This is a genomic window from Nocardioides marmoribigeumensis, from assembly GCF_031458325.1.
Classification (GTDB): Bacteria; Actinomycetota; Actinomycetes; order Propionibacteriales; family Nocardioidaceae; genus Marmoricola_A; species Marmoricola_A marmoribigeumensis.
Window position 1 is genome coordinate 2083010 of sequence record NZ_JAVDYG010000001.1, and the last position, 227033, is coordinate 2310042.

Sequence of the window (227033 nt, forward strand, 5' to 3'; positions counted from 1 at the left end):
TCGCCGCGGAGGGCGCTCGCGTGGTCGCCACCGACCTGCCCTCGTCCGAGGGCGAGGCGACCGCCACGCAGCTCGGTGTGGAGTTCCGTCCCCTGGACGTCACCCGGGCCGAGGAGTGGAAGGCCCTCGTCGAGGACGTCGTGGGCCGGCACGGACGCATCGACGTGCTGGTCAACAACGCCGGCCTGTGGTGCGCGACGCCACTGCTCGAGATGGTCCCGGAGGAGTACGACCGCGTCGTCGCGGTCAACCAGACCGGTGTCTACCTCGGGATCGCGGCCGTCGCTCCGGTGATGCGCGACCAGGGGTCCGGATCGATCGTCAACACCTGCTCGGTCTCCGGCATGCGGGGCGCCGGCCAGCCGTTCGCCTACGCGGCCTCCAAGTGGGCGGTGCGCGGGATGACCCGGGTCGCGGCCCACGAGCTGGCGCCTCACGGGGTCCGGGTCAACGCGGTGAGCCCGGGTGTGGTGGACACCCCCATGATCCACGGGGGTGCGGAGGTGCTCGACCGGCTCGCCGCCCTGGTGCCGATGGGCCGCGTCGCCCAGCCGGACGAGGTCGCTCACGTGGTCCTGTTCCTCGCCGGCGCGTCCAGCAGCTACATCTCCGGCACGGAGATCAGCGTCGACGCCGCGTTGACCGCCTAGGAGCTGCCGTGCCGTTCCTGGTCACCTGCCGCGACGTCGCGGACTCCGCCGGCCTGCGCGCGGAGCACCTGCCGGCCCACCGTCGCTATGTCGACGAGCGGGCCGAGCAGATCCTGCTCTCCGGACCGCTCACCGACGACGACGGCGTGCGGCGGGTCGGCCAGCTCTTCGTCCTCGACGTCCCCGACCCGCCGGCGGCCTCCGCCTTCATCCGCCAGGACCCGTTCACCCGGGCCGGCGTCTTCTCCGACATCACGATCGATCGTCTGGAGCTGCGCTTCGACGGGGGACGTCGCCTCCCTCGCACCGACTGACAGGAGTGTTCACCCATGACCACGCTCGACGAGCCGCTCGCCACCTTCGACCCCGACGTCCACGCGGCGATCACCGCGGAGCTCGCCCGCCAGCAGGGCACCCTGGAGCTGATCGCCTCGGAGAACTTCGCGCCGGTCTCGGTGATGCAGGCGCAGGGCTCGGTCCTGACCAACAAGTACGCCGAGGGCTACCCGGGCCGCCGCTACTACGGCGGCTGCGAGCACGTCGACGTCGTCGAGCGGCTCGCCATCGAGCGGGTCACCGCGCTGTTCGGCGCCGAGGCCGCCAACGTGCAGCCCCACTCGGGCGCGCAGGCCAATGCCGCCGCGATGTCGGCGCTGCTCGACCCGGGGGACACGATCCTGGGCCTGGATCTGGCGCACGGCGGTCACCTGACCCACGGCATGCGGCTCAACTTCTCCGGCAAGCTCTACAACGTCGTGGTCTACCACGTCGACCCGGACGACTTCCGGGTGGACATGGCCGAGGTCGAGCGCCTGGCGGTGGAGCATCGACCCAAGCTGATCGTCGCGGGTTGGTCGGCCTACCCCCGCCACCTGGACTTCGCGGAGTTCCGGCGCATCGCCGACCTCGTCGGCGCCCACCTCATGGTCGACATGGCGCACTTCGCCGGCCTGGTCGCAGCCGGACTCCACCCGAACCCGGTGCCGCACGCCCACGTCGTCACCACGACCACCCACAAGACCCTCGGTGGGCCGCGTGGAGGTGTCATCATGAGCACGGCGGACCTGGCGAAGAAGCTCAACAGCGCCGTCTTTCCCGGCCAGCAGGGCGGTCCGCTCGAGCACGTCGTCGCCGCCAAGGCGGTCGGCTTCAAGCTGGCCGGGTCCCCGGAGTTCCGCGAGCGGCAGGAGCGCACGCTGGAGGGCGCCCGGATCCTCGCCGCGGCTCTCGGTTCCGATCGGGTCCGCGACGCCGGGGTCAGCGTGCTGACCGGCGGCACGGACGTGCACCTGGTCCTGGTGGACCTGCGCGACTCGGAGCTGGACGGCAAGCAGGCCGAGGACCTCCTGCACTCGATGGGCCTGACGGTCAACCGCAACGCGGTCCCCTTCGACCCGCGTCCCCCGATGGTCACCTCCGGCCTGCGCATCGGCACCCCGGCGCTGGCCACCCGCGGCTTCGCCGCCGAGGAGTTCACCGAGGTGGGCGAGATCATCGCCACCGCGCTGAGCAGCACCCCGTCGGAGGAGCTCAGCGCCCAGCTGCGGAGCCGGGTCGCCTCGCTGGCCGCCCGCGTCCCGCTCTACCCGGGCCTGTCGTGACAGCCGTCGCCCCGGGGGGGCGCAGGCTGCTGCGGCTGGAGGTCCGCAACGCTGCTGTCCCGATCGAGAGGAAGCCGGAGTGGATCAGGACCCGCGCCCGGATGGGCCCGGAGTACACCGCGCTGCAGCAGCTGGTGAAGTCCGAGGGACTGCACACCGTGTGCCAGGAAGCCGGCTGCCCCAACATCTACGAGTGCTGGGAGGACCGCGAGGCCACCTTCCTCATCGGCGGCGACCAGTGCACCCGACGCTGCGACTTCTGCCAGATCGACACCGGCAAGCCCCAGCCCCTCGACCGTGACGAGCCCCGCCGCGTCGCGGAGTCGGTGCAGACGATGCAGCTCAAGTACGCCACCATCACCGGCGTCGCCCGCGACGACCTGCCCGACGGCGGCGCCTGGCTCTACGCCGAGACCGTCCGCGCGATCCACGACCTCAACCCCGAGACCGGGGTGGAGAACCTGATCCCCGACTTCAACGGCCGCCCCGAGCTCCTGACCGAGGTCTTCGAGTCCCGCCCCGAGGTCCTGGCCCACAACGTCGAGACCGTCCCGCGGATCTTCAAGCGCATCCGCCCCGCGTTCGGCTACGACCGCTCCCTGGACGTGCTGACCCAGGCCCGCGCGTTCGGCCTGGTCACCAAGTCCAACCTCATCCTCGGCATGGGCGAGACCCGAGAGGAGGTCTCCCAGGCCCTGGCCGACCTCCACGACGCCGGGTGCGAGCTGGTCACGATCACCCAGTACCTGCGCCCCTCCCCCCGCCACCACCCCGTAGAGCGGTGGGTCCGGCCCGAGGAGTTCGTCGAGCTCGCCACCGAGGCCGAGGAGATCGGCTTCGCCGGCGTCCTGTCCGGCCCGCTCGTGCGCTCGTCGTACCGCGCGGGACGGCTCTACCAGCAGGCCATGGACCGCCGCACCACGTCAGGAGCCCTCGCATGACCCACGTCGACGTCCTGGTGCTCGGCGCCGGCCCCGGAGGCTACGTCGCCGCGATCCGTGCCGCCCAGCTGGGCCGGTCCGTGGCCGTGGTCGAGAAGCAGTACTGGGGAGGCGTCTGCCTCAACGTCGGCTGCATCCCCTCCAAGGCGCTGCTCAAGAGCGCCGAGCTGGCGCACACCCTGACCCGGGAGAAGGCGGCCTTCGGCATCGAGGGCGACGCGACGATGGCCTGGGCGCCCACGCACGCACGGTCGCGTCAGGTCAGCGACGCCATCGTCAAGGGCGTCCACTTCCTGATGAAGAAGAACAAGATCGCCGAGGTCCACGGCTGGGGCACCCTGACCGGCCCCCAGGCGGTCTCGGTCGCGCTCGAGGACGGGACGACCGCGGACTACACGTGCGACGACCTGATCATCGCCACCGGGGCGACCGTGCGCACGGTCCCGGGCGTCGAGCTCAACGGCACGAGTATCGTGAGCTACGAGGAGATGATCCTCGCCGACACGCTGCCGTCATCCGTCGTCATCGGCGGGTCGGGGGCGATCGGCGTGGAGCTGGCCTACGTGCTGGCGAACTTCGGCGTCGAGGTGATCCTCGTGGAGTACCTCGACCGGATGGTGCCCACCGAGGACGCGGAGGTCTCCAAGGAGCTCTCGCGGCACTACCGCCGGCTCGGCGTCAAGGTCCTGACCTCGACCGCGGTCCTGGGTGTCGAGGACACCGGCTCAGGTGTGAGCGTGCGCGTCGCCCCGGCCGGGGGCGGGGAGGAGCAGGTTCTCCACGCCGACCGGTTCCTGGCGGCCTTCGGCTTCGCCCCGCGCGTCGAGGGTTACGGGCTCGAGGCGACCGGCGTCGCCCTGACCGAGACCGGAGCGATCGAGGTCGACGAGCACTGCCGCACGAGCGTCGAGGGGGTCTATGCCATCGGCGACGTCACCGCCAGGTTGATGCTCGCCCACGTCGCCGAGGCGATGGGCATCGTCGCGGCCGAGCACCTGTGCGGGCAGGACCCCCGTCCGGTGGACTACGACTTCGTCCCGCGCGCCACGTACTGCCAGCCGCAGATCGGGTCGTTCGGCTACACCGCGCAGCAGGCCAGGGACCGTGGGCACGAGGTCACGACCGCGTCCTTCCCGTTCGCGGCCAACGGCAAGGCCAAGGGCCTGGGTGAGGCCGTGGGGTTCGTCAAGGTCGTCGCCGATGCCGACCACCGGATCCTCGGGGCCCACATGATCGGCCCGGACGTCACCGAGCTCCTGCCGGCACTGACCCTCGCCCAGACCCTCGGCCTGACCGCCGAGGACGTGAGCCGCAACGTGTTCGCCCACCCGACGCTGTCCGAGGCCGTCAAGGAGGCGATCCACGGGATCACCGGGCACATGATCAACCTCTAGGTCAGTCGGGTCAGAACGCACCCATGGTCGCGCCGGCGTTCACCGCGAGGGTCTGGCCGGTGATCATCCGGGCCTGCGCACCGCTGAGGAACGCGACCGTGGCGGCGACGTCCTCGCCCTCGATGGCCGTGCGCAGGCATTGGCCGGCGACGGCTTGCTCGAAGACGGACCGGTCGAGCTCGGCCAGGGCGCTCGCGGTGTGCACCAGGCCGGGGGCCACGGCGTTGACCGCGACCCCGTAGGGCCCGAGCTCACGCGCCATGGTCCGCGTCATGCCGACGATCGCAGCCTTGGAGGCGACGTAGTGCAGGTAGTTCGCCATCCCGAACGCGGCGGTGTTGGAGGTGATGTTGACGATCCGTCCTCGTCGCGCGCGGCACATCAGCGGCGCCACCGCGCGGCTGCACAGGAACACCGAGCGGGCGTTGGTCTCCATCACCCGGTCCCAGGTCGCGACGTCGATCTCCCAGAACGGCACGCGCGGCACCCCGCGGAAGATCCCGGCGTTGTTGACCAGGACGTCGACTCGCCCGCGCCACGCCAGGATGCGTGCGATCGCCTCGGCGACCTGGTGCTCGTCGCACAGGTCGGCGGTGAAGCCACGCAGGCGCCCGCCGCCGCTGCCACCGCCGCGGTCGTAAAGCGTCGCGCTCGGCTCGACCACGTCGAGCAGGGCCACGTCCGCGCCCAGGTCGCGCAGGCGGTGCCCGATGTCGGTGCCGAGGGCGCCGGCGCCGCCGGTCACGATCGCGACCTGGCCGCGCAGGTCCGCACTCGCCGGCAGGGGGACCTCGGCCACGGCGAAACCTCCTCGGGTCCGGGGAGCAACTGGTCTGACATCAGGTATCCTGCCTCCAGGTCTCGGCGATGACAAGGACGGGAGCCCTCTTGACGGCCGATCCGGGCTACGACCCCTTCCACGACCCGATGCTGGGCGACCCCTATCCGCTGTTCGCGCGGGCGCGGGAGGAGGCGCCGGTCTTCTACGCCGCGCAGATCGACCACTGGGTCGTCGCCCGGCGAGCGGACATCCTGGAGGTCTTCCGCGACCTCGACAGCTTCTCGGCGACGAACTCCATCACCCCCATCACCGAGCTCGGCCCTGGCGCCCAGCAGATCCTTCGCGACGGCGGCTGGGGGATCACGCCCGCGCTGGGCAACAACGACCGCCCCGAGCACCTGAGGTTCCGCCGCAACGTCAGCCGCGCCTTCACCGCCCGGAGGGTCGCCGAGCTCGAGCCGTTCATCACCGAGAGGGCCCACGAGGTGGTCGACGGGTTCGCCGCCGCCGGTGAGGCGGACCTCGTCAGCGCCCTGCTGTGGGAGCTCCCCGCGCGGGTGATCTTGCACCTGCTCGGGATCCCCGAGGAGTCGGCCCCGATCGTGCAGGAGGCGGCCGACAACCGGGTGCGCTTCATCTGGGGCAGCCTGGAGCCGCTGGAGCAGGAGCGGCTGGCCGAGGCCATGGTGAGGTTCTGGGCCCATCTCCGGCAGCTGGTCGAGGAGCGGATCGCCTCTCCCCGCTCAGACCTGACCAGCGCGCTGCTGGAGGTGCGCGGCGGCGACGACTCCGTGTTCACCGTCGACGAGATCTGCAGCGTGCTGTTCGCCTTCCTCACCGCCGGGCACGAGACCACCTCCAGCCTCCTGGCCAACGCGGTCCGCCGGCTGCTGGAGGACCCGACCGCGTGACAGGAGCTCGTGGAGCGGCCAGAGCTCGCCGAGCGCGCGGTCGAGGAGACGCTGCGCTTCGACAGCTCGGTGGTGGCCTGGCGCCGCAAGACCCTGCGTGAGGTGCGCATCGCCGGCGTCAAGGTGCCCGCCGGCGCCCAGGTGCTGATGCTCCTCGGCGCCGCGAACCGCGACCCGGAGGTCTTCGAGGACCCCGAGGCCTTCCACCTGCACCGCGAGAACGCCGGGGACCACCTCAGCTTCGGGCACGGGATCCACTTCTGTCTCGGCTCCGCGTTGGCCCGGTTGGAAGCCCGTGTGGTCCTTCGGGTGCTGGCCGCACGACTCCCGGATCTCCGCCTGCGGCAGCCCCAGCAGCTGCAGTTCGTCCCGAACATCGCCTTCCGCGCCCCCACCAGCCTGCAGGTGGTGTGGACGCCCCGCTGACCGCACCTCACGCCGTACGGCGACGCAGCGTGGCCGACCCGAGGGCGAGCGCCGCGACGACGAAGCCCGCGATCACGAGCAGCGGGACGGCCACGTCCGGGCTCGCGCTCGTGCCCACCTCCTTGGTCGCGTCGACGATGTAGCTCAGCGGCAGCACGTCGGACAGCACGGCGAGCGGGCCCGGCATGTCCTCGCGCGGGGTGAGCAGCCCGCACAGCAGGAACTGCGGCAGCACGAACGCCGGCATGAACTGCACCGCCTGGAACTCCGTGCGCGCGAACCCGCTGGCGAGCAGGCCGAGGCTCGTGCCCAGCAGGCCGGCGAGGAGGGCGACCACTAGCAGCAGCCAGAGCGGGCCCGCGACGTCGAGGCCGAACAGCCCGACCGACAGCCCGGAGACGAGCAGGGACTGGACGACCACGACCCCGCCGAACGCCAGGGCGTAGCCGAGGATCAGGTCGCCCTTGCCGAGCGGTGTGGTGAGCAGCCGCTCGAGTGTGCCCGACTGCCGCTCGCGCAGCGTCGCGATGCTGGTGACGATGAACATCACGACCATGGGGAAGACGCCCACCAGCGACGACCCGATCCGGTCGAAGACCGGGGTGCCGTCGTAGATCCAGGCGACCAGGCCGTTGAGCACGCACGGCACGACGAGCATGAGCGCGACCGTGCGGTGGTCGCCCCGCAGCTGGGCCAGGACCCGGCCGGCGGTGACGGTCGAGCGGTGCAGGTCGAGGGTCGCGGTGCTCATCGGGAGGTCCTCTCGGTGCCGGTGCCGGTGCCGGTGCCGGTGGCGGCGTTGTCGGCGGCGTTGTCGGCGGCGCTGTCGATCAGGTGCAGGAAGGCGGCCTCGGCGTCCCGCTCGCCGGTGGCGCGCAGGAGCCCGTCGGGGGTGTCGTCGGCGAGGATGCGCCCCTCGCGCAGCAGCAGGAGCCGGTCGCAGCGCGCCGCCTCGTCCATCACGTGGCTGGAGACCAGCAGCGTCGTGCCGGTGTCGGCGAGCTCGTGGAAGAGCCGCCACAGGTCGCGCCGCAGGACCGGGTCGAGCCCGACCGTCGGCTCGTCGAGCACGAGCAGGTCCGGCTCGCCGACCAGCGCCGCGGCCAGGCTCACCCGCGACTGCTGGCCGCCGGAGAGGTTGCCGACCAGGTCGTCGGCGTGGGAGCCGAGGTCGACGCGCCCGATCGCGGTCTCGGCCGCCTCCTCCGCGGCCCGGCGGTCGCGGTGCAGGAGCCGCGCGAAGTAGCGCGTGTTGGCGCGGACGGTCAGGTCGTCGTACACGCTCGGGGCCTGGGTGACGTAGCCGACGCGGCTGCGCAGGGCGGGCGAGCCGGCGGGCTCCCCGAGGACCGTGACCGTCCCGGACTCCACGACCTGCACCCCGACGACCGCCCGGATGAGGGTCGACTTGCCCGAGCCGCTCGGGCCGAGCAGACCGGTGACCTGGCCGGCGGGGACGCCGACGGACAGGTCGTGGAGCACCTCGCGGTGCCCCCGTCGTACGACGAGCCCGGTGACCTCGACCGCGTTATTCATCATGTGATGAATGTACGCCGGGCGGGGCGCCCGCACAACGGCTGCGGTCAGTGGACCGGACCGGAGAGGTAGCGCTGGAGCGTGGGACCGACCGCCGTCGCCAGCGCCGCCGGGTCGGCGTCGGCGATCCCGGGGAGCCGGACGACGTAGCGCGCGACCGCCAGCCCGATCAGCTGCGAGCCGACGAGCCCCGTGCGCAGGGGAGCCTCCGCCTCGGGCATGAGGACGCCGAGGCGGCCGAGGACGTCGGCGGTGAGGTACTCGCGGAACGCCTGCAGCGCGGCCTCGTGCTCCAGGGCGTTGCGCAGCAGCCCCCGCAGGCGGTCCTGCGCGTCGGCGTCGTCCCACAGCCCGAGGAACGTCGCGACCACGCGCTCACCGACCCCCTCGAGCGACCCGGACTCGGTGAGGATCCCGCCGACCAGGGCCGCCGGGTTGGCCGGCGCGTCGAGCGTGGCGGTGAACAGGTCGTCCTTGCCGTCGAAGTAGTGGTGCACCAGGGCCGGGTCGACCCCCGCCCGCCGGGCGACCGCGCGCAGCGACGTCGCGGCGTACCCCTTGAGCGCGAACTCCTCCCGGGCCGCCTCGAGGATCGTCGCCCGGGTGTCCTCGCCGGCGGGCCTCCGCCCCCGCCGTCGTACGCGCTCCGTCACCGGCCCAGTCTCGCAGGGGCGGCTGGGGGTGCGGTTTCACTAGGTACCTAGTGACGTTGTCACTTCCCGAGCGAAGTTTCGCTCGGGAAGCACCAGCTTCGCCGCGGGCCCGGGCTCGAACCGGCGCGCTGCCCCGCAACAGCGGAGCCCGCTCGTGCGTGAATACAGGTGTGAGTGCCGAGCAGGCCGCCCTGGGGCGGTTCGTGGACGAGCAGGGAGCCGCGTTGCAGCGGTTCGCCTGGCTGCTCACCCGCGACCCCGAGCGGGCGGCGGACCTCACCCAGACCGTGCTGCTGCGGCTGGCGAGGCGTGGGGTGGCCGACCTCGCCGACCCGGCGACGTACGCCCGGCGCGCGCTGGTCAACGAGCACCGGAGCCAGGGACGTACGACGGGCGCGCGCGTGCGCGCCCTCGCCCGGCTCGGCGCGGGGCCCCACGCGCCCGGCCCGGACCCGGCGCACGCGAGCGGGGAGCGGGACGCGATCTGGCGGGCGCTGGCCGCCCTGAGCGACCGACAGCGGGCCGCGGTGGTCCTGCGCTATTACGAGGACCTGCCTGACGAGCGGATCGGCGAGGTGCTCGGCTGCCGGCCGGCGACGGTCCGCAGCCTGGTGGCCAGGGCGATGCCCGTGCTGCGCGAGGCGTTGAGGAGCCCGACGAGCGAGAGGACGAGCCGTGACCGACCTCGATGAGCTGCTCCGCGAGCAACTGCGCGCGGCCGCCGACGAGGGGCCGGCGTTCGTCGCTCCCGACCTGACCGGGGAGCCGCCGGCGACCCACCGCCGCCGCTGGCCGGCCGTCCTCGCCGCGGCCGCGGTGCTGGCCGTGGGCGGGGTCGGCTACACCGTCCTGCGCGAGCCGGAGCAGGTGGGCAGCGCCGACTGCGGCTACGTCGTCCGGTGGGACGGACGGCGCTGGACCGGCATCGGGATCGACCGGAGCCCGGTCGCCGGCGACACGCTCGGCCAGGGAGCCGTCCTCGGGTGCGACGAGGGTCGCGGGCGCATCCCCGACGAGCCCGTGGTGGTGCGGTCCGTGCGCGGGGTCGATGCCCGCGAGGCGATCCTCGTCGGGGGCGAGGTGCTACTGCCCGAGGGTTCGACCACGTTGCCCGGTGCGCTGCGCGGGGCCCGGGAGCCCGTGCGGTGCGACCTCGAGGGGACAGCCCGGCTCGCCGGCCGGTGGACGGGCGCGACGGGCCCCCGGAAGGTGCGCTTCGACGGCGACCTCCGGCCGCCGTACCGCATCGACTTCGTCACCTCCGACCAGCGGGTCACCGACGGCTGGGCGAGCGTCGTGCTCCACGCCCGCGCCACGGCGACCTCACGGCCCCTGCGTCCGGCGGAGGTCAAGGCCATGCTGTGGCACGAGGGCGAGGAGGTGCTCACCGCGCACTGCGTCGACGGGCGCTTCGTGGCGGACTCGATCGATCCTGGGAGCTGACGCCGGCGGGAGAATTGGCACTCCCCGAGCGAAGTTTCGCTCGGGAAGTGCCAACGTCACTAGGTACCTAGTGAAACTGGACCCCTACGGCGCGATGCCGACGTACTTCACCGAGAGGTACTCCTCGATCCCCTCGAAGCCGCCCTCGCGGCCGAAGCCGGAGTGCTTGACCCCGCCGAAGGGGGCGGCGGCGTTGGAGATGATGCCCTGGTTGACCGCGACCATCCCGCTCTGGAGCCCCTCGCTCACGCGGATCATGCGGCCGAGGTCGGTGGTGAAGACGTAGGCGACCAGGCCGTACTCCGTGTCGTTGGCGAGCCGGAGCGCCTTGTCCTCGTCGGAGAACGTCGTGATCGGCGCGACCGGGCCGAAGATCTCCTCGTGCACCAGGTCGGCGTCGGCGGGAACGTCGGTGAGCACGGTCGGCTCGTAGAAGTAGCCGGCCTCGCCGGTGGCGCGGCCGCCGGTGACGACCGAGGCGCCGCGGGAGGTGGCGTCGTCGACCAGCTCGCTGACCTTGTCCTTGGCCTTCTGGTCGATCAGCGGGCCGACGGTCACGCCTTCGTCGGTGCCGCGGCCGACCTTCTCGGCGGCCATGCGCTCGCCGAACCGGCGCGCGAACTCGTCGGCGACGTCCTCGTGGACCAGGAAGCGGTTGGCGGCGGTGCAGGCCTCGCCCATGTTGCGCATCTTGGCCAGCATCGCGCCGTCGACGGCCTTGTCGAGGTCGGCGTCGGGGAAGACCAGGAACGGCGCGTTGCCGCCCAGCTCCATCGAGACGCGCAGCAGCTGCTCGGCGGACTGCTCGACCAGCTTCTTGCCGACCCCGGTCGAGCCGGTGAAGGTCAGCTTGCGCAGGCGGGGGTCGGAGATGAGGCGGCCCATCACGTCACCGGTGCGGGAGGTGGGTACGACGTTGAGCACGCCCTTGGGAACGCCCACCTCCTCGAGCACCTGGGCCAGGCGGAGCATCGTGAGGGGGGTCTGCGAGGCCGGCTTGACCACCATCGTGCAGCCGGCCGCGATGGCCGGGCCGATCTTGCGGGTGCCCATCGCCAGCGGGAAGTTCCACGGCGTGATCATCAGGGTCGGGCCGACCGGCTGCTTCATCGTCAGCAGCCGCGAGCTGCCGTCGGGCGAGACGGAGTAGCGGCCGTGGATGCGCACGACCTCCTCGGAGAACCAGCGGAAGAACTCGTTGCCGTAGGTGACCTCGCCCTTCGACTGCGCCAGCGGCTTGCCCATCTCGAGGGTCATCAGCAGGGCGAGCTCGTCGGCGCGCTCGTTGATCAGCTCGAACGCCGAGCGCAGCAGCTCGGCCCGCTCGCGGGGCGGGGTGGCGGCCCACTCGGCCTGCACCGCGACGGCGGCGTCGAGCGCGGCCACGCCGTCCTCGACGGTCGCGTCGGCGATGCTCGTGAGCACCTTGCCGGTCGCGGGGTCCTCGACGTCGATCTGCTTGCCGTCGGACCCCTCTCGCCACTCGCCGCCCACGAAGAGGCCGGTGTTGAGGGAGGACAGCAGGGAGCTCTCGTTCATGTGGTCAACCTATGCGTGGGCCGAAGGGGTGGGGTCAGCCGAGGACGGCGGCGAACGCCTCGTCGATGAGGTCGAGCCCCTCGGACAGCAGGTGGTCGGGGGACGACAGCGGGGGCAGGAAGCGGAAGACGTTGCCGAACGTGCCGCAGGTCAGCGTGACCAGGCCCTGGCTGTGGCAGTGCTTGTTGATCGCGGCGGTCGCGGTCGGGTTGGGCGTCAGGTCGCCGGCGCCGGCGGTCAGCTCGATGGCCAGCATCGCGCCGCGGCCGCGGATGTCGGCCACGACGTCGTACTTCGACCGCAGCGCCTCCAGGCGCGGCAGGAAGAGCGCCTCGACCTCGCGGGCGCGCCCGCACAGGTCCTGCTCCTTCATCGTGCGGATCGCCCCGAGCGCGGCGGCGCAGGCGACCGGGTTGCCGCCGTAGGTCCCGCCGAGGCCGCCGGAGTGCACCGAGTCCATCACCTCGGCGCGGCCGGTGACCGCGGCGAGCGGGAGGCCGCCGGCGATGCCCTTGGCGGTGGTGATCAGGTCGGGCACGACGCCCTCGCGGTCGCAGGCGAACCAGTCGCCGGTGCGGCAGAAGCCGGTCTGGATCTCGTCGGCGATGAGCAGGATGCCGTGCTCGGTGCAGTAGTCGGCGACCATCCGCAGCCAGCCCTCCGGCGGCACGATGAAGCCGCCCTCGCCCTGGATCGGCTCGATGACCACCGCGGCGCAGCTCGTCTCGCCGACCTGCGCGTGGAGCATGTCGACGAAGGCCTGGAACGACTCCTCGGCGCAGCGCTCGGGCGACCCGGGCCAGCGCAGCGGGTAGGCCATCGGCGCGCGGTAGACCTCGTTCGCGAACGGACCGAACCCGTGCTTGTAGGGCATCGACTTCGCGGTCAGCGCCATCGTCAGGTTGGTGCGCCCGTGGTAGGCGTGGTCGAACGCCACCACCGCCGAGCGCCCGGTGAACGTGCGCGCGACCTTGACCGCGTTCTCGACCGCCTCGGCGCCGGAGTTGAACAGGGCGGATCGCTTGGTCGAGGCCTCGCCCGGGGTGAGCTCGGCGAGCTCCTCGCACACCGCGACGTACTCCTCGTAGGGGGAGACCATGAAGCAGGTGTGGGTGAAGTCGGCGGCCTGCCGGGCGACGCCCTCGACCACCGCGGGCGCCGCGTTGCCGACCGTGGTCACCGCGATGCCGGAGCCGAAGTCGATCAGGTGGTTGCCGTCGACGTCGACGAGGATGCCGCCCCCGGCGCGCTCGACGTACGCCGGGAGGCCGACCCCGACACCGGAGGACACGGCCGCCTCCTTGCGGGCGTGGAGCTCCTGGGACCGGGGTCCGGGGATCGCGGTGAGGAGCCTGCGCTGCTGGTCCACGGAGGTCGGGGAGGAGGTCATGCGTCCATGATGGATTCTTCGGCCACGACTGTCCAGGTGGGACGAATCCTGCGGTCGATCGCGTCCCACGCGACGGAATCGGTGGCTCCGAGGCTCACGCCGTGAGCACCTCGACGGGCCCGGGGGAGGGCTACTCCTGGGCCAGCGCCTTCTGGTCGAAGGTGCGGGGGGTCTCGATGTGGTCCCAGCGGCTGATCGGCCAGACGATCGCCCAGACCTTGCCGACGACGGCGGACTCCGGGACCGTGCCGCCGCCGGGCAGCTGGCGGTGGTAGCGCGAGTCCTCGCTGTTGGAGCGGTTGTCGCCCATCACCCACAGCCGGCCCTTGGGCACGGTCACGGAGAAGTCGCGGTCGGAGGGCTTGCTGCCCTTCTTGACGTAGGAGTCCTCGACCAGGGGGACGCCGTTGACGGTCAGGCGGCCGTCGGGGTCGCAGCAGGCGACCCGGTCGCCGCCGACGCCGATCACGCGCTTCACCAGGTGCCCACCGGTGGGGTAGAGGCCGATGGTCGACAGGCCCTTCTGGACCGGGTTGAGCGGGGGCGGCGGTCCGAGCCAGCCGCCCGGGTCCTCGAAGACGACGACGTCGCCGCGGCGGACCGGCGAGCTCCAGTAGGACCACTTCTCGACCATGATCCGGTCGTTCTTGATGAACAGCGGCTCCATCGACTCCGAGGGCACGAAGAACATCTGGACGAGGAAGGTCTTGATCCCCAGCGCGAGCAGCAGCGCGAGGACCAGGAGCACGACCGCCTCGACCGAGGCGGGCACGTGACGCCGCTTGCGCGTGGCCGCGGGGCCTCCGTCCGGTCCGACGGGGCTGGGGTCGCCGGAGGGACGGGAACGCCGCATGGTGGGGAATCTACCCAGGAGGGTGCAGGCCGGTCCGACCGAATCCCGAAGTCGGTGGGTAAAGCGCCCGCCGGGGGGAGAGAATGCGCCCATGGGAGAACAGCTCCGGCGCGGAGGGCGCCGGGCGCGGTTCGGGGGACTCGCCGGCATCGTCGTGCTGAGCTCGCTCCTGACCGCGTGCGAGAAGGGGACCGCGGGTCCGCTGGGTGCCGACGACGGCACCCCGGGGACGTCGTCGTCCCGCAGCGCGTCCCAGGGCTCCGACAGCACGACCCGCACCAGCGGCGACGCGTCGTACGCCGTCGACGCGCCGGGGCGCTTCAAGCCCCCGCTGCGCACCGCCGACCTGCTCGTCACCGCCTCCCACACGCTGCCCGACCCGCTGGTCACCCGCATCCGCCGGATCCAGGGCGTCCGCGCCCTCGTGCCGTTCTCCTACGCCGCGGCCTCGGTCGACGGGCGCACGCTGACCGTCGCCGCCGCGGACCCTGCCGCGTTCCGGGTCTTCACCCCCGACGCGACGGCGCAGGCGCAGTTCGTCTGGGACCGCCTGGCCGGCGGCGAGGCCGCGGTCGACGTGACGACGCCCAAGAAGCTGGTGGACGCCAAGGACATGGTCCGCCTCGGCAGCCGCGACGACTCCCCGCTGGTGCACGTCGGCGCCTACGCCCCGCTGGTCCAGCGGGCAGCGGGGCTCTCCACCCGTCCGGTGGTGCAGGTCGTGGTCAACCCCAAGCGCGGCGAGCAGCTCGGTCTCCCGACCCGCAACGCGCTGCTGATCAGCACCGGGTCGCGGACCCCGTCCCTGGTCAAGAAGCAGATCGACAAGCTGCTGGCCGGCGACCGGGCCGGGTCGGTCCAGCTGCTCGCGCGGGAGTTCGACAACGCGCTCCAGACCGCGGTCCTGGCCGGCACCTCGGTGTCCGACGCGATCGGCACCTTCAGCTACACCAACGGCCCCGACGGCACGATCAAGCCCGACCAGCGCTGGGTCGACGCCTACATCCGCACCGAGTCCGTGCCCCTGCTGGGCGACGTCACGTGCAACAAGGCCTTCATCCCTCAGCTGCGAGCCGCCCTCACCGAGATCGTGCAGGCGGGGCTCGCCTCCTCGATCCACCCCGACGAGTACGCCGGGTGCTACTACCCGCGCTACATCGGCCGCAGCGCGGCCAACGGCCTCTCGCTCCACTCGTGGGGCATTGCGGTCGACCTCAACGTCCCGGGCAACCAGCGCGGCACCAGCGGCGAGATGGACCGCCGCGTCGTGGCGATCATGAAGAAGTGGGGCATGGCCTGGGGCGGGGACTGGAACTACACCGACCCCATGCACTTCGAGATGAACCGCGTGGTGCGGCCCGGCTGAGCCACCGGCTGAGTCATCCGGCTGGGCCACCTCCCGGCACGACGACGGGCCCCCGCCTGCTGGCGGGGGCCCGTCGGTCGGTGTGAGGTCACTTCTTGGGCATGAGCACCTGGTCGATGAGGTAGACCGTGGCGTTGGCGGTGTGGACGCCGCCGCAGATCACGTGGGCGCCGTTGACCTTGAGGTTGTCGCCGGAGCCGGTCACCTTGACGGTGCCGCCCTCGACGGTCTTCTGCGTGCCGGTGACGTCCGCGGGGGACAGCTGGCCGGGGACCACGTGGTAGGTCAGGATCTTGGTGAGGAGCGCGTCGTCCTTCTTCAGCGTGGGCAGCGCCTTCTTCACGGCCGGGGCGGCGAACGCCTTGTCGACCGGGGCGAAGACGGTGAACTCGCCACCGTTGAGGGTGTCGACCAGGTTGACCTTGGGGTTGACCTTGCCGGACACCGCGGCGACCAGGGTGGTCAGCAGCGGGTTGTTGCTCGCGGCGGTCGCCACCGGGTCCTCGGCCATGCCGGCGACCGAGCCCGCGCCGTCCGGGACGGCGTTCGCGTAGTCGGCGCAGCCGGGGCCGACCAGGTCGGAGGCCGGGTCCATGGTGGACGCGGAGGGGCTGTCGCTGGTCATCGGCGTGCTCGCCTCGGCGGCGGCCGCGTCGTTGCTCGTGTCGTCGTTGCTGCCGCAGGCGGCGGTGGCGCCGAGCGCGCAGACGACCATGGCGGTGGCGGCGTACTTCTTGAGTCGCATCGGGGGAGATCCCTTCGGTTGTGTGCGGTGATCAGGGCCGGTCTGTCCGGACCCTCGGTCTGCTCGGACCCTCGGGGCCCTCGTCTCACTGGCTGTTCGGTCCCGGGTGGGGAGCGGATTGGTGAGTCTGCAGAAAGTTTTTGTAAAGCTGACAAAAATCTGAGAAGCCTGAGATCAGGCGGGTCTCAGGGGTCGGTCAGGCCACGAAGACGGTGACGCTGTGCCAGCCGGTGGAGCCGTCGGGCGCGATGGGGGCGCGGGCGCCGGTCTGGGTGTAGCCGCTGCCGTCCTCGGCCCGCACCTCGATGCGGTGGTTGCCCGGCTCGGCGTCCCAGGGGAAGACCCACTGGCGCCAGGTGTTCTTGTTGTCGGCTTCGCCGAGGCGCGCCGCCTGCCACGGGCCGCCGTCGATGCGGACCTCGACCTTCTCGATGCCGCGCGTCTGCGACCAGGCGACCCCGGCGACCGGCACGCGGCCGGCCTTCACGCGGGCGAAGGAGTCGGGCACGTCGATGCGGCTCGAGGTCTTGATCGGCGCCTGCGCGTCGTAGCCCTTGTTGGTCCAGTACGCCGTGAAGTCGGAGAAGCGCGTGACCTCCAGCTCGGTCAGCCACTTGGTGGCCGAGACGTAGCCGTAGAGGCCGGGGGTCACCAGCCGCGCGGGGAAGCCGTGCTTGAGCGGGAGGGGCTCGCCGTTCATCGCGATCGCGACGAGGGCCTCGTCCTGGTCGTCCATCAGCCGGTCGAGCGGCGTGCCGGCGGTCCAGTCGTCGGCGCTGCGCGAGCGGACCGCGTCGGCACCGTCCTTCACCCCCGCCTCGGCGAGCAGCTCCCGGACGGGGACGCCGAGCCAGGTGGCGTTGCCGAGGTAGGGGCCGCCCACCTCGTTGGAGACGCAGGTCAGGGTGATCCGGCGCTCGACCAGGTCACGAGCCAGCAGGTCGTCGTAGGTGAGCTCCAGCTCCTTGTCGACCATGCCGTGGACGCGGAGCGTCCAGGTGTCGAGCGGCACGTCGGGCACCTTGAGCGCGGTGTCGACGCGGTAGAAGTCGGCGTTGCTGGTGAGGTACGGCGTCACGCCCTTCACGCCCACCTCGACGCCCTCCGGCACCGGCGGTGCGGGGGTGCTGGGGCGGGGCAGCCTCACCCCGGCGCGGTCGGCGGCCGCGGCCAGGCCGCCGTACGCCCTGGTGAGGGCGCCTCCGACGACGGCGCCGACGGTCACGGCGCCGGCCGCGAGGAGGAAGCGACGACGGTCCAGGGAGCGCTCGGCCGGCGTGCTGCCAGGCGTGGAGGCGGCGGGCACACCACGCAGCGCGGCGAGCATCAGGTGCAGCCCGCCGAGGGAGGCCACGGCGAGCACGACCGCGGGGACGAGCCGCGCGCCGGTGCCCGCCGTGGCAGACCGGTCGGTGACCATCGCCACGGTCGCGACGACGGACATCACCGCGAACACCCCGAGGCCCACGCGCGGCCGGCGCACCCCCACGGCGCCGGCCACGAGCGTGATCAGCAGGAGCGCCGCGGCGATCCCGCCGAGCAGCACCGGCTTGTCGTTGGTGCCGAAGTGCTCGACGGCGAAGTCCTTGAGCTGCCCCGGGGCGGCGTCGACCATGCGGTTGCCCACCGCGAGGAACGGCCCGGTCACGCCGGACAGGAGCGCGGCGGCTCCCTCGGCCAGGCCGAGGCCCGCGAGGGCGGCGAGGACGCCTGCGACGCCACCGAGCAGCCGGCGGCCGGACGTCCTGGCGTCCTGGGTCTCTGGCTCGCTCATCTGCGTCGTCATGCCCGGGGTTCGGCCGTGGGACCGCCCGAGATGGGTGGTCTCTATCCTCGGGCTCATGCGCTCCCTCCAGGTGACCTCCCTCGACGGCCCCTCCTCGGTCTCCGTGGCCGACGTCCCCGAACCCACCGCCGACGACGGCCAGGTGCTCGTGGAGGTCAAGGCGGTGGGGGTCTCGTGGCCCGACCTGCTGCAGACGCGGGGGGAGTACCAGCTCAAGCCCGAGCTGCCGTTCCAGCTCGGCGTCGACTTCGCCGGCACGGTGCGCTCGGCCCCGGGGTCCTCGGGCTTCTCGATCGGTGACCGGGTCGCCTGCGCCCTGCCGTACGGCGGCGGGGCCGAGCTGGTCGCGACCCACCCGGACGGCGTGTTCCCGCTGCCCGACGAGATGAGCTTCGAGCAGGGCGCCGCGATCCCGATGAACTACCTGACCGCCGAGTTCGCGCTGCGCGAGCGGGGTCACCTGCAGGACGGCGAGACCGTGCTGGTCAACGGCGCCGCGGGTGGCGTCGGCACCGCCACGATCCAGGTCGCCAAGGGCATGGGCGCCCGCGTCATCGCGGTCGCCTCGACCGAGGACAAGTGCGACTTCGCCCGCCGCGCGGGCGCCGACGAGGCGGTCGTGGTCGAGGGCTTCCGCGACGCCGTCAAGGAACTCACCGGCGGCCAGGGCGTCGACGTGCTGGTCGACGTCGTCGGCGGCGACCTGATGACCGACTCGCTGCGCAGCCTCGGCACGCTCGGGCGGCTGCTGGTGATCGGCTTCACCGGCGGCACGATCCCCGAGGTGAAGGTCAACCGCCTGCTGCTCAACAACATCGACGTGCGCGGCGTCGGCTGGGGCGCCTACGCGATGCTGCGCGGCGGCTACATGCGCGAGCAGTGGGACCGGCTCGTGCCGATGATGCGCAGCGGTGCGATCGACCCGCCGATCGGCCGCACCTACGCCTTCGAGGACGTCAGTGACGCGCTGCAGGAGATGGCGGAGCGGCGCACGCTCGGCAAGTCGGTCCTGGTCCTCTAGCGCAGGTCAGACCTCGAACTTGGGGTCGAGCACGTCCTGGCTGTCGGGGTGCTTGCGCAGGTAGGAGGCGAGGAACGAGCAGGTCGGGTGGATCCTGACGTCCTGCTCGCGCGCGAAGCGCACGACGCCCTCGGCGAGGCGCTGGCCGAACCCGCGGCCCTCGTTGCCCTCGAACACCTCGGTGTGGTGGAAGGTGTAGACGCCGTCGTCGCAGACCTCGTAGGCCGCGAAGCCCACCAGCGCGCCGTCGACGTGGGCGTCGATGCGTGAGAGCTCGGTGTTGTCGGTGGTGGTCAGCGTCGTGGTGGGGGCAGCACTCTCCATGCGCACACGCTAGGTGAGCGGGGGCCGGAACCCGAGCGAGTGTGACCCGTCCGACAGCGCCGACCCTGTGAGGCGGGTCTCAGGTGCGGGCCCGCAGGAACGACCCGGTGCGCTCGGTGCCGAGCGCGTCCCCGGCACGGCCCGACCCGAAGACCCTCGTGCCGTTGACCAGGACGGCCTTCACGGCCCGGTCGGAGCGGTTGACCATGCGCGGGAGGCCGTCGTACGACGCGACCGGCGCCTCGGCGTAGTCGTCCATCGAGTCGTCGAGGCCGGCCGGGTCGAGCACCACGAGGTCGGCCCGGTCGCCGACGCGGAGGTGGCCGGCGTCGAGGGAGTACCACTCGGCCAGCTCGCCGGTCAGGCGGTGGACGGCGTGCTCGAGCGACATGAACGGCCGGCCCGCCTGCTCGGCCCGGTGGACGCGTCGCAGCAGCTTGAGCCCGAAGTCGTAGAACGCCATGTTGCGCAGGTGGGCGCCGGCGTCGGAGAAGCCCATCTGGACGCCGGGGCTGACCGCCAGCTTGTCGGCGTACCTCGGCCGGTGGTTGGAGATCGTGGTGCGCCACCGCAGCTTGGTGCCGTGCTCCACGACGAGGTCGAGGAACGCGTCGACCGGGTGCAGCGGCTCGCCGGAGGCGGTGAGGCGGCCGCGCTCGATGCCGACCTGCCCGAAGGTCAGGCCGACCAGCGAGCCCAGGCGCGAGTCGTCGGGGCACTCGACGATCTCGGCGTCGAAGAAGTCGCGGTGCCACACCCGCATGCCGAAGCGCTCGTCGTAGTCCTTGCGGAACCGGCGGCGGTAGTCCTCGTCCTGGAGCAGGGCGTTGCGCTCGACCTGGTCGGCGAGGTGGAGCGCGGCGGCCCCGGAGCCGAACTCCTCGAAGATGACCAGGTCGATGCCGTCGGCGTAGACCTCGAACGGCACCGGCAGGTGCTGCCAGCGGAAGTCGCCACCCAGCCGGTTCAGCGTCGCCGCGATCGGGTTCATGATGTGCACCAGCAGCGGGTTGGCCTTGATGTCCGCGGCGGACAGCAGGGTCGTCTTGAGCTGCGGGCGGCGCAGACCGCGACCGCCGGGGGCGCCGGGGCCGACGGGCAGCGAGGACAGCGTCATCGCCGCGATGCTGCGCACCGAGGTGATGTCGGGGCCGCCCTGGAGCACGCGGCGCCGGGCGCGCAGCACCTGGTTGAGACGGCGGCGCTCCTTGGTGCGGGCGTACGTCGACGGGAGCGTCCGCGACCGGCACACCTCGCCGTCGAGCTTGTCGAACAGCAGCTGCTGGGCCGACATCCCGACGAAGCCGGCGTCGAGGGCGTCCTCGAGGAGCTCCTCCATGCGGGCCAGCTCGCCGGCCGTCGGCCTGACGTCCTCGCGGGTGGCGCGGTCGAGGCCCATCACCGCGGCGCGGAGGTCGGAGTGCCCGACGAACGCCGCGAGGTTGGGGCCGAGGGGCAGTGACTCGAGGAAGTCGACGTACTCCTTGGCGTCGCGCCAGCCGCCCGCCCCCTGCTGGGCCTCCTCCAGGGCGGCGATGACGTGCTGGCGGGGGATCGCCTCGACCCGTCCGAACAGGTCGCCCGCGGTCGTCGGGTCGACGTGCAGGGTGGAGAGCGAGCAGGAGCCGAGCAGGATCGTGGTCACGCCGTGGCGCAGCGACTCGACCAGCGCCGGCTCGCGCAGCACCTCGACGTCGTAGTGGGTGTGGATGTCGACCATGCCGGGGAGCACCCACTGGCCCGCCGCGTCGATGACCGTCGGGCACCCGGTCGCGTCGAGCTCGTCGGCGCTGATCGCGACGACCCGCCCCTCGCGGATGCCGAGGTCGCGGACCTCGCTCGGGGCGCCGGTCCCGTCGAACCACCGGCCACGGCGGACGACGACGTCGAAGGGTGCGGGTGCGTCAGGCATGGGCGGATGGTGCCACGCCCGAGCGGCGACCGACCAGACCCGAGCGGGTCACACGGCCGGGGAGGGCGTGGGGGTGGGCGTGGGGGTGGGCGTGGGGCTCGTGGCCGGTCCCTGCCGGGCCACCCAGGTGCCGTAGGAGGCGAGGCTGTCGGTGAGCAGGCCGTCGGCGCCGGACTCGCGCAGCACTGACCAGTCACGGGCCAGCGAGGTCTTGCGGCCCAGCACGAGCAGCCCCTGGTCGCGCAGCCCGCCCACGAGCTCCGGGGTGGCCAGCGAGGCGGGCAGGTTGAGCCCGTCGGCCCAGGTGCGGATCCGGGCGACGTCGGCCGGGGTGGAGGCGATGCCCTGCACGCGGAGCCCCGGCTCGATGTGACGGATCGCCTCCAGGTTGGCGCGGTGGAAGCCCAGGACGACGGTGCGGTCGACCAGGCCGCGCGAGCGGATCGCGTCGACCAGCCGGTGGTAGCGCGCCGGCGACCACGAGGCCGGGGGCCGCTTCACGTCGACCACCACGTCGGTGCCCAGCCGCACGACGAGGCCGAGCACCTGGCCCAGCGAGGGCACCAGCTCGTGGCCACGGCGGCCGCGGCACCGCTGCTGGATGGCCGCCAGGGTGCGGGCCGCGACCCGGCCTCGGCACGTGGTGGTCCGGTCCAGCGTCGGGTCGTGCATCACCAGGAGCCGGCCGTCGCGGGTCAGCTGCACGTCGAGCTCGACGGCCGTGGCGCCGTACCGGACGGCCCGGCGGAACGACGGCACGGTGTTCTCGGTGACGTCCCGTGCCGGGTAGCCGCGGTGCCCCACGATCGCGAACCCGGCGGCCGGGTCGGCGGCGACCAGCTGCGCCCGCCGGGGGCGGTCGGCCCGGGCGCTGTGCTGCGGCCAGGCCGCTGCGGTGACCAGGAGGCACAGCAGCATCGCGACGACGGCCGCCGTCCCCGCCGGTCGGCGTCCCGAGAGCATGCGCGGACGCTAGCCGCGCCGTGTGGTGGCGGGCGGGAGGCTCGCGGCGGGTCCCGCAATCCGCTGGACCTGCCCGGCACGGGTGGCCTTGACTGCCCCCGTGACGACCATCCAGGGCCTCCCGGCCGGCCTCACCACCCGCCCGCTGCGAGCCGAGGACTCCCGCGCGGTCTACGAGCTCATCGCGGCCTGCGAGCGGCACGACGTCGGCTCGGTGGAGATCGAGGAGGCCGACCTGGTCGGCGACTGGGGGCGGCCGAGCTTCGACATCGCGAGCTCGACGATGTCGGTGCACGACGGCGACCGCCTGGTCGCCTACGCCGAGCTGACCAGTGACACCCGGGCCGACGCGCACGTGCACCCCGACCACCGCCGCCGCGGCATCGGGACGGCCCTGAGCGGGTGGGTGCGGGCCACCGCCCGCGCCCGCGGCTCGGCCGTGGTCGGCAGCCCGGTCCCGCAGGGGTCGGACGGGGACCGGCTGCTCGAGCGCCTCGGCTACTTCGTGCGGTGGGAGTCGTGGGTCCTCGAGCTGCCGCCCGGTGCCGAGATCGCCGCCCAGCCGCTCCCGCGCGGTCACACGATCCGCACCGCTGCGACCGAGGAGGACCAGCGGGCGGCCTGGACGATCCTCGAGGACGCCTTCCTCGAGTGGTCCGAGCGCGACCGCGAGCCGTTCGAGGACTTCGCCGCCGAGGTGATGGGCCGGCCGGGCTTCGAGCCGTGGCACCTGCGCCTGGTCGTCGACGGGGACGGCGTCCCGGTGGGGGCGTGCCACCTCGTCGTGTTCCGCGGGGAGGACACCACCCAGGGCTACGTGCAGAGCCTCGGCGTACGCCGGGACCGCCGGCACCAGGGCCTCGCCCGGGCGCTGCTCGCCGACGCGTTCGCCAACGCGCGGGAGGTCGGGGCGGTGTCGTCCGAGCTCAGCACGGACACGCGCACCGGCGCCCTCGGGCTCTACACCCGCGTCGGCATGCGCGTGCGCCAGACCTGGCTCCACCGCGCCTACGACCTGACCCGTCCGGAGCCTGCCGCGCGGCCCGTAGGCTCTGGCGCATGACGATCCTCGACGACGCCCGCCCCGGCATGGACCCGGACGTCCGCCCCCAGGACGACCTCTTCGGCCACGTCAACGGCCGCTGGCTGGCGGAGACCGAGATCCCCTCCGACCGCGCGAGCTGGGGCGCGTTCCACATGCTCGCCGAAGCCGCGGAGTCCCACGTCCGTGCGCTGCTCGAGGAGGCCGACGCCGAGGCCGACCAGGCGCCCCCGGGCAGCACGACCCAGCAGATCGGCCACCTCTACCGCTCGTTCCTCGACGAGGCACGCGTGGAGGAGCTGGGCGCGAGCCCGGTCGCCGCGGCACTGGCGGAGATCGCCGCGGTCACCGACCACCCCTCGCTCGCCGCCCACGTGGGCCGGGCCGAGCGCACGGGCGTCGGCGGCTTCTTCGGCGCCTACGTCAGCACCGACGACCGCAACAGCGAGCGCTACCTCGTTCAGCTCGTGCAGGGCGGCCTCGGGCTGCCCGACGAGTCCTACTACCGCGAGGAGAAGTTCGCCTCGATCCGCGAGGCCTACACCGGCTACCTCTCCGCGCTCTTCGCCCTGGCCGGCGACCTCTACGCCGAGGACCCCGACGTCTCCGCCGCGCGGGTCCTGCGCCTCGAGACGCGCCTGGCCGAGGGCCACTGGGAGCGGGCGGCGACCCGCGACGTGATCAAGTGCTACAACCTGATGACCTTCGAGCAGCTCCGCGAGCTCGCCCCGGCCTTCGCCTGGGAGGAGTACGCCGAGGCGCTCGGCGCGACCGAGGAGACGCTGGCGGAGGTCGTGGTCCGGCAGCCGAGCTACCTCGCCCACCTGTCCGGGGTCGTCGCCGACCAGTCGGTCGAGCTGGCCGACTGGCAGGCCTGGATGTCGGCCAGGACGCTGCGCTCCGCGGCGCCGTACCTCTCCTCGGCCTTCGTCGAGCGCAACTTCGACTTCTACGGCCGCACCCTGTCCGGCACCCCCGAGCTGCGAGCCCGCTGGAAGCGTGCGGTCACGTTCGTCGAGGGCTCGGTCGGCGAGGCCGTCGGCGAGAGGTACGTCGAGCGGCACTTCCCGCCGGCCGCCAAGGCCGCGATGGACGAGCTGGTGACCAACCTGCTCGAGGCCTACCGCCGCTCGATCACCGACCTCGACTGGATGACCGAGGCCACCAAGGCCCGCGCGTTCGACAAGCTGCGCACCTTCCGGCCCAAGATCGGCTACCCCGAGAAGTTCCGCGACTACTCCGCGCTGCGCGTCGAGCCCGGTGACCTGTGGGGCAACGCCCAGCGGGCCGCGGAGTTCGAGCACGACCGGCAGCTCGGCAAGATCGGCTCGCCGGTGGACCGCGACGAGTGGCACATGCTGCCGCAGACCGTCAACGCCTACTACAACCCCGGCATCAACGAGATCTGCTTCCCCGCAGCGATCCTGCAGCGTCCGTTCTTCGACCTCGACGCCGACCCGGCGGAGAACTACGGCGGCATCGGCGCGGTCATCGGTCACGAGATCGGTCACGGCTTCGACGACCAGGGCTCGGAGTACGACGAGCTCGGCAACCTCAACGAGTGGTGGACCGAGGCCGACAAGGCGGCGTTCCGCGAGCGCGCGGACAAGCTGATCGCGCAGTACGACGGCCTCTCGCCGCGCGCGCTGCCCGAGGAGAAGGTCAACGGGGCCCTGACCGTCGGCGAGAACATCGGCGACCTCGGTGGCCTCACGATCGGCCTCAAGGCCTACCTGATCAGCCTCGGCGACCGGCCGCTGCCGGAGTCCGACGGGCTCACCGGCACCCAGCGGCTGTTCCTCAACTGGGCCCACGTGTGGCGCACCAAGGACCGCACCGAGCTGGCCCTGCAGCGGCTGACCGTCGACCCGCACAGCCCGCCGGAGTTCCGCGCCAACATCGCCCGCAACCTCGACGAGTTCCACTCCGCCTTCGCCACCCGGCCGGGCGACGGCCTGTGGCTCGAGCCCGAGGAGCGCGTGCGCATCTGGTGAGCGTTTTGTCCTGGTGCGCAAGGGGTACATGTGTGTCCGACGGACGCGGCACGCGTCCCTGGTGAGAGGAACACACCATGACCATCGGCGGCGGAATCCTGCTCTTCGTCATCGGGGCCATCCTGGCCTTCGCGGTCGACGTCGACATCCCGGGCATCGAGGACAACACCCTGGGCTACATCCTCATGCTGGCCGGCGTGCTGGTCGCCGTGCTGAGCCTGGCCGCCACCCGGCGCCGCCACAGCACCGTCGCGGTCACCCGCGACGCCTCGGGTCGTGAGGCCGTGACCGAGCGCCACACCGACTCCACCGGTGGTCCGGTCGTCTGAGCGCCCACCCGCCACCTGACGCGCGCCCGTCGCGCGTCACCACTCGCACGAGCCTCTTCGCGGGGCTCGTGCTCGTGATTTTCCTGACCGCCCTGTCCGCCGTGCTGCTGCGCGACGACAGCCCGGCCGCGGACTGCGCCGTCGCCGTCTCCTCAGGCGAGACGAGCCCCCAGCTGGTCCCGCGCGCCGCCCTCCTGCCGGCCGGCTCGGTCGGCCGGCAGCGCCGGCGGGTGGTCGAGGCGGTCGAGGGTCTCGGCGGCCCGGTCGGGTCGGTCATCACCGGCCGGTTCTTCGAGCGCCTGACCCAGCGCCCCAGCGTCGTGGCGTACGCCGACCGGCTGGCCCTGGTGACCACCCCGCAGCCCGGGCGCGCGGTCGTCGACGTGGTGGACGTCGACCGCGCCCGGACCGACTGGCGCGTCGACCTCGCCGGGGACCCGGCCTGGACCACGTTCACCGGTGGGCCGGTCGGGGAGGACCTCGTGCTGGCCTTCTCCGGGCCGCAGCCGAGCCTGCTCACCCTCGCCGGCGACTCGGTCCCGCTGGTCTGCGGCGACCTGCCGCGGACGGGCCCCTCCACCCTGGTGCGCACCGACCAGGCGGGGTCCGACGTGGTCGTGGGCTCGGTGGGGGCCGACGGACGGCGGGTGGTCCGCCTGGTCGACCCGGCCACCGGCAAGGTCGGCTGGACCCGTCACGGACGAGGGGCCCTGGCGTCGGTCTCGGTCGCCGGCGACCTCGTGCTCCTCGCCCGGGCCGACTCGGCCTCGCTCGCGACCGGGGGTGCACCGACGCCGGGCCCCGGCGCGTGGGTCGAGGCGCTGTCCCGCTCCGGCGGGTCGCAGGTCTGGGCGCACCGCGGTCCCGCGGCTGCCCTCCTGACCGCCGGACCCGACGGGTCGTCGTACCTCCTCCGGACGGGGGGCCGGCCCCGCGTCGTCGCCCTCGACGCCAGGGGCCGGGTCCGCTGGACACGGCCCGTGCCCGTCGGCTTCCGGTCCGCCTGGCTGTGGGCCGACCGCCTGGTGCTGCGCGGCCCGGACCCCCGGGGCGGCGCGATGCTCCGCGCGCTCGACACCTCCTCCGGACGGCCCGCGTGGACCGTGCGGGCACGACAGGCCCCTCCGGTCGGGGACAGCCCCCGGCCGGGTCTCGGGACGCCGCTGGTCGAGGACGGCACCGCCTGGGTGCCCGCCCCCAACGGGCTCCTCGAGGTCGACGTGGCCTCCGGCCGCGCGACCCGGCACGACTCGACCGCCCGGGTGGACGAGCTGCTGCGCCTCGGCGACCGGGCCGAGGGACGCGTGGCGGTGGTGAGCGGCACCGCCCTGCTGGTCACCCGCTGAGCCTGCGCTCCCGCCTAGACTTCCCTTCCGCCCGGGCGCCGACCCGGACCGTCTCCCGGAGGGGCCCGTGGCCAAGTCCAAGGCACCGATCGTCACAGCCGTGGTCGTCGGTGTGGTCGCGGTCGTGGCGGTCAAGCTCATCGTCGGGGGCGGTGGGTCCGAGAAGACGCCTGGTGCCACGCCGAGCGACGCGGGTCGCGACACCAGCGGCTGCGTCTCGCTGACGGTCGCGGCGTCCAGCGAGAAGGCGGCGCTGCTGGGGCGGATCGCCTCGGCCTACGAGGACACCGACCCCGAGGTCGGCGGCACCTGCGTCGCGGTCGAGGTGACCTCGGTCGCCTCGGGCGGCGGCGAGCAGGCCCTGGCGCGCGGGTGGGACGAGGAGCTCGACGGCCCGCGTCCCGACGTGTGGACCCCGGCCGCCTCGACGTGGGTGGGCCTCCTGCAGCAGGACCTCGCCGCGAAGGACAAGCCCGACCTGGTCCCGGACGAGACGCCCTCGATCGCCTCGACGCCCCTCGTGCTCGCGATGCCGCGACCGATGGCCCAGGCCCTCGGCTGGCCGGCCAAGTCCCTCGGCTGGAGCGACGTGCTGTCGCTGGTGGAGGACCAGCGCGGCTGGGCCGCGCTCGGCCACCCCGAGTGGGGCCGCTTCACGCTCGGCAAGACCAACCCCAACCTGTCCACGTCCGGGCTCGCCGCCACGATCGGATCTTTTGTCGCAGCGACAGGAAAGTCGTCCGACCTCACCGACCGGGACCTCGAGGACCCGCGGGTGCGGAGGTTCGTGCAGACGGTGGAGCGCTCGGTCGTCCACTACGGCGACACGACTCTGACCTACCTGTCCAACCTGCAGCGCGCCGACGACAGGGGCGCGTCGCTCGGCTACGTCAGCGCGGTCGCCGTGGAGGAGAAGTCGGTCCTCGACTACAACAACGGCAACCCCACCGGTGACCCGGCGACGCTGGGCGACCACGAGAAGCCCGCGGTGCCCCTGGCGGCGATCTACCCCAAGGAGGGCACGCTGTTCTCCGACAGCCCGTGGGTGACGCTCGACGCCCCCTGGGTCGACGAGGACAAGCGGGCCGCGTCCGCGGACCTCCTGTCCTACCTCCGCAGCGCCAAGGCCCAGAAGGTCTTCACCGACGCCGGCTTCCGGACCTACGACGGCAAGCCCGGCAAGCCGATCACGACCAGCGAGGACCTCATCGCCGACGGGGTGAAGGTCACGCTGAGCCCGCCGGCACCGGCCGTGCTCTCGCAGGTGCGCTCGGCGTGGACCCAGCTGCGCAAGCCCGCCCGCGTGCTCATGCTGCTCGACGTGTCCGGGTCGATGGGCGAGCCCGTGCCCGACGCCGGCGCCTCCAAGCTCGAGCTGGCCAAGCGGGCCGCGATCCGGGCGATGACCCAGTTCGCGCCGACCGACGAGGTCGGCCTGTGGGCGTTCACCACCGACCTCGACGGCGAGGAGCAGATCTACCGCGAGCTCGAGCCCGTCCTGCCGATCTCCCGCCAGCGCGACGACCTGAGGCGGTCGATCCGGTCCCTCACGCCGCTCAACGGCACCCCGCTCTACGCCGCGATCCGTGCCGCCGTCGGCACGATGGGGACGTCCCTGGACGCCGACAAGATCAACGCCGTGGTCGTCCTGACCGACGGCCGCAACGAGTACCCCGCCGACACCGACCTGGCCGGCCTCGTCCGCCAGCTCGGCGGGGGCAGCAGCGAGTCACCCGACACCTCGCTGCGGGTGTTCACGATCGCCTACGGCGAGGGGGCCGACCTGGAGACCCTCCGCCAGATCAGCGCGGCCAGCAACGCCGCGGCCTACGACGCGACGCGGCCGGAGAGCATCGACAAGGTGTTCACCGCCGTGCTGAGCAACTTCTGAGTCGGGCCGGGTCGACGATGGGTTTCGGCAAGCAGGTGGCCAGGGCGGGACGTGACCCGTGGCTCCTGGTGACCTCCGGGGTCGGCGGCGGGCTGGCCTGGGCCGTGCTGCCGGTCGCCGGTGTCGCCGGTGCCGCGGCCGCCCCGGTCGGCCTCGGCATCGCCGCCGCGATGTGGGGCGTCGGGGCCGTCGTCGGGGCGTTGAGCGGCAAGGACGACGACGACTGGGACGAGGAGGAGGTCGAGGAGATCGGGCTGCGTCCCGGCACTCCACAGGCCACGATGGTGCGGGCGATCCACGGCTACGTCACCGACCTCGAGGACCTCCGCGCCTCGCCCCTGCCCGACAGCGTGCTGGACCAGTCGATCACCGCGCTGGTCGCCGCCCAGGGTGCCGAGCAGACCGCGGTGCGGGTCGCGGCCGCGGTCGACGGCCTCGACGACGCCCTCCGGCGGAGCAGGCGCCCACCCGGCCAGGAGCCGCGCGGCGGTGCGCTCGCGGCGGTGCAGCGGATGGCCGAGCGCCGCACTGCCCTGCTCACCAAGCTGCAGCACAGCGTCGACCAGGTCGCCGAGGTCTACACCAAGCTGCTGGAGATGCGGGCGAGCGTGGCCGCCCTCGATGTCGGCGACGGGGCCGACGAGGTCACCCGGGTCAACGCCTCGCTCGACGCGCTGCGCGGATCGCTGGCCGAGCTCGAGGACGAGCGTCGCGCGCTCCCGTGAGCCGGGTCGCATCTGTCGGACCCCTCCGGTAGGCATGACCCCATGACGACCGGGAGCTCGGGACCCCTGCTGCGCTTCCAGGCGCTGTGCCTGGACACCGACGCCGCCCACCTGGAGCAGGTGGCGGCGTTCTGGTCGACCGCGCTGGGCTGGGAGCGCGAGCCCGGGCACGGCGGTGCCGTCCTGCGCGGCGAGGGGCCGGGGGCGTCGCTGTGGATCGACGTCGTCCCGGAGCCGCGCACCGTCAAGCACCGCACCCACCTCGACGTGCGCGTCGACGACGTCGAGACGCTGGTGGCCGCCGGGGCCCGGGTCGACGACGCGACGTCCTTCCCCTGGGTGGTCCTGCGCGACCCCGAGGGGGGCGAGCTGTGCGCCTTCCCGACGCGCGAGGACCGGGGCCCGGGGCTCTACGAGGTCTGCACCGACTGCGGTCCCGACCCGCTGCCGATCACACGCTGGTGGGCCGAGGTGCTCGGGGCCCACGCGGGGCAGGACGAGGGCGACGACTGGGCCCACCTCGCGTCGGTCGAGGGCGCCCCCTTCGAGCTGTGGGTGTTCTGCCCCGTGCCGGAGCCCAAGACCGCCAAGAACCGCTTCCACCTCGACTTCCGCGCCACCCGCCCCGACACGGTCGACCTCCTCGTGCAGCGCGGCGCGACCGTCCTCCGCGCGCCCGACCGGGAGATCTCCTGGCACGTCCTCGCCGACCCCGACGGCAACGAGCTCTGCGTCTTCCCGGCGGAGGGCTCGTGAGGTCAGGGGACGAGCAGCGCCGGCACGGCCGAGAGGACGGTGGCCCGGCCGAGCACCGCGAGGCCGTCGTTGGCGCCCGTCCGGGCGAGCCCGAGGCGGTGGTCGCTGCCCGCCCGCTCCAGCAGGGAGTTGACCGCGCCGGCCGGTCGCACGGTGCAGTCCCGCCACGGGTCCTCGACGTCGGGGAGGCCACGTTGCCCGTCGGCCCAGCCGTAGAGCCGCACCCGCCGGTCGCCGACCTCGACCTCGTAGCCCGTCGACCCCTCCCGGTGCGGGGACTCCACGGTCGTGGTCCTGCGCCGCTCGCCCCACGACAGCCCGGACCGCGCACCGGCGCGGACGAGGGTCCTGACCAGGTCGTCGTGCTCGCTCACGGCACCATCCTGCCGGTCAGGGCGGTGGCGGCATGAGCATCCACCTCCATCGCGGCACCGACACCACCGTGCTGGCCGACGGCCTGGCCGAGCTCCTGGCCGCGCTGCTGCCCGACCCCTTCGCCGAGGAGGTCGTGGTCGTCCCCGCCAAGGGGGTGGAGCGCTGGCTGGCCCAGCGGCTGTCGCACCACCTCGGGGCAGGGCCCCGCGGTGGCGACGGCGTGTGCGCCGGCGTCCGGTTCCTCAACCCACGCTCGCTGGTGGCGATGCTGACCGGCACCGAGGACGACGACCCGTGGGACCCCGACCGCTTCGTGTGGCCGCTGCTGCGGGTGGTCGACGGCTCGCTCGACGAGCCGTGGTGCGCCACGCTCGCCCGCCACCTCGGCCACGGCGGAGCCGACCCCCTCGACGAGCTCCGGCGCGACCGTCGCTACGCCGTCGCGCGTCGCCTGGCCGGGCTGTTCTCCTCCTACGCCGTGCAGCGCCCGCAGCTGGTCTCCGACTGGCGGGTGGGTCGCGACACCGACGGGGCCGGCGGTGTCCTGCCCGAGGACCTCCGCTGGCAGCCCGAGCTGTGGCGCCGGCTCCTCGCCGAGCGCGACGTGCCGGCCCCCGACCAGCGGCACGCCGCCGTCGTGGAGGCGATCCGCGGGGGCGCCGACCTCGCGCTGCCCGACCGGCTGTCGATGTTCGGCCACACCCGCATGCCGCGCACCGAGCTCGAGCTGCTGCGCGCGGTCGGCGAGGTCCGCGAGGTGCACCTGTGGCTGCCGCAGGCCTCCCCGGCCGGGTGGGAGCGACTGGTCGAGGAGACCGCGGCCGGACCGGTCCGCCGCAGCGACGACGCGGGGGGTCGGCTGCTGCACCACCGGCTCCTGTCCTCGCTGGGACGCGACTCGCGCGAGCTGCAGCGCTCGCTGAGCCTGCTCTCGCCCGAGGTCGAGACCGTCCACGCGCCACCGGCCGGAGCGGCCGGATCGTCGGGGTCGTCCGGGTCGTCCGGGTCGTCGGGGGCGCCGGGGGCGTCGGGGCCCGCCACCCTGCTCCAGCTGCTGCAGCACGACCTGCGCGGCGACCTCGACGCCGGTGAGGTCGCGCGGCTCGGCGACCGCCCGCGACCGGTCGGCGACACCTCGGTGCAGGTGCACTCGTGCCACAGCCCGGCACGCCAGGTCGAGGTGCTGCGCGAGGTGCTGGTCGGGCTCCTGCAGGACGACCCGACCCTCGAGCCCCGCGACATCCTCGTGATGTGTCCCGACGTGGAGGCCTACGCCCCGCTGTTCTCCGCGACGTTCGGGCTCCTGGACTCCGTCGGCGCCGACGGCCACCCCGGTCACCAGTTGCGGGTGCGGCTCGCCGACCGCGGTCTGGGCAGCACCAACCCGCTGCTCGAGACCGCGCTGCGGCTGGTCGAGCTGGCCGGCGGCAGGGCCACCGCCAGCGAGGTGCTCGACCTGGTCGCCGAGGACGTCGTGCGGCGGCGCTTCGCCCTCGACGAGGACGACGTCGGCGAGCTGCGCGCCTGGACGGAGCGCTCGGGCGTGCGCTGGGGGCTGACCCCCGCCCTGCGCGCCGACTTCGCGATGGTCGGCTTCCCCCAGAACACCTGGCAGGCCGGGCTCGACCGCGTGCTCCTCGGCGCCGCGATGGCCGAGGGCGACGTGCTGGTCGGCCGGCGCCTGCCGCTCGACGACGTCGGCAGCACGGGCATCGACCTGGCCGGCCGCCTGGCCGAGCTGGTCGAGCGCCTGGGCTCGACGGTGGAGGCCCTGCGGTCGGCCCGCACGCTGACCGAGTGGGGCACGGCCCTGCTCCACGGCGTGACCGCGGTGACCGACGTCGCCCCGAGGGACGGCTGGATCCGCACCGAGCTCGAGCGCCAGGTCGCCTCGATCCTCGACGAGGGCGGAGCGGCGGGCGACGGCACGACGCTGCGGCTGGCCGACGTACGCCGCCTGCTGCTGCAGCACACCCAGCCGCGCCCGACCCGCGCCAACTTCCGCACCGGCGAGCTGACGGTCGCCACGCTGGTGCCGATGCGCTCGGTGCCCCACCGCGTGATCTGCCTGGTGGGCCTCGACGACGGGGTGTTCCCGCGCAACACCGTCGCCGACGGTGACGACGTCCTCCTGCGCGACCCCGTGACCGGCGAGCGTGACCCGCGCGGCGAGGACCGCCAGCTCCTCCTCGACGCGGTGCTGGCCGCCGGCACGACCCTGGTGGTGACCTACACCGGACGCTCGATCCACAGCAACGAGGAGCGGCCGCCTGCCGTGCCGCTCGGCGAGCTCCTCGACGCGCTCGACCTGACCGCTCCAGGGGCGCGGACCGGCGTGCTGACCCACCACCGGCTGCAGCCGTTCGACCCCGACGCGTTCGGCGCGCAGCGTGCCGCGACCTCCTTCGACCGCGCCGCGCTCGAGGGCGCCCGTGCCGTCGTCGGTCAGCGCCGGCCCCGTCCGCCGTTCCTGGCGGCGCCCCTGCCCGAGGGCCGCGCCGCGGTCGACCTCGACGGACCGACCGACGGCGGCCTGGTGGTGACCCTCGAGGACCTGCAGCGGTTCTACCTCAGCCCGGTCAGGGGCTTCCTGCGCCAGGGGCTGGGTGCCGGCCTCCCCGCCGAGCACGACGCCGTCGAGGACCGCATGCCCGTCGAGCTCGACCACCTCCAGCGCTGGGCCCTCGGCGACCGGATGCTGGCGCGCGCGGTCGCGGGCCAGGACTTCGAGACGGTCTGCAACGCCGAGCTCACCCGCGGCCAGCTGCCGCCGGCCGGGCTGGGCTTCGCCGCGATCCGCGACGTCACCCAGCAGGTCAACGGCCTCTACTCCGCCAGCGCCCGTGACCGGCAGGTCACGCCGACCGCGGTGGACGTCACCGTCGACCTCGTCGTCGACGGCGTGCCGTGCCGGCTGACCGGGGTGGTCCCCGACGTCCGGGGCGACACGGTCGTCCGGGTCGCGTTCGGGTCGCTGTCGGTCAAGCACCGGTGGCGGGCGTGGCTCGACCTGCTCGCGCTCAGTGCCGCCCACCCCGACCGCGCCTGGACCACCGCGACCTACGGCTGGGTCAAGCGGGCCGGCACCGCCGAGGTGTCCCGCATGGGCGGGGTCACCGACGCGGCCGGTCTCCTGGCCGGGCTGGTCGCGCTCCAGCGCCGCGGCCTGCGAGAGCCCCTCCCGGTCCCTCCCCGCACGGCCTACAAGCTCGCCGAGGCGCGGCTGCACCACAAGAGCGACTACTGGCCCATCCGCCGCGAGTGGGACCACGACGACAACGCCGTCGTCCCGGGCGAGAGCGCGGCGCCCGAGCACGTCCGGGTCTACGGCGTCCGCGCGCCGGTCGACGTCCTGCTCACCGACGCCCTCGACGACGACCCCGGGCCCCGCAGCGAGCGCAACCGCCTGGCCCGGCTCGCGTGCTTCCTGTGGAACCCGGTCTTCGAGCACGAGCAGGTGAGACACGCGTGAGCAACGTGATCCCGCTGCGACCGGGGCCCGCGACCTTCGACGTCTGCGGCGCCCTCCCCACCGGCACGACCCTGCTCGAGGCGAGCGCGGGCACCGGCAAGACCTGGACGATCGCCTCGCTGGTGGCCCGCCACGTGGTCGAGGGCCACGTGCCGCTCGACCGGATGCTCGTGGTGACCTTCGGCCGCGCGGCCAGCCAGGAGCTCCGCGAGCGGGTGCGCGAGCGTCTGGTCGAGGCCGAGCGGGCGCTGGCCGGCGGGCCGGCCGGCGACGGCCTGCTCGAGCTGCTCACCGACGTCGAGGAGACCGAGCGGGTCGAGCGGCTGCGCCGGGTGCGCGAGGCGCTGGTCGACTTCGATGCCGCGACGATCGCCACGATCCACCAGTTCTGCCAGCTCGTGCTCGCGGGTCTCGGCGTGGCCGGCGACAGCGACCGCTCGGCCGTGCTCGTGGAGAACCTCGACGACCTGCGCGAGGAGGTCGTCGACGACCTCTACGTCCGCAAGTTCGCCCCCGGCGACACCGCCCCGGCCTTCAGCCGCCGCGACGCCACCAAGATCGCCAAGGTCGCGGTCGGCGACCCCCGGGCCACCCTCGAGCCCCGGGCGGCCACGGCCGAGACGACGGCCGGCACGCGCCTGCGCTTCGCCGAGGCCGTGCGTCGCGAGATCGACGTGCGCAAGCGTCGCCTCGGCGTCCTGTCCTACGACGACCTGCTGGGCCGCCTGGCCGACGCGCTCGAGGCCGAGGACTCCCCGGCCCGCGAGCGCATGCGCGGTCGGTGGTCCCTCGTCCTGGTCGACGAGTTCCAGGACACCGACCCGGTGCAGTGGCAGGTCTTCGACCGCGCGTTCTCCGGCCACGCGACGCTGGTGCTCATCGGCGACCCCAAGCAGGCGATCTACGCCTTCCGTGGCGGTGACGTCGACACCTACCTCCAGGCCAAGCAGACCGCGAGCGCGGAGCTGACGCTCGGCACCAACCACCGCAGCGACGAGCCCCTGGTGGCCTCGCTGACCGCCTTCCTCGCCGACGCCGAGCTCGGCACCGACATCGTGGTGCGCCCCGTGACCGCGGCCCACGAGGGGAGCCGCCTGGCCGGGCTCCCCGAGCCCTCGCCCTTCCGGCTGCGGCTGCTCGACCGCGAGCAGTGCGGCGGTGCGGGGGCCAAGCCGCTGGCCATGCAGGCGGTCCGCGAGGTCGTGCCGGACGACGTGGCCGCCGACGTCGCGCGACTGCTGTCCTCGGGAGGGACCTTCCGCGACGGCGAGACCGACCGGCCCCTCCAGCCCGGCGATGTGGCCGTGCTCGCCGCCAAGCGGGCCGACCTCGACCGGGTGCACGTGGCGCTGGCGGCTCGGGGGGTGCGCTCGGTGGTCGCGGGGTCGGGCAACGTCGTGACCACCGAGGCGGGCACCGACTGGCTGGTCCTGCTCGAGGCGCTGGAGCAGCCCCACCGGCCCGAGCGGGTGCGGGCCGCGGCGCTGACCGCGTTCCTCGGCCACAGCGCGGCCGAGCTGTCCGAGGGCGGTGAGCCGCTGACCGAGCGGCTGGGCGACCGCCTGCGCGACTGGGTCGAGCTGCTGCGCGCGCGAGGAGTCGCCGCGGTCTTCGAGGTCGCGGTGAGCGAGGGCGGTCTGACCCGGCGGGTGCTCGACGTCGAGGACGGCGAACGCCTCCTCACCGACCTGCGCCACCTCGCCGAGCTGCTCCACGACCGGATGACCCGCGAGGGCGTCGGCCTCACCGGCCTGCTGACCTGGCTGCGCGAGCAGCGCGAGGAGGCCGAGCGCGAGTCCGACACCGAGCGCACCCGGCGTCTGGACAGCGACGCCGCCGCGGTCCAGCTGGTGACGATCCACGGGAGCAAGGGCCTGCAGTACCCCGTCGTCTACCTCCCGTTCGTGGCCGACTACTGGGAGCGCAAGGAGGAGTTCCCGCTCTTCCACGCCGAGGACGGCTCGCGCTCGATCGACGTCGCCGGCGAGGACGCCGTGCCGGCCCACGTCGCCAAGGCCAAGCACGAGCTGGCCCAGGAGCAGCTGCGCCTGCTCTACGTCGCGATGACCCGTGCCCAGTGCCAGCTGGTCACCTGGTGGTTCCCGAGCAACAACACCGCGACCTCGGCGATGCATCGGCTCCTGATGGGCCGCCGGCCCGGCGACTCCGGGCCGCCCGAGCCACGCCCCGCCGTGCCGACCGACGCGGAGGCGGTCGCGCGGGCCCGCGCCTGGCAGGACCACGGCGGTCCGCGCGTCGAGCGGGTGTCGGTCTCGGGCACCACGGTCCGTGCCGCGGCGCTCGACGCCGCCACCCTGGAGGCACGTCGGTGGACGCGGCGGGTCGACCGCGACTGGCGCCGCACCTCCTACACCGGGCTCAGCCGCGCCGCCGAGGAGGGCGACGCCCGCGCGGGCAGCGCCGAGCAGCGGCCGGGCTTCGCCAGCGAGCCGGAGTCCACGCCCAAGCAGGACGAGCCCGCGCTGCCGCTGGTCGAGGAGCTCACCGCGGCCGACGGCGTCCCCTCGCCGATGGGCGAGCTGCCCAGCGGGGCGACCTTCGGCTCGCTCGTCCACGCCGTGCTCGAGGACGCCGACCCCGACGCGCCCGACCACGCCGGCGACCTGCACGCCGAGCTGTCGCGCCACATCGAGACCCAGCGCGTGAGGTGGCCGGTCGCGGTCGGCACGACCGAGCTCGCCGACGCCCTCGTCGCGGTCTGCACCAGCCCCCTGGGGCCCCTGCTCGGCGGCCGCACGCTGGCCACGATCCCCAAGCGCGACCGGCTCGAGGAGCTCGACTTCGAGCTGCCGCTCGGCGGTGGCGACCGCCCCGTCGGAGCCTCGCCGCTGTCGGCCGCGGGCCCCCTGCTGCGGCGCCACCTCCCCGAGGGCGACCCGCTGCTGCCCTACGCCGACGTGCTGGACTCGCCGGGCCACCAGGCCCAGCGCCTGCTCGGCTACCTCTCGGGCTCGGTCGACCTCGTCGCCCGGGTCGACGGCCGTTACGTCGTCGTCGACTACAAGACCAACTGGCTCGGCCCCTTCACCGACCCCCCGACGCCGTTGACGTCCGGTCACTACACCCCCGACCGGCTGGCCGCGGCGATGACGCACTCCAGCTACCCCCTCCAGGCGCTGCTCTACGCCGTCGTGCTGCACCGGTTCCTGCGGTGGCGGCTGCCCGGCTACGACCCGGACACCCACCTCGGCGGCGTCGCCTACCTCTACCTGCGTGGCATGTGCGGACCGGACACCCCTGTCGTCCAGGGCCGGCCCTGCGGCGTCTTCTCCTGGCGTCCGCCCGTCGGCTTGGTGGAGGACCTCAGCGACCTGCTCGACGGGAGCCCGCGATGACCGACACCCCTGCCCTGCCGGTGGCGACCGGGCTCCCCGTGCTCGAGCCGCACGACCGGCGGCTCGCGTCGGCCGCCGAGGGGCTCCTGGCCTCCTTCAACGCCGCCGGCGTCCTCGACGCCGCCGACGTCCAGGTGGCCAGGCGCGTCTCCACCCTCGTCGAGGAGAGCGACGAGACCGTGGTCCTCGCCGCCGCGCTGGCCGTGCGCGCGGTCCGCAGCGGCTCGGTCCGGCTCGACCTCACCAGCGTTCACGAGGCCGAGCCCGCGTGGACGACCGAGGGGTGGGCCGGCACCCTCGCGTGGCCCGACCCCGGGCCGTGGGTCGAGGCGGTCGGCGCGAGCGCCCTGGTCGACGCCGGAGTGCTCCACGTACGGGAGACCCACGTCTACCTCGACCGCTACTGGCAGGAGGAGGAGCAGGTCGCCGCCGACCTGCTCGCCCGCGCCGGTCACGCGCACGTCGTGGACGAGGACGCCCTGGCCGCCGCCCTCGCGGCGTACTTCCCCGAGCGGTCCACGCTCGACTTCGACGACCAGCGCCGCGCGGCCGAGGTGGCAGGGCGTCACCTCACCAGCGTGATCACCGGCGGTCCAGGCACGGGCAAGACCACCACGGTCGCCCGTCTCCTGGGCGTGCTCGCCGCCGTCGCGGGCGACCGACCGCTCCGGGTCGCGCTCGCGGCGCCGACCGGCAAGGCCGCCGCCCGCATGGCGCAGGCCGTCCGGGAGGCCACGTCCTACCCCGACTTCCCCGGGCACGGCGAGACCTCGGGGCCGGCCGCCGACCGGCGGGCGCGCATCGAGGCGCTCGACGCCTCGACGCTGCACCGGCTGCTCGGCTGGCGGCCCGACTCCTCGACGCGGTTCCGCCACGACCGGTCCAACCCGCTGCCCTACGACCTCGTCGTGGTGGACGAGACCTCGATGGTGTCCCTGACCCTGATGGCGCGGCTGCTCGAGGCGATGCGGCCAGGGGCGCGGCTGGTCCTGGTGGGCGACGCCGACCAGCTGGCCTCCGTCGAGGCGGGTGCGGTGCTCGGCGACCTCGTCCGCGGCTGGGAGGCGGCCGGTGGCCCGGTGGGCCGGCTCCGGCAGGCCCGCCGCTTCGGCCGCCACATCCGCGCGTTGGCCGGCGCGATCCAGACGGGCGAGGTCGACGAGGTGCTGGCGATGCTGCACGACGGCGTCGAGCCGGACGACCCCGACGAGGGCCAGGTCGGTCTCGCGACCACGGCCGAGGTCGAGGACCTGCTCGCGGACCGGCTCGGCGGGCTCCGGGCCGCGGCCGCGGCCGGCGACCACCGGGGTGCCCTCGAGGCCTTCGCCGCCCACCGCCTGCTGTGCGCGCACCGCGACGGCGCCTACGGCGTGAGCACCTGGAACCACCGTGCCGAGCGCATGCTGCTCACCGCCTCCGGCGAGACGTGGATGCCGGAGTGGTACGCCGGCCGGCCGTTCATCGTGGACCGCAACGACCGGGGCCTCCACCTGTGGAACGGCGACACCGGGGTCGCGTGCACCTCCTCCGACGGCCGACTGGTCGCGGTCGTCGACGACGGCCGCTCCGCGACCGGGCGCGTGCTGCCGACCGGCCGGCTGGCCGACGTGACCACGGCCCACGCGATGACCGTGCACCGCAGCCAGGGCAGCCAGTTCGACGAGGTGACGGTCCTGCTGCCCGAGTCCGGCTCGCTGGTCCTGACCCGCGAGCTCTTCTACACCGCCGTCACGCGCGCCAGGCGCCGCGTGCGGGTGGTCGGCAGCGACGCCGCGATCCGCGCGGCGGTCACCCGCCGCGCCCAGCGCGCGACCGGTCTCGCCGACCGTCTCGGATGATCCCCGGCGTCAGTGCGCCGCCTGCCGGGCACGCTGAACGGCCGCGATGACCAGCAGGCTCAGCAGGAAGACCAGGAGCAGCACCGGTGAGAGGAGCAGCAGCAGGATCGTCGCCACCACGGCGGTGACGACGGCGGCTCGCACGGCGGGTGAACCCGCCGCCCAGGCCCCCCGGAGCGCGGCTCGGAAGGCGCCCTTGGCCGTCAGCTTGGCCGCCTCGCCCGACGCGACACCCCCGAGCTTGCCCGTCCATCTCGTGACCTGCTCGTCCAGCCTCGCGGCGGCACCGCCCACGGCGGCGTTCAGCACGGCCGTGAACGCGCCGGCCGGACCCTGCTCACCTGCGGTCGGCGTGGTGGCGGTTGCACTCATGGATTGCTCCCTTCCCTCTGGGTGAGCGTTGCCCTCCTGCGGGCGCTCCATGCGTCCGGCTCGGGTCCGACTCCTAGGCTCGTCACCATGGACGACCAGACGATGACGGGCCGCACGGTCCTGGTGACCGGCGCGAGCGACGGGATCGGCGCGGAGGCCGCACGGGTGCTGCACGCCCGCGGAGCCCGCGTCCTGGTGACCGGACGGTCGGCGGACAAGCTGCGGCCGGTCGCGGAGGCCGTCGGCGCCGAGCCGCTGGTGGCGGACTTCTCCCGCCTCGACGACGTACGCCGGCTGGCCGGCGAGGTGGCCGAGCGGACCGAGCGGCTCGACGTGCTGATGAACAACGCGGGCGGCACGTTCAGCCCCAAGCAGCGCACGCCCGACGGCCACGAGCCCAACTTCCAGGTCAACCACCTGGCGTCGTTCCTGCTGACCCATCTCCTGCGGCCCCAGCTCGCGTCAGCCGGGTCGAGCCTGGTGGTCACCACCTCGAGCGTCGCCAACCTGATGGGACGCATCGTGCTCGACGACCTCGACTACGAGCACCGGCGAGCGATCGAGTTCCCCGCCTACGGCACGGGCAAGCTGATGAACATCCTGTTCACCCGCGGGCTCCACCAGCGCTGGGCCGGCGACGGCATCGACTCGGTGGCGGTGCACCCGGGGCCGGTCGGCAGCTCGTTCGGCCGCGACTCGTGGGTCGTCGGGCTGCTCTACCGCTCGCCGCTGAAGCGGTTCGCGACGATCTCGGTCGAGGACGGCGCGGCGCCGCTGGTCGCCCTCGCCGAGGCGGGTCCTGGTCCGTCCGCGAGCGGTCGCTACTACAGCCGCTTCAAGGCCGACGGGCTGGAGAACCGCCAGGCGCGGCGGCAGGACCTCGTCGACGGGCTCTGGGAGCGGTCGGCCGCGCTGGTCGGCGTGGCCCCCTAGGCCCGGCCAGGGCCGGCGGTCGGGCGAGGACCATCGCCCCTGTCCGGCCGCGGGTCGCGGTGCCATCGTGCTGGGGTCGGGCGCGATCCGCGGGCGCCCCTGCACTCGGGAGTGGCCATGGCCCGTCGATCCCCGCACTCTCGCTGGGCCTTCGTCGTGGTGGGGGCTCTCCTCGCGGCCCTGTGCGGCACGGTCCCCGCGGTCGCCCAGGCACGACCCGACCTGGTCGTGCGCGCGGTCTCGGACAAGGCGGCGGCGCGGTCCCCGGGCCAGTCGTTCCCGGTCTCCGGCAGGGTGAAGAACGTCGGCACCGCCCGGGCTGGCTCGAGCCGGACCGGCTTCCTGCTCTCGCGCGACACCAGCCGGAGCAGCACCGACGTCGTCCTGAGCGGGCGCAGCTCGGTCCCGAGGCTGAGTCCGGGCGCCTCGGCGACCGCCACCACGACCGTCACCGTCCCGGCCGGCACCGCCAAGGGCTACTACTACGTCCTCGGGTGCGCGGACGTCACCCGGGTCGTCGCCGAGAGCAACGAGTCCGACAACTGTCGGGCCTCCACCGCCGTCCTGACCCGGGTGCTGGTGCGCCCCAAGCCCCCGGCGCCCGACCCCCTGACGATGCCGATGACGTTCAGGACCGCCTCGGCGAAGTCGGTGGCGATGAGACCGGGCACGGCCGGCTCGCTCTCCGTGAAGACTCCCGACGGCACGACCTACAGCCTGTCGGTCCCCAGCCACGCCCTGCCGGCGCCGACGACGATCACCCTCACCCCGATCGCCTCGGTGGACCCCGCGGTGCTGTCCGGCGGCCTCGTGGCGGGAGCGCGTCTCGAGCCGAGCGGACTCCAGCTCCTGCAGCCGGCCATCCTCACCATCACCCCCGCCGACCCGAGCCGGCTCACCACGCCGGCGGGCCAGCACGACCTGACGCTGGCCTTCGACAAGAGCGGGTCCAACGTCCACGGCTACCCCGACAACAGCGAGCTGCCCGGCCTGACCGCACCGGCCGGGTCGATCCGCTTCCGCGTCGAGCACTTCAGCGGTGAGCTCGAGGCCCGCGGCACCTCCGCCCAGGTCGCCTCGGTCGAGGGGCACCTGCCGGTCGGTCCCGACGCGACGCTCGAGTCGCAGATGAACGACCTCGCGGGGCAGGTGCGCGACGGCGAGATCACCGAGGCCCAGTTCGGCACCAAGATGGGTGACCTGCTGGTGGAGAGCTTCGTCGCCGGGGTGCTGCCCGCCATCAACAAGGCCCTGGCGTCCACCGGCACCCGGGCCGACGGTGACAAGGCGTGGGCGGCCTACACCCACTGGGGGCACTGGATGATGGTCATGGGGTTCGAGGGCGGCACCAACACCCGTTACCGGATCGGCTACGACCAGCTCAACGCGGCGGGCCAGGACGCCATGGTGCAGATCCTGAGGAAGTTCTTCGACAAGGACCACGACGACTGCCTCAGCGGGGCGGAGCCTGCGATGGCGATGTACTCCGGGATGCTGCGCATCGCCTCCGTGGCGGCCCGGCTCGGCAGCGTGGAGTCCATCCTCGGCGCCGACTACCAGGACCGGATCGACGAGTGCGGCGCCAAGGTCAAGCACACGTGGAGCGGCACGCTCCACTACTCATCGACGGTGACCGAGGACTGCACCGACCCGTGCACCCACTACCTGACCGAGGTGAGCGCCAAGCTGGTCGTCGGCTTCGTCGAGGAGCTGCCCGGCAACCAGCACTGGCTGGTCGACGGCGGGTCCTACGACGTCAGCACGTACGAGCACAGCGAGACGACGTACGCCACCGCGTGCACCCACGTCGAGGACAGCCGGCAGGCGGCGAGCGGACCGATGTCGCAGGCCGACAGCTACTACCTCAGCCAGTACGACAACAACCCCAAGGCCTACACGCAGTTCGCCGTCACGACCACGTCGGACGAGGCGATCACGCAGACGCGCTCGGACTGCAGCGAGGACAGCTTCACGCTGTCCGACCGCTACTACCGCGTGGGTCCGCTGCAGGGCTGTCCTGCGGGCGCCACCAATCTCGAAGGGGTCCCGAGGACGACGGGTGGCCAGCGCACGCTGGACTTCACGTGCGCGGTCGACACGACGTCGGGCGGCGTGCACACGGTCATCGACGTGACCGGCACGCTGACCCGCAGCCCGTGACTCAGGCCCGCGGGTCGTCCAGCACGTCGCGCCAGGAGTGCTGCGGCTCCCAGCCGAGCAGCGAGCGCGCCTTGTCGATGGCGTAGAACGTCTCGTCGCGGCCCATCTCCTTGCGGACCTCGACGCCGTCGTAGAAGCGCTCGCGCACCTCGGCGGTGGTCGCGGCCACCGACATGTCGGCGTTGGCCACGTTGAACACCTCGTAGCCCAGGCCGTCCGTGGCCAGGCAGCGCTCCACCATGGTCCCGAGGTCGCGCACGTCGATGTAGGCGAAGATGTTGCGCCGTCGCAGGGAGGGGTCCCCCAGGAAGGGCGGGAACATCTCGGCGTACTCGTGCGGCTCGATCACGTTGTTGATCCGCAGCCCGTAGACGTCGGCACCGGTGCGCGCCTGGAACGACCGGGCGGTGACCTCGTTGGCGACCTTGGACATCGCGTAGGAGTCCTCGGGCACCGTCGGGTGCTCCTCGTCGACGGGCAGGTAGAGCGGCCTGCGCTCGCCCTGCGCGAAGCAGATGCCGTAGGTGGTCTCCGAGGAGGCGAACACCACCTTGCGGATGCCGAGCCGCGTGGCCGCCTCCAGGACGTGGTAGGTCGACAGCGCGTTGGTGGCGTAGGTCGTCGCGTCCGGCGCGAGCAGGATCCGCGGGACGGCGGCGAAGTGCACCACGGCGTCGTACGACGGCTTCTCGGGCAGCTCGAGCTCGTCGAAGGTCGCGAGCCCCGCGAGCGCGGAGTAGACCTGCCCGGCGTCGGTGAGGTCGACCTGGAGGTCGGCGACGTCGTCGTGGCCGAGCGGGGTGAGGTCGGCGTTGGTGACGTGGTGGCCGAGCGAGGCGAGGTAGGGCGCGACGTGGTGCCCGGCCTTGCCGGACCCGCCGGTGAAGAGGATGCGCATGACCCCAGCCTCGCAGCCGGGCTCAACCCGCGAGCGCCTCGAGCCGCTGCACCGCGGCCGGGGCGTCGCGGGCGATGCGTCCCAGGATCTCGTCGAGCTGGGGCGAGCCGGGGTGGTCGGGCGGGACCCGCGAGGCGTTGATCGCGACGCCGTCGGCCCAGGCCGCGACGTCCGGCGCGGCGCGGAAGGCCGCGGTGTTGCGCAGCCCCTGCACGTTCATGCGCGCCCAGTCCTGCAGCGAGTTGCCGAAGCGGGAGGGCCGGCAGAGGGCGTTCTTGACCGCGTCGTCGAGACGCCGACGGGTCCCCTCGACGTAGCCCGTGATCGCGGCGCCGAAGCAGGGGAACCCGGCCCGCACGGGCTGGAGCGTGATGACCTCGTCGGTCCAGATCGGCACCATCGGCGGGTTGCGCAGGCCGTCCGCGGCGCAGTGGACGACCACCGCGTCGGGCGGGACCTGCACGGAGCCCTCGTCGAGCTCGAGACGGCCGCGGCAGGCCCGCCGCACGTGCCCGAGACGTACGACGTCGGTGACGGTGCGCAGCAGCTCCAGCTCCCAGCGCCCCAGCGTGGGGGCCTTGGCCATCGTCGGGGTGACCGCCGGGTCGATCCGTAGCATCGTGCCGGACTCCTCGAGGGCGAGGAAGAACGACGGCAGGTCGGGCGCGGTGAGGGCGTGGTGCAGGAGGTCGGCCACCATGCCGAGGTAGCTCTCCGGCCGGGGCTGGATGCGCGCGCGGTCGAGCATCCACGGGTCACGCGGGCGGACCCAGGTGATCGCGCCCGGGTCGAGCCCCCGCCTGCGCAGGAGCCACACGATCGTGTCGGTCGCGGTCTTGCCGGAGCCGACCACCACGAACCGGTCGGCGTCGACCCCCACCACGTCGTTGGCTGCCACGGCCCGGACGTCGCCGTCGACGCCGAACGGCGCCGGCACCTCGGCGGGGACGAGCGGCGACAGGAGCCGGCCGTCGACCACCCGGCAGGACGAGGGGACCTCGTGCACCACGCCGTCGACGTGGAACGAGCGCCGGCCGTCGTGCTCGGCGCCGCGGAAGAGCCGCACGCGACCGGTCCCCTCGAGCCGGGCGAGGACGCGGTCGTAGTAGTCGCACACCTGGTTGCGGGTCGCGCGCTCGTGCAGGCCCGCCTCGGGACCCTCGGTCTGGACCGTGCCGCCGAGGACCGTGGAGGCCACGCCGTAGAACTGCGAGGCCTGGTGCAGCCGGACGAAGGGGTACGCCGCGCGCCAGTGCCCGCCGGGCCCGTCGCGCCGGTCGACCAGCGCCACCCGGGCGGTCGGGTCGTGGTCGACCAGGGCGTCGGTGAACGCCATCCCCATCGCACCGGCGCCCACCACCAGGTAGTCGACGTCCACCAGCGGGCTCACCCCTGCAGCGTGTCACCCGCGCCCTTCGGCGACCCGGGCCCTCGGGGCAGACTGGGAGGACCCGAGTCCCTAGGAGAACCCCATGCGCGTGAACGCCTACGCCGCCCCGGCGGCCGGTGAGCCCCTGGCCCCCACCACCATCGAGCGCCGTGAGGTCGGAGCCCGCGACGTCCTCATCGAGATCCAGTACGCCGGCATCTGCCACTCCGACATCCACACGGTCAACGGCGACTGGGGCCCGCAGCCGTTCCCGGTGGTGCCGGGCCACGAGATCGTCGGCACGGTCGCCGAGGTCGGGTCCGAGGTGACCGCCCACCAGGTCGGCGACCGGGTCGGCGTCGGCTGCCTGGTCAACTCGTGCCGCGAGTGCGACAACTGCAAGCGGAGCGACGAGCAGTACTGCACCAAGGGCGCCATCGGCACCTACGCCGCCACCGACCGCGACGGCACCACGACCCAGGGCGGCTACTCCACCCACGTCGTCGTCGACACCGACTTCGTCGTCCGGGTCCCCGACTCGCTCGACCCCGCCGCTGCCGCGCCGCTGCTGTGCGCCGGCATCACGACGTACTCCCCGCTGCGGCACTGGGGCGCCGGCCCGGGCAAGAAGGTCGCGGTCGTCGGCCTCGGCGGCCTCGGCCACATGGGCGTCAAGCTCGCCCACGCGATGGGCGCCGAGGTGACCGTGCTCTCGCAGTCGCTGAAGAAGCAGGAGGACGGCCTGCGCCTCGGGGCCGACGACTACTTCGCCACCTCCGACCCGGACACGTTCAAGCACCTGCGCAACCGGTTCGACCTGATCATCAACACGATCAGCGCCCCGATCGACGTCGACGCCTACCTCAGGCTGCTCGCCGTCGACGGCACGCTGGTCAACCTCGGCGCCCCGCCGGAGAAGGTCAGCCTGAGCGTGGGCTCGCTGATCGGCCGCCGCCGCTCGTTCGCCGGCTCGGCGATCGGCGGCATCGCCGAGACCCAGGAGATGCTCGACTTCTGCGCCGAGCACGGCATCGCCGCCGAGGTCGAGGTCATCCCCGTCGACCAGGTCAACGAGGCCTACGAGCGCGTCCTCGCCTCCGACGTCCGCTACCGCTTCGTGATCGACAGCTCGACCCTGGCCTGACCCTGGTCTGACCCGCCCCGCGGTGGGACGCTGGAGGGGTGCCGACGGACTCCTCCGGCGGTCCCGCCGACCGGGCGCTGGCGGCGGGCCTGGTGCAGCCGGACCCCACCACGTGCGGCTCGAGCGTGCTCGTGGTCGCGCGGATGCTCACCGACCCGGCCTACGCCTCCTTCGTCGCCGACGGGACCCACGCGCTGGCCGGGGTCTCCGCGGCCGGTGACCCCCAGGACAGGTTCGCCCGCGAGGCGCTGGCGATGCACCGGTCCACGAGCAGGGCCCGCAGCGTGGCGGGGCGGCTCCAGGTCCCGTGGCCGACCTCGCTGGGCACGCAGCCATGGGCCCTCGCGGCCGAGCTCGGCCGCAGCGGGACGTCGTACGACGTGAAGCCGATCCTGCCCGGCCAGCGGCAGGCCGCCTTCCGCCGCACGGCGAGGCTGGCCGCGTCCGGGCAGGCCGTCCCGCTCTACGTCGGCAACCGCTGGTCGCCGCGCCACGTCGTGCTCGTCCTGCCCGACCCCGGGGCGACCGAGGCCGAGGTCCGGATCTACGACCCGGCGAGCGGGCGGCGCTACCCGATCACGTCCGAGGACTTCGTCGCGGGCACGCTCGACGTCGCCGGCTGGCACGTGCCGTGGGTGGTCGTGCTGCCGAGCGCCTGACCAGCGCCTTATCAGCGCCTTATCAGCGCCTGGTCAGGGCGCGTCACGCGTGGCCACGACACGTGCCGGCGACCGACCACCGAGACGGTGGACCCGGCCCGAGCCCCCGTCCGGTGTCCGGGCCCGGCAGATCGATCGACGACCCGAGAGGTTCCTCGTGCCTTCACCGGCATCCACGTCTCCGACGGGGACCCGACCGCGGCCGGCCTGCTCGGCGCCGAGGTGCCCGACCTGAGCGACCCGTCGTGGCGCACGTTCTGGACCCGGCAGCACGGTGACAACGTCACCTGGGAGGTGCACTGGGGCTCGGCGCGCTGAGTCCCAGCGGTCCGGACCCGAGGTCCCGAAGGCCTAGGCTGGACCGGTGACGGACCAGGGACTCTTCGACCTGCCGGCGGCCCCGGCCCCCACCGCAGCACCGGCGCGCCCCGCGCCGACGCGCCGACGCAGCGGCCCGATGGTCGCCCTGCCGGGCGCGCGGACGGTCTACACCGACGGCGCGTGCGCGGGGAACCCCGGCCGTGGGGGCTGGGCCTGGGCGACCGACCGGACGACCCACGCCTCGGGCTCGGAGGCCGTGACGACCAACCAGCGCATGGAGATCCGGGCCGCGCTCGAGGCGGTCACCGCCCTCGAGGGGCCCCTGCTCGTGGTGAGCGACTCGACGTACGTCGTCAACTGCTTCCGCGACCGCTGGTGGGCCGGCTGGCTGGCGCGCGGGTGGACCAACTCCCAGAAGAAGCCGGTCGCCAACCGGGACCTGTGGGAGCCGTTCATCCACCTGGTCAACGAGCGCGACGACGTGGCCTTCCAGTGGGTCAAGGGGCACTCCGGCCACGCGATGAACGACTTCGTCGACGGCCTCGCCGTCGCCGCCCGGCTCGCCCCGGTCGGCTCGCCTTCCTGACGGCCCGCGCGGCGACGCCGATAGCCTGCGCCCATGACCACAGCCCCGGGGAGCATGCGCGACCTCACCGACGAGCTGCGCGAGCGCCTCGCGACGGCCAGGCAGGGCGGGTCGGAGTCCGCACGCCGCAAGCACACCGACCGCGGCAAGCTGCTCGTCCGTGACCGGGTCGACCGGCTGCTCGACCCGGGCAGCCCGTTCCTCGAGCTGAGCCCCCTGGCGGCGTACGGGATGTACGCCGACGCCGACGACTGGGCGGTCCCCAGCGCCGGCATCGTCACGGGCCTCGGCCAGGTGGAGGGCCGCACGTGCGTGGTCGTCGCCAACGACGCGACCGTCAAGGGCGGCACCTACTACCCGATGACGGTCAAGAAGCACCTGCGGGCGCAGGAGGTCGCGGCCGCCAACCGGCTGCCCTGCGTCTACCTCGTCGACTCCGGCGGCGCGTTCCTGCCGATGCAGGACGAGGTGTTCCCCGACCGCGAGCACTTCGGCCGGATCTTCTTCAACCAGGCCAACCTCTCGGCCCGCCGCATCCCCCAGATCGCCTCGGTGATGGGCTCCTGCACCGCGGGCGGCGCCTACGTCCCGGCCATGTCCGACGAGACCGTCATCGTCCGCAACCAGGGCACGATCTTCCTCGGGGGCCCGCCGCTGGTGAAGGCCGCGACCGGTGAGGTCGTCACCGCAGAGGACCTCGGCGGCGGCGACGTGCACGCCCGCACCTCGGGCGTGGTCGACCACCTCGCCCAGGACGACGCGCACGCGCTGGCGATCGTGCGGTCGATCGTGGGCACGCTGCCTGCGGTCCCGACGGGCGCGGCCGACGGCACGGTGGAGGAGCCGGCGCTCGACCCCGAGGGGCTCTACGACGTCGTCCCGACCGACGCGCGGACGCCGTACGACGTGCGCGAGGTGATCCGCCGCGTGGTCGACGGCAGCCGGTTCCACGAGTTCAAGGAGCTGTACGGCGAGACGCTGGTCTGCGGGTTCGGGAAGGTCCACGGGTTCCCCGTCGGCATCGTGGCCAACAACGGCATCCTGTTCTCCGAGTCGGCCCTCAAGGGCGCCCACTTCATCGAGCTGTGCAACCAGCGGGGGGTCCCGCTGCTCTTCCTGCAGAACATCAGCGGCTTCATGGTCGGCCGGGAGTACGAGAACCGCGGCATCGCCCGCGACGGCGCCAAGCTCGTCACCGCCGTCGCCTGCTCGGTGGTCCCCAAGCTGACCGTGGTGATCGGCGGCTCGTTCGGTGCGGGCAACTACGGCATGTGCGGCCGGGCCTACGACCCGCGCTTCCTCTGGATGTGGCCCAACGCCCGGATCTCGGTGATGGGCGGCGAGCAGGCCGCGTCGGTCCTCGCGACCGTCCGCCGCGACGGCATCGAGGCCCGCGGGGAGCAGTGGTCGCTCGAGGACGAGGAGTCGTTCAAGGACCCGATCCGCCGGCAGTACGAGCAGCAGGGCTCGCCCTACTACTCCACCGCCCGCCTCTGGGACGACGGCATCATCGACCCCGCCGACACGCGCCGCGTGGTGGGGATGGGCCTGGCCGCGGCCGCCCACGAGCTCGTGCCCGCCCCTGGACCGACGCCGTCCTACGGCATCTTCAGGATGTGAACATGTCGCTGCGCGAAGCAACGGCGCGAAGCGCCTCAAGGGCTCTGTGCGGCTGCGCCGCGCCCTCCTTCTGTTCGGAGGAACCAGGGCTTCGCCGGTTCCTCGGTCAGGCCTTCGCAAGCTCAGTCCTGAGGGATGTGTGATGGGAATCCAGACGTTGCTGGTCGCCAACCGCGGCGAGATCGCCCTGCGCGTCATGCGCTCGGCCAAGGCTCGGGGGCTGCGCACGGTCGCGGTCTACTCCGACGCCGACCGCAGCGCCCCGCACGTGCGCGCGGCCGACGTCGCGGTGCGCATCGGGCCGACCCCGGCGACGCAGTCCTACCTGTCGATCGAGGCCATCCTCGACGCCGCGCGGCGCACCGGTGCCGACGCGGTCCACCCCGGCTACGGATTCTTGTCAGAGCGATCACAATTCGCTCGCGCGGTGACCGAGGCCGGCCTCACCTTCGTCGGCCCGTCCGCGGACGTGATGGACGCGATGGGCCGCAAGGACCGGGCGCGCGAGATCGCCGAGCGCGCGGGGGTGCCCGTGGTCCCGAGGGGAGAGGACGCGCCCTTCCCCGTGCTGGTGAAGGCGGCCGCCGGTGGCGGCGGCAAGGGCATGCGCGTGGTCCACCGGGCCGAGGACCTCGACGACGCGATCGCCGCGGCCAGGCGTGAGGCCGCCTCGGCCTTCGGCGACGACACCATCCTGGTCGAGAGGTACGTCGAGCGCGGCCGTCACGTCGAGGTGCAGGTGCTCGCCGACGCGCACGGCCACGTCGTCCACCTGTTCCACCGCGACTGCTCCGCGCAGCGCCGGCACCAGAAGGTCCTCGAGGAGGCGCCGGCCCCCGGCCTGTCCGACGAGGCGAGCCGCACGCTGCTGGAGTCGGCGGTGGCGCTGTCGCGCGAGGTCGGCTACACCAACGCCGGCACGGTCGAGTTCCTCGTCGCCGGCGAGCACGGCAGGGAGGAGGTGTTCTTCCTCGAGATGAACACGCGCCTCCAGGTCGAGCACCCCGTCACCGAGCTCGCCGTGGCGGTGGGGGGCGAGCCGCTCGACCTCGTGGACCTCCAGCTCGGCGTCGCCGAGGGCGAGCCGCTGCCCTTCACCCAGGACGACGTGACGATCGTCGGCCACGCCATCGAGGCGCGGGTCTACGCCGAGGACGCGTTCGGCGGGTTCCTCCCGCAGGCGGGCCAGGCCTCCCTGGTGCGCTGGCCGGAGGGCCCCGGCGTCCGCGTCGACCAGGCCCTGGAGCCGGACCAGACCGTCACCACGGCGTACGACCCCATGCTCGGCAAGGTGATCGGCCACGGGCCGGACCGCGAGGCCGCGCGCCGTGCGCTGGTCGACGCGCTCGACCGCACCGGCATCCTCGGGCTGACCACCAACACCGGCTTCCTGCGCGCGCTGGCGGCGAGCGAGGAGTTCCGCGACTCGGTGGTCGACACCGCGTGGCTCGACCGCAACGAGGTGCCCGCCCCCGCCGACGACCCCGCCCGTGTCGTGGCGGCGTGGACCGACGCGTGGGTCGCGCGGGCGAGCGCGCGCCCGGGCCCGTTCACCTCCGACGGCTGGCGGCTCGGCGGCGAGCCGGCCGCGATGCGCGTCGAGCTCGACCGCCCCCTGTCGGTCGACCTCGCCGGCGGCACCGTCACCGACGGCGACGAGGTCCACCAGGTCACCCATCACGACGCCGCGCTGCACGTGGTGCGGCTCGACGTCGACGACCACCCGGTGACGGCTTTCGTCAACGCCCAGGCGGGTTTCGTCGACGTGGCGTGGCGCGGGCAGCGGTTCCTCTTCGGGCGCCGCGACCCGTTCTCGCTCGCCGCCGCCGGCACGGCCGACGGCACCCTCACCGCCCCGATGCCGGGCACGGTCCTCGCGGTCCAGGTCGCCGAGGGCGACGAGGTCGTGGAGGGTCAGGTGCTCGGCACCATGGAGGCGATGAAGATGGAGCTCGCGCTCAAGGCGCCGTACGCCGGCGTGGTCGCGCGCGTCGGCGCCACCGCCGGCGAGCAGGTCGCCCTGGGCACCGAGCTGTTCCACGTGGAACCGCACGAGGCCTGAGACCCGGACTCTCAGGGACGCCCACCTCGGTCATCAGGTGCCGCCCCTGCCACGCGGCCTACGCTGGTCGCGTGAGCACCACCCTCCCTGCCGTCCACCGCGCCCCCGCGCTCCCGGAGCGCGTGACGATCTACGAGGTCGGCCCCCGCGACGGGCTGCAGAACGAGAAGGCGATCGTCCCGGTCCACGTCAAGGCGGAGTTCATCGCCCGGCTCGAGGCGGCCGGGCTGCCGGTGGTGGAGGCGACGAGCTTCGTCCACCCGAGGTGGGTGCCCCAGCTCGCCGACGCCGAGGAGCTGCTCACCATCGTCGACCACCGCGGCACGATGCCGGTGCTGGTCCCCAACGAGCGCGGTCTCGACCGCGCGCTGGAGGCCGGCGTGCGCCACGTGGCGATCTTCGGCAGCGCCACCGAGACCTTCGCCCAGCGCAACCTCAACCGGTCCTGGGACGAGCAGTTCGCGATGTTCGAGCCGACGGTCAAGCGCGCGCTCGCCGAGGGCGCCGACGTCCGCGCCTACGTCTCGATGTGCTTCGGCGACCCGTGGGAGGGCGCTGTGGACCTTCAGCGCGTGGTCGACAGCGGCCGACGGCTGCTCGACCTCGGCTGCTACCAGCTCTCCCTCGGCGACACCATCGGCGTCGGCACGGCCGGCCACGTCACCGCGCTGCTCGACGCCTTCAACGCCGCAGGTGTGCCCGACGACCTCCTCGCGGTCCACTTCCACGACACCTACGGCCAGGCCCTGGCCAACGCGCACGCCGCGCTGGAGCACGGCATCACGACGTACGACGCCAGCGCCGGCGGCCTGGGCGGGTGCCCCTACGCCAAGTCGGCCACGGGCAACCTGGCCACCGAGGACCTGGTGTGGATGCTCCGCGGGCTCGGGGTCGAGACGGGGGTCGACCTCGACGCGCTGGTCGCCACCAGCGTCTGGATGGCGGGGGAGCTGGGCCGGCCGAGCCCCAGCGCGGTGGTGCGCGCCCTGGGTTCGTCGGTGGAGCCCGGAGGCGACTGACACAATCGGCGCATGGCCGACGTCGTCCACCTCCACGTAGGTGCGCCCAAGACGGGCACGACCTACCTGCAGGACCGTCTGGCCCTCAACCGCGGGTCGCTCGAGGACCACGGCGTGGCCTACCCGATCGGCCTCAAGGCCGACATGTTCGGCGCCGCGCTCGACCTGATCGACCTCCCGTGGGGCGGTCAGCGCGAGGCCGTGCGGGGCGACTGGGAGTCCCTCATGGGCCGGGTGCGGCGCGCCCCCGGACGGGCGATCATCAGCCACGAGATCCTCGCCGGCGCCAAGCCCAAGCAGGTCGAGAAGGCGATGCGCGACCTGGCCGAGACCGAGATGCACCTGGTCTTCTCCGCCCGCGACCTCGCCCGGCAGATCCCCGCGGAGTGGCAGGAGACGGTCAAGCACCGCCGCGTCCACACCTTCAGGCGCTTCCTGGGCCAGGTGATGGAGTCCCCGCGACGCAACCCGCGGATGTGGTTCTGGCGCGCCCAGTCGCTGCCCGACGTGCTCACCCGCTGGAGCTCGGGCCTGTCGCCCGACCGCGTGCACCTCGTGACCGTCCCGCAGAGCCGGGCCGGCGGGACGCTCTGGACGCGCTACTGCGAGGCGCTCGAGCTCGACCCCGCCTGGCTGACCGAGGACAGCGAGCGCGCCAACGTCTCGGTCGGCATCGACGAGACGATCATGCTGCGCCGCCTCAACCGGCGCCTGCGGGCGGCCGACCTCGACTCCGAGTCCTACCGCGCGATCGTCCGCGAGCTCGTGGTCCACCAGCGGCTGGCCCTGCGCGAGGACAAGCGCAAGGTGACGCTCCCCCCGTCGGCCTTCGACTGGGCCGAGGAGGTCGCCGAGGAGTGGATGGAGTGGGTGCGCGGGTCCGGCATCCACGTCGTCGGCGACCTGGAGGACCTGCGGCCCCGGCGGCCCGACCCGGACGCGTCCTGGGAGGACCCCGACAAGCCCCGCCAGGGCAAGGTCGGCGACGCGACGATGGACGCCCTGGTCACCGTGATCATGGAGCTGGCCGAGCGCCCCGACCCCGACCAGGGCCCGGTCTCGCGGCTGGCCCGCGCCGCCCGTCGGCTCCGGGGCGACACGCCGTGAGCGAGGGCAGCGAGCGGACCGGCGACTCACGGGTGGACGCGTGAGTCCTGCGGTCCCGGCCGTGACCGACCCGCTCGAGCGCGCGGCCTGGTCCTGGGTGGCCCACCTCCTCGCCGGGGGTACGACGGCCTGGGCAGCCTGGGTGGAGTCCCCGGAGTCGGTCGCGCACGACGTGAGGCGGCCGGTGGGCCTCGACGCCCTCCCGGGCGCCGCGCAGCTCGAGCTGCTGCGGGTGCTGGTCGAGGCCGCGGGCGCGCCGCTCGAGGAGTCCCTCGCCCTGCGGGTCCTGCGCCGCCCGGCCCCCGGACGCGGGCCGGTCGACCTGCCGCTGGGCTGGCCCGGTGAGGGGCAGGTGACCGCCGACGGCTTCCACCACCGGTCCGCCCCACCCACCGACCCCGGCTCGCTCGACGTGGAGGAGGTGCTCCGGGTGGCGGCGGGGGTGATCGCCGACCTGCTCCTCGAGGAGCCCGCCGCGCCCCGGCGGCGCACGCGAGCGGTGCCCACCCGCCTGCCCCGGCCCCGGACCGGCCCCTCGGTCTGGGTGGAGGGCCCGCCGCGCAGCCGGGCCGCGGTGCGGGCCGAGCTCGCGGCGGGCGGGACCCGTCTGCACCGCCCGCGGCTGAGGTGGCGGGGCGGCCGCACGTTGCCCGACCGCGTGCTGGTCGTCGTACCCCCTCTGGAGCGGGGGCTCCTCGAGGTGTGGGAGGACCGCAGCGTGGCCGGGGCGGCGCGCCGCTGGGAGCGGTGGGTGCAGGAGATCCAGGGCAGCAACCGGCTCCCCCCCTCGCTGCGCTCGCGGAGCGTGGCGCTGTGGTGGGCCGAGCGGATCGGCGCCGACCGGGTGCAGGTCACGGTGCGGCACGGCGTGGACGCGGCCGGTGACCTGAGCGCGCTCGAGGTCGACGTGCTGCGGCGGGTCAACGCGGTGCTGGTGCTGCACCGCGGTGGCGACGACCGGGCCGCGATCGCCGCCCGGCTGGGCGAGCGGCTGCAGGGCCTCGGCCGGTCGATCGGGGTCCCGGGCCCCGCCGAGCTGCGGGTGCCGGTCGCCCAGCTGCGCTGGCTCCAGGCCTGGTCCGCACGCATCACCGACGGGCTGACCCGCGCTGGCTACCCTGTCGACGGCGACCTGGCGTCGCTGCGCCCCCGACCCCCCGCGGAGGGCGACGTCCACTCGCTCGACCCCCGGGAGGTGCTCGCGCTCATGACGGCGCTGCTGCTGCCCGGCCGGGCTGCGCGACGGGACCCCCGATGAGGCGCGTGGTCCTGCACGTCGGGACCCCCAAGACGGGCACGTCGTTCGTCCAGGACCTGCTGTTCCAGCAGCGCGAGGCGCTCGCGGCGCAGGGCGTGCTCTATCCCGCCGACCGGTTCGACGCCCACTTCCTGGCCGCGCTCGACCTGATGGAGCTGCGCTGGGGCGGGCTGGAGCACCAGGCGGTCGGGGCGTGGGACCGCCTGGCCCAGCAGGTGCGGGCCTGGGAGGGCCACACCGTCATCGTGTCCCACGAGATCCTCGCCCGCGCCTCGGTGGAGCAGGTGCGGCTCGCGCTGGAGTCGTTCGGCGCCGACCGCGAGGTGCACGTGGTGCTGTCGGCTCGCGACCTGGTGCGCCAGATCCCGGCGGAGTGGCAGGAGAACGTCAAGCACCGGCGCACCGTCGCCTACCGCGACTTCCTCGACCAGGTCACCGCGGACGTCCCCGAGACCGAGGTGGCGACGTGGTTCTGGGGGGTCCAGGAGGTCCCCGCGATCCTCGGCCGGTGGGGCGGCACCCTGCCGCCCGAGCACGTCCACGTGGTCACGGTCCCCAAGCCGGGGTCGCCGCGGTCGCTGCTGTGGGAGAGGTTCGCGGGCGTCTTCGGCCTCGACCCGCAGGCCTGGGCCTCCGAGTCCGAGCGCGCCAACCCCAGCCTCGGCGCTCCCGAGACCGCGCTGGTGCGCGCGATCAACCAGCGGGTCAACGGCGGGGTGCTCGCCAACGACCACTACCGCGACCTGGTCCGCGAGACCCTCGCCCACCGCGCGCTGGCGCACCGCCGCGGCTCGCCGAGGCTGTTCCTGCCGCCCGACGTGCGCACCTGGGCCACCGACCTGTCCCACCGCTGGATCGCCGAGCTCGAGGCCAGGGAGTACGACGTCGTCGGCTCGCTCGAGGACCTGCGCCCCGACACCGCCGACGCGACCGGGTTCGTCGACCCCGACGAGCAGGGACCCGCCGATCTCGTCGAGCCGATGATGGACGCGGTCGTGACCCTGCTGCAGAAGGGTGCCGAGCTGCGCGAGGAGGTCGAGCGGCTCCACCAGGAGCTCGACAGCACCCGCCACGAGCGCGACCAGGCCTACCTCGCCGCCGGGCTGCTCCACCGCGCCAAGCACGCCCTCGTGCGGCGCTCGGAGACCCACCGCACCGCCCACCTCGCGCTCAAGGCCTACCGCCGGGCGCGGGGTCGCTGACCGCTCACCGGTCGGGCCGGAGGAAGGCCCCCACGGCCCGGAGCGCGGTGAGGACGTCGTCGGTCCAGTCGCCGCCCAGCAGCAGCATCGACTCGCCCCCCATGAAGCCCAGCCCGACCAGGGTGGCGATCGTGCGGGGGCGGAAGGGGCCGAGGTCGCCGAGCTCGTCGGCCGCCTCGGTGACCACCTGCTCGAGCAGGTCGAACCACCCGCGCAGCAGGCGGGTCACCTCGGCGCCGATCGCCGCGTCGCTCCACCCGGCGGCGATCATCTCCTGCAGCATCCGCACGTAGCCCGAGGCGAGGTCCTCCTCGAGGAAGTCGCAGGCCTGGTCGTAGCGCTGCCACAGCGGCGCGTCGGCGCCGTACATCGCCGCCTGCCGGGCCAGCAGTTGGGTGTTCTCGTGCGTGAGCAGGGCGAGCACGAGGCCCTGACGGCTGCCGAAGTGGTAGTGGATCTGGCTCAACGGCACGCCCGCGCGGTCGGCCACGCGCCGCGTCGAGAGCTGGGCGTGGCCGTCGGTGAGCAGGCACTCGCGGGCCGCCCCGATCAGCCGGTCGCGCGTCCCTGCGGTCATCGCCACTCCTGGAGGTCGGGGGGTCTTGTCGGTCGGTCGACCGAATGCTAGCGTACGACGATCCCGTTCGGTCGATCGACCGAACCCGGCGGACAGCCGGACGAACCACCAGGAGGACGCCATGCCGCTCATCGAGGTCAACGTGATCAAGGACGTGTTCAGCCCGGAGCAGAAGCGCCGGATCATCACGCGCCTGACCGACGCCATGGTCGAGATCGAGGGCGAGAACATGCGCCCGGTCACGTGGTGCGTCGTGCGCGAGGTCGCCAGCGGCGACTGGGGCATCGCGGGCAACCCGCTGACCACCGAGGACGTGCGGGCCCTCGCCGCGGGCGTCCCCGCCGGGGTCTGAGCCGGAGCCGGGCGGGCCCCTGGCCACCGGGTCGCGAGCGCAGGAGACTTCAGGCATGACGCGCTCGTGGACCCGGGCCGGCCGCCGGCCCCGCCGCGTGCTCTACCTCTCCTCGCCGATCGGGCTGGGGCACGCGCGGCGCGACCTCGCCATCGCCCAGGAGCTGAGGCGGGCCCACCCCGACCTCCGGGTCGACTGGCTCACCCAGCACCCGGTCACGCGCGTGCTCGAGGACGCCGGCGAGCACGTCCACCCCGCGTCGGCGTGGCTGGCCGGCGAGTCGGCCCACCTCGAGGGCGAGTCGGGCGAGCACGACCTCCACGTCTTCCAGGCGATCCGGGACATGGACGAGATCCTGGTCAACAACTTCATGGTGTTCCACGACGTGGTCGAGGAGACCGCCTACGACCTGGTCGTCGGCGACGAGTCCTGGGACGTCGACTACTTCCTGCACGAGAACCCCGAGCTCAAGCGCTTCGCCTTCGCCTGGATGACCGACTTCGTCGGCTGGCTGCCGATGCCCGGCCTCGGGGCCCGCGAGGCGCTCCTGACCGCCGACTACAACGCCGAGATGCTCGAGCAGCGGGCGCGGCACCGCCGGGTCCGTGACCGCCAGGTGTTCGTGGGCAACCCGGACGACGTCGTGGACGAGTCGTTCGGGCCGGGCCTGCCCGGCATCCGCGAGTGGACCCACGAGCACTTCGACTTCTCCGGCTACGTCACCGGCTTCGACCCGCCCTCGGCCGAGAGGGTCGCCCGGTGCCGCGAGGAGCTGGGCGTCGGCCCCGACGAGCTCCTCTGCGTGGTCGCGGTCGGCGGCTCCGGGGTCGGGGAGCCCCTGCTGCGCCGGGTGCTCGACGCGGTCGGGCCGGCGCGCGACCTGCTGCCCGGGCTGCGCTTCTGGGTGGTCACGGGCCCCCGGATCGACCCGTCGCGCCTGCCCGAGGTCCCGGGCGTCGAGGTCCGTGGCTACGTGCCCGACCTCTACCTCCACCTGGCCGCCGCCGACGTCGCGGTGGTGCAGGGCGGGCTCACGACCACGATGGAGCTCGCGGCGGCCGAGGTGCCGTTCCTCTACGTGCCGCTGCAGCACCACTTCGAGCAGAACGTCCACGTCCCGCACCGCCTGCGCAACTACGGCGCCGGCCGGTGCACGCCCTTCGAGGAGGCCTCCGACCCGCACCGGCTCGCGGAGGCGATCGTCGCCCAGGTCGGCAACGAGGTCACCTCGCGGCCGGTCGAGACCGACGGCGCGGTGCGCGCCGCCCGGATGCTGGAGGAGCTGCTGTGAACGACCGCACGAGCGACGAGCAGGCGGTGCGCGCCACCGCCCTGGACTACTTCGAGGGGTGGTACGCCGCCGACCTGGCCCGGGTGGACCGGGCGCTGCACCCCGCGCTGGTGAAGCGCTCGGCCGTGCAGGTGGGGGCGCAGCCGCCGAGCCTGACCACCAAGGAGCGGATGCTCGAGCTCGTCCGGGCCGGCGGGGGCGTCGAGGACCGCACCGACGACCCGATCGAGGTCACCGTGGTCGACGTCCACCACGACGTCGCCGCCGCCGTGGTGCGGTCCGCGCAGTACCGCGAGTACCTCCACCTCGTGCGCACCGGCGCGCGGTGGCAGGTCGTCAACGCCTTCTGGCAGCTCACCGACCCGGCCGGCGAGCCCGGGCAGGACGACGCGCGGTGAGGACGCTCGCCCCGGACGTCTCGGCCCGCAACGAGAGCGACGGCGTCCGGATCCACCACGAGGTGTGGGGCGAGGTCGGGAGTGGGAGGGACCGCACGGTCCTGCTGCTCCCGACCTGGACGATCGTGCACAAGCGGCTGTGGAAGGCGCAGGTGCCCTACCTCTCGCGCCACCTGCGGGTGCTGACCTACGACGGTCCGGGCAACGGCGGCTCCGACCGTCCGCTCGACCCGGCGGCCTACGACCACGACCAGCAGGTCCGGCACGCCGTGCGGGTGCTCGACGCCAGCGGCACCGACCGGGCGGTGGTCGTCGCCTTCTCCCAGGGGTGCACGTGGGCCCTCGAGCTGGCCGCGTTCCACCCCGAGCGGGTCCGGGGCGTGGTCCTGATCGGCGCGGCCGTGCCGCTCACCGACGGGCACGCGGTGCGCGTCGCGGAGGGGGACCCGTCGGGGCTGCCGCCGTCACGGGTGCCTCTGGTCGAGCAGGACCCCGACGAGCACTGGGCGAAGTACGACCCCGGCTACTGGCGCGAGCACCACGAGGACTTCTGCTGGTTCTTCTTCGGCCGGTGCTTCCCCGAGCCCCACTCCACCAAGCAGGTCGAGGACTGCGTCGGCTGGGCGCTCGAGACCACGCCGGAGGTGCTCGCCGCCGAGGCGCTGGCCAGGCGGCCGAGCCGCGAGCTCGTGGAGGGCTGGTGCCGGTCGCTGACCGCACCGGTGCTCGCCCTGCACGGCGACGAGGACCTGATCAGCCCGCCGTCGCGCGGACGGCGGATCGCCGAGCTCACCGGCGGGGAGTACGTCGAGCTCGTGGGCTCCGGCCACGTGCCGCAGGCCCGTGACCCGGTGCGGGTCAACCTGCTGGTCGCGGAGTTCGCCGCACGGTGCTTCGCCGCGGACGGGTGAGCCCGGGCCTCAGTGCGGGTGCCGGCGCGCCATCAGCTCGCGCGCGGCGTACCTCCCGACCTGCCAGGTGTTCCACCCGTCGGAGCTCGCGCCCCACACGCCGCCGGCGACGGGCACGCGACGGATGACGGTGCCGGCCGCCCGCTTGCCGATGACGCGACTGATCAGCGCCGAGGTGACCTCGCCGGCGACGAGCGCGTCGAGCTCGGGGTCGTGGACCGGTGCGGTGACCAGCACCGAGGGGCGGCCCGGGATGCGGCGCTTGCGGACCAGCTGCTTGACCGCGTCCTCACCGAGCACGCAGAGCAGGATCGCGTTGCGCACGCGCCCGTCGGACAGGTCGTAGCCCCGCAGGTGGGCGATCGTGGCCACCATCCGGCACTGGAGCAGGGCCAGCCCGGCGATGTTGGCCGGGATCGTCGCCGGCGCCGTGGTGAGGCCCCCGAGGTTGGTCACGAAGCCCTCACCGGCCGCGAGGCCGGTGTGGGTCTTGACCACGTCGTTGACCGCCTGGTCGACCGCGCCCTCGTTGTCCCGCAGGTGCTTCTCGGCGACGGCAGCGGCGGACGGCAGCGGACCCACGCCGTTGATCGCGCGCAGGAGCGTCTGGTGGATGAAGCCGCGGTTGAGCTTGGGTGCGACCTTGTGGACGTCGGGGACGACGGCGTCGATGACCTTGCGGCGGATGCCCATGGGGTCAGTCTTCCCAGGAACGCCAAGAGGGCCACAATCGGTCTCGTGCAGAGGGGTGGCGGGGTGTGGGCGGACCTGGCGGCCGCGTGCGTCTGGGACCTGCCCGACCTGCGGGCGATCCCGGGCCTCGACCTCGACGCCGACCTCGACGACGGGGGTGTGGGCGACCTGGTGTGCGCGGGGGCGGACCTCGCCCCGGAGACCCTCGTCCGCGCGTACTCCCTCGGCCTCTTCCCGATGCCCGACCCCCGCGCCCGCCGGCGGAGCGCGCCTCCGACGTGGTGGTCGCCGGCCGAGCGCGGCGTCCTCCCGCTGGACGGCCTGCGCGTGACCCGGTCGCTGCGACAGAGCGCGCGACGCTACGACGTGCGCCTGGACACCGCGTTCACCGAGGTGGTGCTCGGGTGCGCCGACCCGGCTCGTGAGGGCGGGTGGATCGACCGGGACTTCGTCGCGGCGTACTCCCGGCTCCACGAGCTCGGCCTGGCCCACTCGGTGGAGGCGTGGTCGGACGGCGAGCTGGTGGGCGGGCTCTACGGCGTCTGCCTCGGCGGCCTCTTCGCGGGCGAGTCGATGTTCCACACCGCGCGCGACGCGAGCAAGGTCGCCCTCCTCGGGCTCGTCGACCTGCTGCGCGACGGGGAGCCCGACCGGCTGCTCGACGTGCAGTGGTCGACCCCCCACCTCGCCTCGCTCGGGGTGGGGGAGGTGCCGCGCTCGACCTACCTCACACGGTTGCTGCCGGCAGCACTGGAGGTGCCGGAGCCGCGGTGGGCCCTTCCCCGAGCTTGACCAGCACGACGCCGGCGAGCACGAGCGCACCGCCGCCGAGCTGCACGGCCCCGGGCAGCTGGCCCAGCAGCAGCCAGGCGAACAGCACCGCGCAGAGCACCTCGAGCAGCGCGACGAACGACGAGAGCCGCGAGCCCAGCAGCCGCCCGGCCGCGACCCCGGAGGCGTAGGCCAGGGAGGCGGTCACCAGTCCGAGCGCGAGCACCGGCAGCCACCACGCCACCTCGACGCCGCGGTAGTCGGCCGCCGCGGTCGAGGCGCCCATCGGCAGCGCCCCCACGAGGCCTGCGAGCCCGAGCACGACCGCGCCGACGACCAGCCCGGCGGTCGCCAGGGCGAGCGGCGGGAGGTCGAGGCCGTCGTGCCCGTTGATCACGAAGTACGACGCGGCGCCGACCATCGCGCCCAGCGCCCACAGCACCCCGACCGGGTCGAGGGACGCCCCCGACAGCAGGTCGAGCACGAGCACCAGGCCGGCCGCGGCGATCACGGCACCGGCGACGGTGAGCCGGCCGGGTCGCTCGCCGTGCGCCGCCCAGAGGAACAGGACCACGGCCGCGGGAGCGGTGTACTCGATCAGCAGCGCCGGCCCGACGTCCATCCGGGCGACCGCGGAGAAGTAGCACAGCTGCGCGCCCGCGACCGCCAGCACGCCGTACGCCGTGACCAGGCGCCACGAGGCGCGCAGGACCGCCCAGCGGCCGCGCATCGCCCGGACCCCGAGCGGGGCGAGGGCCAGGGCCGCGAGCGCGACGCGGAGGAGCACGACCGACCCGGGGGTCCACCCCGTGCGGATGAGCCCGGTCGCCAGCGGTCCCGACAGGGCGAAGCTCGCCGCCGAGACGACCGCGAGCCCGAGGCCCCGCGACAGGGCCGAGGGTGCGGGGAGGGTCACCTCGTCATGGGTCAACGTGCTCATGGGACCTGACGGTAGGCCCGCTCGCGTAAGGTGTCAACGTGACTTTCGCCCATGACGTCGAGGACGCCCTCCGGGCAGCCGTCGCGCTGGTCAACTCCGCGGAGGAGCCCGAGACGCTGACGACGACCGGTGAGCTCGCGGCGTTCTTCTCGCACCACGGCTACACCGGCCGTCACGACGGCACCGCGGCCGAGCTCGCCGCCGTGCGCGAGCTGCGCCCCGAGCTGCGCGCCCTGCTCCTGGCGCCCCGCGACGAGGCGGTGGCGCTGGTCAACGGCATCCTCGCCGAGGAGCAGGCCGTGCCGCGCCTGGTCCGCCACGACGCGCTCGACTGGCACCTGCATGCTGTCGGCGACGACGAGCCGCTGGCCCGCCGGATCCGGGTCGAGACCGCGATGGCGATGCTCGACGTGATCCGCGCCGACGAGCACTCCCGCCTGGCCGTCTGTGCCGACGAGACCTGCGAGGCGCTCGCCCTCGACCTGTCGCGCAACCGCTCCAAGCGCTACTGCTCGGCGACCTGCACCAACCGCAACGCCGCCGCGGCCTACCGTGCCCGCCAGTCGGTCTGAGCCCTATTTCAGGAACTTCGAGGTGCGCCGGTCGGCCAAGGGCTTGCCGCCGGTCTGGCAGGTCGGGCAGTACTGCAGCGAGGAGTCGGCGAAGGACACCTCGCGCACCGTGTCGCCGCAGACCGGGCACGGCTGGCCGGTGCGGCCGTGGACGGCGAGGTGGGACTTCTTCTCGCCCTTGAGCTCGGCGGCGTGCAGGCCCTCGGAGCGGGTGACCGCGTCGGCCAGGGTGGTGCGCAGCGCGGTGTAGAGGCCGTGGAGCTTCTCGGGGTCCTCCAGGATCCCGGACGCCGGCGCGAAGGGGCTCATCCTGGCCGCGTGCAGGATCTCGTCGCTGTAGGCGTTGCCGATGCCGGCGATCGTGCCCTGGTGGCGCAGCACACCCTTGATCTGGCTGCGGCCCTGGCCGCGGAGGATCTCGGCGAGCTCGTCGACGGTGAAGTCCTCGGTCATCGGGTCGGGGCCGAGCGAGGCGACGCCGGGCACCTCGAGGGGGTCCTTCACGACGTAGATCGCCAGCCGCTTGCGGGTCCCGGCCTCGGTGATGTCGAGCCCCGAGCCGTCGTCCAGCACGATGCGCGCCGCCAGCGGCGACTTGGAGCTCGGCTTGGGCGGGAGCGCGGGGACCTCGTCGCGCCAGCGGATCCATCCGGCCCGCGACAGGTGGACCAGCAGGTGCAGCCCGGAGGCCTCGAGGTCGAGGAACTTGCCGTGGCGCGAGACCGAGTCGACCATCGCTCCCGACAGGGCGGACAGCGGCGGGTCGTAGGTCTTGAGGGCGCTGAACGCGGCCAGGTCGACTCGGGCGATCGCACGGCCGGCGAGGCGCGTGCGCAGGTCCGCGGCGAGTGCGTGCACCTCGGGCAGCTCCGGCATGCGGCCGAGTCTAGGAGCAGGCGTCGAGCGCGGTGCGTGCTCGGGCGGTCCACTGCACGTTGCCCGTGCGCTCGAGCAGCTCCAGCGCGGCGGTCAGGTGCCGGCGGGCCGCGTCCACGTCGCCCAGGGCCAGGCAGACCTCGCCGAGGATGCCGTCGTAGGCGCCGAAGACGCCGGAGAGCTGACCGGTGACGACCAGCCGCCCGGCGTGCGGCGTGAGCACGCGCCGCGAGTCCTCGAGCACCTCACGGTCACCGAGCGCCACCGCGAGCGCGGCCCGGACGACCGTCGCCGACGCGCGGGTGTAGTCACGGCGGGGAAGCGGGACGGCGACCAGCTCGCGGGCAGGCTCGGGCTCGCCCACCTCGAGGTGGGCCAGGCCGCGGGCGTAGGCGAAGCCGGTCACCCCCAGCACCTGGAGGCCGTAGTCCATCGCGTCGGCCAGCTCGTGCAGACGGCCCTGCTCCCAGCGCAGGTGAGCCCGCTGCCCCCACTCGTCGATGGCGAAGAACTCCGCCAGCGGGGTCGGCGCCGCAGCCGCCTCGTCCAGGCGCTCCCAGGCCTCGTCGTGCAGCCCGTCGTTGATCATCAGGCCCACCCGGGCGGAGAGGACCTGCCGGGCCAGGGTGGGGTCGCGCAGGTCCGCGGTCCGCCGCTCGAGGTCGGCCACCACGCGACGCGCGTGGTCCAGGTCGCCCTGCTCCGCGGCGTACGTCGTCGCCTGCAGGTCGGCGACGACACCGAGGACCGTGTGCCCGCGCACGAGGCCGCGCAGCCACTGCGCCGCGAGCCCTCGCTCCTCGACCAGGCCGGGACCGCGGCAGGCCACCACGGCGTGGTAGGCGACGCGCCGTGAGAGGTCGGGGTCGAGCGCGTGCGACTCCGCGTGCAGCACCCGCAGGTCCGCGGCGACCGCCTCCTCCTCGCCGATCGCGCCCCACAGCATCATGCGGACCCCGCGCCCGAGCACCTGGGCGGGGGAGTCGGGAGGGAGCCGGTCGAGCGCGCTCTCGAGCCGGGCGACCAGCCGCTGGGCCTCCTCGGCGTCCTGGAACGGGATCCACACGCCGTGCCCCGCGAAGGCGTCGAGCGCCCGCACGACCTGCTCGGCGTCGTGGCGCTCGTCCGCCAGCGCGAGGGCGCGGACCACGACCTCCCGGGCGTCGCCGAGCAGGCCGGCCGCGTGTGCGGCGTCGGCCAGCCCGAGCAGCAGCTCGAAGGACGTGCCGGGGTCGCCGCCGGCGACCGCGTCGGCGGCGACCGCCTCCTGCCACAGGGGGACCGCGGCCTCCGCGGCCCGGCGGTTCATCGCCGCCCGGGCCGCCCGGGCGCAGAACTCGGCCGCGGCCGCGGCCTGCGCGGGGCCCAGCTCGGCGGCCGCGACCCAGTGCCGGGCGATGGCGGCGTGGCGGTCGTCGCGGTCGCCGAAGACGCGGGTCAGCGCGACCGCGCACCGCTCGTGCGCCAGCGCCTGCCACGCGCTGCTGCGGCGGGCGAGGAGGGCGTCGACCAGGAGGCTGTGGGCGAAGCGCACGGTGAGGGCACCCGCGCCCGAGCCCGAGGCGCGCACGAGCCCGGCGCGCTCCGCCGCGTCCAGCACCTCGACGGCCTCGACCATCGGCACGCCGGCGACCTCGGCGACCACCCAGGCCTGCGCCTCGTCGCCGACGACGGCCGCGGCCTCGAGCACCGCCGTGGCCTGCTCGCCGAGCGAGGCGACCCGGTGGGCGACGACGTCGCGCACCGCCTGCGGCACCTCGGTGCCGGACAGAGCGACCTGCGTGACCAGGAACGGGTTGCCACCCGTGCGGGCGAGCACGTCGGGGGCGTCGGGTCCACCGGGTCCGGTCTCGCAGCCCAGGTCCGCCAGCAGGCGGTGTACGTCGTCCACGCCGAGACCGCCCAGCTCGACACGGCGGGTGCCGAGGTGGGCCAGCCGCGACATCGTCGACGACATCGCCGAGGCCTCGTGGCTGCGCGCGGTGCCGACCACCGCCAGGCCCGGGACCCGGGCGGCGACGGCGTGCTCGAGCAGCCGGAGGGTGGGGGCGTCGGCGGCGTGGAGGTCCTCGAGCACGACCAGGAGAGGTCCGGTCGCGGCCAGGTGAGCGACCACGGCGTCGTAGAACCGCAGCCGTGCCCCGTCGCTCTCGCCGGCCTCGGGGGTGACCAGGGTGCCCTCGATGAGGGCGCGGACCTCGGCGGGCGCCTCGACCTCGGGACGCAGGGAGGCCAGACCGCGCAGCACCTGCTCCCACGGCCACAGCGGGGGGACGGCGCCGTGGTCGGGGCTGCGGCCCCACAGCACGGGCAGCCCTGCGCGCGCCGCCAGCTCCTCGACCAGCGCCGACTTGCCGACGCCGGGGTCGCCGAGCACGAGCGCGCTGGGGTCGGTCCCGGCCGTCGCGCCGCGGACCAGGTCGAGCAGGGTCACCAGCTCGTCCTCGCGGCCGACCAGCCGGTGCTGCGCACGTGCGGAGTGAGGCGGCACGTGGGAGGTGGCGGGTGGGGCGGGGGGTGGGGCGGCCGGTGGTGTCGGCGGGTCCAGCTCCTGACGGAGGATGGCGGCCTCGAGCTCGCGCAGCGCGGGCCCGGGATCGAGCCCGAGCTCCTCGGCGAGCACCTGCGTGGCCCGGCGCACCGCCCCGAGCGCGTCGGCCTGCCGGGCGGAGGCGTGGTAGCCGCGGGCCAGCAGCTCCCAGGCGCGCTCGCGCAGCGGGTCCTGCTCCACGAGCTCCTCCAGGGCGGGCACGGCCTCGGCCTGGCGCCCCAGCTGCAGCTGCATCGCGGCGCGCTCCTCCACCGCGCAGCGGCGCAGGTCCTCCAGCCGCTCGGCGGACGCGCGGGCCCACTCCTGGTCGCGGACGTCGACGAGGACCTCGCCGCGCCACAGGGCCAGCGCCGCGTCGTACGCCGCCAGCGCCTCGGCCGCACGGTCCTCACCGGCCAGCTGGCGTCCGGTGGCGACCAGCTGCTCGGCCTCGCGCAGGTCGAGGTCGAGCTGCTCGGTCATGAGCGCGTAGCCGGTGTAGGAGCTGACCAGCACCTGCGGCGGTCCGGTCGCCGGCTCGAGCACGCGCCGCAGGTGGGAGACGTAGACCTGGATGCCGCTCTTGGGAGAGCGGGGCTGGTCCTCGCCCCAGAGCCGGTCCGCGAGCGTGTCGACGGGCAGCACGCGGTCGGCGTGGAGAGCGAGGAGGGTCAGGAGGGCGCGTTCCTTCGGGCTGCCGATCGGCACCGGGCCGTCGGCGCGCAGGAGCTCAGCGGGTCCGAGCAGGTTGAGCCGCACGCGGCACATCCTAGGAACCCGCGCACCCCTGCGCCCCGGGCCGATGGTCACCCTCCCGGCCGTCCGCGTCGTCTCCTCCACCCCCCGTCAGCGAGCGCCGGCGAGGTTGGGCGGGAGGGGGAGCGCCGGCTCCGCGGTGCCGTAGAGCGCGACCATCCGCCGCTGGTGGGCCGGCCACCAGAACATCCGGTGCAGGACGCGCACGACGGCGGGGTGCTGCGCCAGGGCGGCCTCCCGCTCGGTCGCGGTCAGGCAGCTGAAGATCCAGCCGAACACGACGGGGGTGCGTCGCAGCCCGATCTCCTGCATCGCCTGGCGCCGGTCCTGCTCCATCATCTCGGGCGTCCAGTGGGCGAGGATCAGCGGCACCGCCGTGCGCTCCTCGTGGTCGAGGTGCGCGTTGAGGTGGGCGTGCAGCGCGGCGAGGTCGGCGGCCCGCTCGGGCAGCGGGAGGCTGCGGTCGCTCGCCCGGGCGATCAGCGGGTCGAGCACCGCGTGCTCGGACTCCAGCGCCTCGAGGTCCTCGGCGGCCTCCGGTGCGGCCTGCAGGAGGAACGGCCAGACGTGGACGTCCTCGTGGGTGTGGTGGGCGTGGAGGATGTCGAGGACGAGGCCGACCTGGTCCTCGATGAGGGCGGCGTGCGCCTCGTCGCGCGGCGCCCGGGCGGCCTCGGCCAGACGCCCGAACTCGGCGCGGAAGCCGGCGTGCATCGACAGGAAGCCCTGCAGGTGCTCGATGGTGATCATGGTGTGCTCCTCGGGTGTGGGGTGGGTGGATCGGTCTCGTCCCGGTCGGGACGGGCACACCGTCGCCCCCGGCGCTTGGGGACCGGTTGCCGAACGCTTGTCGTCCCCACAGGGCCCGCTCAGCCGGGGGCTGGTCAGGGGCCAGGTCCGTGGGCGACGATGGGCCATGGCCGGCGCGCAGGGGATCGGGACGCAGATCGCGTCCGCACGGTCCGGGGAGCTCTTCCTCGACGACCGCGGCGAGCAGCGCACGCTGCGCCTGACCTGGCACCGCGAGGTCGACCTCGTCGTGCTGTCGCTGTGGCGCGAGGGCCGGTGCACCGGCACCTTCCGGCTCCGGGTGAGCGAGGTGCCCACGCTGATCGCCGCCCTGCAGGCGGGGCTCGAGGGGGATCTCCCGTCCGCTGGCGATGTCTAGCGCTGGGGCTAGACATGCCTAGCGATCCCTCGCGAGTCGCAGCGCTGCGACACGATCACGCTCGCTAGCCAAATCTACGGATCGCGCTAGAGCGCGCCATACCGTCTGATCGTGGACCCGATCAGGAACCCCTACGCCCCCGGCGCCGGCCAGCGCCCGCCCGAGCTCGCCGGCCGCGACCGGGAGCTGCAGCAGTTCGAGGTGACCCTCGAGCGGGTCGCCGCCGGGCGCCCGGAGCGGTCCATGGTCGTCTCCGGGCTGCGGGGCGTCGGCAAGACCGTGCTGCTCAACGCCCTGCGCAGCCAGGCGGTCAAGCGCGCCTGGGGCACCGGCAAGATCGAGGCCCGCCCCGACCAGTCGATCCGGCTGCCGATCGCCCAGGCCACCCACGCCGCCGTCCGCGAGGTCGCCCACCGGCACCGCGACCCCGACCGGGTCGACGAGGTCGCGAGCGTGCTCAAGGCCTTCGCGCTCAAGACCGAGCTCAAGGACCGCAAGGGCGTGCGCTGGCAGCCGCCGACCGACGTCCCCGCCGCCCGTGGCCGCGCCGACTCCGGTGACCTCGAGCTCGACCTGGTCGAGCTGTTCTCCGACGTCGCCGAGCTCGGTCGCGACCTGGGCGTGGGCATCGGCCTGTTCGTCGACGAGATGCAGGACATCGCGTCCGAGGAGCTGGCGGCGATCTGCGGCGCGGTCCACGAGATCAGCCAGCAGGGCGCCCCGCTCGTGGTCGTCGGCGCCGGGCTGCCCCACCTGCCGGTCGTGCTGTCGGCGTCGAAGTCCTACGCCGAGCGGCTGTTCCGCTACGTCTCGGTCGACCGGCTCCCGCGCGAGATGGCCGACCGGGCCTGGCTCGTGCCCGCCGCCGAGGAGGGCGTCGCCTACGAGCCCGAGGCGCTCGACGCGCTCTACGAGCTGACCGACGGCTACCCCTACTTCGTGCAGGCCTACGGCAAGGTCACCTGGGACGTCGCGGTCGGCAGCCCGATCCGCCCCGACGACGTGGCGGCGGCCTCGCCCGAGGCCGAGGCCGAGCTGGCGGTCGGCTTCTTCGGCTCGCGCTACGACCGGGCCACCCCGGCCGAGCGCGACTACATGCGCACGATGGCCGACCTCGGGGCCGAGCCCGGTGCCCCCGACCGGGTCACCACCGCCGACATCGCCAAGTCGCTCGGCCGTCGGCCGCAGTCGCTGTCGCCGGCCCGCGACGGGCTGATCAAGAAGGGCCTGATCTACTCCGCCGAGCGCGGCTCGGTCGCCTTCACGGTGCCGCACTTCGGGCAGTTCCTGCGCCACCAGCGCTGACAGTGGCGCCAGTGTTCGGGCTCCGCGCCGTGGGTCACGGACCCCTGCCCCGGTGGCCGCGAGGCGGCGACGAGTTCGGCGGATCGGGGACCAGTTCGGCGGCTCCCGACACGAGTACGCCGCCCAGAGGTGTCCGCATCCGCCGTACTCGAACCGGATCCGCCGAACTCGAACCCGTGCCGGTCTTCCGCGCCGCGGAAGCGGCGAGCGCTACAAGCGGCAGAGCCTGCTGCTCGACGACGAGGGCGTCGTGCGCCACGTGCAGATGCCGATCACCGACCCGTCGGGGTCGGTGGCCGAGATGCTCGAGGCGGTGCGGTCGCTCAGAGGTCGAGGCGCATGACCGCCCGGCGCGACCCGGGCCGGGCGACCTCGGCCAGCCCGGCCGCGGCGAACGTCGCGACCGTCCCGACGTGCAGCTCCTCGCTGATCACGTCGGTGCGCGTGAGCGGGTAGGCCTCGATCGCCCGTGCCCCGCCGGCCCGGGCGTGCTCGACGGCCGCCGCGGCGAGAGCACGGCTGACCTCGCGCCGGCGCCGACCGGACCGGACGAACAGGCACGTCACCGCCCACACCGAGTCGTCCTCGCGGTCCTCGTCACGGCCCTCCCAGGGCACGCGGAAGACCCGCACCAGCCCGTCGTACGACGAGCGCGGGGCGACCGCGCACCACCCGACCGGCTCGGCCACGTCGTAGGCCACGAGCCCGGACGTGGTGCCGGCGCCGGGGTCGCCGCAGCTGGTCTGGTCGCGCAGCCGGGCTGCCCGCTCCTCCGCGGGGAAACTGCCGAAGGACTCGCCCGGTCCGAGGCGGTAGCGCTGGCACCAGCACCGCGGACCCGGACCGCGGTCGCCGAACACGGACTCGGAGGTCCTCCCAGGTCGCCTCGTTGGCGGGGCGCACGGTGTAGCCCGGCGGCTGGGTCATCGTGGCCGGAACCCCGAGCAGAGGACGCGCAGGTAGCCGATGCGGTCTCCCTCGGGCGTGCTCCGGTAGTAGACCTGCTGCTCGGCCACGTGCGACCCGTCGGCGTTCTCGAGGTCGAAGCGATAGCTCACGCGCTCGGTGTCGCCGACCACCTCGCCCTCGGTGACGGTGTCGCCGACGATGCGGTCGGACTCCTTGAACCAGTGGCCGAGGACGGTGTCCACGACCTCGTCGGGGCTGCTGCCCTCCCACGTGCGTCCCGGGGTGAGCCCCCGGAAGTCCACCTCGGGGGCGAGCAGCGCCCGCATCCCGGACTCGTCCTTGTCGGCGATGGCGCGCGCGAGATGCGCACCGAGGGTGTCGCTCATGGGGGCCAGTGTCCACCCGGTCGGGTGAGCGCACCAGCCCCTGGTGTCACTCGGGTGTGACCAGCTGCGGTGGTCGCTGCCGACCGGTACGTCGAGCAGTCCCGCCGGTCGAGCTCTGCCCAGCGGGAACGACCCGACCTGACGCCAGCCGGGCTCCTCGGTGAGCAGCGACGGCCCCGCCCACAGCGAGATCGCCTCGACCCGCTGGGTCACCGGCAGCTGCCGGACGACCGCCGTCTCCGCGACCCGGAGGTCCTCGACCGTGTGGTGGTGGAGGGTGAACGCCGGGACCGCCCGCGCCACGTCGGTCAGGGCTGCCAGGTCGGCCTCGCGCAGCGCCGCGAACGGCACGAAGGGGAAGACGACGGTCACGTGCGCGGGGTCGCCCACGCGAGCGGCACGGTCCAGGCGGCTCCGGTGCCGGCCGACGACCGGCTCTGCGGCGGGGACCGTGATCAGCAGCGCGGTCTCGACCGGGTCGGTCACTCCTCGGTCTGCTTGGCCCACAGGTTCACGCCCGAGTCGACCGCGTGCCGGTCGATCTCGTCGAGCTCCTCCTGGGTGAGCGGCGGCGCGTCGAGGGCGTCGAGGTTGGTGTCGAGCTGCTCGACAGAAGAGGCGCCGATGACCGCGCTCGTGACGCGCGGGTCGCGCAGCGCCCACTGGAGGGCGAGCTGGGCGAGCTTCTGCCCGCGACGCTTCGCGATCTCGTTCAACGCACGGACGCGGTCGAGGACGTCGTCCTCGAGGCCTGCGAGCGTCGAGTCCTCGCGGGCGGCGCGCGAGTCCTTGGGCACGCCCTCGAGGTAGCGGTCGGTGAGCAGGCCCTGGGCGAGAGCGGTGAACACGATGCACCCCATGCCCTGCTCCTCGAGCTCGTCGAGCAGGCTCTGGCCACCGTCGGTGGGCGCCTCGATCCAGCGGTTGAGCATGGAGTACGACGGCTGGTGGATGAGCAGCGGCGTGCCGAGCTCACGGGCGATCGTGGCGGCCTCGCGCGTCCTCGCCGCCGAGTACGACGAGATGCCGGCGTAGAGCGCGCGGCCGGACCGCACCGCGGTGTCCAGCGCCCGCATCGTCTCCTCGACCGGCGTCTCCGGGTCGAACCGGTGGCTGTAGAAGATGTCGACGTAGTCCAGCTGCATCCGCTTCAGCGACTGGTCGAGCGAGGCGAGGACGTACTTCCGCGACCCGCCGCCCTGGCCGTAGGGACCCGGCCACATGTCCCACCCGGCCTTGGTGGAGATGACCAGCTCGTCGCGCAGGCCCTTGAAGTCCTCGGCGAGGTAGCGGCCGACGTTCTCCTCCGCGCGGCCGTAGGGCGGGCCGTAGTTGTTGGCCAGGTCGAAGTGCGTGACACCGCGGTCGAAGGCCCGCCGCAGGATCGCGCGCTGGGTCTTCTCGGGCCGGTCGGTGCCGAAGTTCTGCCACAGCCCGAGCGAGATCGCCGGGAGCTTCAGGCCGCTCCGCCCGGTGAAGCGGTAGTCCATCGAGTCGTAGCGGTCCTCGGCCGCGCGGTATGCCATGTCCCGACGTTAACCGGCGCGCCTCAGAGCTCCGCCTCGGACCTCAGCACGCAGAACAGGTTGCCCTCGGGGTCGGCCAGCGTCACCCATCCGCTGCCGGGTCCGCAGATGCCGCGGTGGTCGGCGTGCAGGAAGGCGCCGTACGCCAGGAGCGCAGTCACCTCCTCGTCGCGCGTCCGCTCCCGGGGGCGCACGTCGAGGTGGATGCGCGGTCGTCCAGGCAGTCGATGGTGGTGTGCGAGACGGAGCAGGCCATGGCTCAGTCCTACGGGTCACGGGCGGCCGGCGCCAGCGGTTTGCCCGTCGGCCGGGCGTCCCATCCCTCCATGGCGTACGTCGTGCAGCCGGCCGACCGCCTCCTGACCTCGTCGAGGTGGCGCCCGAGGAATGACGCCCTGGGCCTGGGTGTTCCACACCTCATGACCACCTGGGGAATCATCGGAAGCGGCAACATCGGCACCACGGTCGCGCGCCTGGCGATCGACGCGGGACACGACGTGGTGCTCAGCAACAGCAGGGGTCCCGAGACCCTGACCGACCTGGTCGAGAGCCTGGGCGACCACGCCCGCGCCGCCACCGCCGAGGAGGCGGCCGAGGCCGGCGACGTCGTGCTCGTGACGATCCCGCTCAAGGCCTACCGCGACGTGCCCGTCGAGCCGCTGCGCGGCAAGACCGTGCTCGACACCATGAACTACTACCCGCAGCGCGACGGCGAGATCGCCGAGCTCGAGGACGAGTCGACCACCACCTCCGAGCTGCTGCAGGCGCACCTGCCCGAGAGCCACGTGGTGAAGGTCTTCAACAACATCTTCTTCCAGCACCTCGCGACGCTCGCTCGTCCCTCGGGCGCCGAGGACCGCAGCGCGCTGGCCATCGCCGGCGACGACGCGGACGCCAAGAAGAACGTCACCGAGCTGCTCGACGAGCTCGGCTACGACGCCCTCGACCTCGGCCCGCTCGCCGAGGGCTGGCGCATCCAGCGCGACACCGCGGCCTACGGCACGCAGTACGCCGCCGACCCCGAGGACTGGACCAAGGGCGCCGAGCCGGCCGGCGTCGACGAGGTCGGCACCCGGGCCGCGCAGGCCCTGCGCTACCGCGACGCGTGAGGGTCACCCGCCAGGACGTGCTCGACGCCGCCCGTCGCATCGACGGCCGGGTCCGTCGTACGCCTTTGCTGCCGCCGGCGCAGCGGGACTCCGTCTGGATGAAGTGCGAGCTCCTCCAGCACTGCGGCGTCTTCAAGACCCGTGGCGCGTTCAACCGCCAGCTCGCCGGGCTCGAGGCCGGCGAGATCGGCGGGGGCGGGGTGGTCATCGCCTCCGGTGGCAACGCCGGCCTGGCGCAGGCCTTCGCCGCGCGCGAGCTCGGCGTGCGGTGCACGGTGTTCGTGCCCGAGGCGGCGCCGCAGGTCAAGGTCGACCGCATCCGGGCCTACGACGCCGAGGTGCGACCCGTGGGCGCTGAGTTCGCCGAGGCGCACCTGGCCTCGGTGCGGTTCGCCGAGGAGCACGGGGCGGTGCTGCTGCACGCCTACGACCAGCTCGAGGTCGCGGCCGGTGCGGGCACGATCGCCGAGGAGATCCTCGAGGACGAGCCGGGCATCGACACGATCGTCGTCGCGGTCGGCGGTGGAGGGCTGTACGCCGGCATCGCCGCCTCCGCGCTCGGTCGGGCCCGCATGGTCGCCGTCGAGCCCGAGCGCTGCCCGACCCTGCACGCCGCCCTGGCCGCCGGCGAACCGGTCGACGTCGAGGTCGGCGGCGTGGCAGCCGACTCCCTCGGCGCACGCCGCCTCGGCGAGCTGGCGTTCGCCGCCACCCGGGCCGAAGCGCCCGTCTCGGTCCTGGTCACCGAGGACGAGATCCTCCGGGCCCGCACCCGCCTGTGGCAGGACTTCCGCCTCCCGTCAGAGCCCGGCGCTGCCACGGCGTACGCCGCCCTCACCTCCGGCGGCTACGTCCCGGCCGAGGGCGAGAAGGTCGCGCTCGTGGTGTGTGGTGCCAACACCGACCTCGCGACGTTGGCGTGAATCCTGGCGGCCCAGCCCGCATCTCCTCGGCCACCGCGTGGCTGGCGGCGTCCGGCTCCGCGAGCAGCCCGGCGACGACGCCGTCCTGGTCGGCGGACGAACGGTTCTGGCTCAGCTTGGCCGTGAGCCGGGTGACGGCCTCGCGCAACCGGTGGACGTCGTGGAAGACCTCGACGGTGCCCTGAGCTCGACGGCTGAGTAGTTCCAGGTGGGGACGACGCGTCCCGCTCCAGATGATCGGGAGCAGCGTCGCCACGGGGTAGCCGTCGGCGCCGACCGTGACCAGCTGCGCCGCGCCGCTCTGGGCGACGAACGCACGCATCCGATCCTCCTCGTCCATGGCGTTGAAGGGCGGGACGTACACGAGGCACCTCCGTGCTCGGTCGTTGACGACGTGCTGTGCGGCGACGAGCAGCATCGTCGCTCGGACGGTGACGTCGAGATGGGTGGACGCCCCGGGTCAGGTCGGCCTATCTGCGGCGGTTGAAGCGGACGTCGCCGTTGGGCAGCCGGACGGCGAGGTAGCGGTCGTCGTGGGCGCGGTGGTGATGGTGGCTGCAGAGCAGGACGGCGTTGTCGATGTCGGTCTTGCCGAACCGGCCCCACGGGAGCCAGTGGTGGGCCTCCGCCCAGGTGCCGGGGACGTCGCAGCCCTCGGCGCGGCAGGTCCGGTCGCGCAGGAGCAGGGCTCGTTGCTGGGCCGGTGAGAACAGCCGCCGGTTGTAGCCATAGTCGAGGATCTGGGACTTGCCGCCGAGGACGACGGGGAGGATCTGGGCGTTGCAGGCCAGGCGCCGGGTCTGCGCGGCCGTGAGCTGGTTGCTCGTCGCGGAGACGCCGTCGACGAGGCCGCCGGGGATCGCGGCGGTGGTGAGCACCTCGGCGGTGCCGAGCTCCTTGCACAGCGCGTCGTAGTCGATCGTGACGACGATCTGGGTGGCGTTGCCGCCGTGGACGGGCAGCCGCTGGGGGTCGACGGTCTCGAGGAACGTGCAGAACGCCTGCCCCAGCCGACGCGGGCGCGGGAGCCGCTGGACCGGGTCGGGGTGGCTGGTCAGGGTGCCGTCGTCGCCGCTGGCACCGTCGGTCGGGTCGAGCGTGCTGGCCTTGCGCGGGTTGGTGAAGGCCTCGAGGTAGACCGCGAACCGCGTGCCGGACACCTCGTCGATCTCGCCGGTGAACGCGATGCGCCCGTCGGCCTTGCGGCGCAGCCGCAGGGTCGCGCCCTCCTCGGCGTCGGTCTCGAGCGCGGCCAGGCGACGGGCCTCGACCTCCTCGGCGACCTCGGGGGCCACGACCTCGAGGATCTTGCGGCCGAGCGCGGCCAGCTGTCGCGGGCCGTGGTCCGCAGCGAGGGCGACCAGGTGGGCCTCCGCCTTCTCGAGGACCTCGGCGTCGACCCACGGCGCCAGCCCCTGGAGCGAGCGGGCCATCGTCCGCGCCTGGGCCAGCGACACGTCCCCGGTCCTCATCGCCGCGGCCACTGCTGTCCACCGGCGGTCGAGGTCGGCTGCGAGCCCGGCGTCGGCCTTGGCCGCAGCGGTCTCGGTGCGGGTGGCCTGGGAGTACCACCCCGCGACGTCCCGGGCTGCGACGTCTGCGGCCACGTCGTCCGCGTCGGCCATGATCCGCATCCGCAGCTCGACCACCTGCGCCTCGGCCCGTGCGAGCCTCCTCAGGGCGAGGGCCTTGGTCTCGGTGCGCATGAACGCCGGGTTGACCTGGACGACCGAGACCAACGCGGTCTCGATCGCGTCCAGCGCGGTCAGCACCGGGTGCTCGGGCACGGCGGAGGAGGACGGCTGCGGCAGGGACTGGGTCACGCTGCGGGCCTCCTCCACGGATCGGCGACAGGACAGTCACACGGGCGCGTGTGTCTGCTGGTCGCCGCTCCGGGGGCCCTCACCGGGCTAGATCACCGTTCGAACCATCGCAGCTGAGCCCATACCCCCGAGATGGCGCAGGTGGTCCGCTCTGACGGCGGCGTCTGGCTCGAGATCTCCGGGCTCTGAGGAGAGCATAGCACACGCTGGACCACAAGCGAACACCAGTTCGAAAGATGGGGAGAACGTGCTGCGGCCCGGGGCGGCCCGCGGGTCAGCCCAACGCGGCCCGCGCCTCGCGCGCGGCCACCGAGTTGTAGATCGTCCCGACCACCTCGCCGTCGAGCCACTCGGTCAGCCGGGCGGCCTCGGCCTCCAGCGCCCGCCGGCCGGCCGCGGGGACCTCGCTCTCGACCGACACGTGCACCCGTCCGTCGGGGGACTGGAACCACGCCCCGACGACGCGGCCGTCCCACCAGGCGGTGGCACCGATGTTGCCGGCCCGGTCGGTGTGGCGGTCGGGGTCGGGGAGGTAGAAGCCGCGGGCCTTCCAGCCCATGACCGTCGGGTCGAGGACCGGCAGGAGCGCGGCCCACGCGGACACGTGTCGGACCGGGGCGACGTCGTCGGGCAGGACCCACCCGACCGCTCCCGAGTCGAGCGAGACCGGGACGGCTCCGAGGCCGGCGAGGGCCCGGCGTACGACGGCCTTGGTGTCGCCGAGCCACCACTGCAGGTCGCCCTCGGTGCCGGGACCGAACGTGCGCAGCCAGCCGGCCACCAGGGCGGCGTAGCCCTCGTCGGGGTCGGGCCGCGACGGGACCTCGCCGAGCCAGGTCTCCATCAGGGTCCAGGTCGGCTTGTTGATCCGCCAGTGCCCTGCGTTGCGACCGCGCACGAGCAGGCCGTCGGCGGCGAGGTGCGTCATGATCCAGGGCGCCACCGGGGTCGGGGAGCTGTAGGACTTGCCCGGAGCGGGGTCGACCAGCACGTCGAGGTCGGGTGTAGCCGCGCGCACCTCGGCCGTCGTCCGCGCCTCGCCGTCGGCCAGGACCGTGAGGAACGCGGCCTCGGCCTCGCGCAACCAGGTGGCGCCGTCGTCGGTGTGGCCGGCCTTCTCGAGCATGCCAGCGTGGCGCGCCCGCTCGGTGACGGCGACCCGCGCGGACGAGCTCGCGAGCGCCGCGGGCAGGAGCGAGCGCGGGAAGACGAAGAGGGTCCGGCGCATCGCCAGCTGCTTGACCACCGACCGGTCGTCGTAGAGCGCCCGCTCGACGTCGGCGACCGACCGGTCGCTGCGGGCGGCGACCGCGAGGTGGACGCTCGCCGCCTCGGTCGCGTGCAGCACGGTCATCGCGCCGACCACCTCCTCCACCGAGGACAACCGGTGGTCGGCGTGGAGCCCGTGCCTCCGCGCCAGCCGCGCGCGACGCTCGTCGTCGGTGACGTGGCGGACCGGCTGAGGAGCACTGGCGGGCATGTCTTCCATCTTGTCGGTGGGCACCGACACGATGGGTCGATGGCTCGCACGATCTTCTACACCGCCTCCAGCGTCGACGGGTTCATCGCCGACCAGCACAACTCCCTCGACTGGCTGGTCGACACCGACCACGCGCTCCCCGAGGACCATCCCGACGCCTACCCCACGTTCGTCGCCGACATCGGTGCGCTGGTGATGGGGTCGACCACCTACGAGTGGGTCGCGGCGCACGAGCCGTCGTCGCGCGAGCAGTGGCCCTACGAGCAGCCCACCTGGGTGTGCACGCACCGCGAGCTCCGGCTCCCCGCCGCGGGTCGCGTCGAGACCTGGTCCGGTGACGTCGCCGGGCTCCACCCACGGCTCGTCGAGGCCGCGGAGGGCAAGGACGTCTGGGTCGTCGGGGGTGGCGACCTGGCCGGCCAGTTCCTCGACGCCGGGCTGCTCGACGAGGTCCATGTGCAGCTCACCCCCGTCGTCCTGGGCGCCGGTGCCCCGCTCCTGCCGCGCCGGGCGCCTCTCCGGCTGCTGGGGGTGAGGCAGATGGGCGACTTCGTCGCCACGAGGTACGCCGTCCAGCGGTGACGGCCGTGGCACGCGGGCGCGTGACTACGCTGCCGGGATGCCGACCCCCGACGCACCGCCCCTCGGCGAGGACCGGATCACCAGCTTCACCCGCGCGGGCCTCACCTTCGACGTCCGTGACACCGGGCCGCTCGAGGGCGACGTGGTCGTGCTGCTGCACGGCTTCCCCCAGCGCGCCGCGAGCTGGGACCAGGTGGCCGCCCACCTCCACGCGGCTGGGTTCCGCACGATCGCCCCCGACCAGCGGGGCTACTCCCCGGGCGCACGGCCCATCCGCCGGCGCGACTACGCCCTGCCGCTCCTGGCCGACGACGCCGCGGCCCTGCTCGACGCGATCGGCCGGCCGGTCCACCTCGTCGGCCACGACTGGGGAGCCGCGGTCGCGTGGCTCGTGGCGGGCAGCCACCCGGCCGTGCGGTCCCTCACCTCGGTCTCGGTGCCGCACCCGGCGGCCTACCTCCGCGCGGTGGCCGGACCCCAGCTGCTCAAGTCGTGGTACGTCCTGCTCTTCATGCTGCCGCGGGTCACCGAGCTCATGGCCACCCGAGCGCCTGCGCGGTTCGTCGCGCAGCTGCTGGCGTTCGGCATGACCGACCAGGAGGCCGACGGGGTGCTCCGCGACGTCGTGGCGTACGGCGCGCTGCCGGGCGGCCTGGGGTGGTACCGCGCGATCCCGCTCACCGGCCGCCGCACGCGCGCGATGTGGCAGCAGAAGGTGTCGGTGCCGGTCACCCACGTATGGAGCACCGGCGACACCGCGCTGGGCCGGAGCACGGCCGAGCTCGCGGAGCGGTGGACGACCGGGCCGTTCGAGCTGGTCGTGCTCGAGGGTCTCAGCCACTGGCTGCCCGAGCAGGCGCCCGACGTGCTGGCCGAGGTCGTGCTCAGCCGGATCGAGGGCTGAGCTACTCGGACCCGCCGACGTCACGTCCGTCGGCGTCGTAGGCCAGGTCCGTCACCCGTTGGTGGTGGTGGCTGATGTCGTGGCTGAGCCGCAGCAGGTGGCGGCGCAGGCGCTCGGCGTCCTCGTCGGGCGTCGCGTCGGTCAGGCGCGTGCCGAGGGAGCCGAGCCGGTCGAGCAGCCGGGTCCGCTCACGGTGGAGGCGGCCGGCTCGCGCCGCGACGGCGCACTCCTCGACCACCTCCTCGGCGGTGAGGGCGGCGCCGACCGACGCCATCCGTTGCTGCACCACGTGTCGCCACGTGCGCGGCGCGGGGGGAGGACAGACGAGAGCCTGCTCGAGACCTGCGACGGCGAGGTTGAGTCGCTGCATCGGATCACCTCCGGGGGGCCTGCGGGGGTGGTGGGGAGTGATCCGAGTGTGGGACCGGCGTGTCGGCTTGTCCAGATCCGGGACGGTCGGACAATGCCCGCTGCGTGAACCCGGTCCGATCAGGTCCCGCCCGCTCTGCTGTAATCGATGCCCGTGCCCCCCAAGTCCCGCGAGCCCCGCGCACCCCGCCCCACGACCGCCTACGCGTTCGACCGGGCGCTGCTGGTCCGGGCGATGGGCATCCTGCTGCTGGTCAACGGCGTCGTGGTCTTCGGGGTGGCCGCGCTGACGGTCGTCGCCTCGGTCTCGGGCCTCGTCCTCAGCGTCGTCGTGGTCCTCGCCGCCCTCGTGCTCGTCACCGCCGGGACGTGGCTGGGTCGCATGCGCACGATGGTCCGCTTCGACGACGACGGCTACCAGGTGCGCGTGCTCCGCGGGGCCGGGGTGAAGCAGGCCCGCTGGCGCGACGTGGAGGACGTGGTCACCACCACCTCCGCCGGCCAGGACTGCGTCGTGCTCCGCCTGCGCGACGGGCGTACGACGACGATCCCGCTCGGCGTGCTCGAGGGCTCGCGCCAGGTCTTCGTCGACGACCTGCGGTCCCGGCTCGACCGGGGCCACGGCTACCGCCGCCTGCGCTGACCCGGCCCCGGAGTCGATTGGCGGCCCGCCGAAGCCGCCCGGTAGCCTGTCCCCGGCCGGGAGGTGTCGCCTAGTCCGGTCTATGGCGCCCGACTGCTAATCGGGTTTGGGGCAACAACCCCATCGAGGGTTCAAATCCCTCCACCTCCGCCGACCTGAGGGCCCGTCACGTCACGCGTGACGGGCCCTTCGTCGTACCCCGGGAGGACGCCCGGGAGGACGCCCGGGAGGACCCCCGGGAGGACCCCCGAGACCCCGCGGGACGACGCTGCGGACAAAGGTTCCAGCCGGACGTATCAGGCCCGGCCCCGACCCCCTCCTCGGTCTCAGGGTGCGACGTCAGAGCGGTCGTCACGCCCGGGCAGCGGAGGGCTCGGTCCCAGGAGGGGAGAGACCGGGCCCCCCGCTCGGCTCTAGGCTCAGCCCACCACCGCTCCTACCCGGAGGTCAGTGATGCAGGAGCCTGAGCAGCAGCAGCCCCTCAAGAACCCTCGAGCCCGCCTCACCCCCACGCCGCCGTTCCTGCGGGACGTCGCGCAGCAGTACCTCAACGTGCGCCTGCTCGACCCCCTCACCGCCTACCAGGTCAGGGGCCAGCACGGTATCAAGCCGACGGCGTTCCTCGCCGACTCGCTCCTGGTCCGCGGCCGGGACCGGACGACGATCGCCACGCTGGAGGAGGTCGCCGCCGAGGCCGGCTTCAGCCTCGCGTGGGACGCCCGGGTCGCCGAGGACCAGGCGCTGCTGGACCGCGCCGAGCTGGCGAAGGACGAGCGCGAGGCGATCGAGGCCGTCTGGGTGCGCCGGGTCCGGCTCGTCCCCGCCGAGGAGCCGGTGCAGCCGGTCTACAAGCCGATCGACACGTGGCGACTCCTGCAGGCCTACCGCGTGCGCGTGATGGACGACCCGCAGCGCCTCGCGGACGTCGGCCTGGAGCACCCCGCGTCCGCCGACCCGTTCACCGGGGCGCATCCCTTCACCGGAGCCCACCCCTTCACCGGCGCCCACCCGTTCACCGGGGCGCACCCCTTCACCGGCGCCCACGGCGTCAGCGGGTCCGCCGGTCTCGACGCCTACGCCTCGCCGGGCTGGGGGGGACGGCAGCCGGTGAGCTGGAACGGGCTCGCGCCCACCCCGTCGTACGACCTGGACGGCACGGTGCCGCGACCCGTCGTCGCCGTGCTGGACACCCCCATCGGCGAGCACCCGTGGCTGCGCAAGGAGTTCGTGCGCCACGACGTCGCCGTGCTGGGGGAGCCGATCGGCCACCACGCGGAGACTCCCGCCGAGGAGGAGGCCGAGGAGAGCGGCATGACCGAGTGGATGGTCGGCGAGCTCGGCCAGGACTCCGGCCACGGCACCTTCATCGCCGGCCTGGTCCGGCAGGCCTGCCCCGAGGCCCTCGTCCTCGACGTCCCGGTGTTCGGCAACGACGGCGTCGTCGCCGAGTCCGACCTGCTCCGGGCCCTCCAGCTCATGGCCCTGCGCCAGCTGCTCGCCCGGCGCGACGCGCTGCCCGACGAGGTCACGGAGCCGGTCGACATCCTCGTGCTCTCGCTCGGCTACTACCACGAGCAGCCGGAGGACGCCGCGTTCGACGCCCTGCTCCGTGGCCCGATCGACCTGCTCGGGCGCCTCGGCGTCGCCGTCGTGGTCTCGGCCGGCAACGACGCCACCGACCGGCCGATCTATCCCGCCGCGTTCGCCCCGCACACGCCCGCCGGGCTGACCGCCCACCCCGGCTGCGTCCCGGTGACCGCGGTCGGCGCGCTCAACCCCGACAGCACGATCGCGCTGTTCAGCAACGACGGCCCGTGGGTCCGGTTCCGCCGCCCGGGCGCGTCCCTGGTCAGCACGATGCCGACGACGTACGACGCCGCGCTCGAGCCGACCAACGCCCTGGTCAACGCGGACGCCGAGTGGCGGACGGGGCTCGACCCCGACGACTTCTCGTGCGGCTTCGGGGTGTGGAGCGGCACGTCGTTCGCGGCGCCCGTCTTCGCCGGTCAGCTGGCCGCCGCACTGGCGGCCCGCCTGCTCGCCGGCGACACGACCGACCGGGTCGCGCTGATGCGCGAGCTGCTCGACCAGATGCCCGGCGCGCGCGAGAAGCGGCCCCCCGCCATCGACCCGGCGGAGGTGGACTGATGAGCGACACCCCCGGCACCCACGGCACGCACGACACCCACGGCGCCGCCCCGACCCTGGTCACCCGCGCATCGGCCGCCTTCGCGGCCTACCAGGCCGGCGACCGCTTCGCCTTCGACACCCTCGTCGAGGTCGTCACGCCGCTGATGTGGCGCGTGACCCGCGGCGCCGGGCTCGACCCGACCACGAGCGAGGACGTCATCCAGGGCGTCTGGCTGGCGCTGCTCCGCTCCGCGGAATCGGTGCGCGACCCGCAGACGATCGTGAAGTGGGTGCTCACCTCCACCCGCCGCGAGGCGTGGCGTCTGTCCAAGCGCACGCGCACCGACCAGCAGCGCAGCGGTGCGGTCTTCGGGGTCGACAGCGAGGAGCTGATGCAGATCCCGGCCGCCCGCGAGGCCGGCCCGGAGGAGCGGGTGATCGCCGACGACCGCCAGCGGCTGCTGTGGGGCCACGTGCAGACGCTGCCCGAGCGCTGCCGCCAGCTGCTCGGGGTCATCGCGTACGCCGACAAGCCGGACTACGCCTCGCTCGCCGAGGCGCTCGGCATGCCCGTCGGCTCCATCGGTCCCACCCGGGGCCGGTGCCTGGCCAAGCTGCGCGACGCGCTGGCCAAGGACTCGGCCTGGGCCGGTCACCAGCAGGAAGGACTCACCCCATGACCGACGACGACTTCCCGACCGGCGTGAGCGCCGACGTCGAGGCCCTCGCCACCGCTGCGATGGACCGCGAGGACGAGGCGCTGCTGCGCGAGCTCGACCTGCTGCTCCGCCAGGCCGACCCGATGCCCGCCGACCTGGTCGACCGGGTGCAGTTCGCCCTCGCGCTCGACGAGCTGCACGCGGAGGTCGCGGAGATGACCCGCCTGTCCCTCGACGCCCTGGCAGTCCGCGCCGACCCGACCGTGGAGGCGGCGACGACGTCGCTGACCTTCAAGACCGACGCGTTCACCGCGATGGTCACCGTGACCCGCACCGGCGACGACGCGTTCCGCCTCGACGGCTGGGTCGCCCCTCCGGTGCCGCTGCGCGTGGTCGTCCGGATGCAGGAGGGGGTGCGCGAGGTGGAGAGCGACGACTCGGGCCGCTTCGTCGTGGACGGCCTGCCCGGCGGCTTCGCCCAGCTGGTCTTCCACCACGACGGCGGGGCCGTCGTCACGCCGATGTTCGAGCTCTGAGCCGCGGGACCGCCCCGTGTCGATGCCCACCGTGGACACCACCCCGGACGGCCTGCGCGCCGAGCTGCTCGCCGCCCGCGAGGAGGTCCACCTCGGCCGCCCGGCGCAGGCCCAGGAGCGCTACCGCTCGGTCGCGGGCGCCCTGGGCGAGGCCGACGACGGCTCCCGGGTCTTCGCCGAGCTGCGGGCCCGGGTCCTCCTCGGTCTCGCGATCGCCGACTTCGAGGTGACCGGGGACCTCGCCGCCTCGATGCGCCTGATGGACCAGGCGTCCGCGGAGCGGCAGCGCGCCGACTGCGCCGAGCTGGTCGCCCCGATCGCGGGGGCGCGGGGGCTGCTGCTGCTCAGGTGCGGCGACGTCGACCGGGCGCTGGACGCGCTGGACCAGGGCGTCGCGCTCCTCGACGCGGCGCCGGTGGGCGACCAGCTCTCGCTGCTGCTCAATCGCGGCACCCTTCACCTCGAGCGCGGGGCGCTCGACGCCGCCGCGGCCGACTTCGCCGAGTGCCTCGAGCGGGCCGGGGCGGCCGGGGACCGGATGCACGCCTGGAAGGCCCGGCACAACCTCGGCTACGTCGAGTTCCTCCGCGGGCAGCTGCCCCGCGCCCTCGCGGTGATGCGCCAGGCCGAGACCGACAACCCGGGAGCACCCTCGCCGATCGCCCTGCTCGACCAGGCCCGCGTGCTCCGGGAGGCCGGCCTGACCGACGCGGCCGCCGACCTGCTCGAGCGGGTGGCCGGCATGTTCGAGGAGGCCGGCCTGGAGCAGGACCTCGCCGAGACCGAGCTCGCGCTGGCCGACTGCGCCCTGCTGGACCCCGACACCGTCGAGGAGTCCGTCGACCTGGCCTACTCCGCGCTCGCCCGGCTGACCCGTCGCGGCAACACCCGCTGGCAGCGCCGGGCCGAGCTCCAGGTGCTCCGCGCCGAGCGGCAGCGCGTCGAGCCGTCCGGGAGCACGGCGCTCGCCGACCTCGCCGACCGGGCCGACCACCTCGCCGCCACCTGCGCGGGGGAGCACCGCAGCGATCTGGCCCACCAGGCCGGCCTCCTCGCCGCGGAGTGCCGGCTGCGCAGCGGGCGGTCCGCGGGCCTCCCGCCCGTGCGGCAGGGCGACGACGTCACCACCCGCCTGCACACCCGCGAGGTGCGGGCGCTCGCGCTCGACGCGGCCGGGCAGCCGCGCCGTGCGCTCGGGGAGGTACGCCGGGGCCTCGCCGAGCTCGGCGACTACCAGCGGTCCTTCGGCTCGCTCGACCTCCGCACCGCCAGCGCCGTGCACGGGGCGGCCCTGGCCCGGCTGGGGCTCGACGTGGCGCTGCGCAGCGGGTCGGCCGCCGCGGTGTTCGACGTGGTCGAGCGGGGGCGGGCCGTCTCGACCCGCCTGCCACCGGTGCGCCCGCCCGAGGACCTCGGCACCGCCGCCCTGCTCGCCGAGCTCCGCCGGGCCGAGGAGGAGCTGCGGGCCCACGAGGGCGACGCGGCAGACGGCGAGTCCGCGCACCTGCGCCGCCGCGTCGGCCACCTCCAGCGCGAGGTCCGTGAGCTGGCCTGGACCCAGGGCGACCACGACGACGGCGCCGAGCCCGAGGCGGCCGCCGAGGCCCCCCGGGCCGGCGCGGTCCGGTCGACGCTCCGCGAGGCGGGGCAGACACTGGTCAGCTTCGCCCGCGACCGGGGCGAGTGGGTCGCGGTCGTGCTGGGCCGTCGTACCCCCTCGGTGCACCGGCTCGCCCGCATCGACGTGGTCGCCTCCCGGGTCAGCCGGCTGCGCGCCGACCTCGACGCGCTCGCCATGCCGTTCCTGCCGGACGGGATCCGCGACGTCGTCCGGGCCTCCGCCGAGGGCGTGCTGGCCGAGCTGGAGGCGACGCTGCTGACGCCGCTGGGGGTCGACGGACCGCTGGTGGTCTCCTGCTCGGGCGACCTCTGCTTCCTCCCGTGGGGCCTGCTCCCCTCGCGGCGCGGGCTGCCGACGGTCACCGCGCCGAGCGCCGCGGCGTGGCTGCGGGGCCACGCCGCGCGGGCGCAGGGGCGTGGCGACCGGGTCGTCGCGCTGGCCGGCCCCGACCTGCGCCAGGCCGCCCCCGAGGCGCGGGCCGTGGCCCAGACCTGGCCCGGGGCGACGCTGCTGGACGGACCGGCCGCGACCGGCGAGGCGATGCGCGAGGCGTTGGCCGGCGCCGACCTCGTCCACGTGGCCGCCCACGGGACCCACCGCCAGGACAACCCGCTGTTCTCCAGCGTGCGTCTGGCCGACGGGGCGCTCTACGCCTACGAGCTCGGGCGCAGCGGTGAGGGCTTCGCGGGCTGCGTGGTGCTCTCGGCCTGCGACGCCGGCCTGGCGACGTTCCGCCCCGGTGACGAGTCGCTCGGCCTCTCGCAGGTGCTGCTCCAGCTGGGGGCCCAGGTGGTGGTGGCCGCGGTGGCCCGGGTCAACGACGAGGCCTCGGCCACGCTGATGACCCGGCTGCACGCCGAGGTGGCCGCCGGGACCGACGTGGCGGGCGCGCTGGCGGCGGTCCAGCACGATCTTGCAGAGGACGGCACGCTCGTCGCCCTCGCAGCGGTGGGCGGGACGTGGTGACTTAGCCAGATTCTGCAAGAAAATGCAGTGCAATCACCTGCGGTCCGTTCCGGTGGCGACCGGCTCGGTGAGGCCCACACAATAGTGACCACGAGCTCCCCTCACCCCCGGCCCGGGATCGCACCCGGAGGGAGGCTCGCCGAGGAGGGACCCCCGATGAGCAAGCGCACCGTCACCCGCATCGTCAGCACGGTCGTCGCGACCGCCGCCCTGGCGTTCAGCGTGACCGCCCCGGCTGCGGAGGCAGCCAACACCAAGCAGGGCAAGCACCAGGTCATCCAGTACAAGGACACCGGCTGGGACTGACACCCCCGGCTCCGGCCGCGGTCCCGTCCGAGACACCGCCTGCCTGCAGAGGAAAGGAACGCACCACCACCCCACCTCACCCACCGAAACGGAAGCGGATCATCACGTTCTCCCACCCAACCCCCACGTGGTCGTTCCGCGAGTGAACCTCACCAGTGGCCGTCACCCCAGTCGACTGCATGCCCCCCAGACTCGCAGTCGGTTCGGCCAGGTGGACAAGCTCCGAGGAGCAGCAGACTCAGTCTGCTGCTCCTCGTTCCAATTCCGGGCCGGGGACCGCCGCGTCGTCGGCCGGTCGCTGCCCGGCCCGGCTGATCGCCCAGGCGAGCTGGAAGCGCGTCTGCACGCCGTACTCCTGCTTGAGCGAGGAGATGTACGTCGCGTATGTGCGGGGGCTGACCCCCATGCGCTTGGCGCTGGCGGCGTCGCTGTGGCCCTCGACCAGCATCCGCAGCGCCATCGCGCGCACGTCGTCGGCAACCGTGCGGTTGACCTGGTCGTCGACGGTGAACGGCAGGGCCCGCTCCCAGGCGCGCTCGAAGATGTCGACCAGGTAGCCGACGATCGACCGGTCGGTCACGACCACGGCGACGGCGTTGTTGGCCGACCCGGGGATGAGCGCGACCTGCTGGTCGAAGACCAGCAGACGCTTGAAGAACTCGTCCAGGGTGCGAGTCTCTGCACCGAAGCGCGCCATCTCGAAGACGTACTCGCGCGTGGCCGGTGACTGCCTCGCGGAGTGCTGGTAGAGCGTGCGCATCGAGACCCCGCGCTCCAGTGCGGCGCGGTCACGGTCCTCCACCGCGGCGAGCGTCGTGGCCTTGCGCCGGCCGTAGGGCTGGGCGGTGAGGATCTCCTCGGTGCTGCGCATCACCTGGGCGGAGATGAACTCGTTGATCGCGTCGAGGGAGTGGATCTGCATCGCGCCGCCGTGGTTGCCGCCACTCGAGCGCCAGGTCTGCTGCAGCCGGCCCAGCACCTCGTGCCACTGGGCCGACTCGCGCAGCAGCTGGCTGCCCTGCTGAGCCAGCGGCACCACGATCCGGTCGCTGGTCGCCGTGGGGTCGAGCGGGGTCCAGCGACGCGCCACCTCGTCGTACTGCAGGAGCCCGAGGGCGACCAGCTCGTCACGGGCGACGGCGTGCTCGCTGCCGGGGGCGTACGCCGGGTCGTCGGCCTCGATCCAGCCGTGCTCGACGGCGGCGGTGTAGACCTCGCCGCCGAGTCCGCTGAGCAGCTCGCGTCGGGCCCGGTCGGTCACGGGGACCAGGGTGTCAGATCACCCCGCGTCGCGGATCAGGTCGAGCGCGATGTCGACGATCATGTCCTCCTGGCCGCCGACCAGCCCGCGCCGTCCCACCTCGAGCAGCAGGGTGCGCGCGTCGACGCCGTACTCCTGGGCCGCTCGCTCGGCGTGCCGCAGGAAGCTGGAGTAGACGCCGGCGTAGCCGAGCGTGAGCGTCTCGCGGTCGACCTGGACGGGCCGGTCGCGCAGCGGGCGCACGATGTCGTCGGCGGCGTCCTGGAGGGCGAAGATGTCGCAGCGGTGCTTCCACCCGAGCAGGTCGGCGACGCCGATGAAGGGCTCGATCGGGGCGTTGCCGGCCCCCGCACCCTGGCCGGCGAGCGAGGCGTCGACGCGGTAGACGCCCTCCTCGACGGCGGCGACCGAGTTGGCCACCGACAGCGAGAGGTTCTCGTGGGCGTGGATGCCGATCTGCGTGGACTCGTCGAGGACCTCGCGGTAGGCGCGGATCCGGTCGCGGACGTCGTTCATCAGCAGGCGGCCGCCGGAGTCGGTGACGTAGACGCAGTGGGCGCCGTAGGACTCCATGAGCTTGGCCTGCTGGGCCAGCTCCTTCGGCGGGTTCATGTGGCTCATCATCAGGAAGCCCGAGACGTCCATGCCGAGCTCGCGGGCCGCGTTGATGTGCTGCGCGGACACGTCGGCCTCGGTGCAGTGCGTCGCGATGCGCACCGACCGGACGCCGATGTCGTAGGCCCGCTTCAGCTCCTCGACCGTTCCGATGCCGGGCAGCAGGAGCGAGGTCAGGACGGCGTTCTCGATGTTCTCCGCGGCCGCCTCGAGCCACTCCCAGTCGGTGTGGCTGCCGGGGCCGTAGTTGACCGAGCCGCCGGCCAGCCCGTCGCCGTGCGCGACCTCGATCGCGTCGACACCGGCCTGGTCGAGCGCCTTGACGATGCGGCCGACGTCCTCGGGGTCGATCCGGTGGCGGATCGCGTGCATCCCGTCACGCAGGGTGACGTCCTGGATGTAGAGCTCGGTCATGCCTGGGCCTCCGGGTCCGTTCGTCCAGCTTGTCGAGACGCGATCTCCTCGGCCACCCGCAGCGCGGCCGAGGTCATGATGTCGAGGTTGCCGGCGTAGGCCGGGAGGTAGTGGGCGGCGCCCTCCACCTCGAGGAAGACCGTCACCTTGGTGGTGACCGCGGAGCGGTCGACGCCCTCGGGCAGCAGCGTGTGGACGGGCTCGTCCTCGCCGACCGGGGCGAACTGCACCTGCTGCTTGAGCCGGTAGCCCGGCACGTAGTCCTGCACCTGGGCGACCATCGCCTCCACCGACGCGGTGATCGCGTCGCGGTCGGCGTCGCCGACCAGGCAGAAGACGGTGTCGCGCATGATCAGCGGCGGGTCGGCGGGGTTGAGGATGATGATCGCCTTGCCGCGCCCGGCGCCACCGATGTCCTCGATCGCCTTGGACGTGGTCTCGGTGAACTCGTCGATGTTGGCCCGCGTGCCCGGCCCCGCGCTGCGGGAGGAGATCGAGGCGACGATCTCGGCGTAGGGCACGGGCGTGACCTGCGAGACCGCCGCGACCACCGGGATCGTGGCCTGCCCGCCGCAGGTGACCATGTTGACGTTGCTCGCGCCCGCGCCGAGGTGCTCGGTGAGGTTGACCGTCGGCACGACCATCGGACCGACCGCGGCGGGAGTCATGTCGACCAGCGTCTTGCCGTACGGCGCGAGCGCCTCGGCGTTGGCGAGGTGGGCCTTGGCCGAGGTGGCGTCGAAGACGATCGAGATCTCGTCGAACTCCGGCATCGCGATGAGGCCCTCGACGCCCTTGCTCGTCGTCGGGACGCCCATGCGGGTGGCGCGGGCGAGGCCGTCGGAGTCGGGGTCGATGCCGACCATCGCGGCCATCTCGAGCGACTCGGAGAGCCGGAGCACCTTGATCATCAGGTCGGTGCCGATGTTGCCGCTGCCGATGACGGCGACCTTGGTCTTGCTCATGAGTCCTCCTCGGACAGGGCGGAGAAACGGGCGGTCACGGTGCCGAGCGAGCTGATCGTGGCCTCGAACGTCGAGCCGGGCGGGGCGGGGACCATCGGGCCCAGCGCCCCGGAGAGCACCACCTGGCCGGCCTCGAGCGGCTGGCCGTAGTCGCGGGCGGTGCGGGCGAGCCACGACAGCGCGAGCAGCGGGTCGCCGAGGCACATCGACCCGTCGCCGGCGCTGACCTGCTCGCCGTCCTGGGTCATCGTCATCTGCACCTCGACGGGCTCGAAGTCGGTGAGCGGGACCCGCTGGTCGCCGAGGACGTAGAGCCCGGAGGAGGCGTTGTCGGCGACGGTGTCGGTGATCCCGATCCGCCAGTCGGCGATGCGGCTGTCGACGACCTCGATCGCGGCGACCGCGTAGTCGACCGCGGCCCGGCACTGCTCGACGTCGAGGTCGCCCTCGGCGAGCCCCTCCTTGAGCACGAACGCGACCTCGGCCTCGGCCTTGGGCTGGAGCAGCCGCTCGCTGGGCACCTCGTCGAGGCCGGTGACGTCCATGTCGTCGAACAGCACCCCGAAGTCGGGCTGGTCGACGCCGAGCTGGGCCTGCACCGCGGGGTTGGTCAGGCCGGTCTTGCGGCCCACCACCCGCGTTCCGGCGGCGAGACGGTGCTCGGTGAGGCGGTGCTGGACGGCGTACGCCGCGGCGATGTCGCTGTCGCCGAGGAGGTCACGGACCGGGGCACAGGCCTTCCGGGTCGCGGCCGCCTCCTCGAGGCGCTTGGCGGCCTCGTCGACGAGGTGGTCGGGGATGCTCATGGGCTCGAGCATGGGCGGTCGGCCCGGGCCCGGGGTAGCAGGATGTGCCGCTCAGTGGGATGGCCGGCGTGCCCAGGTGGCGGCGATGCCGGCTCCGGCCGCGCGGACGAGCCGGGCCGCCGCCTCCGGGCGGAAGCGGGTGACGGGTCCGGTGACGCTGACCGCGGCGACGGCGCAGTCGTCGGGGTCGAGGACGGGGGCCGAGACGCAGCAGAGGCCGACCTGGCTCTCCTCGCGCTCGAAGCCCACCCCCTGCTCGCGGATCGCCTCGACCTGCCGGCGCAGGAGGCCGGGGGCGACGATCGTGCGGGGAGTGCGCCGGACCAGGCCGCCGGCGACCACCTGCTCGAGGAGGTGCGGCTCGGCGTACGCGAGGAGCACCTTGCCCACGGCGGTGCAGTAGAGCGGCATGCGACCGCCGACCCGCGACGGGCTCAGGGCCTGGCGGTGGCCGCCGAGCTTGGCGACGTAGACGACCTCGGTGCCGTCGCGGACGCCGAGGTGCACCGTCTCGTGCGTGCGCTCGTAGAGGTCCTCCATGAACGGGATCGCGATCTCCATCAGCTGCCGCTCCACGCTGGCGCGCATGCCGAGCTCGAAGAGGCGACCGCCGAGGTGGTAGCCGTCGGTGCCCTTCTCCACCAGGCGCAGCTCCACCAGGTCGCCGAGCATGCGGTGGACCGTGCTCTTGGGCAGGCCCGTGCGCTCGACCAGCGTGGAGAGCGAGACGCGGTGGTCGGCCTGGAAGGCGTCCAGCAGCAGGACGGCGCGACCCAGGACCGAGTCGGGTGGTCCTGGGTCGCGAGACGTCACCGCGCCATTCTGGCGCTGCGGGGCCGGGAGCGGGCGGGGGTCAGCGGAAGTACGCCCGGCGGGAGACGGCCCGGTTGATCGACTCACCCGTGGGGGCGAAGTAGAACCACAGCGTGCGGTGGCCCCGCGGCATCCCGGTGACCCGGATCCGCACGTGCCCCTCGCGCATCAGGCCGGTCGCGCGGACCCGGCCGCCGTTGCGCACGACCACGCGGGTCGGCTCGGAGAGCCGCTGGCCGGCGACCTTGGCGGTGATGTCGAACAGCACCCCGCGGCGCAGCCGCGTCTTGTGGGTCTCCAGGCGGAGGATGCCGCGGATGTAGCGTCCGCGCGTCTCGTCGACCATCGGGCGGTAGCCGGGGCGCGTCCAGGTCACGCGGGCCGAGATGTGCCGCCTGACGTCCCGTCGGGTGAGGGCGTACGTCGTGGCGTTCGCGCCGGCGACCGGCTGGCCGTCCCGCAGCCACGTGATGTGGCGGGTCGCCTGCTGCCTGACCGCGCCGGGGGTCACCTGCAGCACCTGGCGCTGGATGTTGTGGCCGGTGACGGTGCTGCGCCGGGTCAGGGTGAGCGGGGCCCGGTTGACCGCGCTGGTGGTGAAGGTGCGCGTGACGGGGGCGTAGCCGTAGCGGCGGGCCGTGACCACCACGGAGATCCGGTGGCCGGCGTGGCGCGAGGTGAGCGGGAAGCGGTTGCCGGTCGCGCCCTCCACGTCCTTGCCGTCGACCTGCCACTGGGTGGTGACGCGGCCGGGCCTGGGGCTCCAGCGACCGGTCGTGACCGACATCGTGCGGTTGACCTCGGCGCTCCCGCTGAGGTCGGGGGCCTGGGTCGCGGTGAGCTGGCCGGGCAGGACGCGGGCGGTCTTCTGGGAGGCGGCCCGGGTCGTCGGGTAGCCGTAGCGGCCGGCCGACACGATCACCTGCACCTGGCGGTCGAGCATCCGCGGGGTGACCCGCAGCGTCGACCGCGTGGCGGCCGGGAGCACCTTGCCGCCCATCTTCCACGTGTAGGAGATCCTCGAGGGCGACGGCGTCCAGGAGCCGCTGGAGGCCCGCAGCGTGCTGCCGACCTTGACCGCGCCGAACACCTGCGGGGCGGCCTGGCTGTCCATGCGGCGGTCGTTGAAGTGGATGAAGCCGGCCGGCCAGCGGTCGTCCCGGGTCACGCGGGCCCAGGAGAAGTCACCGCCCCAGCTGTCCTGGCTGATGATGATCTCCGAGGAGGAGATCACCTTCTCCACGTAAGCCACGTGCCCGGGGCTGCCGTCGTTCCACCAGGCGATGGCACCGACGCGCGGGGTGTCGTCGGTGATGCTCGACATGTGCTGGCCCCAGTAGATCGCGTTGCCGCCGCCGCTCCAGGGGCGCGAGTCGCCCATCCCGCTCCTGATCATGCGGTAGGCGGCGTAGTTGGTGCAGTTGTGCCCCGGGTACATCCGCCAGTAGCTGCGGTCGTTGGCCAGCCCGTAGCCCGAGGCGGTCATCCCCCGGTCCGAGCACGCCTTGTAGCCGTCGCACAGGTGCGTCCCGGCCGCGAGGGCGGGTGCTCCGGTGCCGACGACGGCGGTGGTCACGAGCGCGACGGACGCTGCTCTGAGGGCCGACTTGAGGGTGTGGTGTGCGGTCACTGGCGTTACTTTGGTGCACTTGTGTGACTGGTGTGAATACTTTTTCTGAAACACACCGTTGTAATTCACGAGGCACGCGGGGTGCGTGTGGTAGAGACCCGGATTTCTCACCCCCTCGGGCGACTCCGGTGGACGGTCGGGGGAGCAGCCCTCCCGATTTCAGGTGGACCCGGCCCGTCCGCTATCCTCGACCGGTCCCCGCGAGGGGACGGGCGCCCGTAGCTCAACGGATAGAGCATCTGACTACGGATCAGAAGGTTAGGGGTTCGAATCCCTTCGGGCGCGCGGTGTGATCTCTCGAGAGATCCCGGACAGTCCGGACCCCTGGGTGGGTCCGGACTTGTTGTTTTTGTCGGGGTCCGGGTGGCCGGCCGACGGGTTGGCGCACGTCGGTGTGTCGTGCGGTAGGAAGCAGCATGACCACGGTGGAGACGGTGCTGGGTGAGGTCCCGACGAGCTCGTTGGGGCGGGTGCTCATGCACGAGCACGTCTTCTGCGACACCAGCCTCGAATACCGGGGCGACGGGCTGCTGCACGACGTGCGCCTCGCGACCGAGGAGCTGGCGCCCCTGGCGTCGGAGCCGACCACCGTCGTCGACCTGTCCACCCAGGAGATCGGACGTCGGCCGAAGGACCTGCGCGAGGTCTCGCGCGCCACGGGGGTGCACATCGTGATGGGGTGCGGCCACTACCGCGATCCCTACCTCGACCGCGCCACCTTCGACCGCAGCTCCGTGCCCGAGCTCACGGAGCGGCTGGTGCGTGAGATCCAGGAAGGAGTGGACGGCGTCCGCCCCGGGATCATCGGCGAGATCGGGGCCGACCGGGGGTTCGTGTCGGCGGCTGAGGAGCGGTCCCTCCGGGCGGCCGCTCGCGCGCAGGCACGGACCGGGCTGACCATCAGCACCCACTCCGCTCGCTGGCCCGTCGCACGGGCCCAGCTGGAGATCCTGCGCGAGGAAGGTGCCGACCCGACCAGGGTCGTCGTCGGTCACCTCGACACCGTCCCCGATCCGGCCCTGCACCTCGAGGTCGCGCAGGCGGGGTCATTCGTGGAGCTGGACTCCGTCGGTACGACGAGCGCCTACCAGGACGGCCGGATCGTGGAGTACGTCCTGGCCCTGGTCCGGGCCGGCCACCTCGACCGGGTGCTGCTGTCCCAGGACGTCTCCTCGGCTCGCACCTCCGAGCGCACGGCGGACACGGCTACGGCCATCTCTTCTCGTCGTTCGTGCCGCGGCTCGTGCGTGCCGGCCTCGACCCCGCGGAGGTCGATCGGATCCTCGTCGACAATCCTGCGCGAGCGCTCGCCCGAGCGTGACCTCACGCCGGCTTGGACGGCGGCTCGGCGTCCAGGGAGCGACAGACGAGGTCCGCGTGCACGTCGGCCACCTCCTGCAAGGACAACCGGCCGCGGGGGCGGTACCACGACGCCACTCCCGTGCACTGCACGAGGATGGCGTTCGTGGCCACGCTGACGTCGGCGCAACGGAAGGCGCCGCGCGCGCAGCCGTCCTCGATCGTCTCGCGGAACAACCGCTGATACCGGTCTCGGCCCGCGACGATCTGTCGTCGCGAGGCCGGCGACAGCGCCCGGATCTCGGTGTCGGAGATCAACGCCTCCTTGCGGTGCTGGACGTGGAGGGTCACGTGGGCGCGGACCATGGCCGCGAGCCTGTCCAACGGGGCGGAGTGCGCCTCGTGGGCGGCCACCGCGGCTGCCGTGAGCGCGTCCTGGAAGCCCTGCATCACGGTGAGCAGCATCGTCTCCTTGCTGCTGAACCAGTGATAGACCGACGCGGGCTGGATCTGGGCCCGTGCTGCGATCTCGCGCATCGAGGTCGCGTGGTAGCCCTGCTCGAAGAAGCAGCTCACCGCGCCCGTGAGGATCCGTCGCGCCGTGCCTCCGTCGGGTCCGTGCGGCATGTCAGACATCCAAGCAGCCGGCTTGGTCCGGGTCACTGAGGACCGGCCAACAGGATGGTGAGCTCAGGGCGACGACGCAGCATGTCGGTGACCAGGTCCGGGGCGCCGGGCAGGAACCCGGTGGCGATCGTCAGGCGACAGGTGCTGCTCAGCGACTCAGCGATGAGCGCCGCGGCCGGGAAGGACGTCGCCATCGAGAAGAACAGCACCTCACCGTCGTCGCGGCAGCTGAGGATCGCGCCACCCTCGCAACCCGGCACGTTGGCGCAGGCGAGCACCAGGTCGGCCTGCTCCCCTCCGAAGGCCGACCGGACCGCGGTCATCGTGGCGACCGGATCGGTGCAGTCGACGGCGAGGACCGCGTCCGCCCCGGCCTCCCGCGCCACCGTGACGGTCTCCGGGGGCCAGCAGAGACCCAGCACCCGACCCTCCTCCCCGAGGCGGGAGCGCAGCGCGGCGACGGACAGGAGACCGGCCTTGCCGCCGGCGCCGATCACCGCCACGCGCATGCCGGGGCGCGCCACCGCGTCGGCCCAGGCCGGCGCCCCGACGACGTCCATGGCGGACAGGAACGCGTCACGGTCCAGGTCGTCCGGCACGTGCGCCCACGCGGCGGCGGCGCTCAGCACGGCGTGTCCCCGTACGCCGACGTGCGGCGAGGCCGGGTCCAGGGAGGTGACGGCCGTGAGCTCCAGGGGCGTGCAGGTCAACGAGACCAAGGAGCACAGCAGCGTCCCGGGCGCGGGCTCGCTGCGCCCGGCCCCGAGGGCCGCGACCGTGCCGATGAGCATGCCGCCCGACCCGGTCACCGGATTGTGCAGCTTCCCTCGCCTGCGGACCAGCTCCAGCAGGTGCTCCGCGATGCGTTCGGCGTCGTCCCCGCACTCGTTCCGCAGCTGTGACCACGACGCGCTGTCCACGTTGAGCGCATGGACGTCGACGACCACCTCGCCTGGCGCCGGGTCGGCCGAGGTCTCCAGCCGCTCTGCCTCGTACGGAAGGGCGTGCGGTGGTCCGACCACGCGGTTCAGCCCCAGGTGGACCCACGCCTCGCGACCGGTTCGTCGGGGGTGCTTCCCCGCAGTGCCAGCTTGTGCCATCATCCCCGTAGCCTAACGATCGTTCGGCAGGCTGCCTAGAGCGGCGGAGAGGAGATCCGGGCACGATGGGACAGGTGGTGGCCGTGCTCGGTGGCGGCACGATGGGCCGCGGGATCGCCCGCTGCCTGGCCGGCCACGTCCCCGTCCGGGTCTACGACGCCTCCGACGAGGTGCGTCAGGCGCTGACGTCGGAATGGGCCGACGCGCCGGTGCTCGGCGTCGACGTCGCGGCGGACGTGGAGGAAGCCGTCGCCGGTGCCTCGGTGGTGCTGGAGTCGGTGTCGGAGGAGCTCGAGACCAAGGTCGCGGTCCTGTCGGCGGTCCGCGAGGCCACCGGTCCGGACGTCACGGTGGGCACCAACACCTCCTCCCTCGACCTCACGGTGCTCGGAGACCGGGCGGGGATCCCGGACCGGCTGGTCGGGGTCCACTGGTTCAACCCGCCCGAGGTGGTGCCCGGGGTCGAGGTGGCGGCACCGGAGCGTGTCGATGCGGTGCACGTCCGACGCGTCACCGAGCTCCTCCGCCTGATCGACAAGGTCCCGCTTCCCGTCGGCGCCACCCCCGGCTACGTGGCCAACCGGCTGCACGAGGCGCTGCTGGCGGAGGCGATCCGGTGCGTGACCGACGGGGCCGCCACCGCGCAGCAGGTCGACGCGGTCGTGCGCAGCACCTTCGGGCCCCGCTTCGCCGTCGCCGGACCGTTCGAGGTGATGGACCAGACGGGACTGGTGGTCCAGCGCGAAGCCTTCGCCAACCTGGAGGCGTCGCTCTCCAGCCCCGCGTTCCGAGTGCCGCCGGTCCTCGACTCACTGATCTCCGAGGGGCGGACGGGCCTCTCGGCAGGAGCCGGCTTCTACCAGTACGAGCAGGACGCCACGGAGGTCGTGGCCGAACGAGTGGCCCGGTTGCAGGCCGTCCTTGCCGTCTGCACCCCCAGCACCCAGGAGGAAGCACGACCATGACCACCCGAGCTCGAGCCTGGGTCCGGATGCGGATGACACCCGGTGACGCCCGCTACGCCGGCGACCTCGTCGACGGAGGGCGCATCATGCAGCTCTTCAGCGACCTCGCCACGGAGCTGTCCATCATGCTCGACGGCGACGAGGGACTCTTCTGCGCCTACGACAGCGTGGAGTTCCTCGCTCCGCTGCACAGCGGCGACTTCATCGAGGCCGAAGGCGTCGTGACCCGCGTCGGCAACACGTCCCGACAGATGGCCTTCGAGGCCAGGCGCAGGATCAGGCCGAGCCCGGACCACGGGCCCACGGCCGCTGAGGTCCTGGCAGAGCCGGAGCTGCTCGCCCGCGCCTCGGGCACGGTCGTCGTGCCCGCGGACCGTCAGCGCCTCCGCCCCACCGTCCCGTCGTCCAACGGATCCGACCCAGCACAGTCCCCGCCTGAGGAGGCCCACAGATGAACCAGTCCCACCCGTTCGGCGCGACCGGCCCGAACCTGACCCGACGTGGCCTGCTCCAGACCTTCACCGCGAGCGGGCTGCTCGTGGTCGGGGGCTCGCTCCTCACCGCCTGCTCCGACGACAAGACCGCTCCCGGCGGGGGAGGCAAGGGGAAGGCGGGGGGCCGGCTGCGAGTGGGGGTCGCTGGTGGCAGCGCCAAGGACACCATCGACGCGCACCTGGGCGGCACCACCGACCCCGACGTCGCGCGAGGGATCCAGCTCTTCGAGCCGCTGGCGATGCGCGACAAGGACTTCCACCTCGAGATGCTGCTCGCCCAGTCCATCGAGCCCCACCAGGGCCGTGCGGACGCCTGGGAGATCCGCATCAGGGACGGCGTCACCTTCCACGACGGCAAGACCATGGACCTCGACGACGTGATCTTCTCCCTGAAGCGCATCGTCGACCCCGAGAACCCAGGGACCGGAGCGTCGTCGCTGTCCGGCATCGACATGTCGGGGCTCAAGAAGCTCGACGACCGCACCCTGCTCGTGCCGCTGACGGCCCCCGACTCGGGCTTTCCCGACCAGATCGGCCAGTACTTCAACACGATCGTGCCGGTCGGCTACGACCCGAAGCGTCCCGTGGGCACGGGCCCGTTCAAGTTCAAGAGCTTCACGCCGGGCGAGCAGAGCGTGTTCGTGAAGAACGAGAACTACTGGCAGAGCGGACTGCCCTACCTCGACGAGCTCGTGATCATCGACTTCGCCGACGACACCGCCCGCGTCAACGCGCTGCGGGGCGGTCAGGTCGACGCCATCTCCAACCTCCCACCCAGCCAGGTCTCGAGCATCGAGTCCGGCGGGCGGGCGAGGGCACTGGTCGCCGAGACCGGAGGCTGGCAGCCGCTGCTCATGCGCGTGGACCAGCAGCCGTTCCAGGACGTCCGGGTGCGCCAGGCGTTCAAGCTCATCGCCGACCGGGAGCAGCTCGTGCAGCAGGCGCTCGCCGGGCAGGGCCAGGTGGGCAACGACATCTACGGCCGCTACGACGAGGCCTACGACAGCGGGCTCCCGCAGCGTCAGCAGGACCTCGACCAGGCGAAGTTCCTGCTCAAGCAGGCCGGGGCGAGCGGCGCGCAGGTCGAGCTGACCACCGCCCCGTTCCACTCCGGCGTGGTCGAGGCCGCGCAGATCTTCGCCGAGCAGGCCAAGGGTGCCGGCGTCGACGTACGCGTCCGCAAGGTCAACGAGGCGACGTACTGGGGACCCAACTACCTCAAGTGGACCTTCTCCCAGGACTTCTGGTTCACCCGGACCTTCCTGGCCCAGGTCGCCCAGGGCAACCTGCCCAACGCGCCCTACAACCAGACGCACTGGAAGGACCCGCGCTGGGTGCAGATGTACGACAAGGCGAGGACCGAGCTCGACGAGAGCCGTCGCACCGACGTCATCCACGACATGCAGAAGCTGCACCACGAGGAGGGCGGGGAGCTCATCTGGTCGTTCGCGAACCAGATCGACGCCGTCGCGGCCAACGTCAGTGGCATCGAGCCCGCCAAGTCAGGCATCCCCCTGATGAGCTACGGGCTCAAGCACGCACGCGTTGCCTGAGTGGTCCGCCGACCTGCCGGACGGGTCGGCCCGCGGTCGAGGAGGTCGGAAGTGGTGAGGTCGTGCTGAAGCGTCTCCTGGTACGTCGGTTCGGTCTCGGCCTGCTGACGATCTGGCTGGTCTCGGTGCTCGTCTTCCTGGGCACCCAGGTGCTCCCGGGCAACAGCGCCCAGGCCATCCTGGGCAAGCGCAGCACACCCGAGCGGCTCGCGGCCATGGAGAAGCAGCTGCACCTCGACCAGTCGGTCCTGCAGCAGTACCTCAACTGGCTCGGCGGGATCCTCACCGGCGACCCGGGCACGTCCCTGGCCTCGCAGCAGCCGGTGTGGCACCTGCTGTCCGACAAGATCGTCAACTCGGCCGTGCTGATGCTGGTGGCGGCTCTCATCACGATCCCGTTGTCGATCCTCCTCGGGACGTGGGCGGCCGTGCGTCGCGACCGTGCCGTCGACCATGCCATCTCGACGACGACGCTGGTGCTCGCGGCCGTGCCGGAGTTCGTGATCGGCATCCTGCTCGTCCTCACGCTCGCCACGAGCGTCCTCCAGGTGTTCCCGGCGGTCTCCCTGCTCGCGCCGGGTCAGTACCCGTGGAACCACCCGGCGGTCATGGTCCTGCCTGCCCTCACGCTCATCCTCGCGGCCACGCCGTACATCAGCCGGATCATGCGCGGCTCGATGGTCGAGGTGCTGGAGAGCGAGTACGTCCAGATGGCCCGGCTCAAGGGCATGCCCGGACGGACCGTCATCTGGCGCCACGCGGTCCCCAACGCGCTGGTGCCGGCCGTGCAGGTCTCGGCCCTGATCCTGGCCTGGATGGCCGGCGGTGTGGTCCTGGTCGAGTACGTCTTCGCCTACCCCGGCGTGGGTGGCGCGCTCGTGGACGCGGTCGACAACCAGGACATCCCGGTCGTGCAGTTCCTCGCGCTGCTCGCGGCGGTCCTCTACGTCACGCTCAACCTGGCGGCCGACGTCATCAGCATCCTGCTGACCCCGCGAGCCAGGACGGCCCGAGCATGAGCATCCCGCTCGGAGAGAGCGTCGAGGTGGAGCCGACAGGCGCCGCCCTGGGAGAGGGAGTGGCGAGCACGAGCGGCCGGCCGCCCCGGCGTTCCGGGTGGGAGACGGGCAGACGCGCCCTGAGGCTGGGCCGCACGCGGGTCGGGCTCGGGATCTGGCTCACCCTGGTGACGCTCGCCGTGCTGGGGCCCTGGCTGGCGCCCTACTCGGCCACCGAGTTCGTCGGCATCCCGAGCACCTCGTCGGCGGCGCACACGCTCCTGGGGACCGACAACCTCGGGCGCGACGTCCTCAGCCGCTTCCTCAGCGGTGGCCGGTCGGTCATCGCGCTGTCGCTCGTGGCTGCCCTGATCGGCGTGGGCACCGGGACCCTGGTCGGCGTCGTGGCGGCGTACTTCCGAGGCGTGCGCGACGACGTCCTGATGCGAGCGGCGGACGTCCTGATGGCGTTCCCCCAGATCATCTTCGTGCTCGTCCTGCTGGCCGGCTTCGGCTCGAAGCTCTGGCTGCTCGTCCTCGCCGTGGGGATCACCCACGCACCCCACACCGCGCGCGTCGTGCGCGGCGCCGCCATGGACGTGGTCGAACGCGACTTCGTGAAGGCCGCAGAGGCGATCGGCGTGCCTCGGCGCACGGTCGTGCTGAAGGAGATCATCCCCAACGTCAGCAGCCCGATCCTGGTCGAGCTCGGTCTGCGCATGACCTACTCGATCGCCCTGATCGCCGGACTGAGCTTCCTCGGCTTCGGCCTCCAGCCGCCCTCGGCCGACTGGGGACTGATGATCAACGAGAACAGGCTGGCGATCGAGCAGCAGCCGTGGGCGGTGCTCCTTCCGGTGCTGGCCATCGGCCTGCTCACCGTGGCGTCCAACCTGGTCGCGGACGGCATCGCACGTGCCTCGATCGGCATCGACAGGAGCAACGGATGAGTGTCGGGCCCGCAGTCCTGACCGTCGAGAGCCTCTCGGTGGTGATCACCCGCACCGGCGACCACATCGTCGAGGAGGTGGACCTCACCGTCCGACCCGGCGAGGTCCTGGGTCTCGTCGGGGAGTCGGGCTGCGGCAAGACGACGGTGAGCATGGCCATGCTCGGACACACGCGCGTGGGTGCGCGGATCGACCACGGTCGGATCGCCGTGGGTGGGCGGGACCTCACGACGATGAGCGCGAGGGAGCTGCAGGGCGTCCGGGGTCGCACCGTGGCCTACATCCCCCAGGACCCGCCCACCGCGCTGAACCCGGCGCTGCGCATCCACCGCCAGCTCGAGGAGGTCCTCGAGGTGCACGCCCCCGACCTCTCGGCCGAGGAGCGCCGAGCGCGTGTCGTGGCGACCCTCGCCGAGGTGGCCCTCAGCGGCGACGACGAGTTCCTCCAGCGCTATCCCCACCAGCTCTCCGGCGGACAGCAGCAGCGCGTCGTCCTCGCCATGGCGTTCGTGGCACGGCCCCAGGTGCTGGTGTGCGACGAGCCGACCACGGGCCTCGACGTGACCACCCAGGCACGCGTGCTGGAGACGGTGCGCGAGCTGTGTCGCTCCCACCAGGTCGCTGCCATCTACGTCAGCCACGACCTGGCGGTGGTGTCCGGCATCGCCGACCGGGTCGCTGTGATGTACGCCGGCCAGGTCGTCGAGATCGGTCCTCGCGAGGACCTGTTCCATCGGCCGCGGCACCCGTACACGCGTCGACTGATGCGTGCGATCCCTCGCTTCGAGGGTGAGCAGGCGCCCCAGGGGATACCCGGACACGCGCCACGTCCCGGCGAGCGAGTGCTCGGCTGTGCCTTCGCGCCGCGCTGTCCACTGGCGACCTCCGCGTGCACCGAGCAGGTGCCGCCCCTGCAGACCATCGGGCCCGACCACGCCGTGCGCTGCATCCACCACGATCGGGCGATGGCCCTGTCGGCGACCGGTGTGGACCGGGTGACCGGCGCGGTGCCGGGTGACGAGCTGTTGCGTGTCGGTGCCCTGACCGCGTCCCACGGGCGGGTCCAGGTGCTCCACGGCATCGACCTCGACGTGCGTGCCGGTGAGTGCCTCGCCCTCGTGGGGGAGTCCGGCTCCGGCAAGACGACCACGGTCCGGTGCATCGCGGGCCTGCACCAGCAGTACGACGGCCTGGTCACGCTGGGCGGCGAGGAGCTCGCCCACACCCCCCGCCGCCGGACCGTCGAGCAGCGTCGCCGCTTGCAGTACGTCTTCCAGAACCCGTATGCCTCCCTCAACCCGCGCTACTCGATCAGGGACGCGATCGCGGTGCCGCTGAAGCTGTTCCACGGCCTGGGTGGGGCCGCCGCGGCGGCGAGGACCACCGAGCTCCTCGACCAGGTGGCACTGCCGGGGACGGCGGCGCGCCGCTACCCCGACGAGCTGTCCGGCGGTGAACGTCAACGCGTCGCCATCGCCCGCGCGCTGGCTGCCGACCCGTCCGTGCTGCTGTGCGACGAGATCACCAGCGCCCTGGACGTCTCGGTGCAGGCGACCATCATGGAGCTGCTGGCCCGCCTGCGGGAGGAGATGGGGCTGTCGCTGGTGTTCGTCACCCACAATCTCGCGCTGATCCGAAGCATCGCGGACCGCGTCGCGGTGATGCAGCACGGACGGATCGTCGAGGCGGGACCGGTCGCCGAGGTCCTGGACTCTCCCCGCGACGAGTACACCCGGCGACTCCTGGCCCACACGCCTCAGCTCGACGCCGCGCCCTGAGCGCGTTCGTCGACCACGACCGAGCACGACCGACCTCGAGGGTGACCGATGACCAGCACGAGTGTTCCCGCCCCGGCGACCTCCGGCGAGCCCCTGCTCATCACCGTGGCGCCCACGGGAGCGGAGATCGACAAGGCCGACGTCCCGCAGCTGCCGACCACGCCGGAGGAGGTGGCGAGGACCGCGGTGGAGTGCCGCGAGGCGGGGGCGGCGATGATCCACCTCCACGTCCGGGACTCAGAGCACCGGCCGACCCTCGACCTGCCGCTGCTGAAGGAGTGGGTGGCCGCGGTGCGGGAGAGCACCGACCTCGTCGTGCAGCTCTCGACCGGCGGCTCGGTGCACGACCCCTTGGACAAGCGGCTGCAGGTCCTCGATGCCGAGCCGGACTCCTGCAGCATCACGATGGGCACGACGAACTTCGGCGACGAGGTCTTCCTCAACCCGTGGCCGTTCGTCCGCGACCTGCACCTGCTCGCCCGCGACCGAGGCGTGGCTCCGGAGTACGAGCTGTTCGACCTCGGTCAGGTGCACGCGCTCCAACGGCTGCTGGACCAGCACGGGCTGCCGGTGGGGGAGCGGGTGCACGTCGATCTCGTCATGGGCGTGCCCGGCGGGATGAACGGGACGACCGACGCCCTGGTCGCGGCGGCACGGGACCTCCCGCCCGCCGTCACCTCGTGGTCCGCGACCGGCATCGGCCGGTCCACCATCCCGGTGATGTTCGGGGCGCTGTCTCGCGGCGGGCACCTGCGCGTCGGCATGGAGGACACGGTGACCTACGCGCGCGGTGTCGCGGTCCGGTCCAACGCGCAGCTGGTGGAGCGGGCGGCCCGGGCCGGTGTGCTGGCACAACGCTCCCCGATGGCGCCGGACGAGGCGCGCGCGATGATCGGTCTGCGATGAGGCAGGGGCGCCAGGACGTTGCTATGGTCCGGGCATGACGGCATACGACGTGGAGCAGGTGGCGGTGGCGTTCGCGCCCGCGCACATCCCGTCGCACGTGCCGTCCGGCGCTGCTCTGCTGGCCCTTCGGCTCAACGAAGAGGCACGCGGCATCAGCGGGCTCGACGTCCTGCGACGCAGCGTCGACCGCGCCCCGCCCGCCGTGTCCTGATCTCAACGCCCCCGCGTCGCCGCGCCAACGGCGCCGCTTCTCTGCGCGTCGCCCCCTCTCCGACGAGAGCGCCCGGGGCGGCGCCACGTTCATCAGGACTCGCCATGACCTCTCTCATCTCCCCGTCCACCTCGGCCGCACCCCCACGCCCCGGACCCGGCGCCGACCTGGTCGAGCTGCCGGAGCCCACCGGTCTCGACCTCACCTCGCCCACCGAGGTGGACGACCACCTGGCGGCCGTGGAACGTGCTCGCCAGCGCCAGCTCGACGCCATGCGCCCGACCCGGTCCGACCCCGTCGCCGAGGTGTGCCGCGCCAACTTGGAGCGCATCCTGGCCGACGTGCGGGCCGCCCGTGCTCGCGTGGCCTCGGGTCGGTACGGCACCTGCACCCGCTGCGGCCTCGCGATCGCCCCGGACCGGCTGGCACTGCGCCCGTGGGCAGCGGCGTGCACGCGGTGCACCGACGCCCAGCGCTGAGACGACGAAGGAGAACCGCTCGATGTCACGCCACGTCGCCGTCGTCGGCGCCGGGATGGTCGGCCTGTCCACCGCCTGGCACCTCCAGCAGCACGGCATGAAGGTCACCGTCCTCGACCGCAGCCACGTCGCCGCCGGCTCGTCGTGGGGCAACGCCGGATGGCTCACTCCTGCCCTGACCGCGCCGCTGCCCGAACCCGCCGTGCTGGGCTACGGCATCAAGGCCGTGCTCAGCCCGGCCTCGCCTGTCTACGTCCCGCTGCGCCCCGACCCACGCCTGCTGCGCTTCCTGGGCGGGTTCACACGTCACAGCACCGCTCGACGGTGGGGCGTGGGGATGCGCGCCTACGTGCCGCTCAACGCACGAGCGCTCGACGCCTTCGACGAGCTCAGCGACGCCACCGGGCGAGCCGACGGCGTCATCGACGGGGTCCCCACCGGCGCGGTCACCTTCCCCGCCGACCCGTTCCTCGCCTGCTTCCGGACCCCGGAGGAACGAGCGCCCCTGGTGGCTGAGCTCGACCACATCGACGCGGCCGGCCAGGAGGTGAAGTACGACGTCCTGACCGGCGACGAGGCCCGAGCCCTGGCGCCGGCCCTGTCAGGCCAGGTGGGGGCCGCCGTCCAGCTCCACGGTCAGCGGTACCTGCACCCGCCGGCCTTCCTCCAGGCGTTGGCCTCGGCCGTGCAGGCCCGTGGCGGACGGATCGTCGAAGCGGCGACCGTCACAGCGGTCGAGCCGGGTCCCGACGGGGTGTCGGTGACCGCTCGCGTCGACGACGCCCTCGACACGCCTGACCGGACGACCTCGGAGGTCCGCGCCCGGTTCGACGCCGTGGTGCTCGCCAACGGCGCGTGGCTCGGCTCCCTGGCCCGGCGGGTCGGGGTCCGGAGCGTCGTGCAAGCGGGCCGTGGCTACTCCTTCAGCGTCAGCAGCGCACAGGTCCCGGCCGGCCCGGTGTACTTCCCGAGGCAGAGGGTCGCGTGCACGCCACTCGCGACGGTCCACGGCCCCCGCCTCCGCGTCGCCGGGATGATGGAGTTCCGGGCGCCCGACGCGGCCTTCGACCATCGACGCATCACCGCCATCGTCGACTCGGTCCGGCCGCTGCTCACGGGAGTCGACCTCGACGACCGTCACGACGAGTGGGTCGGCTCCCGACCCTGCACCGCCGACGGTCTGCCCCTCATCGGCGCCACTGCCGCCCCCGGCGTGTTCGTCGCCGGCGGGCACGGGATGTGGGGCATGGCGCTCGGTCCGGTGACCGGCAAGCTGCTCGCCGAACGCATCGCCACCGGTCGCAACCCCGCAGAGCTCGTTCCGTTCGACCCGTTGCGCTGACCCGGTCAGCGGCCGCGGCCGAGGAGGCGTTGGGTGACCGGGTCCTTCTGGCCCTGGGCGCTGCCGGCGCGCGACATCGAGCGGAAGAGCGCGCCGCCGGCGTACCAGCTGACGACGATGCCGCCGAGCACGGCGACGGTGAGGGACAGGCTCTGGTCCTCGGGCCAGGGGCGGGCGCTGTAGTCGCTGGTCGCGATGCGCAGCAGCGCCAGCGGAGCCAGGAACGCGCCGGCCATGAGGCCGACCAGGGCGAGACGCCGGGGGTGGAGGTACCACGCGCGCGTGTCGACGGCGCGCTCCACGCCGCCCGTGCCCCAGTCGGCGGCACCGCCGTCCTGATCGGCGACGAGCCGGGGCAGCAGCTGCCACCAGCAGAAGGCGGACACGACCCGCCGGCCCGCGGCGACCACCGGGCGCGAGGCGACGAACGCCCCGACCACGAGCGCGGTCCCGGCGACCAGCGCCACGACCCGGAGCGCGGCCGGGCTCCCGTGCCACGCGGCGGCGGCGAGGGCGGCGACGCCCGCCACGCCCAGCAGCCAGCAGCCGACCCCGGCGCCGAGGCGCTGGGGCGAGGAGAGCTCGGCGTCGAGGGCCTTGGTCGCGCGCGAGCGCTCCCACAGCGGCGGGGCGGTGAGGGCGCCGGCGGCGTGCGCCTCGGTCGCCTGCTCGGCGCCCTGCACGTGCGGCCACGCCTCGGCCGACACCAGGGCCGGTCGGTCGGTCATCGCTGCTCCCTGCCACGATCCATGCCCTGATCATGCAGCAGGCCGGTGGCGTCGAGGACGACCGTGCCCTCGGGCAGGTCGTCACCGCGCCGCCACGGCCGCGCCCCGATCGTCAGGTGGGCCTGGGCGAGCGCCATGACGGGCCGGTCGGCGAGCGTGGGGCACAGGCCGGTGGTGACCAGGACCCGGTTGCTGTGGTCGGGCAGGGCGCCGAGGTGCATCACCGCCTGCACGACGCCCGGGTCGTCGGGCTCGAGTCCCGCCGCGGTCAGGGGCGCGAGGTCGACGTCGTAGGCCGCCGCCCGTCCGTGCAGGGCGAGGCCGGACCGGCCGTCGGCGGTGGTGAAGCTCTCGACCAGCTCGGCCTCCGCGCGCGCCTCGCTGCCGACGTAGGCCTCGATGACCGCGACCGGGTCGAGGTCGCTGGTGCCGGGCAGCACCACCTGCTGCAGCAGGAAGACCCAGACGGTCAGGTCGTCGTCGGTGAGCGTGAGCCGCCCCGTGTCGTCGTACGACGGCTCGCGGTCCTGGCGGACGGCGAGCATCGCGCCGGCGGCGTCGAAGGAGCGACCGGCCAGCGCGGAGCGCAGCCGTCGGTGGACGTCGTGCAGGTGGGCTCGTGAGATCTCGTCGAGTCCCGGGGTGTCGTCGAGCAGCCGGTCGAACCACGCGGTGGCGGAGGCGTCGTCCTCGAAGGCGGCGAGCTCCACCCACCCGGCGGGCACCGGGACGAGGAGGGCGGTGTCCCCGGTGTCACGCTCAGTCGTCGTCACGGGCCTTGCGCCATCCGTCGGCGAGCTTGTCGTCGTAGTAGGTGTGGCCGCCGAGCAGGCTGAGGATGCCGTCGGTGGCGTCCTTGCTGTCCTTCATGCGCAGCGCCATGAACCCGCCGAGGGCGGGGACGAAGAGGTCGTTGACCGAGAGGGCGACGGTGGTCGGGCGCGCGATCGAGGCGACGCCTCCCTGGATCGCCATCGCGAACGGCCCGGTCTCGAGCGCGGCCTTCATCGTGGGGGTCGCGGCGCGGACGACCGCACCGAGCGCTGCGCCGGCGCCGAGGCCGACCAGGCCGGTGAGGAAGGCCTCCTTGGCGCCGGGCCTGCCCATCAGGGCGTCGATGCCGGACATGCCGGTGTCGAGGACCGAGGCGAGCAGGGCGGCGGTGACCAGCCAGCCGGCGCCGGGCACGAAGAGCGCGGCGATGGCGAGCACGATCGCCGCGACCGCGACGATCTTGTGCAGGATGTCCCACCAGTTGTCCTTGACGAACTCGATCACGTCGCCGAGGAAGGTGGTGACGTCCTCGACGACGTCCTTGAGCTTGTCCCAGAAGCCGGGCTCGTCGGGGGCGGCCTTCATCGCGGTGTCGAGCGCGCCGGCCGCGGTCACCGCCGAGTGGGTGACCTCCTCGGCGAGCGAGCGGGCGCGGGCGAGCACCTGCTCGAGCTCGTCCTGCCGGGCGCCGCGCGCCGCCGACAGCGCCTGGTGCCGGTCCTGCCAGTGGTCGCGGGCCTGCGCGTCGGCGTCGCCGGTCGGCTTGGCCCCGAGCCCGTCGAGCGAGGCCGACGCCGCGTCGAGCCGCCGCCGGGCCTCCTCCGCCTCGCGCTCCAGGGCGCGGGCCCGGGACTGGTAGCCGTCGAGCGACTCCACCCAGTGGTCGAGCGCGCGGGAGGCGGTCGAGAACGCCTCGTGGGCCTCGGTGATCCGCGGGGCGAAGTCGGCGCTCATCAGGTCGCGGTAGGCGTCGGCCGCCTTGCCCACCCACTGCGCCTGGCCGTCGCCGCGGACCAGGTGGGCCACCTCGCCGAGCGCGTGCGTGACGTCGCGGAGCGTGCGGGCCATGTCGCGGCCCGGGCCGACCTCCCCGGGCGCCGGGTCGAAGCCCAGCGCGGGGTAGGTCCCGCTCACTGCGCGTCCTTGTCGAACGACCGGGCGAGCTCCTGGTCGAGCTCGGTGAAGGCCTCGACCGCCGACTGGAGCGCGTCGCCGCACGAGCCGCTGAACTCGCCCAGCTTGCCGATGCCGTAGTCCCACTCGTCGCCGAAGTCGCGCAGCTTGCCGACCAGCCGCTCGACGCCCGCGGCCTCGGCCGGCAGGTCGCGCATCGCGCGGCAGGACCGCGTGAGCAGGTCCTCGATGTCGGCGATGGTCGCGCGGCTGCGCGCCAGTGCCCCGAAGTCGACGTACAGGTCTGCCATGGCTCCCCCCAGAGATGGTCCAGTGTCGGCTATGTCCCGGATCAAGACGATGGTCCCACAGGGTGTGGATGGTCAAACCCCGATCACGGGCGGCCGGCGTCCCCGATGCTGTAACCGCCGGCGGCCCAGGTCGTTGAGACCTCGGTGGCGCCGCCACCTCGCCTCTCGGAGGGAACCACATGCACCTGCCTCGCCGCTCCAGCTGCTCGTCCCGCCGCCTGCTGACCGTGGGTACGGCGGCCGCCGTCGCCTCGGCCGCCCTCGTCGCCCTGGGCTCGGCGTCGCCGGCCACGGCCGCCTCGGACCTCAGCGTCCCCTCGCGCCCGGGCAGCGTCAGCACCACGTGGAAGGGCACGGCGCCGTTCAACAACGGCAACTCCGGCCTCGTCTGGGGCCAGGTGGGCGTCGACGACCCGACCGGCGCCTGCGACCCCAGCCACCCGACGCTCAACAGCCAGCACCAGGTGAAGGTGTCGTTCCCGTCGCTGCCGGCGTCCTACGAGACGCTGGTGCGCTTCTCGGTGAGGTGGACCGACGACGCCGGCGGCAACACCACCAACGACCTCGCGATGTACCTCTTCGGCCCCGACGGCAAGCTGGTCGCCGCCGCGGACGGCTCGCAGAACCTCGAGGGGATCAACGTCACCGCGCGCAAGCCGGGCACCTACAACGTGCTGGTGTGCGCCTTCCAGAACCCCCCGACCGGCACGCCCTACACCGGCCGCGCGACGGCGTACACGATCAAGCCGGGGACGGTCACCGCCTCGACCGTGAAGGCGCCGACCTACCACCAGTACAGCGCCCCGGCGGGTGTGGCCGACAACGCCGGCGAGCCGAGCATCGGCAGCAACTGGAAGTCGGGCAAGACGCTCTTCACCAGCAACACCGACGAGTACGCCGTCACGTTCAACGACGCGAAGCGCACCTCGCACTGGAAGAACGTCAACACCGACCCGACCGACCCGTCGAACAAGATCTCGCTGGACCCGATCGGCTGGACCGACCACACCACCGGTCGCACGATCGTCAGCCAGCTCTACCTCGCCTGCTCCGCGACGGCCTACTCCGACGACGACTTCGCCACCCCGGGCAAGCCGTCGCAGGGCTGCGGCACCGGCATCAACGGCTTCGACCACCAGACCATCGGCGGCGGCCCCTACCCCAAGGGCATGTCGGGCAGCTACCCGCACGCGGTCTACTACTGCAGCCAGGGCGCGGCCCTCGTGCTGGGCAAGGCCTACTGCTCCCGCAGCGACGACGGCGGGGTCACCTTCGGCTCCCCGGTGGCGCTGTGGAACACCGAGTGCTCCGGCATCCACGGCCACGTGCAGGTCGGGCCCGACGGCACGGCGTACGTCCCCAACGCGGTGTGCGGCAACCGGCAGGGCGTCGCGGTCTCGCGCGACGGCGGGCAGACCTGGAAGGTGCGGACGATCCCGCACAGCATCGCCGGTCAGTCCGACCCCTACGTCGGCATCGGGCGCGACAACACCCTCTACGTCTCCTACGCCGACGGCACGGGCGAGGCGCGGGTGGCGATCTCCCGCGACCACGGCGCCACGTGGGCGCGCAACCTCAACGTGGGCAGCCTCGCGGGCATCCGCAACACCGAGTTCGCCATGGTCGTGGCCGGCGACGGCAACCGCGCGACGGTGGCCTTCCTCGGCACGCGCACCCCGGGCTCGACCCAGGCGGCGTCGTTCGGCAAGTCGGCGGACGGCACGACCTACACCGGTGGCACGTGGCACCTCTACCTCGCCACGACCTACGACCGCGGCGCCACGTGGAAGATGGTCAACGCCACCAGGGGCAACCCGGTGCAGCGCGGCTGCATCTGGAACTCCGGCGGCAGCAACCCGTGCCGCAACCTGCTCGACTTCAACGGCATCACGATCACCAAGGGCGGCCGGGTCATGGTCGGCTTCGCCGACGGGTGCGTGGGCTCGGTCTACGACAAGGCCAGCAACTGCGTGGCCAGCACCAAGGTGGCCGCCAACGGGCTGACCAACCACGGGGCGATCGTGCGTCAGGTGGGCGGCCGCACCCTCTTCCGGAGGTACGACGGGTGAGCACGTCTGCGCGGATCGCGGTGGCGCTGGGCCCGTTGCTGGGCGTGCTGCTGCTCGCCGGCTGTGGCGGCTCGGGGGACGGGACCGCAGAGGCCGCCGTCGACACGCCGGCGTGCCTGGCGAGCCTCACGCCGACCGCGGTCCCGAAGGACGGCTCGTTCCCGGAGGACTGGCCGTTCCCCGACGGCACGGTCGTGACGGGGACCGAGCAGGTGCCCGGCGGGGGCCTGGCGGTCACCGCGCAGGTGGGCGCCGAGTTCAACCAGGTGCTGCCGTTCATGCAGCACGACCTCGAGGACGCCGGGTTCGTCGCCACCAAGGGCGAGGCCGAGCGCGACGACGCCGAGGCGACCTGGGCCGGCCACGGCTGGTCCGGCACCTGGGCGATCAAGGAGTCCGAGACCTGCAAGGGCACCACCCTGCTCCAGGTGGCCGCCGTCGAGCAGTAGTCCCCACCACCCGGGCCGCCCGTCAGCGTCCTCGGGTGGTGGGGACCGGGCTCACCCCTCGTGGACCGCGGTCACGGTGAAGGTCAGCGTCACCGTGTCGGTGGGGGAGACACCGGGCGGCAGCGGCTCGCCCGGGTCGCCCAAGTCCGAGAGCAGTCCCGTCCCCGACTGGTGGCAGGTCCACAGGTCGCCGGACGGACCGGTGCTGCCGTTGCCCTTGACCATCGTCTCCGGCGGGAAGAGGTAGGAGCCGGTGGTGTCGTCGTACGCCGAGAAGGTGAAGGAGGTCGGGACGAGGGTCCCGGACCCGCCCGACACGATCTTGCCGGCGCTCCACCCGCCGTCGGCCCGGGTTCCGGGGGTCCGGATCACCACGTCGCCGATCCCGTCGCACTGGTAGGTGTCGCTGCTCTGTCCCAGCCCGGCCGGGTTCTCGGCGTACGCCGGCACCGTGGCCATCGACGCCGCTGCCGCGACCGCGATCCCCACCACGGCGATCCGCTGCTCGAGTCTCATCCTTCGTCCTCTCGGTCGTGGCCGGATGGGCCCCCTGGCCCCACACCCCACGGGCCGGCCGGGCCTCACGCTAGGTCGGCGAGAGGCGAGCGGGCACTGGGGAAAACCACACACTTTGGGGGGCGGGACCGGGAGGGGGGAATCAGCGCAGGCGGGACGCCAGGCCCGCACGGGAGCGCACGCCGACCTTGGCGTAGACGCGGGTCAGGTGCGCCTCGACCGTCCGCAGCGAGATCGAGAGGGCCGCGGCGACCTCCTTGTTGGACAGGCCCTGTACCACCAGCGTGGCCACCTGCTCCTCCGCCGGGGTGAGCGCGCCCGCGCTGCCGGCCCGTCCGCTCACCCGGGCCAGCTCGGACTCCGCGGTCGCGACCCAGCCGAGCGCCCCCATCTCCCGCAGGTCGAGGACCGCCGCGGTGAGGGTCTCGCGCGCCAGGCGCCGCCGGCGGGCCCGGCGCAGCACCGCGCCCAGGGTCACCCGGGTCCTCGCGGCGTGGAAGCGCATCCCGACCGACGCGAAGGCGGCGACGGCGGCCTCGAGCTCCTGGGCCGCGCGGTCGAGGTCGCCCTCGGCCTCCGCGAGCACCCCCGCGGCCCGGCGGGCCATCCCGGCCGAGGACGAGAGCCCCGTGACGGCGGCCCAGGCCCTCAGGTCCTCGAGCCGCTCGCGGGCCCGGCAGCGCTCACCGGTCGCGACCAGCGCCTCCACGAAGTCGCCGAGGTAGCGCCACTGCCGGGGGACCGACAGCTCGCGCGAGCGGGCCAGACGGTCGCAGGTCTCGAGCTGGCGGCGGGCCTCCTCGGCGTCGCCCCACCAGAGCTCGAGCCTGCCTCGGGCATGGGCGAGCATCGCGCAGCTCCACTCGTCGAGCTCGGCGTCCGCGGCGAGCTGCCCCTCCCGGCGTCCGGCGGGGAGGTCGCCGGCGTGCGCGGCGGCGAGGACGGCGAAGGCGGCGGCGATGCCGACCCGGCCGTGCTGCTCCAGCTCCTCGGCCAGCGTGCGGGCGCGGGTGGCGAGCCGGCCCCCTTCCTCGACCCGGCCCAGCCAGAGCGCGAGCTCGGCGCGGTGGCCGAGGACGTCGACCAGGGAGGCCAGGTCCCCCACCTGCTCGGCGCGGGCGTGGCAGGTGTCCAGCAGGGTGTCCGCCTCGTCGAGGCGGTCGAGGTACTTGATGCACTCGGCGTAGCAGGTCTCCGCCGCCCACGCGACCGGGGGCGGGTCGGCGAGGGTCCGCTCCAGCTCCATCGCCTCGAGGATCTCCGCGGGCATCCCGTCGCCGCGGTGAAACCGGGCGAGCGCGATCTCGCGCAGCGCCTGGGCGCGCAGCCGCGGGTCGTCCTCCGGACCAGCGGACAGCAGGGTGAGCGCCTCCCGGGCGTGGGACAGCCGCTCGGCCGCGTCGGCATGGCTGCGGTCCACGAGCGCGAGGTGCGCTGCGGCCGCGACCAGGGGAGCGTCCCCGGCCTCCTGGAGGGCGGCGCGGGCCTCCCGCTCGGCGGTCGTGGGCCCCTCGAGCTCGTAGAGGACCTCGCTGAGGGACACCCGCGTCGTCGCCCGGTCCGCGCCCGGAGCGAGCTCGTCGCGCAGCCGCTCCAGGACGTCCCGTGCGCCGTGGAGGTCGCCCGCGTCCACCAGCGAGGCTCCGACCAGGCGGCCACGCCGCGCGCGGTCGGCCACGTGCTCGAGCGGCGTCAGGTCCCGGGCCAGGGCACCGAGCTCGGCCGCCCCGTGCGGGGCGCCCCGTCCTCGGGCCCGCAGCGCCGCGCGCTCCACGACGGCCGCGACCTCGGCGTCGGTCCCCTCGCAGGCGCGGGCGCGGTGCCAGGCCAGCTCCTCCTCCTCGAGCGGCAGCTCGGCGAGGCGGCGGTGGACGGCCCGGCGATCGGCCGGAGCGAGGTCGCCGAGGAGCGCGGCGGCGTAGAGCGGGTGGGCGAAGCGCACCGCGGACCCCGAGGTCAGCACGAGCCCGGCTCGCCGAGCCTCGGCGAGGTGCTCCGCGACGCCGGGTCCGCAGCACCGGGTCAGCAGGTCGACGGTGGGTCGGGCGACCGCGGCGGCGTGGGCGAGCACGTCGCGCACGGCGTCGGGCAGCGACGACACGCGCTCGGCCACGGAGCCGGCGAGGGCGTCGGAGGGCACGAGCTCGCTCAGCCGGTCGGAGGACCACTCGCTCTGCTCGGCGACCGCGCGCGCCAGCTCGAGGGCCAGCATCGGGTTGCCCGACGCCGCGCGGTGCACCCGGAGGGCCAGGGAGTACGACGACGGCTCGCCCAGCACCGAGCGCACGAGTCGCACGCCGGCGTCGACGGGGAGGGGGCCGACGGCCAACCGGTCGCCGAGGGCGGCGAGCTCCTCCTCCACCGGCTCCCGCACCGTGGCCACGAGGCTCACCCGGCCGCGGAGCCGCCGCACCGCGTAGGTGAGCGCAACCAGGCTCTCGCGGTCGACCCACTGCAGGTCGTCGACGGCCAGCAGCAGGGGGCGGTCGCGCCCGGCACGCTCGAGGAGCTCGCGCAGGGCGACCGGCACCGCGGCGACCGTGGCGCCGGCGCCGGCCGGCGCACGGGTGAGCAGGGCGACCTCGAGCGCCGCCCGGTGGTGGGCCGGGAGCCCGTCCAGGTGGGCCGGTCCCAGCCCGGCGACCACGTCGCCCAGGGTCACGTAGGGCAGGGACTGCTCGATCTCGGTCGCGCGCACCCTGACCACGCAGCGCCCCGCCACCTCGGCGCGGCGGGCGAGGGCGGCGAGCAGCGTCGTCTTGCCGATGCCGGCGGGCCCGGTCAGGAGCAGTGCGCCGGCGCCGGCGGTGCCGAGGTGGTCGACCAGGACGGCGATCTCGTCCTCGCGCCCGAGGGGCTCCGGGAGGTTGTCGACCACGTCCCACCTCCGGCCCGAGCATCGGCACCCGGCCACCGACCTCTTCCTGGATACCAGAAGTTCGGCCGGTCGACCCTGGATCAGGTCGCCTCGGCGGTCTCCCGGCCGGCGTCGCCCGGCATGACGAGCCCGGAGAGCAGCAGGGCGAGGGCGATCACGGCCGAGAGCGGGACGTAGGAGGTCAGGCCGAGCAGCAGCACGCCGACGACGAACGCCCCCGAGCTCGAGGCGTTGAGCACCCGGCGGCGGAAGATCCACAGCGGGAGGACCGGCTCGGCGGCCCGTGCCTCGACCGCGACGAACGAGACCAGGAGCACCGCGGCGGCGGCGAAGATGCCGAGCCCGAGGGGGGAGCCCCATTCCCAGCGCACGCCGCCCTCGAGGAGGCCGAGGAGGTCGAGGAGCAGCAGGGTCCCGCCGGCGGCGAGGAGCCCGGCCCCGAGGTACGACGGAGGCCATCGCCGAGACGCTGGCGAGGTGGCCCTGCACCTTGGCGCGCTCGGCCATCGAGTAGATGTCGCCGACGATCGTCATGCCCATCGGCTGGACGGCGCCGGCGCCGAGCCCCTGCACGAGGCGGAAGACGATGAGGGCCGGCATGCTCCAGGCGAGCCCGCACAGCAGCGAGCCGACGACGAACAGCCCGATGCCGAGGAGCATGACCGGCTTGCGGCCGGGTGGTGTGTTCCCGCGGGCGGTCAGGCCGCGGCCGGCACCCAGGCGGAGAACCCCGCCGCGGGGAGCCGGCGGCCACCGGGCGTGGGCTCGACGACCCGGGCCGGAGGGGCCACGGCGACGCCGGCCGGCTCGAAGCGGTGCTCGCCGGCCGCCATCGCCAGGCGGAACGCGGTGAGGATCGGCAGGGTCGGGTCATGGTCGGGACCGAGCACGGGACGGCGGCGGGCCTCGCGGAGGCGGGCGACGAAGGCCTGCTCGATCTCGGTCATCGTCGCGCCCGGCGTGGTGCCGAGGACGTCGTGGACGTTCATGGGCCTTCTCCCTTCCGCTCTCCCGTGCGTGTGTCCTGCTCAACGAGGCGTACGGCGGGCGGTCACGGGGGGCCGGGTAAAGGAACGTCTGTCAGCGGTCTCCGATCCTGACCGAGTCGAGCAGCGCCTGCGCTTCGGCCCGGTGGTGCCCCTCGGGGTCGAGGTCCCAGCTCGCGACGAGCATGGACGCCGGTCCGGGACCTGGCGTCAGGACGTGCCAGAGGTCGAGCGTCGCCTTCCCGCCCCAGCCGGGGGCGATCTCCACCCCCCCGACCACGGAGCGCAGCTGGTAGGGGATCCCGCTGGCGGTGGGGCAGCCGCCGTCGGTCTCGAGACGCAGGTGGACCGCCGTGGTGCCGAAGGCCCTGACCACCCGTGGCGCCTGGAGCACCCGGGCGCGGGCGAGCCGGCGCAGCGGGGCGACGTTGGCGACCAGGCGGGACGGGTCGGCCCCGAGGGCCGCGAACCTGCGGCTGCTGCAGGGGGCGAGCCGCAGCCCGACGTCGGGGAAGAAGAACACGGCCGCGCCGTACTCGTCGCGCATGTAACCGTTCCACCGCAGGCCCATCCCCGACTCGAACCACTCCCAGTGGTCGCTGGGGGCGTCGAAGGTCAGGGACAGCCCGTCATAGCTGAGCTTCTGCGGCCCCGCCAGCAGGACGCCCTCGCCGAGTGAGTCCTTCATCCGCAGGCTGTCGTACCACGTGGTCGTCCGGGTGGGGGACGGCGACTTGGCCGGCGTGGGGCTCGCGTCGTCGCGACCGCCCGTCGATGCGGCGATCCCGAACCCGGCGACGACGGCGAGCGCGAGCGCACCGACAGCGGTCGCCGTACGGCGGCGGCGCAGCCTGCGGCCGCGACGGTCGAGCTCGGCGAGGTCCGGAAGGTCGAGACCGAGCTCGGCGCGCTCGCGGAACTGCTCGATCCTGAGCTCAGACATGACGCACCTCCTGCTCGGTGGACAGCGCTCGGGCCAGGGACTCCCGGCCGCGGCTCAGGCGGGACTTGACCGTGCCCTCGGGGAGTCCGAGCTCGCGCCCGACCTCGGCGACGGACAGGTCGGCGAGGTGGTGGAGGGCGACGACCTCGCGCTGGTCGGCGGGCAGGGCGCGCAGCGCCTCGATCACGTCGAGGCGGTCGTCGAGCCCCGGGACATCCTGGGGCTGCTCGAGGCGCTCCTTGATCCGCGAGAAGTTGCGCAGCTTGCGCCACCGGCTGCGGTGCAGGTTGATCGCGGTCGTGCGCAGCCACGCCTCGGGGTTGGCGGTGCGCGCGAAGCGCTGGCCCGCGGCCGCGGCCCGGACGAACGCCTCCTGCACCAGGTCCTCGGCCTCGACGCGGTCACCGGTCACGCCGTAGAGCTGGACCACCAGACGCCGATAGCTCAGCAGGAAGACGTCCTCGAGCCGGTGCCCGGCGGGGACGAGCTGCTCGGGGATCGGAGTGTCCATGTCGTGCCCCTTCCTCGGGGAGGACGACTCCTGACGATGACCTCGGGTTCCCCGCCGGCGCAAGCGCCCCTCAGCCGGTCTGGGCCACCAGCCCGGCCGCCTCGACGCCCGCCACCGCGGCGGCCTCGTCGTTGTCGGAGGTGTCGCCCGAGACCCCGACGGCGCCGAGCAGGTCGCCCGCCGCGTCGTGGACCAGGACGCCGCCGGGCACCGGGACGAGGGCGCCGACCGCGTGGGTGACGGCGGCGATGAAGAACGGCTGCTGCTCGGCACGGGCCATCAGGGCGCGCGAGCCGAGGCCGAGCGACACCGCGCCGTGGGCCTTGCCGAAGGCGACCTCGAAGCGCTTGGTCGACGAGCCGTCCTCCCGCTCGACGGCCAGCACGTGGCCCCCGGCGTCGAGGACGACCACGGTCAGGGGCTTGAGCCCCTGCTCCTGTCCGTGGGTGCGTGCGGCGGCGATGATGCCGCGGGCCTGGTCGAGGGTGAGGCTCACGAGTGTCCCTTCACGATGCGTCGGTAGTGGTGCAGCAACGGTTCGGTGTAGCCGGCGGGCTGCTCGAGCCCCTGGAGCACCAGCGCCCGCGCGGCGGCGAACGCCTGGCCGTCGTACGACGGTCCCATGGGGGTGTAGCCCGGCTCGTCCTGGTTCTGCTCGTCGACCACGTCGGCCATGCGGCGGAACGCGGCCTCGACCTCGTCGAGCGTGACGACCCCGTGGTGCAGCCAGTTGGCGACGTGCTGGCTGGAGATGCGGCAGGTGGCGCGGTCCTCCATCAGCGCGGTGCCGTGGATGTCGGGGACCTTGGAGCACCCGACGCCCGCGTCGACCCAGCGGACGACGTAGCCCAGGATCCCCTGGAGGTTGTTGTCGAGCTCGGCCCGCTCGTCCTCCTCGCTCCAGTCGGCGTCGGCGGCGACGGGGATGGTCAGCAGCTGGGTCAGCGTCGTGCGGCGCTCGCCGCCGAGCTCGCGCTGCCGCTCGGCCACGTCGACCTGGTGGTAGTGCAGCGCGTGGAGGGTCGCGGCGGTCGGCGAGGGCACCCAGGCGCACGTCGCGCCGGCGCGCGGGTGGCCGACCTTGGCCTCGAGCATCGCGGCCATCTCGTCGGGCATCGCCCACATGCCCTTGCCGATCTGGGCGTGGCCGGGGAGGCCGCAGGCGATGCCGATGTCGACGTTCTGGTCCTCGTAGGCCTGGATCCACTCCGACGACTTCATGTCGCCCTTGCGGATCATCGGGCCGGCCTGCATCGAGGTGTGCATCTCGTCGCCGGTGCGGTCCAGGAAGCCGGTGTTGATGAACGCGATGCGGTCGGTGGCCCGGCCGATGCAGGCCTTGAGGTTGGCCGAGGTGCGGCGCTCCTCGTCCATGATGCCGAGCTTGATCGTGTTCCTGGACAGGCCGAGCAGGTCCTCCACGCGGGCGAAGAGGTCGTCGGTGAACGTGACCTCGTCGGGTCCGTGCATCTTGGGCTTCACCGCGTACGTCGACCCGGTGCGGCTGTTGCGCAGCTCCCCGCGTCCCTGCAGGTCGACCAGGCTGCACAGCGCCGTCATCACCGCGTCGAGGATGCCCTCGGGGACCTCCTCGCCGTCGAGGAGGACCGCGTCGGTGGTCATCAGGTGGCCGACCTGGCGCACGAAGAGCAGCGACCGGCCGTGCAGCGTGAGGGTCTCGCCGGTGGGGGAGGTGTAGGTGCGGTCGGGCGCGAGCCGCCGCACGAAGGTCTCGCCGCCCTTGGTCACCTCGGCCTGCAGGGTGCCGCGGTTGAGCTCGAGCCAGGCGCGGTAGCCCGCCACCTTGTCGTCGGCGTCGACCGCGGCCACCGAGTCCTCGAGGTCGATGATCGTGCTCACCGCGGCCTCGACCAGCAGGTCCTTGACGCCGGCCGCGTCGGTGCTGCCGATCGGGTGGTCGCGGTCCACCTGGATCTCGACGTGGAGACCGTGGTGGACCAGGAGGAACCCCTCCTCCCCACGGTGCCCCGCGAGCTGGGTCGGGTCGGCCAGGCCGGTCTCACCAGAATTTGTCGTGACGACAAGATGCCGCCCGTTGAGGGAGTACGACGTCGCGTCGGCGTGGCTGCCGTCGGCGAGCGGGAAGTGCTGGTCGAGGAAGCCACGGGCCCGCGCGATCACCTCCGCGCCGCGCGTCGGGTTGTACGACGACCCGGGGGCCAGGTCGCCGTCCTGCGGGATCGCGTCGGTGCCGTAGAGCGCGTCGTACAACGAACCCCAGCGGGCGTTGGCCGCGTTGGCGGCGAAGCGCGCGTTGAGGGCGGGCACGACGAGCTGGGGCCCCGCGACCGACGCCACCTCCGCGTCGACGTCGGCGGTCGTGACGGTGACGGACTCGGGCTCGTCGACGAGGTAGCCGATCTCGCGCAGGAACGACTCGTAGGCGGCCGCGTCCTCGACCGGGCCGGGGTGCTCCCGGTGCCAGTCGTCGAGCTGCGCCTGCAGCTCGTCGCGCCGGGCCAGGAGCTCGCGGTTGCGCGGCACGAAGTCGACGAGGATCGCGCGCACCCCGTCCCAGAACGCGTCCTCCTCCAGCCCGGAGCCCGGCAACGCCTCGTCCCTCACGAAGGCGCGCAGCACGGGTGCGACCTGCAGGCCGCCGATCTCGTCGTACGTCATGGGTGTCCTTGTCGCTCGGTCGTCAGCGGGGGTCACAGGCTCTGTCGGCTGGTTCAGAGAATCGCGCCGGGGTTGAGGATGCCGTGCGGGTCGAGCGCCTGCTTGACCCGCCGGTTGAGCTCGAGGGCGTCCTCACCGATCTGCTCCCCGAGCCAGGCCTTCTTCAACCGCCCCACCCCGTGCTCGCCGGTGATCGTGCCGCCCAGGGAGATCGCCAGGCTCATCACCTCGCCGTAGGCGAGCTGGGCCCGGGCCTGCTGCTCCTCGTCGGAGGGGTCGGTGACGATGAGCGGGTGGGTGTTGCCGTCGCCGGCGTGCGCGATGACCGCGATGGTGACGTCGCGCTCGGTGGCGATGTCGGCGATGCCGTCGACCAGCGCCCCGAGCTGGGGCAGGGGGACGCCGACGTCCTCGAGCAGCAGGGGGCCGGTGCGCTCGACGGCCGGGATCGCCTGCCGCCGCGCGACCACGAACGCCTCGCCCTCGTCGGCGTCGGTGGTGTGGAAGACCTCGGTGGCCTTGTGGTCCTGGCAGATCTCCTCGATCTGCGCGATCTCGCGCCCGGCGTGCTCGGCGGGCTCGTCGGACTGGATGACGAGCATCGCGGCGGCCTCGCGGTCGAGCCCCATGCGGGTCAGGTCCTCGACGGCGTTGATCGTCGGCCGGTCCATGAACTCGAGCATCGAGGGGCGCATCACCCGCGTGATCGCGAGGACGGTGTCGGTCGCGTCGTCGAGGGTGGCGAACGTCGCGACGAGCGTGGCGGGCGGGCGCTGTGCCGGGATGAGCCGCAGCACGATGCGCGTGATGATCCCGAGCGTGCCTTCGCTGCCGACGAACAGCTTGGTCAGCGACAGGCCGGCCTTGTCCTTGAGCCGCGGGCCGCCGAGCTCGACGGCCGTCCCGTCGGCGAGCACCACCGTCATGCCGAGGACGTAGTCGGTGGTCACGCCGTACTTCACGCAGCAGAGCCCGCCCGCGTTGGTGGCGACGTTGCCGCCGATCGAGCAGATCTCGTAGGACGACGGGTCGGGTGGGTACCACAGCCCGTGCTCCGCGGCCGCCGCCTTGACCTGGGCGTTCATCGCGCCTGGCTCGGTGACGACCGTGCGGGTCACCGGGTCGACCTCGATGTGCGTCATCCGCTCCGTCGAGACCACCAGGCAGCCGTCCTGCGCGGTCGACCCTCCGGACAGCCCGCTCCCCGCACCGCGGGGCACGACCGCCACGCCGTGCGCCGCCGCGAACCGCACCGCGGCCTGCACGTCCTGCGTGCTGCGCGCGCGTACGACGGCCACGGGGACCCCTGCGTCCGGGTCGTTGGCGCGGTCCCAGCGGTAGCCGGCCATGCGGTCCTCGTCGACGACCACGACGTCCGGTCCGAGCTCTGCGACCAGCTCGTCGAGTGCGGTCTTCGTGTCCTGGCTCACCCTCGGGAGCCTAGCCCCGCGGACCAGTCCGGTCAGGCGGGTCGTGGCACCTCGACCGGTCGGCCGAGGTCGTGGGTGCCGAGGTGGTCCACGAGGAACCAGTGGCCGGTGGGGGCGCGCCACAGTGACCCGGTGAGCAGGGCCTGCTCGTCGGTGAGGGGGTGGGTCTGCCAGTGCCCGTGGGTCTTGGTGCGGTGGTGTCGCCGTCCGAGGGGGTGGAGGTTGGCGGTGTTGGACTGGCCCGGGGGGCCGGTGGGTCGGTGGTCGTAGGTGCGCAGGTGGTCCAGGTCGCAGGTCGGCGAGGCCTGCCGGCCGTGGGGGAACTGCTCGACGGGGTGCCGCAGCCGCACCGACTCCCGGATGTGGGCCGGGACGTCGTAGGAGTCTGGGCCCGGCGCTGCTGCTGCGCCATCGTCGAGGACGGCGCCCGCAGCAACGCCCCCGCCACGACCGCCATCGCCCGGGGGAACGGCAAACCGCGCGAGGTCCGCTGCGGTCGCGGCGTCGACCGCCCGCGCGTCGTCGTCGTCCACCTCCGCCTTGGCGGTCGCGGTCGCGACCCGCCGGGCCTGCCACACCGGCACCTTGCCCGCCTTGACCAGCGCGTCCAGCCGCGGGTGGCGGTGCCGCAGGTTGAGCGCGTCGTCGATCTGCGAGCCCGCCGCCCACGACCCCACCCCGATCAACGCCCCCAACGTCGGGGCAGCGAACTCCGAGACCACCATCCCCACCGGCCCCACCGGCCCCGCCGGCAGGAGCCGCTCCCCCACACCAGCGCCGGCTGCACCAACCGACCCTCCCCCACACGCACCACCCCAGCAGGACGTCCCGCCGCAGGGAACATCCTCACCACGACGGGAGGAGGGAGCGAAGTCATGCCCCATTGAATCGAACGAGTGTCCGATCCACCACCCCTGACCAGCACCGATGTGGAGAAGTCGCGCCGCTCAGTCGACCACCGGGTCGGGGACCGGGGAGGCGTCGAGGGACGGGCGGGACCGGTGCGCGTGCGCGCCCTCCTCGTCGGAGTGGGTGAGCGCCACGTAGGCCACGAGCGCGGCGAACAGCACGAGCCCGACGGCGGTCACCGCGCCCGTTCCCCAGCCGAGACCGCCTGTGGAGGGCTTGGCCGCCAGCCAGTCGGCGACGCTGGCGCCGAGCGGGCGCGTGAGGGCGTACGACGTCCAGAAGCACGCGACGGCGGGGAGCCCCAGGCGCCACAGCACCAGCGGGACCAGGATCGTGACGCCGAAGATCACGATCGACCAGGCGAAGCCGAGCCCCGCGTCGATCGCCGCCGCATCCCCCAGGGCCGTCCCGAGCCCGAAGGTCAGCAGCACCGTCCCCCAGTAGAAGCGCTCGCGCCGGCTGGTGATGATCGAGTGCACCGAGAGCGTGCCCTCGCTGCTGCGCCACCAGGCCAGGAGGCCGCAGAGCAGGGCGAGGTAGACCAGCGAGTCGACCCAGTACGGCGTGCCGAGCAGCACGTGCGGACCGTCGGCGATCATCGTGCCGAACACCGCGACCATCAGGACGGTCGTCCAGTAGCGGACCGGGTGGTAGCTCTCGGCGCGCAGCTGCCACCGCAGGGCGGCGACGAATCCGCCGATCCCGACGACGGCGGCGACGGGGATGCTGTGTGTCCCCATGAAGTCCGAACCGGTCTCCCCGATGCCGGTGGTGAGCAGCTTGACCACCCAGAAGGTGAGCAGGACGTCGGGGACCTTGGGCGCGGCGAAGGTGCGGGTGCTCATGGGGCGCCACGATGACGGGCGGCCCCTGCACGCAACCTGACCGCTGGGCCCGCGAGGCGGGCGTCGGTCCGGCTACTGGCCGGCGGCCCACTCGGTGGCCAGCCTGTCGGCCTTCCACTCGCGCTCGGAGGTGATCGCCTCGTGGAGCTGCTCGCCGCGCCTGGCCAGCTCGTGCTCGCGCTCGAGGTCGACCGTCTCCAGGTCCGGAGGACCCGCCTGACGGGGGACCTGCGCGGCCGTGGCGCGGACCGACCTCAGCTCGCCCAGCTCCTCCAGCACGCTCGCGAGCTCGTCGCTCAGCGTCCGGGCGCGGGGCCACGGGTGGCTTGTCATGAGGGTGTCGGCCAGCTGGTCGAACTCCGCTCGCGTCGGCTCGGGGAGGTGGGCGCAGGACTCGTGGCGCCAGCGCCCGGTCAGGGTCCGGCGGGCGGGGGAGCCGAGCAGGTAGCGGTGGCAGCGCGCGCAGCGCACGCCCATCGGGGCAGATGGGTTGGTCTCGCCGGTCGTCCGGGGGGTCGGGTTCGGCATGGCACTCCTCAGCAGTCACTCGCACGGTAGGCAGGCTCCGCGGCCGGGTCGCAGGGCCGGTGGGCCCCCGTCCGGCCCCCAAGGGTCCGGGTCCCGACGTTTCGTGCAGTCCGACCACCCCTGTGGTCCGTAGGTTGTGACCGTGTCCGAGCTGAGCCTGGGTTCCTTCTCCTTCGAGGACGTGCCGACCGAGGAGGTCGAGGCCGCCGAGGAGCTGTACGGCGGCCTGGCCGCCGACGTGCGCAGGCTCGTCGACGTGACCATCCGCAGCCGGGTCGACGCCGGTCGGGTCGCGGAGGCCCGCGAGCTCGTGCAGGGAGCGGCCGACGTCCTGGCCCGGGACGCCCTCGACGGCCCGGCCGGCGTGCACTACAACGCCCACGGCCGGTCGTGGAACTGGGGCAACACGGTCGTCGGGGTGCGCAACGCCTTCGCTCCGCCGGTCCGGCTGGTGTGGGGCGACGACGACGTCGTGCGGTCCGCGGTGACGCTCGGGGCGGCGTACGAAGGGCCTCCGGGGAGCGTGCACGGCGGGGTGTCGGCGCTGCTGCTCGACCACCTGATGGGCGAGACGGCCAGCGCGCGGCACACGCGACTGACGGTGACCGGCACACTGACGCTGCGTTACGAGCGGCCGATCCCGCTCGGGCCGGTGCGGATGGAGGCCCGCGTCGGGAAGGAGGAGGGCCGCAAGGTCACCGTCGAGGGGTGGATCGGGCCCGACGACGACTCGGGTCCCTCGGTGAGGGCGAGCGGGCTGTTCATCGTGCCGAGCTGGGCGGCCGGCCCCCATGGTGCCGACCCCACCCCGCCCGGCGGGTCGCTGGACTGACGGGGATGCGACTCAAGCCCGGCCGCCCGGACCTCGCGGCCCACTCCGCCCTCGTCGACGCGGCGCTGGCGCGGCTCGCGCCGTCGCGGGTCGAGGCGGTCGTGCCCCTCCACGGGCACTTCGACCACGCGATGGACTCCGGGGTCGTCGCGCAGCGCACCGGGGCGTTCCTGGTCGGCAGCGCCTCCGCGGTGCAGGTCGGCCGAGGCGCCGGCCTGCCGGAGGACAGGCTCCACGTGGTCACGCCCGGCCGGTCGGCGGTGTACGGCGCGTGGACGCTGACCTTCGTCGAGTCCGCCCACTGCCCGCCCGACCGGTTCCCCGGCACCATCGACGCCCCGCTCCGGCCACCGGTCAGGGCCTCGGCCTACCGCTGCGGCGAGGCCTGGTCGATCCTCGTGGGGCACGCCTCCGGTCGCCTGGCGCTGGTGCAGGGCAGTGCCGGGTTCGTCCCCGGGTCGCTCGAGGGCCACCACGCGGAGGTCGCCTACCTCGGAGCGGGCCAGCTGGGCGTGCTCGACGAGGGTTACCTCGTCGACTACTGGCGCCACACCGTCCGCGCGGTCGGTGCCCGCCGGGTCGTCCTCATCCACTGGGACGACTTCTTCCGTCCCCTGGACCGACCCCTGCGGGCGCTGCCCTTCGCCGGCGACGACCTCGACGTCACGCTGCGGGTGCTCGGCCGGCTGGCCGCGGACGACGGCGTGGCCCTGCACCTGCCGCGCCTGTGGGAGCGCGAGGACCCCTGGTCCGGTCTTCGCTGAGGCGACGGCATGACCCACGTCACGTCGCCGATCCCGGTGCGGGTCCCGACATCGGGGCACCGGTGAGGAGAGGCCCCGGGGTCTGAACCCCGCGAGGCCCGCCCTTTCCCGCACCTCCACCACCCCATGCGCACACCGCCCTCCGGGCGGGAGTGCCGTGTCGCGGTGTGCGTGCGGGCCCTGATCGACGATCGAGAGGAACCGCATGAGCAACGAGAAGGCAGCAGAGGCCCGCGAAGGCCTGGTCGGCCACCTGGTCGGCAAGGCCAAGGAGGTCGCCGGCGCGGTGACCGGCAAGGACGGCCTGGTCGAGGAGGGCCAGCTCCAGCAGGCCGAGGCCGACCACCGTCGCCAGGCCGTCGCCGAGGAGGCCGTGGCCGAGGCCGAGCGGGCCGAGGCGACGCAGGAGGCCGACGAGGCCCGCCGCGAGGCCGCCGAGCACAAGGCGGACGCCGCGCGCACCACCGCCGCCGAGAAGTCGGCCGCCGAGGCCCAGGCCGTGGGCGAGGAGCGCGCCGCCGAGCGTGCCGCCGCGACCCGGGAGGCCGCGGGTCGCGACGCCGCGGAGAGGCAGGCCGACGAGCTCGCCGAGCGCCGCCTCACCGAGGCCGAGGAGCTCGCCGACGAGGCCGAGGCCACCGAGCAGCGGGCCCAGGCCGAGAGCGCGCGACTCGCGCGCGAGGCCGCCACCGCCGACCAGCAGGCCGCGCAGCTGCGCAGCCCCCACCAGAACTGAGGACCCCGATGAGTGCACTTCTCACCTTTCCCTACAAGCTCGCCCGCTTCCCGCTGGGCCTGGTCGACAGCACGGTGGCCGACCGGCTCCCGGTGACCTCGGCCCCGCGGCTGGTGCTCGACAAGGTGCTCGGCTCGGCCGACCGCTTCGCCGGCTCCGTGCTCGGTGACGACGCGCTGGCCGCCCGCGGCTCGCAGCGCCTCCGGCGCACGGAGCAGGTCGAGCAGTCGGTCTCGCTCTCGCAGCAGGCCGCCGACGCCCGTCGTGAGTCCCGCGAGACCGCCGAGGCCGGCCAGGAGGAGGCCCAGCGTCAGCGCGAGGCCGCCCAGGAGCGCGCCACCACCGGTCTCGAGGAGGCCGACCGCGCGGAGGTCCAGGGCAAGCAGCAGGCCCGGACCGAGGCCGAGACCGAGGCCGCGACCAAGAAGGAGGTCGCCGCGAAGCGCGCGGCGGGTCGCAAGGCCGCAGCCGAGCGCCGCCGCCAGGCCGAGGCCGCCAAGGCCGACGCCGCCGCGAACGCGACGCAGGCCGAGGCCGCCGCCGTGATCCAGGACGCCGACGAGGCGCAGGCGTCCGCGGACGAGGCGCGCTCCGACGCCGACCGGCTCGACCAGCTGGTCGGGGCGAAGAAGCGCGAGCGCACGCAGGACTGACCCGACGGGGTCCGGTGGGTCCGGTGCGTCCGGGCTCGCCGGTCACCCTCGCTGCACCGCCTCCCGCCCTCCGGCATGAGACGGGCGCGAACGGGCACGATGGGAGAGGCGACCCAGGGGCCGCGCGCGGCCGCACCGACGAGGTGAGAGGGTGGCGCAGCGAGCAGGAAGTCCCGGACCCCGGCGACCTGGACCCGTGCCGGCGCCGAACCCGAGCACGCCGCCGCACCGCTGGCCACCACGCGGGCGGCGGCGTCCGAATCGCAGGAGAGCCCATGACCGTCACCATCCGGACCCGGCCCGTGCCGTCGACGACGGCCGAGGTCGCCGCCCCCTCGCGCCCGACGAGCGGTCGGACCGACGCTCCGTCGCACGGTCTGACCCAGGCCCAGGTGGAGCAGATCGGCGCGGAGCTCGAGGAGATCCGCCTCTCGGTGGTCGGCTCGCTCGGCGCGAGCGACGCGGCGTACATCCGGCGCGTGATCGCCGTCGAGCGCCACCTGCGCGCGGGCAGCCGTGCCGTGCTCCTGCTGAGCGCACGCTCGCGGACGGCGTGGTGGCTCGGGACCGCCGGGCTCGCGGTCGCCAAGATCCTCGACAACATGGAGATCGGCCACAACGTCCTGCACGGCCAGTGGGACTGGATGCGCGACCCGACGATCCACTCCAGCACCTGGGACTGGGACCACGCCTCCCCGGCCGCGCAGTGGAAGCGGGCGCACAACGAGACCCACCACGTGCACACCAACGTGATCGGCCGCGACAACGACCTGGGCTACGGCATCATGCGCGTCGACGAGGCGCAGGAGTGGGAGCCGCGCCACCTCGCGCAGCCCCTGCTCAACCTGGTCAACGCGTGCATCTTCGAGTACGGCATCGCGACCTACGACCTGGACCTCGGGGCGACGCTGCGCGAGAACCGCGGCTTCACCCCGGAGATGAAGCGCGACCTGCGCACGACCCTGCGCAAGGCGGCCAAGGGCGCCCTGCGCGACTACGCGATGTTCCCGCTGCTGTCCGGACCGTCCGCCCGCGGCCAGCTGACCGCGAGCCTCACGGCCAACTTCGCCCGCAACGTGTGGAGCCACTCGGTGATCATGTGCGGCCACTTCCCCGAAGGCGTCTCGACCTTCGAGGTCGACGAGGTCGACCCCGACGAGTCGCGCGGTGAGTGGTACGTCCGGCAGATGCTCGGCTCGGCCAACATCTCCGGCGGCCCGCTGCTGCACCTGATGGCGGGCAACCTCAGCCACCAGGTCGAGCACCACCTGTTCCCCGACCTGCCGAGCAACCGGTACGCCGAGGTGGCGCCCCGGGTGCGCGAGGTCTTCGACCGGCACGGCCTGGCCTACAACAGCCGGCCCCTGGTGCCCCAGGTCGCCTCGGCCTGGCACAAGATCGTGCGCCTCTCGCTGCCCGACGACGGCTGGCGCGGGCTGGTGCGCCGGACCAGGGCCAGGGCCAGGGCCAGGGCCGCGGTCAGCTGAAGATCATGCAGCTCGACGTCGCGTGGGCGACCAGGCGGCGCTGCTCGTCGTACACCTGAGCCTCGGCGAGGGCAGTACGCCGGCCGCGCTGGAGCACGCGCCCCTCGGCGCGCAGGCAGCGCTGCTCGTCGTACACCTGAGCCTCGGCGAGGGCAGTACGCCGGCCGCGCTGGAGCACGCGCCCCTCGGCGCGCAGGCGACCGGACGCGACGGTCGCCGGCCGCAGGAACTTCACGGTGAGGTCGAGGCTGGTGTAGGCCTCGCCCGCCGCCAGCGTGGAGTGGACCGAGCAGGCGGCGGCGGTGTCGAGCATCGTGGCGAGCACGCCGCCGTGGACCGAGCCCAGCGGGTTGTAGTGGCGCTCGTGCGGCACCAGCTCGACGGAGAACGCGCCGACCTCCCCGTCGACGTTCTCCAGCCCGAGGGTCTCCGCGATCGGGGCGTGGGGCAGCACGCCGGAGCCGATCGCCTGCAGCTGCTCGATCCCGGTCATCGCGGCGAGGTCCTGGGTCCGTGTCATGGACCCAGGATGACGAGGGGTGGCTGAGTCTGTCAACCAGACCTAGAGTGGGGGCATGAGCACCGCCCCTGCCCTCGCGTTCTCCACCGCCAACTGCCAGGTCGCCGGCGCCCTCGAGGTGATCGGGGAGACCGGCACGATGCTGGTGCTGCGCGAGGTGTTCAACGGGGTCCGCCGCTTCGACGACATGCGCCGTCACAGCGGGCTGTCGCGCCAGGTGCTGAGCAACCGCCTGGCGACCCTGGTCGAGCACGGCGTCCTGCGACGCGTGCCCTACCGCGACGAGGGGGCCCGCGTGCGCCACGAGTACCGCCTCACGCCCAAGGGCTTCGACCTCTACCCGGTGCTCGCCGCCCTGGCCCAGTGGGGCGAGCGGTACGTCGCCGGACCCGAGGGCGTCCCGGTGGAGCTCGAGCACCGCGGGTGCGGCGCCGTCGTCCGGCCGGTGCTGGTGTGCGACGAGGGGCACCGCCTCGACGACCTGCGCCAGGTGGCGACCCGGCCCGGGCCCGGGGTGCGGCCCTTCGCCGAGGCGTGACCACCTGACAAGACCAGACTTGATTCTCTCCAGAGAACCGAGAAGGGTGCAGGAGTGCCCCCGACCGACCTCGCCACCACGCTGCGGGGGGCCTCCCTGCGCGTGACCCGACCCCGGCTGGCGGTCCTCTCGGCGGTCCACGCCCACCCCCACCTCGACACCGAGGCCCTGATCCGCCTCGTGCGCGCCGAGGTCCCGACGGTCTCCCACCAGGCGGTGTACGACGTCCTGCGCGTCCTCACCGACTCGGGACTCGTCCGGCGCTTCCAGCCGGCCGGGGCCAACGCCCGCTACGAGGCTCGCGTGGGGGACAACCACCACCACGTGGTGTGCCGCACCTGCGGCGCCATCGCCGACGTCGACTGCGCCGTCGGCCACGCACCCTGCCTGACCGCCTCCGACGACCACGGCTTCACCGTCGACGAGGCGGAGGTCGTGTGGTGGGGCACCTGCCCCACCTGCGCGCCCGCCCCGACCGCCTGACCGCACCACCCGACGTACCCCCCCGAAGAGATCTGCGAAAGGAACGACATGAGCGACAGTCCCGAGACCGCCAGCCCGCAGGGCGTCGACCGCAAGGCCGAGGAGGGCTGCCCCGTCATGCACGACTCGTCGACGTCCCAGGGCAGCGAGAGCGAGAACCCGGTCCTCGACTCGCCCACCCCTGACACCAACCACCGGCCCCGCACCGTGCAGGACTGGTGGCCCGACTCCCTCGACCTCTCGCCGCTGAAGATCCACTCCGAGAAGGCCGACCCGATGGGCCCCGGCTTCAGCTATGCCGAGGCCTTCGCCGATCTCGACGTCGAGGCCGTCAAGCGTGACGTGGTCGAGGTCCTCCGCACCTCGCAGGACTGGTGGCCCGCCGACTTCGGCCACTACGGCGGCCTGATGGTCCGCCTGTCGTGGCACGCGGCCGGCACCTACCGCATCTACGACGGCCGCGGCGGCGCCGGCGACGGCAGCCAGCGCTTCGCCCCGCTCAACAGCTGGCCCGACAACGCCAACCTCGACAAGGCCCGGCGCCTGCTGTGGCCGGTCAAGCAGAAGCACGGCCAGAAGATCTCCTGGGCCGACCTGCTCGTCCTCGCCGGCACCGTCGCGATCGAGGACATGGGCCTGCCGACCTTCGGCTTCGCCTTCGGTCGCGAGGACATCTGGGAGCCCGAGGAGATCTACTGGGGTCCCGAGGACGCCTGGCTGGGCGACGAGCGCTACGCCGACGAGCGGCAGCTCGACGAGGTCCTCGGCGCGGTCCAGATGGGCCTGATCTACGTCAACCCCGAGGGCCCCAACGGCAACCCCGACCCGCTGGCCTCGGCCAAGGACATCCGCGAGACCTTCGCGCGGATGGCGATGAACGACTACGAGACCGTCGCCCTCATCGCCGGCGGCCACACCTTCGGCAAGACCCACGGCGCCGGTGACGCGGACCTCGTCGGCCCGGAGCCGGAGGCCGCCCCGCTGGAGCAGCAGGGCCTCGGCTGGCTCTCCTCCCACGGGTCGGGCAAGGGCAAGGACGCGATCACCTCGGGCCTCGAGGTCACCTGGACCCGCACCCCGGTGCAGTGGAGCCACGACTACTTCGAGCTCCTCTTCAAGCACGAGTGGGAGCTCGAGAAGAGCCCGGCCGGCGCCCACCAGTGGGTCGCCAAGGACGCCGAGGCGGTCATCCCCGGCCCGACCGAGGACTCGCCCAAGCGCAAGCCGACCATGCTCACCAGCGACCTCGCGCTCCGCTTCGACCCGGAGTACGAGAAGGTCTCCCGCCACTTCCTGGAGAACCCCGAGGAGTTCGCCGAGGCCTTCGCCAAGGCCTGGTACAAGCTGCTCCACCGCGACATGGGTCCCGTGTCGCGCTACCTCGGCCCCTGGGTCGCGGAGCCGCAGCTGTGGCAGGACCCGGTCCCGGACCACGAGGGCCCGCTGGTCTCCGACGACGACGTCGCCACCCTCAAGGCCAAGGTGCTCGACTCGGGCCTCTCGGTGGCCGACCTGGTCACCGCTGCCTGGGCGTCGGCCTCGACCTTCCGTCACACCGACAAGCGCGGTGGCGCCAACGGCGCCCGGATCCGCCTCGAGCCGCAGCGCGGCTGGGAGGTCAACGCCGGGGTCGACCGCGTGCTCGACGTGCTCGAGGGCGTCCAGCAGGAGTTCAACGGCGCCGGCGGTGCCCGGGTCTCCCTGGCCGACCTGATCGTCCTGGCCGGCACGGCCGCGGTCGAGAAGGCCGCCCAGGACGCCGGGGTCGAGGTCACGGTGCCGTTCCACCCCGGACGCACCGACGCCTCGCTGGAGCAGACCGACGTCGAGTCCTTCGGGGTGCTCGAGCCCCGCGCGGACGGCTTCCGCAACTACCTGCGGGACGGCGAGAAGCTCCGGCCCGAGACCCTGCTGGTCGACAAGGCCTACATGCTCGGCCTCACCGCCCCGCAGATGACCGTCCTCGTCGGTGGCCTCCGGTCCCTCGGCGTGACGGCCCCGGGCAGCAGCCACGGCGTGCTCACGGACAAGGTCGGGGTGCTCTCCAACGACTTCTTCGTCAACCTGCTGTCCCCGGGCACGCAGTGGAAGGCCTCGGAGTCCGACGAGAACGTCTACGACATCAAGGACGTCGCCTCGGGCGAGACCCGGTTCACCGCCACGGCGGCGGACCTCATCTTCGGCTCCAACTCGCAGCTGCGGGCGCTGGCCGAGGTCTACGCCAGTGACGACGCCAAGGAGAAGCTGGTCTCCGACTTCGTCGCCGCGTGGACCCAGGTGATGGACGCCGACCGGTTCGACCTGCGCTGACCCAGCGCCGGCGTACGACGCGAGCCCGGTCCCCTCTCGTTGCGAGGGGGACCGGGCTCGCGTGCGTCAGCCCGGCTGGGCCGCCGGCCGTGCCTGCGCCGGGGCCACGGTCTGGTGGCCCGGCCGCTCGAAGAACATGACGGCGACGAAGCCCACGACGAACGCCGCCGGGACCAGCCAGGAGGCCTCGGCCATCGCGGTCGAGAACCGGTCGATCACCTGCGGCGGGAGCCCGCCACCGGGCGACTCGCCCTGCGTGGCCGGGTCGAAGACGAGGCCCTGGGCGGCGAGCCGCGAGTCGATGAGCACGGCGACCGCGGCGGAGCCGAGCACCGAGGCCACCTGGCGGGTCGCGTTGTAGACCCCGGCCCCGGCGCCGGCCTGGTGCATCGCCAGGTTGCGGGTCGCGGTCGCGCTGTTGGGCGCCCACACCAGGGCGTTGCCGACGCCGAACACCGTCATCGGCGCGATGATCGTCCAGACCGACGACCCCGGCGTCATCTGGTGCAGCACGACCACCATCGACAGCGCCAGCAGCGCGAAGCCGGCCCCGACCAGCCGGCGCGGGTGGACGCTGTCGGTCCAGCGGCCGACGACCGGGGCGAGCACCATCGTGGTGACCGCCATCGGCGTGAACAGCAGCGCCGCCTCGGTCGGGCTGTAGCCCCGGACGAGCTGGGCCCAGAGCATCAGCGGGAAACCGAAGGCGGTCACGGCGAACCCCATGCAGGAGATCGCGACGTTGGCCAGCGAGAAGTTGCGGTCGGCGAAGAGGTTCATCGGGAGCAGCGGCTCCTCGGTGTTGCGGCGCTGCTGCCAGACGAACCCGGCCAGGACGACGACGCCGGCGACGATGAGCAGCGGCACCGACACGAACCCGGTGATCCGGCCCCAGTCGTACTGGTGGCCCTCCTGGATGCCGAAGACGAGCAGGAACATCGCGACCCCGCTCAGGGCCACGCCGAGCCAGTCGAAGCGGTGGGGGTGGGTCGGCAGCAGCGGGACCAGGCGCCAGGCCAGGACGAAGCCGACGACGCCGACCGGCACGTTGATGAAGAAGATCCACTCCCAGCCGAGGGAGTCGACCAGCACGCCGCCGAGGATCGGGCCGACGAGCATCGCGAGCCCTGCGGTCGCGCCCCACATCGCCATCGCCTTGCCGCGGCTCTCGGCCGGGAAGATGCGGGTGATCGTCGCCATCGTCTGGGGCGTCATCAGCGCGCCGCCGATGCCCTGGAAGGCGCGGGCCACGATCAGGGTCTCGACCGAGTGGGTCAGGCCGCACCACAGCGAGGACAGGGTGAAGACCGCGAGGCCGGCGAGGTAGACCCACTTCTGCCCGAAGCGGTCACCGAGCCGGCCGGTGATGAGCAGGGGCACGGCGTAGGCGAGGAGGTAGGCGCTGGTCACCCAGACCACGGAGTTCACCTCGGCCTGGAGGTCCTCGATGATCGCGGGCGTCGCGACGGACACGATCGTGGTGTCGACCAGGATCATGAAGAACCCGAGACAGAGGGCGGCGAGGGCCGCCCACGGGTTGTAGCCGGCGGCCGGGCCTGCCGGGGACGTGCGGGGCTGGGTCTGCGTCACCCCACCAGGTTAGGTCTCGACACCGACGATCCGGTCGACGAGGAACAGCAAGGTGTCCCGCAGGAGCCGGTGGGCCTGCTCGCGGGTCAGCGCCCCGCGCCGGGCCCACTCGCGGGCGGTCGCCTTGGCGAGCCCGCCGTAGGCCCGGACCTGGGCGCGCGAGAGCTCGTCCTCGGCATCGAGCCCGACCAGCTGCAGGACCCGGCGCGCGGCCAGGTCGTCGGCCTGGTCGAGGATCGCGGCGACCTCGAGGTCGTCGGCCACGCCCTCGGTGCCGAAGACCGCGTAGTTGGAGGCCGCCGGCAGCGCGACCGAGTCCAGGAACCACCGGACCGCGATGTCCACCCGGTCGGGGAGGGCCTCGGGCAGGTCCTCGGGCACGACGTCGGGGGCGGGCACCAGCAGCCACCGGCGTACGACGGCGAGGTAGAGCCCGCGCTTGTCGACGAAGTAGTGGTTGAGCAGCCCTCGGGCGATCCCGGCCTCCCGCGCCACCTCGACGGTGGAGACCTGGGTCCACGGGCGCTGCTCGAACAGCCGGGCGGCGGCGGTGATGATCTCCTCGCGGCGGGCGTCCGGGGCCATGCGGCGCGCTCGAGGCACCGTGGCCCGGGCGGGCTGGCTCGTCACGCGACCCAGTCTGTCACGTGGGTCACCGCCGTCCGCCCTCTGTTGGCAACCTGCCAACAGAGGGCTAGCATCTGCGCCCATGTCACCGGCGCCCCCGACCTCGACCTCCCGACGCCGTGCCCCGCGGTCCCGCGACGTGCCCGTGCCGCCCGGTTTCGAGATGCGGCGCCACATGTCGGGCCTCGGGTCGCAGCTGGCCGGCAACGCCAACGTCGTCATGCAGCTGAGCCGGCCCGAGGTCGGCTACGGCGTGATGAACAGCCGCGTGCACAGCGGCTCGGCGCTGCGCCACCCGGTCAAGCGGGCCCGCACGACCTTCACCTACCTCGCCGTCTCGATGCTCGGCACCGACGAGGAGCGGGCGATCTTCCGCCGGGCGGTCAACGGCCAGCACGCCCAGGTCACCTCCACGCCCGAGGAGCCGGTCTCCTACCGCGCGACGGACCCCGAGCTGCAGCGGTGGGTCGCTGCGTGCCTCTACGCGGGGACGCGCGACATCGCCGTACGCCTGCACGGGCCGCTGGACCCCGACGAGGCCGACGCGCTCTACGCCCACTGCGCCCGCTACGGCACCACGCTGCAGATGCCGGCCGAGGCGTGGCCGGAGGACCGGGCGGCCTTCGAGACCTACTGGGCCGAGTCGCTCGGGAAGATCCACGTCGACGACGCGGTCAGGGCCTATCTCGTGCGCCTGCTGACGATGGGCGCCACCAACCCGGTGGGCCGTCTCGTGGTCGGCTCGCAGCTGTTCGCCACCCGCGGGTTCCTCCCGCACGAGTTCCGCCGGGCGATGGGGCTGCCGTGGTCCTCCGACGACGAGCGCCGCTTCGAGCGGCTCGTCCGGCGTGCGGGGCGGCTCGAGCGGCTGCTGCCGCTGTCCTTCCGCGCGCTGCCCTTCGACCTCCTGCTGGCCGACCTGCGGTGGCGGCACCGCACGGGTCGGCCGCTGGTCTGAGCCGGGACGGGCTCAAACCTGATCGAACGTAACTTTTCAGTCTCGTTGGCGTTGTGCCAGCGCAGGTGACCGTCATCACAGCACGCCAGGATCGGGAGATCGCATGACACAGGCCGTGGGTGCACCGGCGCGCGTGTCGCTGCGCCGCCCGCTCGTGCCCGTGGGCAGGCTGTTCGCCTTCGGCCTCGAGGTGCTGCGCGCGATGTTCCAGCGGCCGTTCCAGTGGCGCGAGCTCAGCGACCAGGCGTGGTTCGTCACCCGCGTCTCGCTGCTGCCGGCGATGGCGATCACGATCCCGTTCGGCGCCGTCCTCAGCCTCCAGATCGGGTCGCTGTTCCGTCAGCTCGGCGCGACCTCGTTCACCGGCGCCGCCGCGGTCACCGGCATCGTCCAGCAGGCCGCGCCCGTGGCCACCGTGGTCATCGTGGCCGGTGCCGCCGGCACCGCCGTGGCCGCCGACCTCGGCTCGCGCAAGATCCGCGAGGAGCTCGACGCGCTCGAGGTGCTCGGCATCTCCCCGCTCCAGCGCCTGGTCGTCCCGCGGGTCATCGCGATGGCCGTCGTCGCGGTCCTGCTCAACGGCGTCGCCACCGCGGTCGGCACCGGCGGCGCCTACGCCTTCAACGTGATGGTCCAGGGCGGCTCGCCCGGCGCCTACGTCCACGCCTTCACCGCGCTGGCCCAGCTGCCCGACCTGTGGGTCGGCGAGCTCAAGGCCCTCGTCTTCGGCCTCATCGCCGGCATCGTCGCGGCCTACCAGGGGATCAACGCCAAGGGCGGACCGCAGGGCGTCGGCGACGGCGTCAACCAGTCCGTCGTCGTCTCCTTCGTCCTGCTGTTCGTCGCCAACCTGCTCATCACCGCGGTCTACTTCCAGATCGTCCCGCCGAAGGGGCTCTGAGCGATGGCCACCATGGGGACGAGCGCGCCCGCCCGGGCCTGGCGGTCGGCGTACTCCGGCCTGTCCGACCTGGGCGACCAGGTCGCGTTCTACGCCCGCAGCATCGCCGGCACCCCCGTCGCCCTCACGCGCTACCGCAAGGAGGTCCTGCGCCTGCTGGCGGAGGTGAGCCTGGGCCGCGGAGCGCTCGTGCTGGTCGCCGGCACCCTCGGCATCATCGTGTTCGAGGTCCTCGCGGTCGGCTCGGTGGTCGGCCTGGTCGGCTACCAGGGTCTGCGCCAGGTCGGCATCCAGCCCTACGTCGGCTTCCTGTCGGCCTACTTCAACACCCGCGAGGTCGCGCCCCTCGTGGCCGCCAACGCGCTGGTCGCCACCGTCGGGGCCGGCTTCACCGCCCAGCTCGGCGCGATGCGGATCAGCGAGGAGATCGACGCCGTCGAGGTGATGGCGATCCACTCGATCCACTACCTCGTCAGCACGCGCATCGTCGCGGCCTTCATCGCGATCGTCCCGCTGTTCCTCGTCGGCCTGATCGGCACCTACGCCGCGACCGAAGCCGTCTCGATCCACTACTACGGCCTGACCAGCGGCACCTACGACCACTACTTCACGCTGTTCCTGCCGCCGATCGACATCCTCTATGCCTTCGGCAAGGTGCTCGTCTTCGCGGTGATCCTGACGTTGGTCTGCTGCTTCTACGGCTACACCGCGTCGGGCGGCCCGGCCGGGGTGGGCGTCGCGGTGGGCCGCGCGGTGCGCATGGCGACGGTGCTCATCGTCGTCTCCGACTTCTTCCTCAGCCTGGCCCTGTGGGGCTCCACCACGACCGTGCGGATCGCGGGGTAGCGCGGTGGCCAGCCTCGCCTCGCACCGCCGCCCGCTGCTCGGCCTCACCTACCTGGTGACCGTCGTGCTGCTGATGGCCACCAGCGTCGCGGCCTACGACAAGGCGCTGCCCTGGCAGCGCACCGCGTCGGTCTCGCTGCGCACCACCCAGGCCGGGCTGGGGCTCAACCAGCAGTCCGACGTGAAGTACCAGGGCCTCCTCGTCGGCGAGGTCCGCTCGATCGAGAGCGACGGCACCGCCTCGACGGTCCGCCTCGCGCTCGACCGCGACCTGGTCGGCACCATCCCCGCCGACGTCGACGCGATGATCGTGCCCAAGACGCTGTTCGGCGAGAAGTTCGTCGACCTCCGGCGCCCGGCGGACCGGCCGACCGACCGGCACCTCGCCGACGGCGACACGATCGAGCAGTCGCAGACCTCCGTCGAGCTCGGCGAGATCTTCGACCGTCTCGTGCCCGTGCTCGAGACCCTGCAGCCCGCGCGGCTCTCGGCGGTGCTCTCCTCGCTGGCCGACGCCCTCGACGGCCGCGGCGCCGACATCGCGCGCAGCCTGCGCACGACGCGCACCCTGCTGCGACAGCTCTCCCCGGCGTACGGCGACCTGGTGGCCGACTTCCGCGACCTGGCCACGACCGCCGACGTCTACGCCGACGCCGCGCCCGACCTGATCCGCACCTTCTCCGACGCGGCCGCGATCGCCCGCGACAACCTGGTCCCGCACGAGCAGGACCTCGCCGCCCTGCTGCGCTCGGCGACCGGCACCTCGCGGGTCACCGAGGAGGTGCTGCGCACCAACCGCGACCGGCTGGTCGCCCTCTCCGGGCGGTCGCGGCCGGTGCTGAGGGTGCTGCGGACCTATGCCCGCGAGGTGCCCTGCATCCTGAGGACGCTCGAGGCCGGCAACCGCCTGGCCAACCTGGCCGCCGGGGTGCGCCAGCCCTACATCGGGCTGAGCGTCGACATGGTCGTGGACCGCGACGGTTACGACTATCCGAAGGACCTCCCCTCCAACCCGCGGGCGGAGGCCAACGACGAGAACCTCCCGCGCGGCGTCCCGAGCTGGGCCCCGCACTGCCCGCGCCTGCCGCAGCGGGTGCTCGATCTCCCCGAGTCGCCGCTGCCCTACTCCCAGGACCCCTACGGCCAGACCTTCCGCGCCCCCAGCGCGTCGGGCGGCTCCGCCTCCCCGTCCCGTACGACGGGTGGTCGCGCCGACGCCGCCACCGTGCGCAGCGCGCGGGAGGCCCTGGCCCGGGCGATCGCGGCCGAGCAGCTGGGCGTCCCGGCCCGGAGGCTCCCGCCCTACGCCGAGCTGCTGATGATGCCGCTGCTGGCCGACGGGCAGGTGAGGCTGCCATGAGCGGGCACCGCAGCGCGATCCCCAGCTCCGCCTGGAAGATGGCGGTCTTCGCCGCCGTCACCCTGGTGCTCATCGGCCTCCTGGCGACGCTGATCGGCAACATCTCGCTGACCAGCACGCGCACGTTCTACGGCCGGTTCACCGACGCCACGGGGGTGCTCCACGGCGACCGGGTGCGCCTGTCCGGCGTCGAGGTCGGCAGCATCCGCGACATCACGCTGGTCCCCGGAGACGAGGGCCGCCAGCAGGCGCTGGTGGAGTTCCAGGTGCGCGACGACGTGCCGATGTCCACCGACGCCCAGCTGGAGCTGCGGTTCGAGAACATCGTGGGCCAGCGCTACCTCGCCATCGAGCAGCAGCCAGGCGGCACGCCCATGCGCCCGGGGGCGACGTACGACACCGACCACACGACGCCGGCGCTCAACCTGACCCAGCTGTTCAACGGCTTCCAGCCGCTGCTGCGCGCCCTCGACGCCGACCAGACCAACCGGCTGTCCTTCCAGCTGGTCCGGGCCTTCCAGGGCGAGGCCGGCAACATCGCCGACCTGCTGCGCCACACGGCCTCGTTGACCCACACGCTGGCCGACAAGGACGCCGTCATCGGCAACGTCGTGCGCAACCTCAACGACGTCCTCACCACCGTCGACCAGCGCGACCAGCAGCTGACCGCGCTGATCGTGCAGTTCCGCAACCTCATGGTGGGGCTGTCCTCCGACCGCGAGACCGTCTCGATCGCCCTGCCCCGGCTGGCGCGGCTGCTCGGGTCGACCAGCGGCATGCTCCGCGACATCCGGCCCGGGCTCAAGACGTCGGTCCGCAACCTCGGCAAGGTCGCCCGCCAGCTCGACATCGACCGCGACGTGCTGCAGGCCTCGCTCGACGAGATCCCCCGCAAGCTCCAGCTGATGGCCCGCACGGGGTCCTACGGCTCGTGGTTCAACTTCTACGTGTGCGGTGCCGAGGTGCGGCTCAAGGTGCTCGGCGGGCAGCTCTACCTCGCGACCCCGGCGGTGGCGTCCAACGAGGCCGACTCCGTGTGCGCCAAGGCCGACGTGTCCGCCGAGGAGATGGGGGACACGGCCCGATGAGCTCCCACAAGACGCCCAAGCGCGCCGGCCGCGTGGCGTGGACCGAGCGCGACCCGGCCGTCATCGCTGTCGTCGGCCTCGTCCTGATCGCGCTGCTGCTCCTCGTCGCGGGCAGCTGGCAGCGCCTGCCGTTCGTCGACCGGAGCACCTCCTACCGCGCCGAGTTCACCGACGCCGCCGGGCTGGTGACCGGCGAGGAGGTGCGCGTCGCGGGGGTCAAGGTCGGCACGGTCCGCGACATCGAGCTGGCCGGCGACAAGGTCGTCGTCGGCTTCACCGTCACCGGCGTGCGGCTCGGCACCCGCACCGAGGCCGGCATCGAGGTCAAGACGCTGCTCGGCCAGCACTTCCTGAGCGTGACGCCGGCCGGCCAGGGCTCGCTGCGGGAGGACGCGCTCATCCCGGTCGCCCGCACCTCGACGCCGGTCAACATCGTCCCGGCGTTCAACCGCCTCGCCGACGAGACCGCCCACACCGACACCGCCCAGGTGGCCGCCGCCTTCGACAGCCTCGCCACCACCCTGCGCCGCACCGCGCCCGACATGGAGGGCGCGCTCACCGGGCTGTCGCGGCTCTCCACCAGCGTGACCAAGCGCGACCGGCAGATCGCCTCGCTCTTCGACAAGGCGGAGAGCGTCACCGGCGTCGTCGCCGCCCGGGACAAGGAGCTCGGCGAGCTGCTCACCGCCTCCGACCAGGTCCTCTCGGTGCTCGAGCGGCGCAAGGAGACCATCCGCGAGGTGATCAGCGGGACCCGCGCGCTCGCCGTCCAGCTGCGGGGGCTGGTGCGCGACAACCGCGCCGCCCTGGGCCCCGCGCTCGAGGACCTCGACACCGTCGTGCGGGTGCTGCGCAGGAACGAGGACGACATCGAGCGCTCGCTGACCTACCTCGCGCCCTACGCCCGGGAGTTCACCAACGTGGGCGGCTCCGGGGAGTGGTTCGACTCGAGCCTGAAGTTCCCCAAGAACCTCTCGTTGTGCAGCACCGGTGACTCCACCGACCCGACCGGGGGCCTGCTCGACCCCGTCCTCAGCGCGCTCAACCAGCAGGTCAACGGCAGCTCGCAGCCGTGCCTGCCGCTCGGCCCCGCGACCGGCAGCCGGCGCCAGGGAGGCTCGTGATGCGCAAGATCCTGCTCACCAGCGCCGTGGCCCTGCTCGTGCTGGTCGCCCTGGTCGGCGCCCGGGCCGGGCTGAGCCCCGACCCGCGCACGATGACGGTGATGTTCCCCAGCACCACGAGCCTCTACCAGGGCGCCCAGGTCAAGGTGCTGGGCGTGCGGGTCGGCACGGTCGACTCGATCCAGGTGAAGGGCACCCAGGTGCAGGTCGAGCTGTCCTACGACCCCGAGGTCAAGCTGCCCGCCGACGTGCACGCCGTGATCGTGCCGCCGTCGGTGGTCGGCGACCGGTTCGTCCAGCTCGCGCCCGCCTACACCGGTGGACCGGTGCTGCAGGACCGCGCCCGGCTGGGCATCACCCGGGCCGGCGTGCCGCTGGAGCTCGAGGACACCTACCGCGCCCTGGACAAGACCGCGATCGGGCTCGGTCCGCGCGGTGCCGGCCGGGACGGCGCGCTGGCCCACCTGATCAGCGCCTCGGCCGACAACATGCGGGGTCGCGGCCGGCTGTTCAACACCACGATCCGCAGCTTCGCCGACGCCATCGCCACGCTGGCCGGCAGCAGCGACGACATCAACGGCACCACGACCAACCTGGCCCGCTTCAACCGCCGGCTCGCGGCCTCCGACGCGACGATCCGGCGCCTGGTGGTCAGCCTGGTCGCGGTCAGCACCGAGCTCAACGGGCAGGGCGACGAGCTCACCCGGGCCGTCACCGCCCTCGACCGCGCCCTCGGTGACGTCGCGGTCTTCGCCAAGCACAACCGCTCGTCCCTGCGCAGCAACCTCGCGGGCCTCACGTCCGTGAGCTCGGCACTGCGCCGCCACACCCGCGAGCTGGAGGAGGTCGCCGAGCTCGGTCCGGTCGGCCTGACCAACCTGTTCAAGACCTACGTCGCCCGCAACTGGGACCCCGACCACCCCGGGCAGAGCACGATCGCCGGACGGACCGGGTCGCAGAACCTGCACGCGGTCGGCGCCCAGGACCTCGACACCCAGCTGAGCTACACGATGAGCGCCTTCTGCGCGTCCCTCCCCGCCGCCGAGGCGACCCGCCTCGCGCCGTTCTGCGACGCGCTGGAGGCGGCGGGCGGCGACGTCGGCAAGGTGATCCTCGAGGCCTACCGCCAGGGCGGCCCCCACCCGCCGGGCGGTGCGCCGATGGCGCCCAGCGCCCGTGAGCAGAAGGCGGCCCGCCGATGACCGCTCGACTACTCCGCGGCACGGCCGCGCTCGTCACCACGGCCGTCGTCGCCTCGCTCACCGCGGCGTGCGACTACCGCGGGGCCTCCAGCCTGCCGCTGCCCGGGGGCGAGGGCGGTGGGGGCTACACCGTCACCGCCGTCTTCGACGACGTCACCAACCTCGTGCCCAAGGAGACCTGCCGTGCCGGCGACGTGGTGGTCGGCAGCGTCGAGTCGGTCGAGCTGCGCAAGGACCTCAGGGCCACCGTCGTCTGCCGCATCGACAAGGACGTGCACCTCGCCGGCAACGCGGTCGCCACGCTGCGCGAGACCAGCCTGCTCGGCGAGCGCTTCGTCGCCCTCGACCCGCCGGACGGGCAGCGAGCCCGCGGCACGCTCGCGCACGGTGCGGTGCTCGACGAGAACGACACCCACGTCGTGCCCGACGCCGAGATCGTCCTCGGCGCGCTGTCGCAGGTGCTCAACGGCGGCGGCCTGGGCAACATCGAGACGATCAGCCGCGAGCTGACCACCGCACTCAGCAGGTCGGACCTCGGCGGCACCACCCGGGAGATCGGCCGACTGGTCGCGACCCTCGACGAGCACCGGGACGACCTGGTCGCCGCCCTGACCGCGATCGAGCGGCTCAGCGGGGAGCTGCGCGACCAGCGGCAGGCGATCGGCTCCGCCCTCGACTCCGTGCCCCAGGGCCTGGCGGTGCTCGACCGCCAGCGCCCCGCGCTGGTGCGCACCGTGGAGAGCCTGGGCGAGCTCTCCCAGGTCGCGGTGCCCCTGATCCGCGACTCCAAGGAGGCGACGGTCGAGGACCTGCGTAACCTGGGGCCGATCCTCGAGCAGCTGGCCCGCTCCAAGCACCGGCTGGCCCGGGCGGTCGAGGCCATCGGCACCTACCCGTTCCCGAGCTACTTCAAGTTCGTCGCCCGCGGCGACTACGCCGGCATGTTCGCCACGATCAACCTCGACGTCGACTCGCTCAACACCCTGCTGCGCGAGAAGCAGCAGGACGGCCGTGGGTTGCCCAAGGCGGGCACCGGCCTGCCCGTGCCGGGTCTCCCCGCGCTGCCGGAGCTGCCCGACCTGCCGGCGCTGCCCGGGCTCCCCCAGGACCTCCTCGGGGGCGGGCGCGGGTCCTCCGGCCAGCTCGACGGGGAGGACCCCGACCTCGGCTTCCTCCCGCTCGGCCGCCAGGTGCGGGCGCGCTACAACCCCGTCCCGCCGGCCTCGCTGGCCGACCTCCTCACCGGGGGTGAGTCGTGATCACCCGCCGGGTCAGGCTGCAGCTGCTGGTCTTCGCCCTCGTCACCGTGGTCGTCGTCTGGTACGGCGCCACGCGCTACCTCGGCATCGGCGAGGTGATCGACCGGCCCTACACGGTGTCGATGCAGGTCGCCTCCTCCGGCGGGCTCTACCCCCGCGCCGACGTCGACCTGCTCGGCACCCGCGTCGGCCGGGTGCAGGAGCTCGAGCCCGGGCCGGGGCTCGGCACGACCGTCGTGCTCGCCCTCGACCACGACGTCAAGGTCCCCCAGGACGTGCGGGGGACGGTCGCGGCCAAGTCCGCGATCGGCGAGGGCTACGTGCTGCTCACCCCGCAGTCGGCCGGCGGGCCCGACCTGGAGGACGGCGACACGATCCCGCTGTCGCGGACCACCTCGCCGATCCGCCTGGAGAAGGTGCTCGGCGACCTCGACGCCCTCGCGCGGTCGGTGCCCAAGGACGACCTCGCCGTCGTGCTGCGGGAGAGCGAGGCCGCGCTGGACGGGATCGCCCCCAGCGTCGGGCGGCTGGTCGACGGGTCGCAGAAGCTCTCCCAGGACGCGCTCGACAACGTCGAGACCACAACCGCGCTGATCCGCGACGCGCGCACGGTGCTCGGCACCCAGGTCGCGCTCGGCGGCGAGACCCGCACCTATGCCGGCGAGGTGGCCGGCCTGACCCGGCGGTTCCGCGAGCTCGACCCGACCGCGATCAGCCTCTACGACACCGGCCTGCGGGCCTCGACGCAGGTGACCAACCTGCTGGCCGACAACCAGCCGGTGCTCCCGGTCCTGCTGAGCAACCTGCTGTCCCTCACGACCGTGGCCTCCGAGCGCATCCCCGAGATCCGCAAGACGCTCGTCGTCTTCCCCTGGGTGCTGGAGAACCAGGTCAACACCGCGCGCTACTGCGACGACTACGACCCCAAGACCGGCAAGCCGGTGCAAGATACTTGTCACTACGACAAGGAAGGCAAGCCGATCTACACCCTCCACCTGGCCCAGCAGCTCGACAAGATGGGCGCCGACCCCTACCAGTCGTGCACCCGGGGCTACGAGGGCACGACGCGCTACCGCCCCGACGGCGAGCAGGCCGACGGCAACGGGCGACGCCAGCCCCGCAGCAGCGAGCCCAACCTCCGGGCCCACTGCGCCGCCCCGCCGAGCGACCCGGTCTCGCCCAACGTGCGGGGGTCGCAGAACGTCACCACGCCGTCGTACGCCCGCCAGGGCTCGGGGTCCGGAGCGACCGCCCCGGGACGCGCCCCGATGGCTCCCATGGCCATGTACGACCCGGCGACCGGTCTCGTCACCGACGGCGACGTCGCGGTCCGGCTCAGCGGCGAGCGCGGCGACGCCCCGCCCATCGGGTCGGCCGGGCTCGCGTGGCTGCTCACGAGCCCGCTGGGCGACGGGTGAGCGCGGCGTGAGACGACCTGCGCTGGTGACCTGGGTGGTCGCCGTGGTGGCCCTCGCCTGCACCGTCGGCTTCGCCGTGGCCGCGCTGGGAGCGTGGCACGACCGGCAGGCACGGGACCTCGACCGGGCCCCGGTCGACGTCGCCGAGGACGTCTCGCGCGACTTCTTCTCCCTCGACCACCGGACGCTGAAGGCCGACATGGACAAGGTGCTCTCGCGGGCCACGGGTGAGTTCGAGGCGCAGTACCAGAAGCAGTCCGCCGGTCTCCGCAAGGCGGTCGAGCAGAAGAAGCTCGTCCTCACCGCGCGGGTCCCGGACGACGGCGCGGCCGTGGAGTACCTCGGCGAGGACTCGGCCTGGGTCCTCGTCTCGGTTGACGTCCACACCGAGAGCGCGGGCGCCTCGCCGGAGGACAGCCGCTACCGCACCCGCGTGGTGCTGGACAAGAGCGGCGACCGGTGGCTGGTCTCGCGGCTGGAGCGGGTGGGCTGATGCGCGCCGTGCCCCGCAGCGTGCTGCTCGTCCTCTGCCTGCTGGCCCTCCTGGCCGCCGGCACCTTCGTCGCGCTGCGCGAGACCGCCCCCGACCAGACCCTCCGCTCACCTCGCTCCGGTGACACCTCGGCGGGCTACCGACCCGGCACGGTGGCGGCGGACCTCGACGGGGCGACGCAGACCGCGGTCGAGGTGCTGCCCCGCGCCCTCGGCTACGACTACCGCTCGCTGCCCGCGGGCCTCCGGCGTGCCACCGCGCTGATGAGCCCCTCCTTCGCCAAGGAGTTCCGGCGCACCTTCGAGGGCTCCGCGGCGAAGCTCGCCCGCAGCAAGAAGGCCGTCACCCGCGCCACCGTCCGCGCGGCCGGCATCGTGCGCGCCAGCGACCGCGAGGTCACCTGCCTGGTGTACGTCGACCAGGTGCTCGTCTCCAGCGCGACGCTGAAGGACACCGAGGCCCCGGTCCGGGTCAGCCAGAACCGCGTGCTCGTGGGCCTCGTCCGCTCCGGCGAGAGCTGGAAGGTCGACTCGATCCGCCCGTTCTGATCAGGACGCGTTGCTCCCTGCGCCGAGCACCAGCGAGATCAGGAACGCCCAGCCGCCGGTCAGCCGCCTCGGCCTCGGGGTCGGGAAGCGCTTGAGGATCCCGCCGAGGACGAGGTACGCCATGCACCCCAGCGGTGGGCAGGCGGACGCCAGCCAGAACCAGGCCCACCTGGTCGCACGCTCGGGCTCGGGGCCCAGGACGAGCAGGAACAGCGTGGCGAGGCCCAGCACGAACGCCGCCTGGGCCGCGCGGCCGTGGAGGGTCACGCCGAGGGCGTTCATGAAAGCGCCGTCGCGGTGCTGCTCGCTGGTGATGCGGAGGCCGGGATCGAGCCGATGGAGCACCTCGTCAACAGAGCCGTGCACGACGTGGAGCCCGTCGGCGCTGGTGTGGTCCTGCCCGACCTCCTGCATGACCTCGGTCCGCCGCACCAGGGCGTGGTCGCGCCACAGGATCTCGACCCGGGCGCTTCCGGACGTCGTCGAGTCGGAGCTCGCGTAGGACTCCAGCGACCCGACGACCGTCACCTGTCCGACCTCGCCGGCCGCGAGGGACTCGCTCAGGTGCTGCCAGGACGCGTCGCGCTCACCCGTCACCGCGATCGCGGCAAGGACGTAGATCCATCCGGCCAGCAGCACCCAGGCCAGCACCCGACGGGCCTGACCTCCCCTGCCCGGCAAGCGGACCTGCGCGCCCGTCGGCGTGGTCGTCGTACTCATCCCCCCACCTCCGAGGTGAGCGTAACCGTGGCCACACCCCCGCGGCGCGGGATTGGGCCGCGCTCTGTCGGGGAGGAAGGTGACATGACCACCACCGTTGCTGCCCTGTCCGCCCCCGAGGCCGGTGCGCCCTTCGAGAAGGTCGAGCTCACCCGGCGCGACCTGCGCCCGGACGACGTCCGCATCGACATCCGCTTTGCCGGCATCTGCCACTCCGACATCCACTCCGCCCGCGGCGAGTGGGCCGGCACCCCCTTCCCGCTCACGCCGGGCCACGAGATCATCGGCAACGTCGTCGAGGTCGGCGACCAGGTCACCCGCCACCAGGTCGGCGACACTGTCGGCGTCGGCTGCTTCGTCGACGCCTGCCTCGAGTGCGAGGCGTGCAAGGACGGCGAGGAGCAGTTCTGCGCCCAGGGCGTCGTGCCGACCTACGGCGGCACGGGCTACGACGGCGAGCGCACCGCCGGTGGCTACAGCGAGTCCGTCGTCGTCCGCGACCACTTCGTGGTCAAGATCCCCGACGGCGTCGACCTGGCCGCCACCACCCCGCTGCTCTGCGCCGGCATCACGACCTACAACCCGCTGGTGCGCTACGGCGTCGGGCCGGGCACCAAGGTCGGCGTGATCGGCCTGGGCGGGCTCGGCCACGTCGCGGTCAAGATCGCCGCGGCGCTGGGCGCCGAGGTCTCGGTGTTCAGCCGCACCGACGCCAAGGCGCAGGACGGCAAGGAGTTCGGCGCCACCGACTACTTCGCCACCGAGGACGGCACGGTCTTCGACGAGCACGCGGGGGAGTACGACCTGCTGCTCAACACCGTCGGCGACGGGGTCGACCTCGATGCCTACTTCGGTCTGCTCGGCCGGGGCGGCACGATGGTCAACGTCGGCGCCCCCAGCGACAAGCTGTCACTCGGCGCCTTCTCGGTGCTCTCGATGCGCCGGGCGCTCGCCGGCTCGATGGTCGGCGGCCTCCCGCAGACCCAGGAGATGCTCGACTTCTGCGCCGAGCACGGCATCACCGCGACGGTCGAGGTGATCTCCGCCGACCAGGTCGACGAGTACTACGACAAGGTCGTCGCCGGCGACGTGCGCTACCGGGCGGTGATCGACACCTCGACCCTGGGCTGAGCCGGCTCGCGGGCCGCGGGCACGAGGCGCTCAAGCCGCCGCCAAGCGAGCCCCAAGCCGCGCGCGGCACCGTCCTCCCATGACGACGATGACCGCGGCCCGGAGCCGCCAGCCCACTGCCCAGCCCACTGCCCAGCCCACTGTCCAGCCCACTGTCCAGCCCACCACTGAGTCGGTCCTCGGGTCTGCTGCCCAGCCCGTCCCTGCGACCCGGCACAACGCCGTCTTCATGCTGGCGGCCTACGTCCTGTCCCTTCTCCACACGGCCAGGACCGTCCTCGACGGCATCGCGCCCGCCGACTTCGGGGCGAACGACGCGCTGACCTACGGGTTCTACGGGATCTCCTTCGCCTTCTTCGCGCTCGCCCTGGTCGGACGCCGCGCCGCCCAGGTCGCGGTCGCGGTGTTCCTCTCGCTCCAGCTCGCGACCGGCGTGCTGGTCTGCTCCGACGACTTCGGGTCGGCCCAGCAGACCACCTGGGGGTGGTTGGAGAACGGCGCCTACCTGGGCCTGCTGGCCATCGCCCTCTGCCTCACGGTGAGGGGCGTGACTCGACCGAGGCGGTCGTCGTTGAGCCCGACATGCCGCGTCATCGCAGGGCCCTGACCTCCATCGCACTCGCCCTGACGGCCGCCGTGGTCGCCGTGGCCGGAGGGCCGCTGGCGACCGCGGCGCCCGGCCCGGCGGTGCCGATCCAGCAGCAGCCGGGCGGCGAGCTGCTGCGCGACTTCACCGGCCACCCGGCCGTCGTGCGCCCGATGCGGGTGCCACGGATCCCGCAGCACCCCTACATGGCGCGCAACGGCGCCAGCAACATCCACGACGACGCCTACCAGACCGACGCCTACGCCGTGTCCGGCCCGCTCGGTCGGGACCTGCAGGTGACCAGCACGGAGTACCTCGCCGAGTGCGCCTCGGTCACCTTCGACTCCCGCGGGCGCATCGTCACCGTGTGCGTCTCGCCGCAGGGCGCGACGCTCCGGCTGGTCGACCCCGACACGCTGGAGGAGATCGCAGCCTACGAGCTGCCCGGGCGGGCGCCCGGCACGTTCTCGTTCAGCAACTTCAGCGGGGGCGGCTACTTCTACCTCGACCACCGCGACCGAGCGGTCGTCTCGACCTTCGACGGTCACCTGCTCGTCGTCCAGGACACCGGCAGCAGCCTCGAGCTGGTCCGCGACCACGACGTCTCGCGGGCCACCGGTGGCTCGGGCATCCAGTCCGCGCTGCCCGACTGGAAGGGCCGGCTGTGGTTCGTCACCCAGTCCGGCGTCGTCGGCTTCGTCAACCGGGCGGGCGCCGTCCGCAGCCGCCACCTGTCGCGTGGGGAGACGATCGCGAACAGCTTCGCGATGGACGAGTCCGGCGGCGTGTTCATCGTGTCCACCCACGCGCTCTACCGCTTCGACGTGGTCGACGGCCGGCCCCACGTGACGTGGCGCCGCACCTACGACCGCGGCAGCAGCACCAAGCCCGGCCAGGTCTCGCAGGGCAGCGGCACCACGCCGACCCTGATCGGCCGCGCGGACTCCCGCGGGGGCGGCTCGATCGCCATCACCGACAACGCCGACCCGCGGATCAACGTCCTGGTCCTCCGCCGCGGCAAGGCCGGCCCCGGCCGCCGTCCGCTGTGCCGGCAGCCGGTCTTCCCCCGCGGCCGCAGCGCTGACGAGAACAGCCTCATCTCGGTGCCGGGCGGGCTCATCGCGGAGAACAACTACGGCTACGCCGGCCCGCTGCCCACCGGGCCCTCCGGACGGTCCGCGGACACCGCGCCGGGCGCCGTACGCATCGCGGTCGACTACCGCCGCGGCGGCTGCCACGTGGCGTGGCGCAACGACCGCCTCCGGATCCCCACGCTGGTGTCCAAGGTGAGCCTGGCCAACGGGCTGCTCTACACCTACACGCATCCCTCCGCCGCCGAGCTGCCGTGGAAGTACGCCGCCGTGCCCGGCCTGGCGCCGGAGGCGTGGTTCCTCACCGCGGTCGACGCCCGCACCGGCAAGCAGGTGTTCTCCAAGCTCGCCGGCACGGGCCTGGGCTTCAACAACAACTACGCGCCGGTGAGCCTCGGGCCCGACGGGACGGCGTACGTCGGCACGCTGGGTGGTCTGGTCCGGTTCGCCGACGCGCCCTGAGCCGCCGTGACCCTGTCGGTGGGTCCTCGTTGAATGCGCAGGGAGCGGGCACCGGAGGGGTGCCCGACGGCAGCCGGCCGGACCGGCCGCCGCGCCGACGTGAGGAGAGCACCATGGACCAGCGCGACGAGCTCACCGGCATCTTCGACGCCCTGACGCCCGCCGACTTCGTCCGCGAGTCCACCGCGATCGCCGCGATGGACGGCTGCTACGCCGGCTCGGCCATCCTCGACGGCTTCGTCGAGCACCAGCTCAACGCCGTGCGGCTCGCGTTCGCGATGTCCGACGGCTGGCTGTTCACCACCGCCGTCCTCGCGGGCCGCCAGGGCCTGCGCACCTTCGTCGCCGACGACGACGAGACCCTCGACGGCTTCGTCTCCCGGGTCCGCGACGAGGCCGCCCGCATGCGCGCCCACTGGTGCTTCATGGCGACCCAGACGCTGATCGGGCCCCGCGCGGGCGCCGGCGAGGACGACGACACCGGCCAGGAGGCCGTCGTGTGGCAGCTGACCTCCACCGAGGCGGAGACCGCCGGTGCGATGGGCGGCTTCATGCCGATCCACGGCACCCGGCTCGGCGAGTCCTTCGAGACCCAGCTCGCCGCCCCCGGCGTCGGCCCCTGGGCCGGCGTCCTCCCCTGCTGAGGGCCGCCTGCGGCGCCGGCCGCGACGGGGTCAGCCGGCGCGCTCCAGGGTGGCGTTGTAGCGCGCGAGCACCGCGGCGAAGTCGGCCAGCTCGCGCTCGTCCCAGTCCCCGAGCCGCTCGTCGAGCAGCTGGCGCCGGTGGGCGGCGACGTCGCGCAGGCGTCGACGGCCGTCGTCGCTGAGCGAGAGCAGCGTGGCGCGGCCGTCCTCGGGATCGGGGGTGCGGTCCACGAGGCCGAGGTCGAGCAGGTGCTGCACCTGACGGCTGACCGAGGCCTTGTCCATCGCGAAGTGGCACACGATCGCCGAGGCCCGCAGCGGGCCGTGGTCGGCGAGGTGGGTGAGCACCAGGAACGTGGAGGGGTGCAGCGACTCGTGCACCTCCTGGGCCCGCTCGGCGATCACGCGGCGGACGCGCTTGATCAGCACCCCCACCTCGGCCTCGATCTGCCGCAGGCTGTCCTGCCGCTCGGCCGTGTCGTCGGCGGCCCGGGTCGTGACCGGCGACCCGGTCATGCCCGCGGCGCGTTCTGGGCGGCGACCGGCTCGGCGACGGCGGCGGAGTCCTCGACGTCGAGCGTGGTGCGCAGCGGCACCTCGCGGATGAAGAGGATGCACAGCAGCGAGGCGATCGCGAAGGGCACGGAGACCATGAACAGGTGGCCGGTGGCGTCACCGAACGCGGTCTCGTAGAGGTGGCGGACCGGCGCCGGCAGCGACGCGAGGTCGGGGATCGAGCCGCCACCGCCGTCGGAGGCGCTGGGCGTGACGCCCATCGCGGCCAGCCCGGTCTCGAGGGAGTCGCGGACCTGGTGGGCGAGCACCGCGCCGAGCGCCGAGACGCCCATCGCGCCGCCGAGGCTCCGGAAGAAGGCGACGGTCGCGCTGGCCGAGCCGAGGTCGGCGGTGCGGACGTTGTTCTGGACGGCCAGGACCAGGTTCTGCATGGTGGCGCCGAGACCGAGGCCGACCAGCGCCATGTAGACGCCGACGACCGGCAGCGGGGTGGCGTGGTCGATGGTCGCGAGCAGCGTGAAGCCCACGGCGACGAGCATCGAGCCGCCGACGAGGTAGCGCTTCCACAGGCCCGTGCGGGTGATGATGCGCCCGATGACGATGCTGGAGACCAGCAGGCCGCCGACCATCGCGATCGACATCAGGCCGGCGCGGGTCGGGCTCATGCCGCGGGAGAGCTGGAAGTACTGGCTGAGGTAGACCGTGGAGCCGAACATCGCGACGCCGACCAGCGCCGAGGCGATGGTCGCGAGCACGATCGTGCGGTCCTTGAACAGCCGCAGCGGGATGACCGGCTCGGCTGCCACCCGGGCCTCGACCCACACCGCCAGCGCGATGACCGCGATGCCGCCTGCGACCAGCAGCCCGCTGGTGACCGAGATCCAGTCGAAGTCGGTGCCGGCGAGGGAGACCCAGACGAGCAGGATGCTGACGCCGCCGACGATGAGCCCGGCGCCGGCGAAGTCGACGGAGACCGGGCGCTTGACGACGGGCAGGTGCAGCGTGCGCTGCAGGACGAGGAACGCGACGACGGCGATCGGCAGGGGTGCGAAGAAGCAGCCCCGCCAGCCCAGCGGGCTGTCCACGATGACGCCACCGAGCAGCGGGCCGCTGACCGTGGCGAGGGCGAAGACCGCGCCGATGTAGCCGCTGTAGCGGCCGCGCTCACGCGGCGTCACCATGCTGGCGATCACCACCTGGACCAGCGCGGTGAGGCCGCCGACGCCGAGACCCTGGATCGCGCGGGCGCCGATCAGCACGCCCATCGAGGGCGCGAACGCCGCGACCAGCGAGCCGACGCTGTAGATCAGCAGCGCGGTCTGCACGAGGAGCTTCTTGGAGAACTGGTCGGAGAGCTTGCCCCAGACCGGCGTCGTAGCGGTCATCGTGAGCAGCGTCGCGACGACGACCCAGGTGTAGCCGGTCTGGGTGCCGTGCAGGTCGACCACGATGCGGGGCAGCGCGTTGGTGACGATCGTGCTGGAGACCATCGCGACGAACATCGCCAGCAGCAGCCCGCTCATCGCCTCGAGGATCTCCCGGTGCGTCATCTGGGCGGCGGCCGCGGGGCTCGCCTGGGGGTGCGTCGTGGTCACGGGGCCTCTTCGGGTGGATCGACGATCAAGTTGTCGGGGTCAACCATACGCCCGAGTGGTTGACCCCGACAACCAAACCCGGTGAGACGCCCGGCACACCCGCGCGGGTGCGACCGCGGCGGACGACTCCGTACCCTGGCCCGGTGACCACGAACCCCGGCCCGGCCCGATGAGCGGCGGTCTGGCCGCGCTGCTCGACGACATCGCGACCATGGCCAAGCTGGCCGCCGCCTCCGTCGACGACGTGGGCGCCGCCGCGGGCCGCGCCAGCGCCAAGGCGGTCGGCGTGGTGGTCGACGACACCGCGGTCACCCCGCGCTACGCCCAGGGCTTCCACCCCAGCCGCGAGCTGCCGATCGTCAAGCGCATCGCGATCGGGTCGCTGCGCAACAAGCTGCTGATGATCGTCCCCGCCGCCCTCCTGCTGAGCCAGTTCCTCCCGTGGCTCGTCGAGCCGCTGCTCATGCTCGGCGGCACCTACCTCAGCTACGAGGGGGCGGAGAAGGTCTACGAGAAGCTCACGGGCCACGGGGGCGGCACGGACGACGGAGGCATCCCCGAGGGCGTCGACCCCGCCGAGCACGAGAAGACGATGACCGCGGGCGCGATCCGCACCGACTTCATCCTGTCCTCGGAGATCATCGTGATCGCCCTCAAGGAGGTCACCCACGAGCCGTTCGTCTCCCGCGCGCTGATCCTGGTCGTGGTCTCGCTGCTCATCACCGCCCTGGTGTACGGCGTGGTGGGGCTGATCGTGAAGCTCGACGACATCGGGCTGCACCTCGCCGAGAAGGACTCGGCCGCCTCGCAGAGCCTCGGCCGCGGGCTGGTCAAGGCGATGCCGCGCATTCTCGCCGTGCTCTCCACCGTGGGCATCGCCGCGATGCTCTGGGTCGGCGGTCACATCCTGCTGGTCGGCTCCGACGAGGTCGGGTGGCACTGGCCCTACGAGCAGGTCCACCACCTCGAGGAGTCGGTCCACGACGCGGCCGAGAGCATCGGCGCGGTCCTCGGCTGGCTGACCAACACCGCGATCTCCGCCGTCATCGGGCTGGTCGTCGGCTTCCTCGTCGTCGGTGCGATGCACCTCGTGCCCGGTCGCGGGCACGCCGAGGACCCCGCCGCGGACGCCGCGGAGCACTGAGTGCGGATTCCCGGCCGAGCAGGGGTGGCCGCGCTGGCCCTCACGCTGGCGGCGGGCCTGGCCGCCTGCGACGGTGATCCCCTGGGCGGCGGCCCGACAGGTGACGGCGCCGGGCCCTCGGCGTCACCCGCACCGCCCGACCCGCCGACCCCGGCCGAGCGCCTGGGACTGGTCACCGGCTGGGGCCCGACGCGCCCCGAGCTGGAGCGGGCGGCGCGGCTCGTGCACGCGCTGCCGCTGCCGGCGCTCGCCGGGCAGGTCATCGTCGCCGGCTACAGCGGCACCGCGGCCCCCGTCGGCCTCGTGCGACGGCTCCACCTCGGCGGGGTCATCGTCTTCGCCGACAACGTCGTCTCCACCGCCCAGGTGCGGGGGACCACCGCGACCCTGCGCCGCGAGGTGCGCCGCCCCTGGCCGCTGCTCGTGGGCGTCGACCAGGAGGGCGGACTGGTCCAGCGCCTCCGGGGGGACGTGACGCGGCTGCCCGCGTTCATGTCCACGGGCGCGGCCCGCGACCCCGCGCTCACCCGCCGCGTGTACGCCGCCGCGGCGGGCGAGCTGCGTGGCCTCGGCCTGACCATGGACTTCGCCCCCGACGCCGACGTGACGATGGGCGCGGCCGACCCCGCCATCGGCTCACGCTCGGCGGGCAGCGACCCCGCCGCGGTGGCGCGTCACGTGATGGCGGCCGCCCGCGGGTTCCAGGACGCCGGGCTCGTCCCCGTGGTCAAGCACTTCCCGGGCCACGGCTCGGTCGACGCCGACAGCCACGTCACGTTGCCGGTCCAGCGCCGGTCGGTGCGCGAGCTCGCCCGGCGGGACTGGGTGCCGTTCCGGCGCGCGGTCGACGGCGGGCTCCCCGCGGTCATGGTCGGGCACCTCGACGTGCGCGCCGTCGACCGGGGGGTGCCCTCGTCGCTGAGCCGCCCCGTCGTGACCGGGCTGCTCCGCCAGCGGCTCGGGTTCCACGGCCTGGTGGTCACCGACGCGCTCGACATGGCCGCCGTACGCCGTCACCTCGGGCCGGACCGCGCAGCCGTGGCCGCCCTGCGGGCCGGGGCCGACGTCGCGCTCATGCCCGTCGACCCGGCGGGCGCCCGGACGGCGATCGTGCGGGCGGTGCGTGGCGGCTACCTCACCCGGCTGCGACTCGAGCAGGCCGCGGCCCGCCAGGTGGCTCTACTGCTGCACCAGCGGGCGACGGCCCGTCGGGGTCAGGTGCGCCCGCCGGGGGCGGCCCGGTCGCTCGCGTCGAGGCTCTCGGCCGAGGCGCTGACCTCCGTCGCGGGGCCGTGCTCGGGACGCATCGCGCCCTCGCGACCGATCCCGTTCGGCGACCCCTCGGCGGTCGCGAGCTTCAGGACCGCCGCCGCCGAGGCGGGTCTCGCGCTCGGGCACGTCGACTACGTCAAGCCGCCGCGACCGGAGCTGGGCAGGAAGTGGAGCAAGAAGCGCAAGCAGCGCGTGCTGCGCCGCTGGCGGGCGATCGAGCCGCACCCGGTCCTCCGCGGCACCCGCGTGGACCTGGTCGGAGCGGGCGACCCGGTGCCGACGTCCGACTACGTGGTGGCCGTCGACACGCCGTACGTCCTCGGCCGGACGGGTGCGTCGGTCCGGGTCGCGACGTACGGCGACGGGCCGGGGCCGATGCGTGCGCTCGTGGCGTTCTGGCTCGGGCGCGCTCCCGCTCCCGGCCGCCTCCCGGTCGACGTGCCCGGCGTGCGGCGCGGCTGCTAGCTAACGGTCGCGCAGGGCGTCGACCAGGTCGCTCTTGGTCATCGTGGAGCGGCCCTCGATGCCCAGCTCGGCAGCGCGCTTGCGCAGCTCCTCGACCGTCCAGTCGTCGTAGGAGCCGGACCTGCCGCCCTTCTTGCCGACCTGCGTGCGGGAGGTGTTGTCGGCCGCGTTGGCGATGCGCGCGGCCTTCTCCTTGCTCGCGCCGTCGTCGCGGAGGGACTCGTAGAGCTCGGGGTCCTTCACCGAGGGCCCGGGACTCTTCTTCTGGGGTGCCATGCCAGGTGCGTACCCCGGCCCGCGGTCCTCCACTCGCCGGCGGAGGGGCGTGCGGTGCGGGGGGTCGTGGCGAGCTGGGCGGCGTGGGCGGGGGTCATCATGGCTGCTCCTGGAGGGTGTCTGCCGGGGTGGCTCCCCGGACGACCCCACCGTCGCAGCGGTCGCTTGCCGGCGACTTGAGGGCGACTTGCGGCCGGCTCAGCCGACCGCGTAGGCCTCCTCGAGCAGCTCCAGCTCGTCACCGGCGTAGACCGCCACCCGCTGCAGCGACGGCACCGCGTCGCGGCAGCCGATGAAGCCGAAGTCGAGGTGGCCGTCGTACGACTCGACGGTGATGTTGAGCGCCATGCCGTGCACCGGGATCGACATCGGGTAGATCGCCTCCAGCCGGGCCCCGCGCAGGTAGTGGGTCGTCTGCGGTCCGGGGAGGTTGGAGATGCACAGGTTGAACGAGGTCGGCACCGGCAGCGACGTGCCGGTCATCGCGCTGAGCACCTGCAGGCCGCCGGGGCCGAGGAGGTAGCCGGAGTAGGCCAGGACGCCCAGCTGCGACAGGTCGGTCATCTGGCCCTTGGCGCTGGTCGTGGAGGAGATGACCGCCTCGAGCCGCTCGCGCGCGTCCTCGCGGTCGGTGGCCAGCGACGCCAGGGTCGCGCCGACGCGGTTGCCGCCGCCGGTGTCGCCGCTGGGCCGGATGTTGACCGGCAGGAAGGCGACCAGCGGCTTGCGCGGCAGCTCGTCGCGCTCGAGGAGGTAGCGCCGCAGCGCCCCGCCGCACATCGCCATCACCACGTCGTTGACGGTCCCGCCCGCCGCCTTGGCGACCGCGCGGATGCGGTCGAGCTCGACCTGCTGGGTGGCCAGCCGCCGGTTGCGGCCGCAGCGGGCGTTGAGGATCGTCCGGGGAGCCTGGCCCGGGGCGACCAGCTCGCTCCCCTCGGCCCGCGACCCGAGCTCGACCCCCGCGACCGCCTTGGCGGTGCCGAGGCCGGTGGAGGCCAGCGTCCCGCCGAGGCGTACGGCGGCACGCGCCGGCGCGGTCGCCGTCCGCACCGCGCGGGTCGGCAGCGACACCCGCTCCGGCTCCTCCTCCGGGGTCGTCCGCTTGCGCGGGCCGGAGGGCGAGACCGAGAAGAAGAACGGCATGTCCCGGTCGCTCGGGTCCTTGGACATGCTCTTGGCCTGGATGCGCACCGCGGAGTAGCCGTCGACCAGTGAGTGGTGGACCTTGGTGTAGAGCGCGAACCGCCCGCCCTCGAGGCCCTCGATCAGGTGGACCTCCCACGGCGGCCGGGTGAAGTCGAGCTGGTGGCTGTGCAGCCGGGAGACCACGATGCCCAGCTCCCGCTCGTCGCCCGGGGACGGGAGCGCTGAGCGGCGTACGTGGTAGTCGATGTCGAAGCGGTCGTCGACCTTCCAGGCCTGGCCCGGGTGACGCAGGACGTGGGGGTGGGTGAGCCGGAGGTTCCACGGGCTCGCGACGGGGGCGGCCAGGATCTCCTCGTAGAGCTCGCTGAGGAACTCCGGGCCCGACCCCTCCGGCGGTGTGAACGGCATGAGCGAGGCGACGTGCATCTTGGTCTCGACGCTCTCGCCCCACAGGAACATCGCGTCGAGCGGGTTGATCCAGCGCTTCTCGGTCACCATCGCCCCAACCTAGACGCCCGGCGAAAAATCACTAGGTACCTAGTGAAACTGGCACTCCCCGAGCGAAACTTCGCTCGGGGAGTGCCAAAGTCACTAGGTACCTAGTGAAACCGAAACCCGGCTCTCAGGCCTCGTCGAGGGCCTTGGCCACCCGACGGTGGGCCTCCCAGATCTCCTCGGGGAGCCGGTCGAACTGCTTGAGGTGGCCCTCGCGGAAGCCCATCTCCTGGCGCCAGCGCTCGACGTCGATGTCGAGCAGCCGGTCGAGGTCGGCGGTGTCGCCCTCGAAGCCGTCGAGGTTGAGCTCCTCCTTGGTCGGGATGATGCCGACGGCGGTCTCGCGACCGGTGACCTCACCCTCCTTGAGCTGCATCAGCCACAGCAGCGGGCGGAGGTTGTCGCGGTAGCCGGGCCAGAGGAAGTGGCCGTCCTCGGGGTCCTTCTGGAACCAGTTGACGTGGGCGAAGATCGGCATCTCCTTCACCCCGCCCAGGATCTTGAGCCAGTGCGCGGCGTAGTCGCCCTCGTCGTAGGACATGAACGGACGCATCGACATCGGGTCGTAGCGCAGCTGGCCCTCGACGCCCTCGGCGGCGAAGGTGGCCTCGGCGCCGAGCGTCAGGCCGTCGTACACGCCCTCGGGGAGGTCGGTGATCGCGCGGATCAGCGGCTCGCGGTCACGCGTGCGGCCGCCGAAGATGATGCCGTCGATCGGCACCCCGTGCGGGTCGTTGTAGTCGGCGGCGACGTTGGGCACGTTGTCCAGCTGGGTGGTGAAGCGGGAGTTGGGGTGCGCCCAGGGGGCGTCCTTGTCCTCCTCGCTGCGGTCGGCGATGCGCTCGCCCTTCCAGTCCAGCCAGCCGTCGAGGTCGGCCGGGGGCTGCTTGGTCCTGCCCTCCCACCAGACCTCGTGGGTCTTCTCGTTGTAGGCGACGTTGGTGAAGACGACGTCCGTCCCCTCCTTGATCGACTCCAGCGCGGTGGGGTTGGTGGTCTCGTTGGTGTCCTTGGCGACGCCGAAGGCGCCGTTCTCGGGGTTGATGCCGTAGAGCCGGCCGTCGTCGCCCACCCACAGCCAGGCGATGTCGTCGCCGTAGAACGAGACCTGGTAGCGGTCGCCGAGGGCGTCGGGCGGCAGCATCATCGCGAGGTTGGTCTTGCCCGAGGCCGAGGGGAAGCCACCGCAGATGTGGTAGTCCTTGCCGGTCTTCTTGTCCTTGATGCCGATGAGCATGAATTGCTCCGACAGGAACCGGCCGGACGCCCAGCCGTCGTACGCCGCCTGGCGCAGGCCGTGCGCGATCTTGCCGAGCAGCGCGTTGCCGCCGTACGACGACCCGAAGTGCAGGATCGTGCGCTCGTCGGCGACGGTCACGAAGTAGCGCTTGTCGTCGGGGGTGCCCTGGCCGAGGTTCTCCAGGTCGCCGGTCACGTGGACCGCGCGCACGAACGAGTCGGGGTTGGCCAGGTTGTTGATCAGGTCCACGCCGACGCGCGCCATGCGGATCATGTGCAGCACGACGCAGCGGTTGTCGGTCAGCTCGACGCCGGCGGCGAATTCCTCCAGCGGGGAGCCGGGAGGCGCCATGAGGTAGGGGATGACGTACATCGTCTTGCCCGCGGAAGCCCCGGTCATCAGGTCCTCGAGCAGCGGCTTCATCTCCGAGGCGGGCCGCCAGTTGTTGTAGACGCCCTTGTCCTCGGGGTTGTTCGTCGCGACGATCGTGCGTTCCTCGGAGCGCGCGGTGTCCTTGTAGTAGGAGCGCGAGTAGTAGCGACCCTCGCCGGCGGGCAGCAGCTCGCCCGCGTCCAGGGCCTCCTGGATCAGCCGAGCGTCGTCGGAGGCGCTGACCACCTCGACCCGGTCGGCGCCGGTGACGCCTGCCCAGTAGCGGACGTACTCGCGAACGGCTTCGTTCTGGAGTCCGGCTGCGTCGAGTGCTGAGTCCACATCGGCCATTGAGGAGGGCCTTTCTCTTCGGCTCGCGAAAGGAAAAAGGGGCGTTGTCGGCCCCTGGGTGCTCGTGACTCTATCCCCGGGCAACCTGTGCGAATAACGCCCTGTGGCCCTCATCGGGGACCGAGTGGCACATCTCTCGTTGTGGAACGTTCAAGTCCGCAGGACGGTCCCGTCATCGGTCCGTACGGCGGGACGCGGTCACCCGCGCACGACCACCACCGGCGTCCCGACCGAGCCGAAGTCCCACACCGCGGCCGCCATCCGCCGGCTCAGCCGGATGCACCCGTGGGACTCCTTGAGGTCGGTGCCGAGCATCCAGTCGGGGTGGATCTGGGCGCCCGAGGAGCGGGAGAGGGGGACGCGGTGGAAGCCGACGCCACAGGGCGCGAAGCGGGTGAAGTAGGGCAGCCACAGGGACCCGCCGGCGTCGGTGTTGGAGCGGATCTTCGCCGCCCTCCCGCAGTACGACGCCACGCGGTGCGACCCGGTCCCGAGGACCGAGGGGTTGTCGACCATCGGCCCCTGGGCCGCGACGCCGCCCCCGGCCCGCACCAGCCACACGTAGTTCTGTCGCTGGCTGAGCACGATGCGGCGGCCGGTCGAGGAGTGGCGGGGGACGGGCCGCCGGTCGCAGCGGACCTGCGCCGCGGCGTAGAGGCGTCGCCGGGTGGCGTCGGTGAGGTGGCCGTCCTGGCCCAGCCCGTTGGCGGCCTGGAAGCGGACGATCCCCGCCCGGGTGTGGGCGCCGATCGAGCCGTCGACGGGCCCGGCGTCGCAGCCGAGCCGGTTGAGCGCCCGCTGCGCCTTCGCCGCGAACGCGCTCGCCGAGGCCGGGGCGGGCGCGAGGAGGAGGGAGGCGAGGAGTCCTCCGAGCACGAGGAGCAGCAGGGGGCGGCGAGGCATGGGGGAAGTATCGGTCCTCGGCCGGTTTGCCCGACAGCCCCAGGAGCACCCTGCGGACATGCAGACCCGACAGATCGGCACCCGCACCGTCAGCGCCCTGGGGCTCGGGGGCATGCCCATGTCCGTGCGCGAGGAGAACGACCCCGAGCGCGCCGAGGCGACCATCCGCGCAGCGCTCGACCTCGGCGTCACCCTGATCGACACCGCCGACGCCTACTCGCGCGACGAGGACGAGCTCGGCCACAACGAGGAGCTCATCGCCGGCGTCCTGCGCAAGGTGGGACTCGGGCCCGACGACGTCCTGGTCGCCACCAAGGGCGGCCACACCCGCCGCGGCACCGACTGGGACCTCGACGGCAGCCCCGACCACCTCAAGCGCGCCTGCCGGGCCTCGCTGCAGCGGCTCGGCGTCGACAGCATCGGGCTCTACCAGCACCACCGGCCGGACCCGGCCGTGCCCTACGCCGAGACGATCGGCGCGCTCAAGGAGCTGTACGACGAGGGGCTGATCCAGGCGGCCGGCCTCTCCAACGCCGACCCCGACCAGATCCGGGAGGCCCGCGGGATCCTCGGCGAGGCGCTGGTGAGCGTGCAGAACCAGTTCTCCCCGGTCTTCCGGTCCTCCCGCCCCGAGATCGACCTGTGCGCCGACCTCGGGCTGGCCTTCCTCGCGTGGAGCCCCCTCGGCGGCATGGGCGGGGCCGGTGACCTGGGCAGCGACGCCAAGCCGTTCGCCGAGGTGGCCGAGAAGCACGGCGTCAGCCCGCAGCAGGTCGCCCTGGCGTGGGAGCTCGCGCTGTCCCCGGTCGTCATCCCCATCCCCGGCGCGAGCCGGCCGGAGTCGGTGCAGGACTCGTTCCGCGCCACCGAGCTGGTCCTCGACGAGGACGACGTCGCAGCGCTCGACGTCAGCTGAGCGCGGGCACCGGCTCGGGGCTCGCGACCGTCCGGGAAGCCGGCCGCCCGATCGGGGTGGCGCACAGCCCGAACCCGGCCGCGGTGAGCAGGAACCCAGCGGCCAGGGGCCACCGACCGGCGTCGGCCATCTGGACGACGACGCCGCCGGCGAGGAGCACCGGCACGAGCGGGGTGGCTCCGGACCGCCACAGGCCCACCCCCAGCACCACGGGGCCGAGCACCCAGCCGACGAGCATGAGCAGGACCCACGCGGTGGGCAGCGGGAGTCCTTCGTAGGCGTCGGTGACCGCGATCGCCGCCGCCCGGCCGGGGGACTCGGCCAGCGCCTGGCTGACCGGCCCGGACCCCTGGAGCGACACCAGCGCGAGGAGCCCCGTGATCGAGAGCCCGGTCCCGGCCGCGGCCCAGCGAGGCCGGGTGACGCGCAAGTCCGCTCCCAGGGTGAGCAGGGCCGGCACGAACAGCAGGCAGGCGAGGAAGCCGAGCACGCCCGCGGCCTGGTAGCGACCGGTGGCGGCTGCGATCGAGGCCAGCTCCGAGGCGGTGTCGTGCGCCGACGGCGAGGACTGCGTGAGGTGGGCGGCGAGCACGAGCAGCGGCGCCGCGACGAGGGCCGGACGGCCGAGTGAGGTGGTCATGCATCGGACGCTAGGCAGCGCCGGGCCGCCGGTCGTCAGCGCCGGCGACCGACCTGTCTCCCTCATGTGGTGGATGCCGGGGAGCTGCCGGAGGGCCTAGCGTCGGTCAGATGAAGCGGCTCGTCTCCCTCGACGTGGCCCTCGCCGCGGTCCTCACCGTGACCGCGCTCGTGGAGGCCGCCCTCGGCCTGACCGGCCCGGCCGCCGGCGCTGCCGTCCTGCTGACGGTGCCGGTCGCGACGTCCTCGGTCGCCCTGCGCACCGCGCGACCGGTGACCGCGAGCGGGTTGGTGGTCGGCGCCTGCCTGGCGCAGTCCCTTCTGGGGTCAGACCTGCCCGGCGGCCTGAGCGAGGCCCTGGTCCTGGTCCTGGTCGTGTTCTCCGTCGGCTCCGCCGCTTCCTGGCGTACGGCGGGTGCGGGGCTGGGCGTGACGCTCGCCGGCATGGCGGGCGTGATCGCGCTCAGCGAGGACCCGAGGCCCGGCAACTTCGTCTACCTCGCCACCGTGATCGGTGCGGCCTGGGCGGCGGGGTTCGCGGTCCGCCAGACCCGGGAGCGTGCCCGCCTCGTGACCGAGCAGAGGCTCGCGGCCGAGCGGACCCGCCTGGCCGGCGAGCTGCACGACGTGGTCGCCCACCACGTGACGGCGATCGTCGTCCAGGCCGGGGCCGAGCGGCGCGACCTGCCGCAGGACAGCTCGACCGCCGAGGCGCTCGCCGGCATCGAGCAGCAGGGTCGCGAGACGCTCACCCAGCTGCGTGCCCTGCTGGGGGTGCTGCACACCGAGCCGCCCGGCCTGGCTCCGCAGCCCGGCCTGCGCGACCTGCCCGACCTGGTGGAGCACGCCGCTGCCACCGGCCTCACGGTGACCCTGCGGGTCGAGGGGGTGCCGCGCGAGGTCGGGGACGCGGCGGGCCTCACCGTCTACCGCGTCGTCCAGGAGGCCCTGACCAACGTGCGCAAGCACTCCGCCGGCGCGGCGGCCACGGTCTCGCTGCGCTGGCAGCCCGACGCGCTCGAGGTGGACGTGCACGACCCGGGCCCCGGGCGGCGTACGCCCTGGTTCGCGCCGTCCGGCCTCGGGCTGCGCGGCCTGTCCGAACGCCTCCAGGCCGTCGGGGGCGCGGTCGTCGCCCGGCGCGACGGCGAGGGCTTCCGGGTCACCGCCTCGGTCCCCGCCGAGGGCGCCCCGTGACCGGCGCCCCGATCCGGGTCGTGGTCGTCGACGACCAGGACCTCGTGCGCATCGGGCTGGCACGGATCCTCGACGGTGAGCCCGACCTAAAGGTCGTCGGCACCGCCGGCGACGGGCAGGAGGCCCTGCGGCTGGTCGAGCGGGCCCGGCCGGACGTGTGCCTGATGGACATCCGGATGCCGCGGCTCGACGGGCTCACGGCGACCGAGGAGCTCGCCCGGTGCGGGAGCGCGACCAGGGTCCTGGTGCTCACCACCTTCGACCTCGACGAGCTGGTCTACCGCGCGCTGCGCGCCGGTGCGGCCGGCTTCCTGCTCAAGGACGCCCCGGCCGAGGAGCTGGTCCGGGCGGTGCGCGTCGTGGCGGCCGGCGACGCGGTCCTGGCACCGACCACCACCCGGCGGCTGCTGGAGACCTTCGCCCGCCACCGTCCGCCGGTGGCGCTGCCGGGCGAGCCGCTCACCGATCGCGAGCGAGACGTGCTGGTGGCAATGTCCGGCGGCCTGAGCAACGTCGAGATCGGTGAGCGGCTCTTCATCGCCGAGAGCACCGTGCGCACCCACGTCAACCGGCTGCTGACCAAGCTGGGGGTCCGCGACCGGCTCCAGGCCGTGGTGCTTGCCTACGAGTGCGGTCTGGTCCAGCCGCATCCCGCGTCCGGGCGCGGTGGCAGCTCCCGCACGGTCGGTGACGGTCGCCACATGGGGTGACTCGGAGAACTTGCGTCACGAACGTGTGTCCCGCACGTCACCTCAGGGATGAACATGGGAACGACTCCGCGTGCGCACGTCACGAGGCACGCACCCGGGGCTGACACGTCCGGGGGTGGCAGCGTGGCGCAGCAACGCGTCGATCCACCGCCCGGTCGCGCCCAGGTCGTCCAGGCCGTCGTGGACCTCGCCCTGGCCGGGGGCTACACCGCCGTCTCGTGGGAGGCCGTGGCCGCGCGCAGCGGGCTGGGCCTGCGCGAGGTGCAGCAGCACGCCGCCACCATCGACGACCTGCTGCTGCTCACCCTCGAGGACTGCCTGCTCCGGTGGATCTCGGCTGCGCCGACCTGGACCCGGGTGGACCCGGTGCCCGGCCTGTCCGACGAGATCTCGCGGCGGCTGCTCACCGGCATCGACGCCGCCTCCGACTGCCCGGAGTTCTGGGTCCTGGGCGTGCTGCTCAGCCTCACCGCGGGTCACGGCGCGCGGCGCGCCCGGGCGAGGTACGCCGCCGTACGCGCCAGTGCGCGCACGGCCATGGCGGAGTGGTGGTCGCGCATCCTGCCCCCCGAGACGGTCCGGGCCGACCCGCGGCTCCCGCACCGGCTGTCCGGCGTCCACCTCGCCCTGATCGACGGTGCGTTCGTGGCCCAGCAGAGCGGCATCGAGTGGAACCTCCCGATGCTGGTGCGCACCGTGAGCGCCGGGCTGTCGTCGTACGTCGTCGCACCGAAGGTGCAGGCGTGAGCCCGGTCCGCGCCTTCCGGCCGGTGGTGCACCGCTCGGCCCTCGCCGAGCTGGCCGCGCACGGCTACCACGGCACGCGCCTGGACGCGATCGCCGAACGGGCCGGCGTCGAGGAGGCCGAGGTCCTCGCGATGGCGCCCGACCTCGACCGGCTCCTCGCCGACGCGATTGTGAACGGCTACGAGGAGTGGCGCTCCCAGCGGGAGGACTGGATGCCGATCGGCGCCGGTGAGTCGCTGCGGTCGCACCTCTACGACACCCTGCTCTCCCAGGCGCGACGGCTGGCGGATCCGCCGCCGCTCGTGGTCGCCGGCATCGCGCTGCTGATGGAGGACCTGCCCGACGACCTGCCCGCGGTCGCCGTGTGTCGGGAGCACCGCTCGCAGGCGGTCTCCGAGATGACCGCGTGGCTGCGCTACGCCATCGACCGCGACCCCTCGATGCCCGCCAGCAGGCCGGAGACCTCCCGCCAGTGCGCGGAGATCCTGGTCGCGGCCTTCGAGGGCTACGTCGTCGGCGCGGTCGTCGGGGACGCCCCCGAGCCGGTCGGGTTCACCGAGGTCCTGCTCGGTCTGGTCCTGCACGCCCTGGGGTCCTGACCGCCGGTTTCAGGCGGTCGTCCACAATCGACCGCATGAGCACGGAGCCCCCCCAGAGCCAGATCAGGTCCGGTGCCGAGTGGCAGCGCCTGGACCGCGACGACTGGACCGACGTCCGCTACGAGACGACCGAGGACGGGATCGCCAAGATCACGATCACCCGGCCCGAGGTCCACAACGCCTTCCGCCCCCAGACGATCATCCAGATCGGGCAGGCCCTCGAGGTCGCCCGCGAGGACGAGTCCGTCGGCGCGATCATCCTCGCCGGCGAGGGCGACCGCGCCTTCTGCTCCGGCGGCGACCAGCGGGTGCGCGGCGACAGCGGCTACAAGACCCACGAGGGTGCGACCGGCCGCTTCCACGTCACCGACCTGCACGTCGCGATGCGCCGCTGCCCCAAGCCGATCGTGGCGATGGTGGCGGGCTGGGCGATCGGTGGCGGCCACGTGCTCCACCTGGTCTGCGACCTGACCATCGCCGCCGACAACGCCCGCTTCGGGCAGGTCGGCCCCAAGGTCGGGTCCTTCGACGGGGGCTACGGCGCGGGGCTGCTCGCCGACCTGGTCGGTCCCAAGAAGGCCAAGGAGATCTGGTTCCTCTGCCGGCAGTACGACGCCCAGCAGGCGCTCGACATGGGCCTGGTCAACACCGTCGTGCCGCTCGCGGAGCTGGAGGAGACCACCGTGGCCTGGTGCCGCGAGATGCTGGCCCTCTCCCCATGGGCGATCCGCCTCTACAAGCTGAGCATGCACGCCCACGAGGACGGCTACGCCGGCATCCAGCAGCTCGCCCACGACGCCAACCTGCTCTTCTACGGCAACGAGGAGGCGCAGGAGGGACGCGAGGCGTTCAAGGCCCGGCGCCGCCCGGAGTTCGAGAAGTTCCCGCGCCGTCCCTGACCCGCGAACCGCCCGAACGGGCCCTAGGTCCTGAACCTGGCTACATGTCACAATGCGGTCGCTCGTGCCGGTGATCACCGAGTCGCATGGGGCATTTCCGCAAATGCGGGGCTTCCGTTCGGCACGATGACCAGTGACCGTGCACACCGGTCCCTCGAGGGACCGCGACAAGGAGGGCCGCGTGGCTGCGAGACGTCGCTCCCTGCGGACCATCCGAGCGGCCGTCCTGGACGAGTGGGAGCGGCGCGGCCGGACGCGGTCGGTGGGGCTCGCCTGCCTCGCGGGCCTGATCGCGCTGCTGGTCGTCGTCGGCTGGTTCCTCGAGGTCGAGGTGCTGGTCTCGCCCGGGGGACACAGCACGTCGACCAAGTTCGTCACGGCGGTGATGAGCCTGACCCTCGGCGCGGCCGTGGTGACCCTCGCGGGTCGGGTGCGCGACGCGCTGGCGGCGGCCACCGCGCTGGTGGCGTTCCTGATCGTGGTCGAGTGGGTCGCGGGAGTCTCGCTCGGGCTCGACCAGGCCGTCGTCGACGACTTCCTCAACCCGGCCGCCGCCGGGGTGCACCCCGGACGGCCCTCGATCCTGACCTGCCTGTGCTTCGTCTCGCTCGCGGGGGCGGTGGTGCTCGTGCCCCGCGGTCGCGACCGGCTCGGCAGCGTCCTGGCCTGGTTCCCCGCAGCGCTCGGTCTGGTGGCGATCTTCGCCCACGTCTACGACGCCCGCGAGATCTACCGCGCGGCCAGCACGACCGCGATGGCCGCGCCGACCGGCGTCATGCTGGTGCTGCTGTCGCTCGCGGTCCTGCTCACCGTGCCCCACGGCGCCCTGCAGTGGATGTGGTTCGGCACCGACCCGGGAGCGGGACTCCTGCGGCTGATCACCCCGATCGCGCTGTTCGCGATCCCGTTCATCGGCTGGCTGCGGGTGCAGGGTCAGTCCGAGGGTCTCTTCGACACCGAGGTGGGCTCCGCGCTGCTCATGACGGTGGTGGCCGTCGGCGTCATCGGGGTCACCTACCGCGCCGCGCGCACGGCCCAGCGCATCGACGTGGAGCGCGAGAAGCTGGTCGACGAGCTGCACCAGGTCAACCAGGAGCTCGAGGAGCGGGTCCGGTCACGGTCGGTGCAGATCAACCGCCAGCGGACCCGCCTGGCGCTGCTGGAGGAGCGGGACCGCATCGCCCGCGACCTCCACGACCGGGTCATCCAGCGGATCTTCGCTGCCGGCCTCCAGGTCGCCGCTCTCGGCCGCACCGCGCGCAAGATCGAGCAGGAGCACGGTGACGACCGCCAGCTGGGCGAGAGTCTCAACTCGGTGGCCCGCGAGCTCGACATGGCGATCCGCGAGCTGCGCAACTCGATCTTCGAGCTCACCAGCATCGGCGACCACGACGACATCGAGCAGGTCCTCATCGACATCGCGACCCGGTCCTCGCGGATCCTCGGCTTCATGCCCGCGGTCACCGCCGACGGCCTGGTCGACGGGCTCGCCCCCGACCTGGTGGCCCAGGTCGCCTCGGTGATCCAGGAGGCGCTGTCCAACATCGCGCGCCACGCCCGCGCCTCTCACGTCACGGTGTCGCTGGTGGGCACCGACCACGACCTGACCGTCGAGGTCACCGACGACGGCGTCGGCCTGCCCGACCCGCTGCCGCGCAGCAGCGGCATCAGCAACCTGATGAACCGTGCCCGCAACCTCAACGGCACCGCCACCTGGAGCGCCAACGAGCCCCGCGGCACCGTGATGACCTGGCGCGTCCCCCGGCGCCCCGGCGACACCCTGGACCGGGGCCCCGAGCCGCTCCTCGACACCGAGGCCTGAGGGCCGGCTCAGAACCTCGGCACCACGCCGGTCACGCGCTCCGCGTCCTCCCACAGCCGCGCCGCCGACGCCGGGTCGCGGGCGGACCGCGGCATCGGCACCACCCGCGGTGGGCCGTGCAGCCCGAACGGGCCGCCCGGACCGACGTACTCCCCGCCCTCGAGGCCGGGGTCGGTCGCGGCCCTCACCAGCGCCTGGGCCCCGGCCGCGGCGGACTGCCCGACCAGTCGGGCCGCGGCCACCCCGATCGCACCGCCCACCTGCCCGTCGGCGGTGACCCACCCCGGGTGGGCGGCGACCGCCGTCAGGGGCGCACCCGCGGCCCGGGCCCGGCGGTCCAGCTCCACGGTGAGGACCAGGTTGGCCAGCATGCTCCCGGCGTACGACGGCCACCGGCTGGAGCGCGCCAGCCTGGCCGCCGGCGAGCTCACCGTGACCACCCGGCCGGTCCCCGAGGCGAGGAGGTTCGGCAGGAGCAGCCCGGTGACCGCGAGGTGGCCGAGGGGGTGGGGCCCGAGCTGGAGCAGCACGTCGAGGGGACCGGGCGCGGCCGCCTCGGCCGCGGCCCGGCGTACGGCGGCGAGGTCAGGCGGCCCGGCGAGGTCAGGCGGGCTGGCGAGGTCGAGGTCGAGCGTCGTCACCTCGAACCCCCGGCGAACCAGCGCGTCCGCGGCCTGCCGGCCCACGCCTTTGGTGGTTCCGGAGACGAGGGCCCGCCGTGCCACGTGACCGGGGAGGGATCAGGGAGTGACGGCCAGGCCCGCGAGGACGCGGCGACCGAGCTCCTGGTCACCCTCGACCAGGACCTCGACCTCGTCGGCGCTCGCGCGGCCGCCGCCGAGTCGGATCCAGTCGACCCAGTCCAGTCGCACGGTGGCGGTCGGTCCGCCCGACAGGTCGCCCACGTCGCAGGCCCGGGCGCGGCCGTCGTCGCCGACCAGGACCGCGAGGACCGAGGGCAGGTCGGGGTGCGGGACGTCGGTGAGCTCGAGCACGACCGACTGGCCGGCCTGGGCGCCGCCACGCTTGCCCACGACCATCGGCAGGGAGCGCGCGACCACGCGGCCGGCGTGGGCGGCGCCGGGGGTGTCGAGCCCACCGGGTCGGCCGACCGCCCGACGGATGTCCTGCTCGTGCATCCAGATGTCGAAGGGGCGGTTGTGCAGCAGGGTCTCCCAGCTCCAGCCGGCGAGCGCGGCGAAGGAGGGGCCGGGCGCCGAGGGGTCCTCCGGCGGGTTCGCCGCGAGCGCCGCCCGACGCTCGGCGACGACCTCCTCGAGCTCGTCCACGATCCGCTGGGGCTTCCAGTCGCGCCGGGCGATGGTGCCGGACTCGGTGTACTGCCCCATGAAGCCCTTCACGTGCGGTGCCGCCGGCACCTCGACCTGGGGCTGCGGTCGTCCCGCGAGCTCGCCCTCGAGGTGCGCCAGGTGCGCGGCCACCGCTCGGACGTCCCACCCGGGGAGCTCGGTCGGGCGGTCCCAGTCGGCCGGCGTGAGGGAGCGCAGCAGCGCCACGACGTCGGCGCAGGAGGCCTCCCAGGTGGCGATGTGCTCGCGCACCCGGGCCTGGGCGGCCTCGTCGCGGGGGGCGGGGGCGGCGGGGGTCTCGGTCACGTCCCGCAGCCTAGGGGTCCTGGGTCCCGGTGGGTGAGGCCCTCGTCCCCTGCCTCCTTCGCGACCGCCGCTCCTAGGTTTCCCTCAGGCTGCGCGCCAGGGGCAGCCCGCTGGGGGTTCGACCACATGTCCACACCGCGCACGCCGTCTGTCTCCCGCCGAGGTCTCGGGGTGCTCCTCCCGGTGCTCCTCGTGTGGGCCGTGGTCTGCAGCCTCACCACCTCGCCGGCGTACGCCGTGGGCAGCCCGCCCACCCCGTCTGACGACTCGTTCACGGTCGTCGGGACCGACTGGTTCGACGTCCTCGGCAACGACTCCGACCCGGACCTCGACCAGCTGACCGTGACCACCACCACCCAGGGTGCGCACGGCTCGGTCACCTGCCGGTCGACCGGTGCCTGCTCCTACACCGTGAGCGGGAGCTACACCGGCGACGACTCGTTCACCTACACGGTCAGCGACGGCCACGCCAACACGGCCACGGCCACCGTGGCCGTCTACGTCCAGGCGCCGCCGGACTCGACGAACCCCCCCACCCCGGTCCCGGACGAGCTCACCACCAAGGCCGGCCAGGCAGTCGCGGCCAACGTGCTGACCAACGACAACGCAGCCGCGGGGGCCACGATGGTGGTGACCGCGAACCCCTCGCACGGCAGCGTCACCTGCTCCTCGGCCGGGGCCTGCACCTACACGCCGACGGCCGGCTTCACCGGCTACGACGGCTTCGGCTACGACGTGACCGACTCGTTCGGCACCAGCCACGGCACCGCACTGGTCACGGTCGTCGCCTCGACCGCCGGCTACACCGAGTCCGCCTCGGGCGCCCCCGCCTCCCTGAGCCAGGGCGAGCAGGCGACGTGGAAGGCGGCCAGCCGCAGCACCCCGGCCAACCTGCCCCAGCAGTACGCCGCGCAGCACCTTCCGGGTGCCACCACGGTCAGCCTGACGGGACCCCACGCAGTGCAGGGAGCGCCCGTGGGTGCCAAGGGCTGGACCGTGGGGTCGACGTCGTCGTCGGTCACCGCGACCCCCAGCGCGTCGGCCCTGCTCGGCTCCTCCACCACCAACCCGCTCCCGCCCCCGCTGCCGCCGATCAGCCAGGGCACCGGCGGGGACGGCCACGTGCCGATCATCGTGGGCAGCAGGGTCTTCGCGTTCTACCACCACACCACCCCGACCTCGGTCACGTGCATCGACCGTCAGACGGGTGGGCTCTGCCCGGGCTACCCGAGGCAGATCACGGTCGGCACCGATGACGTCCCCGGGCCCGGTGCCGTGGTGGGCACCCAGGTCTGGTTCCACCCGACCAGCCTCGCCGGGTACTCGTCGTACGCGCAGTACTCCCCGGTGTCCCTGTACTGCTGGGACTCGGCGACGGACGCTCCCTGCGGCCTCGCGGTCGTCGACCGCGTCGAGACGACCAGCGATGTCGGTGCGAGCGCCCCCGTGGTCGTCGCCGGCAAGCTCTGGTTCGGGACCGAGACCGGGAAGGTCTACTGCGTCGACCCATCGACGAAGGCGCCCTGTGCGGGCACCGCGTCGATCTCCGTGCCGATGCCCACGGGGACGCCCCAGGACCTCCAGGTCGACGTCGCCGCCCACGGCACGCGGATCTTCCTCGACACCTATGACAGCGCCCACGGCGGCTACAGCATCGTGTGCGCCGACACCGCCACGTCAGCACCGTGCAGCGGCTGGTCCACCGCCAAGAGCGTCGCCGGCCAGAACGTGGTGAACCATCACAGCCCGTCGGGCGCGGCCGACGGCGTCTGCGCGATCATGGTCGAGGGCTCGGCCGACCCGGGGAAGTGCTGGCTCGACGCGGACCCGGCCACCGCCATCGACATCCCGGCGTGGCACGTGAGCGAGGACCACTACTCGGTCTCCGTCGAGGCCGAGGCGGGCACGCGCACGCTCTACGCCATCGGGCTCTACGGGGGAGGGATGGGCTGCTGGGACTGGACGACGGGTGCCGACTGCACGGGTGGCCGCTGGACCAACGGCGTCGTCACGAACGACAGCAACGGCGACTTCCTGCCGAGCGGCTACGGCGCGACCTTCGACGGCACCTGTGCGGTGGGTCTCGGCGACCCCGGCCAGGTCTTCACCGTCGACGTCAACGGCACCTCGCCCTGCACCAGCCTCAGCGCCGGCGGTGTACGCCGCGTGGTCGACCTGCGCGACCAGCGGTGCGACGGCACGACCGGCGCTGCCACGTGGCAGGACGTGAAGGTCGTCGAGGGCGACCTGTCCGCCGGCGGCGACTTCGAGTCGCTGGACGTGACCGTGACGGACGCGACCACGGGCGCGGTGCTCGCCCACCAGGAGATGGTCGGCACCGCCGGGACGCTCAGCCTGTCCGGCATCTCCGCCGTCGCCCACCCGTCGCTGGCCCTGGACGCCACCGCGGTGAAGGCCGCGGGCAAGGACCCCTGGGCCGACGGCAACCCGCCGCGGCTGCTCCTCGACTGGAACCCCGACCCCGCCTCGGTGTGCTTCACCACCACCACGACGATCGACTGCGCCGCGCCCGCCACGCAGAACATCGGCATCAGCGCCCTGCCCGCCGGCGGAACGGCGGCGACCGCCCAGCTGACCCTCGACCGCAGCAGCCAGTGCAAGCAGCTCACCGTCTCCAAGGCCGGGTCCGGCAGCGGCACGGTCACCTCCGACGTGGGCGGCATCAGCTGCGGGGCGACGTGCTCGGCGTACATCAGGTCGGGCACCCCGGTCACCCTGACCGCCGCCAACGCGGTCGGCTCGGTGTTCACCGGCTGGTCGGGCGGCGGATGCTCGGGCACCGGCACCTGCGTAGTGACCCCGACGGCTGACACCACCGTGACCGCGACCTTCGTGCCGTTGCGCACCCTGACCGTCACCAAGAACGGCACGGGCAGCGGCACCGTCGTGTCCACGCCCGCGGGCATCAGCTGTGGGTCGACCTGCTCGGCGGGCTTCCCAAGCGGCAGCTCGGTCACCCTCACGCCGACGGCCGCGGCCGGGTCGGTGTTCACCGGCTGGTCCGGCGGCGGGTGCACGGGCACGAGCGCCTGCACCCTCGCCCCGACGGTCGACACCAGCGTCACGGCCACCTTCGCGGCGCTGCGGACCCTGACCGTCACGAGGGCCGGCGGCGGCAGCGGCTCGGTCTCCAGCTCACCTGCCGGCATCAACTGTGGCGCCACCTGCTCGGCGACCTTCCAGCAGGGGACCTCCGTGACGCTGACCGCGACCCCCGCGGCCGGCTCCACGTTCTCCGGTTGGTCCGGCGGCGGTTGCTCGGGCACGAGCACGTGCACCGTCCCCATGGCGGGCGACACCTCCGTCACGGCGACCTTCGTCCCGGCCACCGCGACCCTCACGGTGTCCAGGGCGGGCGCCGGGTCCGGCACGGTCACCAGCAACCCGGCCGGCATCGACTGCGGCTCGACCTGCTCGACCACCTTCACCCAGGGCACCCAGGTGACCCTGAGTGCCGCGGCGTCGTCCGGCTCGGTGTTCTCGGGCTGGTCCGGTGGCGGCTGCACCGGCACCGGCACCTGCGTGGTCACGATGAGCACCGCCACGACGGTCACCGCGACGTTCGCCAAGGCCCAGCGGACACTGACGGTCACCAAGGCGGGCACGGGCTCCGGCACCGTCTCCAGCAGCCCGGCCGGCATCTCCTGCGGCGCCACCTGTGCGACGAGCTACGCCGACGGCACCCAGGTCACCCTGACCGCGACGCCCGCGGCAGGCTCGACCTTCGCCGGCTGGTCCGGCGGGGGCTGCACCGGCACGAGCACGTGCGTGGTCACGATGAGCGCCGACACGACCGCCACGGCCACCTTCACCGCGACCCAGCCCGTGCTCACCGTCGCCAAGGCCGGCACCGGCACGGGTGGGGTGACCAGCAGCCCCGCAGGCATCGACTGCGGCTCGACCTGCGCCTCGTCCTTCGCCAGTGGCACCCAGGTGACGCTGACCGCGACCCCGACGGCCGGGTCGGTCTTCGCCGGCTGGTCGGGTGGAGGGTGCACCGGCACCGGCACCTGCGTGGTGACGGTCACCAGCAGCCTCACGGTCACCGCGACGTTCACCAACAACCAGCCCGTCCTGTCCGTCACCAGGTCGGGCAGCGGCTCCGGCACGGTCACGAGCAACCCGGCCGGCATCGACTGCGGCTCGACCTGTTCCGCGGCGTACGCCGACGGCACGAGCGTGACGCTGAGCGCGACGCCTGCGGCCGGCTCGCGCTTCGCCGGCTGGTCCGGTGGGGGCTGCTCGGGCACGGGCACGTGCGTGGTCACGGTGGGCCCGGGCGTCACGGTCACCGCCACCTTCGTGCAGCAGCGCACGCTGACGGTCACCAAGGCGGGCTCGGGCTCCGGCACCGTCACGAGCAACCCGGCCGGCATCGACTGCGGGTCGACCTGCTCGGCGGCGTACGACGACGGCACGAGCGTGACCCTGAGCGCGGACCCGGCGGCGGGCTCGGCCTTCACGGGCTGGTCCGGCGGCGGCTGCTCCGGCCAGGGCCTGTGCACCGTGACACTGGCCTCGGCCACCTCCGTGACCGCGACCTTCACCCCGTTGGTCACCCTGACCGTCACGCGGGCGGGCTCGGGCTCGGGGACGGTCACCTCGAACCCGGCGCGCATCTCGTGCCCGTCGACCTGCACGGCGGACTTCGTCGCCGGCACCACGGTGACGCTGACCGCGACCGCGTCTGCGGGGGCCGACTTCACCGGCTGGTCCGGCGGTGGCTGCTCGGGCACGTCCACCTGCGTCGTCACCCTCACGAGCGCGACGTCGGTCACCGCGACCTTCACCGCCCGGCACCTGCTCACGGTCCAGACGACCGGGTCGGGCTCGGTCACGTCTTCGCCGGCGGGGATCTCCTGCGGCGCCACCTGCACCGCGTCGTTCGCGGGCGGGTCGACGGTGACGCTCACGCCGACCGCGGCGGCCGGATGGGTGTTCAGCGGGTGGACCGGCGCCTGCACCGGCGCGGGGTCGTGCTCGGTGACGATGAGCACCGACCGCACGGTGGGAGCGACGTTCGTCCAGTCCCACACCCTCACCGTGACGAAGGCGGGCTCGGGGTCGGGGAGCGTGACCAGCAGCCCTGCGGGCATCAGCTGCGGCGCGACCTGTGCCAAGGCGTTCCCGGCCGGGACCCAGGTCACCCTGACCGCCGCCCCGGCGGCGGGGTCGACGTTCACCGGCTGGTCGGGTGGCGGGTGCTCGGGCACGTCCACCTGCGTGGTCACGATGACCGGTGACACCTCGGTCACCGCGACCTTCACCCCGACGACGCACACGCTGACCGTGACGCGGTCGGGCACCGGGAGCGGCGCGGTGTCCAGCAGCCCGGCCGGCATCTCCTGCGGGTCGACCTGCAAGGCGACGTACCCCTCGGGCGCGAGCGTCACCCTCACCGCCGCTCCCGGGGCGGGCTCGGTGTTCACCGGCTGGGGCGGGGCGTGCTCGGGGACCGCGAAGACCTGCGTGCTCACGATGGGCGTGGACCGCTCGGTGACCGCCGGGTTCGCCAAGAGCAACCAGCCCCCGGTCGCCAAGAACGACGGCCCCTACGTGATCGCCCCCGGTGGGGTTCTGTGCGTCGGTCGCCTGGTCTCGGGATGCACCAAGCATGTCACCAACGGCGTGCTGGCCAACGACCGGGATCCCGACGGCACGCTCAAGAGCGCCAAGGTCGACTCGATCAGCTTCGCCGCCGCCGAGTACACCTGGTACGCCAACGGGTCGTTCGTCTACCGCGCGGGTGCAGGCACCTCCAAGGTCCTGACCAAGACGATCACCTACCACGCGGTGGACAACCTGGGTGCCTCGTCGAACAAGGCGACGGTGACGATCAAGATCGGCCCGATCGGCGTGCGTGACCGCGCCTCGGTGACAGGTGGCCGCACGCTGACCGTCGGGGCCCCCAAGGGCGCGCCGGGGGTGGGCGTGCTGGCCAACGACCTGCTCATCCCCGGCACGAGCTGGACCAAGGCGGTGCTGATCTCCACCACGATCCCCGACGGTCAGCTCGTCTGGCGGGCCAACGGCTCGTTCACGTTCAGCCCCCGCAAGGTCAAGAGCAACCTGACCCGCACGATCGTCTACCAGGGCGTCGACTCGGCCGGGCACCGCACGCAGCGGACCACGGTCACCCTCAGCGTCCTCCACTGAGGACGACCGAGCCCCGCACCGGTCGGACCGGTGCGGGGCTCGGAAGGGTCGGAACCTCAGGTCAGAACGCGCTCTCCGGCACGTCCATCAGCGAGGTGTCCATCGCCTCGGCGATGGCGCGCTCCGCGGTGAGCTTGGGCAGCACGTTGCGCGCGAAGAACTGCGCGGCGGCGACCTTGCCCTCGTAGAAGTCGCGGTCGGCGTCCTTGACGTCGCCGCCGAGCTTCTCCAGCGCGACCTCGGCCTGACGCAGCAGCAGCCACGAGCAGACGATGTCGCCCAGCACCATCAGCAGGCGGGTGGTGTTGAGGCCCACCTTGTAGATGTTGCGGATGTCGCCGTTCTCGCTGGACTCGTCGGCCGACATCAGGTCGCCGATCATCTTGGCCACGATCGCGTTGCCGTCCTCGAGCGCCGTGGCCAGCAGGCCGCGCTCGATCTTGAGGCGACCGTTGCCGGCCTCGCTCTTGACGAACTGCTCGATCTCGCCGGCCAGGTGGCCGAGCGCCTGGGCCTGGTCCTTCACGATCTTGCGGAAGAAGAAGTCCTGCCCCTGGATCGCCGTGGTGCCCTCGTAGAGGGTGTCGATCTTGGCGTCGCGGACGTACTGCTCGATCGGGTACTCCTGCAGGAAGCCGGAGCCACCGAAGGTCTGCAGGGACTCGGTGCCCAGGAGCACCCACGAGCGCTCGGAGCCGTAGCCCTTGACGATCGGGAGCAGCAGGTCGTTGACCCGCTCGGCGAGCTCGTCGCGCTCGCCGTTGTGCTCGGCGATCATCACCTGGTCCTGCCACGTGGCGGTGTAGAGCACCAGCGCCCGCAGGGCCTCGGAGTACGCCTTCTGCGTCATCAGCGACCGGCGTACGTCGGGGTGGTGGGTGATCGTCACGCGCGGGGCCGTCTTGTCGGCGGCCTGGGCCAGGTCGGGACCCTGGACGCGGCCCTTGGCGAAGTCGAGGGCGTTGAGGTAGCCGGTCGACAGGGTCGCGATGGCCTTGGTGCCGACCATCATGCGGGCGTTCTCGATGACCTGGAACATCTGCGCGATGCCGTCGTGGACCTCGCCGAGCAGCCAGCCCTTGGCGGGCTCGCCGCCACCGACACCCGGGTCGCCGAAGGTGACCTCGCAGGTGTTGGACACCTTGATGCCCATCTTCTTCTCGACGTTGGTGACGTAGGCGCCGTTGCGCTCGCCCAGCTCGCCGGTCTCCACGTCGAAGTGGAACTTCGGCACGATGAACAGCGACAGGCCCTTGGTGCCGGGACCGCCGGCGCCCTCGACACCGACCGGGCGGGCCAGCACGAGGTGGATGACGTTGTCGCTCAGGTCGCTCTCGGCCGAGGTGATGAAGCGCTTGACGCCCTCGATGTTCCAGGTGCCGTCGTCGTTGGGGGTGGCCTTGGTGCGGCCCGCCCCGACGTCGGAGCCCGCGTCGGGCTCGGTGAGCACCATCGTGGCGACCCAGCCCTTGTCGACCATGAGCTGGGCGATCTTGTGGTCGCGCTCGTTGCCGTTGCGCTCCACGACACCGGCGAACATCGGGCCGGCGCCGTACATCCACAGGGCGGGGTTGGCGCCGAGCACCATCTCGCCCATGGCCCAGTTGATCGAGGAGGGGGCGGGGGTGCCACCCAGGCTGGCCAGGGTGCCCAGGCGCCAGTACTCGGCGTCCATCCAGGCCTGGTAGCTCTTCTTGAACGACTCGGGGAGGTCGGCCTTGCCGGTCGCGGGGTCGAACTTCGGCGGGTTGCGGTCGGCGTCCTCGAAGGACTCCGCCAGCTCGCCGCGGGACATGCGGTCGACCTCGGCGAGGATCGATCGGGCGGTGTCGAGGTCGATCTCCTCGAACGGGCCGGTGCCGAGGACGTCCTGACGGTTCAGCACCTCGAAGAGGTTGAACTCGATGTCCCGCATGTTGCTCTTGTAGTGGCTCACTCAGAACCCCTTCGTCGTGTCGTGCCACCGAGGGCCGGCAGCGCTGGAACCGCGGTTACTCGTCAGTGTTACCAGTGAGTAACGTCCATTATGCGAGGCGGTCACGCCCGAGGCAACAACTTCCCGCAGTTCTTGACCTCGCCCGGTGCCGGACGTGTCGTACGTCGCAGGTCGGGGGCCCGGCTCGGGCCGCGTCGAGGCCCCTGGGCCTCCCGAGGACCCCCGACAACAGCGACGCGCCCCCGCGCCGAGGGCGCGGGGGCACGGAATGCGTGCGTGAGCAGGACTTACTTGAAGGCGTCCTTGACCTTCTCGCCGGCCTGCTTGAGGTCGGACTTGGTCTGGTCCTTCTCGCCCTTGGCCTTCATCTCGTCGTCACCGGTGGCGTTGCCGACGCCCTCCTTGACCTTGCCCTTGGCGTCGTCAAGCTTGTTCTCGATCTTGTCGCTGGTGCTCATGCGGTCTCCTCTGGTGTCGGTGTTCCTGACACCAGTCCTTTACCCGGGGAAGGGTCCGCGAACCGCGTCGTGAGCCAGGTCTCATTGCCTCCGTGACCGGGCTCGGATGACAGACTGTGCGCCGTGCGAGTCTCCGCGAAGTCCGACTATGCGCTCAGGGCCCTCATCGAGCTGGGCCTGCGCGCGCAGGGTGAGAACCCCCGCGAGCCGGTGAGCGCCGACGAGCTGGGGCGGCTGCAGGAGATCCCGGCGGGCTTCCTCCAGGCGATCCTGGCCGACCTGAGGCGTGCGGGGGTCGTGGCAAGCCAGCGCGGCCAGTCCGGCGGCTGGCGACTGGCTCGGCCCGCCGACCAGGTCAGCGTGGCCGACGTGATCCGTGCCGTCGACGGTCCGCTGGTCAGCGTGCACGGCGAGCGCCCGGAGGCCGTGCACTACAACGACACCGCCGACTCGCTCCAGCTGGTGTGGATCGCGGCCCGCAGCAGCCTGCGGGAGGTGTGCGAGGAGGTCACCATCCAGGACCTCGCCGACCGCTCCCTGCCCGAGTCGGTCACCGCCCGCGTCGACGACGACGCCTGGCAGCCCCACTGACCGGGGGCCGAGAGCCCCTCCCGCAGAACGAGAACACGTTCTACCATCACGGGCATGCCCGACCTGCCTGACCAGATCATCTGGAACGCCCCTGACGGCGACCACCCGGCCCGCCGTGCCTCCCAGCGCTCCTACGCCGCCGTGATCGCCAAGGACAAGGACACCTGGCTCACCCTGTTCGCGCCGGACGCGGTCCTCGAGGACCCGGTCGGACCGTCCTTCTTCGACCCCGAGGGGCAGGGCCACCGCGGTCTCGAGGCCATCTCGGCCTTCTGGGACCTGGCCATCGCGCCGATCAAGGAGTTCACCTTCACGATCAAGGACTCCTTCGCCGGCGGCAACAGCTGCGCCAACGTCGGCACCTTCAGCACGCTGATGGAGGACGGCACCCGCGCCGACACCGAGCTGGTCGCGGTCTACCGCCTCGACGAGGAGGGCCGGATCCGCTCCATGTGCGCGCACTGGGAGGTCGAGCGCACGATGGCGACCCTCCGCAAGGACTAGGTCGAGGCCTCCACGACGCGCACGCGGTCGGCGCCCGCACCCTCCATGTCGGGGAGCGTGCGGGCCAGCTCGCGGGGGGCGACCAGCCGGGCCCGGGCGAACCCCGCGCCGCGCAACGCCGACTCCGCCTCGGCCTCGTCGGCGAAGTGCAGGTGGACCTGACCGCGGACGAAGGCGCCCAGCCCGGCGATGAAGGCCCGGTCGACCAGGCCGGTGCGCGAGGCGACGTGCAGGTCGGAGTAGTAGCGACCGGTCGGGAAGGCGGACAGCTCGCGGGCCGTCCGCCGCCACAGGCCGAGCACCGCCTCGCGCGGGAAGTAGTTGAGCAGTCCCTCGGTGACCACGGCCGTGCCCCGGGAGGGGTCGAGCAGCGACGACGGCCCGGAGAAGACCGCGGCGAACGCCTCGTCGTCCAGGACGTCCGCGCTCGTCGCCCGATGGCGGCCGGGGTCCACGCCCTTGCCGCGCAGGACCTCCGCCTTGCGGGTCGCCATGGCCGGCAGGTCCACCTCGACGTAGGTCAGCCCGGGGTGGCGCCGGGTGAGCTCCAGGCCCCGGGGGGAGAGCCCGGCGGCGAGCTCGACGACCTGGCCGACCTCGCCCGAGGCGATCGCCTCCTCGAGGAGGTGGTCGAGGATCCGGTGACGCGCGAGCAGGAAGTGCTCCAGGGTGGGCCCGCCCAACCGGTCCAGGGGGGCGAGGAGCCCCTGGCCCGCGGTGAAGAGCAGGCGTCCGGGACCCGTGGCCAGGTCGGGGTCGCCCAGGCCGTGCCGCGCCCAGACGAAGCCCGTGTAGTGCGCGGTCGGCGAGATCGCGCTGCTGCCCCCGGAGAACCACTGCCTGACCCAGCTCACCGGGTCAGTGTGGCAGTCCGGCGCCCGTGGTGCGCCGGGACGTGACGAGGGCCCTCCCCGGAGGAAGGGCCCTCATCTGCCGTTCACCGCCTCAGCGGTGGGGACGGCTCGGTGCCACTCAGTGGCTGTGCTTGCCCCGGGCGACGACCGGGACGAACCCGATGCCGAGACCCAGGACAGCCATCGCCGCACCGAGCAGGATCAGCAGCGAGCTCGGGACGGCCGGGCCGTCACCGCCACCCGGGAGGCCGGCGTCGACCGCGGTCGGCGCCACTGCCGGGTTGCTCGTGGCCGAGGTCGGCAGCACCGTCGGCGTCGTCGACTTGGTCGGCTTCTTGACCGGCTCGGTCGGGTTGCTCGTGGCCGAGGTCGGAGCGACCTGGACGCACTCGCCCTCCTCCACGATGCCGTTGTCGTTGAGGTCGGCCCACTCGAACCCGTCCGGGCAGGTGAAGACCGACGGCGGCGGCGAGCTCGCGGTGCTGGAGGACGGGGCGATCTCGACGCACTCGCCCTCCTCGACGACGCCGTTCTCGTTGGTGTCGATCCACTCGGTGCCGTCGGGGCAGGTGTACGGCGGGGGCGGGGAGCTCGCGGTGCTGGAGGACGGGGCGATCTCGACGCACTCGCCCTCCTCGACGACGCCGTTCTCGTTGGTGTCGACCCAGTCGGTGCCCTCGGGGCAGGTGTACGGCGGGGGCGGGGAGCTCGCGGTGCTGGAGGACGGGGCGATCTCGACGCACTCGCCCTCCTCGACGACGCCGTTCTCGTTGGTGTCGACCCAGTCGGTGCCCTCGGGGCAGGTGTACGGCGGGGGCGTGGTCGTGCTCGGCGGGGTGTCGCACGAGTCGACCCAGAACACCTTGTACTTGGTGTCGGCGCCCTGGCTGTGCTGGTTGCGCGTCGTGAGCTTGACGTGGAAGCCCTGGACGGGGTGCGGTGCGCCGGTGAAGTGCAGGGTGTACTTCACGCTGGCGTCGCGGCCGTTCTTCGCGCCCGCGCCGTTGGCCGGGTCCTCACCGATGAAGACCTTGGAGGGACCGTCGACGGTCATCGTGCGGTTGTTCCGCGTGGGCGCCTGCAGCACGAAGGAGACGTTGCTGTAGAAGTCGCCCTTCTCGAAGTTCCACCACTCGACCGTGAACGAGCACGGGAGGTGCGGGTTGTTCTCGGGTCGACCGGTGTCCTTGCTGTCGACCAGGACGTTCTCGACCTTGACGGTCCCGTTGTTGCCGGGAGGCGCGCCCTTGGGCACGGCCGTGGCGGTGGTGGACAGGAAGCCCACGGAGGTGGTGGCGAGCCCGAGAGCGATCAGTGCCGCACCGGCGGCGCCTCGCTTGGTCATTCCCCCAGGAATGCGACTCATGATGTTCCTTCTTCCTCGCCGGGCCCCGGGCGTGCGCAGGACCTTGGTCGGCGATGCTTCGCGGCCTGCCGTTCGGGGAGCAGCTGACGGCTTGCCTCAGCTGGAGGCTATGGCGCGAGGAGATCGAGGAGCCAGGGTTGATACGGTCATTTGGCTGTTCCCCGACAAGAAACGGACAAAGGTCATGCCCGGTCCCGAAGAATCTGTGGCACGCCGGAGGACCTTGGTCACCGACGGCATGACACCTGTCATGGGGTGAGTCGTCTGGAGCGGATGACGGGAATCGAACCCGCATTCTGAGCTTGGGAAGCTCATGTTCTGCCATTGAACTACATCCGCGAGGAAGCGGGTCAGACAATACCCGACCCTCGGGCGCCGCCCGCGAGGCCGTCGACGACGCGCACCGGCGAGGCGAAACGCGGCTCGAGACCGTCGCCGGACGATCGCCCCGTGAGTCGTCGATGGATCCACGGCGCGGCGTGGGCGCGGGCCCACTCCAGGTCGGCTGCGCGGCGGGCGCGGGCGTCCAGCGGTGTCGCCTCGCCCAGCGGGTCGGGACTCGTGGCGTGATCGACCCCGAGCGCGTCCAGCACCGCGACGGCCATGTGGCGGTGGCCCAGCGAGGACATGTGGATGCGGTCCACGTCCCACAGGCGGGAGTCGCGGTACTCCCGCATCCGCCAGAAGTCGACCACCGTCGCCCCGACCTCCTCGCTGACCTCCCGCACCAGCTCGTTGTACGTCGCCACGCGGCCGCGCAGCCGCCCGAACACCGGGGCCCAGCCCAGGTCGAACCCGGTGAAGACAACGAGGTGCGCACCGGTGGATCGCAGCCGGCGCAGGCCGTCGGCGTAGTCGGCCACGACGGTGTCGACGTCGACCCTGGGCCGCAGGATGTCGTTGCCGCCGGCATAGATGCTCACCAGGTCGGGGCGCATCGCGACCGCGGGCTCGACCTGCTCGGCGAGCACCGCGCCCATCTTGCGGCCGCGGATGGCCAGGTTGGCGTAGGTGAGGTCGGGGTGCGTGGCGGCCAGGGTCTCCGCCACCCGGTCGGCCCAGCCGCGCACGCCGTTGGGCCGGTCCGGATCGGCGTCCCCGACCCCTTCGGTGAACGAGTCGCCGAGGGCGACGTACGTCGTCAGCGGTGCGGTCGGGTCCCAGGTCACCGCGCGATCCTAGGAGGCGCGGGGGACGCCGCCACGCGACGGGTAGTGTGCCGCTCGTGCTGCTCTCCGACCGGGACATCAAGGCCGAGCTGGGCGCGGGGCGGGTCGCCCTGGACCCCTACGACGAGGCGATGGTCCAGCCCTCCAGCATCGACGTGCGCCTCGACAGGTTCTTCCGCACCTTCGAGAACCACCGCTACCCGCACATCGACCCCGCCGAGGACCAGCCGGACCTCACCCGCGAGGTCGCGCCGGAGGGCGACGAGCCGTTCATCCTCCACCCCGGCGAGTTCGTGCTCGGGTCGACCTACGAGGTCGTCTCGCTGCCCGACGACATCGCCGCGCGCCTGGAGGGCAAGTCGTCGCTGGGCCGTCTCGGGCTGCTCACGCACTCGACCGCGGGCTTCATCGACCCCGGCTTCTCGGGCCACGTGACGCTCGAGCTGGCCAACGTGGCCAACCTGCCGATCAAGCTCTGGCCCGGGATGAAGATCGGCCAGCTGTGCTTCTTCCGCCTCTCCTCGCCGGCCGAGCACCCCTACGGCTCGGAGAAGTACGGCTCGCGCTACCAGGGCCAGCGGGGGCCGACTCCCTCACGCTCGGCGCAGAGCTTCCACCGCACCCCGATCGTGTGATCCCGACCGGGTCGCTGTCAGCCCAGGTCTGAGACGAAGCCGGTGACCAGCTCGTCGTAGCGGCCCGGGTCGCTGTTCCACGACTCCACGTGACCGGCGCCCGGGAACTCCTCGAGCCGGACGTCGTCGTCGGCGCGCGCCAGGTCGCGGCTCAGCGACACCGGGACCGTGCCGTCGGCGTCGCCGTGGAGCACGAGCACGGGCACGTCGGCCCAGTCGGTGCCGCCGGGGCCGTCGACGTAGTCCAGCGACTCCCACCCGACGTCGTAGCGCAGGCCCGCGACCCGCTTGGCCGCCCAGGTGATCGGCTCGGGGAGGGGGAGCCCACCGGGCAGGCGCTCGTCGCGGGCGCCCCACGAGACGACGGTGTCGAGGTCGAGCATGGGCGAGTCGAGCACGACCCCGGAGACGCCGTGGTGGTCCTCGACGTGCTCGAGGTAGGAGGCCACGATGCCGCCGCCCATCGACGCCCCACCCAGCACCACGTCGCGGGCGCCGTGGTCGTGCGCCCACACCAGCGCGGCGTGCAGGTCGCGCCACTCGGTCCGGCCGTAGGCGTACTGCCCGCTCGGGTCCTGCCACGCGCCGGCGTCGTTGCGGTAGCCGATGAGCATGACGGTGCGGCCCGCCGCGACCAGGTCGCGCGCCATGCGCACCATCTCCAACGGGGTCCCGCCCTTGCCGTGGACCAGGACCGCCCAGTGGCTCCGGTCCGGTCCGGCCGTCCCCGGCTGCGGGGCCTCGGCCCGCGGTTCGGCGACGTAGGCCGGGAGCGAGTGGTCGCCGGCGCCGTACCGCACGGCGCGCAGCGCGAGCCCGGTGCCGTCGGTGCTGTCGGTGCTGTCGGTGCCGTCGGCGCTGTCGGTGGCCTCCGCCGAGGCCGCGGCTGCGTCGGTCCAGAGGTCGCGGAACGCGTCCACCTCGGTGCCGGCCCGCGGCGCAACGCCCTCGACCACCCGGAAGCCGAGCCCCACCTGGTCCCCCTGCTCCTCGGCGGGACCCTCGACGAGACCCGAGCCGCCCTCCCAGCGCAGGCCGTAGGTCCAGCCGCGGTGCAGCGCGTCCCGGTGGTCAGCGGTGTCGTCGAGGACGATCCGGTCGTCCGCGACGGAGACCACCTCGATGTCGTACGACGGCTCGGCGGGCCGGACCTCGAGGGCGGCGGAGTGGATCCGCCCCGAGAAGACCCAGGTGACCGCGCCGGCGAGCACGACGAGGAGGACCAGCAGGGCGGTGAGGAGTCGCCGGGCGAGACGCAGCATGCGCCCCAGTCTCAGCGGCGGACGGGCCGTCGGGCAGGCACGCGCGCCCAGCGGGCCGGCGTGTCGTCCGGCGGCGGCCCGAGGGCGGCTGGTGGGTCAGGCCGCGAGGCGCAGGTCGGCGTCGGCCGCGACCGCGAGTGAGGTGAGCAGTGCCTGCTCCTTGCGCATCGCGGAGGCGATCGCCGGGTGGTCGGCGTGGGCCTCGAGGACCTTGCGCAGCCCGCCGTGACGCTGGCAGACGGTGGTGAAGGCGTGGGTGACGTCGGCCTGGAGGTCGCCGTCACCGGCCTCGATCGCGACGTAGACGGCACCGGCGAGGGCGTTGCGCCAGGTCTGCTGCAGGTGACGGAGGATGTCGGCCTCGTCGGAGAAGAACTCCCAGACGGCGGGGGTCGAGCGCCACGGGGCGGCGTAGTGGCCGCTGCGCTGGGCGGCGTCGATCATCTGGCTGACTGCGACCTGCTGACGCCGACGCGTCGCTCCCGAACGCCACATGGCACACCCCTAGCTGCCGGCGGGCCACCCCTGGCCCGGATCTTCTCTGACCTGATGAGTTCGCTCTCGTCCGTGCTGATACCCAGTGCTCCGACGGTAGCCAAGAGTCCCAGGCTCTTGGTCCCGAACCGGATTTTTCTGTCCAGGTGATCAGCACTCTTCCCGGGCTGGACCAGCCCAAAACGACCCGCGGCGCGGGCGAAGGTAAAACCTTCGACCGCGCCGCGGAGGGTGCTCAGAGGGAGCCGGAGAAGTCGATGTCCGGCGGGGGCTCGGAGGACGAGGCGGGCTTCTTCTCCTCGACCTTCTCCTCCTCGGTGGTCGGCTTGGCCTCCGGCTCGGCCTTCTCCGCCGCGGCCGGCTCGGGCTCCGGCTCGGGCTCGGGCTCGGGGGCCTTCTCCTCGACCGCAGCGGGCTTCTCCTCCGCCTTGGGCGCGTCCGCGATCGAGGGAGAGGTGGTCTTCTCCACGGGCTCGGACGTGCCGGAGTCGGAGTTGAGCGCCCCCTCGAGCTCGGCCTTGATCTCGGCGAGCAGTTCGTCCTTGAGCTCGGCCTTGAGCTTGGCCTTGAACTCGCTGATGTCCACGTCGTCCCCTTCCAGGATCGTCTCGACGTCCAACCCGGCCCACGCGGGCAGGGAAGCGCTCGCGGCACTCGCCGCAGAGGCAGTCTCTCCGGAGTCCGCCACCTCAACCTCGGGCTCGCCCAGCGGGCCCGTGGGGTCGGTCACCTCCGGTGCGTCGCCCTTCCGGTCGGGCGCCTGCTCCGGGTCGTCGGTGCCGTCGTGGGCGGCAGTGGCGGGGTAGCGCTCGTCGTCACCCTCGCCCGGCTCGGCGGTCGCCTCCGCCGGGGTCTCGCCCCGCTTGACCGCCGCGAGCAGCATCTGGGCGACGTCGAGGACCTCGACCTCCTCGCGTGCCTCCTCCTTGGACTGCATGTTGGTCAGCCCGTCGGAGAGCATCACGCGGCAGAAGGGGCAGCCGACCGCGATCTGGTCGGCGCCGGTCTCGACGGCCTCGCGGGTGCGGTTCTCGTTGATCCGCTCGCCGATGCGCTCCTCCATCCACATGCGGGCGCCACCGGCGCCGCAGCAGAAGGACCGCTCGCCGCTGCGCTCCATCTCGGTGAACTCGGTCGAGGGGATGACCTCGAGCAGCTCGCGCGGAGGCGTGTAGACCTGGTTGTGGCGGCCGAGGTAGCAGGGGTCGTGGTAGGTCACCTTCTGCTTCGGACCCGCGTGGTCGGCGACCGGCGTCAGGCGGCCCTCGCGCACGAGCCGGTTGAGCAGCTGGGTGTGGTGCACGACCTCGAGCTCGATGCCGAGCTCCTTGTACTCGTTCTTGAGCGTGTTGAAGCAGTGCGGGCAGGTGGAGACGACCTTCTTGGCCTTGGCCTCGGTCAGCACCTCGACGTTCTGCGTGGCGAGCTGCTGGAAGAGGAACTCGTTGCCGGCGCGGCGCGCGGAGTCGCCGGTGCAGGTCTCGCCCTTGCCGAGGACGGCGAACGACACGTCGGCCAGGTCGAGCAGCTCGGCGACCGCGCGGACGGTCTTCTTGGCCCGGTCCTCGTAGGCGCCGGCGCAGCCGATCCAGAACAGCCAGTCGACCTCGTCGAGGTCCTCGACGTCCTCGCCCACGACCTTGACGTCCATGCCCTGCGCCCAGTCGAGGCGCATGTTGGGCGACATGTTCCACGGGTTGCCCTTGGACTCCAGGCCCTTGAACAGGCCGTTGAGCTCGCTCGGGAACGACGACTCGATGAGCACCTGGTAGCGCCGCATGTCGACGATGTGGTCGACGTGCTCGATGTCGACCGGGCACTGGTTGACGCAGGCGCCGCAGGTCACGCAGGACCACAGCACGTCGGTGTCGATGACGGCGCCGCCGGTCGGGTGCCAGGCCTCGCCCTCGGTCTCGCCGACCAGCGGACGCTCGACCTCGGCCATCACCTGCGGCTCGAGGCCGGTGCGGCCCTCCTCGTCGGCGAGGAGGTAGGGGGCCTTGGCGAACGCGTGGTCGCGCAGGCCCATGATCAGCATCTTGGGCGAGAGCGGCTTCTCGGTGTTCCACGCCGGGCACTGGGACTGGCAGCGACCGCACTCCGTGCAGGAGGCCATGTCGAGCAGGCCCTTCCACGTGAAGTCCTCGATCGCGCCGATGCCGAGCTTGGTGTCCTCGTCCATGTCCTCGACGTCGTCGAGGGTCAGCGCCTTGCCGTCGGACATCAGCGGCTTGAGCGCGCCGAGGGCGAGGGGGCCGTCGGGCCGCTTGAACATGACGTTGAGCGGCGCGATGAAGATGTGGAGGTGCTTGGAGTTGAGCACGATGATGAGGAACACCAGCATGACGCCGATGTGCAGCAGCAGGCCGATGCCCTCGAGCACCTCGACGGCGTGCGAGTCGGTGGGGCCGCCGAGCGCCTTGCCCACGGCGTACGACGCGAACGCCCACTTGCCGTAGTTCAGGTTGCCCAGCGCCGAGGATGCGCCGCGGAACAGGAACATCGTCCAGATGACGTTGAAGATCATGAAGAGGACGAGCCACGCGCCGCCGGTGTGGGAGCCCTTGAACCGGGACTTGCGGCCCAGCCTGGCCGGTGCCTCCTTGACCCGGATGACGGTGAAGATCGCCAGGCCCACCAGGCACAGCACGCCGATGAGGTCCTGCAGGAAGCCGAGCGGGCCCCAGGCGTTGAAGACCAGGAAGCCGGCCGACGGGTCCTGGAGCAGCAGGGCCATGTAGGCCTCGAGGTAGACGCTGGCCAGGATGAGGAAGGCGTACATCACGAAGGCGTGCGCGGCCCCCGGGATGCTCCACTTGAGCAGCCGTCGCTGCCCGAGCACCTCGGTGAGCTGGCTGCCGATCGCCTTGCCCGTGCGCTTGGTGACGTTCTCCAGGCGATCGGGAGCCGGCTGGCCGCTGCTGATCAGCCGGTAGAGGAACACCACGCGTCGCGCTGCCAGCGGCAGCGCCACGGCGTTGAGCAGGAGGCCAAGCACGAGAACCCAGGTCACGCCACCACTCCTCGTCGGATGTGCATGCAGTTGCCCGGCCGGGGGGCCCGGGCGTGGGAGAGCCTAGTGCCCCGGTTTGCCGGAGTCCGGAAGATGTGACGGATGCTACGCGTGGGTAACTTCCGGACCGGAGGTCAGCCGCACGAGACCGCGGCGGGGTCGACGCCGAGGTCGCGCACCGCGGCAGGGTCGGCGTCGGCGCCGCAGTCGAGGCGACCGTCGCGCCGCGAGTCCTTGGCCCGCAGCGTGTCGGAGCCGGCCTGGCCGAAGAGCCGGTCGACCCCGGTGCCCCCGGTGAGGACGTCGTCGCCGGCCCCGCCGCAGACCACGTCGTCGCCGGCGAGGCCGTTGATCGTGTCGGGGCCGCCGGCCCCGACGATGACGTCGTTGCCGGTGCTGCCCTTGACGGTCTCGCCGGCCGGGGTGCCGACGATCGTGGCCCACCGACCGTCGCACTGCACCGGCCTGGGGGCGACCCTGGCCTGCTGCAGACCCACGTCCTGCGACGCCGCGACCACGGTGCGCCCGGCATCCCCGCCGAGCGAGGTCCGCAGGACCTCGCTCCCGACGCCGCTGCGGTACCTCGTGACGAGCAGGTGCCCGTCGGGGGTGAAGACCAGGTCGTCGACCTGCCCGGTGACGGTGGCGGCCGGCCGCTCGTGGGTCCCGTCGGCGTCCATCGCGTACGGCGCGGCAGCCCCGTCGACGGTGGTCAGCCACACGATGGTGCGGCCGTCGGGCGACCAGCCGGGCCGGAAGTCGGTCCCGGCGCGCGCGGTGAGCACCCGGCGGCCGGTGCCGTCGGGTGCGGCGGTCATCACCTCGCGGTCGCCGGTCGTGGGGGAGATGCCGGTGAAGAGGATGCGGGTCCCGTCGGGGCTCCAGCTCGCGTTGGCCGGCTCGAGTGAGGCAGCCACCTCCCAGGCGAAGACCGGCCGCAGGTTCGAGCCCGACCGGCCGGCGGTCCACAGGTTGACCACCGACCCCGCGCCCGCCACCAGCAGGAGCCGCCGGCCGTCAGGGGTGTACGCCGCCCTGGACACGCTCAGTCCGGGGGTGGGGACCGCCGACTGACCGGACCCGTCGGGTGCCATGCGCCAGAGGTCCCCCGGGCCACGGCGGACGAGGACCTCGCGGCCGTCGGGCGAGACCGCGAACGGGACGGCGCCGTCGGCCGCGGTCGTCAGCTGCTCGGCTGAGCCGGGGTCGCCGGCGCGCTGGCGCCAGACCTGGGAGTCCGCGCCGGCGGTGCGGCCGACGTACACCCAGCCGTCCACGCCCCGCGTCTGCGAGGACGCGGGGGCGGGCAGCTGCCCCAGCGGGGCGATCAGGGCCGAGGCGGCGACCAGCCGGACGAGATGGGTGCGCACGTGTGACCTCCCGAGGTGAGCAGGCTGCTGGCAGCAGCGCACCACACCTGGACGGCTCGCACCATCCCGCGATCGGGCGGGGTCAGGTGACCTTCTGCAGGCGTCCCGCGTCGCTGAAGGTCAGCCGCAGCCGCGTCGTCGTCCCGTCGGACCGCTTGGCGCAGTAGCCGAAGGTGTGGTCGAGGCGGGTGTGGGGCTGGCCCGCGGCGAGCAGGACCGAGGTGACCGAGGAGCCGAGCCGCAGCGAGCGGAACAGCCGGACCGGCTTGCGGACCGACGGCTGCCGGCAGGCGTCGTTGCTCACCCCGACCGCGCGCTCCCAGGTCTGCAGGTAGGCCTCTGCGCCACGACCCATGTCGGCGGTGATCGCGGACCCGGCCTGCATCTTGAGGTCCTGCAGCCAGTCCGGGTAGAGGCCGTAGTGCGCCACGCCGTCGGTGTTGATGTCGTAGACGCGCTTGCCGCTGACCTGCTTGTCCACCGTCACGCCGCCGAAGCCGGTGAAGGGGTAGGTGACCTTGTCGGCGCCGGTCGGGTTGCGCGGGTCGCCCTGCGCGCCGAGGCCGTTGATGTCGGCGCCGTAGCCGACCCCGAAGAAGTAGCGCGGGTCGGTCCAGGTCTGCAGCCGCTTCCACTTGTCGACGAAGCCCTTGCTGTCGCCGGCGTAGGGCGCGACGAAGCCACCCAGCTTGAGGATGCGGGGGTAGGCGTCGGGGGTCGACCAGGAGTGGCTCGACAGGACGCCGGGGTAGCGCAGCTTCTCCATCACGTCGAGCGACTTCTTGCGGGCCTTGACGCTCATGTGGTCGGGGTCGAAGAGCATCCCGCGCTGCGCCATCTTGGTGATGAGGTGCTCGCCGAGGCTGCTCAGGCCGTAGGTGTTGCAATGGTGCGGCGGCGGGTAGACCGGCAGCGACAGCGGGAGCACGCCGGCCACCTTGGCTACCGCCCCGAAGAGGGCGTCCTGCTGCTCGGCCGGGAACTGCTCCGAGCCGGGGACCGAGCTCGGGTTCTCGATCTGGTCCTTGTCGTGCACCTCGTCGCCGAAGCCGGTCTGCTTGCCGTCGCAGTGCTCCATGCGCCAGGCCGACCCCGTCTCGAGGAAGTTGGCGCTGTTGACCAGGACGCCGGTCGTGCCCTCGTCACCGGTGATGCCGGAGAACGCGTTGTCGAACTTGTTGACCAGCTCCATCTGGCGCACGCCCCACTTGTGGACCGTGTCCAGCCATCCGTCGACCGAGCTGCTGTCGCAGCCGGGATCGGGCATCGGGTCACCGCCGGGGACCGGGTTGGGCTTGACCGAGCACTCGAAGGGGATCGACGTCTCGATGCCCATGACCACAGCGAGGCGCCCGGAGTTGATCACGCGGCGGGCCTGGAAGGGGTTGGTGACGATGCGGTACCACCCGCGGCCCGGGCCGCCGTACTGCGCGTCGACGTAGCGCTGCAGCGCGTACATGTCGTCCTTCTCGAAGGCGAGGGTCTTCATGTCGTCGCAGGTCGGGTTCTTGGTGAGGACCTTCTGGCTCTTGAGGGGGTAGAGCTGGCAGAGCTTGTTGTTCTCGACCAGCAGGTTGGTGAACACGCGCAGGCCGCCGCGCCAGGCCCGCTCCATCCAGCGGTAGTAGGTGCCTTCGTGGGTCAGCGAGTGGGGGGCCGGCCAGTCCTTGAAGGTCGGCCAGCCGACCGGGTCGTGGCCCGTGCCGGGGTTGCGACCCGAGAGGAAGTCCTCCACCACCGCGCCGTAGCCGTTGGTCTCCTCGTGGTCCGGGCAGTCCTTGAGCGCGACGGTGACGCCGTAGCGGTCCCACGGCTTGCCGCAGTGGAGGGCGCCCCCGAGGAACTCGAAGGCCATGCCGTGGGTGTGGGCGTCGGCGGTGCCGTAGGTCTGCTGGAACGACGTGACGCCCTTGTAGGGACCGCCGGTGATGTTGATGGCGACGTCGGGGAAGGAGGGGCAGCCCTTGACGCGGGTGAGCAGGAACCGGCTCGCCGCCCCCGCGTCGGCCGGGCTCAACGAGACCTTGCCGCTGCGCGCGGCGGTCAGCCAGCCGTCGCCGACCTTGAAGGTGAAGCGGCCGGAGGAGGTGCGACGCACGGTCCAGTCGCCGGTGGCGCCCGGGGTGGTGCCCCACGAGACCGCGGTGCCGGACCCGTCGAGGAAGTCACGCCTGGTGCCGTAGAGCATGTAGCTGCCGAGGTCGGTCGCGTGGTAGCGGACCGGCGTCGCGCCTGCGGACCCGGCGGTCGCCGCCACGCCGTCAGCGGTGCGTCGCAGCCACTTGCCGTTGCTGACCGCCTGGAAGGCGTAGCAGCCCCCGGCCATCTCGTAGCGGGTGCGCGGGTGGGTGTGGCGCGGAGCCCGCAGGCTGGTCGCGGTGACCGACGGGGTGGGCTCGGTGCGCATCTCGGCCGCGGCGGCACGCGCGCGCGCCGCCTGCGCGGGCGTCGTCGGGTCGGCGGCGTCCTTGCTGGTGGCCTCCTCCGAGCGGCTGATGGCGTTCTTGGTCGAGGAGTCGTTGTGGGTGTGGCCGCCGTCCTTGCCGGACTCGCGGCGCAGGAAGTCGGCGACCTTGCCGTACTTCTGCCGGTCGGCCCGGAGCTCGACCTGACGGGCGTAGGACGCGGCCTGCTTCTTGGCGACCGCGTCGTGGACCTTGGCGACCCGGGTCTCCGCCGGGGCCGCGGCGGACTCCGCAGGGGAGGAGGGCATCGTCAGGGCGGCGGCGACCACGCCGCCGACCCCCAGTGCGACTGTCGCGACGAGCTGCGCGTGCCGGTGCTGGACCATCGGAAACCCCCGTGCGGTGGAGACAAGACGAACAAGTGTCACATTTGTCCGCGCGCGGGTCCAGGGTGGCGCAGGCCACAAGGGCACGCTCGCGTCCCCTCGGAGTATTCGCGTGCGCGCCGACAGCGGCAGCGCTTTGCCCGAAGTGCTCGGGCCCGATCAGCCCTGCAGGGCCGTCACCCGTCCCGCCCCGTCGACGGTGGCGGTGACCTCGCGACCGACCAGCTCCGACAGGAGCGCGGGGTCGAGCCCGGTCACGTCGACCGCCGTGCCGCCGAGGGTCCAGCCCGTCCCGGTCTGCTCCAGGACGCCGACCGGTCCCGCGTCGCTGGACCCGGCGGGGTCGGTGCCCGGGGTCCCGCTGGGGGTGCCCGTCGGCTCCGTCGGCTCGGTCGGGGTGTCCGTCGGGGTCTCGGTCGGCGTCTCCGTCGGCGTCTCCGTCGGCGTCTCCGTCGGCGTCTCCGTCGGCGTCTCGGTCGGGGTCGGGGTGCCGGTCGGCTGCTCGGTCGGCTCCTGGGTCGGCTCCTGGGTCGGGCCCGTGGTGGGCCCGGCGACCGGGCCCTGCACGACCTCGGCCGGAGCGGTCGCCACCGGCCGGACGGGTGAGAGCGTCGCGACCGTGCGGGTGCCGTGGCGCGGGGGCTGCGTGGTCTTGCGTGCCTCGAGCCGCGCCTGGGCCAGGTGGTGGGTGACGGCGGTGACGGCCTCGGCCTGCGGGGTCACCGGGGCGGCCTGCCCGGCCGCCCACACGGCGTCGTACGGCGCGGTGGTGTAGGCCCGCGCGAGCCGTCTGACGGTCGCGGCGAAACCGGGCGTGCTGTCCCAGGCGGCCAGGGTCCGGTCGACCCGTGAGGCGGGGGTGCCGCTGTCGACGGCGGCGCAGAGGTAGACCCCCGCCGCCAGTGCGGCGTCGTCCAGGTCGCGCGGGTCGCGCACGCCGTCGCCGTCGGCGTCGACGCCGGCCGCGGTCCAGGTCGCCGGCAGCATGCGCATCGGGCCGACGGGCCGGTCGGCGCGGGCGTCGTGGTCGATCCGGCCGCCGTCGGTGTCGGGCGCGGCAGGACCCGACGCGCGCCCGGCGGTGAGCCGGCCGTGGTCGGAGACGACGCGGCCCAGCCCGGCCAGCAACGGGGCGGTGACGCCGCAGGTCGGGGCCACCGTGTGGACGGTGCGGGCGGCGAGGAGGTAGGCCGAGGCCGCCTCGGCGGGCAGCTCGCCCGCGGAGCGACGCAGCCAGGCCGGCGCCGAGCCACCGCGCGGACCGACGACGACGTCGACGACCTGGGGCCTCCGCTGGAGCACGACGGCGGTCTCCTCGATCCCTGCCCCCTGGGCCACCGTGCGGGCCGCGGTCCGAGGCGCGCGGGTGTCCGTGGCAGGAGAGCCCTCGCCGGCGCTGGCGGCGTGCGCGCCGACGGTCGCGGCGGTCAGCGCCAGCGCCGAGGCGAGCGCGAGCCGCGCGCGTCGGGGAGATGCGTCGCGACCCGGGCGCGGCGCAGCGGGGGAGGTCATGCTCGGACGGTAAAGGAGCCGATCGGTCCGCACCAGGGGGACAGGACTCCCCCTGGGCGGGCCCTCTGGCCCTATCTGCCCTCCGCTCGGCGGGGACTGCGACGGGGTTGCCCGGGTGGCCGCCCGAGCCCCTCCGGCGGTCAGGCCAGACGCGCCGACAGGGCGTCCGCCGCCGCGCGGACCCGGGGCGCGAGGTCGGTCGTCCCGCCCGCGGCGAAGGTGAGCGCCACCCCGGCGACGGGGTGACCGTTGTGGTCGAGGACGGCGGCGGCCACGGAGGCGAGCCCGGGGGTGACCTCCCCGTCCTCCACCGCCCAGCCGCGCTGCCGCGTCTCGGTCAGGACCGCTCGCAGGGCGGAGGGGGACGCCGGACCGTTGCCGTGCCGCTGCACGAACGCGGTGCGGTCGGGGTAGAGGGCGCGGACCTGGGCGGCCGGGAGCGCGGCCAGCATGGCGCGGCCGCTCGCGGTGAGGTGGGCGGGCAGCCGGACCCCGACGTCGGTGACCAGCGGCGGTCGTCCGGGCGCGCGCTCCTCCAGGACGTAGAGCACGTCCCGCCCGTGCATCACCGCCAGGTGGGCGCTCTCACCGGTCCGGTCCACGAGGGCCGCCAGCGGTCGGCGCGCGAGGCGAGCGAGGGGCTCCTGCCGGGCGTAGCCGGTCGCCACCTCGAAGGCGGCCACCCCGAGCCCGTAGCGGCGCTCCTCGGCGAGGTGCACCACGAAGCCCTCCTCGGCCATCGCCGCCAGGAGGTGGTAGGCCGAGCTGCGCGGGATCCCGACCGCGTGCGAGATCCGCTCCAGCGGCACCGGGGTCGGCTGGCCGGCGAGGAAGCGGAGGACCCGGAGGGCGCGGGTGGCGGCGGGGACCTGGGGCACCCGGCCATCGTGCCGCATGTCTCGGATCCGAGACAGCATCGGCGTTCGGGTGCTGGTCGAGCCCGCGCCGTGGGTGTCTGATCGAGGCATGACGACGACGCACGCAACCGCACCCGGGACGGGCCTCGCTCCCGTGGTGGTGGGCACGGGACCGGTCTCCTTCGCCGACGTGGTCTCGGTGGCTCGGGGAGGGGCGGGCGTCCGGCTTGCCCCGGAAGCGGTCGCCGCGCTGGAGGCGGCCCGCGCCGTGGTGGACGCGCTCGCGCAGGCGCCCACGCCGGCGTACGGCATCTCGACGGGGTTCGGCGCGCTCGCCACCCGTCACATCCCGGCCGAGCTGCGCGCCCAGCTCCAGCGCTCGCTGGTGCGCTCCCACGCCGCCGGGTCGGGGCCCGAGGTGGAGCGGGAGGTGGTGCGCGGGCTCATGCTGCTGCGCCTGTCCACCCTGGCGACCGGCCACACCGGTGTGCGCCCGGCGACCGCGCAGCTGCTGGCCGACCTGCTCACCCACGGGATCACGCCGGTGGTGCACGAGTACGGCTCGCTCGGCTGCTCCGGGGACCTCGCGCCGCTGTCGCACGTCGCCCTGGCCCTCATCGGTGAGGGCACGGTGCACCGCGCCGACGGCACCCTCACCGACGCCGCGACCGCGCTCGCGGAGTGCGGGCTCGCACCGGTCGAGCTCGGCCCCAAGGAGGGCCTCGCCCTGATCAACGGCACCGACGGCATGACCGGGATGCTCGTGCTGGCGCTGCACGACCTGGACAACCTGCTGCGCGTCGCCGACGTCGCCGCGGCCATGTCGGTCGAGGGGCAGCTGGCGACCGACCGGGTCTTCGCCGAGGACCTCCAGGCGCTGCGGCCGCACCCGGGCCAGGCCGCGTCGGCCGCCAACCTGCGGCGCCTCCTCGCCGACTCGGGCGTCGTCGCCTCCCACCGGGGACCGGACTGCAACCGCGTGCAGGACGCCTATTCGCTGCGCTGCTCGCCCCAGGTCCACGGCGCAGTCCGCGACACCCGCGACCATGCCGCCCTGGTGGCCGGCCGCGAGCTGGCCTCGGCGATCGACAACCCGGTCGTGGTGTTCGACCGGCCCGCGGGGGTCTCGGGGGAGTCCGGGGGCGGAGCCCCCGGACGTGTCGAGTCCAACGGCAACTTCCACGGGGCGCCCGTCGGCTACGTCCTCGACTTCCTCGCGATCGCGGTCGCCGACCTGGCCTCGATCAGCGAGCGACGCACCGACCGCTTCCTCGACCGGGCCCGCAGCCACGGGCTCCCGCCGTTCCTCGCCGGGGACCCGGGGGTCGACAGCGGCCACATGATCGCGCAGTACACCTCTGCCGGCATCGTCTCCGAGCTCAAGCGGCTCGCCACCCCGGCGTCGGTCGACTCGATCCCGTCCTCGGCGATGCAGGAGGACCACGTGTCGATGGGCTGGGCGGCCGCCCGCAAGCTGCGTCGCTCGGTCGACGGCCTGTCGCGGGTGCTCGCGATCGAGGTCCTCACCGCGGCCCGCGCCCTCGACCTCAGGGCCCCGCTCGCGCCGTCGCCGGCCACGGCCGCGGTGCTCGCGCTGCTCCGGCAGTCGGTGCCGGGACCGGGTCCCGACCGCTACCTGGCCCCCGAGATCGAGTCGGCGGTCCAGCTCGTCCAGACCGGCGCACTGTTGTCCGCCGTACAAGAAGTGATCGGGGAGCTGGCATGAGCGAGCGCAGCGAGCGGATCAACGGGTCATGCGTGGCTCCGCCGCCGAGCGCAGCGAAGGCGGTGGACGCATGACCTCCGCCGCCTTCGTCGCGCACCGGTTCGTGACCGCGGTCGACCGGCGTGACTGGGCCTCCCTGTCCGAGCTCGTCGACGAGTCGACCACCGTCCTCTACGTCCACGACGGCCGGCGCATGTCCGGCCCGGAGTGGGTGCGGTTCAACGCCGACTACCCCGGACGCTGGAGCTTCGTGGCCGAGGACATCGTCGCCACCGACACGCGCGCCGTCGTGCGCGCCCGCGTCTTCGACGAGGAGACGACCTTCCACGTCGCCTCGTTCCTGACCGTCGCCGACGGTCGCATCACCGACCTGACCGAGGTGTGGGCCGACGGCCACCCCGCCGCCATCGAGGAGTGAACCCATGAACGACCGCCTGCCGATCCACGCCCCCCGCGGCTCCGAGCTCACCGCGCGCTCGTGGCAGACCGAGGCGCCGCTGCGCATGCTGATGAACAACCTCGATCCCGAGAACGCCGAGCGCCCCGAGGACCTCGTGGTGTACGGCGGCACGGGCAAGGCCGCGCGCTCCTGGGAGGCGTACGACGCCCTGGTGCGCACGCTGTCCACCCTCGCCGACGACGAGACGATGCTCGTGCAGTCCGGCAAGCCGGTCGGCGTGATGCGCACCCACGAGTGGGCGCCGCGGGTGCTCATCGCCAACTCCAACCTGGTGGGCGACTGGGCCAACTGGGAGGAGTTCCGCCGGCTCGAGCACCTCGGCCTGACGATGTACGGCCAGATGACGGCCGGCTCGTGGATCTACATCGGCACGCAGGGGATCCTCCAGGGCACCTACGAGACCTTCGCCGCCGTCGCCGAGAAGCTCACCACCGGCTCGATCACCGGCCAGGGCGGCTCGCTCGCCGGGACGATCACCCTCACCGCCGGCCTGGGTGGCATGGGCGGGGCCCAGCCGCTGGCCGTGACGATGAACGGCGGCGTGGCGATCTGCGTCGAGTGCGACCCCTCGCGCATCGCCCGGCGCATCGAGCACCGCTACCTCGACGTGCAGGCCGACTCGCTGGAGCACGCGCTCTCCCTCGCGGTGTCGGCTCGCGACCGGAAGGAGGCGCTCTCGATCGGGCTGCTGGGCAACGCGGCCGAGATGTTTCCTCGGATCCTCGAGTCCGGGTTCAAGGTCGACATCGTCACCGACCAGACCAGCGCGCACGACCCGCTGTCCTACCTGCCGATCGGGGTCTCCTTCGAGGAGTGGCACGAGGCCGCCTCCCGGGACCCCGAGGGGTTCACCAAGGAGGCGCAGGCCTCGATGGCCGCGCACGTGCGGGCGATGGTGGAGTTCCAGGACGCCGGGGCCGAGGTCTTCGACTACGGCAACTCGATCCGCGACGAGGCCCGCAAGGGCGGCTACGAGCGCGCGTTCGAGTTCCCGGGCTTCGTCCCGGCGTACATCCGTCCGCTGTTCTGCGAGGGCAAGGGCCCGTTCCGGTGGGCGGCGCTGTCCGGCGACCCGGAGGACATCCGCAAGACCGACGAGGCGATCCTGTCGCTCTTCCCGGACAACGAGCGCCTGCACACGTGGATCCGCATGGCGCAGGAGCGCGTGCACTTCCAGGGCCTGCCGGCGCGGATCTGCTGGCTGGGCTACGGCGAGCGCCACCTGGCCGGGCTCAGGTTCAACGAGATGGTCGCGAGCGGCGAGCTGTCCGGCCCGATCGTGATCGGCCGCGACCACCTCGACTGCGGCTCGGTCGCCTCGCCCTACCGCGAGACCGAGGCGATGCTCGACGGCTCCGACGCGATCGCCGACTGGGCGCTGCTCAACGCGCTGGTCAACACGGCGTCGGGGGCGACCTGGGTGTCGATCCACCACGGCGGCGGGGTCGGCATGGGCCGCTCGATCCACGCCGGCCAGGTCTGCGTCGCGGACGGCACCCCGCTCGCCGCGCAGAAGATCGAGCGGGTGCTCACCAACGACCCGGGGATGGGGATCATCCGTCACGTCGACGCGGGCTACGACCGTGCCGCCGAGGTGGCCGCCGAGCGTGGCGTGCGCATCCCTATGAAGGAGTGAGCCGCCATCCGCCGCGGTGGACCACGTCGGTGCGCCGGCCCCGGGCGACGGAGCCCTTGCTGCCCACGTCGTCGGGGACCCGGTGGCCGAGCGTGACCGCCCCGATCGGGGTGTACGCCGCCGGCACGTCGAACTCCGCGCGGAGCGCGTCGTGCCGGTCACCCGGGACGCCGAAGAAGCAGGCGCCCAGCCCCTCGTCCACCGCCGTGAGCAGCATCAGCAGCGAGGCCATCGCCGTGTCGAGGTGCCAGTAGGGCACCGGCCAGCGGTCCTCGGACCGGTCGGTCCAGCCCTTGTCCGGCTCGGCGTAGCGGTCGAGGTAGGCGTCCTTGTGGCTCAGCGGCACGATCACGACGGGGGCGGTCATCATGCCGCGCAGCCACCGGTCGGGGTCGTCCACCCGGTCGCCGGCGGTGGCCCGCCAGTAGCGCTCGACGTCGGCCGGGGTGTCGAGGACGACGAAGGCCCAGCCCTGGGAGAACCCCGCGCTCGGCGCCCGCAGCGCGTGCGCCAGGACCCGGTCCACGACGGCCGGGTCGACCGGCTCGTCGGAGTAGGTTCGGACCATCCGGCGGCGACGTACGACATCAGCGAACTCCACGGGAGCAGCATGACCTTCGAGCAGATGTGGGCCGACCTCGCCCCGGTGGGCCGGTCGGACGCGACGGGCGGCTACCTCCGCCAGCCGTTCACCGCCGCCGAGGAGGAGGCGCAGGCGTGGTTCGCCGCCGAGTGCGCCCGTCGCGACCTCACGGTCGTGACCGACGCGTTCGGCAACCACGTGGCCTGGTGGGGCTCCCCGACCCCGGACGACCGCGGGGTCCTCACCGGCTCGCACCTCGACTCGGTCCGGCAGGGCGGGGCGTACGACGGCCCGCTCGGCGTCGTGTCCGCGTTCGCCGCGGTCGACCTGCTGCGCTCACGCGGGTTCGAGCCGTCCCGGCCGATCGGGATCGCGTCCTTCCGCGAGGAGGAGGGGTCGCGGTTCCCCCTTGCCTGCCTGGGTTCCCGGCTCGCGACCGGCATCCTCGCGTGGGACGACGCCCGCGAGCTGCGGGACCGGGACGGGGTGGCCCTGGCCGACGTGGTGCCCGGCCCGGACGCTCGACCGGACGCGGCGGGGTGGCTCGACCACGTGGGGGCCTTCGTCGAGCTCCACGTCGAGCAGGGCCGCGCGCTCGCCGACGTGGACCGGCCCGTCGGGGTGGCGAGCATGATCTGGCCGCACGGCCGCTACCGTCTCGACTTCACCGGCCGCCCCGACCACGCCGGCACCACCCGCATGGAGGACCGGCACGACCCGATGCTCACCTACGCCATGACGGTGCTCGCCGCCAACAAGCAGGCCCGGCTGTCGGGCCAGCGGGCGACGTTCGGCCGGGTCGAGGTCGACCCCGGCTCCACCAACGGCATCCCCGGTCGCGTGACCGGGTGGCTCGACGCGCGGGCCGAGTCGCCGGAGGCGCTCGAGGCGCTGGTCGACGCGATCGCCCGCCAGGCCGGGGACCGAGCGGACCGCGACGGGACCGCCGTACGCCTCACGGCGGAGTCGGTCAGCGGCGCGGTCTCCTTCGACGCCGCGTTGGCGCGCCGGCTGGCCGAGCCGCGCGGGTGGCCGGTCCTGCCCACCCAGGCCGGCCACGACGCGGGGATCCTGTCCGGTGCCGGCGTCCCGACCGCGATGCTGTTCGTCCGCAACCCGACCGGCGTCTCCCACTCGCCCGAGGAGCACGCGCCCGTGGAGGACTGCCTGGCCGGGGTCGAGGCGCTGGCCGACGTGCTGGAGGACCTCGCCCGGTGACGACGGTGACGACCTACCTCCTGGAGCACGCGTGGCTCCCCGACGGCATCTCGGACGACGTCTACGCCACCGTCGTCGACGGCCGGTTCAGCAAGGTCGGGCACGACCCCGTCCGGGGCGCGCATCGCCTTGCCGGCTTGACGATCCCCGGCCTGGCCAACTGCCACAGCCACGCCTTCCACCGCGCGCTGCGCGGCCGGACGCAGCGGGGCGACGGCACGTTCTGGACCTGGCGGGAGCAGATGTACGCCGTCGCGCAGCGGCTCGACCCCGACGCCTACCGCGAGCTCGCGGTCGCCGTGTTCGGGGAGATGGCGCTGGCCGGCATCACGACGGTCGGCGAGTTCCACTACCTCCACCACGGTCCCGACGGCACGCCGTACGACGACCCCAACGCGATGGGCAACGCCCTCCTGGACGCCGCGCGCGAGGTCGGGATCCGGATCACGCTGCTCGACACCTGCTACCTCACGGCCGGGATCGGGAGGCCGCCCGAGGGCGTGCAGGTGCGCTACTCCGACGGGTCGGGTCGCGACTGGCAGGACCGGGTCGACGAGCAGACCGCCGAGGAGGGCGGCGACGTCGTCGTCGGGGCGGCGATCCACTCCGTGCGCGCCGTGCCGCTCGAGGAGATGCGGCTCGTGGCCGACTGGGCCGACCGCTTCGAGGTGCCGCTGCACGTGCACCTGTCCGAGCAGGTCGCGGAGAATGACGAGTGCCTCGCCGCCTACGGCCGCACGCCGACCGAGGTGCTCGCCGAGGCGGGGGCGCTCGGGGACCGGACCAGCGCCGTGCACGCCACGCACCTCACCGACAGCGACGTCGCGCTCCTCGGGTCGACCCGCACGGTCGCGTGCTTCTGCCCGACCACCGAGCGCGACCTCGGGGACGGCGTCGGCCCGTCGACCCGGCTCCGGGACGCGGGCTCCCCGCTGACCCTCGGGTCCGACAGCCACGCGGTGGTCGACCTGTTCGAGGAGATGCGCGCCGTCGAGCTCGACGAGCGGCTGGTCAGCCGGTCCCGTGGCCACTGGCGCGCGCCCGACCTGCTCCGCGCCGCGACGTACGCCGGGCACGCCTCGCTCGGGTTCCGCGACGCCGGCCGCATCGAGCCCGGGGCCCGCGCCGACCTGGTCAGCCTCGACCTGGCGTCACCGCGCACGGCGGGCTGCGGCCCGACCGCGGAGACCGTGGCCTACGCCGTGTCGGCCGCCGACGTGACCGGCGTGGTCGCCGGCGGCCGGGTGCTGCTGGAGCAGGGCGAGCGGGGCGACGCCGAGCAGCGCGTGGGCGCCGCGCTCGCCGCGGCCGTCGAGGGACTGCTGCGGTGACCCGGGCCTGCGCCGGGTCCTGTGCGAGGCTGGTGCCGTGCCCGCCCTCCTCCTGACCGGCATCGGCGAGCTGGTCACCCTCGACCCGGCGCACGGCCCCGGTCTGGGGCTGGTGCGCGACGCGGCCGTGGTCATCGAGGGCACCGGCGAGGGCTGGCGCGTGGCGTGGACGGGCCCCGCGCGCGAGGCGCCCGAGGCCGACCAGGCCCAGGACCTCGGCGGTCGGGCCGTCATCCCCGGCTTCGTCGACTCGCACTCCCACCTGCTGTTCGCCGGCGACCGTGGCGAGGAGTTCGCCGCACGCATGGCCGGCACGACGTACGACGGCGGGGGGATCCGCACGACGGTCGCCGCGACCCGCGCCGCCACCGACGAGGAGCTCGAGGCCAACCTGCTGCGCCACCTGCGCGAGATGCGTCGCCAGGGCACGACGACCGTCGAGGTCAAGAGCGGCTACGGCCTCACCGTCGCCGACGAGGCACGGTCGCTGGCGATCGCGGCCCGCTTCACCAGCGAGACGACCTACCTCGGCGCCCACGTGGTGCCGCCGGAGCACGCCGACGACCCCGCGGCCTACGTCGACCTGGTCACCGGGCCGATGCTCGAGGCCTGCGCTCCGCACGCCAAGTGGATCGACGTGTTCTGCGAGCGGGGTGCGTTCGACGCCGACCAGGCCCGCGCGATCTTGTCGGCCGGACAATCATCCGGCCTGCGCGGGCGACTGCACGCCAACCAGCTCGGCCCGGGCCCCGGCGTCCAGCTGGCCTGCGAGCTCGGTCTCGTCGCCGTCGACCACTGCACCTACCTGTCCGACGACGACGTCACCGCGCTGGCCGACACCGGCACGATCGCCACCCTCCTGCCGGGCGTGGAGTTCTCGACCCGCTCGCCCTACCCCGACGCCCGCGCGCTGATCGACCGCGGGGTCCGGGTCGCGCTCGCGACCGACTGCAACCCCGGCTCGTGCTACACGTCGTCGATGCCGCTGTGCATCGCGCTGGCCGTCCGCGAGATGGGGATGACGCCGGCCGAGGCGCTGACCGCCGCGACCCTCGGCGGGGCCCGGGCGCTCGGACGCGACGACGTGGGCCACCTCCGACCCGGCGCCCTCGGTGACGTGGTCGTGCTGGAGGCGCCCTCCTACCTCCACCTCGCCTACCGGCCCGGCGTGCCCCTCGCCCGGCCCCTGCCGTGATCTGAGGTAGCGGGCGCCGGAGGATCGGGTGATCTCCCGATCCGCGGGCCTACCTCAGCAGACGAGAGTCGTACCTGTCGGAGGACCACCAGCGTCGGTGGCCCTGATCGAGAGGAGTCCGACATGAACCCGATGGCCCTCTACGCCGTGATGACCCAGCAGCCCTCGCCGTCCCGGAGCATGCGCGACGGCGTCGTCGTCAAGCGCCGCAGCCGCCGCCCGTCGCGGCGCACCGCGTCCCGTTCGATCATCTGAGCCCGGCTCAGCGCCGCGGTGCTCGCGGCAGGTCGAGCGGAGCCGGTCCTGTCCCCAGGGCCGGCTCCGTCGCCACGAGCACGTCGAACCAGCCCTCGTGCTCCTCGGTGAGGAGCTCCAGGCGGACGTCGGGCGCGTCGGTCACGACCGCCCAGGAGTGGTCCTCGTCGTCGTCCTCGCCGGCGAACGCCTCGCGCTCGGACCAGGCGGCGTACCCCTCCGTCCGGAGGAGCGCGACGACCTCCTCGGCGGTGTCGCGGTCGTCGAAGACCCCGCGGGCCTGCGGCTTGGCCAGCAGCGCGACCAGGGCGGGCAGGAACGGGCGGTCCGGCTCGAGCCAGTCGACGTCGTGCACCTCGGCGGCCGTGAGCCAGCGGACCTCGTCGTGCTCGACCGGCTCGGGCTCACCGTCGACCAGGCGCGCGAGGGCGACGGTGAGGACCAGCCCCGGCCGGATCGGCACCCGCCCCTCGACCCACCCGGTCACCGCGACCGTGCAGCCCAGCTCCTCGGCCAGCTCGCGCACCACCGCCGCCACGGGGGTCTCGCCCGCCTCGACCTTGCCGCCGGGCAGCTCCCAGCGCCCTGCCGACTCCGGCGGGGACGTACGCCGGGCAGCGAGCACCGCCCCCCGTCGTACCACCGCCGCCCCGACCACCACCTGATCCATGGGGTCCAGTTTCACTAGGTACCTAGTGAAACTGGTACTCCCCGAGCGAAGTTTCGCTCGGGGAGCGACAACGTCACTAGGTACCTAGTGAAACCGCACCGGCCCCTACCTCAGCGGGCGGAATAGGGATATCTCCCGATGTCCGGGCCTACCTCAGACGGCGAGTCTTGATGTGCTGGGCCGGACCAGTACCCGAAGCCGACCGGACAGCACCTGTGGAGGAGGAGCAAGCCATGACCAACAACGACGCGTACCTCGAGTACTTCATGAGCAACCGCCGCATGCCGGCACCGTCCGTCACCCGGGACCGCTCGCGCCGCCGCCCGAGCGTGTGGGCCCGTGCGCAGAAGGCTCTCTCGGCGCGCTGACCCCGCGCCTTGCCGGGGGCTGACGGCAAGATGAGCGTGTGAGCCCCCGAACCCCCGCGTCCGTGACGTCGCCGCCGGTCCCCGGCGCGGTGTCGCGGACGTCGCCGTTCGTGGGCCGGTCGTCCGCGGTGGCGGCGATCCTCGACCACCTGCGGGTCCGGGCCCCGGAGAGCGGGCCGCCCCGGGTCGACCTGGTCGGCGGCGACGCGGGCATGGGCAAGACGCGCCTGCTCACCGAGGTGGGCGGGGCCGCCGAGGAGGCCGGCTGGCGGGTGCTCGCGGGCCACTGCCTGGACTTCTCGGCCAGCGCGCTGCCCTACCTGCCGTTCTCGGAGATGGTGGGCCGGCTGGCTGACCGCGAGCCCGACCTGTTCGAGGAGCTCACCCGCACCCACCCCGCCCTGACCGCGCTCGCGCCGGGGCGCCGCATCCGCACCCCGGGCTTCCAGCGCACCGAGGACCTCGACCGCGGGGAGATCTTCGACGGGGTCCACGCCGGGTTCGAGACCCTGGCGGCCCTCCAGCCGCTGCTGCTGGTGGTCGAGGACCTGCACTGGGCCGACCAGTCCACGCGCGACCTGCTCAGCTTCCTCTTCGTCCGCGCCTTCGGCAGCCCGGTCGCGGTCGTCGGGTCCTACCGCTCCGACGACCTGGGCCGCCGCCACCCGCTGCGGCCGCTGCTGGCCGAGTGGGTGCGCCTGCCCGGCGTCGAGCGCGTGGACCTCAGCCCCCTCGGGGCTCCCGACGTACGACGGCTGGTGCGGGCGCTGCACGGGGGTCCGGTCCGCGAGCGGGACGTCAACCGGGTGGTGACCCTGGCCGACGGCAACCCGTTCTACGTCGAGGAGCTGGTCGGCGCCCACGACAGCGGCGGCACCAGCACGATCCCCGAGGACCTCCTCGACCTGCTGCTGGTGCGCCTGGACCGGCTCGACGACGACGCGCGGACGGTCGTGCGCGCGGCGTCGTGCTCGGGCTGGCGGGTCAACCACCGGCTGCTCACCGCGGTGACCGGGCTGGGCGACGCCGCCCTCGACCGGGCGGTCCGGGGGGCGCTCGACGCGCACGTGCTGGTCCGGGACGGCGACTACTACCGCTTCCGCCACGCCCTGCTGGCCGAGGCGGTCCACGACGACCTGCTGCCGGGTGAGCACCAGCGGCTGCACGCGGCCTACGTCAAGGCCCTCGAGGAGGGGGTCGTGCCGAGCACGGCCGCAGAGCTCGCGCGTCACGCGCAGTCCGCCCACGACATCCCCACCGCGATCCGGGCCGGCATCGAGGCGGGCGAGGAGGCGATGGCCGTCGGCGGTCCCGACGACGCCGCCCGCCACTTCGAGGCCGTGCTCGACATCGTGTCGCGGCACGACCAGCCGCTGCCCGACGACGTCGACTACGCCGTGCTCGTCGCCCGCACGGCCGACGCGATCACCGCCTCGGGGCAGCCCGCGCGGGCGGTCCGGCTGGTCGAGGAGCACCTCGACCGGGCACCCGCCGACCTGCCCGACGTGGAGCGGGCCCGGCTGCTCATGGCCTGGGCCAACTGTGCGCTGTCCAACGAGGTCTTCGACGAGTCGTCCACGGCGACCGCCCAGGCGCTCGACCTGGTGGGCGAGGAGCCGAGCCGGCTGCGGGCGCGTGCGCTGAGCCTGCACGCCCGGTGGCTCAGCGCGACCGACCACGACGACGAGGCCGTGGAGCTCGCCGGCGAGGCGATGGCGATGGCCCAGCGGTTCGACCTGGCCAGCGTCGTGGCCGAGGCGACGACCACCCTGGCGCGCATCGACGAGCGCTCCGGCGACCTGGACTCCGCGCTGGCCGCGCTCGAGGAGGTGGCCGAGTCCGCGGCGGCCGACCACGACACGGTCGGGGAGATGCGCGGGCGCTACCACCTCGCCTACGTCCGCCTCGAGACCGGTGACCTCGCGGGAGCGGCCGAGCAGTTCCGCCTCACCGCCGAGGCCGCCGAGCGCGCCGGACGCCCCTGGGCGCCGTACGGCTTCGACGCGCGGTTCCACTGGGCGCTGACCCGCTACGTCCGCGGTGACTGGGACGGCGCGCTCGAGGTCGCGGACGTGACGGGCCAGACCCCGCCGCTGCACGCCGAGTCCCTGCTGGCGTGCGTCGCGATGCTGGTGCGGGCGGGCCGTGGCGACCTCGACGCGCTGTCCTACGCCGAGCCGGTCAAGGCGGCCTGGAGCGGCGAGGGCATGACCGCGGTGCTGGCGGGGTCGGCGACCATCGACCTGCACGGCCTGCGGCGCGACCTGCCCGCGGTCTGGAGGACGTACGACGACGTGGTCGGCGTCCTGAGCGAGATCTGGAACCCGCACTTCCAGGCCTCGGTGATGCTCGCCGCGCTCGTGGCCGGCCAGGTGGCGACCGAGGTGGCGCGGGCCAGCACCGCCGAGCGGGCGGGCCTGCTGGAGCGCGTCGACGACCTGCAGTCCGAGGTCGACGAGGTGCTGCGGCGCACGGTCTCGCGGCCGCTGGGGTGGGGTCCGGAGGGGCAGGCGTGGACGGCTCGCTTCCGGGCCGAGGCGCTGCGGGGACGCTGGCTGGCCGGGGTCCGGGTGCCGGCCGAGGACGAGCTGGTCGCGGCCTGGACCGAGACGGTCGCGGCGTTCGAGGCCTTCGGGCACCCCTACGAGGTGGCGCGCTCGCAGGCCCGGCTGGCGGCCGTGCTCACCGCGACCGGCAGGCCGGGTGCGCGCGAGGCCGCCGAGGCGGCGCGCGAGACCGCCACCCGGCTCGGCGCGACGCCGCTGGTGGACGAGCTCGGCGTCACGGCCAGGCCGGCGAAGCCGGCGCGCCACCGCGGACCGGCCTCCACCGAGCTGACCGTGCGCGAGCGCGAGATCCTCGGCCTCGTGGCCCAGGGCCGCACCAACGGCGAGATCGGCAAGCAGCTGTTCATCAGCACCAAGACCGTGTCGGTGCACGTCTCCAACATCCTGGCCAAGCTCGGCGCGGGCAGCCGCACCGAGGCGGCGGCCGTCGGGCGGGACCGCGGGCTGCTGGGATAACCGCCGGGACAACGGGGTATCGGTCGCTCGTGCTCGAAGCAGGCTTCTGGGGACTCGTCGGCGGCGCGGCGCTCATCGTGGGTGCGCTGGCCGGGCTGCTGGTCCGTGTCCCGTTCAAGGTGATCGGCCTCGTGATGGCCTTCGGCGTCGGCGTGCTGTTCAGCGCGGTGGCGTTCGAGCTGACCGCGGAGGCCTACGACCGGGCGGGCGCGGACGCGGTGGTCATCGGCCTCTTCGCGGGGGCGGTGGTGTTCTTCCTCGGCGACGCCGTCATCGACCGGTACGGCGGCCACCGCCGCAAGGACCCGGCCGGCCCGCAGGAGGACGCCTCGGGTGCGGCGCTGCTGCTCGGTGCCCTGCTGGACGGGATCCCCGAGTCGGCCGCGATCGGGATGAGCCTCATCGGCGGGGGCGGGATCGGCATCCCCTTCGTGGCCGCGGTGTTCCTCTCCAACGTGCCCGAGGGCGTCTCGGCGACGGTGGGCATGAAGAAGAAGCACTCGACGGCGTACATCCTCGGCATGTGGGTCGCGGTGGCCGTCGCCTCCGGGCTGGCGGCGATGGCGGGCTACGCGATCCTCGGCGGGGCGGGCGACACTGCCCACGCGGTGGTGCAGTCGTTCGCCGCGGGCGCGATCCTCACGATGCTGACCGACACGATGGTCCCCGAGGCGACCAAGCACGCCGACAAGACCGCCGGGCTGGTGACGGCGCTGGGCTTCACCTGCGCCTTCCTGCTCTCGATGGCGTGACGCGGGCCCTACCCCCGCCGTTCGGATACCCGTAGTATCCGAACATGACGGCGACGCACACCGACCCCGCCACCCGGCACGACACGAGCACCGACCACCGGCTCACGCGCATGTCCCTGGCCGGCTCGCACGGCCCCGACGTGGACTACACCGAGCTGCCCCCGGGCTACCGCTGGCCCGCGCTCGCACAGACCTTCGCCCTCATGCGGCTGCGGCACACCTTCGTCCCGCACCTGCGCGGCCGCTTCGGCGACCGCTTCACGATGCGGCTGGTCCCCCACGGGCGTCCGCTGGTGCTGTTCGACGACGTGGCCGCCACCAAGGACCTCTTCGCCGGCGACCCGCGGGTCTTCCACGCGGGCAAGGGCAACGCGATCCTCGGACCGATCATGGGCGAGCACTCGCTGCTGCTCGTCGACGGCGCCCAGCACAAGCGCGCCCGCAAGCTGCTGATGCCGGCCTTCCGCCCGGCGGTGATGACGGACTACCGGGCGATGGTCACCGACATCGCCCGCGCGGAGGTCGCCGGCTGGGAGCCCGGGCAGGAGTTCCGCAGCCTCGAGCGGATGAACGCGCTCACCCTCGAGGTGATCCTGCGGGTGGTCTTCGGCGTGACCGACGAGTCGCGCCTCGAGCGTCTCCGCCCGCTGGTCCTCGCCACCGTCGACGTCAAGCCCGTCGTCCTGCTCGGCTGGGCCTACCCCTTCCTCATGCGGTTCGGCCCGTGGAAGGCGATCGTCGAGGTCCAGCGTCAGCTCGACGAGCTGATCTACGCCGAGATCCGTGAGCGCCGGCAGGCCACCGACCTGGCCGAGCGCACCGACGTGCTCACCCAGCTGCTCCACGTCGGGGAGGCGGAGGGGGAGGAGCCGCTCTCCGACGCCGAGCTGCGCGACCAGCTGGTCACCCTCCTGCTCGCCGGCCACGAGACCACGGCGGCGGGGCTGTCCTGGGCCCTCTACGAGCTGGGCCGCCACCCCGAGCTGCTCCGCAAGGCCCAGGCCGCGGCCGACACGGGCGACGAGGACTACCTCGAGGCCGTGATGAAGGAGGCGCTGCGCCTGCACCCGATCATCCCGATGGTGGTGCGCCAGCTGCAGGACGACGTCGAGATCGACGGCACGCGGCTGCCCAAGGGGGCGTCGGCCGGGCCGTCGATCATCCTCAGCCACCAGGACCCCGAGCACTTCCCCGAGCCGGATCGCTTCCGGCCCGAGCGCTTCCTGGAGGACAAGGTCCAGCCCAACACCTGGATCCCGTTCGGCGGCGGCGTGCGTCGCTGCATCGGCGCCGGCTTCTCCCTGATGGAGGGCGTCGCGGTGCTGCAGGAGGTCCTCGCGGCGTACGACGTCGAGGTCGTGCCCGGGCATGACGACCACCCCAAGGTCCGCAACATCACCAGCGTGCCGGCGCTGGGCGCGCGGATCGTGGTCACCGCGCGCTGACCGGGCCCCAACCTCAAGACTGGCTCAACCAAGCCTCAAGTCCGCCTCGTCCGAGGCTGGTTGACAGGTCCCTCACAGGTGGGCTGGGCACGATGGTCCCGACTCGTCCCTGGAGGTGACTGATGCCCGCGACCATCCTTGGTCTGCCGCTCCACCCGCTCGTCGTGCACGCGACCGTGGTCCTCGTGCCCCTGACGGCGCTGCTGGTGATCCTGACCGCGGTGTCCCCGCGCGTCCGCGTGTGGGCCGGCCCCCTGCCCCTCGTCGGGGCGGTGATCTCCACGATCCTCGCGCCGATCTCGACCTCCACCGGCGAGAACCTCGAGCACTCCCTCGGCGAGAGCAAGCTCATCGAGGAGCACGCCGAGCTCGGCGACATGCTCGTGTGGTTCTGCCTCGGCATGCTCGTCGTCGCGGGCGCGACGTGGTTCCTCCACCGGCGCGGCAACGTCACCAAGGGCCTGGGCACCGCGCTCGCGGCCCTCGGGGTCGTCGCCGGCGCGGCCACCATGGTCCAGGTCGTCCTCATCGGCCACTCCGGCGCCAAGGCCGTCTGGGCCGGGGAGGCCGGCTCCTCCTCGGGGTCCTCGAGCAGCGCCGACGGCGGCGACTGACCCGGGCGGTCTCAGCGCAGCAGGCCGTAGGCGTGGGTCGGCGTGACACGCACGACGACCCGCCCCTCGCGCACCATCGCGGCGCGGTAGTCGTCCCAGTCCTCGTGCTCGCCCGCGAGCGCACGGTAGAGCTCGACCAGCTCCTCGGTCGCCTCGTCGTGCGGGTCGCTCGCGACGTCGGACAGGGTGACGTCGCCCTCCACCACCGCGTAGGACCAGAAGTCGCCGGCGTTGACGTGGACCGCGGCCCAGGGCGTGCGCCGGAGGTTGGCGTGCTTCGCCCGGTCCGCCGTCGTCGAGACCCGGATGACGCCGTCGTCGTCGACGGCCGCCAGGACGTTGGACAGCTGGGGCCGGCCGTCGCGCCTGAGCGTGACCAGGACGGCCTGGTTCTGGTGCCGGACGGTGTCGACGGCCTGGGAGATCTCCATGCCGGAGGTGTGCCCAGGCCGGTGCGGCCCATGCCGGCCGCGTGTGGGCCGGTGCCGGCCCGACGCCGCGCACGCGCCCACCACGCCGCGGGCGGAGGTCGACGCGCTGGCCGCGATGGTGGCCTCGATGCGCTACACGTCCTGATTGGCCCGCGCGGCGGTCCGGTCGGTCGCGACGGTCAGCAGGACCACCGCGTCCTCGTCGGCGGCGAGGTCGTGCCGCACGGCGGGGATCGCGCCGAGGTCGCCGGCACCCAGGGTCCACGACTCCTCACCGGCCCGCAGGGTCACGCGGCCCTGCAGCACCTGGAGCGTGGCCTCCCCGGGGGCCTGGTGCTCGCCGAGCACCGTGCCGGCCCGCATCGCGACCAGCGTCTGGCGCAGGTCGTGCTGCTGGCCGCCGTACACCGTGGCCGCGGAGCGGCCCGTGCTCGAGGCGCGGGCGTTCTGCAGGTGCTGGTCGCTGAGCGCGGTGAGCGAGGTGGTCTCCATGTGACAAGGGTGCCCGACGAGCGCGGATGCATGCCGCGTGGCTCAGTCGTGCCGCAGCCAGTGCCAGGCCAGCGCCCCGACCCAGATCTCGTAGGCCAGCGTGCTCAGCGCGAGCACCGGGAACGCCGCTCCGAGCACGAGCGTGGCGCTGCCGACGAGGAACAGCGGCAGGAGGGCGACGCCGACTCGCTGCAGGCGCGGCGCGGTCCCGGCCCGGCGCAGGCCGAGCACCAGGGCCCCGACGAAGAAGATCCGCGGCACGGCGGAGAACGCCAGCGAGTACGGCGCCACCGAGTCCCACCCGGCGAGCATCCGGGGGTCCGCGCCCGTGCCGGCCGCCTCGATCGCGACGTCGTGCAGGATCGCGGCGTAGGGCCAGACGAACGAGACGACGACGCCGGCCCCGACGGCCACGGTGGAGAGCACCCCGGACGGGTCGACGCGCCTGAGACGCTCGTGCACCACGCCCAGGAAGCCGAGCAGCAGCATCCCGGCCAGCAGGAACACGTAGTTGCCGAGGCGGAACCACTGCTCGGCGTCGAGCACCCGCTGCCCCCACTCGGTCGGGTCCATGCCGAGCCGTCCGCCCCTCGGCAGGACGAGCGTGGCCATCGCGACCATGACGCCGACCTGGCCGACCGAGAAGGCGAGGCCGAAGCGGGCGCTGGTGCGCGACAGGGTGGTGCCGGTGGCGGCCGGGGTGCGGAGGATGGTGGTCATGGCGTGCTCCTCGGGTCGTGGCGCTCGGCGAGCGCCGGTGACCCGACGTTAGGAACGGCACCACCCCGGCCACATCGACCCGCGGTCTGCACCTGGCTCACCCCGGCACGCTCCACGAGTCAGCCCGTGGGCTGATGCGGCGGCCCGGACGCGGTCCTACGCTCGGCCCGTGGACCTCCCGGAGCGGCTGCGCAGCACGCGTCTCGACGCGCTGCTGGCCGTGGCGTTCACGGTGCTCGGGCTCGTCCAGCTCGCGGTCCTGCCCTTCGCGCCGGCCGCGGCCGGGACGCTGTACGTCGTGGGGTCGACCGCCCCGCTGGCGTGGCGCCGGACCTTCCCGGTCGAGGCGGCCCTCGTGTCCTCGGTCTTCTGGCTGGTGCCGCTCGAGGGCTACCCGGTCCTCGGGTTCGTCGTCGTGGTGCTGCAGTTCTACGCCCTGGGCAACCGGGGTGAGCCGGGCCGCGCGGTCACCGCGACGACGGTCCTCGCGGCGGTGCTCTCGGTGGTCGGCACCCTGCTCGGTCCGGAGCCGGCCGTCGCGGCGGTGGGTGGCGCGATCGTCGTGGTGGCCCCCGTCGTCGCGGGCCGGCTCGTGCGGCACCAGCAGCGACAGAACGCGGCGCTGGTGGCCCTCACCCGCGAGCTGGCCGACGAGCGCCGCCGCTCCGAGCAGGCCGCGGTCGAGGCCGAGCGCGTGCGCATCGCCCGCGAGCTGCACGACGTCGTCGGGCACGAGCTCACGCTCGTCGCGATCCAGGCGGAGGCGGCCGCCTCGGCCCTCCGGGTCGCGCCCGACCGGGCCGGCGCCTCTGTCGAGGCGATCCGCTCGACCGCGCACCGCACGCTGACCGAGATCCGTTCGGTGCTGGGGGTCCTGGCCCCCGAGGGCGACGGGGCCTCGCCGTCCGAGGAGTCGCTGACCGAGCTCGCCGACCGTGCCCGGGCCGCGGGGATCGCCAACGAGCTCCGGGTCACCGGTCGTCCCGCCCACGAGCAGAGCCCGGCCGCCCTCGCGGTCGCCCGCATCGTGCGCGAGTGCCTGACCAACGCGGGACGGCACGCCCCCGGCCGGCCCGTCGAGGTGCGGGTCGACTGGACCGACGGTCGCGTCGACGTCCGCGCGGTCAACCCGGTCGACGTACGCCGTCCGACGCTGCCGGGCCGGGGGCTCACCGGCATGCGCCACCGGGCCGAGCTGCTGGGCGGGACCTTCACCGCCGAGCGGGTCGACGGCTGCTTCGACGTGCGCGTGAGCATCCCGGCATGACGCGCGTGCTGGTGGTCGACGACCAGGACCTCGTGCGCCACGGGCTGCGGATGATCCTGGAGCTCGGTGGGGTCGAGGTGGTCGGCGAGGCCGCCGACGGTGCGGCCGCGGTCGCCGCGGCGGAGGACCTGCGGCCCGACGTCGTGCTGATGGACCTGCGCATGCCGGTGATGGACGGTGTCGAGGCGACCCGGCGCATCGCCGAGGCCGGGACCGCGACGGTGCTCGCCTTGACCACCTTCGACACCGACGAGCACGTCGCGGGGGCTCTCCGCGCGGGGGCGGCCGGCTTCCTGCTCAAGGACGTGACGGCCGACGGCCTGGTCGACGCCGTACGACGGGCCGCCGCCGGCGAGCGCGTGGTCGCCCCGCCCGTGCTCGACCGGCTGATGAGCCACTTCTCGACGAGCCCGCCGGTCGCGGAGCGCACCCCTCCGGGGTTCGAGGAGCTGAGCGAGCGGGAGCAGGAGATCCTCGCGATGATCGGCGCCGGCCGGTCCAACGCCGAGATCGCCGCGGAGCTGGTGATCAGCATGGCGACGGTCAAGACCCACGTGCGGCACGTGTTCGCCAAGCTCGACCTGCGCGACCGGGCGCAGGCGGTGATCGTCGCCCGCGACGCGGGACTGGTCCGCTAGCCGGCCGCCTGGCCGCGCACCGGTCCCCGTGCCAGCATGCGCACATGCACATCGGGGGAACGGTCGCAGCCGGGTTCGAGCAGGTCCGGGACGTGTTCGAGGAGAACTTCCGCTCGCGCGGCGAGGTCGGTGCCGCCTTCGCGGTGCACCGCGGGAGCGAGCTGGTGGTGGACCTCTGGGGAGGCGTCGCCGACGACGACGGCCGGCCCTACGACGACCGCACGCTCCAGATGGTCGCCTCGGCCACCAAGGGTGCGATGGCGATCTGCGTGCTGCGGCTGGTGGAGGCGGGCCGGCTCGACCCGGACGCGCCGCTGGCCGAGCACTGGCCCGAGCTCGCGGTCAACGGCAAGGACCGCGTCACGGTCACCGAGTCGCTCGGCCACCGCGCCGGCGTGCCGGTCCTCGACGAGCCGCTCACGCTCGACATGGTCAGCGCGTGGGACCCCGCGGCGCAGGCCCTGGCCGAGCAGGTCCCGGTGTGGGAGCCCGGCACCCGCCACGGCTACCACGCCCTCACCCACGCCTGGCTCGTCGGCGAGCTGGTGCGTCGCGTCGACGGGCGGATGCCCGGCGCGTTCTTCGCCGAGGAGGTCGGCGGACCGCTCGGGCTCGACCTCCACGTGGGCCTGCCCAGCAGCGAGCACGGTCGGGTCGCGCCGCTGCGCCCGGCTCCGTCGCCGGACGGGCCCGACGAGTTCACCGCCCGCATGCTCGACCCGACCTCGCTGGCCTTCCGGGCGTTCTTCGTGTCCTCCGGGCTGTTCTCCTGGGTCAACGACCCCCAGCTGTGGCGCGCCGAGCTCCCGTCGGCCAACGGCATGGGGACCGCCCGCGCGCTCTCCCGGATGTACGCCGCGTGCCTGGGCGAGGTGGACGGCCTCCGCCTGCTGTCCGAGGAGACCGTCACCCGGGGCGCCCGTGAGGTGTCCGGAGGCGTCGACGAGGTGACCGGCTACGAGACCCGCTACGGAATGGGCTTCCAGCTGCCGTTCCCGTTCCGGCCGATGGCGGGGGAGGGCTGCTTCGGCCACTACGGCCTGGGCGGCTCGACCGGCTTCGCCGACCCGCGCCGCGGCCTGTCCTTCGGCTACGCCGTCAACCAGATGGGTCCCGCCACCCCGGCCGACGCCCGGTCCGTCGCGCTGGTCGACGCGGTCGTGGCCTGCGCGGGCTGAGCGCGGGCTCCTATCCGGACTTCTTCGCCGCCTTCTCGGCGGGTGCCTTCTTGGCGGCCTTCTTGGTGGCCTTCTTCGCGGGTGCCTTCTGTGCCGGGGCGTCGTTGGGGCGTCGTCCCTTGAGGCGGACCCACAGCTGGCTGTGGCCGCTGGACGACGTGACCGACTTGGTCTCCACGAAGTGCTGGGCGCGGAGCAGGTCGCTGAGCCGTGACGCGCCATAGCTGCGGGCGTCGAAGGAGGGGTCGATGCGGCTCAGGTGCTGGCCGACGGTGCCGGCGGCGGCCCACCCCTCGTCGTCGGTGGGCACCTTGTTGAGCGCCCGGGTCAGCAGGCTGTGCAGCGACTTGGGCTCGTCGGACGGAGTGACCTCCTCGGTCGGCTCGGTCGAGGAGGAGGAGCCCAGGACCTCGATGAACACGAACTTCTCGCACGCCTCGACGAACGCCTTGGGCGTCTGGCGCTGCCCGACCCCGATCACCCGCTTGCCCGACTCCCGCAGCCGCGTCGCGAGCGGGGTGAAGTCGCTGTCGCTGGACACGATCGCGAAGCCCTCCACGTTGCGGCCGTAGAGCAGGTCCATCGCGTCGATGATGAGCGCCGAGTCGGTGGCGTTCTTGCCGACGGTGTAGGCGAACTGCTGCTGCGGCGAGATGGCGTTGCCCAGCAGCACCTCGCGCCACCCGCCGAGCCGTGGGTTGGTCCAGTCGCCGTAGGCGCGCTTCACCGTGATGGTGCCGTAGCCGGCGAGCTCCTCGAACAGCTCCTTGACCACCCGTGACGGGGTGTTGTCGGCGTCGATCAGCACGGCCAGGCGTTTGTCGTCGGTCATGGAGGCATTGTGCTCGAGGGCCCGCGTCTCAACCCGTCCGGTCGAGGAGGTCGAGGCTGTGGCGCGCCAGCGCGGCCCGGGCACGGGTCACCTCGAGCGACATCCCGGGGTCGGGGAGCGAGGACGCGCCGGCGAAGAGGAACAGCTGCAGCGCGTGCGCCCGGCGTACGACGGCCAGGTCCACCTGCGCGCCTTCCGCGGCGAGGCCGCGGGTGTACGCCGCGACGCAGCGCTCGTCGAGCTCGTCGAGCGGGAGGGCCGGCACCCGGCCGAGCTGGACGTCGCCGCCGACGAGCTGGCCCAGGTCGAAGCCGACGGGCTTGGGCATCCAGAACCCGAAGTCGACAAGCACCACGCCGCCCGGCTCGCGACCGGGCAGCAGGTTGCCGGGGCTGGCGTCGCCGTGGGAGACGAACCAGGGCAGGGCGTCGAGCTCCTCGGCGTACGACGCCGCGGCCGCGCACGCGATGCGGAGCCGGTCGCGGAGGTGGTCGCCGAAGGCCTCGGCCACGACGGGCGACTCCCACGTCGTGTCGTCGGCGACGGCGGGGAGCACCTGGGCCGCCAGGCGTCCGCGCACGTAGTCGGCCGTCCTCCAGGGGAAGTCGGCGACCTCGCCCCGCTCGTCGAGCGCCGCGCAGCCCGAGAGCCGTCCGAGCAGGTGGGCGACCCGCTCGAAGCGGTCCGGGTCCCAGGGCGGCTCCTCGTGCGCGACCGCCTCCAGCCAGACCACGACCTGGTCCTCGGGGAGCCAGAAGACCCCCAGCGACCTCGGCATGGAGAGGTCGTCGGGAAGGTGCCCGGCGAGGCCGGACTCGTAGACCGCCGCCTCGATGCGCCAGGGGTAGGACGCGGCGGCCGTCTCCCGGAGGTGGTCGGGCACGAGCTGGAAGAACGGCGAGTGGTGCCAGGCCTGCACGTGCTTGACGAACAGGCGGAAGGGCTTCTCGCCCCCCGGGGTCCGGGCGGTCCCCGACACCCAGGACCGGGCGACGGTCGTGATCGACGCGACGTCGTAGCGGACCGGCTCCACCGTGACGTCGACGAGCTCTGCGTGTGGTTGGCCGAGCAGCTCGGCGACCATGCGGGCGAGCTCGTCGTCCGCCACGTCAGCGACGCCCAGCAACGAGCGGTCGCCCATCGCGCCTCCTCCCGCGTGCTGCTGCCCCCGAGACCAGCCATCCGAAGATCGCAGGCCCGGTGCCGTCGCGGAAGGGCTGGCGGACGAGCTCGGGGTGCCACTGGACGCCCAGGACGGGCCAGGACGGGTCGGTCGGCTCGAGGGCCTCCACCGTGTCGTCGCCGGTCCACGCCGTCGCGTGCCAGCACGGACCGGGCTCGTCGACCGCCTGCTGGTGCAGGGCGGAGGTCCGCACCGGGGCACCGAGCAGCCGGCGCACGAGCGAGCCCGGAGCCGTCCGGACCCGGTGCCCCTCCTCGGGGAGGAGGTGGCCCGGCACGCCCCGCAGGGTCCCGCCGTGCGCGACCGCGAGGACCTGCAGGCCCCGGCACACCCCGAGCGTGGGCAGGTCGGCCCCGACGACCGCTCGTGCGACGTGGAGCTCCGCCCGGTCGCGGGCGGGGTCGGCACCGACGTCGGCGCCGCCGGTCAGCACGACCGCGTCCACGATCCCCAGCAGGGCGAGGGCGTCCTCCAGCGGGAGCAGGACGGGGAGCCCTCCCGCCGCACGCACGGCCTCGGCGTACGACGTCGGGGCGCCGCTCACCGGCAGCGTCCCGAACGGCCGGGGCACCTCGTGGTGGTAGCCGACGATCCCGACGACGGGCCGGGTCACAGGACCGCGAGGGCCGTGACGCCGAGGGCGATGCCGGAGGCGTAGGTGAACATCGCGCCCGCGTCGCGCAGGGGACCGTGGCTGGCCAGCGTCGTGGAGGTGAGCATGCCGATGGCGTGCAGGTAGCGCGAGGCGGTGGCGACGATCGCCAGCGCGTCGAGCCACCACCCGCCGGTCAGGCTCGAGCAGACGACGAGGAGGACCAGGAGCGTCGGGACGTACTCCGCGGCGTTGCCGTGCGCCCGCTGGGCGATGAGCAGGCGGTCCGACGGGTCGGTGGGCATCTGGGGGCCGGCCTCGCCCCGCATCGCGCGGTGTCGCGTGACGTTGGCGCCCAGCCCGAACAGGAGGATGCCCATGAGGGCGGAGCAGACGATGACGGTGGTGCTCATGCTGGGACTCTTTCTTCTCGGTGTGACAATAAGTCGGTCGCGGCGACGCCGAGCAGGCGGCGCATGACGTCATCACTGAGGTCGGTCCCGAGGAGGGCATCGGCCTTGGCCATGCCGCCGGGACAGGTGACGTTGACCTCGATCAGCAGCCCGCCAATCACGTCGACCCCGGCGAGGGCGATGCGGTGTCGCGACAGCAGCGGTGCCAGGGCGCTCACGATCGCGCGGTCGGCGGCGTCCACGTCGGCGCGGGCCACAGGGGCACCGATGCGGAAGTCGGTCGCACCGGGTCGGCGGGTGACGGCGTCGACGACCTCGCCGTCCAGGAGGAACAGCCGCTTGTTGCCCGCAGCCACGTCGGCGAGGTAGGGCTGCACGATGACCTGCTGCCGGCCGCCCGCGGTCGCGGACTCGGCCAGCGCCTGGCACGAGGCGTCGTCCCGCAGCAGCCAGACGCCGTGCCCGGCGAAGCCGTCGAACGGCTTGACCACCGCGGTGCCCACGACCGACACGAACCGGCGTACGACGGCCGGGTCGGCGGTGACCACTGTCTCGGGCGACAGCCCGGGCAGACGCAGCGCGATCGCCTTCTCGTGCAGGGACCTGACGCCCTCGGGGTGGTTGACCACCCGCGTGCCGGCCAGCTCGACCAGGTCGAGGAGGTACGTCGTGCGGAGGTAGCGGCCGTCGACCGGCGGGTCGATCCGCAGCATCACCAGCTCGGTCTCGGCGGCGACGTCGATCGTGCGAGCGGCGCCGAGGTGGTGCCAGGGCTCCGGGACGAGCCAGCGGTGGTCGCCGCCCCGCGTGCGAGGGGCGAGCCCGAGCCGGGCGGCACGAGCCGTCACGCGCCCGGAGTGCACCGAGAGGTCCTCGGGGGTGCAGACCCACACCTCACGGCCGAGGTCGAGGGCCCCCGCCGCGAGCCCGACGGTGGCGTCGACCTGTGGGTCGAGGCCGCCGATCGGATCGATGACCATGAGGACGCTCACGCCGCCACCTCCTCCGCGGCCGCCCCGAGCAGCTCGAGCCCGCGTGCGAGGCACAGCCGGCGGTCCGCGGCGGCGCGCCAGTGGTCGGCGAGACGGGGGCGTTCCCCGCGCAGGCCGTCGAGGGCCGAGCGACGCCGCTGGTCGTCGTACAGCAGGGCGGCGAGGCCGGCGACCAGGGGCTCGACCTGCTCGGCGGGCCGGGCGTCGGGGAAGCGCACCTCGAGGTAGCCGCGCCGCGGCCGCACCGGCGGGAAGAGCGTGGTGAGGTGCTCGGCCGCGCCGCCGTCGACGAAGACGTGCGCACCGGCCGCGAAGTCGGCGTACGCCCTCACCGGGTCGTCGCCGTGGAGGAGGCGGTCGTCGAAGGCGGTGCGGCCGGGGTCGACCTCGAGCCAGGTGGCCAGCCGTCCGCTCCGGCACACCGCGGCGGCGAGGAACGGGCCCGCGAGGAGGAGGAGCTCCCACTGCTCGAGCCCTGCTCGGCCGGGCCACCAGTCCAGGCAGACCTGCGTCGAGGCGGTCGATCGCATCATGCGCCGGCCGGCCGGGCCGATCGAGTCGAAGTGGCGCTCCATCGCGTCGTAGCGGGGGCTGTGCAGGTGGCGTCGCGAGGCCAGGTGCCACTCCGGCGCCGCGACCAGCGCGATGCCGTGCTCCGCGAGGTCGGCGGCGATGGCGCGGGTGGCGCCGAGCAGGTCGAGCCGCATGGCGGTCGGGCCCGGCGCCGGCCGCAGGGACAGCTCGACCTGGCCGCCGGGCTCGAAGGAGACCAGGTCGGCGTACGGCCTGCCGGCGACGACGGGCCGCACGCGGTCCGGGGCCACGGTGCCCCCGCGGAGGAGGTCGACCGCCAGGTGCTCCTGCTCGACGGCGACCCGCGTGGTCCGCGAGGACCTGGCGGCGAAGATCGCCCCGACCAGCGAGCGGATCTCGGTGCGGTCCATGATCCCTCCCTGATAATGTAAGGCTCCCTGTCGATTATTGGAAGGTAACCTTACGAATGTCAAGGGCGTCCGCACCACCGGGTTTCGTGCCGTTCATCGCCCTGGCCGACAAGGCGGCGCGGGCGCTGCGCAACGACATGCTCGACCACGCCCTGCGGGCCGGCTTCGACCTCCAGCCCTCGCACAACGCGGTCTTCGCGACGCTGCCGCCCGAGGGCGCCCGGTCCGCGGACATGGCCACCCGAGCGGGCGTCACCCGCCAGTCGATGGGCGAGTCGATCCGCGACATGGTGAGCCGCGGGATGCTGGAGATGGTGCCCGACCCGACCGACGGGCGCGCCAAGATCGTGCGCTACACGGACTTCGGCCGCGAGGTCGCCGAGGTGGGGTTCCAGCACCTCCTCGACCTGGACGAGCGCTTCCGCGAGGAGCTCGGCGACGAGGACTTCGAGACCGCGTGCCGGGTGCTCGCGCGGGTGCGCGAGATGCTCGAGGGCGGCACGGAGGAGTGGGTGCCGGCCTCCGTCGACCCGGCCGCGCATGCTGAGGTGGGCAGACGATGACCACCGCACGCACCGTTCCCGTGACGATCGAGCTCGACGGCGACGAGCTCGACGCCGCCGACGCGTGGCGCATGGCCCGCAAGGTCGGGCTCACGCGGCTGCTGGCCGACTCCTTCGTCCGCTTCCGCTTCGGTGACGGCTTCACCAGCAGTCGCGCGCTGGCCCTGCAGGCCGCGCTGGCCGTGGTCCCCTTCCTGCTCGCCCTGACCGGCCTGGCCGCCGACGTCGACCAGGAGCGCCCGGCGCGCGTCATCGCGGGCACCATCCAGTCGGTCTCGCCCGGTGCGGGCGAGCAGGACGCGCTGGCCGGCGCCGTCACCGGCGAGGAGTCCAGCCAGGACGCCGGGGAGCTGGCGCTCGCGTTCGGCGTCGGGTTCGCGCTGCTCTCGATGACCACCGCGATGGCCCAGGCGGAGCGGGGCCTCAACCGCATCTACGGCGTGCGTCGCGACCGTCCGGCGCTCGCGAAGTACGGTCGGGCGGCGTTGTGGACCGCGCTCCTGGCGGTCCCGCTGGGGCTGGGCTTCCTGCTGCTGGTGACCGGCGGCGCCTTCGCCGAGGCGATGGTGAGGTGGTACGGCTGGAGCGACGCGGCCGCGCTGTGGTGGCGCGTGCTGCGCTGGCCCGCCGGGCTGGTCCTCGTCGTGCTGAGCATCGCGTTCCTGCTCGACCACGCACCGCGCCGCCGGCAGCCGGCCCTGAGCTGGCTGGCCCTGGGGTCGGGGGTCGCGGTCGTCCTGAGCACGGCGGCCTCCGGCCTGCTCGCGCTCTACGTCCACTTCGGCGGGTCGTTCGGCGTGGTCTACGGCCCGCTGGCCGGGGTCTTCGCGCTGCTGCTGTGGGCGCTGATGTCGTCGATGGCGTTCTTCTACGGCGCCGCGGTCTGCGCGCAGCTCGAGGCCTGCCGCGCAGGCGTCCACGAGCCGGCGTACGACGACCCGGGTCGTCCGCACCGCACCGAGGTCGACGGCTGACCGTCACCGGCCGGCACGCCCGCTCACGACGGGCTCAGCGGGGGTGGCCGTCCTCAGCCCAGGCGCTGCGCCAGCGAGACCACGACACCGTCGGGTCCTCGGACGTAGGCCATGAGCCAGGAGTCCTCGTGCCGCCCGACCCCGCCGACGAGCCGGTGGCCGGCCCCGGCGAGCTCCTCGACCAGCGCCTGGAGGTCCTCGACCTCGAAGCAGACGTTCTGCAGCCCGATCCGCGTGGCCATGGCGTCGGGTGACCCGGCCTCGAGGTCGGGACGCTCGAACGTCGCGAGCTCGACGGCGGTGCCGCCACCGGGCGGCCGCAGCATCGCGATCTCGGTGCGGGCTCCCTCGAGGCCGCAGACGGTGTCGAGGAACTCGCCCTCGACGTGCATGCGGCCCTCGAGCTCCAGCCCCAGGCGGAGGAAGAACGCGATGGCCGCGTCGAGGTCGGAGACGGTGACCCCGACGTGGTCGAACCTGATGCCGGTCATGAGCACATCCTGCCCCGGGCGCCCGGGGCGGGTCAGCCCTCGCCGCCCTCGTCCGGGTCGTCGTACTCGTCGTGGCGCTCCCGCTCGATCTGGCGCTCCTGACGGGCGATCTCCCACGCGCGACGGGTCACGCGGTCGACGTCCTCGACGTCGTAGAGCTCCTCGCCGGCGCGCTGCAGCGCCCACTCCGGAGGGCGGTCGGTCACCGGTCTCAGCCCAGCAGCTTCGAGGCGAGCACGGCTGCCTGGGTGCGTCCCTGGAGCCCCAGCTTGTTGAGGATGTGCGTGACGTAGTTCTTCACCGTCTTCTCCGCCAGGAACAGTGCCTCGCCGATCTGCCGGTTGGTCATGCCCTCGGTGATGAGCTCGAGGATGCGTCGCTCCTGTGGGGTGAGGGACTGCAGCTCCGCCGGCCCGGACGAGCCACCCGACCGGATCCGGTCGAGCACACGCTGGGTGACCGAGGCGTCGAGGGCCGACTGGCCGGCAGCGACGCTGCGGACGACCTCGACCAGCTCCAGACCGATGATCTGCTTGAGGATGTAGCCCGAGGCCCCCGCCATGATCGCGGCGAAGATCGCCTCGTCGTCGTCGTACGACGTCAGGATGATCGCCTTGATCGACGGATCGACCGAGCGGACCGCACGGCACACCTCGACCCCGCTGCCGTCGGGCAGCCGTCCGTCGAGCAGGGCCACGTCCGGGCGCAGGGCGGGGATGCGCGCCTCGGCCTCGACGGCGCTGGCGGACTGTCCCACGACCTCGATGTCACTCTGCGCGGCGAACAGTCCGACCAGTCCTCGTCGCACCATCTCGTGGTCGTCGAGGAGGAAGACGCGGATGGGGCGGTCGAGCTGCTCGGGTCGTTCCATGGTGCACTCCCATCAGACACGACTCAGGGTGAGTCGTGCCGACCAGCGGGGCTCGGCCCCGCTGCCCTGCTGCTTCGTGCCCAGGTCGCCCGGATCGACACCGTACGCCCGACTCTACGCGGTCCAGTCCGCCTCTCGCAGGTCGCGCGGGGCCGCTCAGCCCTCGAACGCCGCGCGGACCTGGGCCTCGGTCAGGCCGTACTCCTCCAGGGAGTAGTCGTGCCGTGGTCGGCGCGGACCCTGTCGCGAGGCCTCGTAGTCGCGCGTGATCGCGGACTCCATCTCGTCGTCCCAGGGCAGGTCGAACGACTCGTGCACCCAGCGGGCCGTGCCGACCGGGTCGGCGACCAGGTCGTCGTACTGCACGTCGAGCACCTGCTTCTCCGGCAGGTGGCGGCGGGCCTCGCGCGCGGCGGCGACCTCGGCCGCCTGCTGGCGCAGGATGGTCTGCCCGATGACCTCGCTGGTGAACACCGTCGACCAGCCGCGGGTCGACGTGGCCGACAGCGAGCACGCCGACGGCACCGTGGTGAGCGGGTCGCGGTGGGTCTGCACGACGAGCGCGTCCGGGAACACCTCGAACAGCGCCGGCAGCGACGCCAGGTGCGAGGGGTTCTTCAGCACCCAGCGCTTGTCCGGGTCGGCGGACCCGATCAGCTGGAGGTTGCGACGGAAGCGCTCGTAGGCCGGCACCCGGTCCGCGGTCCGCAGCCACTCGGCGTACGCCGGCACGTGGGCGAGGTAGACCCAGGCCTCGGTGGTCATCGACTGGCGGATCAGCTGCCAGTCCTCCTCGACCATGTCGGCGGCGACGAAGTGGATGCCGGCGAGGTCGGGGTTGTCCTGGTGGTGCTGGTCGACGGCGGCCTTGAGCAGCGAGAAGACCGGGTCGTCGTCCCAGGTCTCGCGGGGCGGCCGCGGCTGCGGCAGCTGGGTCAGCCACATCTCCAGGCCCTGCGCGTCGGGGGCCGCGTGGAGCAGACGCTGGAGCAGCGTCGTCCCGCTGCGCTGGATGCCCACGACGAAGACCGGCCGCTCGACCGGTGTCTGCAGCACCTCGGGCGTCCGGTGGAACGCCGCCTCGGACAGCAGCCGGGCGGTCAGCGCGCCGCGCACCCAGCCACGCGTCTCGGCGTTGCCGAGGGGCGTGAGGCCGGCCGTCGACTCGTAGGCGGCCAGCAGCACGCGCAGCGGCTCGACGTACTCCTCGGGACCGAAGTCGGACAGTCCGCACGCCCGGGTGGCGGCGGCGTGCAGGTCCTCGAACGTGCCGACCGAGTCACGCTCGCGGGGGCTCACCGGTGGAACTCTCCGCAGCTGACGTCGAGGCAGACGCCCGTGACGGCGCTGGCCAGCGGCGAGGCGAGCAGCAGCGCCGCGTTGGCGACCTCGTCGGGCGTGGCCAGGCGACGCAGGTCGGTCGCGGCCGCCTTCTCGTCGTAGATGTCCTGGTGGGTGACGCCGGCCTCCTCGGCCAGCACGTCGAAGTACGCCTTGTTGATGTCCTCGTAGATCCAGCTGGGGGCCAGCGAGTTGACCCGGATGCCGCGCGGGCCGAGCTCGGTGGCCAGCGACTCCGACATGTGGAGCATCGCGCCCTTGGTCAGCTTGTAGGCCGCGAACTCCGGCTGCGACTGCCACAGCACCGCGGAGTTGATCATCACGATGCTGCCGTTGGTCGCGGAGAGACCGTCGGCGAACGCGCTGGCCAGGCGCAGCGGCGCGATCACGTTGGTCGCGATCGACTTCTGGATCTTGTGGGGCGCGACCTTGGTGAGCGGGTCCATCGGCGGCATGCGGAAGGCGTTGTTGAGCAGGACGTCGACCTGGCCGTAGGTCTCGAGGGTCCGGGCGGCGAGGACCTCGCCGGCGTCCTCGTGGTCGAAGTCGCAGGGCACGCACAGCACGCCCACCCGGTGGGCGCGCAGCTCCTTGGCGGCCGTCTCCAGCTTCTCCTCGGTGCGTGCGGAGATGACGAGCTGGGCGCCCTGCAGCGCGGCCTGCTCGGCCAGCGAGGCGCCGAGCCCGTAGCCGTAGCCCGCGACGACGACGACCTTGTCCTTGAGGAGTCCGTGCATCGGGTTCATCCTTCGAAAAGTGAAACGTGTTCTAGTCCCCATCGTGCCAGGAGAGTGCCCGAGGTGGCCATCCCACCGGATGGTGGACCGATCCGTCTCCGTTTCGACCCCGGCGGGTGCGGGACCGGGCCCGCCCGTCGCCCGACCACCGGCCTGGCAGGGTCGAGGTCAGCACCGTCCGACCGAGCCGACCGAGACCTGGAGGACCGATGATCTTCATCTGCGTGAAGTGGAGGATCAAGCCCGAGCACGCCGACGAGTGGCCCGAGCTCGCCCGCGAGTTCACCGAGGCGACCCGCGCGGAGGAGGGCAACCTCTTCTTCGAGTGGTCCCGCAGCGTGGAGGACCCGCAGCAGTACGTCCTCATCGAGGCCTTCCGGGACGACGCGGCCGAGGCGCACGTGACCTCCGACCACTTCAAGCGGGCCCAGGCCGAGCTCCCGCAGTACGTCCTCGAGACCCCCGAGATCCGCAACATGCAGATCCCGGGCGATCACTGGGACACGCTGGGCGAGTTCGAGGTCCACTAGCCCCGAGGGGCGAGGGGCGAGGGGGTTGGGATGCGACTGACGTGTGCGCTGCTGCTCGCCCTGCTCCTGACCGGGTGCCAGGGAGACGTCCTGGACCGGTCGGCGTTCGACGCCCCGTCCCCGTCGTCCCCGCCCGCCGCCGCGACGCCGTCCGCGCGTCCGTCACCGACCGCCGTACGCCCTGCGCCGCCGAGCGCCCGACCGACACGGGCTCGCCGTCCCCGGCGCCTGCCGACCCCCACGCTGCCCACGCCGCGCCTGCTGGGAGTCGTCGAGGGTGCCGACGCGAGCTGGCCGCAGTGCCCCAAGGGCCTCGGCATCCCGCAGAAGCGCACGCTCGGCGCGCCGATGCCCCTGCCCAGCGCGCGGTTCGTGGTCCTCGGCCTCACCAACGGCCCGTCCTTCACGCCCAACCCCTGCCTCGCCGACCAGGTCGCGTGGGTGCGGTCGCGTCGGCTGATGGTCGGGGCGTACGCCGTCCACTCGCGTCCCGACGAGGCGACCGTCGCGCGGCTGCGCGACCAGGGGCCGTACGACGCCGGCAGCCGGCTCGGCGCGCAGCGCAACGTCGGCTACCAGCAGGCGATGTACGCCGTCGCGCAGATGCGGCAGGCGGGCCTCCCGGCCCCGCTGGTGTGGATCGACGTCGAGCCGGTCCCCGACTTCGACTGGGGACCGGACCTCGAGGCCAACGCCGCGGTGATCGAGGGCGCGGTGCGCGGCTACCGTGCCGCCGGCCTCCGGGTCGGCTTCTACTCCACGCCCCTGCTGTGGAAGGGCGTCGTGGGTGACCGGACCTTCGGCGGGCAGCCCGAGTGGCGCGCCGCCGGCCAGACCTCCCGCGCCGAGGCGCTGCGCCGCTGCGCCCCCGACTGGTCCTTCGGCGGCGGCCCGGCCGTCATGGGCCAGTGGGTGGAGCTCGGCCGTGACCGCAACCTGACCTGTCCGACCGCGACCGGCCGACTGGTCGACTACTTCGGGCGGCCCTGACGCCCCGACCGGGCCGGCGGTCAGCCGATCATGCGCCCGGCGACCCCGCGCTGGCGCGCGGCGATCCGCTCCCGCCACTGCTCGGGCGTCACGCGGTTGTCCTCGAGGAACGGCAGGTGGTCGGCGAGCTCGTCCGCGGTCGTCACCACCATGATCGGCCCGTCGTCGGGCGTGAGGTCGCGCGCGAGGCGCTGCCAGCGGAACTGCAGGTAGCCGCGGTCGTGGCCCAGCCGCTCGACCCAGTTGTGCACGCCCGGGTCCTGCTCGGCGACGACGATCCGGACCATCCCGTCGGGGTCGACCTGCGCCTGGTGCCCGTTGAGCGAGGTCTGGTGGTCGGCGTAGTCCAGCGAGGTGTACCAGACCGTCCCGAGCTGGAAGCCGAGGTAGGGAGCGTCGCCGCGCGGCACGGTGATCACCAGCACCTGGTCGTCGGCGAGGTCGTAGTGGCCGACCGAGGACCACTGTGACGACAGCCCGCCGGGGGTGGGCCGCGGCTCGGTGAGGGTGTTGACCGGCTCGTTGAGGTAGAACCACTCCGGGAAGGCGAACCAGGTCCTGATCCGCGCGACCAGCATCTTGGCCGCGACCGCGAAGCGCTTGTCCGCCGCGGCCTGCCACGCCGCCCCGTCGAGCCGGGCGGGGGCGAGCCCGCGGGTGTCGGCCCGCTCGATCGTGACGTGCCCGCGCGTGGCGGCCCAGTCGTCGTACACCTCACGGATCGCGAGCATCCGCGCGGTCTCCGGCAGGACGACGTGGTGGTCGCAGGCGTACGACGACCCGGTCGGCCCGAAGGACACCTCGAAGGAGCCGTCGGGGGCGATGGTCAGGGACCGGTCGTCGAAGGCCGTCGAGCCGTCGGGGGTGGAGCTCGGGGTGTAGTCGCCGCCGAGCACCTGGAACGACAGGTCGACCGTGTCCCCGCGACGGCCGCGGACGACGTAGGTCACGTCGGGCAGCACGTTGGCGTGATAGTAGACGGTGTCCGGGTTGTCGAGGCCCATCTTGGTGTGCTGACTTGTCGAGTTGACAAGAAAGGGCTGCTCGGGGGCGTAGGCCCAGGCCATCTGCAGCGACGCGCGCATGGAGCCGGCGAGGTAGTCGAGGCCCTCGGCGAGGTCGGCGTCGGTCTTGACGAACGGCGCGTTGCGGACCAGGTCCTCGGCCTCGGCGATCGCAGCGGCGAACGGCTCGGTGCTCACGGGTTCACCTTCGCGATCACGCTCTCGGCGAACTTCTCGAGGTTCGCGACCTTCGTCTCCAGCGGCTCGGTGTCCGGCCCCTTGATGTAGGGCACGCGGAACCCGACGATCACGTCGGTCACCCCGCGGTCCTCCAGCCGCTTGCAGCCGTCGGGGGAGTAGGCGTCGAACGAGATCACGTGCTGCTCGAACGGCTGGTCCTCGACGCCCTCCTCCTTGCGGATCTCGGCGAGGCGGTCGAGCAGCCGCTCGAGCTCCTCGGGCTTGCCGCCGCCGTGCATCCAGCCGTCGCCGCGCGTGACCGCGCGGCGCAGGGCGGCGTCGGCGTGGCCGCCGACGAGGATCGGGATGGGCTGCGTCGGCGCAGGCGTCTGCGTCAGCCGCGGGATGTCGTAGAACTCGCCGTGGAACTCGAACTCGCCGCCGGCGGTGATGCCCCGCACGATGTCGATGCACTCGTCGAACCGCTTGCCGCGCCGCTCCCACGGGACGCCCATCGCGGCGTAGTCCTCCGGCCACGGGCTGAGGCCGACGCCGAGGCCGAGCCGGTTGCCGGTCAGGTAGGCGATCGAGGCCGCCTGCTTGGCGACCAGCACCGGCGGCCGGATCGGCAGCTTGAGCACGAACGGCGTGAACCGCAGCGTGGTGGTGACCGCGCCGAGCCACGCGCAGAGCGTGAGGGTCTCGATGAACTCCTTGCCCTCGAGGAACTCACGGTCGCCGTCCTCGGTGTAGGGGTACTCGGCATCCGACTCGGCGGGGTAGATCAGGCTGTCGGCCACCGTCATCGAGTCGTAGCCCGCGGCCTCCGCCGCCTGCGCGAGGGGCGCGTAGTGGCGGACGTCGGTCATCGCCTCGGCATAGGTGAACCTCATGGGCCAAGACTAGAACGTGTTTCAGTTCCTGCGCTAGGGCAGTCTCTCCGCATGGTGTCGCAGAGGTGGATCCGCTGGGTCGCGATCGGGCTCGTGGTCCTGGTCGCGGTCGGAGGCTCGGTGATCGGCGCCCTGGGCCTGGCCGGCCACGACTCCACCGGCAGCACCCCCCAGGCGGCCCCCACGGCCCTGGCCGAGTCGACGCTCGTGCTCCCGCAGCGACCCCTGGGGTGGACGGCTGTTCAGGGCCCGGCCGTCGAGGAGGCGAGACGCCAGGCGGAGGAGTTCGGCACGGGGTTC

General features: G+C 73.3%; 212 protein-coding genes, 3 tRNA genes and 3 pseudogenes (2 of these 218 running past the window's edge). 120 read left to right on the forward strand and 98 right to left on the reverse strand.

From position 1 onward, the window contains the following. The 5 genes in view from J2S63_RS09965 to lpdA are tightly spaced (at most 15 nt apart) and all read left to right on the forward strand, a layout consistent with a single transcriptional unit that may run on beyond the window. On the forward strand, nt 1-650 hold the 3' portion of the coding sequence (locus J2S63_RS09965; RefSeq protein ID WP_310301747.1) for an SDR family NAD(P)-dependent oxidoreductase. The gene continues 88 nt to the left of window position 1, outside the view; only the last 650 of its 738 coding nucleotides appear in the window; its start codon lies off the left edge, out of view; it ends in the stop codon at nt 648-650. 8 nt (nt 651-658) lie between these two features. Beyond that, nucleotides 659-964 carry a YciI family protein gene (locus J2S63_RS09970; RefSeq protein ID WP_310301748.1) on the forward strand — a complete coding sequence of 102 codons (306 nt, stop codon included), beginning with the start codon at nt 659-661 and terminating at the stop codon, nt 962-964. Between the two features lie 15 nt (nt 965-979). Continuing rightward, nucleotides 980-2251, forward strand: coding sequence for a serine hydroxymethyltransferase (gene glyA, locus J2S63_RS09975; protein WP_310301749.1), 1272 nt, complete (start codon nt 980-982; stop codon nt 2249-2251). Next, the gene (gene lipA / locus J2S63_RS09980) at nt 2248-3192 is read left to right on the forward strand and encodes a lipoyl synthase (RefSeq protein WP_310301750.1); all 945 of its coding nucleotides are present in this window, start codon (nt 2248-2250) and stop codon (nt 3190-3192) included. Before glyA ends, lipA begins: the two co-directional genes overlap by 4 nt. Next, nucleotides 3189-4586: a dihydrolipoyl dehydrogenase gene (gene lpdA, locus J2S63_RS09985; RefSeq protein WP_310301751.1), complete on the forward strand. Its 1398-nt coding sequence runs from the start codon at nt 3189-3191 to the stop codon at nt 4584-4586. Before lipA ends, lpdA begins: the two co-directional genes overlap by 4 nt. 10 nt (nt 4587-4596) lie before the next feature. Here lpdA and J2S63_RS09990 read toward each other — a convergent pair whose 3' ends face one another. Next, nucleotides 4597-5385 carry an SDR family NAD(P)-dependent oxidoreductase gene (locus J2S63_RS09990; protein ID WP_310301752.1) on the reverse strand — a complete coding sequence of 263 codons (789 nt, stop codon included), beginning with the start codon at nt 5383-5385 and terminating at the stop codon, nt 4597-4599. A 128-nt stretch (nt 5386-5513) separates the two neighbouring features. On the opposite strand from J2S63_RS09990, the pseudogene J2S63_RS21295 reads away from it, so the two are divergent. Beyond that, nucleotides 5514-6704, forward strand: a pseudogene (locus tag J2S63_RS21295) (cytochrome P450). 7 nt (nt 6705-6711) lie between these two features. Here the strand turns inward: J2S63_RS21295 and J2S63_RS10000 are convergent. Genes J2S63_RS10000 through J2S63_RS10010 form a run of 3 tightly spaced genes read right to left on the reverse strand, consistent with a single transcriptional unit; the run spans nt 6712 to nt 8893 of the window. Further along, the gene (locus tag J2S63_RS10000; protein WP_310301753.1) at nt 6712-7455 is read right to left on the reverse strand and encodes an ABC transporter permease; all 744 of its coding nucleotides are present in this window, start codon (nt 7453-7455) and stop codon (nt 6712-6714) included. Then, a complete protein-coding gene (locus J2S63_RS10005) occupies nt 7452-8243 on the reverse strand; it encodes an ABC transporter ATP-binding protein (RefSeq protein WP_310301754.1) in 792 nt (263 codons plus the stop codon). Before J2S63_RS10005 ends, J2S63_RS10000 begins: the two co-directional genes overlap by 4 nt. 44 nt (nt 8244-8287) lie before the next feature. Next, the gene (locus tag J2S63_RS10010) at nt 8288-8893 is read right to left on the reverse strand and encodes a TetR/AcrR family transcriptional regulator (RefSeq protein ID WP_310301755.1); all 606 of its coding nucleotides are present in this window, start codon (nt 8891-8893) and stop codon (nt 8288-8290) included. Between the two features lie 170 nt (nt 8894-9063). Between J2S63_RS10010 and J2S63_RS10015 the strand changes: the two genes are divergently transcribed. Both J2S63_RS10015 and J2S63_RS10020 read left to right on the forward strand, forming a co-directional pair. Then, complete coding sequence (locus J2S63_RS10015; protein ID WP_310301756.1) at nt 9064-9585, forward strand: sigma-70 family RNA polymerase sigma factor; 522 nt, start codon at nt 9064-9066, stop codon at nt 9583-9585. After that, nucleotides 9569-10336 (forward strand): DUF6281 family protein, encoded by a 768-nt coding sequence (locus J2S63_RS10020; protein WP_310301757.1) that lies wholly within the window; start codon nt 9569-9571, stop codon nt 10334-10336. The genes J2S63_RS10015 and J2S63_RS10020 overlap by 17 nt, the downstream gene beginning before the upstream one ends. Nucleotides 10337-10420: 84 nt before the next feature. Here J2S63_RS10020 and J2S63_RS10025 read toward each other — a convergent pair whose 3' ends face one another. The 3 genes from J2S63_RS10025 to lepB all read right to left on the reverse strand — a co-directional run bounded on the left by J2S63_RS10025 (nt 10421) and on the right by lepB (nt 14118). Next, on the reverse strand, nt 10421-11875 hold the full coding sequence (locus tag J2S63_RS10025; protein ID WP_310301758.1) for an NAD-dependent succinate-semialdehyde dehydrogenase: 1455 nt from the start codon (nt 11873-11875) through the stop codon (nt 10421-10423). Between the two features lie 34 nt (nt 11876-11909). Beyond that, the gene (gene gabT, locus J2S63_RS10030; RefSeq protein WP_310301759.1) at nt 11910-13265 is read right to left on the reverse strand and encodes a 4-aminobutyrate--2-oxoglutarate transaminase; all 1356 of its coding nucleotides are present in this window, start codon (nt 13263-13265) and stop codon (nt 11910-11912) included. A 130-nt stretch (nt 13266-13395) separates the two neighbouring features. Then, nucleotides 13396-14118, reverse strand: coding sequence for a signal peptidase I (gene lepB / locus J2S63_RS10035; protein ID WP_310301760.1), 723 nt, complete (start codon nt 14116-14118; stop codon nt 13396-13398). Nucleotides 14119-14209: 91 nt separating this feature from the next. On the opposite strand from lepB, the gene J2S63_RS10040 reads away from it, so the two are divergent. Beyond that, complete coding sequence (locus tag J2S63_RS10040) at nt 14210-15484, forward strand: M15 family metallopeptidase (RefSeq protein ID WP_310301761.1); 1275 nt, start codon at nt 14210-14212, stop codon at nt 15482-15484. An 88-nt stretch (nt 15485-15572) separates the two neighbouring features. On the opposite strand, the gene J2S63_RS10045 is transcribed toward J2S63_RS10040, so the two are convergent. Beyond that, nucleotides 15573-16229: a fasciclin domain-containing protein gene (locus J2S63_RS10045; RefSeq protein ID WP_310301762.1), complete on the reverse strand. Its 657-nt coding sequence runs from the start codon at nt 16227-16229 to the stop codon at nt 15573-15575. Between the two features lie 196 nt (nt 16230-16425). Beyond that, a complete protein-coding gene (locus J2S63_RS10050; protein WP_310301763.1) occupies nt 16426-18003 on the reverse strand; it encodes a molybdopterin-dependent oxidoreductase in 1578 nt (525 codons plus the stop codon). Nucleotides 18004-18070: 67 nt separating this feature from the next. On the opposite strand from J2S63_RS10050, the gene J2S63_RS10055 reads away from it, so the two are divergent. Next, on the forward strand, nt 18071-19036 hold the full coding sequence (locus J2S63_RS10055; RefSeq protein WP_310301764.1) for an NADPH:quinone oxidoreductase family protein: 966 nt from the start codon (nt 18071-18073) through the stop codon (nt 19034-19036). Nucleotides 19037-19042: 6 nt separating this feature from the next. On the opposite strand, the gene J2S63_RS10060 is transcribed toward J2S63_RS10055, so the two are convergent. The 3 genes from J2S63_RS10060 to J2S63_RS10070 form a co-directional block, all read right to left on the reverse strand. Further along, the gene (locus J2S63_RS10060; protein ID WP_310301765.1) at nt 19043-19360 is read right to left on the reverse strand and encodes a GNAT family N-acetyltransferase; all 318 of its coding nucleotides are present in this window, start codon (nt 19358-19360) and stop codon (nt 19043-19045) included. A gap of 79 nt (nt 19361-19439) precedes the next feature. Continuing rightward, nucleotides 19440-21272: an N-acyl-D-amino-acid deacylase family protein gene (locus tag J2S63_RS10065; protein WP_310301766.1), complete on the reverse strand. Its 1833-nt coding sequence runs from the start codon at nt 21270-21272 to the stop codon at nt 19440-19442. A gap of 48 nt (nt 21273-21320) precedes the next feature. Continuing rightward, nucleotides 21321-22235: a glycerophosphodiester phosphodiesterase gene (locus tag J2S63_RS10070; protein ID WP_310301767.1), complete on the reverse strand. Its 915-nt coding sequence runs from the start codon at nt 22233-22235 to the stop codon at nt 21321-21323. Nucleotides 22236-22335: 100 nt separating this feature from the next. Between J2S63_RS10070 and J2S63_RS10075 the strand changes: the two genes are divergently transcribed. The 7 genes from J2S63_RS10075 to J2S63_RS10105 all read left to right on the forward strand — a co-directional run bounded on the left by J2S63_RS10075 (nt 22336) and on the right by J2S63_RS10105 (nt 30318). After that, on the forward strand, nt 22336-23298 hold the full coding sequence (locus J2S63_RS10075) for a GNAT family N-acetyltransferase (RefSeq protein WP_310301768.1): 963 nt from the start codon (nt 22336-22338) through the stop codon (nt 23296-23298). Next, entirely contained in the window at nt 23295-25271 is a 1977-nt protein-coding gene (locus J2S63_RS10080; RefSeq protein WP_310301769.1) for a M13 family metallopeptidase, read from the forward strand. The genes J2S63_RS10075 and J2S63_RS10080 overlap by 4 nt, the downstream gene beginning before the upstream one ends. A gap of 77 nt (nt 25272-25348) precedes the next feature. Then, a complete protein-coding gene (locus J2S63_RS10085; RefSeq protein WP_310301770.1) occupies nt 25349-25600 on the forward strand; it encodes a DUF6458 family protein in 252 nt (83 codons plus the stop codon). 74 nt (nt 25601-25674) lie between these two features. Continuing rightward, the gene (locus J2S63_RS10090; RefSeq protein WP_310301771.1) at nt 25675-26946 is read left to right on the forward strand and encodes an outer membrane protein assembly factor BamB family protein; all 1272 of its coding nucleotides are present in this window, start codon (nt 25675-25677) and stop codon (nt 26944-26946) included. A gap of 67 nt (nt 26947-27013) precedes the next feature. Continuing rightward, on the forward strand, nt 27014-28837 hold the full coding sequence (locus tag J2S63_RS10095; protein ID WP_310301772.1) for a substrate-binding and VWA domain-containing protein: 1824 nt from the start codon (nt 27014-27016) through the stop codon (nt 28835-28837). Nucleotides 28838-28854: 17 nt separating this feature from the next. Then, nucleotides 28855-29562 (forward strand): hypothetical protein, encoded by a 708-nt coding sequence (locus tag J2S63_RS10100; RefSeq protein ID WP_310301773.1) that lies wholly within the window; start codon nt 28855-28857, stop codon nt 29560-29562. A gap of 42 nt (nt 29563-29604) precedes the next feature. Beyond that, on the forward strand, nt 29605-30318 hold the full coding sequence (locus tag J2S63_RS10105; RefSeq protein ID WP_310301774.1) for a VOC family protein: 714 nt from the start codon (nt 29605-29607) through the stop codon (nt 30316-30318). 2 nt (nt 30319-30320) lie between these two features. On the opposite strand, the gene J2S63_RS10110 is transcribed toward J2S63_RS10105, so the two are convergent. Continuing rightward, complete coding sequence (locus J2S63_RS10110; protein ID WP_310301775.1) at nt 30321-30692, reverse strand: hypothetical protein; 372 nt, start codon at nt 30690-30692, stop codon at nt 30321-30323. 32 nt (nt 30693-30724) lie between these two features. On the opposite strand from J2S63_RS10110, the gene recC reads away from it, so the two are divergent. The 3 genes from recC to recD are packed head-to-tail and all read left to right on the forward strand — an operon-like array spanning nt 30725 to nt 39359. Further along, the gene (gene recC, locus J2S63_RS10115; protein WP_310301776.1) at nt 30725-34165 is read left to right on the forward strand and encodes an exodeoxyribonuclease V subunit gamma; all 3441 of its coding nucleotides are present in this window, start codon (nt 30725-30727) and stop codon (nt 34163-34165) included. Continuing rightward, entirely contained in the window at nt 34162-37521 is a 3360-nt protein-coding gene (locus tag J2S63_RS10120) for a UvrD-helicase domain-containing protein (protein ID WP_310301777.1), read from the forward strand. The genes recC and J2S63_RS10120 overlap by 4 nt, the downstream gene beginning before the upstream one ends. Next, nucleotides 37518-39359, forward strand: a complete 1842-nt coding sequence (gene recD, locus J2S63_RS10125; protein WP_310301778.1) for an exodeoxyribonuclease V subunit alpha — start codon at nt 37518-37520, stop codon at nt 39357-39359. Before J2S63_RS10120 ends, recD begins: the two co-directional genes overlap by 4 nt. Nucleotides 39360-39368: 9 nt before the next feature. Here recD and J2S63_RS10130 read toward each other — a convergent pair whose 3' ends face one another. Then, entirely contained in the window at nt 39369-39731 is a 363-nt protein-coding gene (locus J2S63_RS10130; protein WP_310301779.1) for a hypothetical protein, read from the reverse strand. An 87-nt stretch (nt 39732-39818) separates the two neighbouring features. Here J2S63_RS10130 and J2S63_RS10135 point away from each other — a divergent pair, with 87 nt between their 5' ends. Next, nucleotides 39819-40664, forward strand: a complete 846-nt coding sequence (locus tag J2S63_RS10135) for an SDR family NAD(P)-dependent oxidoreductase (protein ID WP_310301780.1) — start codon at nt 39819-39821, stop codon at nt 40662-40664. Nucleotides 40665-40781: 117 nt separating this feature from the next. Then, on the forward strand, nt 40782-42824 hold the full coding sequence (locus tag J2S63_RS10140; RefSeq protein ID WP_310301781.1) for a CARDB domain-containing protein: 2043 nt from the start codon (nt 40782-40784) through the stop codon (nt 42822-42824). A gap of 1 nt (nt 42825) precedes the next feature. Here J2S63_RS10140 and J2S63_RS10145 read toward each other — a convergent pair whose 3' ends face one another. Beyond that, nucleotides 42826-43722: an NAD-dependent epimerase/dehydratase family protein gene (locus J2S63_RS10145; protein ID WP_310301782.1), complete on the reverse strand. Its 897-nt coding sequence runs from the start codon at nt 43720-43722 to the stop codon at nt 42826-42828. A gap of 22 nt (nt 43723-43744) precedes the next feature. After that, entirely contained in the window at nt 43745-45112 is a 1368-nt protein-coding gene (locus J2S63_RS10150) for an NAD(P)-binding protein (RefSeq protein WP_310301783.1), read from the reverse strand. 82 nt (nt 45113-45194) lie between these two features. On the opposite strand from J2S63_RS10150, the gene J2S63_RS10155 reads away from it, so the two are divergent. From J2S63_RS10155 to J2S63_RS10195, 9 genes are all read left to right on the forward strand, one after another. Beyond that, entirely contained in the window at nt 45195-46235 is a 1041-nt protein-coding gene (locus J2S63_RS10155; protein ID WP_310301784.1) for an NAD(P)-dependent alcohol dehydrogenase, read from the forward strand. 38 nt (nt 46236-46273) lie between these two features. Then, nucleotides 46274-46894, forward strand: a complete 621-nt coding sequence (locus tag J2S63_RS10160) for a hypothetical protein (RefSeq protein WP_310301785.1) — start codon at nt 46274-46276, stop codon at nt 46892-46894. A gap of 364 nt (nt 46895-47258) precedes the next feature. Continuing rightward, complete coding sequence (locus J2S63_RS10165; protein WP_310301786.1) at nt 47259-47801, forward strand: ribonuclease H family protein; 543 nt, start codon at nt 47259-47261, stop codon at nt 47799-47801. Nucleotides 47802-47834: 33 nt separating this feature from the next. Beyond that, on the forward strand, nt 47835-49421 hold the full coding sequence (locus J2S63_RS10170) for a carboxyl transferase domain-containing protein (RefSeq protein WP_310301787.1): 1587 nt from the start codon (nt 47835-47837) through the stop codon (nt 49419-49421). Nucleotides 49422-49563: 142 nt separating this feature from the next. Beyond that, complete coding sequence (locus J2S63_RS10175) at nt 49564-51483, forward strand: acetyl/propionyl/methylcrotonyl-CoA carboxylase subunit alpha (RefSeq protein WP_310301788.1); 1920 nt, start codon at nt 49564-49566, stop codon at nt 51481-51483. A 71-nt stretch (nt 51484-51554) separates the two neighbouring features. Further along, nucleotides 51555-52502, forward strand: a complete 948-nt coding sequence (locus J2S63_RS10180) for a hydroxymethylglutaryl-CoA lyase (RefSeq protein WP_310301789.1) — start codon at nt 51555-51557, stop codon at nt 52500-52502. 12 nt (nt 52503-52514) lie between these two features. Beyond that, nucleotides 52515-53609, forward strand: a complete 1095-nt coding sequence (locus tag J2S63_RS10185) for a hypothetical protein (protein ID WP_310301790.1) — start codon at nt 52515-52517, stop codon at nt 53607-53609. A 61-nt stretch (nt 53610-53670) separates the two neighbouring features. Then, nucleotides 53671-54867: a hypothetical protein gene (locus J2S63_RS10190; RefSeq protein ID WP_310301791.1), complete on the forward strand. Its 1197-nt coding sequence runs from the start codon at nt 53671-53673 to the stop codon at nt 54865-54867. Then, nucleotides 54864-56069 (forward strand): hypothetical protein, encoded by a 1206-nt coding sequence (locus J2S63_RS10195; protein ID WP_310301792.1) that lies wholly within the window; start codon nt 54864-54866, stop codon nt 56067-56069. Before J2S63_RS10190 ends, J2S63_RS10195 begins: the two co-directional genes overlap by 4 nt. Nucleotides 56070-56073: 4 nt before the next feature. Here the strand turns inward: J2S63_RS10195 and J2S63_RS10200 are convergent, their stop codons facing one another. After that, nucleotides 56074-56646, reverse strand: a complete 573-nt coding sequence (locus tag J2S63_RS10200) for a TetR/AcrR family transcriptional regulator (RefSeq protein ID WP_310301793.1) — start codon at nt 56644-56646, stop codon at nt 56074-56076. 121 nt (nt 56647-56767) lie between these two features. On the opposite strand from J2S63_RS10200, the gene J2S63_RS10205 reads away from it, so the two are divergent. Genes J2S63_RS10205 through J2S63_RS10220 form a run of 4 tightly spaced genes read left to right on the forward strand, consistent with a single transcriptional unit; the run spans nt 56768 to nt 59598 of the window. Beyond that, complete coding sequence (locus J2S63_RS10205) at nt 56768-56998, forward strand: tautomerase family protein (RefSeq protein WP_310301794.1); 231 nt, start codon at nt 56768-56770, stop codon at nt 56996-56998. 55 nt (nt 56999-57053) lie between these two features. Beyond that, nucleotides 57054-58289: a glycosyltransferase gene (locus J2S63_RS10210; protein ID WP_310301795.1), complete on the forward strand. Its 1236-nt coding sequence runs from the start codon at nt 57054-57056 to the stop codon at nt 58287-58289. Further along, nucleotides 58286-58687 (forward strand): nuclear transport factor 2 family protein, encoded by a 402-nt coding sequence (locus J2S63_RS10215; protein WP_310301796.1) that lies wholly within the window; start codon nt 58286-58288, stop codon nt 58685-58687. The genes J2S63_RS10210 and J2S63_RS10215 overlap by 4 nt, the downstream gene beginning before the upstream one ends. Beyond that, entirely contained in the window at nt 58684-59598 is a 915-nt protein-coding gene (locus tag J2S63_RS10220) for an alpha/beta fold hydrolase (RefSeq protein WP_310301797.1), read from the forward strand. The genes J2S63_RS10215 and J2S63_RS10220 overlap by 4 nt, the downstream gene beginning before the upstream one ends. Nucleotides 59599-59607: 9 nt before the next feature. Here the strand turns inward: J2S63_RS10220 and J2S63_RS10225 are convergent, their stop codons facing one another. Then, nucleotides 59608-60291 (reverse strand): EcsC family protein, encoded by a 684-nt coding sequence (locus tag J2S63_RS10225; protein ID WP_310301798.1) that lies wholly within the window; start codon nt 60289-60291, stop codon nt 59608-59610. 45 nt (nt 60292-60336) lie between these two features. On the opposite strand from J2S63_RS10225, the gene aat reads away from it, so the two are divergent. Beyond that, nucleotides 60337-61083, forward strand: a complete 747-nt coding sequence (gene aat, locus J2S63_RS10230; protein ID WP_374725112.1) for a leucyl/phenylalanyl-tRNA--protein transferase — start codon at nt 60337-60339, stop codon at nt 61081-61083. On the opposite strand, the gene J2S63_RS10235 is transcribed toward aat, so the two are convergent. After that, on the reverse strand, nt 61019-62002 hold the full coding sequence (locus J2S63_RS10235) for an EamA family transporter (protein ID WP_310301799.1): 984 nt from the start codon (nt 62000-62002) through the stop codon (nt 61019-61021). The genes aat and J2S63_RS10235 overlap by 65 nt on opposite strands. Nucleotides 62003-62040: 38 nt before the next feature. On the opposite strand from J2S63_RS10235, the gene J2S63_RS10240 reads away from it, so the two are divergent. Further along, complete coding sequence (locus J2S63_RS10240) at nt 62041-62574, forward strand: CGNR zinc finger domain-containing protein (RefSeq protein ID WP_310301800.1); 534 nt, start codon at nt 62041-62043, stop codon at nt 62572-62574. A 3-nt stretch (nt 62575-62577) separates the two neighbouring features. Here J2S63_RS10240 and J2S63_RS10245 read toward each other — a convergent pair whose 3' ends face one another. The 3 genes from J2S63_RS10245 to J2S63_RS10255 form a co-directional block, all read right to left on the reverse strand. Next, the gene (locus J2S63_RS10245) at nt 62578-63450 is read right to left on the reverse strand and encodes an Fpg/Nei family DNA glycosylase (RefSeq protein WP_310301801.1); all 873 of its coding nucleotides are present in this window, start codon (nt 63448-63450) and stop codon (nt 62578-62580) included. A gap of 10 nt (nt 63451-63460) precedes the next feature. Continuing rightward, nucleotides 63461-66739: an ATP-binding protein gene (locus J2S63_RS10250; RefSeq protein WP_310301802.1), complete on the reverse strand. Its 3279-nt coding sequence runs from the start codon at nt 66737-66739 to the stop codon at nt 63461-63463. Nucleotides 66740-66826: 87 nt separating this feature from the next. Further along, on the reverse strand, nt 66827-67486 hold the full coding sequence (locus J2S63_RS10255) for a hemerythrin domain-containing protein (RefSeq protein WP_310301803.1): 660 nt from the start codon (nt 67484-67486) through the stop codon (nt 66827-66829). 166 nt (nt 67487-67652) lie between these two features. Between J2S63_RS10255 and J2S63_RS10260 the strand changes: the two genes are divergently transcribed. Both J2S63_RS10260 and J2S63_RS10265 read left to right on the forward strand, forming a co-directional pair. Continuing rightward, on the forward strand, nt 67653-67904 hold the full coding sequence (locus J2S63_RS10260; protein ID WP_310301804.1) for a hypothetical protein: 252 nt from the start codon (nt 67653-67655) through the stop codon (nt 67902-67904). Between the two features lie 111 nt (nt 67905-68015). Beyond that, a complete protein-coding gene (locus J2S63_RS10265) occupies nt 68016-69209 on the forward strand; it encodes a DUF8462 domain-containing protein (protein WP_310301805.1) in 1194 nt (397 codons plus the stop codon). A 323-nt stretch (nt 69210-69532) separates the two neighbouring features. Here the strand turns inward: J2S63_RS10265 and J2S63_RS10270 are convergent, their stop codons facing one another. The 4 genes from J2S63_RS10270 to J2S63_RS10285 all read right to left on the reverse strand — a co-directional run bounded on the left by J2S63_RS10270 (nt 69533) and on the right by J2S63_RS10285 (nt 72293). Then, on the reverse strand, nt 69533-70069 hold the full coding sequence (locus J2S63_RS10270) for a GNAT family N-acetyltransferase (RefSeq protein WP_310301806.1): 537 nt from the start codon (nt 70067-70069) through the stop codon (nt 69533-69535). Nucleotides 70070-70132: 63 nt separating this feature from the next. Further along, nucleotides 70133-70990 (reverse strand): 2'-5' RNA ligase family protein, encoded by an 858-nt coding sequence (locus J2S63_RS10275; protein WP_310301807.1) that lies wholly within the window; start codon nt 70988-70990, stop codon nt 70133-70135. Beyond that, nucleotides 70987-72030 (reverse strand): L-glyceraldehyde 3-phosphate reductase, encoded by a 1044-nt coding sequence (gene mgrA, locus J2S63_RS10280; RefSeq protein ID WP_310301808.1) that lies wholly within the window; start codon nt 72028-72030, stop codon nt 70987-70989. The genes J2S63_RS10275 and mgrA overlap by 4 nt, the downstream gene beginning before the upstream one ends. A 23-nt stretch (nt 72031-72053) precedes the next feature. Next, nucleotides 72054-72293, reverse strand: coding sequence for a VOC family protein (locus tag J2S63_RS10285; RefSeq protein ID WP_310306665.1), 240 nt, complete (start codon nt 72291-72293; stop codon nt 72054-72056). A 63-nt stretch (nt 72294-72356) separates the two neighbouring features. Between J2S63_RS10285 and J2S63_RS10290 the strand changes: the two genes are divergently transcribed. Together J2S63_RS10290 and J2S63_RS10295 are read left to right on the forward strand one after the other, a co-directional pair. After that, entirely contained in the window at nt 72357-73139 is a 783-nt protein-coding gene (locus J2S63_RS10290) for an NAD(P)-binding domain-containing protein (RefSeq protein WP_310301809.1), read from the forward strand. After that, nucleotides 73136-74062 (forward strand): threonine/serine dehydratase, encoded by a 927-nt coding sequence (locus J2S63_RS10295; RefSeq protein ID WP_310301810.1) that lies wholly within the window; start codon nt 73136-73138, stop codon nt 74060-74062. Before J2S63_RS10290 ends, J2S63_RS10295 begins: the two co-directional genes overlap by 4 nt. 470 nt (nt 74063-74532) lie before the next feature. Here the strand turns inward: J2S63_RS10295 and J2S63_RS10300 are convergent, their stop codons facing one another. Continuing rightward, the gene (locus tag J2S63_RS10300; RefSeq protein ID WP_310301811.1) at nt 74533-75885 is read right to left on the reverse strand and encodes an HNH endonuclease signature motif containing protein; all 1353 of its coding nucleotides are present in this window, start codon (nt 75883-75885) and stop codon (nt 74533-74535) included. 274 nt (nt 75886-76159) lie between these two features. Beyond that, nucleotides 76160-77365, reverse strand: coding sequence for a winged helix DNA-binding domain-containing protein (locus J2S63_RS10305; RefSeq protein ID WP_310301812.1), 1206 nt, complete (start codon nt 77363-77365; stop codon nt 76160-76162). A 39-nt stretch (nt 77366-77404) separates the two neighbouring features. Between J2S63_RS10305 and J2S63_RS10310 the strand changes: the two genes are divergently transcribed. Next, nucleotides 77405-77947: a dihydrofolate reductase family protein gene (locus tag J2S63_RS10310; RefSeq protein ID WP_310301813.1), complete on the forward strand. Its 543-nt coding sequence runs from the start codon at nt 77405-77407 to the stop codon at nt 77945-77947. Nucleotides 77948-77984: 37 nt separating this feature from the next. Then, nucleotides 77985-78851, forward strand: coding sequence for an alpha/beta fold hydrolase (locus tag J2S63_RS10315; RefSeq protein ID WP_310301814.1), 867 nt, complete (start codon nt 77985-77987; stop codon nt 78849-78851). Between the two features lies 1 nt (nt 78852). On the opposite strand, the gene J2S63_RS10320 is transcribed toward J2S63_RS10315, so the two are convergent. Then, nucleotides 78853-79221 (reverse strand): hypothetical protein, encoded by a 369-nt coding sequence (locus tag J2S63_RS10320; RefSeq protein ID WP_310301815.1) that lies wholly within the window; start codon nt 79219-79221, stop codon nt 78853-78855. Between the two features lie 147 nt (nt 79222-79368). On the opposite strand from J2S63_RS10320, the gene J2S63_RS10325 reads away from it, so the two are divergent. The 7 genes from J2S63_RS10325 to J2S63_RS10355 all read left to right on the forward strand — a co-directional run bounded on the left by J2S63_RS10325 (nt 79369) and on the right by J2S63_RS10355 (nt 86081). Continuing rightward, a complete protein-coding gene (locus J2S63_RS10325; protein ID WP_310301816.1) occupies nt 79369-79863 on the forward strand; it encodes a hypothetical protein in 495 nt (164 codons plus the stop codon). 59 nt (nt 79864-79922) lie between these two features. Continuing rightward, nucleotides 79923-80013, forward strand: a tRNA-Ser gene (locus J2S63_RS10330). A gap of 303 nt (nt 80014-80316) precedes the next feature. Continuing rightward, nucleotides 80317-82011, forward strand: a complete 1695-nt coding sequence (locus J2S63_RS10335) for a S8 family peptidase (protein WP_310301817.1) — start codon at nt 80317-80319, stop codon at nt 82009-82011. Beyond that, nucleotides 82011-82673 carry an RNA polymerase sigma factor gene (locus J2S63_RS10340; protein WP_310301818.1) on the forward strand — a complete coding sequence of 221 codons (663 nt, stop codon included), beginning with the start codon at nt 82011-82013 and terminating at the stop codon, nt 82671-82673. The genes J2S63_RS10335 and J2S63_RS10340 overlap by 1 nt, the downstream gene beginning before the upstream one ends. Next, nucleotides 82670-83188, forward strand: coding sequence for a hypothetical protein (locus J2S63_RS10345; RefSeq protein WP_310301819.1), 519 nt, complete (start codon nt 82670-82672; stop codon nt 83186-83188). The genes J2S63_RS10340 and J2S63_RS10345 overlap by 4 nt, the downstream gene beginning before the upstream one ends. Before the next feature lie 22 nt (nt 83189-83210). Further along, nucleotides 83211-85775: a CHAT domain-containing protein gene (locus tag J2S63_RS10350; protein ID WP_310306667.1), complete on the forward strand. Its 2565-nt coding sequence runs from the start codon at nt 83211-83213 to the stop codon at nt 85773-85775. A 156-nt stretch (nt 85776-85931) separates the two neighbouring features. Further along, entirely contained in the window at nt 85932-86081 is a 150-nt protein-coding gene (locus J2S63_RS10355) for a hypothetical protein (RefSeq protein WP_310301820.1), read from the forward strand. Nucleotides 86082-86319: 238 nt separating this feature from the next. Here the strand turns inward: J2S63_RS10355 and J2S63_RS10360 are convergent, their stop codons facing one another. From J2S63_RS10360 to J2S63_RS10385, 6 genes are read right to left on the reverse strand one after another with little or no spacing between them, the layout of a single operon-like run. Then, the gene (locus tag J2S63_RS10360; protein WP_310301821.1) at nt 86320-87342 is read right to left on the reverse strand and encodes a LuxR family transcriptional regulator; all 1023 of its coding nucleotides are present in this window, start codon (nt 87340-87342) and stop codon (nt 86320-86322) included. An 18-nt stretch (nt 87343-87360) separates the two neighbouring features. Continuing rightward, complete coding sequence (gene dmpG, locus J2S63_RS10365; RefSeq protein ID WP_310301822.1) at nt 87361-88371, reverse strand: 4-hydroxy-2-oxovalerate aldolase; 1011 nt, start codon at nt 88369-88371, stop codon at nt 87361-87363. Then, nucleotides 88368-89336 (reverse strand): acetaldehyde dehydrogenase (acetylating), encoded by a 969-nt coding sequence (locus J2S63_RS10370; protein ID WP_310301823.1) that lies wholly within the window; start codon nt 89334-89336, stop codon nt 88368-88370. Before J2S63_RS10370 ends, dmpG begins: the two co-directional genes overlap by 4 nt. Then, on the reverse strand, nt 89333-90142 hold the full coding sequence (locus tag J2S63_RS10375) for a 2-keto-4-pentenoate hydratase (RefSeq protein ID WP_310301824.1): 810 nt from the start codon (nt 90140-90142) through the stop codon (nt 89333-89335). Before J2S63_RS10375 ends, J2S63_RS10370 begins: the two co-directional genes overlap by 4 nt. A 51-nt stretch (nt 90143-90193) precedes the next feature. Continuing rightward, the gene (locus J2S63_RS10380) at nt 90194-90955 is read right to left on the reverse strand and encodes an IclR family transcriptional regulator (protein ID WP_310301825.1); all 762 of its coding nucleotides are present in this window, start codon (nt 90953-90955) and stop codon (nt 90194-90196) included. Between the two features lie 40 nt (nt 90956-90995). Then, nucleotides 90996-92585 carry a CHAP domain-containing protein gene (locus tag J2S63_RS10385; protein WP_310301826.1) on the reverse strand — a complete coding sequence of 530 codons (1590 nt, stop codon included), beginning with the start codon at nt 92583-92585 and terminating at the stop codon, nt 90996-90998. Nucleotides 92586-92797: 212 nt separating this feature from the next. Between J2S63_RS10385 and J2S63_RS10390 the strand changes: the two genes are divergently transcribed. Then, nucleotides 92798-92870 (forward strand) — tRNA-Arg (locus tag J2S63_RS10390). Between the two features lie 191 nt (nt 92871-93061). Then, nucleotides 93062-93906 (forward strand): annotated as a pseudogene (locus J2S63_RS10395) (phosphotriesterase family protein). 2 nt (nt 93907-93908) lie between these two features. Here J2S63_RS10395 and J2S63_RS10400 read toward each other — a convergent pair. Continuing rightward, nucleotides 93909-94511 (reverse strand): TetR/AcrR family transcriptional regulator, encoded by a 603-nt coding sequence (locus J2S63_RS10400; RefSeq protein ID WP_310301827.1) that lies wholly within the window; start codon nt 94509-94511, stop codon nt 93909-93911. A gap of 32 nt (nt 94512-94543) precedes the next feature. After that, nucleotides 94544-95533 carry an L-erythro-3,5-diaminohexanoate dehydrogenase gene (locus tag J2S63_RS10405; protein ID WP_310301828.1) on the reverse strand — a complete coding sequence of 330 codons (990 nt, stop codon included), beginning with the start codon at nt 95531-95533 and terminating at the stop codon, nt 94544-94546. 143 nt (nt 95534-95676) lie between these two features. Here J2S63_RS10405 and J2S63_RS10410 point away from each other — a divergent pair, with 143 nt between their 5' ends. The 10 genes from J2S63_RS10410 (at nt 95677) to J2S63_RS10455 (ending at nt 105287) form a co-directional block, all read left to right on the forward strand. Then, entirely contained in the window at nt 95677-96576 is a 900-nt protein-coding gene (locus tag J2S63_RS10410; protein ID WP_310301829.1) for a 3-hydroxyacyl-CoA dehydrogenase family protein, read from the forward strand. Beyond that, nucleotides 96573-97031, forward strand: coding sequence for a hotdog domain-containing protein (locus J2S63_RS10415; protein WP_310301830.1), 459 nt, complete (start codon nt 96573-96575; stop codon nt 97029-97031). Before J2S63_RS10410 ends, J2S63_RS10415 begins: the two co-directional genes overlap by 4 nt. Further along, nucleotides 97028-98623: an ABC transporter substrate-binding protein gene (locus J2S63_RS10420; RefSeq protein ID WP_310301831.1), complete on the forward strand. Its 1596-nt coding sequence runs from the start codon at nt 97028-97030 to the stop codon at nt 98621-98623. The genes J2S63_RS10415 and J2S63_RS10420 overlap by 4 nt, the downstream gene beginning before the upstream one ends. 62 nt (nt 98624-98685) lie before the next feature. Next, nucleotides 98686-99642: an ABC transporter permease gene (locus J2S63_RS10425; protein WP_310301832.1), complete on the forward strand. Its 957-nt coding sequence runs from the start codon at nt 98686-98688 to the stop codon at nt 99640-99642. After that, nucleotides 99639-100571: an ABC transporter permease gene (locus J2S63_RS10430; protein WP_310301833.1), complete on the forward strand. Its 933-nt coding sequence runs from the start codon at nt 99639-99641 to the stop codon at nt 100569-100571. Before J2S63_RS10425 ends, J2S63_RS10430 begins: the two co-directional genes overlap by 4 nt. Then, the gene (locus J2S63_RS10435) at nt 100568-102349 is read left to right on the forward strand and encodes an ABC transporter ATP-binding protein (RefSeq protein ID WP_310301834.1); all 1782 of its coding nucleotides are present in this window, start codon (nt 100568-100570) and stop codon (nt 102347-102349) included. Before J2S63_RS10430 ends, J2S63_RS10435 begins: the two co-directional genes overlap by 4 nt. 48 nt (nt 102350-102397) lie before the next feature. Continuing rightward, nucleotides 102398-103255 (forward strand): beta-keto acid cleavage family enzyme, encoded by an 858-nt coding sequence (locus J2S63_RS10440; RefSeq protein ID WP_310301835.1) that lies wholly within the window; start codon nt 102398-102400, stop codon nt 103253-103255. Nucleotides 103256-103289: 34 nt separating this feature from the next. Further along, nucleotides 103290-103466 (forward strand): hypothetical protein, encoded by a 177-nt coding sequence (locus J2S63_RS10445; protein ID WP_310301836.1) that lies wholly within the window; start codon nt 103290-103292, stop codon nt 103464-103466. Nucleotides 103467-103570: 104 nt separating this feature from the next. Further along, complete coding sequence (locus J2S63_RS10450) at nt 103571-103945, forward strand: TraR/DksA family transcriptional regulator (RefSeq protein WP_310301837.1); 375 nt, start codon at nt 103571-103573, stop codon at nt 103943-103945. Between the two features lie 22 nt (nt 103946-103967). Further along, nucleotides 103968-105287: an NAD(P)/FAD-dependent oxidoreductase gene (locus tag J2S63_RS10455; RefSeq protein ID WP_310301838.1), complete on the forward strand. Its 1320-nt coding sequence runs from the start codon at nt 103968-103970 to the stop codon at nt 105285-105287. Nucleotides 105288-105292: 5 nt separating this feature from the next. Here J2S63_RS10455 and J2S63_RS10460 read toward each other — a convergent pair whose 3' ends face one another. From J2S63_RS10460 to J2S63_RS10475, 4 genes are read right to left on the reverse strand one after another with little or no spacing between them, the layout of a single operon-like run. Beyond that, the gene (locus tag J2S63_RS10460) at nt 105293-106015 is read right to left on the reverse strand and encodes a hypothetical protein (protein WP_310301839.1); all 723 of its coding nucleotides are present in this window, start codon (nt 106013-106015) and stop codon (nt 105293-105295) included. Continuing rightward, nucleotides 106012-106788, reverse strand: a complete 777-nt coding sequence (locus J2S63_RS10465) for a hypothetical protein (protein WP_310301840.1) — start codon at nt 106786-106788, stop codon at nt 106012-106014. Before J2S63_RS10465 ends, J2S63_RS10460 begins: the two co-directional genes overlap by 4 nt. After that, nucleotides 106775-107923 (reverse strand): putative T7SS-secreted protein, encoded by a 1149-nt coding sequence (locus J2S63_RS10470; RefSeq protein WP_310301841.1) that lies wholly within the window; start codon nt 107921-107923, stop codon nt 106775-106777. Before J2S63_RS10470 ends, J2S63_RS10465 begins: the two co-directional genes overlap by 14 nt. Further along, nucleotides 107920-108213 carry a hypothetical protein gene (locus J2S63_RS10475; protein ID WP_310301842.1) on the reverse strand — a complete coding sequence of 98 codons (294 nt, stop codon included), beginning with the start codon at nt 108211-108213 and terminating at the stop codon, nt 107920-107922. Before J2S63_RS10475 ends, J2S63_RS10470 begins: the two co-directional genes overlap by 4 nt. 179 nt (nt 108214-108392) lie before the next feature. On the opposite strand from J2S63_RS10475, the gene J2S63_RS10480 reads away from it, so the two are divergent. Next, nucleotides 108393-110282 (forward strand): hypothetical protein, encoded by a 1890-nt coding sequence (locus tag J2S63_RS10480; RefSeq protein ID WP_310301843.1) that lies wholly within the window; start codon nt 108393-108395, stop codon nt 110280-110282. Further along, nucleotides 110279-110731, forward strand: a complete 453-nt coding sequence (locus tag J2S63_RS10485; RefSeq protein WP_310301844.1) for a hypothetical protein — start codon at nt 110279-110281, stop codon at nt 110729-110731. Before J2S63_RS10480 ends, J2S63_RS10485 begins: the two co-directional genes overlap by 4 nt. 51 nt (nt 110732-110782) lie before the next feature. Here the strand turns inward: J2S63_RS10485 and J2S63_RS10490 are convergent, their stop codons facing one another. From J2S63_RS10490 to J2S63_RS10550, 13 genes and pseudogenes are all read right to left on the reverse strand, one after another. Continuing rightward, nucleotides 110783-111247 (reverse strand): hypothetical protein, encoded by a 465-nt coding sequence (locus tag J2S63_RS10490; RefSeq protein ID WP_310301845.1) that lies wholly within the window; start codon nt 111245-111247, stop codon nt 110783-110785. 142 nt (nt 111248-111389) lie between these two features. Further along, nucleotides 111390-114125, reverse strand: a complete 2736-nt coding sequence (locus tag J2S63_RS10495; protein WP_310306669.1) for an ATP-binding protein — start codon at nt 114123-114125, stop codon at nt 111390-111392. A gap of 80 nt (nt 114126-114205) precedes the next feature. After that, a complete protein-coding gene (locus tag J2S63_RS10500; RefSeq protein WP_310306764.1) occupies nt 114206-114496 on the reverse strand; it encodes a hypothetical protein in 291 nt (96 codons plus the stop codon). A gap of 136 nt (nt 114497-114632) precedes the next feature. Then, nucleotides 114633-114785, reverse strand: a pseudogene (locus J2S63_RS10505) (MFS transporter); the annotation flags it as partial. Nucleotides 114786-114823: 38 nt separating this feature from the next. Next, nucleotides 114824-115114 (reverse strand): hypothetical protein, encoded by a 291-nt coding sequence (locus tag J2S63_RS10510; protein ID WP_310301846.1) that lies wholly within the window; start codon nt 115112-115114, stop codon nt 114824-114826. Nucleotides 115115-115205: 91 nt separating this feature from the next. Then, nucleotides 115206-116054, reverse strand: a complete 849-nt coding sequence (locus J2S63_RS10515) for a hypothetical protein (RefSeq protein ID WP_310301847.1) — start codon at nt 116052-116054, stop codon at nt 115206-115208. Beyond that, nucleotides 116047-116565, reverse strand: coding sequence for a SigE family RNA polymerase sigma factor (locus J2S63_RS10520; protein WP_310301848.1), 519 nt, complete (start codon nt 116563-116565; stop codon nt 116047-116049). Before J2S63_RS10520 ends, J2S63_RS10515 begins: the two co-directional genes overlap by 8 nt. Nucleotides 116566-116635: 70 nt before the next feature. Further along, entirely contained in the window at nt 116636-117061 is a 426-nt protein-coding gene (locus tag J2S63_RS10525; protein ID WP_310301849.1) for a GlcG/HbpS family heme-binding protein, read from the reverse strand. Then, a complete protein-coding gene (locus J2S63_RS10530) occupies nt 117058-119205 on the reverse strand; it encodes a malate synthase G (protein WP_310301850.1) in 2148 nt (715 codons plus the stop codon). Before J2S63_RS10530 ends, J2S63_RS10525 begins: the two co-directional genes overlap by 4 nt. Nucleotides 119206-119258: 53 nt before the next feature. Next, the gene (locus J2S63_RS10535) at nt 119259-120635 is read right to left on the reverse strand and encodes an FAD-binding oxidoreductase (protein ID WP_310301851.1); all 1377 of its coding nucleotides are present in this window, start codon (nt 120633-120635) and stop codon (nt 119259-119261) included. Between the two features lie 32 nt (nt 120636-120667). Beyond that, nucleotides 120668-121366 (reverse strand): hypothetical protein, encoded by a 699-nt coding sequence (locus tag J2S63_RS10540; RefSeq protein ID WP_310301852.1) that lies wholly within the window; start codon nt 121364-121366, stop codon nt 120668-120670. A 216-nt stretch (nt 121367-121582) separates the two neighbouring features. Further along, nucleotides 121583-122389: a COG4705 family protein gene (locus tag J2S63_RS10545; RefSeq protein WP_310301853.1), complete on the reverse strand. Its 807-nt coding sequence runs from the start codon at nt 122387-122389 to the stop codon at nt 121583-121585. Between the two features lie 72 nt (nt 122390-122461). After that, nucleotides 122462-122917: a hypothetical protein gene (locus tag J2S63_RS10550; protein WP_310301854.1), complete on the reverse strand. Its 456-nt coding sequence runs from the start codon at nt 122915-122917 to the stop codon at nt 122462-122464. 142 nt (nt 122918-123059) lie between these two features. Between J2S63_RS10550 and J2S63_RS10555 the strand changes: the two genes are divergently transcribed. The 5 genes from J2S63_RS10555 to J2S63_RS10575 all read left to right on the forward strand — a co-directional run bounded on the left by J2S63_RS10555 (nt 123060) and on the right by J2S63_RS10575 (nt 127389). Then, a complete protein-coding gene (locus J2S63_RS10555; protein ID WP_310301855.1) occupies nt 123060-123749 on the forward strand; it encodes a PaaI family thioesterase in 690 nt (229 codons plus the stop codon). Nucleotides 123750-123754: 5 nt separating this feature from the next. Next, nucleotides 123755-124513 carry an MBL fold metallo-hydrolase gene (locus J2S63_RS10560; protein WP_310301856.1) on the forward strand — a complete coding sequence of 253 codons (759 nt, stop codon included), beginning with the start codon at nt 123755-123757 and terminating at the stop codon, nt 124511-124513. A gap of 205 nt (nt 124514-124718) precedes the next feature. Further along, complete coding sequence (locus J2S63_RS10565; protein ID WP_310301857.1) at nt 124719-125249, forward strand: hypothetical protein; 531 nt, start codon at nt 124719-124721, stop codon at nt 125247-125249. Between the two features lie 8 nt (nt 125250-125257). Next, complete coding sequence (locus J2S63_RS10570) at nt 125258-125902, forward strand: hypothetical protein (protein ID WP_310301858.1); 645 nt, start codon at nt 125258-125260, stop codon at nt 125900-125902. A 275-nt stretch (nt 125903-126177) separates the two neighbouring features. After that, nucleotides 126178-127389, forward strand: a complete 1212-nt coding sequence (locus J2S63_RS10575) for a fatty acid desaturase family protein (RefSeq protein ID WP_310301859.1) — start codon at nt 126178-126180, stop codon at nt 127387-127389. Here J2S63_RS10575 and J2S63_RS10580 read toward each other — a convergent pair. Next, the gene (locus J2S63_RS10580; protein WP_310301860.1) at nt 127382-127909 is read right to left on the reverse strand and encodes a PaaI family thioesterase; all 528 of its coding nucleotides are present in this window, start codon (nt 127907-127909) and stop codon (nt 127382-127384) included. The genes J2S63_RS10575 and J2S63_RS10580 overlap by 8 nt on opposite strands. Nucleotides 127910-127964: 55 nt before the next feature. On the opposite strand from J2S63_RS10580, the gene J2S63_RS10585 reads away from it, so the two are divergent. Genes J2S63_RS10585 through katG form a run of 3 tightly spaced genes read left to right on the forward strand, consistent with a single transcriptional unit; the run spans nt 127965 to nt 131240 of the window. Further along, nucleotides 127965-128447, forward strand: coding sequence for a winged helix-turn-helix transcriptional regulator (locus J2S63_RS10585; protein WP_310301861.1), 483 nt, complete (start codon nt 127965-127967; stop codon nt 128445-128447). A gap of 54 nt (nt 128448-128501) precedes the next feature. Beyond that, nucleotides 128502-128930, forward strand: coding sequence for a Fur family transcriptional regulator (locus tag J2S63_RS10590; protein WP_310301862.1), 429 nt, complete (start codon nt 128502-128504; stop codon nt 128928-128930). Nucleotides 128931-128978: 48 nt separating this feature from the next. Next, entirely contained in the window at nt 128979-131240 is a 2262-nt protein-coding gene (gene katG, locus J2S63_RS10595) for a catalase/peroxidase HPI (RefSeq protein WP_310301863.1), read from the forward strand. Between the two features lie 66 nt (nt 131241-131306). Here katG and J2S63_RS10600 read toward each other — a convergent pair whose 3' ends face one another. Beyond that, the gene (locus tag J2S63_RS10600; RefSeq protein WP_310301864.1) at nt 131307-132830 is read right to left on the reverse strand and encodes a DHA2 family efflux MFS transporter permease subunit; all 1524 of its coding nucleotides are present in this window, start codon (nt 132828-132830) and stop codon (nt 131307-131309) included. A gap of 9 nt (nt 132831-132839) precedes the next feature. Further along, nucleotides 132840-133460, reverse strand: coding sequence for a TetR/AcrR family transcriptional regulator (locus J2S63_RS10605; protein WP_310301865.1), 621 nt, complete (start codon nt 133458-133460; stop codon nt 132840-132842). Nucleotides 133461-133539: 79 nt separating this feature from the next. On the opposite strand from J2S63_RS10605, the gene J2S63_RS10610 reads away from it, so the two are divergent. The 11 genes from J2S63_RS10610 to J2S63_RS10660 all read left to right on the forward strand — a co-directional run bounded on the left by J2S63_RS10610 (nt 133540) and on the right by J2S63_RS10660 (nt 144654). Further along, complete coding sequence (locus J2S63_RS10610; RefSeq protein WP_310301866.1) at nt 133540-134415, forward strand: oxygenase MpaB family protein; 876 nt, start codon at nt 133540-133542, stop codon at nt 134413-134415. Between the two features lie 103 nt (nt 134416-134518). Continuing rightward, entirely contained in the window at nt 134519-135316 is a 798-nt protein-coding gene (locus J2S63_RS10615; RefSeq protein WP_310301867.1) for an MlaE family ABC transporter permease, read from the forward strand. 3 nt (nt 135317-135319) lie between these two features. Then, nucleotides 135320-136162 carry an MlaE family ABC transporter permease gene (locus J2S63_RS10620; RefSeq protein WP_425573340.1) on the forward strand — a complete coding sequence of 281 codons (843 nt, stop codon included), beginning with the start codon at nt 135320-135322 and terminating at the stop codon, nt 136160-136162. Nucleotides 136163-136166: 4 nt separating this feature from the next. Further along, nucleotides 136167-137522 carry an MCE family protein gene (locus tag J2S63_RS10625; RefSeq protein WP_310301868.1) on the forward strand — a complete coding sequence of 452 codons (1356 nt, stop codon included), beginning with the start codon at nt 136167-136169 and terminating at the stop codon, nt 137520-137522. Continuing rightward, complete coding sequence (locus tag J2S63_RS10630; RefSeq protein WP_310301869.1) at nt 137519-138610, forward strand: MCE family protein; 1092 nt, start codon at nt 137519-137521, stop codon at nt 138608-138610. The genes J2S63_RS10625 and J2S63_RS10630 overlap by 4 nt, the downstream gene beginning before the upstream one ends. Beyond that, the gene (locus J2S63_RS10635; RefSeq protein ID WP_310301870.1) at nt 138607-139734 is read left to right on the forward strand and encodes an MCE family protein; all 1128 of its coding nucleotides are present in this window, start codon (nt 138607-138609) and stop codon (nt 139732-139734) included. The genes J2S63_RS10630 and J2S63_RS10635 overlap by 4 nt, the downstream gene beginning before the upstream one ends. Beyond that, nucleotides 139734-140936, forward strand: a complete 1203-nt coding sequence (locus tag J2S63_RS10640) for an MCE family protein (RefSeq protein WP_310301871.1) — start codon at nt 139734-139736, stop codon at nt 140934-140936. Before J2S63_RS10635 ends, J2S63_RS10640 begins: the two co-directional genes overlap by 1 nt. Continuing rightward, complete coding sequence (locus tag J2S63_RS10645) at nt 140933-142195, forward strand: MCE family protein (RefSeq protein WP_310301872.1); 1263 nt, start codon at nt 140933-140935, stop codon at nt 142193-142195. Before J2S63_RS10640 ends, J2S63_RS10645 begins: the two co-directional genes overlap by 4 nt. Beyond that, on the forward strand, nt 142192-143613 hold the full coding sequence (locus J2S63_RS10650; RefSeq protein WP_310301873.1) for an MCE family protein: 1422 nt from the start codon (nt 142192-142194) through the stop codon (nt 143611-143613). The genes J2S63_RS10645 and J2S63_RS10650 overlap by 4 nt, the downstream gene beginning before the upstream one ends. 7 nt (nt 143614-143620) lie before the next feature. Then, nucleotides 143621-144106: an Rv1363c family protein gene (locus J2S63_RS10655; RefSeq protein WP_310301874.1), complete on the forward strand. Its 486-nt coding sequence runs from the start codon at nt 143621-143623 to the stop codon at nt 144104-144106. After that, nucleotides 144106-144654 carry a hypothetical protein gene (locus tag J2S63_RS10660; RefSeq protein ID WP_310301875.1) on the forward strand — a complete coding sequence of 183 codons (549 nt, stop codon included), beginning with the start codon at nt 144106-144108 and terminating at the stop codon, nt 144652-144654. Before J2S63_RS10655 ends, J2S63_RS10660 begins: the two co-directional genes overlap by 1 nt. Here J2S63_RS10660 and J2S63_RS10665 read toward each other — a convergent pair whose 3' ends face one another. Beyond that, nucleotides 144655-145374 carry a hypothetical protein gene (locus J2S63_RS10665; protein ID WP_310301876.1) on the reverse strand — a complete coding sequence of 240 codons (720 nt, stop codon included), beginning with the start codon at nt 145372-145374 and terminating at the stop codon, nt 144655-144657. It lies immediately after the preceding gene. An 84-nt stretch (nt 145375-145458) separates the two neighbouring features. Between J2S63_RS10665 and J2S63_RS10670 the strand changes: the two genes are divergently transcribed. From J2S63_RS10670 to J2S63_RS10685, 4 genes are all read left to right on the forward strand, one after another. After that, nucleotides 145459-146505 carry an NAD(P)-dependent alcohol dehydrogenase gene (locus J2S63_RS10670; RefSeq protein WP_310301877.1) on the forward strand — a complete coding sequence of 349 codons (1047 nt, stop codon included), beginning with the start codon at nt 145459-145461 and terminating at the stop codon, nt 146503-146505. 79 nt (nt 146506-146584) lie between these two features. After that, a complete protein-coding gene (locus J2S63_RS10675) occupies nt 146585-147112 on the forward strand; it encodes a PT domain-containing protein (RefSeq protein ID WP_310301878.1) in 528 nt (175 codons plus the stop codon). After that, entirely contained in the window at nt 147088-148644 is a 1557-nt protein-coding gene (locus tag J2S63_RS10680; protein WP_310301879.1) for a hypothetical protein, read from the forward strand. The genes J2S63_RS10675 and J2S63_RS10680 overlap by 25 nt, the downstream gene beginning before the upstream one ends. 113 nt (nt 148645-148757) lie before the next feature. Beyond that, a complete protein-coding gene (locus tag J2S63_RS10685; protein ID WP_310301880.1) occupies nt 148758-149288 on the forward strand; it encodes a hypothetical protein in 531 nt (176 codons plus the stop codon). 30 nt (nt 149289-149318) lie between these two features. Here J2S63_RS10685 and J2S63_RS10690 read toward each other — a convergent pair whose 3' ends face one another. Together J2S63_RS10690 and J2S63_RS10695 are read right to left on the reverse strand one after the other, a co-directional pair. Then, complete coding sequence (locus J2S63_RS10690; protein WP_310301881.1) at nt 149319-149804, reverse strand: MarR family winged helix-turn-helix transcriptional regulator; 486 nt, start codon at nt 149802-149804, stop codon at nt 149319-149321. Continuing rightward, nucleotides 149801-151399 (reverse strand): MDR family MFS transporter, encoded by a 1599-nt coding sequence (locus tag J2S63_RS10695; protein ID WP_310301882.1) that lies wholly within the window; start codon nt 151397-151399, stop codon nt 149801-149803. Before J2S63_RS10695 ends, J2S63_RS10690 begins: the two co-directional genes overlap by 4 nt. A 169-nt stretch (nt 151400-151568) precedes the next feature. Between J2S63_RS10695 and J2S63_RS10700 the strand changes: the two genes are divergently transcribed. Next, nucleotides 151569-152543: a DUF808 domain-containing protein gene (locus tag J2S63_RS10700; protein WP_310301883.1), complete on the forward strand. Its 975-nt coding sequence runs from the start codon at nt 151569-151571 to the stop codon at nt 152541-152543. Next, complete coding sequence (locus J2S63_RS10705) at nt 152544-154280, forward strand: glycoside hydrolase family 3 protein (protein ID WP_310301884.1); 1737 nt, start codon at nt 152544-152546, stop codon at nt 154278-154280. Here the strand turns inward: J2S63_RS10705 and J2S63_RS10710 are convergent, their stop codons facing one another. The 4 genes from J2S63_RS10710 to J2S63_RS10725 all read right to left on the reverse strand — a co-directional run bounded on the left by J2S63_RS10710 (nt 154281) and on the right by J2S63_RS10725 (nt 159066). Further along, nucleotides 154281-154556 (reverse strand): DUF7218 family protein, encoded by a 276-nt coding sequence (locus J2S63_RS10710; protein WP_310301885.1) that lies wholly within the window; start codon nt 154554-154556, stop codon nt 154281-154283. It abuts the gene before it with no gap. Nucleotides 154557-154754: 198 nt separating this feature from the next. Continuing rightward, nucleotides 154755-156203, reverse strand: a complete 1449-nt coding sequence (locus J2S63_RS10715; RefSeq protein WP_310301886.1) for a WS/DGAT/MGAT family O-acyltransferase — start codon at nt 156201-156203, stop codon at nt 154755-154757. 124 nt (nt 156204-156327) lie between these two features. Next, on the reverse strand, nt 156328-158163 hold the full coding sequence (locus tag J2S63_RS10720) for a phosphoenolpyruvate carboxykinase (GTP) (RefSeq protein WP_310301887.1): 1836 nt from the start codon (nt 158161-158163) through the stop codon (nt 156328-156330). A 198-nt stretch (nt 158164-158361) separates the two neighbouring features. Further along, nucleotides 158362-159066, reverse strand: coding sequence for a L,D-transpeptidase family protein (locus J2S63_RS10725; protein ID WP_310301888.1), 705 nt, complete (start codon nt 159064-159066; stop codon nt 158362-158364). 58 nt (nt 159067-159124) lie between these two features. Between J2S63_RS10725 and J2S63_RS10730 the strand changes: the two genes are divergently transcribed. Next, nucleotides 159125-159982, forward strand: a complete 858-nt coding sequence (locus tag J2S63_RS10730) for an aldo/keto reductase (protein WP_310301889.1) — start codon at nt 159125-159127, stop codon at nt 159980-159982. Here the strand turns inward: J2S63_RS10730 and J2S63_RS10735 are convergent. After that, the gene (locus J2S63_RS10735; RefSeq protein ID WP_310301890.1) at nt 159975-160622 is read right to left on the reverse strand and encodes a hypothetical protein; all 648 of its coding nucleotides are present in this window, start codon (nt 160620-160622) and stop codon (nt 159975-159977) included. The genes J2S63_RS10730 and J2S63_RS10735 overlap by 8 nt on opposite strands. 110 nt (nt 160623-160732) lie before the next feature. Between J2S63_RS10735 and J2S63_RS10740 the strand changes: the two genes are divergently transcribed. The 6 genes from J2S63_RS10740 to J2S63_RS10765 all read left to right on the forward strand — a co-directional run bounded on the left by J2S63_RS10740 (nt 160733) and on the right by J2S63_RS10765 (nt 166595). Then, nucleotides 160733-161818 carry a sensor histidine kinase gene (locus J2S63_RS10740; protein WP_310301891.1) on the forward strand — a complete coding sequence of 362 codons (1086 nt, stop codon included), beginning with the start codon at nt 160733-160735 and terminating at the stop codon, nt 161816-161818. Next, the gene (locus tag J2S63_RS10745; RefSeq protein ID WP_310301892.1) at nt 161815-162528 is read left to right on the forward strand and encodes a response regulator; all 714 of its coding nucleotides are present in this window, start codon (nt 161815-161817) and stop codon (nt 162526-162528) included. Before J2S63_RS10740 ends, J2S63_RS10745 begins: the two co-directional genes overlap by 4 nt. A 123-nt stretch (nt 162529-162651) precedes the next feature. Further along, entirely contained in the window at nt 162652-163275 is a 624-nt protein-coding gene (locus tag J2S63_RS10750) for a hypothetical protein (RefSeq protein ID WP_310301893.1), read from the forward strand. Beyond that, the gene (locus tag J2S63_RS10755) at nt 163272-163874 is read left to right on the forward strand and encodes a TetR family transcriptional regulator (RefSeq protein WP_310301894.1); all 603 of its coding nucleotides are present in this window, start codon (nt 163272-163274) and stop codon (nt 163872-163874) included. The genes J2S63_RS10750 and J2S63_RS10755 overlap by 4 nt, the downstream gene beginning before the upstream one ends. A gap of 35 nt (nt 163875-163909) precedes the next feature. Then, a complete protein-coding gene (gene menB / locus J2S63_RS10760; protein ID WP_310301895.1) occupies nt 163910-164773 on the forward strand; it encodes a 1,4-dihydroxy-2-naphthoyl-CoA synthase in 864 nt (287 codons plus the stop codon). Nucleotides 164774-164954: 181 nt separating this feature from the next. Further along, on the forward strand, nt 164955-166595 hold the full coding sequence (locus J2S63_RS10765) for a sensor histidine kinase (protein WP_310301896.1): 1641 nt from the start codon (nt 164955-164957) through the stop codon (nt 166593-166595). Between the two features lie 8 nt (nt 166596-166603). Here J2S63_RS10765 and J2S63_RS10770 read toward each other — a convergent pair whose 3' ends face one another. Continuing rightward, nucleotides 166604-167236 carry an SDR family NAD(P)-dependent oxidoreductase gene (locus J2S63_RS10770; protein ID WP_310301897.1) on the reverse strand — a complete coding sequence of 211 codons (633 nt, stop codon included), beginning with the start codon at nt 167234-167236 and terminating at the stop codon, nt 166604-166606. Nucleotides 167237-167335: 99 nt separating this feature from the next. Next, on the reverse strand, nt 167336-168211 hold the full coding sequence (locus J2S63_RS10775) for a maleylpyruvate isomerase family mycothiol-dependent enzyme (RefSeq protein ID WP_310301898.1): 876 nt from the start codon (nt 168209-168211) through the stop codon (nt 167336-167338). A 126-nt stretch (nt 168212-168337) separates the two neighbouring features. Between J2S63_RS10775 and J2S63_RS10780 the strand changes: the two genes are divergently transcribed. Then, a complete protein-coding gene (locus J2S63_RS10780; RefSeq protein ID WP_310301899.1) occupies nt 168338-174388 on the forward strand; it encodes an InlB B-repeat-containing protein in 6051 nt (2016 codons plus the stop codon). Between the two features lie 61 nt (nt 174389-174449). On the opposite strand, the gene J2S63_RS10785 is transcribed toward J2S63_RS10780, so the two are convergent. Further along, complete coding sequence (locus J2S63_RS10785; RefSeq protein ID WP_310301900.1) at nt 174450-176324, reverse strand: acyl-CoA dehydrogenase; 1875 nt, start codon at nt 176322-176324, stop codon at nt 174450-174452. A 287-nt stretch (nt 176325-176611) separates the two neighbouring features. After that, complete coding sequence (locus J2S63_RS10790; RefSeq protein ID WP_310301901.1) at nt 176612-176782, reverse strand: CsbD family protein; 171 nt, start codon at nt 176780-176782, stop codon at nt 176612-176614. A 123-nt stretch (nt 176783-176905) separates the two neighbouring features. Between J2S63_RS10790 and J2S63_RS10795 the strand changes: the two genes are divergently transcribed. Both J2S63_RS10795 and J2S63_RS10800 read left to right on the forward strand, forming a co-directional pair. Beyond that, complete coding sequence (locus J2S63_RS10795; RefSeq protein ID WP_310301902.1) at nt 176906-177373, forward strand: RrF2 family transcriptional regulator; 468 nt, start codon at nt 176906-176908, stop codon at nt 177371-177373. Between the two features lie 54 nt (nt 177374-177427). Continuing rightward, nucleotides 177428-177877, forward strand: a complete 450-nt coding sequence (locus J2S63_RS10800) for a nuclear transport factor 2 family protein (RefSeq protein WP_310301903.1) — start codon at nt 177428-177430, stop codon at nt 177875-177877. Here J2S63_RS10800 and J2S63_RS10805 read toward each other — a convergent pair. The 4 genes from J2S63_RS10805 to J2S63_RS10820 all read right to left on the reverse strand — a co-directional run bounded on the left by J2S63_RS10805 (nt 177874) and on the right by J2S63_RS10820 (nt 181266). Continuing rightward, nucleotides 177874-178731, reverse strand: coding sequence for a class I SAM-dependent methyltransferase (locus tag J2S63_RS10805; RefSeq protein WP_310301904.1), 858 nt, complete (start codon nt 178729-178731; stop codon nt 177874-177876). The genes J2S63_RS10800 and J2S63_RS10805 overlap by 4 nt on opposite strands. A 118-nt stretch (nt 178732-178849) precedes the next feature. Further along, the gene (locus J2S63_RS10810; RefSeq protein ID WP_310301905.1) at nt 178850-180076 is read right to left on the reverse strand and encodes a hypothetical protein; all 1227 of its coding nucleotides are present in this window, start codon (nt 180074-180076) and stop codon (nt 178850-178852) included. A gap of 286 nt (nt 180077-180362) precedes the next feature. Further along, a tRNA-Gly gene (locus J2S63_RS10815) sits at nt 180363-180436 on the reverse strand. 11 nt (nt 180437-180447) lie between these two features. After that, nucleotides 180448-181266: an SGNH/GDSL hydrolase family protein gene (locus J2S63_RS10820; protein WP_310301906.1), complete on the reverse strand. Its 819-nt coding sequence runs from the start codon at nt 181264-181266 to the stop codon at nt 180448-180450. Between the two features lie 56 nt (nt 181267-181322). Between J2S63_RS10820 and dcd the strand changes: the two genes are divergently transcribed. Continuing rightward, entirely contained in the window at nt 181323-181901 is a 579-nt protein-coding gene (gene dcd / locus J2S63_RS10825; protein ID WP_310301907.1) for a dCTP deaminase, read from the forward strand. Nucleotides 181902-181918: 17 nt separating this feature from the next. On the opposite strand, the gene J2S63_RS10830 is transcribed toward dcd, so the two are convergent. The 7 genes from J2S63_RS10830 to J2S63_RS10860 all read right to left on the reverse strand — a co-directional run bounded on the left by J2S63_RS10830 (nt 181919) and on the right by J2S63_RS10860 (nt 193222). Then, entirely contained in the window at nt 181919-183163 is a 1245-nt protein-coding gene (locus J2S63_RS10830; protein WP_310301908.1) for an alpha/beta hydrolase family protein, read from the reverse strand. A 96-nt stretch (nt 183164-183259) separates the two neighbouring features. Next, the gene (locus J2S63_RS10835; RefSeq protein WP_310301909.1) at nt 183260-183658 is read right to left on the reverse strand and encodes a hypothetical protein; all 399 of its coding nucleotides are present in this window, start codon (nt 183656-183658) and stop codon (nt 183260-183262) included. Nucleotides 183659-183893: 235 nt separating this feature from the next. Beyond that, nucleotides 183894-186671: a 4Fe-4S dicluster domain-containing protein gene (locus J2S63_RS10840; RefSeq protein WP_310301910.1), complete on the reverse strand. Its 2778-nt coding sequence runs from the start codon at nt 186669-186671 to the stop codon at nt 183894-183896. A gap of 134 nt (nt 186672-186805) precedes the next feature. After that, nucleotides 186806-188041, reverse strand: a complete 1236-nt coding sequence (locus tag J2S63_RS10845; RefSeq protein ID WP_310301911.1) for a hypothetical protein — start codon at nt 188039-188041, stop codon at nt 186806-186808. 82 nt (nt 188042-188123) lie between these two features. Further along, entirely contained in the window at nt 188124-190832 is a 2709-nt protein-coding gene (locus tag J2S63_RS10850; RefSeq protein ID WP_310301912.1) for a hypothetical protein, read from the reverse strand. 159 nt (nt 190833-190991) lie between these two features. Continuing rightward, nucleotides 190992-192344, reverse strand: coding sequence for a lytic transglycosylase domain-containing protein (locus J2S63_RS10855; RefSeq protein ID WP_310301913.1), 1353 nt, complete (start codon nt 192342-192344; stop codon nt 190992-190994). A 140-nt stretch (nt 192345-192484) separates the two neighbouring features. After that, nucleotides 192485-193222: an IclR family transcriptional regulator gene (locus tag J2S63_RS10860; RefSeq protein ID WP_310301914.1), complete on the reverse strand. Its 738-nt coding sequence runs from the start codon at nt 193220-193222 to the stop codon at nt 192485-192487. 88 nt (nt 193223-193310) lie between these two features. Here J2S63_RS10860 and hutH point away from each other — a divergent pair, with 88 nt between their 5' ends. The 3 genes from hutH to hutU all read left to right on the forward strand — a co-directional run bounded on the left by hutH (nt 193311) and on the right by hutU (nt 197023). Next, nucleotides 193311-194927 (forward strand): histidine ammonia-lyase, encoded by a 1617-nt coding sequence (hutH, locus tag J2S63_RS10865; RefSeq protein WP_310301915.1) that lies wholly within the window; start codon nt 193311-193313, stop codon nt 194925-194927. Nucleotides 194928-194997: 70 nt separating this feature from the next. Next, the gene (locus J2S63_RS10870; protein ID WP_310301916.1) at nt 194998-195345 is read left to right on the forward strand and encodes a nuclear transport factor 2 family protein; all 348 of its coding nucleotides are present in this window, start codon (nt 194998-195000) and stop codon (nt 195343-195345) included. Nucleotides 195346-195349: 4 nt separating this feature from the next. Continuing rightward, the gene (gene hutU, locus J2S63_RS10875) at nt 195350-197023 is read left to right on the forward strand and encodes a urocanate hydratase (RefSeq protein ID WP_310301917.1); all 1674 of its coding nucleotides are present in this window, start codon (nt 195350-195352) and stop codon (nt 197021-197023) included. On the opposite strand, the gene J2S63_RS10880 is transcribed toward hutU, so the two are convergent. Further along, nucleotides 197010-197624 (reverse strand): nitroreductase family protein, encoded by a 615-nt coding sequence (locus J2S63_RS10880; protein WP_310301918.1) that lies wholly within the window; start codon nt 197622-197624, stop codon nt 197010-197012. The genes hutU and J2S63_RS10880 overlap by 14 nt on opposite strands. A 9-nt stretch (nt 197625-197633) precedes the next feature. Here J2S63_RS10880 and J2S63_RS10885 point away from each other — a divergent pair, with 9 nt between their 5' ends. From J2S63_RS10885 to J2S63_RS10900, 4 genes are all read left to right on the forward strand, one after another. Next, entirely contained in the window at nt 197634-198824 is a 1191-nt protein-coding gene (locus J2S63_RS10885; RefSeq protein WP_310301919.1) for an allantoate amidohydrolase, read from the forward strand. Beyond that, nucleotides 198821-200155 (forward strand): formimidoylglutamate deiminase, encoded by a 1335-nt coding sequence (locus J2S63_RS10890; protein WP_310301920.1) that lies wholly within the window; start codon nt 198821-198823, stop codon nt 200153-200155. The genes J2S63_RS10885 and J2S63_RS10890 overlap by 4 nt, the downstream gene beginning before the upstream one ends. Nucleotides 200156-200192: 37 nt before the next feature. Further along, a complete protein-coding gene (hutI, locus tag J2S63_RS10895) occupies nt 200193-201350 on the forward strand; it encodes an imidazolonepropionase (protein ID WP_310301921.1) in 1158 nt (385 codons plus the stop codon). 123 nt (nt 201351-201473) lie between these two features. Beyond that, the gene (locus tag J2S63_RS10900) at nt 201474-201605 is read left to right on the forward strand and encodes a hypothetical protein (protein WP_310301922.1); all 132 of its coding nucleotides are present in this window, start codon (nt 201474-201476) and stop codon (nt 201603-201605) included. A gap of 7 nt (nt 201606-201612) precedes the next feature. On the opposite strand, the gene J2S63_RS10905 is transcribed toward J2S63_RS10900, so the two are convergent. Continuing rightward, nucleotides 201613-202275: a (deoxy)nucleoside triphosphate pyrophosphohydrolase gene (locus tag J2S63_RS10905; RefSeq protein ID WP_310301923.1), complete on the reverse strand. Its 663-nt coding sequence runs from the start codon at nt 202273-202275 to the stop codon at nt 201613-201615. A gap of 233 nt (nt 202276-202508) precedes the next feature. On the opposite strand from J2S63_RS10905, the gene J2S63_RS10910 reads away from it, so the two are divergent. The 5 genes from J2S63_RS10910 (at nt 202509) to J2S63_RS10930 (ending at nt 208477) form a co-directional block, all read left to right on the forward strand. Continuing rightward, complete coding sequence (locus tag J2S63_RS10910; RefSeq protein ID WP_310301924.1) at nt 202509-202643, forward strand: hypothetical protein; 135 nt, start codon at nt 202509-202511, stop codon at nt 202641-202643. Between the two features lie 62 nt (nt 202644-202705). Next, complete coding sequence (locus tag J2S63_RS10915; protein WP_310301925.1) at nt 202706-205666, forward strand: helix-turn-helix transcriptional regulator; 2961 nt, start codon at nt 202706-202708, stop codon at nt 205664-205666. Between the two features lie 29 nt (nt 205667-205695). After that, nucleotides 205696-206418: a ZIP family metal transporter gene (locus J2S63_RS10920; protein ID WP_310301926.1), complete on the forward strand. Its 723-nt coding sequence runs from the start codon at nt 205696-205698 to the stop codon at nt 206416-206418. Between the two features lie 44 nt (nt 206419-206462). Then, the gene (locus tag J2S63_RS10925) at nt 206463-207863 is read left to right on the forward strand and encodes a cytochrome P450 (RefSeq protein WP_310301927.1); all 1401 of its coding nucleotides are present in this window, start codon (nt 206463-206465) and stop codon (nt 207861-207863) included. A gap of 122 nt (nt 207864-207985) precedes the next feature. After that, entirely contained in the window at nt 207986-208477 is a 492-nt protein-coding gene (locus J2S63_RS10930) for a DUF2231 domain-containing protein (RefSeq protein ID WP_310301928.1), read from the forward strand. A gap of 11 nt (nt 208478-208488) precedes the next feature. On the opposite strand, the gene J2S63_RS10935 is transcribed toward J2S63_RS10930, so the two are convergent. The 3 genes from J2S63_RS10935 to J2S63_RS10945 all read right to left on the reverse strand — a co-directional run bounded on the left by J2S63_RS10935 (nt 208489) and on the right by J2S63_RS10945 (nt 210120). Then, nucleotides 208489-208908: a PPOX class F420-dependent oxidoreductase gene (locus tag J2S63_RS10935; RefSeq protein ID WP_310301929.1), complete on the reverse strand. Its 420-nt coding sequence runs from the start codon at nt 208906-208908 to the stop codon at nt 208489-208491. A gap of 132 nt (nt 208909-209040) precedes the next feature. After that, entirely contained in the window at nt 209041-209400 is a 360-nt protein-coding gene (locus tag J2S63_RS10940; RefSeq protein ID WP_310301930.1) for a cupin domain-containing protein, read from the reverse strand. A gap of 42 nt (nt 209401-209442) precedes the next feature. After that, nucleotides 209443-210120: a hypothetical protein gene (locus tag J2S63_RS10945; RefSeq protein WP_310301931.1), complete on the reverse strand. Its 678-nt coding sequence runs from the start codon at nt 210118-210120 to the stop codon at nt 209443-209445. Nucleotides 210121-210289: 169 nt separating this feature from the next. Here J2S63_RS10945 and J2S63_RS10950 point away from each other — a divergent pair, with 169 nt between their 5' ends. Genes J2S63_RS10950 through J2S63_RS10960 form a run of 3 tightly spaced genes read left to right on the forward strand, consistent with a single transcriptional unit; the run spans nt 210290 to nt 213203 of the window. Continuing rightward, nucleotides 210290-211387, forward strand: coding sequence for a sensor histidine kinase (locus J2S63_RS10950; RefSeq protein ID WP_310301932.1), 1098 nt, complete (start codon nt 210290-210292; stop codon nt 211385-211387). After that, nucleotides 211384-212025 (forward strand): response regulator, encoded by a 642-nt coding sequence (locus J2S63_RS10955; protein ID WP_310301933.1) that lies wholly within the window; start codon nt 211384-211386, stop codon nt 212023-212025. Before J2S63_RS10950 ends, J2S63_RS10955 begins: the two co-directional genes overlap by 4 nt. A gap of 44 nt (nt 212026-212069) precedes the next feature. Then, nucleotides 212070-213203, forward strand: coding sequence for a serine hydrolase domain-containing protein (locus tag J2S63_RS10960; protein WP_310301934.1), 1134 nt, complete (start codon nt 212070-212072; stop codon nt 213201-213203). A gap of 10 nt (nt 213204-213213) precedes the next feature. Here the strand turns inward: J2S63_RS10960 and J2S63_RS10965 are convergent, their stop codons facing one another. From J2S63_RS10965 to J2S63_RS10990, 6 genes are read right to left on the reverse strand one after another with little or no spacing between them, the layout of a single operon-like run. Then, nucleotides 213214-214035 carry an NYN domain-containing protein gene (locus J2S63_RS10965; protein ID WP_310301935.1) on the reverse strand — a complete coding sequence of 274 codons (822 nt, stop codon included), beginning with the start codon at nt 214033-214035 and terminating at the stop codon, nt 213214-213216. Between the two features lie 28 nt (nt 214036-214063). After that, nucleotides 214064-215176: a phosphotransferase gene (locus J2S63_RS10970; protein WP_310301936.1), complete on the reverse strand. Its 1113-nt coding sequence runs from the start codon at nt 215174-215176 to the stop codon at nt 214064-214066. After that, on the reverse strand, nt 215145-215831 hold the full coding sequence (locus J2S63_RS10975; RefSeq protein WP_310301937.1) for a gamma-glutamyl-gamma-aminobutyrate hydrolase family protein: 687 nt from the start codon (nt 215829-215831) through the stop codon (nt 215145-215147). Before J2S63_RS10975 ends, J2S63_RS10970 begins: the two co-directional genes overlap by 32 nt. Next, nucleotides 215828-216223, reverse strand: coding sequence for an MAPEG family protein (locus J2S63_RS10980; RefSeq protein WP_310301938.1), 396 nt, complete (start codon nt 216221-216223; stop codon nt 215828-215830). The genes J2S63_RS10975 and J2S63_RS10980 overlap by 4 nt, the downstream gene beginning before the upstream one ends. After that, nucleotides 216220-217215: an ATP-grasp domain-containing protein gene (locus J2S63_RS10985; RefSeq protein WP_310301939.1), complete on the reverse strand. Its 996-nt coding sequence runs from the start codon at nt 217213-217215 to the stop codon at nt 216220-216222. Before J2S63_RS10985 ends, J2S63_RS10980 begins: the two co-directional genes overlap by 4 nt. Continuing rightward, nucleotides 217212-218159 carry a glutamate-cysteine ligase family protein gene (locus J2S63_RS10990; protein WP_310301940.1) on the reverse strand — a complete coding sequence of 316 codons (948 nt, stop codon included), beginning with the start codon at nt 218157-218159 and terminating at the stop codon, nt 217212-217214. Before J2S63_RS10990 ends, J2S63_RS10985 begins: the two co-directional genes overlap by 4 nt. An 86-nt stretch (nt 218160-218245) precedes the next feature. On the opposite strand from J2S63_RS10990, the gene J2S63_RS10995 reads away from it, so the two are divergent. Both J2S63_RS10995 and J2S63_RS11000 read left to right on the forward strand, forming a co-directional pair. Continuing rightward, entirely contained in the window at nt 218246-218722 is a 477-nt protein-coding gene (locus J2S63_RS10995) for a MarR family winged helix-turn-helix transcriptional regulator (RefSeq protein ID WP_310301941.1), read from the forward strand. Further along, nucleotides 218719-219696, forward strand: coding sequence for a YihY/virulence factor BrkB family protein (locus tag J2S63_RS11000; protein ID WP_310301942.1), 978 nt, complete (start codon nt 218719-218721; stop codon nt 219694-219696). The genes J2S63_RS10995 and J2S63_RS11000 overlap by 4 nt, the downstream gene beginning before the upstream one ends. A gap of 53 nt (nt 219697-219749) precedes the next feature. Here the strand turns inward: J2S63_RS11000 and J2S63_RS11005 are convergent, their stop codons facing one another. The 5 genes from J2S63_RS11005 to J2S63_RS11025 form a co-directional block, all read right to left on the reverse strand. Next, complete coding sequence (locus tag J2S63_RS11005; protein WP_310301943.1) at nt 219750-220187, reverse strand: VOC family protein; 438 nt, start codon at nt 220185-220187, stop codon at nt 219750-219752. A gap of 32 nt (nt 220188-220219) precedes the next feature. Continuing rightward, the gene (locus J2S63_RS11010) at nt 220220-220393 is read right to left on the reverse strand and encodes a hypothetical protein (protein ID WP_310301944.1); all 174 of its coding nucleotides are present in this window, start codon (nt 220391-220393) and stop codon (nt 220220-220222) included. Between the two features lie 5 nt (nt 220394-220398). Next, entirely contained in the window at nt 220399-221058 is a 660-nt protein-coding gene (locus J2S63_RS11015) for a response regulator (RefSeq protein ID WP_310301945.1), read from the reverse strand. Between the two features lie 156 nt (nt 221059-221214). Next, on the reverse strand, nt 221215-222357 hold the full coding sequence (locus J2S63_RS11020; protein WP_310301946.1) for a sulfotransferase family protein: 1143 nt from the start codon (nt 222355-222357) through the stop codon (nt 221215-221217). After that, nucleotides 222354-223136, reverse strand: a complete 783-nt coding sequence (locus J2S63_RS11025) for an SDR family oxidoreductase (RefSeq protein ID WP_310301947.1) — start codon at nt 223134-223136, stop codon at nt 222354-222356. The genes J2S63_RS11020 and J2S63_RS11025 overlap by 4 nt, the downstream gene beginning before the upstream one ends. Before the next feature lie 209 nt (nt 223137-223345). Between J2S63_RS11025 and J2S63_RS11030 the strand changes: the two genes are divergently transcribed. Both J2S63_RS11030 and J2S63_RS11035 read left to right on the forward strand, forming a co-directional pair. Continuing rightward, nucleotides 223346-223666, forward strand: a complete 321-nt coding sequence (locus J2S63_RS11030) for a putative quinol monooxygenase (RefSeq protein WP_310301948.1) — start codon at nt 223346-223348, stop codon at nt 223664-223666. A 30-nt stretch (nt 223667-223696) separates the two neighbouring features. Next, nucleotides 223697-224656 (forward strand): glycoside hydrolase family 25 domain-containing protein, encoded by a 960-nt coding sequence (locus J2S63_RS11035; RefSeq protein ID WP_310301949.1) that lies wholly within the window; start codon nt 223697-223699, stop codon nt 224654-224656. A 20-nt stretch (nt 224657-224676) separates the two neighbouring features. Here the strand turns inward: J2S63_RS11035 and J2S63_RS11040 are convergent, their stop codons facing one another. Next, nucleotides 224677-225858 carry a hypothetical protein gene (locus J2S63_RS11040; protein ID WP_310301950.1) on the reverse strand — a complete coding sequence of 394 codons (1182 nt, stop codon included), beginning with the start codon at nt 225856-225858 and terminating at the stop codon, nt 224677-224679. After that, nucleotides 225855-226733, reverse strand: a complete 879-nt coding sequence (locus tag J2S63_RS11045) for a TIGR03619 family F420-dependent LLM class oxidoreductase (protein WP_310301951.1) — start codon at nt 226731-226733, stop codon at nt 225855-225857. The genes J2S63_RS11040 and J2S63_RS11045 overlap by 4 nt, the downstream gene beginning before the upstream one ends. Nucleotides 226734-226784: 51 nt before the next feature. On the opposite strand from J2S63_RS11045, the gene J2S63_RS11050 reads away from it, so the two are divergent. Then, nucleotides 226785-227033 carry the start of a hypothetical protein gene (locus tag J2S63_RS11050; RefSeq protein WP_310301952.1) on the forward strand. 345 nt of this gene lie beyond the right edge of the window, so the window shows 249 of its 594 coding nt (coding positions 1-249); its start codon is at nt 226785-226787; its stop codon lies beyond the right edge, outside the window.

Bases quoted from the DNA above. Each gene is read 5' to 3' on its own strand.
- J2S63_RS10730 (WP_310301889.1), top strand. From the start codon at position 159,125: ATGCAGACCCGACAGATCGGCACCCGCACCGTCAGCGCCCTGGGGCTC.
- J2S63_RS10710 (WP_310301885.1), bottom strand. From the start codon at position 154,556: ATGGCACCCCAGAAGAAGAGTCCCGGGCCCTCGGTGAAGGACCCCGAG.
- J2S63_RS10195 (WP_310301792.1), top strand. From the start codon at position 54,864: ATGAGGCGCGTGGTCCTGCACGTCGGGACCCCCAAGACGGGCACGTCG.
- J2S63_RS10740 (WP_310301891.1), top strand. From the start codon at position 160,733: ATGAAGCGGCTCGTCTCCCTCGACGTGGCCCTCGCCGCGGTCCTCACC.
- J2S63_RS10375 (WP_310301824.1), bottom strand. From the start codon at position 90,142: ATGAGCATCCCCGACCACCTCGTCGACGAGGCCGCCAAGCGCCTCGAG.
- J2S63_RS10355 (WP_310301820.1), top strand. From the start codon at position 85,932: ATGAGCAAGCGCACCGTCACCCGCATCGTCAGCACGGTCGTCGCGACC.
- J2S63_RS10725 (WP_310301888.1), bottom strand. From the start codon at position 159,066: ATGCCTCGCCGCCCCCTGCTGCTCCTCGTGCTCGGAGGACTCCTCGCC.
- menB (WP_310301895.1), top strand. From the start codon at position 163,910: ATGAGCACGGAGCCCCCCCAGAGCCAGATCAGGTCCGGTGCCGAGTGG.
- J2S63_RS10475 (WP_310301842.1), bottom strand. From the start codon at position 108,213: ATGGCAGACCTGTACGTCGACTTCGGGGCACTGGCGCGCAGCCGCGCG.
- J2S63_RS10940 (WP_310301930.1), bottom strand. From the start codon at position 209,400: ATGGAGACCACCTCGCTCACCGCGCTCAGCGACCAGCACCTGCAGAAC.
- J2S63_RS10340 (WP_310301818.1), top strand. From the start codon at position 82,011: ATGAGCGACACCCCCGGCACCCACGGCACGCACGACACCCACGGCGCC.
- J2S63_RS11000 (WP_310301942.1), top strand. From the start codon at position 218,719: ATGACCACCGCACGCACCGTTCCCGTGACGATCGAGCTCGACGGCGAC.
- katG (WP_310301863.1), top strand. From the start codon at position 128,979: ATGAGCGACAGTCCCGAGACCGCCAGCCCGCAGGGCGTCGACCGCAAG.
- J2S63_RS10170 (WP_310301787.1), top strand. From the start codon at position 47,835: ATGACCACAGCCCCGGGGAGCATGCGCGACCTCACCGACGAGCTGCGC.
- J2S63_RS10080 (WP_310301769.1), top strand. From the start codon at position 23,295: ATGACGATCCTCGACGACGCCCGCCCCGGCATGGACCCGGACGTCCGC.
- J2S63_RS10065 (WP_310301766.1), bottom strand. From the start codon at position 21,272: ATGCCTGACGCACCCGCACCCTTCGACGTCGTCGTCCGCCGTGGCCGG.
- J2S63_RS10225 (WP_310301798.1), bottom strand. From the start codon at position 60,291: ATGGGCATCCGCCGCAAGGTCATCGACGCCGTCGTCCCCGACGTCCAC.
- J2S63_RS10145 (WP_310301782.1), bottom strand. From the start codon at position 43,722: ATGCGCATCCTCTTCACCGGCGGGTCCGGCAAGGCCGGGCACCACGTC.
- J2S63_RS10005 (WP_310301754.1), bottom strand. From the start codon at position 8,243: ATGATGAATAACGCGGTCGAGGTCACCGGGCTCGTCGTACGACGGGGG.
- J2S63_RS10780 (WP_310301899.1), top strand. From the start codon at position 168,338: ATGTCCACACCGCGCACGCCGTCTGTCTCCCGCCGAGGTCTCGGGGTG.
- mgrA (WP_310301808.1), bottom strand. From the start codon at position 72,030: ATGGCATACCGCGCGGCCGAGGACCGCTACGACTCGATGGACTACCGC.
- J2S63_RS10050 (WP_310301763.1), bottom strand. From the start codon at position 18,003: ATGAGCGAGCCAGAGACCCAGGACGCCAGGACGTCCGGCCGCCGGCTG.
- J2S63_RS10445 (WP_310301836.1), top strand. From the start codon at position 103,290: ATGACGGCATACGACGTGGAGCAGGTGGCGGTGGCGTTCGCGCCCGCG.
- J2S63_RS10070 (WP_310301767.1), bottom strand. From the start codon at position 22,235: ATGCTCTCGGGACGCCGACCGGCGGGGACGGCGGCCGTCGTCGCGATG.
- J2S63_RS10560 (WP_310301856.1), top strand. From the start codon at position 123,755: ATGCGACTCAAGCCCGGCCGCCCGGACCTCGCGGCCCACTCCGCCCTC.
- J2S63_RS10205 (WP_310301794.1), top strand. From the start codon at position 56,768: ATGCCGCTCATCGAGGTCAACGTGATCAAGGACGTGTTCAGCCCGGAG.
- J2S63_RS10335 (WP_310301817.1), top strand. From the start codon at position 80,317: ATGCAGGAGCCTGAGCAGCAGCAGCCCCTCAAGAACCCTCGAGCCCGC.
- J2S63_RS10420 (WP_310301831.1), top strand. From the start codon at position 97,028: ATGAACCAGTCCCACCCGTTCGGCGCGACCGGCCCGAACCTGACCCGA.
- J2S63_RS10455 (WP_310301838.1), top strand. From the start codon at position 103,968: ATGTCACGCCACGTCGCCGTCGTCGGCGCCGGGATGGTCGGCCTGTCC.
- J2S63_RS10255 (WP_310301803.1), bottom strand. From the start codon at position 67,486: ATGATCACCATCGAGCACCTGCAGGGCTTCCTGTCGATGCACGCCGGC.
- gabT (WP_310301759.1), bottom strand. From the start codon at position 13,265: ATGACCTCCTCCCCGACCTCCGTGGACCAGCAGCGCAGGCTCCTCACC.
- J2S63_RS10040 (WP_310301761.1), top strand. From the start codon at position 14,210: ATGGGAGAACAGCTCCGGCGCGGAGGGCGCCGGGCGCGGTTCGGGGGA.
- J2S63_RS10200 (WP_310301793.1), bottom strand. From the start codon at position 56,646: ATGACCGCAGGGACGCGCGACCGGCTGATCGGGGCGGCCCGCGAGTGC.
- J2S63_RS10175 (WP_310301788.1), top strand. From the start codon at position 49,564: ATGGGAATCCAGACGTTGCTGGTCGCCAACCGCGGCGAGATCGCCCTG.
- J2S63_RS10430 (WP_310301833.1), top strand. From the start codon at position 99,639: ATGAGCATCCCGCTCGGAGAGAGCGTCGAGGTGGAGCCGACAGGCGCC.
- J2S63_RS10310 (WP_310301813.1), top strand. From the start codon at position 77,405: ATGGCTCGCACGATCTTCTACACCGCCTCCAGCGTCGACGGGTTCATC.
- J2S63_RS10025 (WP_310301758.1), bottom strand. From the start codon at position 11,875: ATGAACGAGAGCTCCCTGCTGTCCTCCCTCAACACCGGCCTCTTCGTG.
- J2S63_RS10685 (WP_310301880.1), top strand. From the start codon at position 148,758: ATGGACCAGCGCGACGAGCTCACCGGCATCTTCGACGCCCTGACGCCC.
- J2S63_RS10345 (WP_310301819.1), top strand. From the start codon at position 82,670: ATGACCGACGACGACTTCCCGACCGGCGTGAGCGCCGACGTCGAGGCC.
- J2S63_RS10100 (WP_310301773.1), top strand. From the start codon at position 28,855: ATGGGTTTCGGCAAGCAGGTGGCCAGGGCGGGACGTGACCCGTGGCTC.
- J2S63_RS10305 (WP_310301812.1), bottom strand. From the start codon at position 77,365: ATGCCCGCCAGTGCTCCTCAGCCGGTCCGCCACGTCACCGACGACGAG.
- J2S63_RS10085 (WP_310301770.1), top strand. From the start codon at position 25,349: ATGACCATCGGCGGCGGAATCCTGCTCTTCGTCATCGGGGCCATCCTG.
- J2S63_RS10700 (WP_310301883.1), top strand. From the start codon at position 151,569: ATGAGCGGCGGTCTGGCCGCGCTGCTCGACGACATCGCGACCATGGCC.
- J2S63_RS10400 (WP_310301827.1), bottom strand. From the start codon at position 94,511: ATGCCGCACGGACCCGACGGAGGCACGGCGCGACGGATCCTCACGGGC.
- J2S63_RS10955 (WP_310301933.1), top strand. From the start codon at position 211,384: ATGACGCGCGTGCTGGTGGTCGACGACCAGGACCTCGTGCGCCACGGG.
- J2S63_RS10440 (WP_310301835.1), top strand. From the start codon at position 102,398: ATGACCAGCACGAGTGTTCCCGCCCCGGCGACCTCCGGCGAGCCCCTG.
- recC (WP_310301776.1), top strand. From the start codon at position 30,725: ATGAGCATCCACCTCCATCGCGGCACCGACACCACCGTGCTGGCCGAC.
- J2S63_RS10630 (WP_310301869.1), top strand. From the start codon at position 137,519: ATGAGCGGGCACCGCAGCGCGATCCCCAGCTCCGCCTGGAAGATGGCG.
- J2S63_RS10735 (WP_310301890.1), bottom strand. From the start codon at position 160,622: ATGACCACCTCACTCGGCCGTCCGGCCCTCGTCGCGGCGCCGCTGCTC.
- lpdA (WP_310301751.1), top strand. From the start codon at position 3,189: ATGACCCACGTCGACGTCCTGGTGCTCGGCGCCGGCCCCGGAGGCTAC.
- J2S63_RS10960 (WP_310301934.1), top strand. From the start codon at position 212,070: ATGCACATCGGGGGAACGGTCGCAGCCGGGTTCGAGCAGGTCCGGGAC.
- J2S63_RS10990 (WP_310301940.1), bottom strand. From the start codon at position 218,159: ATGGACCGCACCGAGATCCGCTCGCTGGTCGGGGCGATCTTCGCCGCC.
- J2S63_RS10905 (WP_310301923.1), bottom strand. From the start codon at position 202,275: ATGGATCAGGTGGTGGTCGGGGCGGCGGTGGTACGACGGGGGGCGGTG.
- J2S63_RS10925 (WP_310301927.1), top strand. From the start codon at position 206,463: ATGACGGCGACGCACACCGACCCCGCCACCCGGCACGACACGAGCACC.
- J2S63_RS10530 (WP_310301850.1), bottom strand. From the start codon at position 119,205: ATGACGTACGACGAGATCGGCGGCCTGCAGGTCGCACCCGTGCTGCGC.
- dmpG (WP_310301822.1), bottom strand. From the start codon at position 88,371: ATGACCGAGCTCTACATCCAGGACGTCACCCTGCGTGACGGGATGCAC.
- J2S63_RS10645 (WP_310301872.1), top strand. From the start codon at position 140,933: ATGACCGCTCGACTACTCCGCGGCACGGCCGCGCTCGTCACCACGGCC.
- J2S63_RS10185 (WP_310301790.1), top strand. From the start codon at position 52,515: ATGGCCGACGTCGTCCACCTCCACGTAGGTGCGCCCAAGACGGGCACG.
- J2S63_RS10850 (WP_310301912.1), bottom strand. From the start codon at position 190,832: ATGGTCCAGCACCGGCACGCGCAGCTCGTCGCGACAGTCGCACTGGGG.
- J2S63_RS10870 (WP_310301916.1), top strand. From the start codon at position 194,998: ATGACCTCCGCCGCCTTCGTCGCGCACCGGTTCGTGACCGCGGTCGAC.
- J2S63_RS10835 (WP_310301909.1), bottom strand. From the start codon at position 183,658: ATGTGGCGTTCGGGAGCGACGCGTCGGCGTCAGCAGGTCGCAGTCAGC.
- J2S63_RS10830 (WP_310301908.1), bottom strand. From the start codon at position 183,163: ATGCTGCGTCTCGCCCGGCGACTCCTCACCGCCCTGCTGGTCCTCCTC.
- J2S63_RS10545 (WP_310301853.1), bottom strand. From the start codon at position 122,389: ATGAGCACCCGCACCTTCGCCGCGCCCAAGGTCCCCGACGTCCTGCTC.
- J2S63_RS10055 (WP_310301764.1), top strand. From the start codon at position 18,071: ATGCGCTCCCTCCAGGTGACCTCCCTCGACGGCCCCTCCTCGGTCTCC.
- J2S63_RS10970 (WP_310301936.1), bottom strand. From the start codon at position 215,176: ATGGGCGACCGCTCGTTGCTGGGCGTCGCTGACGTGGCGGACGACGAG.
- J2S63_RS10910 (WP_310301924.1), top strand. From the start codon at position 202,509: ATGACCAACAACGACGCGTACCTCGAGTACTTCATGAGCAACCGCCGC.
- J2S63_RS10060 (WP_310301765.1), bottom strand. From the start codon at position 19,360: ATGGAGAGTGCTGCCCCCACCACGACGCTGACCACCACCGACAACACC.
- J2S63_RS10885 (WP_310301919.1), top strand. From the start codon at position 197,634: ATGACCTTCGAGCAGATGTGGGCCGACCTCGCCCCGGTGGGCCGGTCG.
- recD (WP_310301778.1), top strand. From the start codon at position 37,518: ATGACCGACACCCCTGCCCTGCCGGTGGCGACCGGGCTCCCCGTGCTC.
- J2S63_RS10245 (WP_310301801.1), bottom strand. From the start codon at position 63,450: ATGCCGGAGCTGCCCGAGGTGCACGCACTCGCCGCGGACCTGCGCACG.
- J2S63_RS10690 (WP_310301881.1), bottom strand. From the start codon at position 149,804: ATGACCGGGTCGCCGGTCACGACCCGGGCCGCCGACGACACGGCCGAG.
- J2S63_RS10570 (WP_310301858.1), top strand. From the start codon at position 125,258: ATGAGTGCACTTCTCACCTTTCCCTACAAGCTCGCCCGCTTCCCGCTG.
- J2S63_RS10980 (WP_310301938.1), bottom strand. From the start codon at position 216,223: ATGAGCACCACCGTCATCGTCTGCTCCGCCCTCATGGGCATCCTCCTG.
- J2S63_RS10720 (WP_310301887.1), bottom strand. From the start codon at position 158,163: ATGGCCGATGTGGACTCAGCACTCGACGCAGCCGGACTCCAGAACGAA.
- J2S63_RS10715 (WP_310301886.1), bottom strand. From the start codon at position 156,203: ATGGTGACCGAGAAGCGCTGGATCAACCCGCTCGACGCGATGTTCCTG.
- J2S63_RS10235 (WP_310301799.1), bottom strand. From the start codon at position 62,002: ATGAGCACGTTGACCCATGACGAGGTGACCCTCCCCGCACCCTCGGCC.
- J2S63_RS10660 (WP_310301875.1), top strand. From the start codon at position 144,106: ATGCGCGCCGTGCCCCGCAGCGTGCTGCTCGTCCTCTGCCTGCTGGCC.
- J2S63_RS11005 (WP_310301943.1), bottom strand. From the start codon at position 220,187: ATGACCGGCATCAGGTTCGACCACGTCGGGGTCACCGTCTCCGACCTC.
- J2S63_RS10800 (WP_310301903.1), top strand. From the start codon at position 177,428: ATGCCCGACCTGCCTGACCAGATCATCTGGAACGCCCCTGACGGCGAC.
- J2S63_RS11035 (WP_310301949.1), top strand. From the start codon at position 223,697: ATGCGACTGACGTGTGCGCTGCTGCTCGCCCTGCTCCTGACCGGGTGC.
- J2S63_RS10935 (WP_310301929.1), bottom strand. From the start codon at position 208,908: ATGGAGATCTCCCAGGCCGTCGACACCGTCCGGCACCAGAACCAGGCC.
- J2S63_RS10930 (WP_310301928.1), top strand. From the start codon at position 207,986: ATGCCCGCGACCATCCTTGGTCTGCCGCTCCACCCGCTCGTCGTGCAC.
- J2S63_RS10140 (WP_310301781.1), top strand. From the start codon at position 40,782: ATGGCCCGTCGATCCCCGCACTCTCGCTGGGCCTTCGTCGTGGTGGGG.
- J2S63_RS10315 (WP_310301814.1), top strand. From the start codon at position 77,985: ATGCCGACCCCCGACGCACCGCCCCTCGGCGAGGACCGGATCACCAGC.
- J2S63_RS10790 (WP_310301901.1), bottom strand. From the start codon at position 176,782: ATGAGCACCAGCGACAAGATCGAGAACAAGCTTGACGACGCCAAGGGC.
- J2S63_RS11030 (WP_310301948.1), top strand. From the start codon at position 223,346: ATGATCTTCATCTGCGTGAAGTGGAGGATCAAGCCCGAGCACGCCGAC.
- J2S63_RS10965 (WP_310301935.1), bottom strand. From the start codon at position 214,035: ATGACCGACGACAAACGCCTGGCCGTGCTGATCGACGCCGACAACACC.
- J2S63_RS10105 (WP_310301774.1), top strand. From the start codon at position 29,605: ATGACGACCGGGAGCTCGGGACCCCTGCTGCGCTTCCAGGCGCTGTGC.
- J2S63_RS10945 (WP_310301931.1), bottom strand. From the start codon at position 210,120: ATGACCACCATCCTCCGCACCCCGGCCGCCACCGGCACCACCCTGTCG.
- J2S63_RS10900 (WP_310301922.1), top strand. From the start codon at position 201,474: ATGAACCCGATGGCCCTCTACGCCGTGATGACCCAGCAGCCCTCGCCG.
- J2S63_RS10510 (WP_310301846.1), bottom strand. From the start codon at position 115,114: ATGAACGTCCACGACGTCCTCGGCACCACGCCGGGCGCGACGATGACC.
- J2S63_RS10585 (WP_310301861.1), top strand. From the start codon at position 127,965: ATGAGCACCGCCCCTGCCCTCGCGTTCTCCACCGCCAACTGCCAGGTC.
- hutH (WP_310301915.1), top strand. From the start codon at position 193,311: ATGACGACGACGCACGCAACCGCACCCGGGACGGGCCTCGCTCCCGTG.
- glyA (WP_310301749.1), top strand. From the start codon at position 980: ATGACCACGCTCGACGAGCCGCTCGCCACCTTCGACCCCGACGTCCAC.
- J2S63_RS10640 (WP_310301871.1), top strand. From the start codon at position 139,734: ATGCGCAAGATCCTGCTCACCAGCGCCGTGGCCCTGCTCGTGCTGGTC.
- J2S63_RS10450 (WP_310301837.1), top strand. From the start codon at position 103,571: ATGACCTCTCTCATCTCCCCGTCCACCTCGGCCGCACCCCCACGCCCC.
- J2S63_RS10000 (WP_310301753.1), bottom strand. From the start codon at position 7,455: ATGAGCACCGCGACCCTCGACCTGCACCGCTCGACCGTCACCGCCGGC.
- J2S63_RS10320 (WP_310301815.1), bottom strand. From the start codon at position 79,221: ATGCAGCGACTCAACCTCGCCGTCGCAGGTCTCGAGCAGGCTCTCGTC.
- J2S63_RS10130 (WP_310301779.1), bottom strand. From the start codon at position 39,731: ATGAGTGCAACCGCCACCACGCCGACCGCAGGTGAGCAGGGTCCGGCC.
- J2S63_RS10610 (WP_310301866.1), top strand. From the start codon at position 133,540: ATGTCACCGGCGCCCCCGACCTCGACCTCCCGACGCCGTGCCCCGCGG.
- J2S63_RS10665 (WP_310301876.1), bottom strand. From the start codon at position 145,374: ATGAGTACGACGACCACGCCGACGGGCGCGCAGGTCCGCTTGCCGGGC.
- J2S63_RS10415 (WP_310301830.1), top strand. From the start codon at position 96,573: ATGACCACCCGAGCTCGAGCCTGGGTCCGGATGCGGATGACACCCGGT.
- hutU (WP_310301917.1), top strand. From the start codon at position 195,350: ATGAACGACCGCCTGCCGATCCACGCCCCCCGCGGCTCCGAGCTCACC.
- J2S63_RS10490 (WP_310301845.1), bottom strand. From the start codon at position 111,247: ATGAGACTCGAGCAGCGGATCGCCGTGGTGGGGATCGCGGTCGCGGCA.
- J2S63_RS10565 (WP_310301857.1), top strand. From the start codon at position 124,719: ATGAGCAACGAGAAGGCAGCAGAGGCCCGCGAAGGCCTGGTCGGCCAC.
- J2S63_RS10260 (WP_310301804.1), top strand. From the start codon at position 67,653: ATGGCCGGCGCGCAGGGGATCGGGACGCAGATCGCGTCCGCACGGTCC.
- J2S63_RS11025 (WP_310301947.1), bottom strand. From the start codon at position 223,136: ATGCACGGACTCCTCAAGGACAAGGTCGTCGTCGTCGCGGGCTACGGC.
- J2S63_RS10045 (WP_310301762.1), bottom strand. From the start codon at position 16,229: ATGCGACTCAAGAAGTACGCCGCCACCGCCATGGTCGTCTGCGCGCTC.
- J2S63_RS10810 (WP_310301905.1), bottom strand. From the start codon at position 180,076: ATGACCAAGCGAGGCGCCGCCGGTGCGGCACTGATCGCTCTCGGGCTC.
- J2S63_RS10435 (WP_310301834.1), top strand. From the start codon at position 100,568: ATGAGTGTCGGGCCCGCAGTCCTGACCGTCGAGAGCCTCTCGGTGGTG.
- J2S63_RS11045 (WP_310301951.1), bottom strand. From the start codon at position 226,733: ATGAGGTTCACCTATGCCGAGGCGATGACCGACGTCCGCCACTACGCG.
- J2S63_RS10370 (WP_310301823.1), bottom strand. From the start codon at position 89,336: ATGAGCAAGACCAAGGTCGCCGTCATCGGCAGCGGCAACATCGGCACC.
- J2S63_RS10670 (WP_310301877.1), top strand. From the start codon at position 145,459: ATGACCACCACCGTTGCTGCCCTGTCCGCCCCCGAGGCCGGTGCGCCC.
- J2S63_RS10580 (WP_310301860.1), bottom strand. From the start codon at position 127,909: ATGACACGGACCCAGGACCTCGCCGCGATGACCGGGATCGAGCAGCTG.
- J2S63_RS10515 (WP_310301847.1), bottom strand. From the start codon at position 116,054: ATGTCTGAGCTCAGGATCGAGCAGTTCCGCGAGCGCGCCGAGCTCGGT.
- J2S63_RS10575 (WP_310301859.1), top strand. From the start codon at position 126,178: ATGACCGTCACCATCCGGACCCGGCCCGTGCCGTCGACGACGGCCGAG.
- J2S63_RS10675 (WP_310301878.1), top strand. From the start codon at position 146,585: ATGACGACGATGACCGCGGCCCGGAGCCGCCAGCCCACTGCCCAGCCC.
- J2S63_RS10520 (WP_310301848.1), bottom strand. From the start codon at position 116,565: ATGGACACTCCGATCCCCGAGCAGCTCGTCCCCGCCGGGCACCGGCTC.
- J2S63_RS10210 (WP_310301795.1), top strand. From the start codon at position 57,054: ATGACGCGCTCGTGGACCCGGGCCGGCCGCCGGCCCCGCCGCGTGCTC.
- J2S63_RS10480 (WP_310301843.1), top strand. From the start codon at position 108,393: ATGCACCTGCCTCGCCGCTCCAGCTGCTCGTCCCGCCGCCTGCTGACC.
- J2S63_RS10615 (WP_310301867.1), top strand. From the start codon at position 134,519: ATGACACAGGCCGTGGGTGCACCGGCGCGCGTGTCGCTGCGCCGCCCG.
- J2S63_RS10550 (WP_310301854.1), bottom strand. From the start codon at position 122,917: ATGCCGAACCCGACCCCCCGGACGACCGGCGAGACCAACCCATCTGCC.
- J2S63_RS10135 (WP_310301780.1), top strand. From the start codon at position 39,819: ATGGACGACCAGACGATGACGGGCCGCACGGTCCTGGTGACCGGCGCG.
- J2S63_RS10635 (WP_310301870.1), top strand. From the start codon at position 138,607: ATGAGCTCCCACAAGACGCCCAAGCGCGCCGGCCGCGTGGCGTGGACC.
- J2S63_RS10620 (WP_425573340.1), top strand. From the start codon at position 135,320: ATGGCCACCATGGGGACGAGCGCGCCCGCCCGGGCCTGGCGGTCGGCG.
- J2S63_RS10325 (WP_310301816.1), top strand. From the start codon at position 79,369: ATGCCCGTGCCCCCCAAGTCCCGCGAGCCCCGCGCACCCCGCCCCACG.
- J2S63_RS10350 (WP_310306667.1), top strand. From the start codon at position 83,211: ATGCCCACCGTGGACACCACCCCGGACGGCCTGCGCGCCGAGCTGCTC.
- lepB (WP_310301760.1), bottom strand. From the start codon at position 14,118: ATGCGGCGTTCCCGTCCCTCCGGCGACCCCAGCCCCGTCGGACCGGAC.
- J2S63_RS10855 (WP_310301913.1), bottom strand. From the start codon at position 192,344: ATGACCTCCCCCGCTGCGCCGCGCCCGGGTCGCGACGCATCTCCCCGA.
- J2S63_RS11015 (WP_310301945.1), bottom strand. From the start codon at position 221,058: ATGGAACGACCCGAGCAGCTCGACCGCCCCATCCGCGTCTTCCTCCTC.
- J2S63_RS10460 (WP_310301839.1), bottom strand. From the start codon at position 106,015: ATGACCGACCGACCGGCCCTGGTGTCGGCCGAGGCGTGGCCGCACGTG.
- J2S63_RS10680 (WP_310301879.1), top strand. From the start codon at position 147,088: ATGCCGCGTCATCGCAGGGCCCTGACCTCCATCGCACTCGCCCTGACG.
- J2S63_RS10410 (WP_310301829.1), top strand. From the start codon at position 95,677: ATGGGACAGGTGGTGGCCGTGCTCGGTGGCGGCACGATGGGCCGCGGG.
- J2S63_RS10155 (WP_310301784.1), top strand. From the start codon at position 45,195: ATGCGCGTGAACGCCTACGCCGCCCCGGCGGCCGGTGAGCCCCTGGCC.
- J2S63_RS10290 (WP_310301809.1), top strand. From the start codon at position 72,357: ATGGCGTACGTCGTGCAGCCGGCCGACCGCCTCCTGACCTCGTCGAGG.